The organism is Bacillus sp. SG20033, from assembly GCF_044570195.1.
GTDB classification, from domain to species: domain Bacteria; phylum Bacillota; class Bacilli; order Bacillales; family Bacillaceae; genus Bacillus; species Bacillus subtilis.
The window spans coordinates 1,224,619-1,446,464 of record NZ_CP172606.1 but is presented as its reverse complement, the minus strand read 5'-3'; the positions used below and the strand labels follow the sequence as shown (position 1 = coordinate 1,446,464).

General features: G+C 44.2%; 265 protein-coding genes, 1 tRNA gene, 13 pseudogenes and 2 riboswitches (2 of these 281 only partly in view). Of the genes and pseudogenes, 72 read left to right on the top strand and 207 right to left on the bottom strand.

What is annotated here, in order from left to right:
- The 3 genes and pseudogenes from ACFVP7_RS07730 to ACFVP7_RS07720 form a co-directional block, all read right to left on the bottom strand.
- Window positions 1-245, bottom strand: a pseudogene (locus ACFVP7_RS07730) (GNAT family N-acetyltransferase); it reaches 272 nt to the left of the window's first position.
- The gene (locus ACFVP7_RS07725; protein WP_396583138.1) at window positions 235-762 is read right to left on the bottom strand and encodes a DinB family protein; all 528 of its coding nucleotides are present in this window, start codon (window positions 760-762) and stop codon (window positions 235-237) included. The pseudogene ACFVP7_RS07730 and the gene ACFVP7_RS07725 overlap by 11 nt, the downstream one beginning before the upstream one ends.
- A 91-nt stretch (window positions 763-853) precedes the next feature.
- Complete coding sequence (locus ACFVP7_RS07720) at window positions 854-1,585, bottom strand: DUF421 domain-containing protein (protein ID WP_015715759.1); 732 nt, start codon at window positions 1,583-1,585, stop codon at window positions 854-856.
- 148 nt (window positions 1,586-1,733) lie between these two features.
- Here ACFVP7_RS07720 and ACFVP7_RS07715 point away from each other — a divergent pair, with 148 nt between their 5' ends.
- Window positions 1,734-1,958 carry a hypothetical protein gene (locus tag ACFVP7_RS07715; RefSeq protein ID WP_032725555.1) on the top strand — a complete coding sequence of 75 codons (225 nt, stop codon included), beginning with the start codon at window positions 1,734-1,736 and terminating at the stop codon, window positions 1,956-1,958.
- Window positions 1,959-2,034: 76 nt separating this feature from the next.
- Here ACFVP7_RS07715 and hmpA read toward each other — a convergent pair whose 3' ends face one another.
- Window positions 2,035-3,246: an NO-inducible flavohemoprotein gene (hmpA, locus tag ACFVP7_RS07710; protein WP_396583258.1), complete on the bottom strand. Its 1,212-nt coding sequence runs from the start codon at window positions 3,244-3,246 to the stop codon at window positions 2,035-2,037.
- A gap of 227 nt (window positions 3,247-3,473) precedes the next feature.
- Complete coding sequence (locus ACFVP7_RS07705) at window positions 3,474-3,992, bottom strand: acyl-CoA thioesterase (RefSeq protein ID WP_003232595.1); 519 nt, start codon at window positions 3,990-3,992, stop codon at window positions 3,474-3,476.
- Window positions 3,993-4,151: 159 nt separating this feature from the next.
- On the opposite strand from ACFVP7_RS07705, the gene ACFVP7_RS07700 reads away from it, so the two are divergent.
- Together ACFVP7_RS07700 and pgl are read left to right on the top strand one after the other, a co-directional pair.
- Window positions 4,152-5,012, top strand: a complete 861-nt coding sequence (locus ACFVP7_RS07700; protein ID WP_003232597.1) for a dimethylarginine dimethylaminohydrolase family protein — start codon at window positions 4,152-4,154, stop codon at window positions 5,010-5,012.
- Between the two features lie 89 nt (window positions 5,013-5,101).
- Window positions 5,102-6,151, top strand: coding sequence for a 6-phosphogluconolactonase (gene pgl / locus ACFVP7_RS07695; RefSeq protein WP_396583137.1), 1,050 nt, complete (start codon window positions 5,102-5,104; stop codon window positions 6,149-6,151).
- A gap of 36 nt (window positions 6,152-6,187) precedes the next feature.
- On the opposite strand, the gene ACFVP7_RS07690 is transcribed toward pgl, so the two are convergent.
- The 10 genes from ACFVP7_RS07690 to proG all read right to left on the bottom strand — a co-directional run bounded on the left by ACFVP7_RS07690 (window position 6,188) and on the right by proG (window position 16,567).
- A complete protein-coding gene (locus tag ACFVP7_RS07690; RefSeq protein ID WP_396583136.1) occupies window positions 6,188-7,177 on the bottom strand; it encodes an ABC transporter ATP-binding protein in 990 nt (329 codons plus the stop codon).
- Window positions 7,178-7,189: 12 nt separating this feature from the next.
- On the bottom strand, window positions 7,190-8,080 hold the full coding sequence (eepC, locus tag ACFVP7_RS07685) for a gamma-D-glutamyl-L-lysine dipeptidyl-peptidase (RefSeq protein ID WP_396583135.1): 891 nt from the start codon (window positions 8,078-8,080) through the stop codon (window positions 7,190-7,192).
- Window positions 8,077-9,177: an L-Ala-D/L-Glu epimerase gene (gene ykfB, locus ACFVP7_RS07680; RefSeq protein ID WP_338733423.1), complete on the bottom strand. Its 1,101-nt coding sequence runs from the start codon at window positions 9,175-9,177 to the stop codon at window positions 8,077-8,079. Before ykfB ends, eepC begins: the two co-directional genes overlap by 4 nt.
- Window positions 9,174-10,133 (bottom strand): LD-carboxypeptidase, encoded by a 960-nt coding sequence (locus ACFVP7_RS07675; RefSeq protein WP_338733421.1) that lies wholly within the window; start codon window positions 10,131-10,133, stop codon window positions 9,174-9,176. The genes ykfB and ACFVP7_RS07675 overlap by 4 nt, the downstream gene beginning before the upstream one ends.
- A gap of 87 nt (window positions 10,134-10,220) precedes the next feature.
- Complete coding sequence (gene dppE, locus ACFVP7_RS07670) at window positions 10,221-11,870, bottom strand: dipeptide ABC transporter substrate-binding protein DppE (RefSeq protein ID WP_080031043.1); 1,650 nt, start codon at window positions 11,868-11,870, stop codon at window positions 10,221-10,223.
- A gap of 2 nt (window positions 11,871-11,872) precedes the next feature.
- Window positions 11,873-12,880 (bottom strand): dipeptide ABC transporter ATP-binding subunit DppD, encoded by a 1,008-nt coding sequence (gene dppD / locus ACFVP7_RS07665; RefSeq protein WP_338733419.1) that lies wholly within the window; start codon window positions 12,878-12,880, stop codon window positions 11,873-11,875.
- Between the two features lie 4 nt (window positions 12,881-12,884).
- Window positions 12,885-13,847 carry a dipeptide ABC transporter permease DppC gene (gene dppC / locus ACFVP7_RS07660; RefSeq protein ID WP_014476568.1) on the bottom strand — a complete coding sequence of 321 codons (963 nt, stop codon included), beginning with the start codon at window positions 13,845-13,847 and terminating at the stop codon, window positions 12,885-12,887.
- Window positions 13,848-13,852: 5 nt separating this feature from the next.
- Window positions 13,853-14,779 (bottom strand): dipeptide ABC transporter permease DppB, encoded by a 927-nt coding sequence (gene dppB / locus ACFVP7_RS07655; RefSeq protein WP_003245446.1) that lies wholly within the window; start codon window positions 14,777-14,779, stop codon window positions 13,853-13,855.
- 16 nt (window positions 14,780-14,795) lie between these two features.
- A complete protein-coding gene (dppA, locus tag ACFVP7_RS07650) occupies window positions 14,796-15,620 on the bottom strand; it encodes a D-aminopeptidase DppA (RefSeq protein ID WP_014479576.1) in 825 nt (274 codons plus the stop codon).
- 128 nt (window positions 15,621-15,748) lie between these two features.
- Window positions 15,749-16,567 carry a pyrroline-5-carboxylate reductase ProG gene (gene proG, locus ACFVP7_RS07645; protein WP_124073163.1) on the bottom strand — a complete coding sequence of 273 codons (819 nt, stop codon included), beginning with the start codon at window positions 16,565-16,567 and terminating at the stop codon, window positions 15,749-15,751.
- 168 nt (window positions 16,568-16,735) lie between these two features.
- Here proG and htrA point away from each other — a divergent pair, with 168 nt between their 5' ends.
- Both htrA and ACFVP7_RS07635 read left to right on the top strand, forming a co-directional pair.
- Window positions 16,736-18,094 (top strand): serine protease HtrA, encoded by a 1,359-nt coding sequence (gene htrA, locus ACFVP7_RS07640; RefSeq protein WP_041344803.1) that lies wholly within the window; start codon window positions 16,736-16,738, stop codon window positions 18,092-18,094.
- Window positions 18,095-18,251: 157 nt separating this feature from the next.
- Entirely contained in the window at window positions 18,252-18,428 is a 177-nt protein-coding gene (locus ACFVP7_RS07635) for a hypothetical protein (RefSeq protein ID WP_032680700.1), read from the top strand.
- A gap of 183 nt (window positions 18,429-18,611) precedes the next feature.
- Here the strand turns inward: ACFVP7_RS07635 and ACFVP7_RS07630 are convergent, their stop codons facing one another.
- The 4 genes from ACFVP7_RS07630 to ACFVP7_RS07615 form a co-directional block, all read right to left on the bottom strand.
- Complete coding sequence (locus ACFVP7_RS07630; protein ID WP_338733409.1) at window positions 18,612-19,583, bottom strand: glycosyltransferase family 2 protein; 972 nt, start codon at window positions 19,581-19,583, stop codon at window positions 18,612-18,614.
- Window positions 19,584-19,594: 11 nt separating this feature from the next.
- A complete protein-coding gene (locus ACFVP7_RS07625; protein WP_338733408.1) occupies window positions 19,595-21,742 on the bottom strand; it encodes a glycosyltransferase family 39 protein in 2,148 nt (715 codons plus the stop codon).
- Window positions 21,743-21,749: 7 nt separating this feature from the next.
- Window positions 21,750-21,896 carry a hypothetical protein gene (locus ACFVP7_RS07620; protein WP_003244977.1) on the bottom strand — a complete coding sequence of 49 codons (147 nt, stop codon included), beginning with the start codon at window positions 21,894-21,896 and terminating at the stop codon, window positions 21,750-21,752.
- Window positions 21,897-21,996: 100 nt separating this feature from the next.
- Window positions 21,997-22,947 carry a ring-cleaving dioxygenase gene (locus tag ACFVP7_RS07615; RefSeq protein WP_124059769.1) on the bottom strand — a complete coding sequence of 317 codons (951 nt, stop codon included), beginning with the start codon at window positions 22,945-22,947 and terminating at the stop codon, window positions 21,997-21,999.
- 387 nt (window positions 22,948-23,334) lie between these two features.
- Between ACFVP7_RS07615 and steT the strand changes: the two genes are divergently transcribed.
- The 6 genes from steT (at window position 23,335) to spoIISC (ending at window position 27,807) form a co-directional block, all read left to right on the top strand.
- Entirely contained in the window at window positions 23,335-24,651 is a 1,317-nt protein-coding gene (gene steT / locus ACFVP7_RS07610; RefSeq protein ID WP_085186195.1) for a serine/threonine exchanger, read from the top strand.
- 275 nt (window positions 24,652-24,926) lie between these two features.
- On the top strand, window positions 24,927-25,544 hold the full coding sequence (locus tag ACFVP7_RS07605) for a DUF47 domain-containing protein (protein WP_003218470.1): 618 nt from the start codon (window positions 24,927-24,929) through the stop codon (window positions 25,542-25,544).
- 12 nt (window positions 25,545-25,556) lie between these two features.
- The gene (locus tag ACFVP7_RS07600; protein ID WP_003232642.1) at window positions 25,557-26,558 is read left to right on the top strand and encodes an inorganic phosphate transporter; all 1,002 of its coding nucleotides are present in this window, start codon (window positions 25,557-25,559) and stop codon (window positions 26,556-26,558) included.
- 109 nt (window positions 26,559-26,667) lie between these two features.
- Window positions 26,668-27,414 carry a toxin-antitoxin-antitoxin system toxin SpoIISA gene (gene spoIISA, locus ACFVP7_RS07595; protein ID WP_003244695.1) on the top strand — a complete coding sequence of 249 codons (747 nt, stop codon included), beginning with the start codon at window positions 26,668-26,670 and terminating at the stop codon, window positions 27,412-27,414.
- The gene (spoIISB, locus tag ACFVP7_RS07590) at window positions 27,414-27,584 is read left to right on the top strand and encodes a three component toxin-antitoxin-antitoxin system antitoxin SpoIISB (protein WP_003232646.1); all 171 of its coding nucleotides are present in this window, start codon (window positions 27,414-27,416) and stop codon (window positions 27,582-27,584) included. Before spoIISA ends, spoIISB begins: the two co-directional genes overlap by 1 nt.
- Window positions 27,585-27,669: 85 nt before the next feature.
- Window positions 27,670-27,807 (top strand): three component toxin-antitoxin-antitoxin system antitoxin SpoIISC, encoded by a 138-nt coding sequence (spoIISC, locus tag ACFVP7_RS07585; protein WP_003232648.1) that lies wholly within the window; start codon window positions 27,670-27,672, stop codon window positions 27,805-27,807.
- 36 nt (window positions 27,808-27,843) lie between these two features.
- On the opposite strand, the gene ACFVP7_RS07580 is transcribed toward spoIISC, so the two are convergent.
- The 35 genes from ACFVP7_RS07580 to ACFVP7_RS07410 all read right to left on the bottom strand — a co-directional run bounded on the left by ACFVP7_RS07580 (window position 27,844) and on the right by ACFVP7_RS07410 (window position 53,973).
- The gene (locus ACFVP7_RS07580) at window positions 27,844-28,737 is read right to left on the bottom strand and encodes an N-acetylmuramoyl-L-alanine amidase (protein WP_375060113.1); all 894 of its coding nucleotides are present in this window, start codon (window positions 28,735-28,737) and stop codon (window positions 27,844-27,846) included.
- A gap of 12 nt (window positions 28,738-28,749) precedes the next feature.
- Window positions 28,750-29,013 carry a phage holin gene (locus ACFVP7_RS07575; protein ID WP_003232653.1) on the bottom strand — a complete coding sequence of 88 codons (264 nt, stop codon included), beginning with the start codon at window positions 29,011-29,013 and terminating at the stop codon, window positions 28,750-28,752.
- A gap of 12 nt (window positions 29,014-29,025) precedes the next feature.
- Window positions 29,026-29,277, bottom strand: a complete 252-nt coding sequence (locus ACFVP7_RS07570; RefSeq protein ID WP_373922687.1) for a hemolysin XhlA family protein — start codon at window positions 29,275-29,277, stop codon at window positions 29,026-29,028.
- An 89-nt stretch (window positions 29,278-29,366) separates the two neighbouring features.
- Window positions 29,367-29,558, bottom strand: coding sequence for an XkdX family protein (locus ACFVP7_RS07565; protein WP_043857346.1), 192 nt, complete (start codon window positions 29,556-29,558; stop codon window positions 29,367-29,369).
- Window positions 29,548-30,009 carry an XkdW family protein gene (locus tag ACFVP7_RS07560; protein ID WP_043857345.1) on the bottom strand — a complete coding sequence of 154 codons (462 nt, stop codon included), beginning with the start codon at window positions 30,007-30,009 and terminating at the stop codon, window positions 29,548-29,550. Before ACFVP7_RS07560 ends, ACFVP7_RS07565 begins: the two co-directional genes overlap by 11 nt.
- A 17-nt stretch (window positions 30,010-30,026) precedes the next feature.
- Complete coding sequence (locus ACFVP7_RS07555) at window positions 30,027-31,502, bottom strand: hypothetical protein (RefSeq protein ID WP_396583134.1); 1,476 nt, start codon at window positions 31,500-31,502, stop codon at window positions 30,027-30,029.
- Window positions 31,503-31,504: 2 nt separating this feature from the next.
- The gene (locus ACFVP7_RS07550) at window positions 31,505-31,777 is read right to left on the bottom strand and encodes a hypothetical protein (protein ID WP_396583133.1); all 273 of its coding nucleotides are present in this window, start codon (window positions 31,775-31,777) and stop codon (window positions 31,505-31,507) included.
- Entirely contained in the window at window positions 31,774-32,352 is a 579-nt protein-coding gene (locus ACFVP7_RS07545; RefSeq protein ID WP_015483131.1) for a YmfQ family protein, read from the bottom strand. The genes ACFVP7_RS07550 and ACFVP7_RS07545 overlap by 4 nt, the downstream gene beginning before the upstream one ends.
- Window positions 32,336-33,382 carry a baseplate J/gp47 family protein gene (locus ACFVP7_RS07540; RefSeq protein ID WP_128747075.1) on the bottom strand — a complete coding sequence of 349 codons (1,047 nt, stop codon included), beginning with the start codon at window positions 33,380-33,382 and terminating at the stop codon, window positions 32,336-32,338. The genes ACFVP7_RS07545 and ACFVP7_RS07540 overlap by 17 nt, the downstream gene beginning before the upstream one ends.
- On the bottom strand, window positions 33,375-33,800 hold the full coding sequence (locus ACFVP7_RS07535; protein ID WP_021479466.1) for a DUF2634 domain-containing protein: 426 nt from the start codon (window positions 33,798-33,800) through the stop codon (window positions 33,375-33,377). The genes ACFVP7_RS07540 and ACFVP7_RS07535 overlap by 8 nt, the downstream gene beginning before the upstream one ends.
- A 55-nt stretch (window positions 33,801-33,855) precedes the next feature.
- A complete protein-coding gene (locus ACFVP7_RS07530) occupies window positions 33,856-34,122 on the bottom strand; it encodes a DUF2577 family protein (protein WP_396583132.1) in 267 nt (88 codons plus the stop codon).
- The gene (locus tag ACFVP7_RS07525; RefSeq protein WP_396583257.1) at window positions 34,122-35,099 is read right to left on the bottom strand and encodes a phage portal protein; all 978 of its coding nucleotides are present in this window, start codon (window positions 35,097-35,099) and stop codon (window positions 34,122-34,124) included. The genes ACFVP7_RS07530 and ACFVP7_RS07525 overlap by 1 nt, the downstream gene beginning before the upstream one ends.
- A gap of 15 nt (window positions 35,100-35,114) precedes the next feature.
- Entirely contained in the window at window positions 35,115-35,774 is a 660-nt protein-coding gene (locus ACFVP7_RS07520) for a LysM peptidoglycan-binding domain-containing protein (RefSeq protein ID WP_049139754.1), read from the bottom strand.
- Window positions 35,767-40,851 (bottom strand): transglycosylase SLT domain-containing protein, encoded by a 5,085-nt coding sequence (locus ACFVP7_RS07515; protein ID WP_396583131.1) that lies wholly within the window; start codon window positions 40,849-40,851, stop codon window positions 35,767-35,769. The genes ACFVP7_RS07520 and ACFVP7_RS07515 overlap by 8 nt, the downstream gene beginning before the upstream one ends.
- Entirely contained in the window at window positions 40,852-40,992 is a 141-nt protein-coding gene (locus ACFVP7_RS07510; protein WP_014479557.1) for a hypothetical protein, read from the bottom strand. It lies immediately after the preceding gene.
- A gap of 41 nt (window positions 40,993-41,033) precedes the next feature.
- Window positions 41,034-41,480 (bottom strand): hypothetical protein, encoded by a 447-nt coding sequence (locus tag ACFVP7_RS07505; RefSeq protein ID WP_014479556.1) that lies wholly within the window; start codon window positions 41,478-41,480, stop codon window positions 41,034-41,036.
- 91 nt (window positions 41,481-41,571) lie between these two features.
- Window positions 41,572-42,015, bottom strand: a complete 444-nt coding sequence (locus ACFVP7_RS07500) for a phage tail tube protein (protein WP_003232677.1) — start codon at window positions 42,013-42,015, stop codon at window positions 41,572-41,574.
- Window position 42,016: 1 nt separating this feature from the next.
- A complete protein-coding gene (locus ACFVP7_RS07495; protein ID WP_396583130.1) occupies window positions 42,017-43,417 on the bottom strand; it encodes a phage tail sheath family protein in 1,401 nt (466 codons plus the stop codon).
- Entirely contained in the window at window positions 43,414-43,632 is a 219-nt protein-coding gene (locus ACFVP7_RS07490) for a hypothetical protein (protein ID WP_014113480.1), read from the bottom strand. Before ACFVP7_RS07490 ends, ACFVP7_RS07495 begins: the two co-directional genes overlap by 4 nt.
- A gap of 3 nt (window positions 43,633-43,635) precedes the next feature.
- The gene (locus ACFVP7_RS07485) at window positions 43,636-44,076 is read right to left on the bottom strand and encodes a phage portal protein (protein ID WP_072174230.1); all 441 of its coding nucleotides are present in this window, start codon (window positions 44,074-44,076) and stop codon (window positions 43,636-43,638) included.
- 12 nt (window positions 44,077-44,088) lie between these two features.
- Window positions 44,089-44,574 carry an HK97 gp10 family phage protein gene (locus tag ACFVP7_RS07480; protein WP_003245226.1) on the bottom strand — a complete coding sequence of 162 codons (486 nt, stop codon included), beginning with the start codon at window positions 44,572-44,574 and terminating at the stop codon, window positions 44,089-44,091.
- Window positions 44,571-44,927: a YqbH/XkdH family protein gene (locus ACFVP7_RS07475; protein WP_128747072.1), complete on the bottom strand. Its 357-nt coding sequence runs from the start codon at window positions 44,925-44,927 to the stop codon at window positions 44,571-44,573. The genes ACFVP7_RS07480 and ACFVP7_RS07475 overlap by 4 nt, the downstream gene beginning before the upstream one ends.
- The gene (locus tag ACFVP7_RS07470) at window positions 44,924-45,307 is read right to left on the bottom strand and encodes a DUF3199 family protein (protein ID WP_029946530.1); all 384 of its coding nucleotides are present in this window, start codon (window positions 45,305-45,307) and stop codon (window positions 44,924-44,926) included. The genes ACFVP7_RS07475 and ACFVP7_RS07470 overlap by 4 nt, the downstream gene beginning before the upstream one ends.
- 21 nt (window positions 45,308-45,328) lie before the next feature.
- Window positions 45,329-46,264 (bottom strand): phage major capsid protein, encoded by a 936-nt coding sequence (locus ACFVP7_RS07465; RefSeq protein ID WP_003232690.1) that lies wholly within the window; start codon window positions 46,262-46,264, stop codon window positions 45,329-45,331.
- A 25-nt stretch (window positions 46,265-46,289) separates the two neighbouring features.
- On the bottom strand, window positions 46,290-47,117 hold the full coding sequence (locus ACFVP7_RS07460) for an XkdF-like putative serine protease domain-containing protein (RefSeq protein WP_003245836.1): 828 nt from the start codon (window positions 47,115-47,117) through the stop codon (window positions 46,290-46,292).
- Between the two features lie 19 nt (window positions 47,118-47,136).
- Window positions 47,137-48,624 carry a phage portal protein gene (locus ACFVP7_RS07455; RefSeq protein ID WP_032725514.1) on the bottom strand — a complete coding sequence of 496 codons (1,488 nt, stop codon included), beginning with the start codon at window positions 48,622-48,624 and terminating at the stop codon, window positions 47,137-47,139.
- 3 nt (window positions 48,625-48,627) lie between these two features.
- Window positions 48,628-49,929 (bottom strand): PBSX family phage terminase large subunit, encoded by a 1,302-nt coding sequence (locus ACFVP7_RS07450; protein ID WP_128737777.1) that lies wholly within the window; start codon window positions 49,927-49,929, stop codon window positions 48,628-48,630.
- Complete coding sequence (gene xtmA, locus ACFVP7_RS07445; RefSeq protein ID WP_128737776.1) at window positions 49,926-50,723, bottom strand: phage terminase small subunit; 798 nt, start codon at window positions 50,721-50,723, stop codon at window positions 49,926-49,928. The genes ACFVP7_RS07450 and xtmA overlap by 4 nt, the downstream gene beginning before the upstream one ends.
- 117 nt (window positions 50,724-50,840) lie before the next feature.
- A complete protein-coding gene (locus ACFVP7_RS07440; protein ID WP_014479550.1) occupies window positions 50,841-51,350 on the bottom strand; it encodes a sigma-70 family RNA polymerase sigma factor in 510 nt (169 codons plus the stop codon).
- Between the two features lie 115 nt (window positions 51,351-51,465).
- Entirely contained in the window at window positions 51,466-51,672 is a 207-nt protein-coding gene (gene xtrA / locus ACFVP7_RS07435; protein WP_014476537.1) for a phage-like element PBSX protein XtrA, read from the bottom strand.
- The gene (gene xkdD, locus ACFVP7_RS07430; protein WP_396583129.1) at window positions 51,669-52,019 is read right to left on the bottom strand and encodes a phage-like element PBSX protein XkdD; all 351 of its coding nucleotides are present in this window, start codon (window positions 52,017-52,019) and stop codon (window positions 51,669-51,671) included. Before xkdD ends, xtrA begins: the two co-directional genes overlap by 4 nt.
- Before the next feature lie 84 nt (window positions 52,020-52,103).
- A complete protein-coding gene (locus ACFVP7_RS07425; protein ID WP_032677395.1) occupies window positions 52,104-52,271 on the bottom strand; it encodes a hypothetical protein in 168 nt (55 codons plus the stop codon).
- Window positions 52,271-53,071: an ATP-binding protein gene (locus ACFVP7_RS07420; RefSeq protein WP_010886492.1), complete on the bottom strand. Its 801-nt coding sequence runs from the start codon at window positions 53,069-53,071 to the stop codon at window positions 52,271-52,273. The genes ACFVP7_RS07425 and ACFVP7_RS07420 overlap by 1 nt, the downstream gene beginning before the upstream one ends.
- Complete coding sequence (locus tag ACFVP7_RS07415; RefSeq protein ID WP_396583128.1) at window positions 52,971-53,807, bottom strand: phage portal protein; 837 nt, start codon at window positions 53,805-53,807, stop codon at window positions 52,971-52,973. The genes ACFVP7_RS07420 and ACFVP7_RS07415 overlap by 101 nt, the downstream gene beginning before the upstream one ends.
- Complete coding sequence (locus ACFVP7_RS07410) at window positions 53,794-53,973, bottom strand: hypothetical protein (RefSeq protein ID WP_003232712.1); 180 nt, start codon at window positions 53,971-53,973, stop codon at window positions 53,794-53,796. The genes ACFVP7_RS07415 and ACFVP7_RS07410 overlap by 14 nt, the downstream gene beginning before the upstream one ends.
- A gap of 178 nt (window positions 53,974-54,151) precedes the next feature.
- On the opposite strand from ACFVP7_RS07410, the gene xre reads away from it, so the two are divergent.
- Both xre and ACFVP7_RS07400 read left to right on the top strand, forming a co-directional pair.
- Window positions 54,152-54,493, top strand: coding sequence for an HTH-type transcriptional regulator Xre (xre, locus tag ACFVP7_RS07405; protein ID WP_396583127.1), 342 nt, complete (start codon window positions 54,152-54,154; stop codon window positions 54,491-54,493).
- A 162-nt stretch (window positions 54,494-54,655) separates the two neighbouring features.
- Complete coding sequence (locus tag ACFVP7_RS07400; RefSeq protein WP_015715727.1) at window positions 54,656-55,252, top strand: ImmA/IrrE family metallo-endopeptidase; 597 nt, start codon at window positions 54,656-54,658, stop codon at window positions 55,250-55,252.
- A gap of 43 nt (window positions 55,253-55,295) precedes the next feature.
- On the opposite strand, the gene ACFVP7_RS07395 is transcribed toward ACFVP7_RS07400, so the two are convergent.
- Both ACFVP7_RS07395 and ACFVP7_RS07390 read right to left on the bottom strand, forming a co-directional pair.
- Window positions 55,296-56,132, bottom strand: a complete 837-nt coding sequence (locus ACFVP7_RS07395) for a manganese catalase family protein (RefSeq protein WP_396583126.1) — start codon at window positions 56,130-56,132, stop codon at window positions 55,296-55,298.
- A 76-nt stretch (window positions 56,133-56,208) separates the two neighbouring features.
- The gene (locus tag ACFVP7_RS07390; protein WP_003244789.1) at window positions 56,209-56,811 is read right to left on the bottom strand and encodes a poly-gamma-glutamate hydrolase family protein; all 603 of its coding nucleotides are present in this window, start codon (window positions 56,809-56,811) and stop codon (window positions 56,209-56,211) included.
- A gap of 104 nt (window positions 56,812-56,915) precedes the next feature.
- Here ACFVP7_RS07390 and ACFVP7_RS07385 point away from each other — a divergent pair, with 104 nt between their 5' ends.
- Window positions 56,916-57,293, top strand: a complete 378-nt coding sequence (locus tag ACFVP7_RS07385) for a PH domain-containing protein (RefSeq protein WP_047182479.1) — start codon at window positions 56,916-56,918, stop codon at window positions 57,291-57,293.
- Window positions 57,294-57,332: 39 nt separating this feature from the next.
- On the opposite strand, the gene ACFVP7_RS07380 is transcribed toward ACFVP7_RS07385, so the two are convergent.
- Entirely contained in the window at window positions 57,333-58,286 is a 954-nt protein-coding gene (locus tag ACFVP7_RS07380; RefSeq protein WP_396583125.1) for an N-acetylmuramoyl-L-alanine amidase, read from the bottom strand.
- A 115-nt stretch (window positions 58,287-58,401) separates the two neighbouring features.
- On the opposite strand from ACFVP7_RS07380, the gene ACFVP7_RS07375 reads away from it, so the two are divergent.
- Window positions 58,402-58,659: a YciI family protein gene (locus ACFVP7_RS07375; RefSeq protein ID WP_101502026.1), complete on the top strand. Its 258-nt coding sequence runs from the start codon at window positions 58,402-58,404 to the stop codon at window positions 58,657-58,659.
- Between the two features lie 29 nt (window positions 58,660-58,688).
- On the opposite strand, the gene phrA is transcribed toward ACFVP7_RS07375, so the two are convergent.
- From phrA to yjoB, 3 genes are all read right to left on the bottom strand, one after another.
- Window positions 58,689-58,823 carry a phosphatase RapA inhibitor PhrA gene (phrA, locus tag ACFVP7_RS07370; RefSeq protein ID WP_003245487.1) on the bottom strand — a complete coding sequence of 45 codons (135 nt, stop codon included), beginning with the start codon at window positions 58,821-58,823 and terminating at the stop codon, window positions 58,689-58,691.
- Window positions 58,813-59,949 (bottom strand): response regulator aspartate phosphatase RapA, encoded by a 1,137-nt coding sequence (gene rapA / locus ACFVP7_RS07365; protein ID WP_015252291.1) that lies wholly within the window; start codon window positions 59,947-59,949, stop codon window positions 58,813-58,815. The genes phrA and rapA overlap by 11 nt, the downstream gene beginning before the upstream one ends.
- A gap of 144 nt (window positions 59,950-60,093) precedes the next feature.
- Window positions 60,094-61,365, bottom strand: coding sequence for an ATPase YjoB (gene yjoB / locus ACFVP7_RS07360; RefSeq protein ID WP_396583124.1), 1,272 nt, complete (start codon window positions 61,363-61,365; stop codon window positions 60,094-60,096).
- Between the two features lie 148 nt (window positions 61,366-61,513).
- On the opposite strand from yjoB, the gene ACFVP7_RS07355 reads away from it, so the two are divergent.
- Both ACFVP7_RS07355 and ACFVP7_RS07350 read left to right on the top strand, forming a co-directional pair.
- A complete protein-coding gene (locus ACFVP7_RS07355; RefSeq protein WP_014479541.1) occupies window positions 61,514-61,978 on the top strand; it encodes a DinB family protein in 465 nt (154 codons plus the stop codon).
- Window positions 61,979-62,202: 224 nt separating this feature from the next.
- Window positions 62,203-62,967 carry a sulfite exporter TauE/SafE family protein gene (locus ACFVP7_RS07350; protein ID WP_014476525.1) on the top strand — a complete coding sequence of 255 codons (765 nt, stop codon included), beginning with the start codon at window positions 62,203-62,205 and terminating at the stop codon, window positions 62,965-62,967.
- A gap of 40 nt (window positions 62,968-63,007) precedes the next feature.
- On the opposite strand, the gene ACFVP7_RS07345 is transcribed toward ACFVP7_RS07350, so the two are convergent.
- The 13 genes from ACFVP7_RS07345 to ACFVP7_RS07285 form a co-directional block, all read right to left on the bottom strand.
- Window positions 63,008-64,501, bottom strand: coding sequence for a UxaA family hydrolase (locus ACFVP7_RS07345; RefSeq protein WP_198878891.1), 1,494 nt, complete (start codon window positions 64,499-64,501; stop codon window positions 63,008-63,010).
- Window positions 64,498-65,940 carry a tagaturonate reductase gene (locus ACFVP7_RS07340; protein WP_338733356.1) on the bottom strand — a complete coding sequence of 481 codons (1,443 nt, stop codon included), beginning with the start codon at window positions 65,938-65,940 and terminating at the stop codon, window positions 64,498-64,500. Before ACFVP7_RS07340 ends, ACFVP7_RS07345 begins: the two co-directional genes overlap by 4 nt.
- A gap of 76 nt (window positions 65,941-66,016) precedes the next feature.
- Window positions 66,017-67,018 carry a LacI family DNA-binding transcriptional regulator gene (locus ACFVP7_RS07335; RefSeq protein ID WP_021479486.1) on the bottom strand — a complete coding sequence of 334 codons (1,002 nt, stop codon included), beginning with the start codon at window positions 67,016-67,018 and terminating at the stop codon, window positions 66,017-66,019.
- 87 nt (window positions 67,019-67,105) lie between these two features.
- Window positions 67,106-68,374, bottom strand: a complete 1,269-nt coding sequence (locus ACFVP7_RS07330; RefSeq protein ID WP_021479487.1) for an MFS transporter — start codon at window positions 68,372-68,374, stop codon at window positions 67,106-67,108.
- A gap of 47 nt (window positions 68,375-68,421) precedes the next feature.
- Window positions 68,422-69,258: an SDR family oxidoreductase gene (locus tag ACFVP7_RS07325; RefSeq protein WP_283857283.1), complete on the bottom strand. Its 837-nt coding sequence runs from the start codon at window positions 69,256-69,258 to the stop codon at window positions 68,422-68,424.
- On the bottom strand, window positions 69,255-70,334 hold the full coding sequence (gene uxuA, locus ACFVP7_RS07320; RefSeq protein ID WP_038828737.1) for a mannonate dehydratase: 1,080 nt from the start codon (window positions 70,332-70,334) through the stop codon (window positions 69,255-69,257). Before uxuA ends, ACFVP7_RS07325 begins: the two co-directional genes overlap by 4 nt.
- 24 nt (window positions 70,335-70,358) lie before the next feature.
- Window positions 70,359-71,378 (bottom strand): zinc-binding alcohol dehydrogenase family protein, encoded by a 1,020-nt coding sequence (locus ACFVP7_RS07315; RefSeq protein WP_338733343.1) that lies wholly within the window; start codon window positions 71,376-71,378, stop codon window positions 70,359-70,361.
- 5 nt (window positions 71,379-71,383) lie between these two features.
- Window positions 71,384-72,397 carry an ureidoglycolate dehydrogenase gene (gene allD / locus ACFVP7_RS07310; RefSeq protein ID WP_338733341.1) on the bottom strand — a complete coding sequence of 338 codons (1,014 nt, stop codon included), beginning with the start codon at window positions 72,395-72,397 and terminating at the stop codon, window positions 71,384-71,386.
- A gap of 104 nt (window positions 72,398-72,501) precedes the next feature.
- Window positions 72,502-73,881, bottom strand: a complete 1,380-nt coding sequence (locus ACFVP7_RS07305; protein ID WP_042974227.1) for an MFS transporter — start codon at window positions 73,879-73,881, stop codon at window positions 72,502-72,504.
- A 67-nt stretch (window positions 73,882-73,948) separates the two neighbouring features.
- Window positions 73,949-75,370: a glucuronate isomerase gene (gene uxaC, locus ACFVP7_RS07300; RefSeq protein ID WP_338733340.1), complete on the bottom strand. Its 1,422-nt coding sequence runs from the start codon at window positions 75,368-75,370 to the stop codon at window positions 73,949-73,951.
- A gap of 197 nt (window positions 75,371-75,567) precedes the next feature.
- The gene (locus ACFVP7_RS07295; RefSeq protein WP_003232765.1) at window positions 75,568-76,746 is read right to left on the bottom strand and encodes an NAD(P)/FAD-dependent oxidoreductase; all 1,179 of its coding nucleotides are present in this window, start codon (window positions 76,744-76,746) and stop codon (window positions 75,568-75,570) included.
- A gap of 39 nt (window positions 76,747-76,785) precedes the next feature.
- Complete coding sequence (locus ACFVP7_RS07290; protein WP_003220510.1) at window positions 76,786-77,208, bottom strand: DUF1641 domain-containing protein; 423 nt, start codon at window positions 77,206-77,208, stop codon at window positions 76,786-76,788.
- Between the two features lie 388 nt (window positions 77,209-77,596).
- Window positions 77,597-78,094, bottom strand: coding sequence for a cupin domain-containing protein (locus ACFVP7_RS07285; protein ID WP_327826628.1), 498 nt, complete (start codon window positions 78,092-78,094; stop codon window positions 77,597-77,599).
- Window positions 78,095-78,225: 131 nt separating this feature from the next.
- Here ACFVP7_RS07285 and ACFVP7_RS07280 point away from each other — a divergent pair, with 131 nt between their 5' ends.
- From ACFVP7_RS07280 to ACFVP7_RS07270, 3 genes are all read left to right on the top strand, one after another.
- The gene (locus tag ACFVP7_RS07280; RefSeq protein ID WP_020425117.1) at window positions 78,226-79,200 is read left to right on the top strand and encodes a multidrug resistance efflux transporter family protein; all 975 of its coding nucleotides are present in this window, start codon (window positions 78,226-78,228) and stop codon (window positions 79,198-79,200) included.
- 119 nt (window positions 79,201-79,319) lie between these two features.
- Window positions 79,320-80,072, top strand: a complete 753-nt coding sequence (locus ACFVP7_RS07275; protein WP_338733335.1) for an ATP-binding cassette domain-containing protein — start codon at window positions 79,320-79,322, stop codon at window positions 80,070-80,072.
- The gene (locus ACFVP7_RS07270; RefSeq protein ID WP_003232776.1) at window positions 80,072-80,824 is read left to right on the top strand and encodes an ABC transporter permease; all 753 of its coding nucleotides are present in this window, start codon (window positions 80,072-80,074) and stop codon (window positions 80,822-80,824) included. Before ACFVP7_RS07275 ends, ACFVP7_RS07270 begins: the two co-directional genes overlap by 1 nt.
- Window positions 80,825-80,869: 45 nt before the next feature.
- Here ACFVP7_RS07270 and ACFVP7_RS07265 read toward each other — a convergent pair whose 3' ends face one another.
- Complete coding sequence (locus ACFVP7_RS07265) at window positions 80,870-81,682, bottom strand: uroporphyrinogen-III synthase (RefSeq protein ID WP_338733332.1); 813 nt, start codon at window positions 81,680-81,682, stop codon at window positions 80,870-80,872.
- Window positions 81,683-81,855: 173 nt separating this feature from the next.
- Between ACFVP7_RS07265 and ACFVP7_RS07260 the strand changes: the two genes are divergently transcribed.
- Window positions 81,856-82,044, top strand: a complete 189-nt coding sequence (locus ACFVP7_RS07260) for a hypothetical protein (RefSeq protein WP_003232781.1) — start codon at window positions 81,856-81,858, stop codon at window positions 82,042-82,044.
- 40 nt (window positions 82,045-82,084) lie between these two features.
- On the opposite strand, the gene ACFVP7_RS07255 is transcribed toward ACFVP7_RS07260, so the two are convergent.
- Window positions 82,085-83,263: a glycosyltransferase gene (locus tag ACFVP7_RS07255; RefSeq protein ID WP_038828749.1), complete on the bottom strand. Its 1,179-nt coding sequence runs from the start codon at window positions 83,261-83,263 to the stop codon at window positions 82,085-82,087.
- Window positions 83,264-83,285: 22 nt separating this feature from the next.
- Window positions 83,286-84,476 carry a monooxygenase YjiB gene (gene yjiB / locus ACFVP7_RS07250; protein WP_338733328.1) on the bottom strand — a complete coding sequence of 397 codons (1,191 nt, stop codon included), beginning with the start codon at window positions 84,474-84,476 and terminating at the stop codon, window positions 83,286-83,288.
- A 387-nt stretch (window positions 84,477-84,863) separates the two neighbouring features.
- Here yjiB and ACFVP7_RS07245 point away from each other — a divergent pair, with 387 nt between their 5' ends.
- Entirely contained in the window at window positions 84,864-85,142 is a 279-nt protein-coding gene (locus tag ACFVP7_RS07245) for a hypothetical protein (protein WP_003232791.1), read from the top strand.
- Window positions 85,143-85,172: 30 nt separating this feature from the next.
- Here ACFVP7_RS07245 and ACFVP7_RS07240 read toward each other — a convergent pair whose 3' ends face one another.
- The 4 genes from ACFVP7_RS07240 to fdhF all read right to left on the bottom strand — a co-directional run bounded on the left by ACFVP7_RS07240 (window position 85,173) and on the right by fdhF (window position 90,226).
- The gene (locus ACFVP7_RS07240) at window positions 85,173-85,799 is read right to left on the bottom strand and encodes an NUDIX hydrolase (protein ID WP_163131044.1); all 627 of its coding nucleotides are present in this window, start codon (window positions 85,797-85,799) and stop codon (window positions 85,173-85,175) included.
- 78 nt (window positions 85,800-85,877) lie between these two features.
- Complete coding sequence (locus ACFVP7_RS07235; protein WP_003244850.1) at window positions 85,878-86,519, bottom strand: DUF4352 domain-containing protein; 642 nt, start codon at window positions 86,517-86,519, stop codon at window positions 85,878-85,880.
- A gap of 196 nt (window positions 86,520-86,715) precedes the next feature.
- Window positions 86,716-87,276, bottom strand: a complete 561-nt coding sequence (locus ACFVP7_RS07230) for a DUF1641 domain-containing protein (protein ID WP_015715709.1) — start codon at window positions 87,274-87,276, stop codon at window positions 86,716-86,718.
- Complete coding sequence (gene fdhF / locus ACFVP7_RS07225) at window positions 87,269-90,226, bottom strand: formate dehydrogenase subunit alpha (RefSeq protein ID WP_336805032.1); 2,958 nt, start codon at window positions 90,224-90,226, stop codon at window positions 87,269-87,271. The genes ACFVP7_RS07230 and fdhF overlap by 8 nt, the downstream gene beginning before the upstream one ends.
- Before the next feature lie 145 nt (window positions 90,227-90,371).
- Here fdhF and ACFVP7_RS07220 point away from each other — a divergent pair, with 145 nt between their 5' ends.
- Both ACFVP7_RS07220 and ACFVP7_RS07215 read left to right on the top strand, forming a co-directional pair.
- A complete protein-coding gene (locus ACFVP7_RS07220) occupies window positions 90,372-90,947 on the top strand; it encodes a YjgB family protein (protein WP_086343720.1) in 576 nt (191 codons plus the stop codon).
- A gap of 100 nt (window positions 90,948-91,047) precedes the next feature.
- The gene (locus ACFVP7_RS07215; protein ID WP_086344587.1) at window positions 91,048-91,446 is read left to right on the top strand and encodes a DUF2809 domain-containing protein; all 399 of its coding nucleotides are present in this window, start codon (window positions 91,048-91,050) and stop codon (window positions 91,444-91,446) included.
- Window positions 91,447-91,455: 9 nt separating this feature from the next.
- Here ACFVP7_RS07215 and ACFVP7_RS07210 read toward each other — a convergent pair whose 3' ends face one another.
- Window positions 91,456-92,355 carry a DUF2268 domain-containing protein gene (locus tag ACFVP7_RS07210; protein ID WP_338733312.1) on the bottom strand — a complete coding sequence of 300 codons (900 nt, stop codon included), beginning with the start codon at window positions 92,353-92,355 and terminating at the stop codon, window positions 91,456-91,458.
- A gap of 126 nt (window positions 92,356-92,481) precedes the next feature.
- On the opposite strand from ACFVP7_RS07210, the gene ACFVP7_RS07205 reads away from it, so the two are divergent.
- Both ACFVP7_RS07205 and ACFVP7_RS07200 read left to right on the top strand, forming a co-directional pair.
- Window positions 92,482-92,649, top strand: coding sequence for a YjfB family protein (locus tag ACFVP7_RS07205; RefSeq protein ID WP_015252312.1), 168 nt, complete (start codon window positions 92,482-92,484; stop codon window positions 92,647-92,649).
- Window positions 92,650-92,777: 128 nt separating this feature from the next.
- On the top strand, window positions 92,778-93,251 hold the full coding sequence (locus ACFVP7_RS07200) for a YjfA family protein (RefSeq protein WP_014663593.1): 474 nt from the start codon (window positions 92,778-92,780) through the stop codon (window positions 93,249-93,251).
- A gap of 39 nt (window positions 93,252-93,290) precedes the next feature.
- Here the strand turns inward: ACFVP7_RS07200 and pdaC are convergent, their stop codons facing one another.
- On the bottom strand, window positions 93,291-94,694 hold the full coding sequence (gene pdaC / locus ACFVP7_RS07195; protein ID WP_026113742.1) for a peptidoglycan-N-acetylmuramic acid deacetylase PdaC: 1,404 nt from the start codon (window positions 94,692-94,694) through the stop codon (window positions 93,291-93,293).
- Between the two features lie 253 nt (window positions 94,695-94,947).
- On the opposite strand from pdaC, the gene cotT reads away from it, so the two are divergent.
- The 4 genes from cotT to ACFVP7_RS07175 all read left to right on the top strand — a co-directional run bounded on the left by cotT (window position 94,948) and on the right by ACFVP7_RS07175 (window position 97,569).
- Window positions 94,948-95,184 carry a spore coat protein CotT gene (cotT, locus tag ACFVP7_RS07190; RefSeq protein ID WP_021479507.1) on the top strand — a complete coding sequence of 79 codons (237 nt, stop codon included), beginning with the start codon at window positions 94,948-94,950 and terminating at the stop codon, window positions 95,182-95,184.
- A gap of 122 nt (window positions 95,185-95,306) precedes the next feature.
- The gene (cyoE, locus tag ACFVP7_RS07185; protein ID WP_338733306.1) at window positions 95,307-96,296 is read left to right on the top strand and encodes a heme o synthase; all 990 of its coding nucleotides are present in this window, start codon (window positions 95,307-95,309) and stop codon (window positions 96,294-96,296) included.
- Window positions 96,297-96,913: 617 nt separating this feature from the next.
- Complete coding sequence (locus ACFVP7_RS07180; protein ID WP_338733304.1) at window positions 96,914-97,243, top strand: YjdJ family protein; 330 nt, start codon at window positions 96,914-96,916, stop codon at window positions 97,241-97,243.
- A gap of 131 nt (window positions 97,244-97,374) precedes the next feature.
- Complete coding sequence (locus tag ACFVP7_RS07175; RefSeq protein ID WP_003232825.1) at window positions 97,375-97,569, top strand: DUF4177 domain-containing protein; 195 nt, start codon at window positions 97,375-97,377, stop codon at window positions 97,567-97,569.
- 40 nt (window positions 97,570-97,609) lie between these two features.
- On the opposite strand, the gene ybaK is transcribed toward ACFVP7_RS07175, so the two are convergent.
- Window positions 97,610-98,089, bottom strand: coding sequence for a Cys-tRNA(Pro) deacylase (ybaK, locus tag ACFVP7_RS07170; RefSeq protein ID WP_338733302.1), 480 nt, complete (start codon window positions 98,087-98,089; stop codon window positions 97,610-97,612).
- A gap of 228 nt (window positions 98,090-98,317) precedes the next feature.
- Here ybaK and ACFVP7_RS07165 point away from each other — a divergent pair, with 228 nt between their 5' ends.
- A complete protein-coding gene (locus tag ACFVP7_RS07165) occupies window positions 98,318-98,713 on the top strand; it encodes a hypothetical protein (protein ID WP_009967031.1) in 396 nt (131 codons plus the stop codon).
- 218 nt (window positions 98,714-98,931) lie between these two features.
- On the top strand, window positions 98,932-99,438 hold the full coding sequence (locus ACFVP7_RS07160; protein WP_338733300.1) for a GNAT family N-acetyltransferase: 507 nt from the start codon (window positions 98,932-98,934) through the stop codon (window positions 99,436-99,438).
- 45 nt (window positions 99,439-99,483) lie between these two features.
- Here the strand turns inward: ACFVP7_RS07160 and ACFVP7_RS07155 are convergent, their stop codons facing one another.
- The 4 genes from ACFVP7_RS07155 to manR form a co-directional block, all read right to left on the bottom strand.
- On the bottom strand, window positions 99,484-99,966 hold the full coding sequence (locus tag ACFVP7_RS07155) for a YjdF family protein (RefSeq protein WP_130572237.1): 483 nt from the start codon (window positions 99,964-99,966) through the stop codon (window positions 99,484-99,486).
- 169 nt (window positions 99,967-100,135) lie between these two features.
- Window positions 100,136-101,083 (bottom strand): mannose-6-phosphate isomerase, class I, encoded by a 948-nt coding sequence (gene manA / locus ACFVP7_RS07150; RefSeq protein WP_125121310.1) that lies wholly within the window; start codon window positions 101,081-101,083, stop codon window positions 100,136-100,138.
- Between the two features lie 14 nt (window positions 101,084-101,097).
- Entirely contained in the window at window positions 101,098-103,038 is a 1,941-nt protein-coding gene (gene manP / locus ACFVP7_RS07145) for a PTS mannose transporter subunit IIABC (RefSeq protein WP_338733299.1), read from the bottom strand.
- A 147-nt stretch (window positions 103,039-103,185) separates the two neighbouring features.
- Window positions 103,186-105,132 (bottom strand): mannose transport/utilization transcriptional regulator ManR, encoded by a 1,947-nt coding sequence (gene manR / locus ACFVP7_RS07140; RefSeq protein ID WP_338733298.1) that lies wholly within the window; start codon window positions 105,130-105,132, stop codon window positions 103,186-103,188.
- A gap of 561 nt (window positions 105,133-105,693) precedes the next feature.
- Between manR and ACFVP7_RS07135 the strand changes: the two genes are divergently transcribed.
- Window positions 105,694-106,041 (top strand): Ig-like domain-containing protein, encoded by a 348-nt coding sequence (locus tag ACFVP7_RS07135; RefSeq protein WP_003232839.1) that lies wholly within the window; start codon window positions 105,694-105,696, stop codon window positions 106,039-106,041.
- Window positions 106,042-106,200: 159 nt separating this feature from the next.
- Here ACFVP7_RS07135 and ACFVP7_RS07130 read toward each other — a convergent pair whose 3' ends face one another.
- Together ACFVP7_RS07130 and ACFVP7_RS07125 are read right to left on the bottom strand one after the other, a co-directional pair.
- Window positions 106,201-106,956 (bottom strand): SDR family oxidoreductase, encoded by a 756-nt coding sequence (locus ACFVP7_RS07130; RefSeq protein WP_015715693.1) that lies wholly within the window; start codon window positions 106,954-106,956, stop codon window positions 106,201-106,203.
- A 236-nt stretch (window positions 106,957-107,192) separates the two neighbouring features.
- A complete protein-coding gene (locus tag ACFVP7_RS07125) occupies window positions 107,193-107,510 on the bottom strand; it encodes a putative quinol monooxygenase (protein ID WP_080010590.1) in 318 nt (105 codons plus the stop codon).
- Window positions 107,511-107,757: 247 nt separating this feature from the next.
- On the opposite strand from ACFVP7_RS07125, the gene ACFVP7_RS07120 reads away from it, so the two are divergent.
- The gene (locus ACFVP7_RS07120) at window positions 107,758-108,921 is read left to right on the top strand and encodes a tetratricopeptide repeat protein (RefSeq protein ID WP_116315596.1); all 1,164 of its coding nucleotides are present in this window, start codon (window positions 107,758-107,760) and stop codon (window positions 108,919-108,921) included.
- Window positions 108,922-109,077: 156 nt separating this feature from the next.
- On the opposite strand, the gene ACFVP7_RS07115 is transcribed toward ACFVP7_RS07120, so the two are convergent.
- Together ACFVP7_RS07115 and ACFVP7_RS07110 are read right to left on the bottom strand one after the other, a co-directional pair.
- Window positions 109,078-109,929, bottom strand: a complete 852-nt coding sequence (locus ACFVP7_RS07115; RefSeq protein WP_338733291.1) for a hypothetical protein — start codon at window positions 109,927-109,929, stop codon at window positions 109,078-109,080.
- Between the two features lie 507 nt (window positions 109,930-110,436).
- Entirely contained in the window at window positions 110,437-110,721 is a 285-nt protein-coding gene (locus ACFVP7_RS07110) for a DUF1433 domain-containing protein (protein ID WP_396583123.1), read from the bottom strand.
- Between the two features lie 107 nt (window positions 110,722-110,828).
- On the opposite strand from ACFVP7_RS07110, the gene ACFVP7_RS07105 reads away from it, so the two are divergent.
- The 4 genes from ACFVP7_RS07105 (at window position 110,829) to ACFVP7_RS07090 (ending at window position 113,731) form a co-directional block, all read left to right on the top strand.
- Window positions 110,829-112,253, top strand: a complete 1,425-nt coding sequence (locus ACFVP7_RS07105) for a lipase (protein WP_116315598.1) — start codon at window positions 110,829-110,831, stop codon at window positions 112,251-112,253.
- 13 nt (window positions 112,254-112,266) lie between these two features.
- On the top strand, window positions 112,267-112,578 hold the full coding sequence (locus ACFVP7_RS07100) for a hypothetical protein (protein WP_116315599.1): 312 nt from the start codon (window positions 112,267-112,269) through the stop codon (window positions 112,576-112,578).
- A 77-nt stretch (window positions 112,579-112,655) separates the two neighbouring features.
- A complete protein-coding gene (locus ACFVP7_RS07095) occupies window positions 112,656-113,477 on the top strand; it encodes a hypothetical protein (protein ID WP_116315600.1) in 822 nt (273 codons plus the stop codon).
- Between the two features lie 35 nt (window positions 113,478-113,512).
- The gene (locus ACFVP7_RS07090) at window positions 113,513-113,731 is read left to right on the top strand and encodes a helix-turn-helix transcriptional regulator (protein WP_338733285.1); all 219 of its coding nucleotides are present in this window, start codon (window positions 113,513-113,515) and stop codon (window positions 113,729-113,731) included.
- Window positions 113,732-114,057: 326 nt separating this feature from the next.
- Here the strand turns inward: ACFVP7_RS07090 and ACFVP7_RS07085 are convergent, their stop codons facing one another.
- A complete protein-coding gene (locus ACFVP7_RS07085; protein ID WP_116315601.1) occupies window positions 114,058-114,438 on the bottom strand; it encodes a hypothetical protein in 381 nt (126 codons plus the stop codon).
- Window positions 114,439-114,635: 197 nt separating this feature from the next.
- Here ACFVP7_RS07085 and ACFVP7_RS07080 point away from each other — a divergent pair, with 197 nt between their 5' ends.
- A complete protein-coding gene (locus tag ACFVP7_RS07080) occupies window positions 114,636-115,295 on the top strand; it encodes a hypothetical protein (protein ID WP_041850963.1) in 660 nt (219 codons plus the stop codon).
- A 33-nt stretch (window positions 115,296-115,328) separates the two neighbouring features.
- Here ACFVP7_RS07080 and ACFVP7_RS07075 read toward each other — a convergent pair.
- Window positions 115,329-115,433 (bottom strand): annotated as a pseudogene (locus ACFVP7_RS07075) (peptidoglycan-binding protein); the annotation flags it as partial.
- 136 nt (window positions 115,434-115,569) lie between these two features.
- Between ACFVP7_RS07075 and ACFVP7_RS07070 the strand changes: the two are divergent.
- From ACFVP7_RS07070 to ACFVP7_RS07060, 3 genes and pseudogenes are all read left to right on the top strand, one after another.
- Window positions 115,570-117,405: pseudogene (locus tag ACFVP7_RS07070) on the top strand (T7SS effector LXG polymorphic toxin).
- Between the two features lie 20 nt (window positions 117,406-117,425).
- Window positions 117,426-117,746: a tRNA-Val4 gene (locus tag ACFVP7_RS07065; protein ID WP_251232866.1), complete on the top strand. Its 321-nt coding sequence runs from the start codon at window positions 117,426-117,428 to the stop codon at window positions 117,744-117,746.
- Between the two features lie 61 nt (window positions 117,747-117,807).
- Window positions 117,808-118,154: pseudogene (locus tag ACFVP7_RS07060) on the top strand (tyrosine-type recombinase/integrase); the annotation flags it as partial.
- Window positions 118,155-119,075: 921 nt separating this feature from the next.
- Here ACFVP7_RS07060 and ACFVP7_RS07055 read toward each other — a convergent pair.
- Together ACFVP7_RS07055 and ACFVP7_RS07050 are read right to left on the bottom strand one after the other, a co-directional pair.
- Entirely contained in the window at window positions 119,076-119,495 is a 420-nt protein-coding gene (locus tag ACFVP7_RS07055; protein WP_251232865.1) for a hypothetical protein, read from the bottom strand.
- An 18-nt stretch (window positions 119,496-119,513) separates the two neighbouring features.
- On the bottom strand, window positions 119,514-120,017 hold the full coding sequence (locus ACFVP7_RS07050; RefSeq protein ID WP_251232864.1) for a hypothetical protein: 504 nt from the start codon (window positions 120,015-120,017) through the stop codon (window positions 119,514-119,516).
- Window positions 120,018-120,329: 312 nt separating this feature from the next.
- On the opposite strand from ACFVP7_RS07050, the gene ACFVP7_RS07045 reads away from it, so the two are divergent.
- Together ACFVP7_RS07045 and ACFVP7_RS07040 are read left to right on the top strand one after the other, a co-directional pair.
- On the top strand, window positions 120,330-120,638 hold the full coding sequence (locus tag ACFVP7_RS07045; protein ID WP_251232863.1) for a hypothetical protein: 309 nt from the start codon (window positions 120,330-120,332) through the stop codon (window positions 120,636-120,638).
- Between the two features lie 53 nt (window positions 120,639-120,691).
- Complete coding sequence (locus tag ACFVP7_RS07040) at window positions 120,692-120,991, top strand: contact-dependent growth inhibition system immunity protein (protein WP_338733275.1); 300 nt, start codon at window positions 120,692-120,694, stop codon at window positions 120,989-120,991.
- On the opposite strand, the gene ACFVP7_RS07035 is transcribed toward ACFVP7_RS07040, so the two are convergent.
- The 11 genes and pseudogenes from ACFVP7_RS07035 to ACFVP7_RS06985 all read right to left on the bottom strand — a co-directional run bounded on the left by ACFVP7_RS07035 (window position 120,954) and on the right by ACFVP7_RS06985 (window position 126,412).
- Entirely contained in the window at window positions 120,954-121,811 is an 858-nt protein-coding gene (locus ACFVP7_RS07035; RefSeq protein ID WP_251232861.1) for an N-acetylmuramoyl-L-alanine amidase, read from the bottom strand. The two genes, ACFVP7_RS07040 and ACFVP7_RS07035, sit on opposite strands and share 38 nt — an antisense overlap.
- 56 nt (window positions 121,812-121,867) lie before the next feature.
- Window positions 121,868-122,932 carry an acyltransferase family protein gene (locus tag ACFVP7_RS07030; protein WP_338733270.1) on the bottom strand — a complete coding sequence of 355 codons (1,065 nt, stop codon included), beginning with the start codon at window positions 122,930-122,932 and terminating at the stop codon, window positions 121,868-121,870.
- 51 nt (window positions 122,933-122,983) lie between these two features.
- Window positions 122,984-123,209 (bottom strand): annotated as a pseudogene (locus ACFVP7_RS07025) (phage holin).
- Between the two features lie 475 nt (window positions 123,210-123,684).
- A pseudogene (locus ACFVP7_RS07020) lies at window positions 123,685-124,007 on the bottom strand (hypothetical protein); the annotation flags it as partial.
- A 75-nt stretch (window positions 124,008-124,082) separates the two neighbouring features.
- Window positions 124,083-125,252, bottom strand: coding sequence for a hypothetical protein (locus tag ACFVP7_RS07015; RefSeq protein WP_338733267.1), 1,170 nt, complete (start codon window positions 125,250-125,252; stop codon window positions 124,083-124,085).
- Window positions 125,253-125,286: 34 nt separating this feature from the next.
- Window positions 125,287-125,373: pseudogene (locus tag ACFVP7_RS07010) on the bottom strand (hypothetical protein); the annotation flags it as partial.
- A gap of 3 nt (window positions 125,374-125,376) precedes the next feature.
- Window positions 125,377-125,563 (bottom strand): annotated as a pseudogene (locus tag ACFVP7_RS07005) (hypothetical protein).
- The gene (locus tag ACFVP7_RS07000) at window positions 125,560-125,763 is read right to left on the bottom strand and encodes a BRO family protein (protein ID WP_396583122.1); all 204 of its coding nucleotides are present in this window, start codon (window positions 125,761-125,763) and stop codon (window positions 125,560-125,562) included. Before ACFVP7_RS07000 ends, ACFVP7_RS07005 begins: the two are co-directional and overlap by 4 nt.
- Window positions 125,729-125,872, bottom strand: a pseudogene (locus ACFVP7_RS06995) (hypothetical protein); the annotation flags it as partial. The gene ACFVP7_RS07000 and the pseudogene ACFVP7_RS06995, both read right to left, overlap by 35 nt.
- 167 nt (window positions 125,873-126,039) lie before the next feature.
- Window positions 126,040-126,231: pseudogene (locus ACFVP7_RS06990) on the bottom strand (helix-turn-helix domain-containing protein).
- Complete coding sequence (locus ACFVP7_RS06985; protein WP_235091747.1) at window positions 126,194-126,412, bottom strand: helix-turn-helix transcriptional regulator; 219 nt, start codon at window positions 126,410-126,412, stop codon at window positions 126,194-126,196. Before ACFVP7_RS06985 ends, ACFVP7_RS06990 begins: the two are co-directional and overlap by 38 nt.
- 221 nt (window positions 126,413-126,633) lie before the next feature.
- Here ACFVP7_RS06985 and ACFVP7_RS06980 point away from each other — a divergent pair, with 221 nt between their 5' ends.
- The 5 genes and pseudogenes from ACFVP7_RS06980 (at window position 126,634) to ACFVP7_RS06960 (ending at window position 130,066) form a co-directional block, all read left to right on the top strand.
- A complete protein-coding gene (locus tag ACFVP7_RS06980; protein WP_076457849.1) occupies window positions 126,634-127,005 on the top strand; it encodes a helix-turn-helix domain-containing protein in 372 nt (123 codons plus the stop codon).
- Window positions 127,006-127,367: 362 nt separating this feature from the next.
- Window positions 127,368-127,889, top strand: a complete 522-nt coding sequence (locus ACFVP7_RS06975) for a hypothetical protein (RefSeq protein WP_338733264.1) — start codon at window positions 127,368-127,370, stop codon at window positions 127,887-127,889.
- Between the two features lie 12 nt (window positions 127,890-127,901).
- Complete coding sequence (locus tag ACFVP7_RS06970; RefSeq protein WP_010329852.1) at window positions 127,902-128,249, top strand: DUF4064 domain-containing protein; 348 nt, start codon at window positions 127,902-127,904, stop codon at window positions 128,247-128,249.
- 70 nt (window positions 128,250-128,319) lie between these two features.
- Window positions 128,320-128,820 (top strand): annotated as a pseudogene (locus tag ACFVP7_RS06965) (ImmA/IrrE family metallo-endopeptidase).
- A gap of 21 nt (window positions 128,821-128,841) precedes the next feature.
- Window positions 128,842-130,066: pseudogene (locus ACFVP7_RS06960) on the top strand (tyrosine-type recombinase/integrase).
- 328 nt (window positions 130,067-130,394) lie between these two features.
- Here the strand turns inward: ACFVP7_RS06960 and ACFVP7_RS06955 are convergent.
- On the bottom strand, window positions 130,395-131,222 hold the full coding sequence (locus ACFVP7_RS06955) for a helix-turn-helix domain-containing protein (protein ID WP_396583121.1): 828 nt from the start codon (window positions 131,220-131,222) through the stop codon (window positions 130,395-130,397).
- 130 nt (window positions 131,223-131,352) lie between these two features.
- Between ACFVP7_RS06955 and ACFVP7_RS06950 the strand changes: the two genes are divergently transcribed.
- Window positions 131,353-131,559, top strand: coding sequence for a helix-turn-helix transcriptional regulator (locus tag ACFVP7_RS06950; RefSeq protein WP_129092573.1), 207 nt, complete (start codon window positions 131,353-131,355; stop codon window positions 131,557-131,559).
- Between the two features lie 8 nt (window positions 131,560-131,567).
- Here ACFVP7_RS06950 and ACFVP7_RS06945 read toward each other — a convergent pair whose 3' ends face one another.
- Genes ACFVP7_RS06945 through ACFVP7_RS06935 form a run of 3 tightly spaced genes read right to left on the bottom strand, consistent with a single transcriptional unit; the run spans window position 131,568 to window position 133,625 of the window.
- Complete coding sequence (locus tag ACFVP7_RS06945; RefSeq protein WP_396583120.1) at window positions 131,568-132,200, bottom strand: hypothetical protein; 633 nt, start codon at window positions 132,198-132,200, stop codon at window positions 131,568-131,570.
- Window positions 132,187-133,341 carry an FtsK/SpoIIIE domain-containing protein gene (locus ACFVP7_RS06940; RefSeq protein ID WP_396583119.1) on the bottom strand — a complete coding sequence of 385 codons (1,155 nt, stop codon included), beginning with the start codon at window positions 133,339-133,341 and terminating at the stop codon, window positions 132,187-132,189. Before ACFVP7_RS06940 ends, ACFVP7_RS06945 begins: the two co-directional genes overlap by 14 nt.
- A complete protein-coding gene (locus ACFVP7_RS06935; RefSeq protein ID WP_041056750.1) occupies window positions 133,338-133,625 on the bottom strand; it encodes a hypothetical protein in 288 nt (95 codons plus the stop codon). Before ACFVP7_RS06935 ends, ACFVP7_RS06940 begins: the two co-directional genes overlap by 4 nt.
- Before the next feature lie 282 nt (window positions 133,626-133,907).
- Between ACFVP7_RS06935 and ACFVP7_RS06930 the strand changes: the two genes are divergently transcribed.
- The gene (locus ACFVP7_RS06930) at window positions 133,908-134,132 is read left to right on the top strand and encodes a transcriptional regulator (RefSeq protein WP_396583118.1); all 225 of its coding nucleotides are present in this window, start codon (window positions 133,908-133,910) and stop codon (window positions 134,130-134,132) included.
- Window positions 134,133-134,177: 45 nt separating this feature from the next.
- The gene (locus tag ACFVP7_RS06925; RefSeq protein WP_396583117.1) at window positions 134,178-134,513 is read left to right on the top strand and encodes a YolD-like family protein; all 336 of its coding nucleotides are present in this window, start codon (window positions 134,178-134,180) and stop codon (window positions 134,511-134,513) included.
- Between the two features lie 451 nt (window positions 134,514-134,964).
- Here ACFVP7_RS06925 and ACFVP7_RS06920 read toward each other — a convergent pair whose 3' ends face one another.
- The 27 genes and pseudogenes from ACFVP7_RS06920 to terL all read right to left on the bottom strand — a co-directional run bounded on the left by ACFVP7_RS06920 (window position 134,965) and on the right by terL (window position 155,557).
- Window positions 134,965-135,186 (bottom strand): phage holin, encoded by a 222-nt coding sequence (locus ACFVP7_RS06920; protein ID WP_396583116.1) that lies wholly within the window; start codon window positions 135,184-135,186, stop codon window positions 134,965-134,967.
- Window positions 135,187-135,205: 19 nt separating this feature from the next.
- Window positions 135,206-136,147, bottom strand: a complete 942-nt coding sequence (locus ACFVP7_RS06915; RefSeq protein WP_396583115.1) for an N-acetylmuramoyl-L-alanine amidase — start codon at window positions 136,145-136,147, stop codon at window positions 135,206-135,208.
- A gap of 72 nt (window positions 136,148-136,219) precedes the next feature.
- A complete protein-coding gene (locus tag ACFVP7_RS06910) occupies window positions 136,220-136,423 on the bottom strand; it encodes a BhlA/UviB family holin-like peptide (protein WP_033881227.1) in 204 nt (67 codons plus the stop codon).
- Between the two features lie 24 nt (window positions 136,424-136,447).
- Window positions 136,448-136,660 (bottom strand): XkdX family protein, encoded by a 213-nt coding sequence (locus ACFVP7_RS06905; RefSeq protein ID WP_396583114.1) that lies wholly within the window; start codon window positions 136,658-136,660, stop codon window positions 136,448-136,450.
- Window positions 136,650-136,946, bottom strand: a complete 297-nt coding sequence (locus tag ACFVP7_RS06900) for an XkdW family protein (protein ID WP_396583113.1) — start codon at window positions 136,944-136,946, stop codon at window positions 136,650-136,652. The genes ACFVP7_RS06905 and ACFVP7_RS06900 overlap by 11 nt, the downstream gene beginning before the upstream one ends.
- Before the next feature lie 19 nt (window positions 136,947-136,965).
- Window positions 136,966-138,414 (bottom strand): phage baseplate upper protein, encoded by a 1,449-nt coding sequence (locus ACFVP7_RS06895; RefSeq protein ID WP_396583112.1) that lies wholly within the window; start codon window positions 138,412-138,414, stop codon window positions 136,966-136,968.
- A 23-nt stretch (window positions 138,415-138,437) separates the two neighbouring features.
- Entirely contained in the window at window positions 138,438-139,748 is a 1,311-nt protein-coding gene (locus ACFVP7_RS06890; protein ID WP_396583111.1) for a right-handed parallel beta-helix repeat-containing protein, read from the bottom strand.
- Window positions 139,742-140,416 carry a glycosyl hydrolase family 28-related protein gene (locus tag ACFVP7_RS06885; protein ID WP_396583110.1) on the bottom strand — a complete coding sequence of 225 codons (675 nt, stop codon included), beginning with the start codon at window positions 140,414-140,416 and terminating at the stop codon, window positions 139,742-139,744. The genes ACFVP7_RS06890 and ACFVP7_RS06885 overlap by 7 nt, the downstream gene beginning before the upstream one ends.
- 14 nt (window positions 140,417-140,430) lie before the next feature.
- Entirely contained in the window at window positions 140,431-142,308 is a 1,878-nt protein-coding gene (locus ACFVP7_RS06880) for a phage tail protein (protein WP_396583109.1), read from the bottom strand.
- 12 nt (window positions 142,309-142,320) lie between these two features.
- Window positions 142,321-143,145 carry a phage tail family protein gene (locus tag ACFVP7_RS06875; protein WP_168781822.1) on the bottom strand — a complete coding sequence of 275 codons (825 nt, stop codon included), beginning with the start codon at window positions 143,143-143,145 and terminating at the stop codon, window positions 142,321-142,323.
- Window positions 143,145-143,612 carry a hypothetical protein gene (locus tag ACFVP7_RS06870; RefSeq protein WP_396583108.1) on the bottom strand — a complete coding sequence of 156 codons (468 nt, stop codon included), beginning with the start codon at window positions 143,610-143,612 and terminating at the stop codon, window positions 143,145-143,147. The genes ACFVP7_RS06875 and ACFVP7_RS06870 overlap by 1 nt, the downstream gene beginning before the upstream one ends.
- Window positions 143,609-144,655, bottom strand: coding sequence for a hypothetical protein (locus ACFVP7_RS06865; RefSeq protein ID WP_396583107.1), 1,047 nt, complete (start codon window positions 144,653-144,655; stop codon window positions 143,609-143,611). The genes ACFVP7_RS06870 and ACFVP7_RS06865 overlap by 4 nt, the downstream gene beginning before the upstream one ends.
- Before the next feature lie 320 nt (window positions 144,656-144,975).
- Window positions 144,976-146,063: pseudogene (locus tag ACFVP7_RS06860) on the bottom strand (phage tail tape measure protein).
- A gap of 224 nt (window positions 146,064-146,287) precedes the next feature.
- Window positions 146,288-146,446: a hypothetical protein gene (locus ACFVP7_RS06855; RefSeq protein ID WP_232460792.1), complete on the bottom strand. Its 159-nt coding sequence runs from the start codon at window positions 146,444-146,446 to the stop codon at window positions 146,288-146,290.
- 143 nt (window positions 146,447-146,589) lie between these two features.
- Entirely contained in the window at window positions 146,590-146,955 is a 366-nt protein-coding gene (locus ACFVP7_RS06850; RefSeq protein ID WP_168781820.1) for a tail assembly chaperone, read from the bottom strand.
- A 62-nt stretch (window positions 146,956-147,017) separates the two neighbouring features.
- Entirely contained in the window at window positions 147,018-147,503 is a 486-nt protein-coding gene (locus ACFVP7_RS06845; protein WP_396583106.1) for a phage major tail protein, TP901-1 family, read from the bottom strand.
- Between the two features lie 17 nt (window positions 147,504-147,520).
- Window positions 147,521-147,949, bottom strand: coding sequence for a hypothetical protein (locus tag ACFVP7_RS06840; protein WP_396583105.1), 429 nt, complete (start codon window positions 147,947-147,949; stop codon window positions 147,521-147,523).
- Window positions 147,946-148,302 carry a hypothetical protein gene (locus ACFVP7_RS06835; RefSeq protein WP_396583104.1) on the bottom strand — a complete coding sequence of 119 codons (357 nt, stop codon included), beginning with the start codon at window positions 148,300-148,302 and terminating at the stop codon, window positions 147,946-147,948. The genes ACFVP7_RS06840 and ACFVP7_RS06835 overlap by 4 nt, the downstream gene beginning before the upstream one ends.
- Window positions 148,299-148,694 carry a hypothetical protein gene (locus ACFVP7_RS06830; protein WP_396583103.1) on the bottom strand — a complete coding sequence of 132 codons (396 nt, stop codon included), beginning with the start codon at window positions 148,692-148,694 and terminating at the stop codon, window positions 148,299-148,301. Before ACFVP7_RS06830 ends, ACFVP7_RS06835 begins: the two co-directional genes overlap by 4 nt.
- Window positions 148,695-148,705: 11 nt before the next feature.
- Window positions 148,706-149,515: a hypothetical protein gene (locus ACFVP7_RS06825; RefSeq protein ID WP_396583102.1), complete on the bottom strand. Its 810-nt coding sequence runs from the start codon at window positions 149,513-149,515 to the stop codon at window positions 148,706-148,708.
- Window positions 149,512-149,850, bottom strand: a complete 339-nt coding sequence (locus ACFVP7_RS06820) for a hypothetical protein (RefSeq protein ID WP_041056717.1) — start codon at window positions 149,848-149,850, stop codon at window positions 149,512-149,514. Before ACFVP7_RS06820 ends, ACFVP7_RS06825 begins: the two co-directional genes overlap by 4 nt.
- Before the next feature lie 14 nt (window positions 149,851-149,864).
- Window positions 149,865-150,137: a hypothetical protein gene (locus tag ACFVP7_RS06815; protein WP_396583101.1), complete on the bottom strand. Its 273-nt coding sequence runs from the start codon at window positions 150,135-150,137 to the stop codon at window positions 149,865-149,867.
- Complete coding sequence (locus ACFVP7_RS06810) at window positions 150,137-150,475, bottom strand: head fiber protein (protein WP_396583100.1); 339 nt, start codon at window positions 150,473-150,475, stop codon at window positions 150,137-150,139. The genes ACFVP7_RS06815 and ACFVP7_RS06810 overlap by 1 nt, the downstream gene beginning before the upstream one ends.
- Window positions 150,476-150,526: 51 nt before the next feature.
- Entirely contained in the window at window positions 150,527-151,648 is a 1,122-nt protein-coding gene (locus ACFVP7_RS06805; protein ID WP_259607566.1) for a DUF5309 domain-containing protein, read from the bottom strand.
- Between the two features lie 56 nt (window positions 151,649-151,704).
- Window positions 151,705-152,436, bottom strand: coding sequence for a scaffolding protein (locus ACFVP7_RS06800; protein WP_396583099.1), 732 nt, complete (start codon window positions 152,434-152,436; stop codon window positions 151,705-151,707).
- A gap of 87 nt (window positions 152,437-152,523) precedes the next feature.
- On the bottom strand, window positions 152,524-154,050 hold the full coding sequence (locus ACFVP7_RS06795; protein WP_396583256.1) for a phage portal protein: 1,527 nt from the start codon (window positions 154,048-154,050) through the stop codon (window positions 152,524-152,526).
- Window positions 154,051-154,120: 70 nt separating this feature from the next.
- Window positions 154,121-155,557, bottom strand: coding sequence for a phage terminase large subunit (gene terL / locus ACFVP7_RS06790; RefSeq protein WP_257438041.1), 1,437 nt, complete (start codon window positions 155,555-155,557; stop codon window positions 154,121-154,123).
- A 416-nt stretch (window positions 155,558-155,973) separates the two neighbouring features.
- Here terL and ACFVP7_RS06785 point away from each other — a divergent pair, with 416 nt between their 5' ends.
- Window positions 155,974-156,525 carry a tyrosine-type recombinase/integrase gene (locus ACFVP7_RS06785; protein WP_396583098.1) on the top strand — a complete coding sequence of 184 codons (552 nt, stop codon included), beginning with the start codon at window positions 155,974-155,976 and terminating at the stop codon, window positions 156,523-156,525.
- 374 nt (window positions 156,526-156,899) lie between these two features.
- On the opposite strand, the gene ACFVP7_RS06780 is transcribed toward ACFVP7_RS06785, so the two are convergent.
- The 5 genes from ACFVP7_RS06780 to ACFVP7_RS06760 all read right to left on the bottom strand — a co-directional run bounded on the left by ACFVP7_RS06780 (window position 156,900) and on the right by ACFVP7_RS06760 (window position 159,949).
- Window positions 156,900-157,178 (bottom strand): hypothetical protein, encoded by a 279-nt coding sequence (locus ACFVP7_RS06780; RefSeq protein ID WP_396583097.1) that lies wholly within the window; start codon window positions 157,176-157,178, stop codon window positions 156,900-156,902.
- A 5-nt stretch (window positions 157,179-157,183) separates the two neighbouring features.
- A complete protein-coding gene (locus tag ACFVP7_RS06775) occupies window positions 157,184-157,342 on the bottom strand; it encodes a hypothetical protein (protein ID WP_278071997.1) in 159 nt (52 codons plus the stop codon).
- Between the two features lie 440 nt (window positions 157,343-157,782).
- Window positions 157,783-158,169: a phBC6A51 family helix-turn-helix protein gene (locus ACFVP7_RS06770; RefSeq protein ID WP_396583096.1), complete on the bottom strand. Its 387-nt coding sequence runs from the start codon at window positions 158,167-158,169 to the stop codon at window positions 157,783-157,785.
- 436 nt (window positions 158,170-158,605) lie between these two features.
- A complete protein-coding gene (locus ACFVP7_RS06765; RefSeq protein ID WP_396583095.1) occupies window positions 158,606-159,631 on the bottom strand; it encodes a glycosyltransferase family 2 protein in 1,026 nt (341 codons plus the stop codon).
- 96 nt (window positions 159,632-159,727) lie between these two features.
- Window positions 159,728-159,949, bottom strand: coding sequence for an XRE family transcriptional regulator (locus tag ACFVP7_RS06760; protein WP_272515994.1), 222 nt, complete (start codon window positions 159,947-159,949; stop codon window positions 159,728-159,730).
- Window positions 159,950-160,080: 131 nt separating this feature from the next.
- Between ACFVP7_RS06760 and ACFVP7_RS06755 the strand changes: the two genes are divergently transcribed.
- From ACFVP7_RS06755 to ACFVP7_RS06740, 4 genes are all read left to right on the top strand, one after another.
- Complete coding sequence (locus ACFVP7_RS06755; RefSeq protein WP_396583094.1) at window positions 160,081-160,878, top strand: poly-gamma-glutamate hydrolase family protein; 798 nt, start codon at window positions 160,081-160,083, stop codon at window positions 160,876-160,878.
- On the top strand, window positions 160,878-162,638 hold the full coding sequence (locus ACFVP7_RS06750; protein WP_396583093.1) for a right-handed parallel beta-helix repeat-containing protein: 1,761 nt from the start codon (window positions 160,878-160,880) through the stop codon (window positions 162,636-162,638). The genes ACFVP7_RS06755 and ACFVP7_RS06750 overlap by 1 nt, the downstream gene beginning before the upstream one ends.
- A gap of 346 nt (window positions 162,639-162,984) precedes the next feature.
- Window positions 162,985-163,188: a hypothetical protein gene (locus ACFVP7_RS06745; protein ID WP_129092604.1), complete on the top strand. Its 204-nt coding sequence runs from the start codon at window positions 162,985-162,987 to the stop codon at window positions 163,186-163,188.
- 105 nt (window positions 163,189-163,293) lie between these two features.
- Window positions 163,294-163,731, top strand: a complete 438-nt coding sequence (locus ACFVP7_RS06740; protein WP_276353169.1) for a hypothetical protein — start codon at window positions 163,294-163,296, stop codon at window positions 163,729-163,731.
- A 41-nt stretch (window positions 163,732-163,772) separates the two neighbouring features.
- On the opposite strand, the gene ACFVP7_RS06735 is transcribed toward ACFVP7_RS06740, so the two are convergent.
- The 3 genes from ACFVP7_RS06735 to ACFVP7_RS06725 form a co-directional block, all read right to left on the bottom strand.
- Window positions 163,773-164,576, bottom strand: a complete 804-nt coding sequence (locus ACFVP7_RS06735) for a hypothetical protein (protein WP_396583092.1) — start codon at window positions 164,574-164,576, stop codon at window positions 163,773-163,775.
- A gap of 64 nt (window positions 164,577-164,640) precedes the next feature.
- Complete coding sequence (locus tag ACFVP7_RS06730) at window positions 164,641-165,129, bottom strand: hypothetical protein (protein WP_396583091.1); 489 nt, start codon at window positions 165,127-165,129, stop codon at window positions 164,641-164,643.
- Window positions 165,122-165,427 (bottom strand): sigma factor-like helix-turn-helix DNA-binding protein, encoded by a 306-nt coding sequence (locus ACFVP7_RS06725; RefSeq protein ID WP_396583090.1) that lies wholly within the window; start codon window positions 165,425-165,427, stop codon window positions 165,122-165,124. Before ACFVP7_RS06725 ends, ACFVP7_RS06730 begins: the two co-directional genes overlap by 8 nt.
- A 164-nt stretch (window positions 165,428-165,591) precedes the next feature.
- Here ACFVP7_RS06725 and ACFVP7_RS06720 point away from each other — a divergent pair, with 164 nt between their 5' ends.
- On the top strand, window positions 165,592-165,972 hold the full coding sequence (locus tag ACFVP7_RS06720; RefSeq protein WP_396583089.1) for a hypothetical protein: 381 nt from the start codon (window positions 165,592-165,594) through the stop codon (window positions 165,970-165,972).
- Here ACFVP7_RS06720 and ACFVP7_RS06715 read toward each other — a convergent pair.
- The 27 genes from ACFVP7_RS06715 to ACFVP7_RS06585 all read right to left on the bottom strand — a co-directional run bounded on the left by ACFVP7_RS06715 (window position 165,945) and on the right by ACFVP7_RS06585 (window position 185,096).
- Window positions 165,945-166,526, bottom strand: a complete 582-nt coding sequence (locus ACFVP7_RS06715; RefSeq protein ID WP_396583088.1) for a dephospho-CoA kinase — start codon at window positions 166,524-166,526, stop codon at window positions 165,945-165,947. The two genes, ACFVP7_RS06720 and ACFVP7_RS06715, sit on opposite strands and share 28 nt — an antisense overlap.
- A complete protein-coding gene (locus ACFVP7_RS06710) occupies window positions 166,523-167,452 on the bottom strand; it encodes a hypothetical protein (protein WP_396583087.1) in 930 nt (309 codons plus the stop codon). Before ACFVP7_RS06710 ends, ACFVP7_RS06715 begins: the two co-directional genes overlap by 4 nt.
- A complete protein-coding gene (locus ACFVP7_RS06705) occupies window positions 167,453-167,890 on the bottom strand; it encodes an NADAR family protein (protein ID WP_396583086.1) in 438 nt (145 codons plus the stop codon).
- Between the two features lie 17 nt (window positions 167,891-167,907).
- Window positions 167,908-168,429 (bottom strand): 3D domain-containing protein, encoded by a 522-nt coding sequence (locus ACFVP7_RS06700; RefSeq protein ID WP_396583085.1) that lies wholly within the window; start codon window positions 168,427-168,429, stop codon window positions 167,908-167,910.
- Window positions 168,430-168,634: 205 nt separating this feature from the next.
- On the bottom strand, window positions 168,635-169,447 hold the full coding sequence (gene thyX / locus ACFVP7_RS06695) for an FAD-dependent thymidylate synthase (RefSeq protein WP_396583084.1): 813 nt from the start codon (window positions 169,445-169,447) through the stop codon (window positions 168,635-168,637).
- Window positions 169,448-169,651, bottom strand: a complete 204-nt coding sequence (locus tag ACFVP7_RS06690) for a hypothetical protein (RefSeq protein WP_396583083.1) — start codon at window positions 169,649-169,651, stop codon at window positions 169,448-169,450.
- On the bottom strand, window positions 169,652-170,278 hold the full coding sequence (locus ACFVP7_RS06685; protein ID WP_396583082.1) for a dUTP diphosphatase: 627 nt from the start codon (window positions 170,276-170,278) through the stop codon (window positions 169,652-169,654). It abuts the gene before it with no gap.
- Window positions 170,275-170,427 carry a hypothetical protein gene (locus ACFVP7_RS06680; RefSeq protein WP_396583081.1) on the bottom strand — a complete coding sequence of 51 codons (153 nt, stop codon included), beginning with the start codon at window positions 170,425-170,427 and terminating at the stop codon, window positions 170,275-170,277. Before ACFVP7_RS06680 ends, ACFVP7_RS06685 begins: the two co-directional genes overlap by 4 nt.
- Window positions 170,428-170,532: 105 nt before the next feature.
- A complete protein-coding gene (gene nrdF, locus ACFVP7_RS06675; protein ID WP_396583255.1) occupies window positions 170,533-171,498 on the bottom strand; it encodes a class 1b ribonucleoside-diphosphate reductase subunit beta in 966 nt (321 codons plus the stop codon).
- A 181-nt stretch (window positions 171,499-171,679) separates the two neighbouring features.
- On the bottom strand, window positions 171,680-173,791 hold the full coding sequence (gene nrdE / locus ACFVP7_RS06670) for a class 1b ribonucleoside-diphosphate reductase subunit alpha (protein WP_396583080.1): 2,112 nt from the start codon (window positions 173,789-173,791) through the stop codon (window positions 171,680-171,682).
- Window positions 173,769-174,131, bottom strand: a complete 363-nt coding sequence (nrdI, locus tag ACFVP7_RS06665; RefSeq protein ID WP_396583079.1) for a class Ib ribonucleoside-diphosphate reductase assembly flavoprotein NrdI — start codon at window positions 174,129-174,131, stop codon at window positions 173,769-173,771. The genes nrdE and nrdI overlap by 23 nt, the downstream gene beginning before the upstream one ends.
- The gene (locus ACFVP7_RS06660) at window positions 174,131-174,472 is read right to left on the bottom strand and encodes a DUF3307 domain-containing protein (RefSeq protein ID WP_396583078.1); all 342 of its coding nucleotides are present in this window, start codon (window positions 174,470-174,472) and stop codon (window positions 174,131-174,133) included. Before ACFVP7_RS06660 ends, nrdI begins: the two co-directional genes overlap by 1 nt.
- Entirely contained in the window at window positions 174,469-174,663 is a 195-nt protein-coding gene (locus tag ACFVP7_RS06655; protein ID WP_396583077.1) for a hypothetical protein, read from the bottom strand. Before ACFVP7_RS06655 ends, ACFVP7_RS06660 begins: the two co-directional genes overlap by 4 nt.
- Window positions 174,660-174,932, bottom strand: coding sequence for a hypothetical protein (locus tag ACFVP7_RS06650; protein WP_396583076.1), 273 nt, complete (start codon window positions 174,930-174,932; stop codon window positions 174,660-174,662). Before ACFVP7_RS06650 ends, ACFVP7_RS06655 begins: the two co-directional genes overlap by 4 nt.
- Before the next feature lie 5 nt (window positions 174,933-174,937).
- Entirely contained in the window at window positions 174,938-175,123 is a 186-nt protein-coding gene (locus tag ACFVP7_RS06645) for a hypothetical protein (protein WP_396583075.1), read from the bottom strand.
- Complete coding sequence (locus tag ACFVP7_RS06640; protein ID WP_396583074.1) at window positions 175,124-175,684, bottom strand: hypothetical protein; 561 nt, start codon at window positions 175,682-175,684, stop codon at window positions 175,124-175,126. It lies immediately after the preceding gene.
- Window positions 175,677-176,798, bottom strand: coding sequence for a hypothetical protein (locus ACFVP7_RS06635; RefSeq protein ID WP_396583073.1), 1,122 nt, complete (start codon window positions 176,796-176,798; stop codon window positions 175,677-175,679). Before ACFVP7_RS06635 ends, ACFVP7_RS06640 begins: the two co-directional genes overlap by 8 nt.
- The gene (locus ACFVP7_RS06630) at window positions 176,799-177,926 is read right to left on the bottom strand and encodes a DNA polymerase (RefSeq protein ID WP_396583072.1); all 1,128 of its coding nucleotides are present in this window, start codon (window positions 177,924-177,926) and stop codon (window positions 176,799-176,801) included.
- Window positions 177,917-179,692: a DNA polymerase gene (locus ACFVP7_RS06625; RefSeq protein ID WP_396583071.1), complete on the bottom strand. Its 1,776-nt coding sequence runs from the start codon at window positions 179,690-179,692 to the stop codon at window positions 177,917-177,919. Before ACFVP7_RS06625 ends, ACFVP7_RS06630 begins: the two co-directional genes overlap by 10 nt.
- Before the next feature lie 34 nt (window positions 179,693-179,726).
- Complete coding sequence (locus ACFVP7_RS06620; RefSeq protein ID WP_396583070.1) at window positions 179,727-179,879, bottom strand: hypothetical protein; 153 nt, start codon at window positions 179,877-179,879, stop codon at window positions 179,727-179,729.
- Window positions 179,880-180,068: 189 nt separating this feature from the next.
- Window positions 180,069-180,611: an HNH endonuclease gene (locus ACFVP7_RS06615; RefSeq protein WP_396583069.1), complete on the bottom strand. Its 543-nt coding sequence runs from the start codon at window positions 180,609-180,611 to the stop codon at window positions 180,069-180,071.
- Window positions 180,612-180,627: 16 nt separating this feature from the next.
- A complete protein-coding gene (locus ACFVP7_RS06610; protein WP_396583068.1) occupies window positions 180,628-181,065 on the bottom strand; it encodes a hypothetical protein in 438 nt (145 codons plus the stop codon).
- A gap of 34 nt (window positions 181,066-181,099) precedes the next feature.
- Entirely contained in the window at window positions 181,100-181,759 is a 660-nt protein-coding gene (locus ACFVP7_RS06605; RefSeq protein WP_396583067.1) for a single-stranded DNA-binding protein, read from the bottom strand.
- 339 nt (window positions 181,760-182,098) lie between these two features.
- On the bottom strand, window positions 182,099-182,665 hold the full coding sequence (locus ACFVP7_RS06600; protein ID WP_396583066.1) for a hypothetical protein: 567 nt from the start codon (window positions 182,663-182,665) through the stop codon (window positions 182,099-182,101).
- Complete coding sequence (locus ACFVP7_RS06595; RefSeq protein ID WP_164972507.1) at window positions 182,662-182,817, bottom strand: hypothetical protein; 156 nt, start codon at window positions 182,815-182,817, stop codon at window positions 182,662-182,664. Before ACFVP7_RS06595 ends, ACFVP7_RS06600 begins: the two co-directional genes overlap by 4 nt.
- Window positions 182,818-182,959: 142 nt before the next feature.
- On the bottom strand, window positions 182,960-183,595 hold the full coding sequence (locus ACFVP7_RS06590) for a hypothetical protein (protein WP_278072031.1): 636 nt from the start codon (window positions 183,593-183,595) through the stop codon (window positions 182,960-182,962).
- 262 nt (window positions 183,596-183,857) lie between these two features.
- Entirely contained in the window at window positions 183,858-185,096 is a 1,239-nt protein-coding gene (locus tag ACFVP7_RS06585; RefSeq protein ID WP_396583065.1) for an AimR family lysis-lysogeny pheromone receptor, read from the bottom strand.
- Between the two features lie 116 nt (window positions 185,097-185,212).
- Here ACFVP7_RS06585 and ACFVP7_RS06580 point away from each other — a divergent pair, with 116 nt between their 5' ends.
- Together ACFVP7_RS06580 and ACFVP7_RS06575 are read left to right on the top strand one after the other, a co-directional pair.
- The gene (locus ACFVP7_RS06580; protein WP_059336215.1) at window positions 185,213-185,422 is read left to right on the top strand and encodes a helix-turn-helix transcriptional regulator; all 210 of its coding nucleotides are present in this window, start codon (window positions 185,213-185,215) and stop codon (window positions 185,420-185,422) included.
- A gap of 52 nt (window positions 185,423-185,474) precedes the next feature.
- Window positions 185,475-185,720, top strand: a complete 246-nt coding sequence (locus ACFVP7_RS06575; protein WP_396583064.1) for a helix-turn-helix transcriptional regulator — start codon at window positions 185,475-185,477, stop codon at window positions 185,718-185,720.
- On the opposite strand, the gene ACFVP7_RS06570 is transcribed toward ACFVP7_RS06575, so the two are convergent.
- From ACFVP7_RS06570 to ACFVP7_RS06505, 14 genes are all read right to left on the bottom strand, one after another.
- Window positions 185,717-186,730: a toprim domain-containing protein gene (locus ACFVP7_RS06570; RefSeq protein WP_396583063.1), complete on the bottom strand. Its 1,014-nt coding sequence runs from the start codon at window positions 186,728-186,730 to the stop codon at window positions 185,717-185,719. The two genes, ACFVP7_RS06575 and ACFVP7_RS06570, sit on opposite strands and share 4 nt — an antisense overlap.
- A 110-nt stretch (window positions 186,731-186,840) precedes the next feature.
- The gene (locus tag ACFVP7_RS06565; RefSeq protein WP_396583062.1) at window positions 186,841-188,235 is read right to left on the bottom strand and encodes a DnaB-like helicase C-terminal domain-containing protein; all 1,395 of its coding nucleotides are present in this window, start codon (window positions 188,233-188,235) and stop codon (window positions 186,841-186,843) included.
- Between the two features lie 163 nt (window positions 188,236-188,398).
- Entirely contained in the window at window positions 188,399-188,755 is a 357-nt protein-coding gene (locus ACFVP7_RS06560) for a hypothetical protein (protein WP_396583061.1), read from the bottom strand.
- Window positions 188,755-189,267: a hypothetical protein gene (locus ACFVP7_RS06555; RefSeq protein WP_396583060.1), complete on the bottom strand. Its 513-nt coding sequence runs from the start codon at window positions 189,265-189,267 to the stop codon at window positions 188,755-188,757. Before ACFVP7_RS06555 ends, ACFVP7_RS06560 begins: the two co-directional genes overlap by 1 nt.
- The gene (locus tag ACFVP7_RS06550; protein WP_396583059.1) at window positions 189,264-189,572 is read right to left on the bottom strand and encodes a hypothetical protein; all 309 of its coding nucleotides are present in this window, start codon (window positions 189,570-189,572) and stop codon (window positions 189,264-189,266) included. The genes ACFVP7_RS06555 and ACFVP7_RS06550 overlap by 4 nt, the downstream gene beginning before the upstream one ends.
- Window positions 189,569-190,369, bottom strand: a complete 801-nt coding sequence (locus tag ACFVP7_RS06545; protein WP_396583058.1) for an ATP-binding protein — start codon at window positions 190,367-190,369, stop codon at window positions 189,569-189,571. Before ACFVP7_RS06545 ends, ACFVP7_RS06550 begins: the two co-directional genes overlap by 4 nt.
- A gap of 24 nt (window positions 190,370-190,393) precedes the next feature.
- Window positions 190,394-190,744, bottom strand: a complete 351-nt coding sequence (locus tag ACFVP7_RS06540) for a hypothetical protein (RefSeq protein WP_172861209.1) — start codon at window positions 190,742-190,744, stop codon at window positions 190,394-190,396.
- A complete protein-coding gene (locus ACFVP7_RS06535; RefSeq protein ID WP_396583057.1) occupies window positions 190,731-191,042 on the bottom strand; it encodes a hypothetical protein in 312 nt (103 codons plus the stop codon). Before ACFVP7_RS06535 ends, ACFVP7_RS06540 begins: the two co-directional genes overlap by 14 nt.
- Window positions 191,008-191,640, bottom strand: a complete 633-nt coding sequence (locus ACFVP7_RS06530; protein ID WP_396583056.1) for a hypothetical protein — start codon at window positions 191,638-191,640, stop codon at window positions 191,008-191,010. Before ACFVP7_RS06530 ends, ACFVP7_RS06535 begins: the two co-directional genes overlap by 35 nt.
- 44 nt (window positions 191,641-191,684) lie before the next feature.
- Window positions 191,685-192,008 (bottom strand): hypothetical protein, encoded by a 324-nt coding sequence (locus ACFVP7_RS06525; RefSeq protein ID WP_396583055.1) that lies wholly within the window; start codon window positions 192,006-192,008, stop codon window positions 191,685-191,687.
- A 387-nt stretch (window positions 192,009-192,395) separates the two neighbouring features.
- Window positions 192,396-192,815 carry a helix-turn-helix domain-containing protein gene (locus ACFVP7_RS06520; protein ID WP_100274970.1) on the bottom strand — a complete coding sequence of 140 codons (420 nt, stop codon included), beginning with the start codon at window positions 192,813-192,815 and terminating at the stop codon, window positions 192,396-192,398.
- Window positions 192,812-193,252 carry a group I intron-associated PD-(D/E)XK endonuclease gene (locus ACFVP7_RS06515; protein ID WP_396583054.1) on the bottom strand — a complete coding sequence of 147 codons (441 nt, stop codon included), beginning with the start codon at window positions 193,250-193,252 and terminating at the stop codon, window positions 192,812-192,814. The genes ACFVP7_RS06520 and ACFVP7_RS06515 overlap by 4 nt, the downstream gene beginning before the upstream one ends.
- A gap of 242 nt (window positions 193,253-193,494) precedes the next feature.
- On the bottom strand, window positions 193,495-194,541 hold the full coding sequence (locus tag ACFVP7_RS06510; protein WP_396583053.1) for a tyrosine-type recombinase/integrase: 1,047 nt from the start codon (window positions 194,539-194,541) through the stop codon (window positions 193,495-193,497).
- A gap of 158 nt (window positions 194,542-194,699) precedes the next feature.
- Window positions 194,700-194,772, bottom strand: a tRNA-Val gene (locus ACFVP7_RS06505).
- 172 nt (window positions 194,773-194,944) lie between these two features.
- Between ACFVP7_RS06505 and ACFVP7_RS06500 the strand changes: the two genes are divergently transcribed.
- On the top strand, window positions 194,945-196,135 hold the full coding sequence (locus ACFVP7_RS06500; protein ID WP_338733262.1) for a DUF819 domain-containing protein: 1,191 nt from the start codon (window positions 194,945-194,947) through the stop codon (window positions 196,133-196,135).
- Between the two features lie 69 nt (window positions 196,136-196,204).
- Window positions 196,205-196,750, top strand: a complete 546-nt coding sequence (locus ACFVP7_RS06495) for a GNAT family protein (protein WP_338733259.1) — start codon at window positions 196,205-196,207, stop codon at window positions 196,748-196,750.
- A 32-nt stretch (window positions 196,751-196,782) separates the two neighbouring features.
- Here ACFVP7_RS06495 and metC read toward each other — a convergent pair whose 3' ends face one another.
- Both metC and metI read right to left on the bottom strand, forming a co-directional pair.
- The gene (gene metC, locus ACFVP7_RS06490; protein ID WP_338733257.1) at window positions 196,783-197,955 is read right to left on the bottom strand and encodes a cystathionine beta-lyase; all 1,173 of its coding nucleotides are present in this window, start codon (window positions 197,953-197,955) and stop codon (window positions 196,783-196,785) included.
- Entirely contained in the window at window positions 197,948-199,069 is a 1,122-nt protein-coding gene (gene metI, locus ACFVP7_RS06485) for a cystathionine gamma-synthase/O-acetylhomoserine thiolyase (RefSeq protein ID WP_129134460.1), read from the bottom strand. Before metI ends, metC begins: the two co-directional genes overlap by 8 nt.
- A 67-nt stretch (window positions 199,070-199,136) precedes the next feature.
- A riboswitch (SAM riboswitch) is annotated at window positions 199,137-199,257 on the bottom strand.
- Between the two features lie 166 nt (window positions 199,258-199,423).
- Here metI and ACFVP7_RS06480 point away from each other — a divergent pair.
- From ACFVP7_RS06480 to ACFVP7_RS06470, 3 genes are read left to right on the top strand one after another with little or no spacing between them, the layout of a single operon-like run.
- Window positions 199,424-200,146, top strand: coding sequence for an esterase family protein (locus ACFVP7_RS06480; RefSeq protein ID WP_106073823.1), 723 nt, complete (start codon window positions 199,424-199,426; stop codon window positions 200,144-200,146).
- A gap of 36 nt (window positions 200,147-200,182) precedes the next feature.
- Complete coding sequence (locus ACFVP7_RS06475; protein WP_003232861.1) at window positions 200,183-200,698, top strand: YjcG family protein; 516 nt, start codon at window positions 200,183-200,185, stop codon at window positions 200,696-200,698.
- A gap of 3 nt (window positions 200,699-200,701) precedes the next feature.
- Window positions 200,702-201,133, top strand: coding sequence for a GNAT family N-acetyltransferase (locus tag ACFVP7_RS06470; RefSeq protein ID WP_124059731.1), 432 nt, complete (start codon window positions 200,702-200,704; stop codon window positions 201,131-201,133).
- 93 nt (window positions 201,134-201,226) lie between these two features.
- On the opposite strand, the gene ACFVP7_RS06465 is transcribed toward ACFVP7_RS06470, so the two are convergent.
- From ACFVP7_RS06465 to ACFVP7_RS06455, 3 genes are all read right to left on the bottom strand, one after another.
- On the bottom strand, window positions 201,227-201,580 hold the full coding sequence (locus ACFVP7_RS06465; RefSeq protein WP_124059730.1) for a hypothetical protein: 354 nt from the start codon (window positions 201,578-201,580) through the stop codon (window positions 201,227-201,229).
- Window positions 201,581-201,591: 11 nt separating this feature from the next.
- Entirely contained in the window at window positions 201,592-203,079 is a 1,488-nt protein-coding gene (locus ACFVP7_RS06460) for a pre-toxin TG domain-containing protein (protein WP_396583052.1), read from the bottom strand.
- Between the two features lie 245 nt (window positions 203,080-203,324).
- The gene (locus tag ACFVP7_RS06455) at window positions 203,325-203,579 is read right to left on the bottom strand and encodes a hypothetical protein (RefSeq protein ID WP_124059729.1); all 255 of its coding nucleotides are present in this window, start codon (window positions 203,577-203,579) and stop codon (window positions 203,325-203,327) included.
- Between the two features lie 116 nt (window positions 203,580-203,695).
- On the opposite strand from ACFVP7_RS06455, the gene ACFVP7_RS06450 reads away from it, so the two are divergent.
- Window positions 203,696-205,975 (top strand): ATP-dependent helicase, encoded by a 2,280-nt coding sequence (locus ACFVP7_RS06450; protein WP_338733251.1) that lies wholly within the window; start codon window positions 203,696-203,698, stop codon window positions 205,973-205,975.
- A 73-nt stretch (window positions 205,976-206,048) separates the two neighbouring features.
- On the opposite strand, the gene spoVIF is transcribed toward ACFVP7_RS06450, so the two are convergent.
- From spoVIF to yjcA, 4 genes are all read right to left on the bottom strand, one after another.
- A complete protein-coding gene (gene spoVIF, locus ACFVP7_RS06445) occupies window positions 206,049-206,303 on the bottom strand; it encodes a sporulation-specific transcription regulator SopVIF (RefSeq protein WP_003232870.1) in 255 nt (84 codons plus the stop codon).
- A 132-nt stretch (window positions 206,304-206,435) separates the two neighbouring features.
- Complete coding sequence (yjcZ, locus tag ACFVP7_RS06440) at window positions 206,436-206,585, bottom strand: sporulation protein YjcZ (protein ID WP_003232872.1); 150 nt, start codon at window positions 206,583-206,585, stop codon at window positions 206,436-206,438.
- An 81-nt stretch (window positions 206,586-206,666) separates the two neighbouring features.
- The gene (locus ACFVP7_RS06435) at window positions 206,667-206,873 is read right to left on the bottom strand and encodes a hypothetical protein (RefSeq protein ID WP_017695696.1); all 207 of its coding nucleotides are present in this window, start codon (window positions 206,871-206,873) and stop codon (window positions 206,667-206,669) included.
- A 281-nt stretch (window positions 206,874-207,154) separates the two neighbouring features.
- Complete coding sequence (gene yjcA, locus ACFVP7_RS06430; protein WP_338733247.1) at window positions 207,155-207,511, bottom strand: sporulation protein YjcA; 357 nt, start codon at window positions 207,509-207,511, stop codon at window positions 207,155-207,157.
- Window positions 207,512-207,663: 152 nt separating this feature from the next.
- On the opposite strand from yjcA, the gene ACFVP7_RS06425 reads away from it, so the two are divergent.
- The 5 genes from ACFVP7_RS06425 to cotZ all read left to right on the top strand — a co-directional run bounded on the left by ACFVP7_RS06425 (window position 207,664) and on the right by cotZ (window position 210,209).
- Window positions 207,664-208,050: a spore coat protein gene (locus tag ACFVP7_RS06425; protein ID WP_069838992.1), complete on the top strand. Its 387-nt coding sequence runs from the start codon at window positions 207,664-207,666 to the stop codon at window positions 208,048-208,050.
- A gap of 42 nt (window positions 208,051-208,092) precedes the next feature.
- On the top strand, window positions 208,093-208,413 hold the full coding sequence (locus ACFVP7_RS06420; RefSeq protein ID WP_069838993.1) for a spore coat protein: 321 nt from the start codon (window positions 208,093-208,095) through the stop codon (window positions 208,411-208,413).
- Window positions 208,414-208,500: 87 nt separating this feature from the next.
- Entirely contained in the window at window positions 208,501-208,992 is a 492-nt protein-coding gene (locus tag ACFVP7_RS06415) for a spore coat protein (protein WP_069838994.1), read from the top strand.
- 151 nt (window positions 208,993-209,143) lie between these two features.
- The gene (gene cotY, locus ACFVP7_RS06410; protein WP_014479465.1) at window positions 209,144-209,632 is read left to right on the top strand and encodes a spore coat protein CotY; all 489 of its coding nucleotides are present in this window, start codon (window positions 209,144-209,146) and stop codon (window positions 209,630-209,632) included.
- 127 nt (window positions 209,633-209,759) lie between these two features.
- The gene (gene cotZ, locus ACFVP7_RS06405) at window positions 209,760-210,209 is read left to right on the top strand and encodes a spore coat protein CotZ (RefSeq protein ID WP_014479464.1); all 450 of its coding nucleotides are present in this window, start codon (window positions 209,760-209,762) and stop codon (window positions 210,207-210,209) included.
- A gap of 91 nt (window positions 210,210-210,300) precedes the next feature.
- Here cotZ and cotO read toward each other — a convergent pair whose 3' ends face one another.
- The 10 genes from cotO to ACFVP7_RS06355 form a co-directional block, all read right to left on the bottom strand.
- Window positions 210,301-210,984: a spore coat protein CotO gene (gene cotO, locus ACFVP7_RS06400; RefSeq protein ID WP_080265338.1), complete on the bottom strand. Its 684-nt coding sequence runs from the start codon at window positions 210,982-210,984 to the stop codon at window positions 210,301-210,303.
- 100 nt (window positions 210,985-211,084) lie between these two features.
- Window positions 211,085-211,861, bottom strand: coding sequence for an enoyl-ACP reductase FabI (fabI, locus tag ACFVP7_RS06395; protein WP_003232896.1), 777 nt, complete (start codon window positions 211,859-211,861; stop codon window positions 211,085-211,087).
- Window positions 211,862-211,996: 135 nt separating this feature from the next.
- Window positions 211,997-212,812, bottom strand: a complete 816-nt coding sequence (thiD, locus tag ACFVP7_RS06390) for a bifunctional hydroxymethylpyrimidine kinase/phosphomethylpyrimidine kinase (protein WP_014479462.1) — start codon at window positions 212,810-212,812, stop codon at window positions 211,997-211,999.
- An 18-nt stretch (window positions 212,813-212,830) separates the two neighbouring features.
- Window positions 212,831-213,841, bottom strand: coding sequence for a thiazole biosynthesis adenylyltransferase ThiF (gene thiF, locus ACFVP7_RS06385; RefSeq protein WP_033883575.1), 1,011 nt, complete (start codon window positions 213,839-213,841; stop codon window positions 212,831-212,833).
- Window positions 213,838-214,608 carry a thiazole synthase gene (thiG, locus tag ACFVP7_RS06380; protein ID WP_010886483.1) on the bottom strand — a complete coding sequence of 257 codons (771 nt, stop codon included), beginning with the start codon at window positions 214,606-214,608 and terminating at the stop codon, window positions 213,838-213,840. Before thiG ends, thiF begins: the two co-directional genes overlap by 4 nt.
- Complete coding sequence (thiS, locus tag ACFVP7_RS06375; RefSeq protein WP_072173897.1) at window positions 214,605-214,805, bottom strand: sulfur carrier protein ThiS; 201 nt, start codon at window positions 214,803-214,805, stop codon at window positions 214,605-214,607. Before thiS ends, thiG begins: the two co-directional genes overlap by 4 nt.
- Window positions 214,805-215,914: a glycine oxidase ThiO gene (gene thiO, locus ACFVP7_RS06370; protein ID WP_338733237.1), complete on the bottom strand. Its 1,110-nt coding sequence runs from the start codon at window positions 215,912-215,914 to the stop codon at window positions 214,805-214,807. The genes thiS and thiO overlap by 1 nt, the downstream gene beginning before the upstream one ends.
- On the bottom strand, window positions 215,898-216,515 hold the full coding sequence (tenI, locus tag ACFVP7_RS06365) for a thiazole tautomerase TenI (protein WP_338733235.1): 618 nt from the start codon (window positions 216,513-216,515) through the stop codon (window positions 215,898-215,900). Before tenI ends, thiO begins: the two co-directional genes overlap by 17 nt.
- Window positions 216,490-217,200, bottom strand: a complete 711-nt coding sequence (tenA, locus tag ACFVP7_RS06360; protein ID WP_003232909.1) for a thiaminase II — start codon at window positions 217,198-217,200, stop codon at window positions 216,490-216,492. Before tenA ends, tenI begins: the two co-directional genes overlap by 26 nt.
- Window positions 217,201-217,278: 78 nt before the next feature.
- Window positions 217,279-217,387: riboswitch (TPP riboswitch) on the bottom strand.
- A gap of 61 nt (window positions 217,388-217,448) precedes the next feature.
- Window positions 217,449-219,293: a monovalent cation:proton antiporter family protein gene (locus tag ACFVP7_RS06355; RefSeq protein ID WP_015715673.1), complete on the bottom strand. Its 1,845-nt coding sequence runs from the start codon at window positions 219,291-219,293 to the stop codon at window positions 217,449-217,451.
- A gap of 234 nt (window positions 219,294-219,527) precedes the next feature.
- On the opposite strand from ACFVP7_RS06355, the gene prpE reads away from it, so the two are divergent.
- Window positions 219,528-220,262 (top strand): bis(5'-nucleosyl)-tetraphosphatase PrpE, encoded by a 735-nt coding sequence (gene prpE, locus ACFVP7_RS06350; protein WP_338733231.1) that lies wholly within the window; start codon window positions 219,528-219,530, stop codon window positions 220,260-220,262.
- A gap of 12 nt (window positions 220,263-220,274) precedes the next feature.
- Here the strand turns inward: prpE and ACFVP7_RS06345 are convergent, their stop codons facing one another.
- The gene (locus tag ACFVP7_RS06345) at window positions 220,275-221,174 is read right to left on the bottom strand and encodes an RluA family pseudouridine synthase (protein WP_166668892.1); all 900 of its coding nucleotides are present in this window, start codon (window positions 221,172-221,174) and stop codon (window positions 220,275-220,277) included.
- A 14-nt stretch (window positions 221,175-221,188) separates the two neighbouring features.
- Window positions 221,189-221,846, bottom strand: the 3' portion of a protein-coding gene (locus tag ACFVP7_RS06340) for an NAD kinase (RefSeq protein ID WP_003232918.1). It continues 143 nt past the right edge of the window; the window shows 658 of its 801 coding nt (coding positions 144-801); its start codon lies beyond the right edge, outside the window — the gene reads right to left on this strand; its stop codon occupies window positions 221,189-221,191.

Here is a 221,846-nt window from a genome sequence, read left to right as displayed (position 1 = left end):
CCGCATTGCCCCAAAAACTCCCCTGTCCGCTTATCTTCGGCGATCCACAGACTAACGCCGTACCCTTTTTCATTTCGTTGGTTCCAATTGACCCACTCGCGGGTTTGCCTCTTATCTTTTAAACCGGAATAATATTTCATGACGTCAGGATCATTAAAAAGCAGCCCAAACAAAGTGGCTTGATCCCGCTTTTCCATACAGCGCAAACGAATTCGATCAGTCACAAGCTTCGTTTTAGCGTTCATACTTCGCCACATCCTGCTTCCATTCTTTTTTGAGAGCTTCAATATGTGCCTGATGATAGCGGTTATGATCTGCCATATGCCAAATTCCCCATCGTATCGTCGCGGTGTCACCTTCGAAGGAAAGCGGCTGGTTCAAAGCATTTTCAGTTAAAGTGAAGCATACCGATTTCAACTCCTCTACTACATGCTGATGTCTTTTCAGGAGTTCATCTAAGTCTGGCTGATTCACCGGTTCAGGCAGCCGTCCGCTTTCATCTGTCATCGGGCCGTATGCCTGTTCAATATGGTCCGGTATCCGATTTTCCTTGATACGCCAGACCCATCTGATATCAACATTTGTGATATGGTGCAAAAGCTGAGCCGTGCTGTTTTTTGTTTGGCTGCGCCCCTTATAGTAAAGTTCACTGTGTGTCATATGGCTTACGATGGAAGCCAGACGGAGACTGTTTTCTTCCACTGCGGAATACAGCAAACTGACCGTTGGCGCCATGTCGTTTCTTATGGATAAGTCCTTCATGTTCAGTTCCCCTCCTAACTAGGTACATTTGACACCAAACAAAAATTCCCTTTAAAAAAGAAAAAAGCTCTCATTACAAGAGAGAGCCATCTTAATTGTTATTTCCCGGTTTATATAAGTAAGGATCATGCTGCGGTTCATTAGCGGTATTTAAATCAAGGGATATATCACCGCGTGCATTCATCGTGCCAAGGGTAATCGAAGACAGCAGTTTGGGGCTGTACCCTTTTTCCTCAAGCTTCTCAAACAGCCAGGATCGGTTTTTTTGGAGATATTTCAAATTATGATCAAGGATTTCGCCATCCAGTATGAGCGGAATCGGGATAAAATTCCGTTCAGCTTCCATATTCAAATCCCGCACCTGCACCGCTCTCGCTTCCTCTTTCGGGATGACGCTTACTTCTCCCGTTTCTTCAATGATAGCAAGATCAATGTCAGCCGGGTCGGCATAGCCCTTTTCCCTCAGCTTTCCAAGCAGCTCATTAACAGTCAGCCTTTCTTTACGAAGGCCGCGTTCATCAATATCCCCGTTTCGGATTAGGACAGTCGGGCTCACGACTAGGAGCCATCGCCATTTATTAGATAAAGAGAGCTTGCTCATGATAAGATAAAGCACCAAAAAAGCACCCGCATAATAAATTGACATCGGCAGCTTGGATGTAAGGATCGGCTCACTGATAATGGTTCCGATTGCGAAGGTCAAAAGCAGATCAAAATTGTTCATTTGTGACACAGCTTTTTTACCGGCAAGCCGAAACAAAATATATGCAATCGAAAATACGATAACTGGCTTCAGTAAAAATACCCATACCATCCATAACACCGATCTTTACCTCCATCCGCTGGTCATATTGAGCCTATTGTGCCCCGTGGCAGGCCCGCTATGCATCAGTGTCTAAATAGGCGAACGTGCACATCGCCTGAACATAACATAATAGAAAGTGACACCGATTGGAGGTGCAATACGCAATATGAAAAATCAGAAGTCGAATACCCATTGGCCCTTTGATCTGCCATTGGCTCCCCAACCCGCGGGCTACCAGCAGCAAACAATCGACAGGCTGGCCGGTTTGGAGCTAAGGATGGAGCAACTAATTAGAGCGATTGAGGTAAACAATGAATTGCTGAGAACAATGCAAGAACAGCAAAACCGTGTATGCACAAATGGCGGCGGGTCTGTGATTGTCCGAATGTAGAAACCGGCGCTTGTCTACCTTCTTATATCTCAATAAAAAACTCTTCTCTGAAAGGAGAAGAGTTTCATGTATGTGTTCAAACGGACTGCGCCAAACTTAATTGCGGACCGAATAGCTCGTAATGGATAGACTCCGGCGCTGATCCGAGCGCTGATACAAGCTTATGCATTGCCGTAATAAACGACGGTGAACCGCAAATATAGTAATCCGCATCTGTGTTGGCAATCAGTTCTTTGAGGAATTGCTGATCAATCTGTCCTTCATGAAAATGCAGATCACCTGCACGGTCTTCCTCTGTCGGCTCGCGATACACAAATGCTGTTTTAACAGCAGAATGTTTTGCTGCTTCTTCTACTTCATGGCGCAATGCATGATATTCACTGTTTTTCGCCGCATGAATGAACAGAATTTGCCGTTCAGGCTGTTTGGAAACAGATGTTTTCAACATGCTGATCATTGGTGTAATGCCAACTCCGGCACTGATCAAAACAAGATCTTTTTGTGATGCAGGATCTAAAACAAAGTCCCCTGCCGGCGCGCTGATCTCTATTGAATTTCCCTCCTGCAGCCCATCGTGTAAGTAGGAAGACACGACACCATCTTTCTTCACTGAAATTCGATAATAGTCTTTTCCCGGCATATCAGACAGGCTGTACTGGCGGATATGCGTATATTCAGAATCAGGAATCCGCACTTTGATGCTGATATATTGACCTGCTTGGAATTCAGGTAACGGCTTGCCGTCTTCCGGTTTCAAATAGAAGGATGTAATTTCTTTGCTTTCCCGCTCTTTTTTTGCGATAGCGAATGGCTTATACTCCTTCCACCCGCCAGCTTGCTCTTCCGCCTGTTCATACATGTCTTTTTCAATTCCGATGAACGCGTCAGCAATGACTCCGTACGCTTTTTCCCATGCCTGCATAATGTCAGGAGTTGCAGCGTCTCCCAATACATCTTTAATCGCAATCAGCAAATATTTACCGACGATTGGGTAGTGCTCAGGCTTAATTCCGATACTGCGGTGCTTGTGGCCGATTTGTTTGACAACCGGAATAATATTTCCTAACTGATCAATATTCGCCGCAGCTGCAATAACGGCATTTGCCAATGCAGTTCGCTGTGTTTTTTTCTTTTGGTTTGTTTGGTTAAAAATGTTCAAAAGCTCTGTATGGTCTTGAAACATTCGATCGTAAAAACGGCCAGTGATTGTTTCACCATGCTGTTGCAATACGGGTACAGTGCTTTTAATAATTTCGATTGTTTTGTTATCTAACATTGTATAAACAATCCTTTCGAAAAGATGTATTTAGAATATATCTTTAAAATACATGATCTCACGATTAAAAGATATATCTAAAATGAATCTTTTATAAAGTTGTCACAAAATTATCAATTTAACATGACATTTGTTGCTTTTTTATAGAATCCCCTAGCAAAAACGGACTAACCATTGTAATAATCACCATTGAAATTACAAAAAAAAACCCAAAACAACTTATGTTTTGGGTTTAACGTTCACCAAGGCTTATCAGTTCCGAGCGCATTTGCAAGCGCCTGGCTGTGCTTCTTGCGGTTCTTTCGTTCATTAGCGCGCTGTACTGCTGTATTATGAAGCATGATTTCTTCTTCTGTTTCCGGTACAACTCTCGGTACAGGCACCGGCTTGCCATTTGAATCTAATGCGACAAATGTCAAAAAGGATGTGGCAGCGAGTTCCCGTTCGCCAGTCATCAAATGTTCCTTAATAACTTTCACAAATACTTCCATAGAAGATGTGCCGACCCATGTCACATATGACTCTAGGCAGACAGAATCCTTTTGCCCGATCGGCTTTAAAAAATCTACAGAATCCATTGAAGCTGTTACCGTTTCACGTCTGCAATGGCGCGCCGCTGAAATAGAGGCAATGTCGTCTATGTAGCTCATTAATTTTCCGCCAAACAGCGTATTATGGTTGTTCGTGTCAAGCGGGAACACCCTGCTGGTTTTCACAACCTTTGACTCTTTACAAAATCTTGTTTCCGGTGTTTCCATACCTTTCTCCCCTTTGATGTCTGATCTTTTAGCTAAATGCACTTATATTCTCCTATTAAACAATATTCTCTTCCATTTGTCTAAAATTTAAAATGGTTTAATGATTTTCATGATGAGGGAATAATAAATGTATTCTTCACACTTTAGGAGGAAAAACAAATGGACGTATCCATCCCGAAATCTCAGCACAAAACGGTATGCCGAACGGAATACGGCACACTTCAGAAAGTGATCTTATGCAAACCTGAGCACATGACCATAAAAGATGTTATAAACGAAACACAAAAACATTTTGAAGATGACAATATTCATGTAAAAACCGCAAACGACCAGCACAGCCGCTTAGTGGAGGCACTTAGGTCACACAACGTTGAGGTCGTCCTTTTGCCCGTTCGCGACGGACTACCAGAGCAGGTTTTTACTAGGGATATAGGATTTGTCATCGGAGAAAAAGCCTTTCTGTCGAGCATGACTGAACCGATTCGCCAAGGAGAAGAAGCCGTTATAAAAGATTTTTTTCACAGCCAAGGTATCTCTTACACCCGCATGCTTGATACGAGTATTGAAGGCGGAGACGTCATTATCGATGATGACATTGTCTATGTCGGAATCAGCCAGCGCACCGACATTTCAGCTATCGGCCAGCTGGAAGAGGCACTTCCTGAGTATACGATCGTTCCAGTGAAGCTGCATGAAAAATTTTTGCATTTGGACTGCGTATTTAACATTGTATCTGAAAGCGAAGCGTTAATTTATCCACAGGCCATTGAGCCAGATGCAGCCGATATGCTGGCAAAACGTTATGATCTTATTGAGGTGCCCGAGGACGAACAATTTACGCTTGGCACCAACGTCCTTTCAATCGGGAAAAAAACGATCATCAGTCTCCCTGGCAACCGCCATGTCAATCAACAGCTATCGAAAAGAGGCTATCACATTATCGAAATTGACCTGTCAGAAATTATTAAATCAGGCGGCTCCTTCAGGTGCTGTACAATGCCGCTGATTCGAGGCGAATGAAGAATCTTCCCCTTTTTCATGTTTTGAACAGCTTATTTTATCAAGATACGTTAATATAGAGGTGACATCATTTTTAAGGGGGAAATCGCATGACAAAATACATAGGATATGTGGGAACATATACAAAAGGCGGAAGCGAAGGAATTTATTCATTTGAGCTTGATACTGAGAAAAAAGCACTCAGCGAGCCAAAGCTGGCCGCTAAGCTGGGAAACCCGACATATGTGGCGCCGAATAAAAACAACACCATCCTTTATTCCATCGAAAAAGCAGACGGCCAAGGCGGAGTTGCTGCCTATCAAATCGATAAAAACAGCGGCGAATTGACATTTCTGAATCATCAGTTAATTGATGGCCCTTCGCCATGCCACGTAAGCGTTGATGATCAAAATCAATTCGTACTGACTGCCAATTATCACAGCGGGAAGGTACACGTTTTTCCGGTTCAGGAAGACGGCAGCTTGCAATCACCTGTTTCAGAGGCCGCTCACACAGGAAAAGGGCCGCACGAAAGACAAGAAAAACCGCATACACACTACGCGGGGTTCACACCTGAACACAATTATGTGGTAGCGGTTGATTTAGGTATAGATAAGCTGTACACCTATAAGCTGAAAGACGGCGTATTGACTGAATCCGGAAGCCATTCCTTCGCTCCCGGTGCAGGACCTCGCCATATCGCTTTTCATCCGAAAGAAAAATACGCTTATGTCATGACAGAATTAAGCAATGAAGTGATTGCGCTTGAATACAACCCGACAGCCGGCGAATTTAGAGAAATCCAAGTCGTTTCTGCCATCCCTGATGATTTTACAGATAACAGCCAGGGAAGCGCAATTCATGTCACGCAGGACGGACGTTTTGTTTATGTCGCAAACCGCGGCCATGACAGTATCGCCGTATTTGAAGTGAATCAATATTCAGGAGAGCTGGCTTTCGTAGAAAGAGTGTCGACAGAAGGAAACTGGCCTCGTGACTTTGTATTTGACCCAACGGAAGGCTTCCTCGTTGCTACAAATGAAGAAACAGGCAACCTTGTCTTGTTTGAAAGAGACAAAGAAACCGGCCGATTGACACTCCTCCCATCAACGGTTTCTGTCCCTTACCCGGTTTGTGTAAAGTTTTTACATCAAGTATAAACAAATGGAGTGGCTCTAAGGAGCCACTCTTTTTGTTTATCTCACTTTTTCTTTCATTTCAGCATTTCGATATAAGTGGCAAGCGACAAAACGGCCGGGTTCGATTTCTTGAAGCTGGGGACGAGATTCTCCACATTCAGCCATCGCCTCCGGACAACGGGTCCGAAACACGCAGCCGCTCGGCGGATTGACCGGGCTCGGCAGCTCCCCTTTCAAGAGAATACGCTCACGCTTGTCCTCCAATTCGGGATCCGGAATCGGAATCGAGGACAAAAGCGCCTTTGTATAGGGATGAAGCGGTTCACGATACAAGGTGCCGCTCTCTGTAATTTCCATCATGTGTCCTAAGTACATCACACCGATCCTGTCACTGATATGCTTCACCATCGAAAGATCATGGGCAATGAATAAAAACGTTAGCCCTTTCTCTTTTTGAAGCCGCTTCAGCAGGTTGACCACCTGTGCTTGAACAGAGACATCAAGTGCAGAAATCGGTTCGTCTGCAACGATAAATTCAGGATTCAGTGACAGTGCTCTGGCAATCCCAATCCTCTGTCTTTGTCCACCGCTGAATTCATGGGGATAACGGCTGCTAAAATCAGGATGAAGCCCTACTGCCTCAAGCAGCTCGTCCACGACGAGAAGCCGTGCTTTATGGGTATTGTAGAGATTGTGAATCTCCATCGGCTCCAAAATAATTTCTCGAACGGTCATGCGCGGGTTAAGTGAAGCATAGGGGTCCTGAAAAATCATTTGCAGTTTGCGGTTGAAGGCAAACTGCTCTTTTTCACTCAGCGCATGAAGATTTGTGCCGCAGTATGTCACGCTTCCTTCTGTCGGCTGATAAAGGCGCATCAGCACTCTCCCCAAGGTTGATTTCCCGCACCCTGATTCCCCGACTAGCCCGAACGTTTCTCCTTCACGAATCTGAAAGGTGACCCCATCGACGGCTTTGACTGTCCGCTTTTTCCCTGCGTCAAAATGCATTTTTAGCTGGCTGACCTCTAACAAAGGCAGTGGCGTCATTTGTCTCCCTCCTTATTCTGAAAAACAGCGGCGCACCGCACAAAGTTCTTTTTCATAGATTGTCTCTGTTAATGTAAGGATTTCGATTGATTTCCCTGTCTTTGGAGAATGCAGCATTTTCCCGCCGCCTACATACAGACCGACGTGATGAATCGCTCCTTTTCCTTCCTCATAAGCAAAAAACAGCAGATCACCGGCTTTCATATCATCAAGCGGGACACCCTTCCCCGCCTTAGCCTGATCTCCCGCATCACGGGGGATGCTGTATCCATTCGCCTTAAATATACTGTACATAAAACCGGAGCAATCAAATCCAAACCCGCTGATCCCTCCCCATAGGTAGGGAAGGCCGAGAAAAAAAGCTCCCGTTTGAATGATGTCTTCAGCAGTCCCTTTCTGTTTGCTGACAGGCACTGCATCACTTTGCTTCACAAACCTATCTCCCAAAACAGTCGAAACCTTAAAATATCCGTTTTCTTCTGCAATGAGGGGGAGAACTGTCAAAAAGCTCAATTCGATCTCCTTTTCTCCATTGCTTTTGTATAAAAAGGCAGCAGGTTTGCTGATCATCACATCGTGTTGTGAATGGATGGGCATAGATTTTTCCAGCTGGTTCTTTTTCATCCAGCCTGGGTATCCGCGCGGATCCTTTCGGGATGGCTGGCTAGGCACGATCACAGAAACCCATTTCCCCTGTTCCGCTGTCACAAGTACTTTTTCGCCAAAGAGAACCTGAGTTTGGATTACATTGTCTGTACATAATCCAAGCCGTTCATCATACGTCATGCGCTCCAGCCAGTCTCTGATCATTACAGTCGGTTGAAGCATGAATTGATCAGACGGGCGCGGTGAATCAGGCGCTGTCCAGATGTTGGCCACTGCTGATATGACAGTGTGCATCATTGCTCTTTTTCCCCTTTCAAAAGCGCAGCCCCGGTGATTCCGAGGCCCGGTTTGCCAGGCATCGAAATCGTGCTGCCGCTATATGTTATGCCGCCATTGAATACATCTGTTTTCAGCATCAGCGGCGCGTCAAAATCAAAGCGTGTGATGTTTCTCTTGCTTGCCGCAAAATGCGCCGCGGCCGTAATGCCCAGCTTCGTTTCGATCATGCTGCCGACCATACACTCCACCCCGCAGGCCTCCGCCATGGCATTAATTTTCTCTGCTCCGCTGATGCCGCCCGCTTTCATCAATTTAATATTGATCAAGTCTGCGCTCCGGGTTTGCAGAACTTCGAACGCCTGGCGCGGTGTAAAAACACTTTCATCAGCCATAATCGGCGTATCTGTTGCATCTGTCACCTTTTTAAGCCCAGCGAGATCATCTTTATGGACCGGCTGCTCGACAAGCTCAATGCCTAGACCCGCATCCTCCATTTTCCGAATGGCAGTTACCGCTTCCTTCGGCCTCCACCCCTGATTAGCGTCTAAACGCAGTTTCACAGCTGATCCGACACGTTTTCTGATTTCCTGGATACGGGCGATATCTGTTGCAATATCATCTTTTCCGACCTTTATTTTCAGCGTTTGAAAGCCTTGTTTGAGATAATTCTCGGCATCAGCTGCCATCTCTTCAGGTGAGTTGACACTGACGGTATAATCTGTTTCCAGCGTATCTCGATATCCGCCAAGCATTTGATAAAGCGGCAGCCCGCACATCTGCGCCCAGCCATCGTATAGCGCCATTTCTACAGCAGCCTTCGCGCTCATATTTCCTGTAAGAAGATGCTGGATGTCGTGTAGAATGGCCTCATAGCCCGCCAGGCTTTTTCCAAGCAATGCCGGTTTCAACACATGGTGAATGGTACTTTCAATGCTATCCATGCTGTCTCCTGTAATCACTAACGTCGGGGGTGCTTCTCCCCATCCGACTGCACCGCTCTCATAAGTAATCCTTACTATGACTGATTCAGCCGTATACACAGTGCGAAGCGCAGTTTTAAACGGCTTTGTCAGCGGAACGGCGATTCGGCTTGTTTCGATTCGAATGATTTTCATGTCTTCAGCGCCCCTTCTGAAACGCCTGCCTCTATTACGACTGTTTTTTCTGCTGTATTCATAACAGCTTTCGCACCGATCGGAACGGCAATACTTGGCGAGCAGTGGCCGATTTTAAATCCTCTCAGAGCAGGCCTGCCCGCAGAAATAATATAGTCTTCCAGCACCTGCTCAAGCGAGAGAGACTTCTCTCGCTTCACCGGGACACAATTGTGAAAATCACAAACTAGAATTCCCGCCGCCTCCGTCAGCTTCCCCGCCATTTTCAACTGATTCAGCATTCGGTCGATTTGATAAGGCTCCTCGTCAATATCTTCAATAAACAGAAGCTTTCCTCTCGTATCAATTTCAAATGGCGTGCCCAGTGTAGACGTCAGCAAAGACAGATTTCCCCCGACAAGCTCGCCTTCCGCTTTTCCAGGAACAAGCTCGGTCAGCGGAGAAAGCTCTTCTGTATAGGTGAATTCCGTCTCCTGGAAGAGCTGCTTATATGACGCTTTTGTCAGCGGGTGAACGTCGTCAAGGCCAATATCCGTGCTGAGCATCGGGCCATGGAAGGTGACAAGACCTGTGTTTTGATGAATGGCAGTATGTAAAAACGTAATATCGCTGTATCCCCAAAAGATTTTAGGGTGTTTGCGGATCAAGCTGAAATCAATGCCCGCGGCGATACGTCCTGTCCCAAAACCCCCGCATGCGCACAACACTGCTTTTACCTCCTCGTCTCTGAACATCTCATGGAGATCCGCCAGCCGCTCATCATCCTGTCCCGCTAAATAGCCGTGCTGGTTTTTCAGTGCCTTGCCCAACTTAACCTGAAGACCGAGCTCTTCTAAAAATAAAAGCGCGGTGTCAAGCTTTTTTGGATCCGGCGGACTTGCAGGCGCGATCACTCCGACTGTATCACCCTTTTTCAGCGCTTTCGGCTTGTAATTCAACGAAAACACTCCTTTCATTTGCTCTGCACCCTACGTATACGTGCAAGAAAGAGAAAAAATACCGCTCCTTCGCATAAAGAAGCAGTATTTCCTCAATCGCCGCCATCAGTTTTTATCTGCCCATTTTAAATCGATATAGCCGACAGGGTGACGGACAATTCCTTTTACTTGTTCATTTTGCAGGTGAACCTGATTATAAAAATAAACCGGAATGACCGGCGCTTCATTGATGAGCAGCTCTTCAGCTTGATGCATAAGAGAGAACCGTGTTTTTTCATCGGCTTCATTTTTCGCCTGTTTGATCAGCTGATCGTATTCTTTATTGGCCCAGCCTGTGCGGTTCATCGAATTTCCCGTTTGAAAGGCTTCCAGAAAACTGATAGGGTCTGCATAATCAGGCAAAAATGAGCTTTGAGAGAATTGGAATTTCAGCGCTTTTTGATCCTCTAAAAATACGTTCCATTCCATATTGGCCAGCTTCACATCGACTCCAAGGCTATTTTTCAATTTTTGCTGAATAGCTTCGGCAATCTTTTTATGCTCCGGCTTTGTGCTGTAAGTAAGCGTGATCGCAGGAAGCTTATTATAGTTTTCTTCCTTCATGCCCTTTTCGAGCAGCTGCTTCGCTTTGCTTTCGTTAGGCTTGATCAGGTCTCCGCCTGCTTCACGGAAATCTTTGCCGTCAGGCTGCGTAAACCCAGGCGATACAAAGGCGTGCGCCGGTTTTTCATTATTTTTCGTGACGTACTTTACAATTTCCTCTTGATCCACAGCCATCGCAAAGGCTTTTCTGATGTTTTCATTTTGAAACGGCTCCATGTTGACATTAAATCGATAGAAATAGAGACCCGCCTGGTCAACAATATTGACGTTATCCTGATCAAGCAGCTGATCACTCAGCTCAGCAGGGACATAAGCGGTATCAAGTTCCCCTGATTGAAACATCTGGTAATCTGTATTTCTGTCACTGACCATCGCCCATTTCACCTTATCAAGCTTCACTGTATCTTTATCCCAATACGTGTCGCTTTTCTCCATTGTGATGCTGTCATCATGCTTCCATTCCGTCAGCTTAAACGGGCCGTTTCCGACAAATGTATCCGCCTCAGCAAACCACTTTGGATTGTCTTTATCGACCTTTTCATTTACCGGAAAATACGCAGGATTGGACACAACGCTCAGAAAATATTTTTGCGGTGCTTCCAATGTAACTTCAAGGGTTCGATCATCCTTTGCCGTCACCTTCACATCGTCTTTTTTCCCTTTCCCGCTGTTATATGCTTCGCCGCCTTCAATAAAATAACCTAGGAATGCTGATGAAGCGCCTTTTTTCGGATCAAGCATTCGCTTCCACGCGTATTCGAAGTCTCCGGCTGTTACAGGATCTCCGTTTGTCCATTTCGCATTTTCCCGAATCGTAAATGTGTAAGTTTTTTTATCTTTCGAAACAGACCATTTCTCCGCCATTGCCGGCTCGGGCTCATGATCTTTGCCAAGACGCGTCAGCCCCTCCATGATGTTATTTAACGGCTGCCATGACACATTATTAAAGCCGATCGGCGGATCGAATGAAGTCGGTTCATTTTCATTATTTACATACAGCACCTTTTCTCCGCTGGTTTTTGCCTTATCATGACTGCCTTCTTTTCCGGCCTGTTCATTTGCTGTGCACCCCATCAGCGCAAACGAAAGTCCTAATGCAAGACCCATGCCCCATAGCTTTTTCACTCGTTTCATCCTCTTCCCCCTTTTCATGTTCAATCCTTCGCATCTCCTGACAGCACCGCATGCTCTGCTCGTTGATCCTGCAGCCAGCAGTTGACGGTGTGCGAGTCAGATCTGATCGTCTGGCCCGGGTACACCCTGTCACACACAACCATCCTGTTCGGACAGCGGGCGGCAAACGGGCAGCCCGGCGGAGGCGAAAATAAATCCGGCGGCGTTCCGTCGATTGGGATCAGCTCAGCGCCATCTAAATCCAGCCGCGGGACAGAACCCAGCAGTCCTTTTGTATAAGGGTGCTGCGGCTGATAAAAAATATCTTTTCTCGTGCCGATTTCCGCCATTTTCCCGGCATACATGACTGCGACTCTGTCAGCTACCTGGGCAACGACCCCTAAATCATGTGTAATCAGAATGACAGACACATTTGTTTTTCTCTGAATCTCTTTAAACAGCTCTAAAATCTGTGCCTGAATGGTTACATCCAGGGCGGTGGTCGGTTCATCCGCAATTAAGATGTCAGGCTCGCAAATCAGCGCCATCGCAATGACAATCCGCTGTCTCATGCCGCCGCTGAATTGGTGGGGATATTGCTTTAGGCGCTCTTCGGGATCTGGAATACCAACCAATGACAGCATGGAAAGCACCTCTTTCCGCGCCGCTTTTTTGCTCGTTTTTTTGTGGCGCAATAGCGCTTCCCCCAGCTGGTCGCCGACAGTCAGCGTAGGGTTTAACGCCGTCATCGGGTCTTGAAAAATCATAGAAATGTCGGCTCCCCTTATACCTCTCATTTCTTTGTCAGAGAGACGGCAAAGGTCTTTGTTTTTAAATAGAATGCTGCCGTCTGTCACCTTCGCCGAATAAGGCGGAAGCAGGCCCATGATGCTTTGGGAGGTCACGCTTTTGCCGCAGCCGGATTCGCCGACGATCGCAAAGGTTTCTCCTTTATACAAATCAAAGCTCACCCCTCTGACCGCCTGAACCGTCCCGCCGTAAGTCGTAAAAGACACGTGCAGATTTTGGACTGACAGAACTTTTTTCATACAGCTACCTCCTCAGCTTAGGGTCAAGCGCATCCTGCAATCCGTCCCCCAGCACATTAAACGCGTACATCGTCAGAGATATGAAAAAGGCCGGAAAAAACAGGCGCCACCAATGCCCAGATAAAATCGTAGGCAGGCCGTCATTCGCCATCACGCCCCAACTTGCAAACGGAGCCTGTATGCCGAGGCCGAGAAAGCTTAAAAATGATTCTGCGAATATGGCGGCAGGTACGGTTAATGTCATTTGTACGATGATCGCTCCCATAGTATTCGGCAGCAAATTCTTCCGGATGATGCGAAAGGTTTTCGCGCCAAAGGTTTTCGAGGCGAGTACATATTCATAATTTTTAATCTGAAGCACCTGGCCTCTTACAATTCTCGCCATGCCGACCCACCCGGTCACAGTAAGCGCCACAATAATAGTGCCCAGTCCCGGCCCCATGAGCACCATCAGCAAAATGACAACAAGCAGGTACGGCAGCCCGTACAGCACTTCGATAATCCGCATCATAATGCTGTCAATCCTGCCGCCTTTATAGCCGGCAACGCCTCCGTAAATGACACCGATCAAAAAATCAATCAGTGCTGCCATCACGCCGACAAACAACGAGATTCTCGCGCCATACCATGTTCGGGTAAACACATCCCGGCCGAGTTCATCGGTGCCGAACCAATGATCGGCTGAGGGCGGAAGATTTTGTTCTGTCAGCGATTGGCGTACGACACTATGGGGCGATAAAAAGGGCCCGATAACTGCCATGACAAAAAGAAATAAAAGAATAAAGAGTCCGGCCATCGCTAATTTATTTTTTTTCAGCCTCCTCCAGGCATCCTGCGTGTATGACAAACTCGGCCGCTTGACCGAATCGGCTTCCCGATTTTTTTCCTGATTCGAGACAAACCACTCATCAGGCACCTGATTGTGCTGTTCTGGCTGGCGTTCATCCGTTTGTACAGGGAGATTCACACGCTTCACCCTTTCTTATGCAGTTTAATGCGCGGGTCTAAGAGACCGTAGGCCAAATCGACCAAAAACAGCATGATAATCAGAATGACGCTGTAAAAAACGGTCGTTCCCATAATCACGGGGTAGTCCCGCTGATTAATGCTTTCAACAAAATATTTTCCCATTCCCGGAATGGCAAAGATTTTTTCAATGACAAAGCTTCCTGTTAAGATGCTGGCGACGAGTGTGCCCAGGACGGTAATGACGGGCATGAGTGCATTTCTGAGTGCGTGTTTTACGATAATTTTGAACGGAGAAAGCCCTTTTGCTTTTGCTGTGCGGATATAGTCCTGTGTCAGAACTTCGACCATGCTCGAGCGTGTCAGCCTGGCAATGATCGCCATTGGCCCTACAGCAAGCGCTGCGGTCGGAAGCACCATATGAATCGGGCTCGTCCATGTCGCAGCGGGAAATAGTTTGAGATTGACAGCAAATTGCTGAATGAGCAATGTTGCCAGAATAAAATTCGGGATGGAGATGCCGAGTACTGCAAGACTCATCGCGGCGTAGTCCAAAAAGCCATTGCGGCGGAGTGCAGCGATTACGCCCAGCACCAGCCCAGAAATCACAGCAATGACAATCGCTGTCATCCCAAGCTCAAAGGAAACGGGAAATCCGCGTTCCAGCATATCATTTACACTGTCCGACGGTTTTTTAATTGAAGGTCCGAAATCGAATGTAATGATGGATTTTAAGTAGAAAATGTATTGGAAAATGAGAGGATCGTCTAAGTGATAGTAGGCTTCGAGATTTTTTTGAACGGCTTCATTTGTGCCTCTCTCCTCGTTAAAAGGAGATCCGGGAATGACCTTCATGAGAACAAAAGTCAGGGTGGTAATCACCAAAATCGTAGCTGCCATTGCCCAAAAACGCTTTATCATGTATCGCGCCAAAGCCTAAAACACCCCTTTAGCAGAATGATGTCCGCATCGCAAGCTCAGTCATGACAAGCATCGCCTGATAGGCTTCAAGCATGTCCTTCGCCTGAAATTGAACGGTTGTAGTTCCCGTCTTGATTTCCGTTCCCGGCATCAGATTCGCCCATTCTGCTTGGCCATAATTGGCGAATTCAATGCTCAGAACCGGCCTGTCAGGCGGTGTGAGCGGCTTGACTTTGTCCTTGTTTTGCAGGGCAAACGCAGTTTTTTCTGTCAACAGCCGTCCGGCTTTCGCAGGCGACAAGCACTTCACTGCGGATCTTGAAATGGTTTGTTTGACTGCGGCTGTCGTCACGTTCGGGATAAGCTCTTCTGCTTCCTTCGCCGCCCGGTCATCCCCGGCTACCATTAATACCGGGACATCATAATAACCGGCAACGTATGCATTTAATCCAAGCTCACCGACAGGCCGATCGTTTATGTAAAAATGACGGACACCGAAAATCATGCTGTGTGACATGACACCGGGAGTCGAGGCTCTCGCATGATAACCGAGAAACAAAGCGCCTGTAAACGTATCATCCAGTCCCTCCACCATTGAAAATGGTTTGACGTCACCAGAAATCAAGTCTGCTTCAGGGTGAAGCTTTTCAACCATCAGATTATTCATCTTCGAATGACTGTCATTGACCAGCACCTCGGTACACCCGCTGTTAAACGCTTCAGCAATACAGTAGTTTGCTTCTTCAGTCATGATAAGCCGTCCGCGTTCATAATTCCGCTTGCCGGAATCCACAAAGGTATCGTCCGGAAGACCCGAAATACCTTCCATATCTACTGACATGTACAATTTCATAACGCTCCTCCTTTTTTACTAAATTATGAATATTCTAACAAATTATATTAAAAAAAGAGGAAAAATGCAATATAACTGGGAAAAATCTCAATCATTCAGTGATAAAAAAAGAATCCTCTTTCAAGGATTCATGTTTGTTTACCAACCTGTTCTGTAAGCAGTTCATATTTTTTCAGGGTTCTTTCAAACACCTCATCAAAAACGTCCGGCACAGAGGCGTGTATCACCTCAGCTCCCTCTCCCGTTATTCCGCCTTTGGTTGCAACACGTTCCAGCGTCTCCTCGAAAGACATATTTTTTTCGATCAGCATCTTGCCAGTTCCGTATAGCGAATGAATCAGAAAATCAAAGGCTTCTTCTTTGGACAGGCTGCTGTTTCTGACGGCAGACAGTGCCAGTTCTTCAAAGATTGCAGCTATGAATCCCGGTGCCGAGCTCGTTAAATTGCTGGCTACATCTAAATTCGATTCTTTGATTTCCCGTACACGGCTGAAAACCGATAACAATTCATTCAGACGTTCTTTTTTCTCTGCAGCCAGTGCTTCACTGTGAACGACAAGTGAGATGCCGGCTTCTGCTTCGGACGTAATGGCAGGAATAACACGTGAGATACCCGCTTCTGTTTCTGCCTCCAAAAGACGCAGCGGCACACCGGCAGCTATGGATACGATGTGAGTATATTTGTTCACATACGGGTGCAGACGGCGCATTGTTTCGATGACATGGAGCGGCGGGACGCATATCAAAATCAATTGGCACGTATTTGCCCAATTCTCCAACGGATCAGCCGATACGTTTGGATAATCTGACATGAGTGCCCGCAGCCGCTCCCCCTTCGTTCTCGTCTCAATAAATAGCTCATTCTCTTTTATTTGTTCATGTTTCAACAGCTGTCTGGCGATCATATCCGCCATGCTGCCATATCCAATCAATCCAATCTGTTCCATCGACTCAGTCCTTTCATATACAATATGAAGTGTACCGTTTTCCGCACTTTTTCACAATTTCCCATAATCTTTTCATTTTTATCCCACAGTTTTTGTTTATGATAAACTCAAGTCATAAACCTATCAATATAAATAGACATGTGAAAATAGAGAAACGGAGTGAACATGATGGATAACTATCGTGATGAAAACAGAACGAAAGGTAATGAGAATGAGGTCTTTTTAACGAAAGAGAACGATCAGAGCGCCTCCTACTCGGCCCGCAATGTCATTCATGATCAGGAGAAGAAAAAACGAGGATTCGGATGGTTCAGACCGTTGCTTGGCGGAGTGATCGGCGGCAGTCTCGCCCTTGGCATTTACACGTTTACACCGCTTGGCGACCATGATTCTCAGGACACTGCAAAACAATCATCCAGCCAGCAGCAAACGCAATCTGTTACAGCAACAAGCACCTCCTCTGAATCTAAAAAAAGCTCATCAAGCTCAAGCAGCTCATCTGCATTCAAGAGCGAGGACTCTTCTAAAATCTCAGATATGGTAGAAGACCTTTCACCAGCGATTGTCGGTATTACAAATCTTCAGGCACAATCAAACAGCTCTTTGTTCGGCTCTAGTTCTTCTGATTCCAGCGAAGATACAGAAAGCGGTTCAGGGTCAGGTGTCATTTTCAAAAAAGAGAATGGCAAGGCTTATATCATTACAAATAACCACGTCGTAGAAGGGGCATCATCACTGAAGGTATCTTTATATGACGGCACTGAGGTTACTGCAAAGCTGGTAGGCAGTGACTCGTTAACTGATTTAGCCGTCCTCCAAATCAGTGATGACCACGTCACAAAAGTGGCAAACTTCGGTGATTCATCTGATCTCAGAACAGGCGAGACCGTTATTGCGATTGGGGATCCGCTTGGAAAAGATCTGTCCCGCACAGTAACACAAGGAATTGTAAGCGGCGTGGACAGAACGGTTTCAATGTCTACATCAGCCGGCGAAACGAGCATTAACGTCATTCAGACAGACGCAGCAATTAATCCAGGTAACAGCGGCGGTCCTTTGTTAAATACAGACGGCAAAATTGTCGGCATTAACAGTATGAAAATCAGTGAGGATGATGTTGAGGGTATCGGATTCGCCATTCCAAGCAATGACGTAAAACCGATTGCTGAAGAATTGCTGTCTAAAGGACAAATTGAACGTCCATATATCGGTGTCAGCATGCTTGATCTAGAGCAAGTGCCGCAAAATTACCAAGAAGGCACACTCGGCCTGTTCGGCAGCCAGCTGAATAAAGGCGTTTACATCCGTGAGGTCGCTTCAGGCTCTCCTGCTGAAAAGGCCGGATTAAAAGCGGAGGATATTATCATCGGCCTAAAAGGTAAAGAAATTGATACAGGCAGTGAATTGCGCAATATCTTATATAAAGACGCAAAGATCGGTGATACCGTTGAAGTGAAAATTCTCCGAAACGGCAAAGAAATGACGAAAAAAATTAAACTGGATCAAAAAGAAGAGAAAACTTCGTAAGACATAATGCCTCAGGCCGCAAAAGCGGTCTGAGGCTTTTTATTAGATAAAAGACCTAATTGTTCTATGAAACTTTCTGACGAGATATCCGTATATCATACAGATTGACATCATTCTCATCAGATGCTAGAAACATCGTTTGCTAGGAGGCATGAACATGAAAACCGTGGGACTGAGTATGATCTGCGCAGGATTGGCTTTTCTTTTGCTGAGCTTTCTTCTCTCTGAATCGACGTTGACGTGGGGAATTGTATTGGGTACCAGTATTCTATTAAACATAACTGGTACGGCTCTAATCATGCGTTTCTTAAAAGCCCCCCAATATAACAGCTGACATGCAGCAAAGCCGAGGACGAAATCTTTAAGTTTTGCTGTTTTTATTTCAGCATGACTGAACCGCAGTACAAGCTCACAATCTCTTCTTTACCCAATCTCCATATATCTATCAGCATCTTTTGCTTTAGATCGTGCTCAGAGCATAAAAACCCCCTGTCCGTAACGGACAGGGGGTTTGAGGTTATGACATATGCTGGTCTCTATAGAGTCTTTTATTTTCAATTCCATACGATTTTTGGACGATGTAAAGCGGCCTGTCTTTGGCTTCATCGTAGATTCTGCCGATATATTCGCCGATCACGCCCAAAATCAGAAGGACAATGCCGCTGAACAGGAGCTGGATCACAATAAGTGATGACCAGCCGGTAATCGTGCTGTCTGTGAATAGCTTCAGATACAGCACGATAAACATATACAGAAATCCAGCACCTGACATTAAAGTCCCCGCATAGCTTGCCAGCTTCAGCGGTTTATGTGAAAATGTCGTGATGCCGTCCATTGACAGCTTCAGCATTTTCTTGAGCGGGTACTTTGTTTCTCCGGCAAGCCTTTCATCACGTACATACTCGACCGCTGTCTGTTTAAAGCCCACCCAGCTGACTAGCCCTCTGACAAATGGATTTTTTTCTTTTAATCTCTTCATTTCATCACAGACTTTTCTGTCCATGAGGCGAAAATCCCCCGTATCAATCGGGATATCAATATCTGTCATACCGCTGAGAAGCCGGTAAAACATAGCCGCGGTTTGTTTTTTGAAAAAGGTTTCCCCTTTTCGTTTAGTCCGTACGGCGTACACGACCTCATAGCCTTCCTTCCACTTTTCAATCATTTCTAAAATCAGTTCAGGAGGGTCCTGCAAATCGGCGTCAATGACGACGATTGCATTCCCCTGTGCATAATCCATACCCGCCGTAATGGCGATCTGATGTCCAAAATTCCTTGAAAAATCAATAATTTTCACTCTCGGATCGATCAGGCTGTGCTCTCTTAAAATCTCAATACTGCGGTCTTTGCTGCCATCATTGACAAAAAGCAGCTCGTAGTTTTCCTTCGTTTGATCCATGACCTCTTTTAAGCGCTGATAGGTTTCATGAATGACAAGCTCTTCATTATACACAGGTACAACAATTGAATATTGAATATGTCTGCTCATGTTTTTGCCTCCTATTCATCAGCATGTAGTTCGTATAATGTTGCTGACTGATTCATTCCGCCAGGTCCGCCCATTTTGCCGTTTTCACCTGAAGCCTTGCTGCTTGATGTATCAGCTGAATCAGTATTTTCTGTTTTTTGATCAGAACTTGATTGCCATTTTTCTGATGCTACTTCTTTTCCATTTTTCTCAACCCATTCAACAATGTCATTGTTTCCGCCTCTTCCCATTCCAGAAGCCAAGAAGTATTTCACTTTTCCTTCTTTTACAAGTTTTTTGAATTGAGTCAGTGTGATCGCCGGGTCAGAACCGCTGTATCCGCCAATAGCCATGACAGCTTTTTTCGTTTTAATGATATATGGTGCCGCTGTGTTCGAATCGGTTGTGGCGAATAGGTATTCAGCTCCGGAGTTATTCTCCTCTAGATATTTGATCAGTTTTTCATTTACAGTCGCATCAGACATTCCCATGCCTTTTCCGCTCATTGATGCGAGCTGAGGGCCTGTTTCAGGCAGTGAGCTGTTGCCTCCGTACAGAAGTGGCGTACTTGCCCAATAAATCGGCATCACCAGCAATGCGAGGAGAGCTGCAAGTGAAACATAATAACTGAACGGTTTTTGGCGCTGTTTAAACAGCAGCAAAGCAATCGCTGACAACACGCCGATAACACCTACCCCGATACTCCATCCAACACCGATTTGATCGTTGTAGTTTCTGAGAATAAACAATTCAAATCCAGTTGTCGCAATAATTGCTCCTGGCAAAAGCCATGCTTTCCAGCCTGTCTGATTGCGATACAGATGAACAAGGGCAACCCATCCCGCACCAACAAGAGCCGCAATCGGCGGTGCCAGCATGATGAGATAATAATGATGGAAAAATTCTGCGACACTGAAGAATCCGGCAATCGGTACAAACCACGCAACCCAGAACACCGTTTCCTTCTGCTCTATAGATAATCTTCTTCTTTCTCTCGCGCCTGCGATCAGTAAGCCTGCGATTCCAAATATCGCAAATGGCAGAAGCCAGCTGATTTGATCAGATAACTCTGTTTGGAAAAGCCGCAGTGGACCAGGTGTTCCCGTTCCAAACATCCCTGAACCTGATTGCATTTTCGAACCGGTTCCTGTACCGCCTTTCCCTCCGTCTCCGCCAGGTCCGCCTTGGCCGCCATCTCCGCCGCTTGGAGGGCTTCCTTGACCGCCGCTTGGCATTTGGCCATTGGATGGAGGTGCCGTCATATTGCCATTTGAGGATTTACCATCGCTTGATGAGCTGCTGCCTGATGACTGATTAGGCGGTGCTTGAGTGTTATCAGAAGAAGACATTTCTTTTGAAGCGTCTTTGTTTGGCGCACCCTGGCCGCCGGAATTTTGGCCTGTCAGCCGCTGAATCCCGTTATATCCGAAAGCCAATTCCAAAACAGAGTTGGTCTGACTGCTTCCGATATAAGGCCGCTTGCTTGCAGGGATATTGTCAACAATGAGCGGCCACGATAACGAAACGGCTGCTAATACGGCTAACGCACTTACCAATGAAACGATTTTTTTCTTGATTGTGGCGTTTGCCGCAATCAGATAGAACAATAAGAAAGCCGGTAAAATCATGTAAGCCTGCAGCATTTTTGTATTGAAACCTACTCCAACAACGAAAAATGCTGCTAACAGCCAGATCAGCTTTCCTTTTCTGATCGCTTTAAAGAGAAGCCATGTAGCAAGCAATAAGAAAAATACCAGTAATGCATCAACATTGTTTGTACGTGCTACAGCTACAGCAATCGGTGTACATGCCATGATGAAAGAGGCAATTCTTGCTGCTGTCTTACCGAATGTCGGTTTTATTAACAGATACATTAAAAGGACAGAACCTACACCAGCAAGTGCCTGAGGCAGGATGACGCTCCAGCCGTGCATACCGAATATAAGTGCGCTGATGGTTTGTATCTGGAACGTAATAGGCGGTTTATCAACCGTTATAAACCCCGCCGCGTCGAATGAGGCATAGAAAAAATTATGAAAGCTTTGCATCATACTTGTGACTGCAGCGGTGTAATAAGGATTCACCGTATCATCATTCCAGATGTTATAGATATTTAAGAATGCAGATGCGAGCAAAATGAGGATGAGGAAAATATCCAGCTCGCGTTTTTTCTTTTCCACTTATTTTTCACTCCTTTTTGTCTAACTTGGAAATAGTGTAACAAGCAAATATGAATAAACTATTAATAAACAAAGACAATATTTTTGCCGAGGCCATTCCATACCAATCACCCATATTTGCAAAGGGTTTTAAGCCATTTCTCCCAATCAGCATCTGATATTTCCTCCCTAATAAGGCATGCTGTTTAGGTCAAAATTAATTATGGTAATAAAAAAAGCCCTCCGGCGGCGCCGGAAGGCAAATGAATCACAATTTATTGGATCGGTTTCAATTTCGCTTCAATTTCAGCTCTTCGATGCTCAAGATACGGCGGAAGAGCGATCGTTTGGCCAAGCTCATCAAGATTCTCATCTACCATAAAGCCCGGTCCGTCTGTTGATAACTCGAACAAAATGCCGTTCGGTTCTCTGAAATACAGCGCCTTGAAATAGTAGCGCTCCACAATGCCGGAATTGCTAAAGCCTTCCCGGCTGATGATCCGGTGCCACCCGGCAAGTTCTTCTTCATCTCTTACCCGAAATGCGACGTGGTGAACACTTCCTTTGCCTTGACGCTCGCGCGGAAGATCGTTTCTTTCTATTAAATGGATTTCCGTTGCAGCACCGCCTTCTCCTGATTCCAGAATAACGGCGGTTCCTTGCCCTTCGACTGGTTCACGGCTGATTTCTGTAAATCCAAGAATATTCGTCAATACGTGTAAGGTTGGTTCAGCATATGGCACAGTCAGTTCAATCGGCCCTAACCCGCGAAACGAAAATTCTTCCGGAATGCCGCTCTGTTTAACAGGCAGGCCATATCCTTTTCCTTCCTCATCAGCAGTCAGCACAAGTCGCTGCCCTTCATGATCTTGAAATGCCAATATGTCACGTCCAGCTCTTTTGGATATACCGCTGTGCGTTACTTGCTGCGCTTCAAAACGTTCTTTCCAGTAATGCAGGGCTTCTGTGCTTGGAACGCGCAATCCAATAGAAGAAATACTGTTTGTTCCCGCATGAAACGGTGCAATGCGGGGAATCTCGAAAAACGTCAGCTCAGTTCCCGGGTTTGCCACTTCATCTCCGTAGAACAGATGGTACATTGTCGGTTCATCCTGATTGACGGATTTTTTCACGAGCTTTAATCCTAATACTTTCTTATAGAAATCCAAGTTTTTTTGTGCGTCGGCCGTTAATGCCGATACGTGGTGAATGCCGTTAACTTTCATATGTGTCCCTCCAGGTTATTTTATCTCGATTTCGAGATATCATATCATAATTGTATATTTATTGTTCTAATAACAAAGTATTTTATTCGCATGAGAAAGTCAACATATCAGCTTCACCGAAGGTTCGTTCATTTTCTGAATTCTCACCTCCCCTCCGTACCGGCTAAAATCCTAATACAGAAAACACGAACTTTGCAAATAAAAATTATGAAGTTTATTCGTTTATAGATTGTTAAAACAGGCGTTTTTACAGTTTTATTTGCTGTACACAAAGCAAATTTCGAAAATCAGAAAATTTATTTTATTTCACTTTTCTAAAATAGGGTTTACAATATGAAAAAATAGATTCTTCAACATGAAGCTTCAACATCATAGGAGGTTAAGGACATGCATACTGAAGACAACGGTTTGAAAAAAGAGATAGGCCTCTTGTTTGCCCTTACTCTTGTCATCGGAACCATTATCGGTTCTGGTGTTTTTATGAAGCCCGGCGCTGTGCTTGCTTATTCAGGTGATTCAAAAATGGCGCTTTTCGCCTGGCTGTTAGGCGGTATTTTAACACTGGCGGGCGGTTTGACAATCGCGGAAATCGGAACGCAGATTCCAAAAACCGGCGGGCTTTATACGTACCTTGAAGAAGTGTACGGCGAGTTTTGGGGATTTTTGTGCGGCTGGGTGCAGATTATCATTTACGGCCCGGCGATTATTGGCGCGCTGGGTTTATATTTTGGATCTTTAATGGCGAATCTTTTCGGCTGGGGATCTGGACTATCAAAAGTCATTGGAATTATAGCAGTTCTCTTTTTATGCGTCATTAATATTATCGGTACAAAATACGGCGGTTTTGTCCAAACGCTGACAACGATCGGAAAACTGATTCCGATTGCCTGCATCATCATCTTTGGCCTTTGGAAAGGCGATCAGCACATCTTCACAGCAGTAAACGAAAGCATTTCTGATATGAACTTCGGGGCGGCTATTTTAGCTACGTTGTTTGCTTATGACGGATGGATTCTCCTTGCCGCTCTCGGCGGAGAAATGAAAAATCCCGAAAAGCTGCTGCCACGCGCTATGACGGGCGGATTATTAATTGTAACGGCGATCTATATTTTCATTAATTTTGCATTGCTTCACATCCTGTCAGCGAACGAAATTGTCACGCTTGGTGAAAATGCGACAAGCACCGCTGCAACCATGCTGTTCGGTTCAATTGGCGGAAAGCTGATCAGTGTAGGGATTATCGTCAGCATCTTTGGGTGCTTAAATGGAAAGGTGCTTTCTTTCCCGCGTGTTTCATTTGCAATGGCGGAACGCAAACAGCTTCCATTTGCTGAAAAACTGTCACATGTACACCCGTCGTTCCGCACACCATGGATTGCGATTTCTTTTCAAATTGCTTTGGCTTTGATTATGATGCTGATCAGCAACCCTGATAAGCTCTCAGAAATCTCCATTTTCATGATCTACATTTTTTATGTGATGGCCTTTTTTGCAGTGTTTATTCTCCGCAAGCGAGCAAAGGGAGAAAAGCGCGCCTACAGTGTTCCGCTTTATCCTTTTATGCCAATTCTGGCAATCGCGGGCTCCTTCTTTGTGTTAGGCAGCACACTCATTACAGATACAATGAGCTGCGGATTATCCATCCTCATCGGCCTTGCCGGACTGCCTGTTTATTACGGGATGAAAAAACGAAAAGCAAGCTGATAAAACGGTTCCCTTGTTTAGGGAACCGTTTTTTGGTGAAACAGAAGATAAAAGTTGACAGGAAAAACACAACTTTTGATATACTTTTTACGTTAAGCAGAAAGTTTTTGCAAACTTGGGTCGTTTTTTTAAAGCGAAGTAGGTCAAAATAAGGAGACACGATTTATCAAAAAAGTCAAGATACGTTTTTTTCGACTTTACCTGTTTTTTTTCGACAAAAGGCTATATAATAATTTGATGTGTGCATTGTTCATTCAAACTATGGAGGGTTTTTAATGATAAGAAGAAAAAAAGATAAGTTCTCACTCCTTTTAACAGAAATTGCAAAGAACATAGACGAAACTGCAGAATATTTTGTGAATTTTAAGGTCACTAACCAAACGACTCTTAAAGAATTTGCAGATACGTTAAAGGAATATGAAACAAAAGGTGACAATCATGTTCATGTCATGATTAAAGAGCTTAACAAAGCGTTCATCACTCCTATTGAGCGCGAAGATATCCTTCAGCTGACAAACAGCTTGGATGATGTGCTTGACGGAATCGAACATTTCTCTGCCATGATGGAGATTTTCTCAATAACTTCATCAGACGAGCATATCGATAAATTCAGCGGATATATCAGAGAATGTGCGAAAGAGATTTTGATTACGATCGAGCTGCTGGCAGAAAATCGCTTAAAGGATATTCAGCCTCACGCAATCAAAATTAAAGAGTATGAGCACAGTTGTGACAACTTGCACAGAAAATCATTAAAGAATCTTTTCGGAAATGAAACAGATCCAATCAAAGTCATTCAATATCGTGAAATATACGAAACGCTTGAAGAAATCGCCGACTCTTGTCAAAGTGTTGCCAATAATCTTGAAACCATCATTATGAAAAACGCGTAACGAGGGGTAAAAATGGATATTCTATTAATATTAACGATACTAATAGTCATTTGTGCTCTGGCGTTTGATTTCATCAACGGGTTTCATGATACGGCAAACGCAATTGCGACTTCGGTATCAACAAAAGCGTTAAAACCACGCCATGCCATTATATTGGCTGCTGTGATGAACTTTGTCGGAGCAATGACGTTTACAGGTGTTGCCAAAACCATTACGAAAGACATCGTAGATCCTTATACGCTGGAAAATGGCTCTGTTGTCATTTTGGCTGCGCTACTCGCTGCAATTGCCTGGAACCTTATCACATGGTACTACGGCATCCCAAGCAGCTCATCCCATGCCATCATCGGCGCTATTGCCGGTGCAGCCATTGCGGCAGCCGGATTTGCAGCGTTAAACTATAAGGGCTTCATTAAAATCATTGAAGCACTGATTCTATCACCAATTATTGCCTTTGTCCTTGGTTTTATTCTTTATAGCATCGTTAAGCTGATTTTCAAAGACAGCAACTTGGCGAAAACGAATAAGCAATTCCGCAGAGTGCAGATTGTAACAGCTGCCCTGCAATCGTATACACACGGAACAAACGATGCGCAAAAAGCAATGGGAATTATCACAATGGCTCTCATCACAGCGAATTTACATACTTCTGCTAATGATATTCCTACCTGGGTGCAATTCGCCTGCGCGACAGCCATGGGTCTCGGAACATCAATCGGCGGCTGGAAAATCATCAAAACCGTTGGCGGAAAGATCATGAAAATCCGTCCGGTAAACGGTGTTTCCGCTGACTTAACCGGAGCAGCCATTATTTTCGGCGCCACGTTTATTCATTTGCCGGTTAGTACAACCCACGTCATTTCTTCATCAATTCTTGGCGTCGGTGCGTCCCACCGCGTAAAAGGCGTAAACTGGGGTACGGCCAAGCGAATGCTCATTACATGGGTCATCACGCTTCCGATTTCAGCGACACTAGGTGCCATCGCCTACTTTATTTTAAATATGATATTTTAATGTCACACCGCTTCTGTCAAAGGAGCGGTTTTTTTGATGGAACAGGAAAACCATCCGGATCTCTCGAATACAATAAGCAGAACCTATTTCAGATGTGAGGGATTCGAATATGGTTTTATTCTTTCAGATCATGGTCTGGTGCATCGTGGCCGGACTGGGGTTATACGTATATGCCACGTGGCGTTTCGAAGCGAAGGTCAAAGAAAAAATGTCCGCCATCCGGAAAACTTGGTATTTGCTGTTTGTTCTGGGCGCTATGGTATACTGGACATATGAGCCCACTTCCCTATTTACCCACTGGGAACGGTATCTCATTGTCGCAGTCAGTTTTGCTTTGATTGATGCTTTTATCTTCTTAAGTGCATACGTCAAAAAACTGGCCGGCAGCGAGCTTGAAACAGACACAAGAGAAATTCTTGAAGAAAACAACGAAATGCTCCACATGTATCTCAATCGGCTGAAAACATACCAATACCTATTGAAAAACGAACCGATCCATGTTTATTATGGAAGTATAGATGCTTATGCTGAAGGTATTGATAAGCTGCTGAAAACCTATGCTGATAAAATGAACTTAACGGCTTCTCTTTGCCACTATTCGACACAGGCTGATAAAGACCGGTTAACCGAGCATATGGATGATCCGGCAGATGTACAAACACGGCTCGATCGAAAGGATGTTTATTACGACCAATACGGAAAAGTGGTTCTCATCCCTTTTACCATCGAGACACAGAACTATGTCATCAAGCTGACGTCTGACAGCATTGTCACGGAATTTGATTATTTGCTATTTACGTCATTAACGAGCATATATGATTTGGTGCTGCCAATTGAGGAGGAAGGTGAAGGATAATGGAACGTGCGTTTCAAAACAGATGCGAGCCCAGAGCGGCGAAGCCGTTTAAAATCCTGAAAAAACGTTCAACCACCAGTGTCGCAAGCTATCAAGTCAGTCCGCATACAGCAAGAATCTTCAAAGAAAACGAACGGCTGATTGACGAGTATAAACGAAAAAAAGCATGATCACACTAAAAGGACAAGGGAAAACAGCTCTTGTCCTTATTCCTTTTCTTAAAGGGTGACATATAATAAATACAAACAGAGGATAATGTCAGGTGATACAGTGAAAAAATTGGTGAGGCGTGTGAAGTTTGTTGATTACGGAAGGTTTGGGCTTTCCGGGTACTCGCTTCGGGTGAGGGAGCGCAGTGCTGGAATTATTAAAAAGTTGAAGAAGAAAAAATAAATCCCGGAGCAGCTCCGGGATTTTTGTGGTCTGTGATCAGCTTAATTGCGCTGCGATCTTCGCTTTCGTCGGAGGCCCGTAGATACCGTCAGCAGTTAAACCGTTAACAGACTGAAAACGGGCAACTGCGTCAGCTGTTTTCGGTCCGTAAACGCCGTCAATTCCGTTGTTAACAGCGCCTTTATCAGGGTAAAAATACAGAGCCGCAAGTGCTCGTTGCACCTGAAAGACGTGTTCTCCTGAGGTATAAGGTGTTGTCAATTGAATGATACCATCAGGGAGCGGATAGAGCTCGGGTTCTTCAGCGGACGATGGAGCACTTACAATTAATACTTGACCAACGCGAATAAGATTCGGGTCTTCGATATTGTTCCACTCTTGCAGCTGAGCAACCGTAACACCAAATGCTCTCGCTATGGATGTAAGTGTGTCGCCCTGTTTCACGACGTAAGTTTGGCTGCCGCCTCCCCCAATTCCTGCTTTGAACGAATCCCACGTATCTAACAATTTTCGCGGACATTCCTTCCCTGACCAATACTTATGAGGGACGACATTGGCGAGACTGATATTATGTTCAGCCATTAATGTTTTGATGAGCCACTGGGCATTTGCTGTTGCTTTTGCAAAATCGCCATCGGCATTTTCGCAAATTTCAATTCCAATAGAAGCCCGGTTGCCGCTGCCATTTCCGTCTCCCGCATGCCAGCCGTTTTCATTTAAAGGTAGATGCTGATAAATTTCTGTATCATCAACTGTAAAATGCCAGCTTGTCGTCGTATCAGGATTTTTCAAATAGCGGGCATGCGCTGCAGCATCTGCTCCTACTGTGGTATTCGCTGTGTTGTGCACCGTAATGTAAAGCGCCGTCATTGCGTAGCCTGGACGGTTATTTGCGCCAACCGGAATAAAGTCTTGAATAATGTTAACCATTTTCATCTCTCCTTATTTCGTCAGATTATTGTCCCTTAACAAGTCGCGCTGTTTTTTCCCTTTTTCTGTTACATAGTTGTTTTTAAACCAAGCGGCAAGTGTCGTTCCAATTGTAAATGCGATGGAACCGGCTGAATAAAGAGCGTCAGCGAGCTGATTGACCTGCTCCTCCTGAATGTCCAATGGTGATTTGCCGAGCATCAGCATGGTCTGGTTGATTAAAGCAATTAAAAGAAGCACCGTCCTGATGACCGTGCCCTTGTCAAACGTGTTCATAAAAATCCCCCTTTAATGCTGCAGCAGGCTGTACATAATGGCGATGGCTCCGCCAATGATCCCTGTAGACACTGCTGTAATGATGGCACCTGTGATGGTGCGTTTAATCCACGTGGTGTTTTCTTCAATTTTGTTTAATTTTTCGTTCAGCGTCATGATTTGCTGGTCTTGCCTATCCGATGATCTCTCTAGAACACTAACTCGCTGTTCAAGCGTTTTTTGTTCTGTTTTTATTTCTGTTATCTCTTTTTCAAGCGAATTCATGTCAGGTACCTCAGACAATTCTGACATATAAACTTCCTCCCTACTTCTTTCATACATTCACCTCCTTTGAGGCAAAATAAAAAAGCCTTTTAATTGGCTTTCATCGTTTCCTCGTATGTTTGGCCCGTTATTTCTTTAAATTGGTCAAGTGTAACATATTTTGCACTAACACCATCCTTTAAGTCATCAACTGAACAATCGTGAAACTTCATAGCTTCCTTTATCATTGATGTTGTAGCCCATTTATAAAACAGGGCATATATCCAGAAATTAAGACTCACTTGTCATTCCTCCCTTTAAATTCAGTAGATCTAATTTTAAGGCTGCTATTTGTTTACCTAAAGATTGGCTTAATGCTTCTGCTTCCTTTCTAGCTATTACTTCTTCAGTCAACTGCATACCTAAAGCCTTCTGCGCTTGGTCTGCTTGTATTCTTGCTAGTTTTTCCTCTGTTAACTGTTTGCCAAGTGCAGAAAGCTGGTCATTTGTTGGATTGGATTCAGATGGAACATCTTTCAGTAAGCTTTTTTTATAAGCTTGATCTGCTGTTTCTATCCATGTTTGTTTTTCTTCATTAAACATTGGTCGCCACATACCCTCTCCATTCAATTCTGGAGGTATGTCAGTTGCATTTTTAGGAATAATATAATCCCCTGTATCTTGATCTCTAAATAACTCAACAGGATTACCAAGATAGATTTTATCTGCTCCGTAAGGATATATTAATTTCATATTTTTCTCCTTTGTACCTATGTTAAAGGTATTACTAAATCGATATAATAGCCATTTACATTATTTTCAACATTAGCCATAATACCTGTTAATTTCATGTCACCTGATGCGTAAATAATTATTTTGCTGTAACCTGTTGTTCCACTTGCAGATACTAACTTTACAACTCCTTTTGAAGGAGCACACGAAGAAGGAATGCTTGCAAAAACAATCTCTCTGTCAGTCAGAACGTGACCATTCAGATGAAGAGTATTTCCTACTTTACGATACTGAAGGGGTCTATCACCTGATTTAGCGCCGTTTTTATATGGTACATCATTCCAAGATATATCTTCAAAATCTAAGTTAGTAATGACTTCACGCCAACCCGTGAATTCACCTTCTTTATGAATTGTTCCAATCCATGTACGATTATCAAAAGATCTTGTAGCGACAATTTTTTTTAATCCTTGCGGCGGAGCCAGATCTGCCGGTACTTCTGTAATATCATAGTAATACCAAGCTGACGTATCACCGCCTGGATGATTTTGTACAGCAGCACCGAAATAAAAACCTGTCGGTAAATCAAATAGGCTTCCCTCATTTTCAATCTGAATCCTCTGACCGTTTGTGGTTGTTAACGGATATAGCTGTCCACTATTCCACTTCTTTCTTTCTAATGAAGATATATGGAGCGTTTGATCCTTAGCATGATCATTTACTTTTGACTGTGCCCCTGTTGTAGACTCAATCGGATACCAATTTATCGCAGTTTGATTCGCATTATAGTAGAACCACCAAGCATTTCCCTTTACATCTACTGCATAACCTACGCCAATTCCAGGCTGACCAACCAATTGCATACCGCGCAAGCTTGTGTCAGATGGGTTATCCGTTACAGCATTTGTTCCATAAAAAGACGTAGATCCTGAATCTTTTAGAGCTTCATAAAAAGACCCAGAAGTTAGGTTGATTTTTTGTGTTCCATTGTCGGCTGTTATTTTGAATAGTTGTGAATTATCCCACTTAGTACGCTCATCTGATTTGATGTGACGGATTGAATCATTCGTATGTGAATTAAATTCAGCTTTAGAAGCTTGCTGTACATTATCAACATTCCCCAGCCCAACTTGTGCCTTTGTGACTTGGTTTGGATTATCTCTTCTTGCAGCCAGATCATCAGTGTATGCTTTTGCATTCCTCTCAGCTGTATCAGCCTTACTTTGAGAACCACCTGGAGTTTCTTTTGCGTTCCAGTTTTCACGCTCTGTCGATGTAACATGCCGCACCTGATCTTGCTCATGCTTGTCAAAATCCTTCTTCGACGCCTGCTGCACATTATCCACATTCCCCAGCCCGATTTGCGCCTTTGTTGTGTTGTGGGGGTTGTTCATGTCGTTTTTGTGGGCGGCCAGGTCGGTGTGGGCGTCTTTTATGCCTTTTTCCCAGCGGTTGACGTCATCTTCGTTGATTCGGTCGTCCGGAAGCCAGTCTGTTTTTTCTTCGTATGCCATGTTTACACCACCTCAAAAGTAAATCTGAAATCGAGTGTTCTGTTTTCGCTGACGTCCAGGTCAGTCTTTCTCTCTGTAATGACGTTGCCCAGATCGTCAAAAATTTGTACCGTTTCGATATGCTTGATGTCTTCCTCACGTTTTGTCAGAACGGTGACGGTCGCACCGTCAATGGCAAGCTCTACTATTTCTGTTTTTTGGCCGTTGAGCAGAACGTGATCGATTCTGCTTTTTAGATCAGCCGCTGTGCGTTCTCTGTATATGGTTGAAATCAAGTTAAAACCACCTCATTGTTGTTAAGAGTGACAGAATAACCGACCTTGAGCTCACTGGCTGTTCGGTATCTGCGGTGATTCAGGATGACTGTATCTTTGATTTGTAGCGTCTCATTCAATCCGCCTCTGAGCGTATACGCCAAATGAGCGGGTTTCATGTTTTCTATCGCTTCGATCAGCTCATTCATGTGCTGGAGGTCATCAACATTGATATCGACGTTAAATCGGTATTCGCCGGGAAGCAGGCGGACCTGTGCAGACGGGTTTTTCAAGAAACGGTTTACCGCCTGCTCAATGGCCCTGTATGTGATTGGCGGGATGTTCGACATTTTGGAAATGAGCCTCAATCGTCTGATCTCATCAGTGTCACCTGATTCCCGCGGTACGTTTAAAATCTTTTCCCAGCGGCTGAGCCCCCATGTCGCCGTCGGTACGAATAACTGATCCGTCAGATCAAATATGCTGTCATTTTGTTTATCAAACTCAGGCGCTTCCGCTTTCAGCAGCTCAGCCATTTCTTTAAGGCTGGTAAGAAACGGCGGCAGATACGCTGTCATGTCATCTTGTTTGCTCAATGATCTTCACCTGCCCAAGCTTAGGAATTTCCACGTCGCTCAGCACCAGATTTTCAGACGTGCCGTTGATTTGAATATTGGAGTAGTCACTGACTGATGGTGAATTATAGACGATATTGTTAATTTGAGAAAGGCGGATGACGTTATCTTCAAAAGCCATTTTCTTAAAGAGATTTAAAACGCCTTCCTCAATTTCTGACTTCACTTCATCAATTGAGTGATTGATCTCAGGCAGCACTTCGGCAGAAATCTCAACTTCTTTCCAGACCGCGCTCTCCACTGTGACAACGGCTCCGATTGGCGCCTGTCCCTCTCCCTGTCCTGGTTCAGGGTCGATATAATCTTTCACTTTTTGAATTAAAATATGAGAAGCGGGCTCAAGATTCGCATTGGTGACGACAATTTTGACAGTGCCTTCACCGTTCCAAAGCGGGAAGATCTTTGCCTTTCCCACACCGTCCACTTCCTCAGCCCACTCTTTATAATGCATTTTATTGGCACTGACGGCCTCACGCCGAACCCTTGTAAAATACCGTTCTCGCAAGCTGTCATCTCCCTCTTCCTCGCGCCCCGGAATCAGGATTTCTTTGACAATGGCCGTTTCTAAACCGGGAATGGTATCCAATGACAGTAAATTGCGTCCGGTCAGATTGGCGTTTCCCGCTTCACCAGGTGTTTCACAGATGAGCGTCCCGTCTGCCGTATATTGAAAATAAAGATTATCCACGTAAAAGCGGGAGCCGACAGGAATAGTAACTCCAGATGTAAACTCTCCCGCTCTGACCGCCTTTGTCGCGGCTGTCCGTTCAATTCCCGCTTCCGCTGCACGCCTGTCTAAAAATTCGCCTTGTGCGGTATCAGAAAAAACTAGCTCAAGCACAGTATCCAGCCATATATAAGACTTCGCAAGCTCGGCCGCCGCTGGGGCTAACGCATTATAAATGACGCTGCCTTCTCTTGTGTCAATATATGCGGAAATGCTGTTCAGCATTCGCTCCATAATATTTTCAAAGGTCTGATCTTCAAACATGTTCGCCAATCACCTCCTCAATCTCAAGCGTCCCTTCATCCGTCTCCACCACAAAGGACACATGAAACGCATCGCCTTGTTTTTCTATCTCAAAGTCTGTTACAGCCGATATCCGGTCATCATAAACCAGCGCCTCTTCTATCAGCCTCGGAATCTCCATCTTTTTATAGGCATCAGTCGTCTCATGATCTGTCAGCACGTCCTGAAGCTCATTTCCGACATTATGGCTGTATATGGAATACGCATAGCGTTCTGTCTGTAAGGCGATATACACGAACTGCCTGATCGCTTCAAGCCCGGTAATCAGCTCATTCGTAATTCTTCCGTTTTCAAAATCTATTTTGTACGTTTGCGAGGTTTCAATGATTTCGCTCTCATCTTCAATATCTTCAAACTCCACTTCTGGTGTCAGGGCCATGATGCCCACTCCTTTTACATGCTAAATAAAAACCGCTTCGATCGAAGCGATTTGTCTATAGTTTGTCTAAAATAAAAAACGATTGACCGCCAGTCAGAGCCGCGGTCATGACGCGATTCCCTGGCTCGAGTGCATCGTCTCCTCCGGACTGCATCCGTTTTGGGATAATGATGGCGTCTTCCGGTATGATCAGTTTGCTGTTTTCTTTTAATTTGATTTCCACAGGAGAAACCGAAACGACCTCAGCCGGGAGCAGTTCCACCGGAGACTCAGCGTCAACTGCGCCAACAGCCAACTGTTTTATAGCCTCACTTAATCTCATCAGGATACTCCTTCCGGCATCGTATTCTTTTCGACAACATCGATCGTCATCGTATGTTTCGTTCCTTTAAATTCATGCCGGTCCGTATCTACCCAATAGGTTTTCTTGATGCCGGCCTCCGGAATCGAAATATAGACGGGCAAGCCGCTCTGCACTTCCGGGATGCCCACTGCCTGAATATTTTTCAGTTCTTTTTTTACGCCCTTTTTTTCAGCAAGGCGTACATCTGCCCGCTGCTGAAGCTGTGCCTGGTTGATGTCATCTGTGACCGTTTCCGTATATTGAAGCACACCGTATTTATTTAAGCCTGAACTGTCCTTAGCAGAGGCTTTATATGTCTTATTGTCCTTTTGCCGGCGAAGCACCACCCGAGTAACAGTGTCGTTTATAGAAGTGCTGTATTGGTAGCCTGTGATATTGACGCCCGTTTCAAGCACCCATACCTCTGACGGATCTGGCCAAGCGCGCAGACCGAGCTTTCCTTTTTCCGAATACAGCTGGTAATGTCGTCCTGTCTGGCTTTTCGTCTGTTTCAGCGCTTTTAATATGATGTCATACAATGTCGTATCATTTTTAATGACAAGACTTTTGATCGTATGGCCTGTGTTTGCGATCGAGGTTGTCGGTATCTGGAAGTCACTCGCAATCCTTCTGATGATCTGGTCGGCCCGCTGATTGGAAAACACGTACATATCCTGGTTTTTGACCAGGTACTGCAGCATGTCATAAGCGCTGAAGGCAAGCGTATGCTCGTCCGGGGTTCTTGCAAAAACAATGCCCCGAAACAGCTCTTTTCCCTTCCATTTAAACAAGACCGTATCTCCTTCTGAGACACTGTAATACGTCTGGTCGCCCTGTTTGGTGACGATGGTCGCTTCAATGGAGCGCGGCGCCTGATAACGATGGCCTTCAAGCGATACGCTTTCTGCAACCAGCTCAAGCCACTCTGTGTCTTTAATGACGAACAGTTCTATCATCATACATCACCTGTTTCATTGCGGTATCTTTAATTTTTGGCCGGGAAAAATCCAGTGGCCCGGCTGCCTGATGTTCCGTTTGCTTCGTTTGATCATTGCTGTTTTATTGGTGTTCCAAATTTTGCGCCATTGAGTGCTGTTCCCGTAAAATCTGCCTGCAATGTCCCATAGCGTGTCTCCCTTTTTCACTGTGTACGTCTTCGGCGCAGCCTTCGACGGACGTTTTGCCTTTGTTTTTTTCTTCTGCTTGATTTTCCGCGGGGAAGCGGTTTTGTATTCTTTTAATACAATATCAAAATCCCGATCTCCTATTTCATTATCTCCCTCACTATATTTAAGGCTTTCAATACTGCATGTCATATTGATTTTTGTTCCCGTAATTAAAAATTGAACAGGCTTTTTTGCCTTCATCCATTTTTCAATTTTCGCAATGGCATTTTCCGGAGACGGGAGATTTTGATATTCAGCTATCGGCGTATACTTTTTTGGAAAAAAAGAAGAAAATGAAATTTCTTTTGCTCCGGGTTCTTCAATAAACGTTAGTTCACCCAATCCCGTTATCTTTACTGAGTCATTTTGTACACTATTCGCTATATCAATCGCTTCAGGAAGAACAGGGAATCGCAGCTTTTCTTTCCCCTGTGATATCCAAAATTCATAGATAGACTTAGTCAAAAGCCACGACCCCCTTTGTACTGGTGTTAATGTCTTTTTGTAATTCATCAAGTAATGCCTGCTTGATTTTCGCAACCAGGCCATCAGCATCCTGTCCATTATGGAAATGCTGATCGCCGTTAAACTCAATCTTTATTTCTTTCGTTCCGGCTGTTTGTATCGTTTGCCGTGTACCGGATGTAACTGCTGAAACTTGTCCTGAAGAAAGCTCAGACTGCTGGGATTGAGACGGATCTGTCACTTCCATACCAAGAGCTTGCGCAGCTCTCTGAAGGAGGTAGCGGCCTCGGATGCCCCGTTCCTCTGGGATGATCCATTCCCGCTTGTTTCCTTCACCGACACGGGCGATTTGTTCTTTTGTAATCAGCCCGCCGTTTGCGTAACCGACATACGGTCCGCCATGATTCAGGCTTTTAATACCCGGCACATTGTTGATTGATCCATATCTGCTTTTAATGTAGCCGATCGCAGCAGCTGCGTTGTGAATCGGGTTTTTAATGTTACCCATACCCGGTGCTTTATGGTCATTAAAGGTGCTTGGGATCGTCTGCATCAGCCCTTGTGACGGATGCCCCGCTTTTGCGTTGCTGTCCCACAAGTTAATTGCATTCGGATTGCCTCCGGATTCATGCTGCGCAATCGTCATGAGTCCCGGTAGCCAGCTCATCGGTGTCTTGGTGGCCATGAGAGCAGCCATAATCCATTGTTTTACGTTCCCGCCCATGGCTCCCATTCCGGAATAGGCAGCCGCCAGTGATCCGGCTTGTTTTTCAGCAAATTTCTTTACATCTACTGAGCCAAGGCCTTTGACAACACCAATTGAAGCAAAACGCCCCAAGCTCATCATGACACGGGAAGGTGAATGAATATCTAGCTCCTCACGGAAAGCCTGCTCCACTCTCTTGGCCATATCCTTTGCTGCTTGTTTTACTTCACTGGATTTAGAATTCATGCCTGTCACAAAGTTTCCGATCAAACCGGAGCCCCAGCTGTTCGATGTGTCTTTTGAACGCAGGAACGGTTTGTCAACATGTGTACTCACATACTGTGCAGTCCCTGTTTGGGTTGAGTTTTGTCCTTGCGCAAAGCCTTTGACCGTTCCTGTGCCCCATGAAGACGATTTGTTCACAGTGGCTTGATACGGCGTTTTAACTTTTGATTGCAAAAAGCCGTCCGTTCCGGTTGCTGTACCGTTTTGGCCCTTGGCATACCCGCTTACCATTTGTTTACCGTAATTTGGTGAAGCAGAAATCATTTGTGTAAATGGCGTATTGATGTTTTTCTTTTTCCAGTCTTCCATTTTGACCGGCTGATCGCTGATGCCTTTACCAAAGCCTTCTGAAAATTGCTGTCCGAGTGTGGACGCTTGGCCTGTAAGATTTGCAGTGTTCATTGCTGGGGAGGCTGAGCCTGATAGAGGACTGACAGCTGCTCCTCCTGAAACAGATGCTGGACTTCCGCCAGAAGACGAAGCTGCTCCCATGTCGTCTACAACTTGCATACCCAGCTTAGACGCCGCTTGTGAAAGAAGCATCTTCCCCCGGCCTCGGTTGTTATCAACCGGGATAACGAATTCCTTGCCGGCTTCACCGATCCACGAGATGGTTGGTTTGGTGATGTAGCCGCCTGTGGCATTTTTATCCGGATCCTTACCTTTATTCGGATCACCGCCGCCGGTTACAAAATTAATTACTTTACTAGCTACGCCGCCAGCTTTATCCCAGATTTGCTTCACCCAGCCGAACGCTTTAGAAAAAGCATCTGAAATCGCTTCTCCCACCTTTGTAAGAGGTTCTTGAATATTCTTTTTAAACCAGCCGCTCAGGCCTTTCCAAATGTTCTTAACGGTGTCTATCGCTTTTTTGAAAGCATCTGAGATTCCCTTGCCTACATCTGAGACTGTATTTTTGACCGGGTTCCAAACTGTATCCATGAACCATCCCGATACCGTACTGAAAACACTCTTAATCTTATTCCAAGCACCGGTCATTTTATCCCAGATTGTAGTTGCCGCTCCTATTACAGCAAATTTGACTGGCCCCCACACATTACTCATAAACCATGAAGCAACTGTACTGAACACATTTTTAATCGTCGTCCATGCATTTACGATTTTAGACCATATTGCTGTTGCTACACCCACAACTGCTGATGAAACCGGCGTCCAGACATTGTCCATAAACCATGTTGCCACCGTGCTGAATATCGTTTGAATCGTTGTCCATGCATTTACGATGTTGGACCATATGCTTGTTGCTACACCCACAACTGCAGTTGATACTGGCGTCCAGACATTGTCCATAAACCATGTTGATACAGTTCCCCAAGTATCCTGAATGGCTGACCAGGCATTTTGCGCACCCTCTGTAATGCTGTTCCATGTATCTTCTAGATCGCCAGCATCAATTGCCTTGCCTAAACTTTCACCGCCGAAAGTACCGGCAATTCCTCCTACAACACCGCCAATAGCGGTCCCGACTCCCGGCACAACGCTTCCAATAGCCGCTCCTGCAGCGGCTCCTGCTAAACCTCCGCCGGCTGAACCTACTTTTTCACCAGCATTATCCTTATTGATACCGGCTAAGTCAGTAAGGGACAGTATTTCGCCTAATCCCGGTATTCCTTTTGCCGCTCCTTTTAAGCCCTTCAGTCCGCCTTTTAAGCCTTTTGATTCACCCAATGTTTTCAGAAGGCCTGAAAAACCTTTGCCTGATGCTCCTTTAGCAGATTTAGGTGTATTCACAGGATTTGTTTTATTCCCTTTTGTTGATGAACCGTTTCTATTTTTGACTTTTTTGCTTTTGCCTGTACTGATTCCGGCACAGCAGCAACCACAAGCCCCGCCCCATTTGCCGCCTGACTTTTTCGATTTTGAACCTGAAGATTTTTGGTTCATAGAAGGTTTTTTAGTGCGGTTTGAATTGTTAGAAGTTGAGTTCTTTGTATTGGCTTTTGAAGCTTTTTGTTTGCCTTTGCTTCCGCTGGATTTGCCGCCAAGCAACCCGCCAATATCCAGATTCCCCAGCTTCTCAGCAATGCCTTTTATAATTTTTTCAAAAAACTCTCCCACTTTTTCAATAATTTTATCTGGGCTGAATTTCTCGAATTTCCTGGCGATTTTTGAAACAATGTTATCAACAAACTTTTCTGCTTTATTAGCGATTTTATCCGGATTCAGGAAATTAAATTTCTCTGAAATTTTGTCAACAATATTTGTTACAAAGTCTTCCGCTTTAGTAATAATGGCGTCTGGACTGAATTTGCTGGCGACATCATCTACTTTTTTCATAAAGGAATCTGTAAACTTGTCAAGCTCGTTAAAAATGGTTTCCGGGCTGAATTTACTTACGACATCGTCCACTTTTTTCATGAAGGAATCTGTAAACTTGTCAAGCTCGTTAAAGATTGTTTCCGGGCTGAATTTACTTACGATATCATCCACTTTTTTCATGAAGGAATCTGTAAACTTATCAAGCTGCTTAAAAATCGCTTCTGGACTGAATTTGCTTGCGATATCATCCACTTTTTTCATAAAGGAATCTGTAAACTTGTCAAGCTGCTTAAAAATCGCTTCTGGACTGAATTTGCTTGCGATATCATCCACTTTTTTCATAAAGGAATCTGTAAACTTGTCAAGCTGCTTAAAAATCGCTTCTGGACTGAATTTACTTGCAATTGCATCCACTTTACTCATAAACGATGTTGTGAATTTATCCAGCTGCGACAAAATTGTCTCTGGACTGAACTTTGTCGCAATTGCATCCACTTTACTCATGAACGATGTTGTAAATTTATCCAGCTGTGCCAGAATCGTTTCTGGACTGAACTTCGTTGCAATTGCGTCCACTTTATTCATGAACGATGTTGTAAACTTATCCAACTGTGCCAAAATCGTCTCTGGACTGAACTTTGTTGCGATTGCGTCCACTTTACTCATGAACGATGTTGTGAATTTATCCAGCTGGGACAAAATTGTCTCTGGACTGAACTTTGTCGCGATTGCGTCCACCTTGCTCATGAACGATGTTGTGAACTTATCCAGCTGCGACAAAATTGTCTCTGGACTGAACTTTGTCGCAATCGCATCAACTTTGCTCATGAACGATGCTGTGAACTTATCCAGCTGTGCCAGAATCGTTTCTGGACTGAACTTCGTTGCAATTGCGTCCACTTTACTCATGAACGATGTTGTAAATTTATCCAGCTCTGTTAAGATTGTTTCCGGGCTGAATTTTGTGGCGATCTCATCCACCTTATTCATGAACGATGTTGTAAATTTATCCAGCTCTGTTAAGATTGTTTCCGGGCTGAACTTTGTAGCGATTTCATCCACCTTTTCCATGAATGAAGCAGCAAATTTGTCCAGTGCTGTCAAAATCGTTTCTGGATCAAACATGCTCGCAATATCTCCTGTATTTCCTCCTGCTGAAGGCGCTCCTTTTTCGGAGGGACCTGAGCTTCCCATGCTGTCAATTCTTTTCTGCAATGAATCCAGCTTATTTGACACCTTGTCATTAATAGCGAGCTCAAGTTTGTTGTCTTTTCCTGTTAAGGCATCAATACCAGCAGAAATACGACCGACTGTTTTCATGACGTGATCAATCACGCGTATCGTAACAGAGTAACCATTTTTAAGTGCAGTTTCCATATAGCGCTGTATTTTTTGCACAGCCGGCAACACTTGATCTTCTGCACTCAGCATAATCGTAAAGCCTTTAAAACCTGCCACGAGCTCTCTTAATCGTTCAAACTTTTCGGTTGCTTGGTCACTAGCATCTATTTTAATAGATACAGATGACGGCAATCCCTGCAATTGAACATTAACCTGCTGAATGATACTGCTGGCTTTATCCTCAGTTGAAATGGAGATCATTTGGGCGCCAAGCTTTTTCTTTAATGATTTTTGTATGCGATCAATTGTCCTTAATACAGTTTTGCTTTCTTTTCGTACATCAATAGCGCTTTTTCGCTGCACCATTTTTCTATATTTTTCAAGTGCTCTAAACCCATTCTGGATCTTTCTTAACTTTTTACTTACACGGTCTTCCATTTCAAACCTTGCTGTCAGCTTTGCCAATTACGATGCCCCTCCTTTCTTTGCTTGTTTTTCAAGGAGATCGAGCTTATATCCGATCAGTCCATACAACAGCGCTTTATAGTTTCTGGGCGCTTCGTAGAGCGCCAATAAATCTGATGGGGAATAGTGAAGCTCGTGCATCGCATAGTAGAGATACACGGCTTCTTTATGCCCATCCTTGATTAGTTTTTTGCTTCGTCTTCCAGATCCTCTAATTCATCTTCAAATCCATTAATCTCAATCGCTTTGTTTAACCAGTTCGCATACTCGCCTCCAACTGAGAGCACGCGTTTCGCAACTTCTACCGGGTCAGCCGTTTTGTAAGCTTCTCGAAGCTCTTTTGAACGGAAGTCCGGATAAACGGTTGATTCAACTGCGATTCGGGCATAAAAGCGTTGGCTGTCTAAATCTTTTACACGGCCTCTGCCTTTGACATTTTTATACGTTGTTGTTTCTTTCTCCAATTCATCAATGCGCTCCGTCGTGATCGCTTTAAAAATAAATGGCACGATGTTCCCTTTTTTATCAACAAAACGCTTTGAGATCGGCACTTTGATTTCCTCAGCTTCAATTGTTTTTCCCGGCATAAAAAAGGAAAGATCATATACGTTTTCGTTCTTCTCGCTCATGTAAAAAACTCCCTTGTCTATTGTTTGGTTTCATCTTTAAAAAACAGACCTTTCTGAGAAAGGTCTGCGTATGGGCTTGATTCAGCTTTGATTAAAACGTGTCAGATAGCTTTTCAGGGACGTCGAAGTCTTCGAATGTAAATGGAACTTCTTCCTCTAACGCTTCTGAATCGACATCAAGGCTTGCGATTTTCGCAGAGTCAAAGTTGACGTCGTACAGTGTGACTCGCTCTGTGCCCCGGCCGGAGGATTGATCATCCAGCACAGCTTGGAGCGTGAAGTAAGGGTCGCTGCCTTTTTTGACATAGTCCATCATCAATAGCACGAATTTTGATGTAACTTTATAGAACGTTGCGGTCCCTGTTCCATTTGCCCCTGTTGTCTTATGGCCTGTCATGCGGCGGCCCATAATGTTGACTTCAGATTTGTTTTTCTCAACGTTTGCTTCGAATGTTTTGATGTGCGCCATTTCCTCACCATCGAGAAATAAGCGGCCTTCTTTTCCTGAGATTGTGTTTTGTGCTTTTAATGCCATATTAGTTTACCTCCACATTAAAGTAGAATTTTTCTGCTGCGTCGACAGGCTGAACAGCCAGGTCAATCAAGAAGCCGTCACGATCTTCATTCATTGAAATTGTGATATCTTCCTCGGAATCAAAGCCAGTGATGCCGCCTGCATCCTGAAGCGTTGTCATGTATTGCGTGATCATCGTTTTTACATACTGCAGTCCGTCTTCAGATGCCGGGATATCGCTTCCGCTGCCTTTTCTTGATTTAATTAAGGCTTTCAGCTCGCGTGTTAAATCATTATTCACAGCATCCAGGACACGAACGATTTTGTTCTTTGCAAATTTCTTGTTTTTCTCAGCTGTGAACGTCACGAGTGAGTTAATGTCCTTTTCTACGCTGACGGATTTGTCACGGGCGTCGAATGTGAATAAAAATTCACCTTTGCCTAGACGTTCAACAATCGTATCGTGGTCAAGGCGGTGTAACACATCAACGGCGCCTTCGTACTCTACAAATGTGAGTGATTGGTTAAAGGTTGCTCCTGCACTCGCTCCAGCTACCCAAGCTGTTGCTTTGTCCGGAGTAACTTCCGTGCCATCTTCAAGCAGCACACCCTCTGTTACGTTGATGATGCCTTCATAATCACCGGCATAATTGGCTGTGACGCCTTGCACTTTTTGTCCTTGGCCGTCGCGCAGGCGTTTAATGAAAGCAGCAAACGTCGCCTTCAACTGGTCACCTTCTGCAACAGGCAGCGCAATCACATCAAAGCTCTCCGTTTCAGCCGCGGCTAAGAAATCTGTATAGTCGGAGTTGACAGGGGCTTTATCCGTACCGCCGGATAAACGGATGCCCGCGGATGCATTCAGCGTCTTAGCTGCAGTGTCTCCTTCTGATCCAGTGAGAGGAATCGTTGAAGAAAGATCGCCTGTTCCGGTAAAAGTGACATAGCCGTTAGCTGTTAATTCTTCAGCCTTTTTGACAGTCTGTTTATCAACCTCTGATTCGTCCATATATGTTGTCACATCGAAAGAATCAGCATCCAGCACATTTTGATTGATGCGGATGATAATGTCATTTCCTTTTGTTCCGCCATATACTGCAGTTGCTTTGACGCCTTCAGCAATATCAGCAGACGCTCGGACGCCTTCGGTTAGTCGGTACATCAATACCGTTTTCGCATTTTTCTTCGCTTCACGCAGCAGCAATAAAGACGGGTCATCAATGCTGAGGCCCACTTTTTTGTTTAGGTCTTCAACACTGGAAATGGAGACGAACGTTTTCGCTTCGCCCCAGCTTGATGCGACCGGAAGTGCGACTGTTCCCCGTTCACTGAGTGATACCCGCTCCTGCGCCGTCGTTTTAAAGTTAAAATAAATGCCTGCACGTTCTTTTTCTTTGCCTGTTGTAAATGTTCCGCCATTCATGATGACATGACCTCCTTGGTTAGAAATGTTTGAATCAATTGACTGGCTTCTGATTTCGTCATACGTGTTTGATCCACGCCAAATAAAGCCCCCTGAAGAATATCCGGCTTAACGCCGAACAGCTCCTTCGCGTGCTTAATCAAATCCGCTGTATCAAAAAGAGCTTCCCGGCTCTCCGTATGTACAGCCTTCTTCTGTTGTTTGTTCTTTGCCACCGCTTATTTCACCCCGCTGTTCATGTCGATATCCTGTAAGACAGGCTGTTCTATTTTGTGATAATAATATCGGCTGCTCCACCTGATCACCATGACCGCCTCGCCCCTGTCTCCTACCCTTGTCTCAATTCGGGTAACGCGAACCATGTCCCCCGTTTTCTCACCGGATTCACTGAGCAGCGGAACCATATTTCTCGCTTCTCTGATGGCATCCGCGAGCCTGTCCGCTTCATCCAGCGCCTGAACGGAGTCCAGATGAAACAGTTTTACATTGAGACTGTAGGTTTTTTTAAATGTGGAGACCGTATCTGTTTCCTCGAAAACAGATGGTGGCGGGACGTATAACGACGGCACCTGAAAGTGATCAGGAAGCTCGCGTTCATAAATGGGAACAGACCACCGGCTGTACAAAAACGCCATGATCGATCCTGTTTCACTGTTCATCCTGCTCCTCCTTTACAGCTTCTTCAGCCACTGGCGCAGTTTGCTTTCCAGCGATTTTTCAAACAGCTGTTCATATAAAAGCAGTGCATGATCCCAGTAGCCCGTGCCCGGTATCCATTTTCTCTTGAGCGCCATTCCCGTTGAAGCCGCTGGATCATAAATAAACCGTGAGCCTTGAAAACGCCCCGGCACCCATCTCACATCTTGTTTTGACGTCCAATGGCCGTCATTAAGAAATGAGGCGTAATCAAGCTGTGTTCCCACCTCAAGCGAAAGCCCGCCGCTTTGCACAATCCAGAGATTGTCCTCTGCGCCTTTCTCAAAGGAACTGAGCAGTTTTTCTGTATCAATCGTTTGTGTGCTGATGAGTTCAGATTGGACGATCTCCAGAAAATCTTGCCCGCACTCCTCAAGCCACCGGGACGCCTGTCTGGAAAAACCGCCTGAAGCCGCTTCTTTTAATGCCGTGTTCAGCTGTTTCAATCCCGCTATTTTCATAGGCTTTCATCCCTGACTGCGACGACCTCCCAATGATGATGTCTGATCCTTTTCGGCAGCTTTAGTATATATTTATGATTCTCCCAAATGATTTTATCGTTCACGCGGATGTCCGCTGACAACGGAAAATGGACGAGAAAGCTATGATATACAGTTTGATCCGGCTCCTCCTGAATCAGCTGCTGCGTTTTTTCGGTAAAATAACAAGGGACATCTTGATCATCGGGTGTCTCCGGATATGAAATCACCGGCTGCAGCCTGTCTGCCGGAATCCCAAATCGGCCTGCAGACGGCGCTTGCGCTGCTTCATGATAAATGTCGCAACGGTGAATGAGCATCTGCTTGTAGCTCATAAAGATCTCACCTTCAGTCTGGAGGATTCAGGGACGTAGCCCGGCTTGATAAACTCTTCGAGCAAATGATACACCTCAGGCCGCTGAATCCCGCCTTCTCCGGAAACCGTGTAGGAATAATCCCCCATTTTCTCAGACTGATAGCTTGATGAGGCAGATTCATCGCTGTTGACAAGCGCAAAATACTGGGCAAGCTTCAGTAAAGCCAGCTTCACCTTGCCGGGCAGCGGATCATACAAGCTGTCTTCAAAGCGGTGGCCCGTGATGAGAGCCGCTTCTGCTTCCGCCTCGATGATATCCTGCGCCAGCAGCTCTTCCGGCCTGTTTTTCACCCGATCATAGACCGAATAGGAGGCTACGTCAGTCGGTTCAATGAGCATGAGCTGACCACCTCGTTTCTATTATTCTTTTACGTTAATTAATTTCGCGCAGGCATCCTCTTCCTCGAACTTGCTGTCCAGCTTGGCCGTTAAGACAATAATGAATTTACGGGAGCGGATGTCTTTGTCGACTTCAATTCGGATATTGCGGGAGAAGCCGAGAATGATATTTTTCGGATGTGTGAGAATGATATCAGAAGCGTCATATTGCGCGTCTCCCTCACCGACTGTGTACGGCTGAATATTGGATACCCCTTTGACCGGTACGCCGAATGCTGTTGACAAGCCGCCCTGAACAGCCTGGTCCCCGAGGTTTGTCTGGCGGTCTGCCACGCGGTCCTTCCATTCAACTTCTAAGCCATGAGACGTATAGAATCTGAATTCCTGAGGGATGCGCAAATATTTTGGTGGAACAGCCTTTAAGCCTTTCTTGAATGTCGCTCTGGACAGTTCTTCACCGTTCATGTCAACGATATGGGAAACTGCCTGTTTGCGGATGCCGTCCAGCTGTGCCAGATACGGATCAGCTGATGCTGTATCACCGTTAACGATCAGCTCTTCAATATCAACTGCTGCGCGCTCTGCTAAAATTTGCATGATCGTCTGCTGCAGGCCGTCTTTTTCAATATTGTTTTCAAGTGTGTCATACGTAATGTTAATTTCCGCAATGACTTCCTTCGTGTTCAGCTGGACCGTGCTTGTCGTTGGAACTGTCAGCTCGTCGTTTGACAGTGCTTTTCCTTCTTGCGCAGCCCGCAGAATACGCTGGCCGAAGCCGATTTTTTCAAATTTTTGCGAATCGTTTTCCATTTGAATTACGCGGGATTCACTGAAAATGGTCGGCGTGTTTTGCACCATGCGGATAAAAGCCGATGCTTGCGCAGGGTTCATAAGCCCGCCGCTTTTTAAAGCAGAAAGCGACATTTCCGCTTTCCGAATGATCTCTTGATTTCTCAATTGATTTCCTCCTCCTTGACTGGTTTTACAGCAGTCCGCTCCAGATTGATTTTTTGACTTGCTCTGTATTGCCGCCCGTATCGTCCGCTGTCTGCTTAGACGCGCCTCGCGCTTTTTCCAAAGCCTCGATGCGTTCGATCAGCGGGGCAAGCATGTCTTCAACGAGCTTTTTCAGACGCTCGTCATCACCCGTCTGCTCCGGCTTTTCCTCCGTATCTGTGTTTTTTTCAATCCGCTCAAGCCGTTTGAGCAGAGGGTAAAGCGCATGCTCGAATGATTCTTTCATGTCTTCTTTTCTCATTTCTTCAGTCTCCTTCCCTGTTTTGTCAGCAAGCATTTGCTTGAATACACTAAAGAACCCTGCTTTTTCGACCGGTTCTTCTTCATACACATCTGCAGTGCCAGCCATGCTGTAGCCGGTGATAATTCCAGCCTTAATCTGTTCCCACACCTCGTCAGACGCTCTTGTCACGAGTACCCATGAGCCCTTTGTAATCCGCTTTGACCCGATCATAAAATCATCGGGCGCCACATAGGACTCGACCACGACGCCGGTTCCGCCCTCAAAGCTGTGATTGATATCAATCTCCCGTGCCTCCGCGAGAAAACCGTGCGCCGCTTTTTCAATTTCCTCGGCGGTCATAAAATCGCCGTGGGCATCAGGAACATCAGGCTCATACACGATTCCGTACACGAGCTTTTGTTCATCCTGCTCACTTTTTGTAAACAGCCGAACCTTTTTTTCAAATGACGGAGGTTCGGCTGACTTCGTAAAGAAAAATTCTGTCTGGTTAGCCGCCTTGTCCACATAACTGACAAAGCTGATTTTGGCATTTCTTAATTCTCGCGCCACCTGCTTGATTCACCTCCCTTCAGGACGTTTTGATATCTTCGATGCTTTCTTTCAACTCCTGCATGAGCGCAGTCAGGTTTGTCTTTTCCGCATCCTGTCCTGCAGGCCGTTTATAAATGTCCTCCGGCCACTCCTCCAGTGTTTTGCCAAGCACCCGTCCGGCAAGGTCGCGTAAATCATTCGGCGAGACTGCTCCTGCTGTAATAAAAGGACCGAGCACCTTTGCAATCTCAAGCGGATCACGAAAGTCTGGTCCTTTTAATGTCAGCCTGACGTCATGGATATTCAGCTCCGGCAAAAGCAGCGTATTCAGTTTATTCACGAGCGTTTTTCGCTCCGGCTGAAAAACCTGCTCCTCCGTAATTTTTCTAGCAGTATCAGCTGTCGCCCGGTTGTATTCCTGGGCCTCGCCTGTATACAGCGGCGGGAGACGGAACGCGGAACGCAGCTTATTTCTGCTTTTTTCATCGTATTCAAGAAACAGGGCGTCGTTTTGGAGAATTTCAGCCAAGGATTTGATTTCCACGGAAACCGGCGTAATATCCTCGCCTCCGTGGAGATCCTTTTCTTTTGCGATTCCTTCCGCTTCGATCAGGAGAAATTTATGGGCGTTTTCCACGCCTTCAAGATCATTCATGTATTCCTGCAGCTCCCGGTAAGAAGCTTCAGACAGCATCCCGTTTTCCACTGTAATCGCAGCGGGGACGTGACGTCCCTGCTTAAAATACATAAAATTGAGCTCTTCTGCTTTTCGGGCCCCGTATAAATTGACAATATTGCCGATCCAGCGGGGTACACCGTATACGCCGCTTCCGATTTTGAGGTGAATGGCTTCATTTGCTTGATACTTCTCTGCCAATGTGTTTACATATTCACCTGTGCGAATATCCATTTTTCGCGGATCGCCGTATTCTTTAAAAAATACTTTCTTTCCATTGATCATCTGCACATATTTTCGGAAGCGTTTTTGCCTTTTGATCCTTTTCATTTTCCCGTTTTCTTCATATACGAATGAAACCTCTACAGGCTCGCCTGCTCCGCATACACGCATATATTTCACATCTAAATATTCGATGCCGGCAGGTTTTCCCGCCCCGTCGCGAAGCACTTCCATAAATCCGTTGCCTGTTTTTTCTCTGTCTTCGATGGCATAGCCTAAAATCATTTCAGCTGATTCATCAAAGTGAAGACATTTATAAAAGGCTTCGAGTCTGGCCCAGTCTTTTTCCGCTCTTTTCTTTTTTGCCTGATCGACATCACTTGCGTTGACATCAAATGTGTACTCAACATCGAATCCAAAGCCTGTAATATTCACTCTGTACGCATCAATGCATTGCTGAAGAATAGTCGAGTATTCGGCAATGGTTTTGAGCTCGATGATATTGTAGGGCGGAGCGATAATGTCCTCTCCGTACAGCTCAGAAAAGTCATCTTCATAGATTTGCTTTGTTTGTGGAGCCGCGGCATTGGCTTTAAATACAGTTGCTCTGACTGTTTGATTGTGCATGATTTATGACCTCCTCCTTTCTCTGTTCGGCCGGATTCGTTTGTGTGCTGTCTCTTTCATATCAGCAACCTCATAATCATCAAGCGCATACCAAATGGCAGAAAGCGTATGCGGGTCAATCGTGAATTCATCCTCAATCAGAGCTCCGTTTTTATCTTTGGCATACGTAAGTGTCTTGAGCTCATAGATGACATTTTCACAGCGGTCCGAACAGAAGATTTTTTTGAACCGTTTTACCTTTTTGGTATATTGAAGCCTGGAGCCGGGAAACTTTCTGGCTCCAACCATCCGAAAGCCCTGCTGGCGGAAATATTGAATGCTTTTCGGCTCAGCCGAGTCGGCTTTGATCAATTCCTGTGTCTCAATAAACTCACGCAGCTCATCAGCCGTCCTGTCATCTGTCATTTTGTTTTGATAATACTCCCAATAAATGTAGAGGTATTTTTTCTCAGGATCTACAGCAAGCCGGACGACGGCATTATAGGATTCCTCGAATCCAAAATCCATGCCTGTACGAAAGATTGGCTTGCTGATGGCTGCGATACATTTTTTTACTTGATCATGCGGGAGTACCTCAAACTGCGGCAGCACCCTGATCCCGTTGACGCCGAATCGTCCTTTGCGGGCAATCCGGTACAGGTCGGGATCATACTCTTTGAGTCCGTCAAGCTGTTTCAGATAGCTTTCCGGGAGAAAAAGATTGTCGTTAGCGGTGGAATGATGGTAATACGTATCTCCCTTCACAATCGTCCGCTTTTCGTAAAGTTCGCTGTCATCCAGCACAAACCGTTTCTTGCGTTCATCCCGAAAAAAGTGCCTATACGTCCAATTGGAGGTGCCGACGGGATTGGTGGTACAGATCATATGAAGCTTCAGCTCAGGATGGCGAAGACGTCCGATTAATTCCTTGAACCCCTCATACTTCACCTCTGAGCACTCTTCAATCCATATTAATGAAATGTTATGAACCGATTTTAATTTTGCCGGATTGTCCATTCCTTTGAACATGATCCGGCTGCCATTGTGAAATCGCAGCTGCAGCGGGGAAGAAAGAGATGCCACAGCCTTTGTGAGACCGAGCTCTTCGATCACCTCTTGAAACAAGGCGAAGGTCGAATCCCGATGGGTATCGAACACCTCCCGGATCACAAGGGCCGTCCGTTTTTCCTTCAGCAGCTTTAGCACGATTTTCAATGCGGTATGATAGCTTTTGGATGAGCCGTAACCGCCGACGAGAAATTGGTACGTCTGCTCCCAATTGAACACGTAATCTTCGAAATGAGGATTGATTTCTTTTACAATCATGACTTGCGCTCTTTTCGTTTGATCATAATTTCAATCGGCTCCTGGCTGTCATCTGTTTTCTCCGCTTTTTGTTTGGCAAGCTTCAATTTCTCATTTTCAATTTTTTGTTTAAATTGATCTGGAAACAAATCAAAATATAAGGACAGCTTCTCAAGCGCCTTCATTTTATCTGCAAGCTTGATGGCAATGCCTTCTTTGCCAAGCTTTGCTTCCGTCACAATGGTGCCGTCCACGAGCCCGGAGTCTTTGACATCGACAAAGCTGATTTCCTTCATAATCGGGTTATCATCTTCATCAAACAGCGGACCCGATTTCCCGACAGCCTGAACCTCTTTTTTTCCGAAGGTCACATAGTCCGTAATATCCGCAAACGCGATCTTGATATAAACCTGCAGCACGTCCATCGCTTCAATAAACATTTCATTGACCATTTCTTTTTTAATGCGTTTGATTTCAGCAGCAACCTTTTCGTTTTTTAAGAGCCGGCTGCCCGTCACATGAGCGCTGTCCGGAGAATAGCCCGCTTTGATTGCTGACTGTGTGGCATTGAAGCTTTTGACGTAATACAGGCAAAACAGCCGCTGGCGTTCATTTAATTCATCGTTGTCTATAGGGCGCTGTTTTTGTTCGTTTTTGGACGCAGAAAACAGGGCCTCTTTCCATTTGTCTTGTTTTTTCCAGATGCCGATTGTTTTCGCGGAAACACCGATTGTGTCCGCAATCGCCCGATTTGTGATCTTTCCTTGATGTTGTTGATAGATTGCTAATGCTTGTTCGCGCTGTTGTGTTTTCATGCTACGGCATCACCGCCACCTCCAGCATGGTTGTTTATTCATAAAAGCGGCTGATCATGCCAGCCGCTTATGTGTCATGCTCTATTCACTTATAGGTGGCAAACGTATGACAAGCTTTCAGGCAAGTGATCGATTCATTTCTTCCTGCTGTCTTTGCATCTTTAAACTCGCCCGTTTAATCGTCGTTTGCACTGTCGATTTTTTTACGCCGAGAAGATCGGCGATCCGTTCATAAGAAAAACATTCTACCTTATGCAGCAAAAACATTTCCTTTTCTCTGTCCGTTAACAGGGCTAATGCTTCTCGAATTCTCTCTCTGTCTTCTTCTGATACCTGTCCGTCCGGCTCAAACATCATAGCGCTGGAAAATGATTCGATGATTCTCGGGTCTTTGATCATCAGCCGCTGGTAGGCATCACGCCGGTCAATCGCCCGTCTGATGCCGGGCTGCCTTCCTTTTTCAAGCCATTCTGTTACATATTCAAGATCAGTAATCATATTTCTGATGATTTTTTTATCCTTCAGCTCTTCAGCTGAGAGCACGGATTCATCTGCCTCAGCGAGCGGTTTATATTGTATTCTTGTTTGTTTGAGCGTGCGTTTATATTCAAATAGTAAGTCTTGCATTCTATGATCCTCCTTATTTTTGGCAAATAAAAAACGGACACCAATCAACGCACAAATGCTGTGCAGTTGATCAGTGTCCGCAGGCTTTCCGTCTTGGACGTATTCTGTTTTCGCTTTAATTTAATTTGTAGCCGATTTCAAATTCCACTCGGGCAAGGTCGCCCTTTCTTGTTTCGACGAGCGTTTTTCCATGCTCGGGCGCTTCTGTGATCCATGCTTCTTGCTTGATGCCATCCACAATAATGACACGGATTTTCCCTTCCTCCAGCTGGCTCTTAAGCGTGATGGAATCGATATGCAGCAGTTTTTTAGGATGAATCATGTTTCTTTTCCTCCCCTTTTCGGTGCAGCGCTTGCTTCAGCTTTTTCTAATAGCTGAATGATGCGCTCCTTTGAATGAACAGAATTCCCTTTCAGAAAATCAAGTGCTGCTTTAGACGCTTCCAGCAATTCAGGCGCAGCGGCCATCAAAGCGGCATTGCTTTTTTGCGAATAAGAGCTGAGGTCAAATACAGCTGCAATCAGCCGCCCGTTTGAGAACGGAAATCTTTCTTTTTCTTCTTCACTGTAAGCTGAATAAATATAGATCGGTTTCGTATCCCCGCACGGGACAGCACGCCACGGCGCAGGGCTTTTCTCTGCCTGTTTTGTCTTTGCCAACACTTTCACTTCCCGTCGTCCTTATACCATTGTTCAATGTTTTTTTCTGTTCGCTTTGCCCGAAACAGCAAAGCGATTAGTGCAGTCAGCTGTTTAATCATAGATATTCAGCCTCGTTTTTCCCGCTGTCAGCATTTGCTCCAGCTTTTGAATGACAGGCGTTAAGTCAGTGCCGGACCGGCAGTTCGGACATGGATGAAAAACGACTCCAATACCGGTATGTTCCACAATGACTTTCTTTGTTTGACAAAGCTTACACATTATCTGACGCCCTCCAATCTATGGTTAAGCTCGTAGGCTGCTCCTTTGATAATCACTAAATAGTCACTGCACATCTCATAGATTCTCGTGCCGAGCGCTTCATCGACCCGTACAAGTCCTTCAATTGTCAGCTCGCTCGAAAGCAAAATCGGTTTATGATTTAAGTAGCGATAATTGAGTACCGAATACATTTGCTCTAATTGCCAATCTGTAGCGCGGGGTTTGCCGTTAACCGGTTTAAACAGGTCATCTATGAACAGCACATCCGCCTGCTTCATCCGGTTCAGCTTCGCTTCTAATAGGGCAAAATCATTTTTCAGATCAGTAAAGCCTTCCACGAACGGAAAATAAATGACAGGCACATAGCATGTTCTCATTAATTCGTTGGCAGCGGCAGTCAAAAGGTGTGTTTTCCCTGATCCGGGCTGTCCTAAAAGGGCAATGCTGTTTTTTCGGCAATCCTTGATTTGTTCATAATCGGCAACATACTCTTTTGTACACTCAAATGCGTCTTTTATGGCCTGCGGCTTTCCCTCCGTGCGGAATTCCTTGAAGCCGAGCTGTCTGAAAGCGTGGGTAATCTCACTTGCACCCAGCAGCCGCTTCACTTTCCGTTCTGCCATGCAGCTGCACATCGTCCAGACTTCCAGGCCATTCTGCCTGACGAGATAACCTCCCTGATCCTTGCAGCGCAGGCAATCATACCTGCTTGCGTCTGATTCGGCCGGTTTGTCCGCCAGTAATGGACGTCTCCCTCTTCTCAGCTCGTCCAAAATCTGTTCGATTGTTCGTTTTGTCATGTTTTTTCATCCTCTCATGCTGAATTGCGGCATTCTTTTTGGCTTGCTGCGCGAAAAATCTGTCTTCAATGAATTTCGAGCAGTAGCGAAAAGCCTTAATTGTTTCAGAAGCGGCGGTCCGCCGGTTTTCAAAAGCCTGAAAGCATTCTTCAAGCCATTTGATTGTTTGCATGACAGGAACGCCGATGGCAACAATGCGGGCGATGGCTTGATAATCTCTTGAGGAAGGATACACGGTGCGGCCTTCTTGAGCCGACCGTAATTGTGTAAACCGCTTCGCAATGTGATCCACTGCATCATTAGCAGCAGTATATTTGTTTGTTTTATCTATATCTGTACGGTCGTTTGTGTCCGGTGTCTGCGGCGAAAATGGCCGTTCTTTTAGACTCCCGTGTACAGTATTGTCCGATCTGAAGCTGAATTTTTTGGAATGCTTGACCGAAATCATCAGTCCGTATGGCGCACGGACGGCCTTTATGTAATCATGGTTTTCGAGAAGCTCCAGCCATCTTCTGACGGTTTTTTCACTTACGCCGAAGACTGCCGCCATTTCTCTCGCTTTTAACGGCTTATGGCCGAGTACGATGCCCCAGCTTACCCCGTCTTTTTCGATTTCTTTTGTTGTTGAGCTGATAAACCAGAGAAACAGCCATAGCGCCGGGCCTATTTTGTCATAATGTTCTGAATTCAATAACCCTGAATACGTCGGAAAAGGATAGCTTTTATCGTTTTTCATTGTACGCCGCTTCTCCCTTTAACATCATGTATGCTTGAAACTGCTCTTGCGTTTCAAAGTGGAACACCGGAAGGCCGCATGCCGTAAACGAAATGGTGCCGCCGGATTGTCCGAGATGGCGCTGATCTATGGGATTTTCACTAAAAACGATTTGGATCGGATACATGTGATCACTCTCCTGATCTTTTTTTGATACATTTTGTATCGGATGTTACCAAGTATAAACGATACAAACTGTATCATCAAGTTATTTTTGATACTTTTTTTATCATAACTTTATTTTGATACATATTGTATCTATAATCATAAGTAACGTAGGGAGTTTAAAAAAGAGAGGTCATAGTATGATAGGCGGCAGATTGAAGAGTCTCAGAGGGAAAAGGACACAGGAAGAAATCGCATCACACATCGGTGTGTCACGGGCACGATATTCCCACTATGAAAATGGGCGAAGCGAACCTGATTACGACACACTCCAAAAGCTGGCTGATTACTTTCAAGTAACGACTGATTACTTATTAACGGGAAAAGACAAAAAATCCGATGACGATATGTTCTCAGATCCGGCCCTGCAGCTTGCATACCGCGATATGCAGGATTTTTCCCCAGAAAGCAAACAGCAGGCCATCGAATTTATCAACTATCTAAAAGAAAAAGAGAAAAACCGCAAACCGAAAAATAAATAAATCGTTCTCTGTTCTCTAAAACATATAAAAAGTAGACCGATATAAAGAAAAAAGTGTTTATTTTTTAAAGAAAAGGGAAAGATTTCTACACTACTTTCCAGTCCTATACGGGCTTTTCTTTCTCGCTAAAAACAGAACAAATGTTCGAAAGGGAGTATTCAATTGGGCGATTACTTATCACATCTGGAGGAATACGTTAAAAATTTATACGGCCGGCTGGGCATCACATCCCCTCATCACATTGACATGCTGAAAATCGCAAAGGATCTGGATATTTGGGTGCATTTTGAGGATATGGGGAGCATGATGGTGAAATACGACGGCATGTACAGTATCGTATTAAACCAAAAAAAGTCACGGGAAGAGCAATGGGAGGATTTTGGCCATGAGCTGTGCCACGTGTTAAAGCATGCAGGCAATCATTTTCAGATGAACAAGCTTTTCAGAGAGCTTCAGGAATTCCAGGCAAATCAATTTATGTACCACTTCTGTGTGCCAACCTTTATGCTGTTGCAGATGGAACTGCCGCAATGGAGAAGCCAGGCACTCGCCACAATTGCGGCGGTATTCCGGGTAACAAAGGAATTTGCTGATAAAAGGCTTGACATGTTTGAACGGCGTAAAGCAGGTATTCAATTTCAGAAGCGGCTCGCTTATTTACTATCCCACAAGCGGCCACATGCGTACGAGGAAGGCGATCAGCAGCACTTGCAGGTCGCTGAGGAAAAAGCGTTATATCATATTGGCAAAAACATCTGATCAAATACGGGCTAAGGATATATTCCTCAGCCCAGAAGAGAACCTAACATTTCGACATTGGGGGAACTGTATTATGCAGCCACATGGGCGCCGGTTTAAGATGAGGCGCAGATGCGAACGCAATCGGAGCCGGGATATACCTGAATTCACCCCGGCCGTCAAAGGCTTCCCCATGTGCCCATCTTCCTTGTGAGCTTTCATTCCCCCTGGAAAAGTTAAACAGGTCATAAGAGACTTCCTGCTTTTCGAGCTCACGCGGAAACGTCGTCGGGACGACAATATCCCGTTCTCTTTCCTCCAGCTCTTTAATGGCCGCGTACCACATATTTTGATGATAGGTATCCCTTGCAATCAAAAATGACAGCATATCTCTTACCCCTGGATCATCGGTCATGGCATAAAGCCGTGTCACCTGAAGGCGTCCTTGGGCCTCCGCATTTAAGTTAGCGCGAAAATCGGCCAGCAGGTTTCCGCTTGAGATAATGTATTTTGCATTCCACGGATAGCCCTCACTATCTGATGCCATCGCCCCCAATCCGGACACAATCGCGTGCTGAGGATTCATCCCTGACATGACTGCCGCAATAGCGGGATTGCTTTTATAAGCATCCTCCTGTACATCCGCGGGTGCATTGTCCAGAAGTCTGGAAATCATCGTTGCCAGCATTTCTACGTGCCCGATCTCTTCGGTCCCCACATCATATAACAAATCTTTATACTTAGCATCCGCCCTGCAGTTAAACCCTTGAAACAAATATTGCATCATGACGCTAATTTCACCGAATTGGCCGCCGAGCACCTCTTGAAGTTTTTTCGCATAAACCGGATCGGGATGAGCTGGCTTTGCTTGATATTGAAGCTCTTTTATATGATAAAACATGAATCATTCCTCCCCACACTTTCGCACAACCCCAGCATATGAAGGAATAGGCCGACCGTGCAGGTCCCGTCTAGTTTTATGTATAAAAGCCAAGCTTGACGGCTTCCACATATCGATCAAACAAATCGTTTTGTATGTAGCTTTTATCACGGCACCCAAAATTGCGGAATAGCGCGTTTCGCTGCGCCGTGCTTACCTCCAATTGCAGTCCCATTTCTCTTTTCGTCCGATTGACAATATTGTTTGGGTGTACACCTGCCAGGCGGTCTTTCTCATTAGTGAGCTCGGCGCTGAAACCCGCTTCATTCAGACGCTCACAAATGAGCTTGGCTTTTTTACGATCCGCCCCGCCGACCAATGTATGCGGGATTTTCGGATCATAATACCCGTGAAACGCTAATGCGTAATGGTGGTCATTCACTTTTTCTAAAGCCAGCGGCTCATCAAAACGAATGCTGGTGAGATGCAAGGAACGGTTGTTTCGCTGCTTTAGACCCTCAAACAAATAGATGGAACATCGATCCGAAAATGCCCGCACCAGTTCACTGACGCCAGGCTCAATTCTGCCGCCGTGAGGACCGAGGACGATAAGCTCACTTCCGTTTTTCTCCTCATAAATAATCCGGTACTCCGACTCAGAAGCAGAAAGGGCCGCAAAGCTGTCATACATATCTTCCATTTTGAACGCCCCCTTTACCAGTCAGCACAAGTTTACTCTACTCATCTATGAATGAAAACCTTTTTTATAGTATGATTTGATAGAATACGCAGAGGAGGTATATGATGGGGTTTATTGATGGATTACTCGGCAATGCGTCAACACTGTCAACGGCAGCTGTGAAAGAAGAGCTTGCCCACATTTTGCTGGAGAGTGAGAATGTTGAAGCCGCGTTTAAGCTGGTTCGCGATTTGATTGTCTTTACTGACAAGCGGCTTATCCTTGTAGATAAGCAGGGAATCACAGGCAAGAAAACGGAATTTCAATCGATTCCGTACAAAAGCATTTCCAGATTCAGCGTGGAAACGGCCGGCCGCTTTGATCTTGATTCAGAGCTGAAAATTTGGATCTCCGGCGCGGAACTTCCCGCCGTCTCAAAGCAGTTTAAAAAAGATGAAAGCATTTATGATATTCAAAAGGTGCTTGCCGCAGTTTGTATGTAAGGTGAAAAGACGGAAGCTTCACAGCTTCCGTCTTTTCATTTACAGCTTTTCCTCCATCTTCGCTTTCGTTTTCGGACCGTAAATCCCATCAGCCGTTAAACCGCTGACAGACTGAAAACGTTTCACTGCATTAGCTGTTTTCGGTCCATAAACGCCGTCAACGCCGTGATTTTTCGCTCCTTTATCAGGATAAAAATAAAGAGCGGCTAAAGCGGTCTGCACCTGCTTTACTTTTGTCCCTTTCGTCAGCGGACTTGTCACTTTGATCACGCCGGATGGGAGCGGATATGAGGATGCGGCATGGCTTTTAGAAGCAGATGCCGTCTGAGGCAGTTTGATCACTTGTCCGACTTTAATGTAATTCGGGTCAGTAATATGATTGATGCTTTGCAGCGTTTTCACACTGACTCCGTGTGATGCGGCAATCCCTGACAATGTGTCGCCTTTTTTCACATGATATTCAGACGCTGAAGAAGAGACTGCAGCTTTTTTAGCTGATACACCCCCGTTTAATTCCTTTTCAATTGCCGCCTTCACTTGATCCCAGCGCCCCTCTGATAAAATGCGGTGCGGGCAATACTTTCCGTTCCAGTCCTGGTGCTTTCTCACCCGATCGATGCCCCAGCCGCGCTCCTTCAAAAGCTGTGCTACAAATGAAATCGCCAAGGCTTCAGCTGCCTCATACTTCGGGCCTCCCGATTTGCTGTAGCAAATCTCAACGCCAATTGATTTTCGGTTTCCCGGACCGTTTGTGCCGTCACCTGTGTGCCAGGCGTTTCGGTTAAGCGGCAGACCTTGAATCACCTCTTGATCATCGACCGCAAAATGAAAGCTTGTCGAGCTTGTGTTCCCGATCATATAGCTGATTTCATTGGCCGCTGACGCATCGTTTGCCGTGTTGTGAATGGTAATGTATTCAGCGGACATTTCATTAGGACACTTCAACGCGTATTTCGCCTCAGAAACCAAATTTTTCTTTACTGGAATGCTCACCTATCATCTCTCCTTTTCTTTTTTCATAAATAGGTGGCATTCGTAGGACGAAAAGCTCATATCATCTATCACCGCAATATGGATAAATGTGTTGAAGTTCACGGAGGGTCTGAATATGTATACATATTTAATGCTGACAATGAGAACGGAGAAATTTAATCAGGAGCATGTGGCTGGGCACTATGAATTTCTGAATCGTTTACAAGCAGAAAAACGTTTAAAAATGTTTGGTCCATTCAGCGACGCCACAGGCGGAGCGTATGTCATCGAAGCAGATTCACTGGAAGAGGCAGCGGAAATCGGGCATGCGGATCCGCTGGTGGCAAGTGGATCTTCTGAGCTGACGATAAAAGAATGGAAGCTGAAGAAATAAAAAAGACCCCTAAGGGTCTTTTTTATGCATCATGTTTGATTGCGTGCCGCAATATGAAATGTTTTCCCTTCTGTGTTTGCTGTTTCACCTGCATGAACCATCACCTGAGTAAAGCTGAACCCGACCGCAACGAGCAACAAACCTGACATCCATTTAGATTTCATATAAACAATCTCCTCTCTGGATTTGTTTTTGTGCGTGCACCATTTTCTCATAAAATGAAAGTGCTTTTTCGGGCTGTCCGTTTTCTATATAGAATTGGGCAGCATCATGCGCCAGCTCTTCAATATAAGGATACAGCATATGTTCTTCAAGAAATTGAAAGGTGTGTGAGACCGATTCTGTGTCAATGTTTTTTCCGTATAACGCATGTAAAAATTGAAAAAGCTCCACAAATAATTCATCACTGTATTGACGGGCGATTTCCAATCCTTCACGATACTTTTTTTGCGCTTCGGCGTCATTTTTTTGTTTATACAGAACTTGTGTTAAAGAGTAGATAGAATGCGGAAGATTATCGAACTTTTCCGACTTGCAAATAGAAACAGATTTCTCAAAGTATTCGGCTGCCTTTTGCAGTTCACCCATTTTCTCATAGCAGTTTCCGAGATTATACAGGGCGGAACTGATCAGGCGGGGATTGCCTTCTTTCTTTGCAAGATCTAAAGCCAGTTCTAAGTGGGGCAATGCTCTTTCTGGATACTGCATATCATCATAATTACCTGCAATAACGAATTCACATTGGATTCTGCGGACGGTGTACGTTTCATACATTTGGTATGTTTCTAATGCCTGAACGGCGTAGCTCATCGAAACATAGGTTTGTTTTAAATTATAAAAAATCTCAGCCATTTTAAAAGCAAACTCGGCTTTCTCAATATCATCCGAGACGAGGGCAAGATTCTTTTCTGCCCGTTTATAGTACATCATGGCACTGACAAACATCTTCTGCTTAAATTCATACATTCCTCGAAAAAAATTAAAGTAATATTCGAGAAGCCCTGTCAGCTTGTACTGATTCCCTTCGATGTCTTCTAATAATTCTGAAAACTCTAGCTGCGACGTGTCCTCTCCAAAAGGCTTAATGTAATCCAGCATGACACGATGCCTGAACTCCATTAAAGAATAATACAGCAGCAAATCTTGGTCTTCTTCCATATCCTCAATTTCTCTTTCTACTTCGAGCTTGACCCGTTCGGCTTCAGCGACGTGGAACTGCCGGATATGAGTATACCATTCATTAATTTTAAGCCCGACATAAGAGGACGGAATCGTCTGCTTCATCCTCAATTAATCCCCCCTTTTGAATTACCCGAGATATGTCATATTTTATCATATTTACAAGAAAAAGAAGAACGCAAAATAACCGCAATTGTCGAATTTCGGCTAACCGCAACAAAAAAGCACGGGTTTTTCAAACACCCGTGCTTTCTTTTAGTGAAAACCGACTTTGTTTCTTTCCATCCAGCTTCCCCGCTGGCTTTTTCTTTGCTCTCCTGTCATGTCTTTCACCATGGTTTCAATATGGTGATTCCCTTCTTGGTGCCATTGAAGGGCTGAAGATACATATAATTCTCCCAGCTGTGCAAAGGAAAAGCCTTCTGTAAGTTTTGCGGCGTTTTTTATTTCTCCTTCACTCAAAAAGATGCCAAAGCCTCTCATTTTCATATATTCCAGCCGCAGCTCTTCATCCGGAAGCCCGATTTCATAGGCACGGTCAAATCGCCCTGCACGATTCATCAAACCTGGATCGATCTCTTCGGGATAGTTTGTCGTACCGATGAGAAATAGCCCCTCTTTTGATGTCGCGCCGTCCAGCGTATTGAGAAAAAAGGACCGCACATCTTCCGGCATCGAATCTATATCCTCGATAACCAGTACTGCAGGAGCGAGGCGTCTCGCTGCCTGAAAGACTTCTTCTATTGTCTCGCTCGACGTAAATTCAGTAATTTGCCAATAAGCAACAGGTGCATCGATACTGCCTGCGATCGACTTCACTAACGTCGTCTTTCCGTTTCCAGGAGGTCCATATAACAGAATGCCGCGCTTGTAAGGGATGTCATATGTTTGATAAAACGATTTATCACTATGAAAAAACTGATCAATTGATCTGTATATCTCCTTTTTCAATAGCGGATTCATGATGACTTGACTCCGCTGAACCTCTCTGACAATGGCTTCCTGCTCTCTTGAAGTCCCTCCATCTCCATCCGTAAACACGGTCACTTTCCGCTTGCTTTTTTCCCAAAGACGCGGTCTGACTCCCTCCAGAAATGCACGCATCTTTTCATCGTTAACCGCAAACAGACAATCAAAACTCATAATGCTCCCATCTTGAAAATATGGAATTCTGGCAAAAGCAACTCCCTTTTCGGGATACGCGTATACACTGTTTCTTATAGACTTATGGACGGTATAATCCGGTTCTTTCTCATCTTCATCGTAAGCAAAGGTTTTCTTTTCAAGCTTTTCAAATATATATGCCACATGCTCAGGCTCCAATGAACCGTTGCGGACATCTTCTACAAGAAGCTCCCAGTATTCCGTATTTGGATCATCACTGGCATAGAGCTCATAGAATACACCGTATTGATCATAAAGCGTTTCTTCAATCCGTGTGATAAGGTAACCGAAAGTGCCGTAGCCCGCCGCAGCTCTTTCATTCTCTTTTTCTTCGTACTGATAAATGAAAGGTATGTTAGTCATGTTTATACTCCATTTCATGTTTTGTGAACGTTATATATACGATTGACATAGCATTTTGTTTCATCACACAGCATATTACTTGTGAATTCGTAACCGTTGATATAGGATTTCATTGCACCATTTATTTTTACATATGGAGGAGATCATAATGAGCCAATCCAATCAAATTGTCAGCCATTTTTTATCCCATCGAAACGTGACCAATGAGCTTGCCGAAAAAATCAGCAAAGACCATTACAGCTACAAACCGGCAGAAACATCAATGTCAGCAGAAGAGCTGGTCAAACACATTCTTACGTCTTTCCACTTGTTCGCAAATGTCATTAAGGAAGGCAATGCCTCACCATTTCAAAACAAGCAGGAAGAAACAGAAACAGATCTCAATGTTCTGGCAAAAACATATACAGAAAAAACGGCCGCTATCCTTGAACAGCTGACTGAAGAGCAGCTGGACAGAGAAATTGATCTGACATCCGCTTTCGGCAGAAAAGTCACAGGCCGCGCGCTGCTTCAGCTTGCAATGGAGCATGAAATTCACCATAAAGGCAACCTGTTCGTGTATGTGCGGGAAATGGGTCACACTGAGCTTCCTTTCTATCAGCAGCGCATGTAGCGTAAACAAGAAAAAAGATACCTGTTAAGAGGTATCTTTTTTTTGCGCCTTTAGTACTTCTCGATTTCGTCCAGACACTCATTATAGGGCAAATGAATAGAGATATTGAGCATACCAAAATTTCAAGCAGCTAACGTACAAAAATTCAAAAAATTTAATTGATTAACGCGTCCTAATCATATATAATCTGATAAAAATAGTCGGGTTTTCAGGAGGCCTTTATCATGAGTGTAAGCATCATATTGATGGGTTTGTTTGTCGGAGCCTTAGTCGGATTGACGGGAGTGGGTGGAGCGGCCTTATTAACTCCCCTTTTAATTGTGCTTGGAATTAATCCTTCCATCGCGGTCGGTACAGATCTTGTATATAACTCGATCACAAAGCTCTTTGGCGTTGCCTCCCATTGGCGGCAGAAAACGATTAACTTTAAATTGGTAAAATACTTAGCCATCGGCAGTATTCCGAGTGCTTCGCTAGCCATTGGCATCTTGCATTTGTTCCCCGCCTTTCACCAGCATCAGGAAGAAATTATTAAGCACGCTCTAGGATATGTGTTAACGCTGGTTGCCATTTCAATCATCGTTCGTTTGTTTTTGGATAGAAAACTTCGTCCCAACCGCTGGCAGCTGATGCCGCTTGAAAATAAGCGGGCGCTGACGATTCTTATTGGTGTTGTGTTTGGGTTTATCGTCGGCTTAACATCAATCGGTTCCGGCTCATTATTTGCAATCGCCATGATTTACTTATTTAACATGAAAGCGTCACAGATTGTCGGAACAGATATCGCGCATGCATTTCTTCTTGTTACGGCAGCAGGCATTTTGAACGCTAGCTTCGGAAGCGTGGATTACATGCTGGCAGCTAATCTGCTCATTGGTTCAATTCCCGGCGTGCTGATCGGAAGCCATCTTTCGCCTCGATTCTCCCCGCGTCCACTGCAATTTATTATGGCGTCCATTATTTTAGTCAGCGGTTTAAAATTGATTTAATGAAGAAGGCTATCCGCGCTTGAAGGATAGCCTTTTCTTATTATAGCGTCACACCCGATTTAAAAATGGCGAGTTCTCTGAAATCATTTTTTTCATGGTTCACAAGCTGGCCGCTTGCCACCTCTATCATATAGTGGATAAACTCACGCAGCACATATTCCTCATGAACATCATCCTCTGCTAAAAGGCCTGCGTTAAAATCAATCCAATGCGGCTTCGCCTCATACAGCTCGGTGTTTGTCGCTACTTTCACCGTCGGGACAAAGGTGCCAAACGGCGTGCCTCTTCCCGTTGTAAAGAGGACAATTTGGCAGCCGGCAGCCGCCAATGCGGAGGAGGCAATCAAATCATTGCCCGGTGCGCTCAAAAGCGTCAGTCCTTTTGTCTTGAGCACTTCCCCGTATTTCAAGACATCCGTGACAGGAGAAATCCCCGCTTTTTGCGTACAGCCCAGCGATTTATCCTCAAGTGTAGAAATGCCGCCCGCTTTGTTGCCCGGTGAAGGATTTTCGTACACCGGCTGATCATGTTTAATAAAGTATTGTTTGAAATCATTGATTAAATCGACTATCTTATGAAACACTTCTTCATTGGCAGCCCGCTGCATCAGGATGGTTTCTGCGCCGAACATTTCCGGTACTTCCGTCAGCACCGTGCTCCCTCCCTGTGCAATGAGATAATCTGAAAAACGTCCAAGCAGCGGGTTTGCGGTTATGCCGGAAAAACCGTCCGAACCTCCGCATTTCAGCCCGATCTTCAGTTCAGACAGCGGGATGTCTTCTCTCTTATCTCCTTTGGCCGCTTCATGAATTTCCTTCAGCAAAGCAACACCTGCCTCCATTTCGTCGGTCACCGACTGGGATTCCAGAAACTTCACCCGCTCCAGGTTCACATCTTGCAGTGCTTCCTTCATTCTTGCCAGCTCATTGTTTTCACAGCCAAGCCCTAACACCAAGACGCCGCCGGCATTTGGATGGCGAATGGCATTCAGCAGGATCTGCTTCGTATTTTCATGATCGTCGCCAAGCTGCGAGCATCCGTATTGATGCTTTAACACCAGTACGTTATCAAATGGAGCGATATCCCCTGTTTCTCTGACAAAACGCTGCAGCATTTTTTCTGCTATTCCATTGACACAGCCGACAGTTGGGACAATCCACAATTCATTCCGTACACCCGCATCTCCGTTTTCTCTTCTAAAACCTTTAAACATCCGGTTCTCATTAGAATACGGATTTTCATCAAATCTCGGTGTATAGCTGTATAATTGGATATCAGACAGGTTTGTTTTCGTATTATGGACATGAATATGCTCTCCGATCGAGATATCTTGTGATGCATGACCGATTGGAGACCCGTACTTGATGATGCTGTCGTTTTCTTTGATAGACTGCAATGCAATCTTATGGCCTCTTTTTATATCATCCTTTACTTCAATCGACACGCCGTCCGCATGCAGCCTCTCTCCCTTTTGGATATCCCGCAGAGCAAGAAGGACATTATCTTGCTTATGAATCTTTATAAACGACTTCAACGTACCTCTCCCCCTTGTATGCAGTATTGTTCAAGAGCCCGCTGCATGCCCAGCTCATGAATAAGATTCAAGTAAACAGCGACTCTATCAGTCAGCTTCGGTATCTCATTGAGATCTGCCCCCCACAGCCGCTGTTCGCCTAACACTCTTGATGCAATCCGAAGCATGTCGCCATCCTCCTGACACCAAACCTCTTTGAAAAATTGAAAAACTGCCGGATCATCCTGCAATGTCTCGTTATCATGATAAAAATACAGAAGAGCGCTGAAAGAAAACACCAAGCGTTCAGGAAGCTGTCCCTTTTGTTCAGCATATTCCTTAAGAGTCGGCAGGTTTCTCGTTTTGAATTTGGAAACGGAATTCAATGCAATGCTTTCCAGGTAATGCTTAATATACGGGTTTTTAAAACGGTTCAGCACATCGTCAGCATACTGAGAAAGACCTTCCATTTTTAAAACAGGAAGAATTTCGTCGTCAATCAGCTCTCTTATAAATCGCCCAACTTCCGGATGCTCGACAGCATCTTTAACAGTTTTTAAGCCGTATAATAAAGCCACTGGCGTCATTGCTGTATGAGCGCCATTTAAAATTCTTACTTTTTTAGTCCGGTATGGGGTGAGGTCGCTGACGATCTTTGTATGGAGCCCTGCAGCCGCAAAGGGAAGTTCTTTTCCAATCCAATCAGGCCCCTCGATAACCCATAAATAATATTGCTCTCCCACAACTATCAAATCATCCTGATAGCCAAGATCTGCCGTGATCTCCTCGATGCTGTCGACGGGAAAACCCGGAACAATCCGGTCTACTAAACTATTACAAAACGTATTGGCCTCATGAATCCACTGTGTAAATCCTTCCTCAAGCTTCCACAGACCTGCATAATGAAGAACCGTTTCCTTCAGCTTTTCACCGTTCTTCTCGATCAGTTCACATGGGAGTAGGACACACCCTTTTGTCTGATCTCCTTTAAAAGCCTGATAGCGGAAGTAGAGAAATGCAGTTAATTTCCCAGGGAATGTTCTTTGCGGCCTATCCTCTAAACGATCTTTTTCATCACATACAATCCCGGCCTCAGTGGTGTTGGAGATGATAAACCGAAGCCTTTCGCTTGATGCCAATTCTTTGTATGCTTCATAATCAGAAAACAGGTCAATTCCCCGGCTGATTGAGTTGATAATCATATGCTCGTTTACCGCTTCTCCATCTTTCATTCCTTGTAAAAAAAGCGTATATAATCCATCTTGCTGATTTAATCGTTTGATTTTTTCTGAGCCTCTTGGCTGGACAACTGCCACGCTCCCATTAAAATCAGTGTGTTGATTCAATTGATCAATCTGCCAATCGACAAATCCCCGAAGAAAGTTTCCTTCTCCGAACTGGAGAATTTTTTCTGGATACTGAGTATAGTGATCGTACACATTTTTATTCAGCTTCTGCACCCGTATTGCCTCCCTCTCCTTTTATGCACACGTTAACATTTTTCTTTATAAAGAATGCCCGCTGAAAAACGGGACATCACGTCGTCAATCGTCTGACTGAATCACGCACCATGAATTCTGTGTTTTCCAAGATTTTTTCTGCTTTTGTTTCGGGCTCGCTGATCAGAGACAAGAGTTTTTGCGCACCGAGCACGCTGATTTTCTCCACTGGGCGCTTTACTGTTGTAAGTCTTGGCGTGATGTACTGTGAAAACCCAATATCATCAAACCCGATCACCGAAATATCATCAGGAACGCGCAGGCCCTTTGCGAATATCGCATTCATCGCTCCGATTGCCATGTCATCATTCGAACAAAAAACAGCGGTTGGAGGATTCGGCAGTGCCAGCAGCCTCTCCATCGCTTGAAAGCCGCTTTCCATATCGTACTGTCCTTTGACACTGTATTCATGCTTGATCGGAATATGATGTTGAATCAGTGCAGATAAGTAGCCTTCCTTTCGCTGCTGGGAGGATTTAAAGCCTTCGATCCCCTCGATGATGGCGATGTCTTGATGGCCGGACTGAATGAAGTATTCTACAGCTTCTTGAGAGCCTTCCTTGTCATTGGACAAAATATTCGTGATGGTGCGATCATCAATATCACGATTCAGCACGACAAGCGGAATGTTTTTTTCGCGAATATGGTAAATGAAAGAATTATCAATGTCACTTTGGCTCATTAAAATGATGCCGTCATACCTCATCGGTGTAACGGAGTCATAGTTTTTCAGATCATCAATGCCGCGCACATACAGATTGTAATCCTCACTTATGGCTTGATTGACGCCTTTGATTGTGTCTGCAAAGAAGCTGTGTGAGGTTCCGTTTGTAATGCTTGTAAAGAACAGCCCGATCGTATGCGACTTTTGCATCGCCAGACTTTTCGCATTTACATTTGGTGTATAGTTGAGCTGCTCTGCTAGCTCTAATATCTTTTTCTTCGTATGTTCTTTGATGTAAGGACTGTTGTTGAGTGCTCTGGAAACGGTTGTGTGGGATACGTTTGCGAGTTTTGCGATATCTTTTATGGTTACCATCTAATTCCCTTCCTTATCATACCGGCTGCGATTATTTACTGTATATTGTATCATCAAACATACCGCCTCTCCCACTATATTTCCAGATTAATAAGACACAGGATTCTCAGCTTCTGTTCCCGCTGGCTTGCCAATGATTGGACGGACAAAACGAATCACAGCAAGTGAAGCGAAGACAGCCAGCCCTCCGGCAAGCAAAAATGCTCCAGAAAACGTGCCTGTTTGGTCAACAATAAATCCGGTTAAAGCCGGGCCGATAATTCCTGCCGTGTTGGCGAGGAAATGCATGAAGCCGCCAACAGAACCGACATTGTTTTGATCAACCACATCTTGAATGACAGCCCAATAGATAGCACCGGTCAAATAAAGAAAGAAGACTGACAGAGCGACAAGAGTGACAGCCCCTGCAGTCGTTGCCACAAGCCCGGCAAAACCAATCAGGACAGCTGATGAAAACAAACACGTGACAAGCACAACCTTGCGCGAGAACAGCACACCTTTTCGGGCCGTTTTTTTGTACACATAGTCAGAAACAAATCCCCCCGCAGCCAGCCCGATAAAGCCTAAAATCCACGGGATGACCGTAATGACACTCATCGATTCAACACTTAATCCCCGTTCGTCGACAAGATAGCTCGGAAACCACGTCAAAAAGAAGAAGAGGATGTAGTTGTAAGCGAAAAAAGCGAACGCCGTGAACAGGACCGTTTTTTGCTTCAGGTAAAAGGTGAGCGGAATTTTTTCTCCGGGAGACGTTTCTGCTTTTATTGCCGGTGCTTCCTTCATCGTCTCTTGCGGCTTTTCTTTGACAAACTTGAACCAGAGCACTGCCCATATCAATCCAATAATCATAATGAGAACGAAGGATACCTTCCAGCTGAACGCCACTGCGATCATGCCGACTATCGGGCCGGAAATGGCTCCCCCGAGCGGCGTACCGCTGTTGGTTACACCGATAACAGACGCCCGCTGGGTCGGCGGGAACCAGTTGTTCACCATTTTGTTGATGGTCGCCGAAAGCGGGCCTTCTCCCATTCCGAAGAGAATGCGTATAATCAGCAGGCTGACAAAGCCAAAAGCGAGGGCGACTGCTCCGCTAAACAGCGACCAAACAACCATCGCGACAAACAAGGTCAGCTTTGCCCCATAGCGGTCGGATGCCACGCCCCCAAGAAAGTTAAAAATCGCATAACCAATCGAAAAACTGCTGAAAATCAAGCCCATTTGCGTTGCAGACAATGTGAGATCATCCTGAATAAAAGGAGCTGCAATGGAAAGCGCCGAGCGATCCAGGTAATTAATCACCCCTGCCAGGAACAAAAAAAGGATAACGGGAAGCTTATCTTTTGAAAACATCTCAACCTCACCCCTATGTTGGTTCAGTTTCTGTTGCATCGCTTTCGTTACACACCTGAATAAGCCATAAATCCTCCATCGACAGGAACGGTGATCCCAGTGACAAAACCGGAATAGGATTCATCCGCCAGCCAAAGAAGCGTACCGAGCAAATCCTCGGGTTTTCCGAAGCGCTTCATCGGTGTTCCCGCAATAATTTTGTGAGATCGGCTGGTGAACGTTCCGTCTTGGTTGATCAGCAGATCATGATTTTGTTTTGTCAGAAAGAAGCCTGGGGCAATCGCATTGACCCGCAGCCCGGTTTCGGCAAAATGAACAGCCATCCACATCGTAAAATTATTGATGGATGCTTTCGCGGCACTGTATGCCGGAACCTTCGTCATAGGTGAATAAGCACTCATCGAAGAAAGATTGATAATCGCGGGTGAATGTGCCTTCAGCAGTTCTTTACCAAACACTTGCGAGGCCAGAAAGGCACCGGTGAAGTTGGTGGAGAATACAGTTAGAAAGCCCCTCTCATCCATATCAAAAAAGGATTGGCCTTCTCCCGCTTCTTCATATGTCTCCACATCGGTTATCGCGGCAGGATGATTGCCGCCAGCCCCGTTAATTAACAGATCAACAGCGCCAAATTGGCCAAGGATGTCTTCCTTTGCCCGCTCCAGTGACATCCTGTCCAGCACATCCGCAGCAACAGCGCACGCTGTGCCGCCAGCCGCCGTTATCTCCTTCACGACCGCTTGGCCTTTTTCAGCCGTCCGATTCAATATCGCCACCTTCATGCCATGACGGGCTAGCTCCCGTGCCATCGCAGAGCAAAGCACGCCGCTGCCGCCAGTGATGACAGCCGTTTTACCAGCCAGGTTCTCATGCAGCGGGATCATACGTCCACCTCTTTTTTTGCCATTGCTTCATAGGCGTCCCACAGCCCGTTCAAATACATGATGCCAAGTGCCCGATCGTATAAGCCATATCCCGGGCGGCATTGCTCGCCCCAAAGATGGCGCCCATGATCCGGTCTGACATATCCTTCGTAATCCTGCTTATGCAGTTCTTCCATCACGCCTTGAATGTTGATTGAACCATCCTTTGTTAAATGAGATGTTTCAATAAAATCACCATTCTCATAAATTTTCACATTGCGAATATGTGAAAATGGAGCGATGCCGGCATACGTTTTAGCGATCTCCACCATGTCGTTAGCGGGATTGGCTCCCATTGAACCTGTACAAAGGGTGATACAATTAGACGGTGAATCTGATATCGCCCGCAGTTTCTTATAACTTGCCTCTCCTGTGATAATGCGCGGCAGTCCGAAAATCGGCCACGGCGGGTCATCCGGATGAATGGCCATTTGAACACCATAGGCCTCAGCAACAGGAAGAATTTCCTGCAAAAAGAATGATAAATTGTCCCATAGCTTTTCTTCATCGACCGTTCTGTAGGCAGCAAAAAGCTCTTTGATCCGAGCCAATTTTTCGGGCTCCCACCCCGGCAGTGTCATGTCAGATGCATCCTCCACCGTCCGAATCAGCTCTTGAGGATCAAGGCTTTCCACCTTGGCCTTTTCAAAAAACAGAGCGGTCGATCCATCTTCTAGCGGCCGGAACATGTCCGTGCGTGTCCAGTCAAAAACCGGCATAAAATTATAGCAGATCACTTTCACGCCAAATCCGGCAAGGTTGCGGATCGTTTGCTTGTAGTTTTCAATATACCGGCTGCGTTCTTCGTTCCCAAGTTTAATTGCTTCGTGAACATTCACGCTTTCTACAACTTCAGCATGAAAACCATAGGATTGAATATATTCGGTCTCGGCTCTGATTTCTTCTTTTTCCCACACGTCGCCGACAGGCTTTTGATGGAGAGCCCAAACGATGCCTTTGACTCCGGGAATTTGCTTCACGTGTTCAAGTGTGACTGTATCGTTGCCTCGTCCATACCATCGGAATGTCATATTCATGCTCGCACCTCCGGATTCAGTCATTTAATCAAACGTGATGACGGCTTTCCGCACCTGATCTGGATGCTCCTTAATAAACTGAAATGCATGATGAACGTCATCAACTGAAAATGTATGGGTCACCAGTCCGTTATGCACTAACCGGCCTCTATTCAAAAGCTCTACCACTTTTGGAAACTGATTGGTCTGCAATCGCGATCCGGTTATCGTGACTTCTTTTTTTGTAATCGGCAGCTGAGAAACCTGAGCCGCTCTTTCATCGAATCCAAGCACAACCACATGTCCCGCCGGTGACACGGCCTCAATTGAAAGTGCAAATGTCTCCGGCAGGCAAACAGCATCAATGACCACGTTTGCTCCTTCATTCCTAGTCCATTCAAGGACCCGCTCGGCAACATGTTCTGCTTGGACATTTACAACAGCATCGGCGCCGTTTTCTTTCGCAAATAACAGCCGCTCGTTGTTCAAGTCAGTCATCATGACAGCAGCGCCCGCCAGCTTTGCCATTTTTAACACACAGATCCCAATGGGCCCCGCTCCCTGGATCAGGACGGTATCACCTTTTTCCACCTGGCCTCTCCACACTGCCTGGGCGCCTATCGTATAAGGCTCGGCCATGACTGCTTCCTCCCAAGGCAAGTCCTTTGAGACCGCGTGAAGCTGCCTTTCCGGAAGCACAATATATTCCCGCATGCCTCCGTCCTCATGTACGCCAAATACAGAAAGCTTGGCGCAAACATTTGGCCGCCCTTTGCGGCAGGCATAGCACGATCCGCAATAAGAAATCGGCTCAATTACCACATGATCACCGGGTTTTAGGCTCTGTACTTTCGCACCAACTGCCTCCACTTGTCCCGTTACCTCGTGTCCGATGACTCTCGGGAGGGTAGCAAGCGGATTCGTTCCATGATAAATGTGCATGTCTGAACCGCAAATACCGACTCGCTTGACTTTCACGAGCACTTCATCATCCTTTGAAAGAACTGGCTTCTTCACCACCGCTGTCACCAGATCATACGCTTTTCGCACTTGAACCGCTTTCATTTTTCTCACCTGCTTTTTAAGAATTCATACACGCTCCGGACGATAGAAATTCCTTTTTCCTTATTTCTTTCTTCATGCAGCTGCTCGATCTCGCCGGGCACATACACTCTTTCGAATCCAACAGCCGGCGGTGATTGCTGCAGTTCATCGATCATGGCATCCATCTGCTCTAAAAACGTATCCCAGTCAGTAAAAAAGGCTGGATTAATCGCACAAACGTAATGCCCCAGCTTTCTTTTTCGATCAAGGCCGCTGTACATTTTGGCAATATGAGGGCCAAAAGCCGCGCCCGCGAGCAATCCGGAAAACACATCCACTACAATCGATAGTCCATAGCCTTTCGGGCCGCCGAATGTTGAAAGTGAGACGACCTTGTCAGGATCAGTTACTGCTTCTCCGTTTTCATCGACTCCCCATCCTTCAGGAATTTCTTTGCCCTCTTCACGGGCCTGCAGAATCTTCCCAAAAGCCACTTTGGATGTCGCCATATCTAAGATAAACGGTTTTTTATGCTTAGCCGGAACACCGTAAGCAATCGGATTTGTCCCTAAAAAAGGAGTCCTCCCCCCAAACGGGACAACGATACTGTCTGTATGCGTCATTGCCATTCCGAGCAGCTTTTCGTCAGCCGCTTTTTGCACAAAATAGCTTAGCGCTCCGCAATGGCTGCTATTTACGGCCGTGACCATGCCGACTCCTTTTTTCTTCGCCATGTCAATTGCATGGTCCATCGCCATGTCGCAATTCACATGACCGAAACCATCGTCTCCGTCAAGCACCCCGGTCACAGGCCCCGTTTCTTTAAAAACAGGCTGTGCCCCAGGATTGATCCCTCCCGCTAAAAGCCTGTTCACATAGTGTTCTGTGCGCAGCACGCCATGCGAATGTACATTGCGCAAATCAGCGTGCACGAGAACATCTGCTACTTTTTCAGCATCTTGTTCATTCAAACCGGCACCGGCCAGCTTTTGCCGAACGAGTCCCTTTGCTTCTTCAGCTGCAATTGTTATCGTTTTCAAACAAGTGCCTCCTTCCTTTTCAGTTTTTTGGGCACTCCCCTAGCGAAACCCCTACAAACACATTTTATTTACAAATTATTTTAAATATTCTTTATATTATATTGTCAGTACTTTTGATGAAGATCCTGAACGATCTGAGCATGCTGCTGGTCTGTGAGTTTATAAAGAAAGCCGATAATGATCATCGCTAATGCCAAAGCAATGGCCGGATACAGAAGAAGCAGCGCTTTGATGCCAATCAGCGCCTGTGCTGTCTGGACTGCATTCGGAACATAGCCGATAATCCCCAAACCGATCCCCGAGAGAAAGCCAGACAAAGATTGAGCAAGCTTTCTGGAGAAATTGAAAAGTGAATATGTCGTTGCTTCCTTCCGTTCACCGGATTTCCATTCGCCATAGTCGATAATATCGGAGACAAGAGCCCACGTGATGCCATTTGGGATACTGATTCCAATAAAGGCGATACTGGCGAGAATTGTAAACACATAAACGTTAGATGGAAGCATAAAGTTGATCAGATCCGCGGCCACACTGATGCCGAAGCCGATCATTGCCGTTCGTTTCTTTCCAAACATCTTGACGAGCTTTGGAAGGAATACGACGCCCAAAAAGGAAGAACCGATAATTATAAAGTTCATATAAGCCATTAATTCAACATTGCCCAGGTTATATTGTGCGAAATAGACGAGCATGGCGGATTTAATGTTGTATGCGGAAATTGAAAAAATCGTCATCAGGACAAGGGTTAACAGCGGTTTATTTGTAATAAATGTTTTGACGACAGATGAGAGTGTTAATTTTTCTTTGGGTGCTTCCGATATGACAATGCGCTCTTTGCAGTTGCGGTAGCAAATATAAAACCAAAGCACACCGAGTGCGGCGAACAAGCCCATGACCACCGGGTAGCCGACCTTCGGATTATCAAACTTGATGAGCAGCGGCATCACGGCAACACTTGTGATAAACAAGGCGCCAAGTGATCCGATTTGGCGGAACGTCGAAATGGAGGTCCGGTCCTCAGAATTTTGAGTCATCGCTGCCCCTAATGAGCCGTACGGAATATTCACAAACGAATAGCCGATGCCCCAAATCATATAGGATGCATATGCATAAATCAGTTTTCCGGTCGTTGATACATTGGGAGACAGAAAAATAAGAACAGTAAGCACCGCAAGCACGATGCTGCCGATTAATAGATAAGGCCTGAATTTCCCCCGTTTGCCGATATTTTTGCGATAATCGATTGATGAGCCGACAATTGGATCTGTTATCGCCGCAAACAGCTTACTGACTAAAAAAATGCCGCCGGCCATCGCAGCGGGGATTCCCGCTACATCAGTGAAATACTTCAATAAATAAATCTGGCCGAGATCAAACATAAAACCATTGCCAAAATCACCAAAACCATAGGACATTTTCTCTTTCAATGAAAGCCTTTTTTCCGTTTCGACCGACACAACCTTATTTGCCAGTTCAGTTCGCATGTTCCACCTCTGTGCCTTAAGAATTTTCGGATAGTGGTCCGCTCAGCGATACTGAGCGGATACTTTGTTACACGTTTGCTTTCTCTTCTTGAAATTGAAAGTAGTGTTTCGCATTGTCATAGCAAATCCCCTGAACGATGCTTCCCAGAAGTTCCATATCGCGCGGCACTTCGCCGTTTTCCACCCATTCTCCAATCAAATTGCAGACGATCCGCCTGAAATATTCGTGGCGCGTATACGAAAGAAAGCTTCTGGAATCGGTGAGCATGCCGATAAAACGGCTGAAAAGGCCAACATTTGATAACGCTTTCATTTGGTCGAGCATCCCGTCTTTAGTATCGTTAAACCACCAGGCTGTGCCGAATTGTATTTTTCCCGGGGTAATACCGTCCTGAAAACTGTTGATCATGCTGGCGATGACATAGTTATCATTTGGATTCAGTGAATATAAAATCGTTTTCGGCAGCTGGTTCTTCATCTCAACTGAGTTCAGCAGCTTGTATAAAGGCTTGGCAACTTCTTCATCGTTCATTGAATCATAGCCTGTATCAGGTCCGAGCCTTTTCATCATTTTTGTATTTGTGTTTCTTAAAGCGTTGATATGAAACTGCATCGCCCAATCGAGCTCCGCATACAAACCGCAAAGAAACTGAAGCGTATATGTCTTAAATTTCTTCTCATCTTCATAAGAAACCTCTGTTCCTTGTAATCTGTCAGAAAAAATCCGTCCAGCTTCTTCTTTTGTTGTTTCGGCAAATACCATTGAATCTATCGCGTGATCAGAAACTCTGCCGCCGGCTGAGTGGAAGAATCGCACTCGTTTTTCCAAAGCCTTTAAAAACTCATCATAGGTTGCAATGGATATGGCGGCGGCATCTTCAAGCGCCTGCACCCACTCAGGAAAGCCTTCACGATTGATCTCAAGTCCTTTATCCGGCCGAAATCCAGGCAGCACGCTGACAGGAAAGTCTTTGTCTTCTTTTAATAATAGGTGGTATTCAAGAGAGTCGACAGGGTCATCCGTGGTGCACACAACCTTTACATTTGATTTCACGATTAAATCCCTTGCCCCGAAGCCTTCCCCTTTGAGCAGTTCATTTGTCCGTTTCCATATAGCCGGTCCGGACTTCTCGTTTAAAATCTCGTAAATGCCAAAAAAACGCTGCAATTCTAAGTGAGTCCAGTTGTAGAGCGGGTTGCCGATCGCCATCGGCACGGTTTTCGCCCAAGCGATAAATTTCTCCTCATCAGGCGCATCTCCGGTAATGTATGTCTCCTCAATTCCATTGGCTCTCATAATGCGCCATTTATAATGGTCACCATACAGCCAGGCTTCCGTGATGTTTTGAAATGTCTTATTTTCATAGATTTCTTTCGGACTTAAGTGGCAGTGGTAATCAATAATTGGCATGTCTTTCGCATAATTGTGATAGAGTCTGACAGCGGTTTCATTTTTCAATAAAAAGTTTTCGCCCATGAAGGGTTCCATGTCCTCACCGTCTTTCATTCTATTTCAAAATGTTAACGTTAACATTTTGATTTGTATCTATTTTACCTTTATATTCCTCTGGGATCAATCTCTTTTTTGAAAATGAAATGTTAACGTTAGCATATAAACAAAAAAAGACATTGCCAGAAAGCACCCGGAAAGGAACGCTTTTGGCAATGTCAAATTCATAAAAAGGATTAGTAAGCCAGGCTGAAAAGTCCTTTAATGTGTGTTAAGTAGCGTACGTTACTTGCTTCTTTCATCAAGGAAGCAGGAAGACCTTTAAGCGGTGTAGAATTTGCACCAATGATGGCAACCGCGTCTTTGCGTCCAAGGCTTGCAAGTGTACCAGAGTTTACTGGCTTGAATGTTTCAAGCGTTTTGCCTTCCAGGTAAGCGAATAGGTTGTAACCGATCAGCTCACCCATTTGCCATGCGATTTGTGCAGTTGGCGGGTATGGACGGCCGTCTGGTCCGAAGTAAACGGCGCTGTCTCCAGCAACGAATACATCTTCATGAGATGTAGATTGCAGGAAGTCGTTTACAGTCGCGCGTCCGCGGTTCACTTCTAGACCTGATTCACCGACTAATGGGTTACCTTGTACGCCGCCAGTCCAAACAAATGTGTTGGCAACAACTTTAGATCCGTCTTTCAGATCAATTACGTTTCCTTCTACATTTGTAACAGGAAGACCTGTTAAGAACTCAACGCCGCGTTTTTCAAGGCTTGCAGTCGCACGCTCGATAAGATCATCCGGAAGAACAGGAAGGATTTTCGGACCTGCTTCAACAAGTTTCAATTTGATTTCTTTATGGTCTACGCCGTATTTTTTCGCAAGGTTCGGCATGATGTCAGCAAGCTCACCAACAAGCTCAACACCTGTTAAGCCGCCGCCGCCGATAAGGATTGTTGCATCTGCTTCGTTTTTCGTTTTAGAGTACTCGCGCACACGATCTTCAACATGTTGGAAGACTTTGTTCGCATCAGCAGCAGATTTCAATACCATGCTGTTTTCTTCAAGACCTGGGATGCCGAAGTAAGCCGTTACAGAACCAAGACCTACAACAAGCGCATCGTAAGTTAATGTAGAACCGTCAGCAAGCGCAACTTCTTTTTTATCAACAGAGAAAGAGCTTACTTCCGCAATTTTAAGATCAATGTCTTTGCCTTTGAAAAGTTTTTCTAATGGCATTGCAACCGCTTTTTCAGAAACGTTGCCTGCAGCAAGGCGGTGTAATTCCGTAATGATTTGGTGAGTAGGGTATTTGTTTACCACTGTCACGCGTGCTTGTTCTTTTGTGTAATGTTTGCGAACTGTTAGAGCAGAAAGAACTCCGCCATAACCAGCGCCTAGAATGACAATATGTTTTGACATCGTATATCCTCCGTCCTTTATATCAATTTGAATCTGAGATTATTTTTGGTTTTCGCGTTCGTTCATGACTTCAAGGTAGCTGTTAGCAAAACGGAACAGCTTTTGAGCTTGAGGATCTTTCAGCATGCGAAGAAGGCCGAAGAGTCCAATTGTTTCGTTGCTTGCTTCCGCGCGGTCTTTTGCTTCAATCGCAGTCGCAGCTACTTCTTTCGCTGTTTCTTTTACAGGCTCGAGAATTTCAGTGATCGCACCGACTGTGTCGCTCTTTAACACTTCGTCAGTCGCTACAGACTGAGCGAAATCATAAGACTTCGTTAAAATATTCACTAACTCAGTCAGCTTCGGAAGCTGGTCAACTAAAACAGTCAATGATTCTTGAACTTCTGGCTTTAATAGCTGATCAATAAGATCTTGCTGGCTTTGGCTGACAGACGCATTTGTTTGATCGATTGTTTCTGGCATATCCAATTCTCCTTTACTATAAGCAGTTTGCTGATTTTTTTGGAAAGGGTAGTGCCTCTCCCTGTCTCACGCTTTTAAGGCATAAGAATAAGGATTGTGAATTCGTGCACAATCATTTACAAAAATAAATGTTTACTACCCAGTTTTTCATCTTGCCATATTCAGTATTATTTTTATCTAAAAATAAACAATTGAATAAGTCAAAATCCTTTACTCTCTCTGAAAATAGCAAACACAAAAAACTCCAATTCGATTACCTTCTATATGATAACACTTTTTGAACAAAATTTGAACGTGAATTGCTTCGATTATGAAATTAATTTATATGGAGCTCATGTCATAACGTTTCTGCGGCACTAGTTATTGACAATCCAGCAATTTCTCCCCTTCACTTTACCCATATTTCCAATAGAGGCTCTCTTTTTCCTGTGATCGGATCATTCGCCGGCAACGCCGCCTGCTTAATCTGTTTGACCGCTTCCTCCCGCTCATTCGGCTTCCCCGTCTTCATATCATACTGAACGCCTCCGGGATAGGCGCCAAGGACAGTAAAATCGGGGCTTGAGCTGAGCTTTTTATGTCCGACTCCGGCTGGAATCACGACTGCGTCGCCTGATTTGAAAGGGATGGCAGCCCCTTTTTCTCCCCCAAACTGAATCACAGCTTCTCCCCTAAGGGCAATCAGGACTTCATGCGTATTGCTGTGATAATGATGGTATGGAAAAACACTCCCTGACCAGCTGTTTGACCAGCCATGCCGGGTGACGATCCGCTCTGCCAGTCCGGTGTCCTTAAGCGCGTTTTGATACACCACGAGCGGAAAATCAGGGTGATTCGGAATCCTGCCGTCATCCGAAAATAAGTATGTCTGTGTCTCTCTTTCCATCAATTTCACCTCCCTTTTTTGTCTTCCACACATTGCGGTTCGCAAAACATGATGTTTTTCTCATGATTCCATTGATCTGCATGATACCGAATAGTATAGTATAAAAAAATAATGCCAGAATGAGGGATATCATGAAAGCTATCGTTATCGGAATATTGGCTTCACTCTTTTTCGCCGTTACCTTTATATTAAACAGAGCGATGGAGTTATCAGGAGGCAGCTGGCTTTGGAGCTCTTCGCTGCGCTTTATTTTTATGGTGCCGTTTTTATGTTTGATTGTCATCATGAGAGGGACATTCACGCCTCTCTTACTAGAGATGAGGAAAAAGCCGTTTTATTGGATCAAATGGAGCTTCGTCGGCTTCGTGCTTTTTTACGCGCCGATTACATTTGCGGCTGCATACGGTCCGGGGTGGCTCATAGCCGGAACCTGGCAAATTACAATAGTAGCCGGGGTGCTCTTATCTCCTTTGTTTTATGTCAAACAAGATATGCCGGGCGGTCCGCAGCTCGTTCGCCAAAAGATTCCCCTGGTTTCACTTGGCACTTCCATGATCATCCTGATTGGAGCGGCTCTGATTCAGCTTCAGCATGCAGAATCGCTTTCTGGGAGGATGCTGCTTTTCAGTGTGCTGCCGGTTGTCATTGCGGCTTTTGCCTATCCGTTAGGAAACAGGAGAATGCTCGAAGAATACGGAGGCCGGCTTGATACATTTCAGCGCGTGCTTGGAATGACATTGGCAAGCCTTCCATTCTGGCTTATATTAGCAGCTTACGGCTGGTGGTCAGATGGCCTTCCAACAGCAAGTCAAACCGTTCAATCCTTTATCGTTGCCGTCAGCTCAGGCATCATTGCGACGGTTTTATTTTTCTGGGCCACTGATATGGTAAGAGACAATCCGCAAAAACTCGCAGCTGTTGAAGCCACTCAATCCGGTGAAGTGATTTTCGCGCTGCTTGGTGAAATTGTTCTGCTGTCAGGCGTTTTCCCATCTCTTTTATCATTTGCCGGTTTGTTCATTATAATAGCGGGGATGATGTTACATACCTTCGCTTCACAGCCGAGAAAACCGAAAAAGAAAGCACAGTCAAATCTGACTGCGTAGCATCTGCAGGAGAATGGGTGAAAGCCTGTTCTCCTTTATTTGTGCTACCAAAAGGAATCTGTTTCACGTTATAGTTAAATATAATGTCAGCCTACTTATATTGAAAGGTGATTATTGTAATGGAAGCAAACGATCAAACACAAAACATACCAGCCATCTCCTTCAGATCAGTCAGAAAAAGCTATAAACAAGATGGACAAACCTATGATGTGCTGCAGGATGTCACCGGAGACATTCAACAGGGCGCAATCGTAGCCGTTTTAGGTCCTTCCGGCTCAGGCAAAAGCACCCTCCTTTCTATGTGTAATTTAATGAGAACGCCTGACAGCGGCGAAGTCAACATATACGGAAAGGAAGTCAGAGAATGGAATGTCAATGAGCTGAGGCGAACGGCAGCCCTCGCGTTTCAATCGGCTCCCGTGCTCGACGGGACAGTGCGTGACAATTTAAGTCTTGTACAAAGGCTGCATCAATCCCAGCTGTACTCTCCTGAAAAGCTGGCTTCTCTTGCAGGGCTGCCGCCAGAGTTGTTAGACAGAAGCGCCAGAGACTTATCGGGCGGGCAGCGGCAAAGACTGTCACTGGCCAGAACGCTCTCAAATCCTTTCTCCATTCTATTGTTGGACGAAATCACATCGGCCTTGGACCCGGTTTCTGCTCTTGAGATTGAAGAACTGATCAAACGTCAGCATCAAGAGAAAAAATGGACAGTCATGTGGGTCACTCATAATATGGAGCAGGCAAAACGAGTAGCCGATACCATTTGGTTTATGGCAGATGGCCGGCTGCTTGAAATCGCTGAAACCGAAACATTTTTCTCCGCTCCGCAGCATGAAGCAGCGAAAGAATTTTTGAAGGGAGGCACTCGGTAATGGATTACCTTTCTCTCTCTTTAACGATGATCTTTGTTTTGATCGCCTTGTTTTTATCAAAATCCTTTAAAGCCGGTGTAGAAAAAGACATGATCATCGCCACCATCCGGGCCGCGGTGCAGCTGCTTATCATCGGTTATGTTTTGTCGCTGATTTTTCGCGGAGACCACCCTGTTTTTATCCTGCTGATGGTGCTGTTAATGCTCGCGGTGGCGGCGCAAAACGTCATCAAGCGAAAGAAAAATACTATCGGTTCGTTTTGGAGGGTGTTTGCCGCGTTAGCAATCGTAGAAATTGTGACGCAGGGAATTCTGCTGTCTCTTCATATCATTCCGCTTACGGCACGATATGTCATTCCGATCAGCGGGATGGTCATTGGAAATTCGATGGTGCTCTCAAGTTTGTTTCTAAACCGGCTCAACTCAGAAGTCGGCGTTCGCAAAGAAGAAATTCAATTAATATTGTCACTTGGCGGCACACCGAAGCAATCCATACAGCGCATTCTTACTTCAGCGATGAAAATGAGTATGATCCCGACGCTCGAAAGCCAGAAAACACTGGGTCTTGTCCAGCTTCCCGGCATGATGACTGGCCAGATTCTAGCCGGCGCGGACCCGATTCAGGCAGTACGCTTTCAACTCTTAATCGTGTTTACAACGATGGCCTCAGCCGCGCTGACTTGTGTAATCTTAAGCGTGCTGACATACCCATCATTATTCACCGTTCATCAGCAGCTGAAGCAGAATGAATGACAGACAAAAGCCGCTTTCCGAGGGAAAAGCGGCTTTTTGTACTTGTTATTCCTTTTCTTCATAATACTTGGCCAGCTCAACAATCATTGCACCCATCCGCTCAATCTCTGGCGTAAGCAGTCTCGTAATGCCCTCTTCCCGCAGTGCTTCAGCAGTCACTTTTCCGACAGCAGCTGCGATGGCGCGTTCTTCGAATACCTTCTTCACTTCATTGATATAACCTCGCCCCTTAGCAAAATCAAACAGGGAACGAACCTGAATGGCCGTTGTAAAACAAACGGCATCGACCTCACCGTTCATCAGCTCTCGGCATAACCGCTCCACCGTTTCCTCCTCCGGCGGGATGTGCTGATAAGGCAGAATCGGCAGGACAGACGCGCCTTTTTCTTCAAGAAATGCCATGAGAGCCGGCGCTTTTTCGCCATGAAGCTGTACCATGACTGTTTTTCCTGAAAAGTCGTGAGGCTCCAAGGAACGAATTAAGCCTCTTGTTGTCCCGTCTTCATCCGAAGCTTCCGGTGTGACCCCAAGCTTTTTCAACGCAGACAGCGTTTTGTATCCCCGGCATGCCGCTTTCGCTTGGCGAATGGCCTGCAGAAACTCATCTTTCAGTCCAATTTTCTCTGCCATATCGACAAGAGTCTCCAACCCGATGCCTGTCGTGAAAATGACCCAGTCAGCTTTTTCTTCCGCAAACGTCCGCAAATCCGGCTCCACCTGCTTCTCTGCTAAGTAAACTGTACCTTGGAGAGGCCGGATGACAGGTATTCCGCCCTGTTTTTCAATGATTGTACTAATTTCTTCCGTTTTTCGTGAGCCACCGATTGCCACGCGTTTTCCAAGTAACCCTTTTCCCATACCCGTTTCCTCTCCTCTTTGCATAGGCTTTTTATGTATATAAGCTTAATAAAGCTATTTTGGCGCAAACCAAGGGAGAAATCAAGATAAACCCAACCTCCTAAAATCCATTGAATACGCCGGAAGCTTGCTGTAAGATAAACAGCAGACACGTCTTGTAACGGAGGATCGACATGGAAACAAAAAAAGAAGAATATGAAACAAAAGGCTACGATACATCGATTGTTTACGAATTCAATGAATATCCGGACGCCCGCAGCGGGCGCTGCGACAACTGTGATTACACACTGTTCAAAAGCTCTGTAAAAGGCGGAAAATTTCTTAGAGAATGCCGGAGATGCGGGATGAAAAAAAATATTTAAACAGAAAACCGAAATCAAATTGATTTCGGTTTTTATGTTTTTACTGCGGGACAGCGGATTTTTTCATAAACGCTTCAATCTCAGCTGCCGCACGCTCCGCTCCGCCAGCTTCTTTTACATCCTTTTGCATATTCTTGACGCGGCTGAGCAGCTCTTGATCACTGGATACAGCCTGAACCGCTTCCTGCAGGCTGGAAACAGTCACTTCCTCTTTCGGCAAATAAACGCCAAGGCCTAATTCATCAACCCGATTTGCAGTGAGCTCTTGCTCATACATTTGCGGAATGACGACAAGCGGCACACCTGCGTTCATCGCTTCCATCGTACTGTTCATCCCGCCATGAGAGATGAACAAATCAGCTTTCTCTAACACCTCAAGCTGCGGCACACTTTGGCGAATGGTAAAGTTAGCAGGAATATCCTCCAAGCTTTCTGGATCAATCGTTTTCCCAACCGACATGATCACTTGCCATGAAGAATCCCGAAATGCCTTGATGCACATCTTGTAAAATTCCGGCCATGCGTTAAACGCCGTACCCAAAGAAATCAGCATAAGCGGGCGATCATCCTTGTCAATCAACAGGCTTTCTTTCTCCTTCCGTTCTCCGAGAGAGGGGCCGACAAAACAGAAACGGTCATCGAACGTCTCATGCTGAATCTGAAAAGACTTCGGCATAAAGACAATATTTAATGCTTCCGGCACAGCTAATTGTTCAAATGAAACAGCCGGCAACTTCTCTTGCTCCAAGTAGGCTTTAAATTCAGCCTCTGCTTCTCTTATTTTTTTCAGCATGTCTTCATTTCCTAACTGAAAGGATTCATTTTGGGCATATGACGAACAGAGCTTAATGACCGGAACATTAAGCTTTTCAGCAAACAATTTACCAGCCAGCGCAACAAAGTCATAGATGATCAGATCAGGCTGATCATCCTTATATAACTCCTCAAGCTGCGGCAGAATGCTGAGTGATTCTTTCAAAAGGCTGAGGGGCGCGTCATTCTTTTCCATCATCTCCCTGATTTGCTTAGGATCAATATTCAAGGATGTATGATAGAGCAATGCTTCTCCACCGGCTTGCTGAACAGCGGGCGCAAACTCCTCAGTCGTCGCGTACGTGACACGGTGCCCTTTCTCACAAAGCTTCTCTACTAAAGCAAGCGTAGGATTGACATGTCCGTACGCCGGGATATTGATCATCGAAATATGGTACTTTTTCATGAATCTCCAGTCTCCTTATCTATTACATTTTCACACGGAAGCTCTTTAATCCGTATATCACACTGTTTTCAATCGGAGTGATACTGACGCACTCCATATGAGGAAAAGCAGAAATCAAAGACGTTAACGCGATATTTGCTTCAAGACGGGCAAGCGGAGCCCCAAGGCAAAAATGGATGCCATGGCCAAACGCAATATGCGGATTGGGATGGCGGTGGATATCAAACATGTGCGGCCTGTCAAACTTCGCTTCATCACGATTTGCCGATGCCACAAACGCCAAAATCATATCACCTTCTTTAATCAGGTGCCCCCCGATCTCCGTATCCCGCTTGGCAATGCGCCTCAAAACCGGGGCGGGCGCTCTGAAACGCAGGGCTTCCTCCACTGCCTGAGGCATCAGTTCAGGATGGCTGCGCAGTTCCTCGTAAACGCCTGGCGTTTCTAATATGCTGTACATCGCATTTGAAATCAGGTTTGTAGTGGTTTCATTTCCGGCCACCAGCAGCAGCGTGCAAAACGGAATCAGCTCTTCACCGGACAGCTTCTCGCCTGTTTCTTCCGCTTCCACTAAAATAGAAATAATATCCTGTGCCGGTTTGTTTCGCTTTTCTTCTATGATGCCGGCAAAAAACGCAGCCAGTTCTTCCTCACACTTATCTCGTTCTTCCAAAAAGGCTTTTTCAGCTTCTTCACTTTTATCCTTCGGTGTGCTGACCAGAAGATCAGACCATGCTTTAAACTGATCCATATGCGCTGAAGGCACTCCCAGTAGCTCAGATATCACAATAACCGGAAGCGGGTATGAAAAATCGTGAACAAGGTCAAACTCACTGCGCCCCTGAAATTTTTGAATCAGTTCATCTGTGATTTCTTGAATTCTCGGTCCCCATTGCTTCATCACGCGCGGAGTGAAGGCTTTATTCACGACTGAACGGATTTTTGTATGCTTCGGCGGGTCCATGTTAATAATGGAATTTCCAATAGAGCTTGTCTGCTGCGGCATGTAACTGGAAAACAGCTCTTTATCCCCAACAACTTTTTTGACATCATCATAAAGAAAAACGCTCCACACTTGGTTTTCTTCATCAAAGGAAACAGGCGCATCCTTTCTCATCGATTCGTACCATGGAAACGGATGATACGCATCCTGTTTGTTTTTCCCATTGAGCAGCGCTCGCTGCAAAGCTTGCCGGCGGTTTAACACACTCATTATGGTCACTCCCTTAAAAAATTCAGCAATGAATGTTCCACTTCACCTCCCGCTTTCGAAAAAGAGAGGGACTACCACAAATAATTAAATTGATAACAGCAGGCAGGCGATCACGATGTTCGATGCAGGCATCATATATTCCCCCTCGAATTTCGTTCATCTTACCATAATCTTTCAATTTTTTTCTATTCTGCACTGCTGTTTTGGCTCACAACGTGACCTTAGGCATAAGCACGCAAATCCAATATGGATTCAATTGCACCGCTCCGCTCAAAAAACGTCTCTGTTTTCAACCAAATGCACTAACTCCAAAAATGACTTTCCCATTATGTAAAATAAGCTGATTCTATGATTAAATAGAAGGTAAAAGGTGAAGGAGAGAACAACGTGGCAGCACAGACTGATTACAAAAAACAAGTTGTCGGCATCCTACTTTCACTTGCATTCGTACTGTTTGTGTTCTCTTTTTCTGAGAGACATGAAAAACCGCTTGTTGAGGGAAAAAAACAGGAAAACTGGCATACTGTCGTCGACAAAGCCTCTGTCAAAATTTATGGGAGCCGATTAGTTGAAGAAAACAAATTAAAGCAAAAACTCGGCCATAAACAAGCCGATTCTATTTTGACCCTTCTGAAACTCGCCAACGAAAAACACATTACATTATAAAAAAGAAAGAGCCCATTGGCTCTTTCTTTTTTAGTCAAATATCGTTTTCTTGTCCGGATGGCGCAAAAAGTCAAACAGCATGCTAAGCTGTGAGGGTGTGTTTCGTTTTGGAGAGAGCGGCGGGAGTCTGTCTTCCGGAAAAAAAGCGGCATGATTCGTCTCGATCCCTGTTTCCCCCTGCCCGCCCGTCATGCTGCATGCGATGAAGATTTTATAATAGTGATAAGGCTGAGGGGGATGAGAGTGTTTATGGCTGTCTAGCACGGCCAGCAATCGAGACGGCTCTGTATCGTACCCCGACTCTTCTTTGATTTCCTTGACAACGTTTTCAGCCGGCGATAAACCAATCTCGCAAAATCCGCCCGGCAGCGACCACAGCTCATCATGCTTCTCCCGGACAAGCAAAATCTGATTCTCTCTGAATACAGCGCCGCGAACATCCGCTTTCGGTGTCGGATAGCCGCTCTCCCTTTTCCATAAATCAGTGATAACTTCAATGTCCGTCTGTGAGTAATCCGCCATCATTTCCGCGCTAAGCTTCATTAGCTCTTCGTACCTCTCCCTGTCGTACACATCCTTGGAAAAAGCAAGCCCCGCCTGGGCGATCGCCCGAATCCGCTGTGCCCGTTCCAGCCATTTGGTTTGCACTTTTATCACTCATCCTTTCAAGTCAAGTTTCGCTATAAAAAATGCACGTTTTCCACAGATGAAAAACGTGCAACTGTAAATTAGCTTCTAATCTAACTTCACCAAGTAATCAATATCGTCCTTTACTCTCTCTTCTGTATTACTGCTATTTGTATCAGCTAAAAACGGATTATATACCAGTGTGTAATGTTTCTGTTCTCCTTTAGGGATGACATAACTGAGTACACCTGTAACCTTTTTCCCCGATACTAGTGTTCCTCCCATAAGGATTCTGCCCTTCTCTTCTATAGAAAAAACAGGCCGCACTGATTGATCATTCTTATCTCTTAAATCAAACCCGATAAAATTGTAGCTTATTGAATCTTCCCCTATATTTTCCATCGTAACTTCTATAATAAGCCGTTCCTCATCATCTTTTATTGTTTTTGTCTCCTCATTTACAGCTCCGCCAACATTCATATATTCACCTTTTTGCACTCTATCAACTTTATTCACTGTAAAATTCGTATGTCCTGCTTTAAATGTTTCTCCTATTTTATGTATTTGATCATCTTTTTTGGTCTTCGGCTCACCGCCTTTTTTCAATTCCTTATCAAGTTCCTTTTCAAGCTCTTCTTGCGATTTTTTCTCTTTCGGTTTTTCCTTCTCTGACGCATCGCTCGATTGGCTGCACGCAGAAAGCGCTAACCCGATCGTCAAGACAAATAATAGTAATAAGACTTTTTTCATGATTGTTCCCCCATCTAAAGTAATCGATTTCTATTATAATCAGATTTTTCCTTTTCTTAACAGGTAAGAAAGTAACGATTATTTCTATCTCATTCATCACAATCTTACTTCTTCCTAGTATTTGAATATTTTTTACTAGTCCATTAGACCTTTTCATCAAAAAACCCGAGCTGGCTGAAGCCGCTCGGGTGGGAGGTCAATCTCGCTTATTCATTCCCCTTTTCTCTCGAGGTTCCTGATGATGTTTTTGGTGTTCCGGAGGCTGCGTCGTGCGTTCCAGCTCCTTTGTATCTTGTCCCATTCCTTTTAAAAAGGAAAAGAGCAGTGTAATTGATTTGTTGATTTCCGGGTCTTTTAGCGAGCGGATAATATCAAAATAACCTGTCTTTTCTTCGCTGTTTTTCTGCTCTACAGCGCTTGCCACACCCGCATTCACTTTCAAAATGAGAGGCTCCAGCTGCTTCACGTCCAGCATGCCGAGTGTCCCAAACAGAAGAAGCAGATTTTTCAGCGTATTGGCTGTTTCCTCTGTATCTGCCTTTTTCACCAGGATATCAAGAACTTTATCCCCTTGGCCAAAAAGGCCGCGGAGCAACGGCAGGACCCCGCGCTCGTTCATATGGCCCAGCATATGCAATGTTTCGAGAATCGCTTCTTTGTGATCAACTAGAGCATCTTCAATTTCCCGCAAATCACGCTTTCGCTGATCCTCCTCGGTTACCTCGATTTTCTGAATTTGTTTAATCGCTTTAGCCATTATGTCCCATCCCCCTTTTCACGGCGTCACCAGGGAAAATATAATCCTTCCGCGCCCATTTCTTTTGAACCTGCACACCGATTTGCGGCTGCGGATTGCCGTTGCGGTGGTTGATCTTAGGCAGCGGGCTGATTCCGTCGTGCTTCAAAATTTCCATCTTGGCCGATGTTTCTTTGTAAGCAGGCGTATCGGTATCCTTATCGGCATGGCTGCCTGTTAACAGGTTGATCGCCGCTTCCCCTGAATCGTTCATTGGCAGATATACTTCCTTCCCTTTGACTCGATCAGTAATCAGGCACTTCACTTTGACATTTCCGAAAGGCGATGTGAGTCTGACGAGGGTTCCGTCCTGAATCCCTCGTTCTGCCGCAAGCTCAGGAGAAATTTCTAAGAACACTTCCGGTGTTTTCTCCGAAATCCCTTTTGATTTGTAAGTCAGATTCCCTTCGTGGAAATGCTCCAAGAGCCGCCCATTGTTGACATGGATATCATATTCCTCACCGAATTCCTCAGGCTCTGTCCACTGGACAGGGTAGAGAATGGCCTTGCCGTCCGGGAAAGGGAAGCGCTCTGTAAAGAGTAAAGGCGAATCCTTTCCATCAGCGTTTACAGGCCATTGCAGGGAATTATAGCCCTCAAGACGTTCATAGGTGACACCGGCATAAATCGGCGACAGCTTGGCTGCTTCTTCCATAATGTCTGCAGGATGCTTATAGTGCCAGTCGGCGCCAAGCTTATTGGCAACCTCCATAATAATCTGCCAATCCGGCTTTGATTCGCCCAGTGGTTCAAACACTTGATACAAACGCTGAATCCGGCGTTCTGTGTTTGTAAAGGTTCCTTCTTTTTCAAGGCTTGGGCTCGCAGGAAGAACCACATCAGCAAACTCCGCTGTACGTGAAAGGAAAATGTCCTGCACCACAAAGAAATCAAGCTTTTCATATGCGGCGTGTACATGATTGATATTGGAATCCACCAGGCCCATTTCTTCACCTTTTACATACATGGCTTTCAGCTGTCCGGAATGGATTTTTTCAATCATTTCGTGGTTGGTCATACCCGGCTCCTTCGGCAGCGGCACGCCCCACGCCCGCTCGTATTTTTGGCGGACTTGTTCGTCCGTCACTTTTTCATAGCCCGGCATTCTGTCAGGCATGCTTCCGAAGTCACTTGCTCCCTGCACGTTATTATGGCCGCGCAATGGGTAAGAACCTGCTCCCGGTTTTCCGTAGTTTCCTGTCACAAGCAGCAGGTTAGAGATCGCCGTGCTCGTGTCGCTTCCTCCAATGTGCTGTGTCACGCCCATCGCCCACAAGGCGCACACACTGTCAGCTTGCCCGATCATCTCTGCCATTTGGATAAGGGTTTCTCGATCAATCCCGGTTTTCTCCTCAGCATATTCAAGTGTGTACGGCGCGAGGCTTTTTACATATTCATTTCGTCCGTTCACTCTTTCTCTCAAAAATCGTTCATCGGCCTTGCCGTTTTCTATTAAATATTTGGCGATCGCATTCAGCCATACGATATCCGATCCGGCACGCGGCTGGACAAATAAATCGGAGCGTTCTGCCATTTCGTGTTTTCTGATATCCGCGACGATCACTTTCTGCCCTCTTAGCTTATGAGCCCGTTTAATGCGAGTGGATAAGACTGGATGCGACTCAGACGTGTTCGAACCGATAATCAAAACAAGGTCCGCTTGCGCGATATCTGTAATTGATCCTGAATCACCGCCATAGCCGACTGTCCGGAACAGGCCGGCAGTCGCAGGAGATTGGCAATAGCGAGAGCAGTTGTCCACATTATTTGTGCCAATGACCCCTCTGGCCAGCTTTTGCATAAGATAGGATTCTTCATTTGTACATTTAGAAGATGTAATAAAAGCGAGAGAATCCGGGCCAAACGCCTCTTTTAATTCCGTGAACTTGCTGGCGATCAGCGATAACGCCTCCTCCCACTCTGCTTCACGAAAATGGTCACCTTCACGGATCAGCGGCTTTGTCAGGCGTTCTTCGCTGTTAACGAAATCCCAGCCGAACTTGCCTTTCACACAAGTAGAAATGCCGTTGGCTGGCGCTTCCTCCTGCGGCTCTACTTTCAGAATGTCTCTGCCCTTTGTCCAGACATCAAAGCTGCAGCCGACGCCGCAATACGTGCAGACGGTTTTCGTTTTTTTGATTCGTTCATCGCGCATAGCAGATTCCATATCAGAAATCGCGAGAATCGATCCGTAGCCTGTCTCTACGCCTTTCGTGATCTCGATCATCGGTCGCAGCGTTTCGTTATTGATGCCTGTTAAATATCCGGCTTCCCCTTCCATTCCTTTTTCCATCATCGCGTTGCACGGACAGACCGTTGAACAATGGCCGCATGACACACATGACGACTCATTGATCGGCACGTCGTTATCCCAAATGACGCGCGGGCGTTTCCGCTCCCAGTCAATGGTCAGCGTTTCAGTTACCTGAACGTCCTGGCATGCCTCAACACAGCGTCCGCACAAAATACATTGATCTGGATCATACCGATAAAACGGATGGGATTCATCCTTATGGTATGGCTTGTGATCAAACGGAATGCTTTGGTGATTGATTTTCATTTCCTTCACCGTATTATGTATTTCGCATCCCCCATTGTTGTAATCGCAAACTGTACAATAAAGCTCATGATTATATAAAATCTTGTCCATCCCGATGACCTGCGCTTTTTTCACGTCAGGTGAGAGCGTATCAATGATATCCCCATCCTTTAATTCAGCGGAGCACGACCTCTTCAGCTCACCATTGATGCTGACGATGCACGTATCACATGTCTCAATCGGTCCTAAGCTTGGATGATAGCAAACTTGCGGCACTTCAATCGAGCTGTTATTCAAAAGCTGCAGCACCGTCTGTTCCTCGGACGCTTCCATTTCAACGCCGTTTATTGTGATTTTTTTCTTGCCAGGCATCTCCATTCCCCTTTCTTGCTTTATATACCGAATTACCTATTTCAGTTCCCTTACAACAACTCAATAAAACATACAAAGCGCACTCACATGTTTTATTGCACTAACACCGGGAAACGGGATGGTAGATAAAAAAGGAGGGATTAACATGAAAAAGACAATGTCTGCTATTACCGCTGCGGCAGCAGTAACAAGCTGTTTTACCGGCTTTGGGGCTGCGTCCTTTTCAGCACCGGCAAAGGCCGCAGCTCAAACAAATACACTCTATGAAAATACAAACCAATCAGCCACTGAGCTCGTCAAAAACCTTTACAACACCGCCTACAAAGGGGAAATGCCTCAGCAGGCGCAAGGCCTTACCATTAACAAAAGCACAAAAGGGGATGTCCACGCTGCGTTTGGGGAACCGGAAAGACCAGTCGGGGGAGACAATCGATTTGATTTATATCACTGGAATATGGGACAGCCGGGCTACGGATTTTCCTATCATAAAGACATGACAATTTCAGAAATCCGCTACTTTGGAACCGGTGTGGAACGGCAGCTGAATTTAGGCGGAGTTACGCCGGAAGTGCTGCAGAAGCAATTAGGGCCAGCAAATCGGGTGTTAACCGTCCCGTTTACCGATGAAATCGATTATGTATATGATACAGGTCGCTATGAACTCCATTTTGTAATAGGCACGGATCAGACAGCCGACCATGTAAACCTAAAAGCAAAATAAACACCCTACGCGGCTATTCAGCCGCTTTTTTAGTGGACAAATAAAAGCTATATTCCTTACAATACAGGGAGATGAAGCAGAGACGGGGTATCAATTCGCAATGAAGCGAAATCGTTGGATATATGCAGTTTTCACCTTACTGATCATTGGGCTGGGGCTTGGATCCAGAGCATACTCCAGGGTTCTTCCTGATACCCTCAATACTTATCTTGGGGACTCGTTGTGGGCCGCCATGATCTTTACGGGATGCGGATTTCTATTTCGGAAGCTGAAGACAATGATAACGGGCATTATCAGTCTTTCTTTCTGTTTTGTCATTGAATTCAGCCAGCTCTATCATGCCGAATGGATCGATCAGATTAGGGATACTTCTCTTGGCGGACTTGTACTGGGGTACGGTTTTTTATGGAGCGATATCGAAGCATATACAATCGGAATTGCCGCCTGTGCCGCCATAGAACTGCTGGTTTTGGGAATCAAAAAGCGCCGCTGTATGTGACGCTTTTTTTCATTTGGAAAACAATCCGCACTGAGAAAGAATGGTCTTCGCATCCAAACGCGTGGCCTCGCTTATCGTGATATGATGTTGATTCATAAATGACTGAACGGCATGATAGCCAACTGCATAACCCGCAAAAGCCGATAAACCTGCAGGCTTAAAGCCTTGGTCGTTAGCAACTGGATCACCAAACATATAACGGCTGACTTCCGAAAATCCTTTCACATCCAGCACCTCATTAATCACATCAATGGAATATTGCAAATCCTCATGATCAAAACGAGTTACCCAAGGGCCCAATCGTTCCGTACCAAACAGCTCTCTGGCGAATGATTCCGCCAATCCTTCAATCACAAGATAATCCCCGACACTTACAGAGCCATGATGAAAATCTATATACGAAAACCGCACATTATGATGAAACTCATGAGCAATAATGGAAGGAATCCTTGGCAGGTTATAACGGTTCGGATCAAGCCATACATGAATAAAGCCCGGTATCCCGCCAAACCCGCAGTAGCCTTTTTGCAGCTGAAGCTTATTTGGATCAGCGATATAAAGGCCGAATTTGATCTCCTTTGCATTCACCCGCAGCTGTTCGCGCTCATCAAAAAATATGCATTGCCGAAGTGCAGATTCCGCAGTCTCTGAAACATGTGATTCTTTCAGTATTCGCAGTGCTTTCTGTCCGATTTCAACATCACGGACATCCAAATAGCCCAGCATTTTCGCAGCCATGATCACATCATAGCCGTTTGGCTCCTTCGTTTTCAGCGGAACATGGATGGCGGTCCACATCTTTTCAAACGGCCTCATCATCGTATACCGAAATTCATCTTCTCTTTTCTGTTCTTCCATTGAAAACAGCTTTTCGTATTGCTCAAAGGTCTTTTCCATGACAAGATTCATCCTGATTCCCTCCTTGTCAAAAACATACGATATGCCGCAGCGTAGGGGTCAACAGCGAAAATTAAGCCATTTTTCACTGTAAAATGATACAAAGCCGCCGATAGGTAAGGCATAGGAGGTGGAACGATGGATATTCCTGCTTTATCGGTTGCAATGCATCAAGCATCCCTTGCCCAGAATGTTAATATCGCTTTAACGAAAAAAATGCTGGATACCGCCCAGCAAAATGCCGATCAAACCTTAAAGATGATTCAGCATCCGACTCTCGGACAAACCATTGATGTAAAAGTTTAATCTCACATCAAAGGCGGCCAAGAACTCCATCCTCCCGGCCGCCTTTATTGTTCACAAAAAAGCATGCATGTTTTGATTGTTCCTCCGTATGATTTATTGTTTGCCATATTAAGGAGGTCATAAAGGATATGAAAAGACTGTTTACGAAGGCTTCATTGGTGTTATTTGCAGTAGTATTTGTTTTTGCCGTCAAAGGTGTACCCGCCAATGCGGAAACCCATGCCTACGATGGAAAAAGCCCTTATTACAATGATTGTGCGTCCAGCGGCTCTACAAAAAAATCCTCAAACTTAGTGAATGCCAGCAATCAAGTCATCGGAGTAGTCGAGCTTAAATTCAGCAGTACATGTAAAACGGCTTGGGCAAAAATCACGATGAATAATACATTGACGTCTGGCTTTGAAGCAAATGCGGAGATTACCCGAAACACGGACGGAAAGAGATATAATTGTGATTCTGCAGGCGGCAATGGAAAAGCGGTGGCCGGCCAAAAGTCTTGCTATACACCGATGGTATATGATTTAGATCCAAGGACTTCTTACGCTTTTGGCAAGTATTCAGGACCAAACTTAAATGTTTGGGCCACCACAGGCTCTTATTAAATAGAAAAAAGGCTGTCCGTACGGACAGCCTTTTTTAATTTATTTCGCTTCTCTTTGTTTTTTAACCTCTTCAAGCTGAGAAACTGTCACCAATTGATAGCCTTGATCGGTGAGCTTTTTTATAATTTCATCGGCCGCATCAGCAGAGGTGCGGTAAATATCGTGAATTAAAATGGTTCTTCCATCTCCCGCCTGATTCATGACACGGTCAACAATTGTTTTTTTGTTACGGTCTTTCCAATCTTCCGGGTCAACATCCCATAACGCAACATCCATTTTCATTTGACTCCGCAGTTCATCATTAATGCCGCCGTATGGGGGTCTTACAAGCGTCGGACGATATCCGCTTATTTTTTCAATGATGTCTTGCGTATCATTGATCTGCTTTAACGCTTCTTTCACTGAAAGCCTTGTGAGAAGCGGATGGCTCCATGAATGGTTCCCCACCTCATTTCCTTCTTTCAGCATTCTTATTAGCGTTTCCGGATAATATTGAACCCTGCTCCCCAAAACAAAAAACGTGGCATGACCCTTATATTTCTTCAAGGAGTCTAGAATCTGATTTGTTGTCGCAGGATTCGGGCCGTCGTCGAAAGTAAGCGCAATGACTTTTTGATTTGGATCAACCGTTTCCTCTTTGGGTAAAGAAATCACTTCATGCTTCGGCTTTTGTTCTTTGATTTTATTTTTATTTTTTGCTTTATCAATATATTGTTCTTTCAGAATGTCTTTCAAAAGACTTTTCTTAATGGCAATCGATTGCTCTCCAAGATAGCCTGCTGCAACCTGATATGTGTCAAAGTAAAGTTCGATATAATCCTCCTTGATGGCAAAGCGGCTGAAATTTTCTTTTTTCGGAGCCGTCCCTTCCTTTAACAGTGCATCGTCCGCGGCAATGTCCTTATTCTTTTTCAGCTCGTGATAAGCGATTAACGAAAGCTTATGTAAGTAGTCAGCGTCCTCTTTGAAAATATCATCAATGGAAAGAAACGCTTGTTTACTAAAATCATAGTTAAACGTTTTTTTCACGGTTTGCCCGTGTGCCCCGCCGATGTATTTATATTCATTAAATATAATCGCCACTGTCTGTTTGGCATAATGGACAATTTTATAATCAACATTTAATTCGTTGCGTTTTGTCGTATGCTCTTGGTCAACGTCTTTTGTTTCCTTTTGAAATTGACGAACCTCTTTTTCTGCGAATCTTTTTAATGCCGAATCCATTTTTTCATTTTTGAAAACGGGATAGTTAACCGCGTAATTAAAAGTTTTCCCGTCATTCACAAGCGTTGCGATCTCAACATTCCCATATTGAGAATCAGTTCTTACTTTATTCATGACCGTTTCTTTTTTCAATGAATGATTATGGAAAAAGCCGATAAGGCCCACCACACATACAACTGCTATTAATACATGAAACCATTTGATTCTTTTTGCCAACAACAAAAACTCCTTCTTTCGTAGCCATTTCGATTTACTCTTCATCAGTTGGAACTGTATCTATTTAGAAATGTTTTTGTAACATTGTAGTAACATTTATTTCACATTTGTAATACTATGAGATTTAGAAGTTCATGTCAATCCTTTTTAAGGAATTTCATCATAAAAAAAACCGAATTTCATGAATGTACATACACCCAACTTAAGCATCAGGAATATGGTAAAAGGAATAAAAAAAGCTAGGGAGGTTTTCCTCTTGGATTACCCTTTGAATGAACAGTCATTTGAACAAATTACCCCTTATGATGAAAGACAGCCTTATTATTATCCGCGTCCGAGACCGCCATTTTATCCGCCTTATTATTATCCAAGACCGTATTATCCGTTCTACCCGTTTTATCCGCGCCCGCCTTATTACTACCCGCGCCCGCGACCGCCTTACTACCCTTGGCACGGTTACGGCGGCGGTTATGGCGGAGGTTACGGTTACTAGTCGCCGCATATCAAAATGGGGGCAGTCCAGCTCCCCATTTTTTTGTTTTAAAAATGACAATATCATGACAAATATAGGAAATAATTGTGATTCCGTCCCCCTCTTGTTACGATAACAAAAGCATGCAGTTTTGGGGGAGGCGTCTATTTTTGGAGAATACAAGAGATTCTGCAGCCATATCTGAAACAAAATACATAAAAGCTTCGAACCGGGTAACCATTTACGATTTTATCAAACTTGCAAAACCCGGCATTATCATATCAAACTCGATAGCAGCCTTCGGCGGATTTTGGATCGCGTTTGCAAGCGCAGAAAACACGTTAACCGGCTTGGCTTTTTTGATGACAATGGTAACAGCAATGTTGGGAACCGCGTTTGTGATGGCTTCCGGCACTGTCTATAACAACTATTTTGATCGGCATATGGACGCAAAAATGGCACGCACTCGCAGCAGGGCCTCGGTCACAGGGAAAATGCCGCCAGCCATGATCTTAACATATGGCTCTGTTTTAGGAATCGCAGGTCTTGCCATGCTTTATTCCCTCAATCCATTAACGGCCTTTCTCGGACTGGCCGCCTTTATTTTTTATGCGATTATCTATACGGTATGGGTGAAACGAACGTCTGTGTGGAGCACATTTGTCGGGAGCTTCCCAGGAGCTGCGCCGCCATTGATGGGGTATTGTGCCGTAACCGGTGACTTCAGTATGACAGCAGTGCTGTTGTACACGATTATGTTTCTGTGGCAGCCGCCGCATTTTTGGGCGATTGGGATAAGACGCAAAGAGGAATATCGCGCTGCTGGCGTTCCGCTCTTGCCAGTAGTCAAAGGCAATTATGTAACAAAAATAAAAATGATGCAATATATTGCCGTCCTGGTGGCGGTCACGCTATTATTTCCTTTCTCTCTCGGCACCGGCCATATAAGCCCATTTTATTTCTTAGCCGCCTTGGTTCTCGGAGGCATATGGATCAAAAAAAGCATCAAAGGATTCAAAACAGACGATGACGTGAAGTGGGCAAAGGATATGTTTGTCTACTCGCTTATTTATTTTTGCTTGCTGTTCTTCATCATGATGATCGATTCATTTATGATGTTTCTAATCAGATGATGCAAAAAGAGCCACACATTAATGTGACTCTTTTTTGTTTGGAAAAACAGCATCTAATAGAAATGTCACGGCAAAAAACACAGCCATGCAAATCAAAAATCGTATAATCTCACTCAAAATCCAGCTATCAGCTATGCGCATACCATCGGTTTCTCGGAGGGTTGCGCATATTGAAAAAATCATGAGTATGTTTTTTAGGGTTTCTTTGTTCATAAAATACCATCGCTTTCTCGATAGAATGACTTAAAGGCAATGAGATAAGTCATCAAGATATAAAATATGTCGCATCGTTGCATGTTTTGATTGAAAGAAATCATTGTTTTTTGCCAGCCAATTGTAAAGCTCAGGCAAACAGATGAAAAGCGTTTCTGTGAAAAAGCAGATCTAATCGAATGCTTCTATACTCTCTCCACAAATAAAAAATGCTAAGAAATACATTTGTTCTCTAATCTATAAACCCGCACTCTTTTTCCATCATCAGGTATTATAAGCCAAAAACAAACAAAAAAATAGACTTGCGTTTGAGTTGTATGAAAGTGAAATTGCAAGAATAACCCATACGGTGGTAATATATTGTTTGATTTTCCCATATTCATAGATTTGGAGGTCATACAAAAGTGAAGGGAATGTTTTTAGTTGTTCAGCTTGGATTTTCTATTATGATATTTCTGTTTTTAGCTGCTGTTAATTGGTATCAAGGAAGCGAGCTTGTTTCAGATCGATTTGATTGGAACTATACTGCTAAACTCTCAAAACTGCTAAATGGAATTGATGCCGTCAGCAGCCCCAAACAAATTTCACAGCTTGATTTTTTCATCTATTCCGCTAAACACTACCCTGTTATGAGTGCGTTAATGATCATCTCCTTCTTATATGTTCTGGCCGCTCTTTTTTTACTTATATACTCAGTCAAATGCAATAAGCAAGAGATTCATTTGGACTGCTGACCCGGTGAAATTCGTTTTTATAGCCTCTTAACTCTTCAAGATGTTCCTGTGTTTAGTGAGGCAGACCTTAACCTAGGTTTTCGGAACTTCTTGCTCAATTATGCGTATACCTTAATAGGAGGGATCAAACGATGAAAGAATATGAATTCGTAAGAGTTGAGCTGAGCACGATGAGAAGAAGGCCTAAAGAAGATTACCAGCAAATCATCCATGATTATGCGAAAAGAGGCTGGAGATTCGTTCAGATTTTCGCTCCCAGTATAGATGGGTATGGGGCAGCTGCTTATTTTGAAATCATATTTGAAAGGGATGCGGAAAAAGCTTAATCGACATGACTAAGCTTTTTCGTTTCCCCTATATCTGCATCTATACAATTTTTGCAAATGCGGCATCACATGATTTGGCTAAATCTTGTGGCGCCAACTTTAGCTGCATACCGATTTTCCCTGCACTGACAATGATAAAATCAAGCGTTTCTGCAGATGCATCAATATAGGTCGGGAACAATTTTTTCATGCCAATTGGCGAGCAGCCGCCGCGAAGATAGCCAGTTACCGCTAATAGCTCCTTCATTGCAATCATTTCTATTTTCTTTTCCCCTGTCACCTTTGCTGCCTTTTTTACATCTAACTCTTCTGCAACGGGTACAACAAAGACATAATAATGATTTGTTCCTGCTGCTGCAACCAACGTTTTATATACATATTTCACAGGATAACCGACTTTTTCCGAAACAGAGATGCCATCTACAGGCTGGCCGTCTGTTTTATACCCTAATAACTCATAAGAGATGTTCTGCTGTTCTATCAGACGAACCGCATTTGTTTTTGCCATTTTTTTCGCCATCGTTTTCACCCACTATCAAAATGATGTATGTCTAACTTCTTGCAGTAATATGTAAATTCTATCATCCTAACCTGCATTTTCAAGGTTACTAGCATTGAATCAACGAAAGGACAAATTGATTTCCTTGGACGCCTATAGCCCATTATTAGTCTACATGGAACAAAACAGGAATGAACAAATAACTCCCACATACAATTTGTATGAATGGAAAATAAAGGAGTGGTTGCTTTGTATCATTACTTTTATGGCCCTGCGTTAATTCCTTACTTTTCACATACTCATAACCCTCAAAGAAGTCCAGACTTTTCAGAAAGACAGCGAAGAAGAGAAATCACATTGACTGTAGATGGCTTTGTCCCCCCATCTTCCACCGAAGATCTTGGAGACGGCTTTTATTCTTACGCATGGACGAACCAACAGGTCATCAATCCAGGTGAATACTTAGTTTGTCATCTAGAAGGAAGAGATATCAACGTGATAAATGGTGGGTTCACTCCGCGCGATACTGCTCCATTGTATGCGGTAGCAAGCTTTCCAAGACGAAGAAACCAATGGGTCATTATCATTCATAATCCTGTGCAAACCCAAAGAGCCATATCGCTTTATTTGATTGCGAAAAGGTAGCACAACATGTTATCAGAAACCCTGCATTCAGGAACAGAAAAACGGGTAGGGACACATTAACATCAGCATTTTCCTACCCGTTTTTGGGCTGGGCAAACTCTCACCTGTCACTCTTTCAATCCCCCTCAATTTTTTCATCTTTCTCTACTGCCAAGGTATCAGAGAAAATTGTTATATGTTATCATTATTCCCAGTAAAAAGAAAAGAGGATTAGATATATGGTTCTCCTTGAAACGAATCGATTACGTTTAAAAACGATTGATATTCCCCTTCTTGACGCCGCGTCTAAACAAGATCATCAGGCTATCAAAGACTTAGGTTATGAAACAAATGGTGAATGGCCAAATTCTGATTTTTTTGAAGCGATACCTTATTTCCGCGAGATTTTAGTCAAAAACAATGGAACAAAAGGATTTGATTCATGGATTATTGTAAAGAAGGACAGTCATGAAATTGTTGGGGGAACTGGATTTTTAGGTGACCCAGACGAAAATGGCATGATTGAAATCGGTTTTGCAACAAATAAAAGTCATCGCCGCAAAGGTTATTGTGTGGAAGCCGCCCAAAAACTAATAAACTGGGCATTAAGCCAAGAAACAGTAAACCGGATCACCGCAAGATGCGAACATGATAATCTAGGCTCACAAAAAACCTTGGAGAAGTTAGGGTTTATATTGGATCATAAATCAGCGGATTATATGCATTGGATATACGTTACAGAGTAGAGTCCTTGATTACAAACGCAGGCACTGCGCCTGCGTTTGTTTGGATTATTTACCTCTGTGCTTCTTTTTCGCTTTTTGCTTTTTGAGCATATACCTTTGCTCTTTTACATATTCTTGTTGTTCTTTCGTTATTTGTTTTTTCTTTTGCTTTCTTGCTTCAAGCTCTAGCTTTATCGCCTCTTGAGCTTTAGAAGTTACTCCGGCGTTTTTCAACTCTTTTGAAACCTGGCGCTGCAATCTTTTTGGATTGATCTTTTTTTGACGTCTGCCTTGTAAACGAACTCCTTCCTGCTCAGCTTGGACCATCATATTCAAAAGTTGGTTATGAACAAACTCTAATACTTCAGAATCCCTCGGCTCTGTGCCAAAAAGATGACGAAAGGCTCTTAGCTTTCCATTGTTGACAACTTCAACAACGCCTACCCAAAACTGACCATCATAGTAAACCGTTAATTTCATAACGATTCCCTCCTCATAAAAGATATTAAAGAATGATGGACATCCCGAGGAGGGGAAGGTTACTGACATGATCAATCATGCATCCGGACTACCAACCGAATCGTGTTTTTTCATTCTTTACCATATACAGAAAAGAGTGTAGCATTTCTTCTCCGACTATTAAACTCATATTTGATTTAGATCATCGCTGGAGAATAGGCGTCTTCACTCGCAAATTTATTTCTCAAGCCCTGCCATGTTACAGATGGGAGACGATACATTCTGCATATCCTTCGAGTTTAAATTCTCCAAGACCGTGAGGCAGCAACATATGATCTCCTTTTTTGAAGGGATAGACATACTCACCAGAGATCATACGGCCCTCCCCTTCAATCACACTGATAAGAAGGAATGGTTTTTGCTGCTTTAAGCTTGCTGATCCTGATAAGTTCCATTTCCCCACCGAAAAGTAAGCGCATTCAACTAATGTCGTTGTAAGCAAATCCTCGATTTGTTCATGGTGAACTGTATGCCGCTCTGGAATAGACGGGACTTCTATCACTTCGATGCTCTTTTTCAGATGAAGCTCGCGCAGCTTGCCTTCTGCATCTTTTCGATCATAATCATATAATCTGTAGGTTGTGTCTGAGTTCTGCTGCGTCTCTAAAGCAAGAATTCCTTTTCCAATCGCATGAACAGTACCGCTTGGCACATAGAAAAAATCCCCCGGCTTTACCTTTACACGGCGCAAGAGCTCATCCCATTCTCCACGCTCTATCATGGTAGTTAGTTCTTCCTTTGTTGTTGCATTGTGGCCATAAATAATCTCGGCATCTTTTTGGCAATCAATAATGTACCAGCATTCTGTTTTTCCAAGCTCACCGTTTTCATGTATGTTGGCATATTCATCATTCGGATGCACCTGAACAGATAAGTCCTGGTCAGCATCTAATATTTTTGTAAGCAGAGGGAAACGATCCCCTTCAAGCTGTCCGAATAAATGTCTGTGATGTTCCCATAATTCGCTGAGCGTGAACCCCTTATACATTCCGTTTTGAACAACGCTTTGACCATTTTGATGCGCGGCAAAAGCCCAGCACTCCCCTGTTCGTTGTGACGGAATGGTATAGCCAAAATCAGCTAAAGCGGTCCCGCCCCAAATTCTTTCTTTGAAAACAGGCTTGAAAAATAACGGTTCAGTCGTCATGAAAATCCCCCGCTTTATTCGATTTCTTCTAGCAGCTTGTAGGCTTCTTCTGTTGTTTGCACGGAGAGCAGCCGCTCCCTATAATTGTCATCCATTAGCTTTCGAGATAGCATCTGCAGTATTTTGAGATGCTGGTTTCCCCTGCTCTCTTTCGGTACAGCAATCATAAAGATTAATTTAGCTTCTGATCCATCCAGGCTATTCCAATTAACACCTGATCGTTTGATCCCAAAGGCAACACTCGGCTCCCTGACCGCCTCAGACTTTCCGTGCGGAATCGCGATATTCATGCCAATCGCCGTTGTTCCCTGTTGTTCACGATTCAAAATGGCTTGTTTAAACCCGCTCTCTGAAAGCAGCGCACCTCTTCGGGACAATTTCTGAATCAATTCATCTATGATGTCATCCCTCGTTTCCCCCGATAAATTTGGTTCAATTAATTCCGGGCTGATAATGTCTGTCAGTTTTTTAAATTCCGACATCTCAGCTTTTTGGCTTTGAATTGGCTGCTTTATTTCATTTGCTGCCGCAGCTTCACTTGGTGCAGTTTCACTGAGCACAGGAGGCGCCGTAATATCCTTTTTTAGTACATTGACGAACAGAGCAGTGACAAGAGATCCTGCAATCACAGCAATAAAAAACATCAAGACATGATCAACTGCGCCAAGCACTGCAACGATAGGTCCGCCGTGCGCCACTCTGTCTCCCACATTGCCAATCATCGCTATCACAGAACCTGTCATTGAGCCTGCCATAATACTTGGAATGACGCGCAGAGGGTCCTGCGCCGCAAATGGAATCGCTCCTTCAGTAATGCCGAAGAGTCCCATCGTAAATGCCGCTTTCCCCATTTCTCTTTGAGATGCCTCGAATTTTCTTTTTCCTAAAAACGTCGCAATGCCAAGGCCAATCGGGGGGATACAAATGGCGACAGCAATTGGTCCCATAATTTCATAATTTCCTTCTCCAATCATTGCCGATCCAAACAGAAACGCCACCTTATTTACGGGACCGCCCATATCAAATGAGATCATCGCCCCTAAAATCAATGCCAGAAGGATCGAGCTCGACCCTTTCATCCCCGCCAGCCAAACTGTTAAAGAGGCGAAAATTTGAGCTACAGGCGCGCCGATCAAAAACACAAACGCTAAACCTACAATCAGTGATGCAAACACCGGAATAATAATAATCGGCATAATCGGTTGGATTGCTTTTGGAACTTTTAATTTTTTGATCCAAAGTGCCGCGTATCCGGCCAAAAACCCGGCAATAATCCCCCCGAGGAATCCGGCGCCGCTTGCGCTGTCATAAAAACTTCCAGTCGCCGCAATATAACCGCCGATCATCCCTGGCACAAGTCCCGGTTTATCAGCGATGCTATAGGCGATATAGCCGGCTAAAATCGGAATCATAAATGAAAATGAAGCACTGCCGATCTGTTCAATCGTTTTCCAGAAGGAATCATCCGGGATAACTAAGCCTTTAGGTGTTTTCTCCCCTCCAAGCGTTAATGCAACCGCTATCAATAATCCGCCGACGACAATGAAAGGAACCATAAATGAAACGCCGTTCATTAAATGACGGTAAATTGGATTTTGTTTCTTCTCCTGATGATTGCCGGATTCCGATTTTGTAGCGGAACGATAGACCGGCATATCCCCGTTAAGAGCTTTTTGAATCAATTCTTCCGGTTTGCGGATGCCGTCCTGTACCCCTACAGACAGCAGTTTTTTGCCTATAAACCGGTCTTTGTTTACCGAGCGGTCTGCAGCAATAATGATTGCGTCCGCTTCGCGAATTTCCTCTTCGGTTAGCTTATTTTCGACACCAATTCCCCCCTGGGTCTCAACTTTGATGCTAACGCCCAGTCTATCAGCAGCTTTTTGCAGATTTTCCGCTGCCATATAAGTATGGGCGATTCCGTTCGGACAAGATGTAATCGCTAACAGTTTCATAGGAAACCTCCTTAAAGTGTGAATAATAAGATCTTGTCTCAACTGTATACCGAAATCAGCTCAATAAAATCGCTTTTTTTACCATAGGTTCCGGTAATAAAGGCATTTTTCCCTATAACAAAAAAAAGCAAGGAATAATCCCTGCTTTTAATAATCCAAATGAGATAAAAATGTCATGACATTGGCTTCTTTCGTCAGCTTCTGGACGAAGGCCGGCTGCTCGCTAAGATATGAAAGCTCGCTAAACAGCTGCTTTGTCATGGTTTTATCCTCGTGTTTGACAGCCAGCATAAAAACGAGCGAAACTTTTTCATTTCCCCATTCAAGCGGCTCCTTTAATGTGGCAATCGCGATTGCTGATTGTTTAATAAATTTAGCGTTTGCATGAGGAATGGCAATGCCTGATCCAATATTTGTCGCCGACATTTTTTCCCTCATCACCGCATGAACCGCATAGTCCTTATCAACATAGCCTTTCTCAAACAAAGCTGTCGCCAGCTGTTCGATTAACTTGTAGCGATGCTCCGCCTCCTGCTGCAAAAAAACCAAAAAAGGAGTCGTATTGTTCAGCATTTGAAACGTTTTTTGTTTTTGGCGGTGTGATTCGCCCAGCTGACGTATAAACGCACTTAATTTCTTCTCCTCGCCAGGCTCTAAAAGCGGAGACACAACAATATGGGGAACCGTTATATTCTCCAGCGCAATGGTGGATATGACAAGATCAATATCCTCATGCTTTTTGATATAATCCTTTAAATCGGCCTTTGCAATACAGGCCATTACAGCGATTTGATGACATTTCCGTTCAATTTTTGTCCGCAGCAATTGTGACATCCCAATCCCCATGTGGCAGACGATAATCGCCTTTTTATGTGTCTCGCTGCTGCACTGCATCCGTTCGATCGCTGCCTGAAAATGCAATGTCAAATATGCTGCCTCTTCCTCAGGAATATGAAGATCAAAAGTTTGATTGATATCTTCCAAAACATCAATGATGAGGTGGAACAAATAAGGGTACATCTTTTTGATGTCATTGAGCATAGGATTTGCTACAGAAAGATCGTAGCTCAGCCGTTGTAGCACAGTATTGAGATGAATGTTCAAACCATTGATCAAATCCTGATCCTTATGAAAATCCATCATTTTCAGCTCTGAAACACGATTGATTAAATGCCCTACAACCTTAGGAAGCACAGCATTTTCAAAGTTCTCTTCTGTTTGCAATGGATAACGAACTTTACCGCCCAATATATGTAATGTTAAGTACACGGCTTCTTCTTCAGGAAAGCGGATTGCAAAAACCGGTTCGAGCCGTTGTAAACAAGCAAATGTCCATTGATATTCTTTCTTCTTTTTTACTGCCGCCATTTCTTTTGGGGACAATGAAATCGGCTGCTTCATTTTGATGCGGCGGACCATTAACAATGTATGCAGCAGCAAACTTTCAAACGTTTCGTCTGTGAAATAGAGGGAATGCTTTTTTTGCAATGATTTGATTTCTTTCGTCACAAAGTCTACTTCATAATGTAAAAACTTACTTTTAATAAATTGGCTGGTAAACGCTGTATTGTGGATCAAATCAGATATTCTTGCCAATGCCTTTCTTTTATTTCTTTCGTTCCCTTCAACCTTTAATCCAAGCCGCTGCCTAGAAACCAGTGTGAGATCAAAACGCTTCAGCCACTCTTCTACTGCGTATAAATCCTTTTTAATGGAAGATCGATTGACAAAATGCCGAGCGGCAATGTCTTTTGCGGAAACAGGCTTCGGATTCATTAATAAGTCATAAGCAATGTGCAGCATTCTTTCTTCATCGCTCCGCTGCCTAGAAGAAAAATGTTCAGTATGTAATTGTTGGCTTAGCCAGGTCCTTTCCTGTTCTTCTATATGTAAATAAACGCCCAACCCTGGTTTTCGAATAAGCTGTGCATGAGAATGCTCATTGAGATAATCCTCGATCACTTTCAAATCATTCCGGATTGTTTTTTCAGAACACTGTACCCTATCTGCGAAATCTTGCACAACTAAATAGTCATCAGGTTCAGATAACAACAGATACAAAATCTCTTTTTGTCTTGAATTTATGTATTCCATCTGTTTTTCTATCCTTCCTGTCAGTATCTACTTGAGCAAATTGATAGTATAAGTATACTATATAAGAAACCGTTTACATTATAAAATAAAATCATAGAGACAAAAGTTTCGTTTTTTACCGAAGCTTCCGGAAAAATGCGATTTTTATATTCTTTGAGTTTGCTATGTAATGTATTTTTTATCGTTATTCAGCAGAAATTCATAAAAATACTCCAATTCTTCACTTATTTAGAACGAAGATTTTCTAATGTATGAGTACGAAAGTAAGAACATGATGAAGAAAAGTGATTTGGTATCTTCGGGGATAAAGTGCAGGTAACAAAATTCCCACACGCTCAACAAACTAATAACCATCAAATGTGTGCTATTAACATTTTAAGGATGGCCATTCTCTCTCAGCAATTTTCCATCATAAATACAAACTCTGTGCAGAGCACACAATAGTCTTAGCTCAAATCAATTGATCGTTCACATATTATTAACATTTATTTACAAGGAAAATAATTACTTTTATTGAATTGTTATAGTGCAAGACAAAAAACTTTAAAGGAGTGTTTCAAAATGAATTTCAAAAAAACTGTTGTTTCTGCTTTATCGATTTCTGCGTTAGCTCTGTCGGTCAGCGGGGTAGCTTCAGCTCATGAAATAAACTCCACACCTACTGAAGTAAAGAACATTTCTATTTCACCTACACATGTTATCAAGATTCAAGACTATAATTTACCTCTAAAAGTTGGAGAAACCTATTCTGTTAAAAATAATTCAGCTACTCGTTATTGGACTGATAACCAAAAAGTTGCTGAAGTCGATCAAAATGGTTTAGTGACGGCTAAATCAAAAGGGAAAGCCACGATTACTTTGTTTAAAGGTACTGCAGTATTCGGAAAAGTATATGTAACGGTTTATTAATCTCTTATCCGCCAGATTTTCTGGATGCAAAACATGCATGAATAAAATAAGGTCCCCCTCTAAAAAGAGAAGGGACCTTATTTTATTTCAATTGCGCTTCAAGTTTAGATTTAGTTTTGGGAATACCTCATACATTGGTGTATATTGTGTTTCAGTAGCTTAGCCCCGAATAAATCCACCTTCTGAATGAATAATTTGTCCCGTTATCCATTCAGCCTCATCACTTGCAAGAAAAGCAATCATTCGTGCTGCATCATCTGGTGTGCCAATACGCCCCATTGGAAATTTAGGTGAAAGAAAATTTCTTATTTCATCTGTCATCCATGTAGAATCTGTTGGACCCGGGTTTACAGCGTTAACAGTGATGCCCAATGGTGCAAGTTCTTGTGATAACGACCTAGTAAAGGCAGAAATAGCTCCTTTAGTAGCTGCATACGCTAACTCCCCAGGCAAAGGACCTAAATCCTGCCCTGATGTCATATTGATGATTCTTCCTGATATTAAATTAGACTTTTTAAACCGACGGGCGAATTCAACACAAAGAAGAAAATTTGATCTCATATTAACCGCATAATGATCATCAAGTGATTTAGCATCTAACGATACATAATTATCACTTGCGGAATGAGCTGCATTATTAATAAGGATGGAAGGATATCCTAATTTATCTGAAATTTTTTCATGTATTGTGAATGCAGCATGTGCATCTGATAAATCAATTTTCATTGCCTCACAGCGCACACCCATACGTAAAATTTCTTGTTGAAATTCTTCTATCCAGGCCGCATCAGAGTTCCAGTGAGTAAAGAAGATATGTATACCCTGTGAGGCTAACTTACGACAAATAGCCGTACCAATATCCCCTTGACTGCTTGCTCCTGTAATTAGTGCGATTTTTTCTTGAGAATGACTCATTATTTTAACCTCCAATTTATACGGAGTATCTCCATTATGATGGTAACAAGCTATCCAAAGAATATAATCCATTAAATCAAACAGAGCTGACTTTGAATACATTTTAAAATCAACTTAAAAAAACATTTTCGTCTCAAAAAATATTAAATAGAAAAAATAAGAGTTGGACAACAATTTACTACTTAGTCACAAGTGGCTGATACTAAGTCATTGAATGTCTCTTTTTAAAGAGCCTTTCAATCATTCACATTGCTTTTCATTAACCATTCTACTTCCGTTAATTCTTGTTTTTGAACGTCTATTGTGTGTTTTTTCGTGAAATGGATTTTCACAGCTTCTTCGTTTTCCCAAATCTCCCAAAGCATTATTTTACGTTCTGATGGCTCAAGCGGATAAGCATGGAATGTAATACAACCCTCTTCTTTGTTTGTTTCTTCCTCAAGTTTTTTGAATTCCTTCATTATCTCATTAAGGTCTTTATCACTGATGATTTTTAAACATGCCGTTATGTAATGCATCGAAATTCCTCCTCCTATCATTTTATGGCTTTTCATTATAACATTTTCTTGAAAAAGATAGATGCCATTTATAAATCATTAGACGACTTCGAGTGCCTTTTAGATCAGCTTTCTTAAATTCTAAAGCAAGCTAAAGAGTTCATATCAGACGATACAGTCCTTATTTATGTTTATTCTGACCTTTTTTCAGTCTAAATAGATGGACTTTTCAAAAAATAATTCTTTTAGAGGGTGTCCTTAGTGGTATAATATTAAATATATGTAAATAAAAGGAGGTATTTGATTGTCTGTTTCGGATTTAATCCCATATCATTACGTAACTACAGACATTAATCATTGGTATGTTGTCATAAAACAGGGTCGAGTTGAGAAAGCAAAAGAAATGAAACAAAAAGTTGAAAAAGAATTCGATATGATGGAGAAAAATGAAAAAGTAGCAGTCTATCTCCAGCTATTAAAGCTACGGCACGAAATAATGCTTTCGTATCTCGAACCTGACTCTGTTAAAAATATAGATGGTGTTTATGCTGATCTCAAAAAGACAAGGGAAAATATGGCCCCTGAATCCCTCACCAATACAATAGAGTTCTATTATCATTTTTTTACCGGCATGTATCATTTTAGAACGAGAGATTTAGTTATTGCTTTAACATATTATCGCGAAGCCGAAAAATATCTTGATTTATTAGATAAGAACGCAAATACAGATAAGGCAGAGTTCTATTTCAAAATGTCAGAAGTCTATTACTATATGAAAGAGACTCATTTTTCAATGAATTATGCCCAGCGAGCATACTCTATATTTAAAGAACAAAAAGATGCTCAGGGGAACCTTACATATGGCAAGGAAATGGTCCAATGTCAGTTTGTTATCTTTGGGAACTGGCTAGATAAAATGTGTTATGAGGACGCTTTAGAAACAGCTGAAAAAGCCTTATATGATGCTATAAAAATAGGGGAACAACATTTAATTGGTTCAGCTCATTTTAATGTTGGATTATGTTATAATAATCTTGAAGAACTTGACAATGCTGAGAAACATTTTCAAATCGCCTATGAAATTCATAAGAATCGAAAGCACATTTATGAGTCCAAAGCGATTTTTAATCTGGCGTATGTCAAAGCAAAGAAGAATGATTTAAAGGCTGCGTTAGAATTATACCAGGAAGGTCAGAAGGTTGCTGCCCGACACAACAACCAGGAAGTAACCGAGAAATTAAAACTGGTTAAAGGTCTTTATTTATCATTTGACTTACAAACACTTAGAGAAGTGTTCAAGTTCTTCAAAGAGAAAAACCTTTATGGTGATATGGAAGAATACGCTGTTGCTGTTGCTGATTTTTTGACCAACAAAGAAGACAGACATGATGCGGTCGATTTTTATCAAATGGCAATTGAAGCACGTAAACAAATTCAAAGGGGGAAACATTTAAATGAAAAAATGTAAAATTGCAATTTGTTTAGCGCTCTTGCTTGGCATTGTTGGAGTATCCAGCGCTTCATACGCTCTTTCTGAGCAGTCCACTTATAAGGTCGCAGATAGAGCAGCAACTTAATATGATAACGAATAACCCCATTTAGACTCTCCAAATGGGGTTTGTTTTTATTTTATTTTAATATTTATCCGTGGGTGTTCATTCATGTCAGATATTGTACTAATAAAATTTTGTACTCTCATTTGATGTATCTTAAATTTTTTTGATTTAAAATCTTCAATTGTATTTGAAACTGCTAAAACACATTCTGGAGAGTTAAACTCCTTTTGTAATCGTTCAACCCATTTATGAGCTTTTTCTATACCTTTAGCATACAAATCCATTGCACAAAAGTATACAAGCTTCATAATAAGATTCATTGTAGTCGCTAACCCTAGAACAGGTATCTCTTCATCCATATTTTCAATTTCTTTTTTTACAGTACTCCATTTTTCATATCTTAATATATGATCTCTGCCAATCTTTACGTAACTGCAATCTTGAAAAGTTCTTAAAAGATTAATAGGAAGGTCAAAATGTTGAGCTAAATTTCTTAGCCTGTAAATAAACCGATATTCAAAGTAATTATCATATACTTTACTCAAAAATTCATTAAATTCATTTTTGGCTTGAGGACCAATTACTTTAGATAATGTAGAAGGAATATGATCAAGATAGGATCGAATCATCGATAAGTAATTCATAAACAGCCGATTGGATTCAAAGATAACATTATCTGGTTCTTTTTGTATTTCTGACATTGTTTTTTCTTCAAGTGTTTCTAAGTAACATTCTAGTTCTTCCCCATTCCTTACAATGATCTGGTATAAATGTTTATTTTTTTGGTGTAATAAAAGATATGTAGAATGCTCAACATATTCATCATGTTCTTCTCGAGTAAACTCTCTTATAAACTCTATGTTACTTTGAATTTTATCTTTCACTCTTATATTCTCAAGGGTACCAATTTCATAATACAAACTTTTCCCTCCTAAGAAACAGGTTATTTATAACCTATTATATCCTTCCAGTTCTTATTTAAGAACATAAAACGACAAAATTCTTCTAGTTCTTTTTTAATTTCAACACAATTTGGGCGTTTTGGGCTGGTTGGTGTGAACGGGCCCCCTTCAGTTATTCCTCCGGAGACCGATTTTTTCCCGAAAGGGTAAGCAGTTACTTTTTAAAGCCTCAATCCAACTCTCCTAGTAGGCGTCAATTATCTTCAACTCTACTCCAATTTTTCTCGTGTGAATTTCCCTCAGCTGTGTTTGATTTCTCTCTACCAATTTACGTTTTAAGAATGGGTGCTTTTTAGAGAGAGGGAGCTATCGGTGAAAGTGTTCGAAGCCAATAATACATACGAAGCATACGCAACAAAAACAGGTAAAGGTACACATGTAGCTCGCGGACTTGAAAAATGGTCCACGATATCCGAGGCAATTGAAGGTATAATACAAAAATAAAGACGCCACTATGGCGTCTTATTAATAATCGCAGTCTTTATCTCTGCATTCTTTCTTTCTCACAGCATCTATAGTGTGCCCCATAATCTTGTCATTTGCCTTATCATAAATACCGTCAAATTTATTGGATGTATCATCGTTGTAATAACCAAATACCTCTATTCCACCCATTGGATCTATTTCGTATTTATCTTTAAATGTAACGTTATGTATTCCTTCATAATTCGCTTTGATAAATTTCTCCATTCGTTCTTGAGCAATCTTTACCTCTTCTGCCTGTTCATTTTTATCATTAATATTCTTCATTATAAAACCCCCAACTGCTATAATAATAATTATAAGGATAAAAATGTATTTTTTCATAGAATCACCCTTTCAATAATTCATTTTACATTATATGTGAGGAGTTTTGTATGACCAAGAACATAAAAGTACCTGAAGTATCTGATGAAACTTATTACATACTTAGTCGGTACGCATACAATTATAATAAACTTAAAGAAAGCCTAAAAAACAATCAACCTATTATAGCTGATAGAAACATCCCTTGGTATGTTGAGAAAATAAAAACTGACGAAGATACCGGATTGGACGCGGTTGTACTATCACAAGGAGAAAAAACAAAAAACGGCAAATGGGTTAAATCAAAAAATCCAGAAAATGTTGTTGTATCATTTGCAGGAACGGATCTCGGAAAAGACCCGATCAATGATGGCGCAAAAGCTGACGGCGGCAACATTGTTTTTGGAAGCGACCCCAAAAAAGAAGCTCATTATATCGTTGAAAAGGATGCGAAGGATACGTCTAAAACACTCGGAAAATATAACGGCACACCTTCTCAAGACGCGATGCTTACAACCGGAAACTATAAACTCATTACGAAAACATCGCAAATCGACCAAGCAGACCAGCTCGTTAAAGAAGTTAAAAGAAAGTATAACGGAACATCGACGATTGTTTCAACAACAGGTCATTCACTCGGAGGCGCAGAGGCTGAATACAGTGCGGTAAACAATGATATTTATGGGGTCGCGTTTAACAGCCCTTCTGTCGTCAAACTACATACTGATAATAAGCAAGAAGAAATAAACGATGGCTTGTACGACCCTTACGTGAGGTCTATTATCAATCCGGATGATATGGTCGGAGCTGGTTATTGGAACGAGTATGACCGCCACAACGGGACCACAATTTACACAAAAAACCCTGCACTTTCGCAGATCAATCGCAAACAAAGACTGAGTGGAAGATGGGGGGACCAAATCGAAAAAAACCTCGCCTACTTTATAGATACTGTTATTCTTCGAAATCCTGATACGCACGGTCTAAATGAAGCCAACTTTACGTTTGATGAAAACGGAAATATCACAAACGTAAACGGCGATGAGCTTGTGTACGATAAAAACCTAAACGCAATGCTTCCGGCTGGCGCAATCGGTGGCGGCGATGCCATTAAAGTAACTCCCAAAAGCGCCAAAAAACTTGCCGAAAAAGTTGACGCGATGGTCGAAGATTTAAGAACGATGAAAAAAGAAGCACAAAATGCCTATCAAGAGCACGACGAAAAAATCGCTGAATTGAAAACGGAATTTTATGGTCAAGTTGGGCATGGCTTTTATGATCAGCTTAATTCGCAGGATGTAACAAATACGTTAGAGGATATAGCTCAATCTTACGATAAAGGTCCGATATTTTACGACACACAAGCTGAACAATCATTCATAGATTCATTACAGGCAGCGATTACAGACCTTGAGGAAATAGGCGGCTTCTTGAATAAAATCGCCGACGATTTTGAGGAAAAAGATCAGATGCTCGCCAATTGGCTAAGATTATAGGAGTGACAAAGTAATGCCTACATTAGATAACCTTTTAGAACATAAAGATGATCCAATGCGAAAACAGCTGCAGCGTCAAATGTTAAAAGCAGGTATGACGCAAGTAGCAAATACTAAGCTAGAAACGGTTCGAAAAAATCTTAAACCAAAGTTCGAAATGAATTCGCTGCAGGAAGAATTAAACGACGTTTATTCAGCCCTTTTATACAGCTTCGATGGAAAAGCGCAAAAAGCACTTGCTCAACGTATCAGTGAAAGTGCCCAGCTAATCGTTAATGCGGAGAACGACGGAGAAATCTTCGTTAATAGTTTTATAACGAGATAGAAAACCATTAATTATCACTAATTCTATAAAAATAATAATCTCTATAAGTTGAACCGATTTTAGTAAGGAGTGGTTATTTGGATAAAGTAGTTGACCATATAATTGAAATAACGGATAAATATTTTGAAAAGCAACCTTTATTATTTGTATGCTTGTTGATATCTTTATTTGTTTTTATATGGTTTAACAGACAATTTAAATCAACATTAGATAATGAACAAGCACATAAAAAGGAAGAAATGAAAACATTTCTTCAAATTTATTCTGATATATTAGAGAATTATTATAGTAACACAGATAAACAAGATTTTATTAATTTTATTTATACTAAATTACCTTTATTAGATTCAAAAACTTATATAGAAGTTAATAAATATTTGAACAGAGAGAACATAGGAATTAATGTGATGGCTGAAAAGATTAAAGAAGAGATTTTAAAATCGATCAATCTTATTAAATTATCAGAGCGACCTTTAAATAACGTAACTTTATCAGGAACTATGGAGTACTATGGTGGTAAATTTTTAGCTATTGTAAAACCTCCTTTTTTATCCTTTATGAGTGTATTAGGTTTATGGATTTTCTTTATAGTTACAAATTCAGCACATAACTTCTGGGAAATAACTAAACCCATTTCATTTGTATTATGGTCCTTCTTATTCATAGCGAGCATGGACGATTTGATTGAAAAGAAACACTTCCTTGTTAATAAAAGAACTGCTACACCCTTATTTTTTATGTTGATATCTCTTACCGTTTTAGTTTTTTCCTACAAGATACGATTTTTGATAGTAGCTCTATTTGTATTACTTTCAAGTTCAATCATTTTAGTTATAATTTCAAGAAAATCTCTCCCTAGGATTAACACACAAAGCAGTTCTAGTGAAGAGATAAATTGATTAACTTAAAATTTAACATCGCAGAGGTGATCGAAATGAAGTTAAACGCTACACCACGCCTACACGCCGTTATGAAGAACAAAGGGTGGACGCAAGTGAGGCTCGCTGAAGCATCGGGCGTTCCGCAAGGTTCGATTTCGCGATTCGATAAAAACAGCCGCCACGAAGATTGGCATGTTTTCTCTATTGCGAAGGCGCTCGAAGTAGAAGTAGAAGAGTTATTCGAAATAACTACGGAAGAGGACGCTGAATAATCGGCGTCTTTTTTTTCACAGAGTCAAAGTGATTTTTTGATATGCGCAATTAAATACTGTCTGGAATGCCGGTTCTGGCTCCAACCTCCCCCACCTCCTTCTCTATTTTATAGGCTATCTTTATTCGGTATTCCCCAACATAATGACTTTATTTAGTTTTGTATATCGATGTATAGCTCATTCAAAATCAGTTTACATAATCACCACTCGAGCGCTTGATGGCGTTTCATATACGCTTTATCGTGCTAAAATATTGCATGAAATCCGACTTCTTTTTGTATAAAGCCCGCCTAAAAAACGATGGGCTTTTAATTAATTCTTGTTGGTTATACTGTTTTACAGTTGTTGGTTTTGGGCTGTAATAAGATGGTCAGGGCTATACCTGATGCCAGAGTTAAAAAATAGCCACATAGCATCAAATAGGGGGCGATTTCGTTTTTGAGAAAATAAAGCCCAAAGAGAATAACGGCTGTACCGATAGTGAAATAAATCGGCTTTTTACTTTTCAAAGTCAAACGGTTTGATTGAGTAAACTTTTTGTAGATCAAAGGCAAGCCGGTATAAACCCCTGTGAAAAATGTAAATAAAATAGACCAAAGGAAACCGATTGGCGAGAAATAGCTCTCTGAAAATATTCCGTCGAAAGCCCAATTGCTCAAAACAACGAAGCCAAATAGATAAACAAATGCCAATATAATCTTGACCATGATATCCCTCCCCTACAATCCAATATACACCTGATATATGGTTGTTTAAATGGGTAAAACCATTCATTTACTTTTCAATCTTCCCGTTCTTTCAAAGCCTAATACTTTAATCAATAGCACTATTTGTTACTTTCGTCTAATTTACCAATATTATACATTAAGATAAGATGGGGACGAAAACATTAAGGAGGGATAAAATGAAAAAGTTACTTGTGGGTGTGGTTTTTGCCCTAGCTTTGAGTTTTTCATCTCTGTTTAGTCTTCAAAGTGCAAATGCTGCCGAAAAAGTGGACAAGAATTCTGATCTGATTATTGATAAGGCGACCTTTCACGAGGTAACAAAACAAAAAAACTTAAGAACCCTTTCATCTGAGAAAATCCCAACTGTTAAAGAAGTGAATAAGGCTTTAAACAGTATGCATGTCAGCAAAGATCATCCATATCAAGAAATTGATCTCGGTAATGGTTTCACTGTGGAAATGGGCGTAAGTACAGATATGGGAATGGAAAAGATAAAAACACAGGCCGCCCAAAATAAAACTGCAAGTGGCTATTACGCTGTAAAGTTTACAGGGATAAAATTATATGATATTCGAGTAAGTGACAACTATTCATACGAGTATGGAAAGAAAATAACAAAGTGGGAAAGCCCGCCAAGTGCATCCGCTTCAGGTTTTGCTGGCTGGAATGGTAAAATCACTTCCAAGAAAATTGCAAACATTGATAAAACGGCTAAGGATGCAATCGCCAATTCTGATTACACGTTTGTAAAGTATGGAGGTAACCGCCACGGCCATATGGAATTACGATTCACTGCAACCGGAAACTGGTACACACATCACGTTTCTATTAAATAAGAGAAAAAGCCCTCCCAATCGGGAAGGGCTTTTTTATTTAAGAAGGGATTCGAGCTTCGCTTTAGTTTTCGGGCCATAAATGCCATTAGGATTTAAACCATTCATCAGCTGGAATCGTCTTACTGCGTCATTAGTTTCCAAACAAATAATCCGAATAGGTAAATTGACACAGATCAAATTATTCATTTCACACTTTTGAATTACATCGCTGTCTATTCCCTTATTTTCCCATGGTAAAATCTTGTTGGAGCTATTCAAACGAAAGGATATGATCATGAAAGTATTTGAAGCCAAATCACTGCTTTCAGAAGCAGATAGACGTGCAAAGGAATACAAAGAATTAAGAAGTCAGATGGTCAATCTAAAAAAGGCTTTTAAAGCTGTAGCTGATTTAGATGACAGTGAGTTTTCTGGAAAAGGTGCCGACAACATCAAAGTATTTTACTAAGATCATGCCGGTGTGGCTGACAATTGGATTGATCTAATTGATATGAAAATTGCGTTTTTAACAAACATTTCAGGCACTTTAGAGGACGCCAGCTTATCTGATGCTTATATAGAAGAATCCTTCTTAGAACACGAGCTGGCTAACGCCTACACAAAATCAAAATCTATTATGTCTGAACAAAAGAAAGCCATGAAAGATATCTTACATGATATCGACGATATCCTTCCGCTTGATCTGTTTTCAACTGAGGACTTTAAAGACAAACTCGCCGATGCGGAGGAGAAACGCAAAAAAACAGTCGATAAACTAGGCAGCGTTGACGAAGCACTTGTTTCTGAATATGCTCAGTCAGAGCCAAACGAGCAATTCATCAAGAAGGACTTTCAAAAGCTTGAGGAATCCACTGGCAAGGGTAAGAATGCTACACCCATCCATTACAATGCCAAGGCGTATCGTGACAGTGACATACATAAGAAAAAAGGCGATATCGAGAAACAGACTGAAGCTTATTTGAAGATCAAGAAAGATGAAGCGAAAGAACGAGAAATCAAAGAGCTGAAAAAGAAGCTAGCTGACGGAGTGACGGATCCAGATGAATACTTAGACATTGCCAAGAAGGTCGGCTATGAGAATCTTACCCCTGAACAGCTCCAATACGCAGTGCAGCTTGAACAAGCAAAACAGCTGAAGGCCGTCGGTAAAAGTATAATCAATGCCAGCAAGACAGTAATTGATTTCGTTGAGGGAGTTGATGATGGTATTGACGATGTGATTGACGATACCATATATGGCATCAAAGACTTAGCTGTGGGCGCATGGGAATATTCACAGCTCCCTATCGAACTGAAACTGACAAAAACAATTACAACCATTTTGAGCGTACCTTCTTATTCAAAAATCATCTGGACAAACCTCGCCGATTCATGGAATGATAAAATGGTAAATGGTGATGCATATGAAAAAGGTCATTATATCAGTTATGTGATCGGAAATATCGTTGGTCCAAAAGGTGCGGGTGCCGCGGTGCAAACCACTACCAAGCTTTCTAAAGTAGGTAAAGTGGTTGAAGGTGGAACAGCCGCTGCTCATGTCAATAAAGGAATAAACAAAGGCAAATCTTACATCAATTCTATTATTAGAAATAAGAATGATCTTGCACTGGTTGGGATTGCACAAGACATCGAGAATACGTATAACGCAAAAAATACTCCTCTCCTAAAAAGTATGATTGAAAATAAAAAAGAGAGTGTTCTCAGAAGATCTGAACGTTCTAACAATAAGGATACGGGTAAATATAATACGGGAACGATGAAACACATTTACCATGGTGAAATTAATAGACGCGGTAAAGCGGTTGGATATCATCATGAAAGTATGATGGGTGGAAAAATTATACCTGGTTCCGAGAAAACACCTGATAAAAATGGTGTTTATGAAGCCAATGTTGAAATAAGTGGGAAGAGAAAAATAGCCAAATCTAGTTTTTTTCCAAAGGAATGGAATCGTGTAGATGTGTTAAAGGCTATTGATGAAGCGTATCAAAATAAAAAAAAGATAGGTGCTAATAAGTTTATAGGTGAAAATTCAACAGGAATTAAAATAGAAATGTTCTTAAACAAGGATGGTACAATAGCCACTGCTTATCCTTTGTATAATAAATAACATAGAAGGTGATAAACAAGATGAGATATACATATCAATTAAAAAAAGATCCATTTGGTATCACAAGAATAATACTACCAGAAAAATTAACTATTTTCTCGGACGTTTTTGAGGATATTTCAACAAAAGAGGAAGCAGACGAGTATATTGGATACGTTAAGAAGGTTTTAACAGGAGATTATGAAGATTTTGAAATTACGTTGAATGCTACAAGTATAATAATTAAGAAAAACATGACAATAGCTGAACATCATTACCGGGTTGATGAGCCTTTTGAAAGTATTATAGAAACTGATGAGTTTTTAGAGTTGATTTTAATATGGAAAGAGGCGATAGAATAGATAATTGGATATTGAAGATATAATTACTTAAGCGTTTGATTGTCTTTTTAGGAAACAAGTGGAAAAATTGTTGCTTGGCGATGCCTGGGAAGGCGGAGAACATCAATTTGTATTTCACAGTGGTAAAGGAAAACCTTACTACTATACAACCCCTACCGCAAAATGGATTAAAATTAAAAAAGAAGTACGGCCTAAAAGATGTTCGTCTTCATGACTTGCGGCATACTATGGTGGCTCTCCTTATGGAAGCTGGCGAAAGTCTCAGTTGCTATCCAAAGAAGAGCTGGACATGCCAGTGCTCGAACAACTAGTGATATTTATGGCCACGTTACCGAGAAACTCGAAAATAGCACAGTAAAACACTTTAAGCAGTTCGATCCTAGAAACCTAGCACAAAAACAGAGTTGATTTTGAGATTCTTCTTCAAAATCAGCTCAAAAAAATAATTTCGCCCCCAATTCGCCCCCAATTCGTCCCCAACTCGATGAATGATGACAAAATCAATAAATAAGTAAAGTAAAAAACCCTTGCTACGCAAGGGTTTAAGCTATGATTCCGACTGGGCTCGAACCAGCGACCTCTACCCTGTCAAGGACGAGACACGTATTCTGACTAATCTTTAACAATCCTAAAAAATCGCCTAAACCCCTGTCACATAAGGGTTCATAGTATTTAGTTTCCTGATTAATATTTGTTGTTTCTAAGTAGTTTAAAATGTTCGTGTGACTCCATGGTGACACAAAAACACTTGCTGCACAATTCGGCAATTTGACGATTCGATATCTGCTGTTCACCGAAATTATCGGCAATCAATTCTTATCTACTCATCTTTCCGAATTTCCGAATTCTTTTTAAAGTTAATCGTCGCATTTTGCGACAATCAAATTATGCATTTGAATTAGTTCGTGCCAAATTGGCTCAATTAAACGATACCGTTTGCTCCTCGGAAATTCGGAAGAGCTCAATAATTGATAGTAACAATTTGTTACCAATGAATAAGATTTCTATTGTCGGAATTTCCGACAATTAATTCATACCGTTGAATTAGTCGAAGTATTTCTCCCAAAATGGGAGGATCAATTATGGTCGTGCAAAATTTACACGAGCTCAACATAGATTCAAATTCCGATACGTATCGGAAATCCTGAGAACGGACTTTTCCGTTTTCTAAAATATGTAAGAACGAATTTTTCCTTTTTGACCTAAAGTAAAGATTGTTTACCTCAGCTTTAACCTGCATTAACTAGTTAGTTATCGGAACATTATTCCTGTCAGGCCTGGTAAACAGTTAACATACATAAAAAAGACCCCCAAAAGGGAGTCTAGTTCTTAGTAAATCTCATCTAAAAGTTTCTCACTTAAATCCTTAAATTTCCCTTCATCTTTCAGAGCATTAAGAAGCGCTATCACTTTCTTTTCTTTAATTCCAAGAACTTTAGATAAGATATCACGCACTTCTGCAAAGTCAGGTACTTTCTCATTATGCAACTCCTGACTTGAAATGCCTTCAACCTCTTTTCGGTACGATTCTGGTGGCTGAGGACTATTTAAAACACGATCATTTAAGACTGATAAGACATATTCCAATTCTCTTCTTTTCTCACTATAAATATTATGTTGAATTAACCAATTGGAATAAGGGTATCTTGGATCATCCAGTTTTGCATGACTGAGTTTTAAGATTTGCCATTTAAGCTCTTCAATTTCTTGTTCAAGAAGTTCAACTTTTTCTTCTAATGGATTAGTCATTTATAGCCCTCCTGTGAATTATAGAAGTATCCAAAGTACCCCTTCAACAGCTTCAGCTATACTCAACGCATCACCAGGATCCATTTCAAGATCATTCACGAGATAATTATAGAGTTTTTCTCTTACTGTTTGAACAGCTAAATCAGGTATTTTCGCAATGTTATCAAGCTCGTCCGCAATATCATCGGCATGCTTTCTAAATGCTTTTGCTGCACCTTCATCTAACCAACCAATAATCTTTGAAACTACCCATGAACCACCACGAATTCCTTTAGCTAAGGCTCTTACTGCAGCAGAAACAATTTTACCTTTAATACCTTGAGTAGTGAATTCTCCACTAACTTCTTGATTTTTCAGCTTAACACTTTCTTGTAGTGGAGTTGTATAAGCGTATGCATTAGCAATAGTTACATTTTGCTTCACTGACTCTTCTTTTTTAATTTCTTTTGCGCTCGCAAATGGTGCAAAAAGTGAAACTGAAAGGGCTACTGAGGATAAAGCCAATATACTTTTTTTGAACATACTTCACAATCCTTCTTTCTCTTTATTTTTCTGAAACTATTATCAATATTATCAAAAATTTGTAAAATTAAGGATGGTGTTTTTCTCACCTTTTTGTTCCCCTCATTTATGCCCATGTTCTTTGTCAGGTCGCTGTTATTTCACCAACGAGCATACAAGGTCGTATATGTTTTGGGTACGACTTCATGGTGGTCGTCTATTTTGGTGACGACCTCTCCACTATTACAATTGGTAATAGTCTCACTCTGCATTTTTGAAGACTGAACGATTCGTGCACCCAGACTTCTGACGTCGTGAAATACGACTGCAGCTATGAACTTAGAGAAAAAAATGGAAGCTATATTAATTAAAAGAAAAAAACTTAATCTTAATGATGACTATAGAATTCAAAAAAGTTGGGATGAAATAATTGAAGTGCTCTCAGAAAATGAAGAAAATACAATTAACTATCTAGAAAATTGTAATAAAGAAGATTTATATTGGATCAGTGAGGTATTTGAAGATTTAGCTGAAAGTTTGCAAAGTAAAGAACTTATTAATTGCTTAAGAAAATTAGATGAAAAGTACCCTGACTTAGAAATGACAAACGATATTGATATAGCAGAGAGTTATATAGAATAAGATACGCACCATTTCTCAGATTTGAAGTTAACATTTCTTGGTGGTGATAAGTAATGATCGAAATCAAAGTTTCTGATTCTGTATTTGGATTCCTTGGCGGTTATTTTCATCAGGATATTGATTCTCCAGAATCAGCACTGGACGAATACTTAGAAGAGATTCCAAGAGAAGAGCAAGAAACTGATATAGCAGCATTAAAAGATTTTATTAACAGTGATTATTCGGATGAAGAAAAGAATGATTTTATCGATGAAGCTGCTGACGGAGTGGACATTCGTAGTTACGGAGTATCTCCATTAGTATGGCTCGAACAAGTTATTCGAAAAATAGAAAAGAATATTGAAACTTTATAATCCATAAAAGCCCTTTAATTTTTGCTTTCGTTTTCGGTCCATAAATGCCATCAGGATTTAGTCCATTCATCAGCTGGAACCGTCTGACGGCATCGGCTGTTTTCGGTCCATAATAGCTATCGATACCGAAGTTTTTGGCTTTCTTATCCGGATAGAAATGCAACGCCGCAAGCGCTGTTTGGATCTGCTTAACAGCATCGCTGTGCATCAATGGACTTTTCACTTTGAAAATGCCAGAAGGCAGATTAAAGGATGATTTCTTTTTGCCTGAGCTTGGTTTTTTCACCGTCTTGGACGAAGTTGTTTTCTTGCTGGATGATTTGCCGCCAAGCGCTTTTAATTCAGCATCAATAGCCGCTTTAACCTCATTCCAGCGCCCTTCCGATAAGATGCGATGTGGGCAATACTTTCCGCTCCAATCTTGATGCTTCCGCACTCGATCAATACCCCATCCGCGTTCTTTAAGCAGCTGAGCAACAAACTTGATTGCCAACTTTTCAGCAGCGTAGTATTTAGCGCCTCCCGACTTGCTGTAGCAGATTTCAACGCCGATAGACTTACGGTTCCCGGTGCCATTTTTGCCGTCTCCTGTGTGCCATGCATTGCGATCTGTTGGGATGCCCTGCCTTACCTCTTTGTCATCAACAGCAAAGTGGAAACTCGTTGAACTTGTGTTTCCGATCATATAGCTGACCTCATTAGCAGCAGATGCATCATTGTAAGTGTTATGAATGGTGATGTATTCCGCGGCCATCGGATTAGGGCATTTTAAAGCGTATTTTGCTTCTGATACAAGATTCTTTTTCACTGCAATTGTCATGAAAATCTCTCCTTATATTTTTTCATTTAACAAAAAAAGCCCCGCATAAGGGACTTTTATTTAACAGGTGTGTTATTCAATTTTGCAGGAATACTGATAATTTTCTTCAACGTATTTAATGGTGAAGTAAATGGCTTCATTAATATAGTGAAAATGTTAGATGACAACACCATAGCAATAGCAACTGTTATTGCAAAACAAACTACAAATTGAGTATCTGGCGACCATCTATCCATCAATTCAGATCTTCTGATAATAAAAACGAACAAAGGGTGAAAAAGAAATATAAGAAGAGAACGATCTCCCCACTTCGTTAAAAAGCTTTTTTTATTACTCATATTTATCAATACAAGCAAGCATACCCATGCAGATAATGCGTAGTGTAAAAACATCTTCATAAAGTAGCTTTCATCCTTTGTCAAAAAGCGATTTGTGCCAAAACTCCCCCTAAAAAGCGATTCAAGATTAGGTGTAAACTGAATAATAAAAAAGGAAGCTACAATAGTTATTATTAACAATACTCTAGCCTTGTCGTTAGAGATACTTTTATATATACGCTGCAAATATTCCTTAGACATAAAGAAACCCGCGAAAAAGAAAGGCGCAAAAGATATTGTTCTTTGATAACTCAGGGTATATGAAGTAAAGCCTGAATAAAACCCCTTTGCCATTTCAGATACGGAAACAGTATACCAACGAGAAAGAAAGCATAGAATAAAGAGTAAAATGAAGAACAACGTCTTATTAAAAAAGTTCAATTTACACCTATTTATGATTAAAGCTATAACATACCAAAAGATCATGCTAACGATATACCATAGGTGAAATTGTGGTTTACCAAAGTGAAACTCCAGATTTTTGTAATCACCGATAAAATATAAGTACCAATCGAAAAATGATTGAAAGATTATATATAAAATAAATAAATTTATAATCTTACTCAACTTTATTCTCTTTGCTAAATATCCACTTATAAAAATAAACAAAGGCATATGAAAGCAATAAATGAAAACAAAAATCTCATAGTAGTTTTGTTTGTGCAATTCAATTAAATGGCCAAATACGACTAAAAAAATAAGCAGCCCTTTGGCATTACTAAGCTTTAAATCTTTTTCGAGCAAAAGAATTCCCTCCCAGTCTAAGGATATAGGAGGGGAATCTCTATAGCAATATTATTTTATTATTCCATGTTTCTTTAAAATGGATTTTTGTTTATGACCTTTGACTGTCACATAGTTATTTTTGTACCAAGCTGCAAAAATGTCGTACTGATAGTAAAGACTATAGAGTCGGCAGTGTACAGCGCATCCGCAAGCTGATTCACCTAATCCTCCGTAATATCCAAAGGTATTTGCCAAGCATCAGCATTGTTTGGTTGATAAGTGCAAATGAAAACATTATTATTAATGCTATAAATACAAGAGAAACATCATTTCTTACTTCATTATAAATCCAACCAAAACTGTCATTAAAAGATATAGATAAACAAAAGAATAAAATTCCAAAATATAATTCGTAAGTAAAGTATTTACAAACAACTACGAAAAACAACCGTTCTTTTGAAAATAATTTCTGCTCAACAACATTCGAAGAAAAAAGAGTAATGGGGTGTAAAATCCTAATCAGATAAAAAACGAGACCTACTAGCGAAATAACGTAGCTAGGCGCTTCAAAATAACTTAATAATTCACTTAATTTTTTTCCATTTCAATCTTCCCACTTCCATACTTCAATATTTTCCTATTCATCCTATTTTATCAACTTATAATCTCCTCCTCAACGCCCATGCTGAAGCCGCATTTGGGGCAGCGTGCACCTGTGCGGATTTTTATATCTAATTCGTTGTGACCACATTCAGGGCAGCTGTATTCGATCATTTAGTATCAGCCCATTCATCAAAACTGTAGGCGTAATCAACACTTTCAATGAAACCGATCTCTTTGCCTTCTAACGAATCTTCATACATCCTTCATAGCTGTATGCCCATATTTCTTTATAATCCCTCAGCTCGCCATATTTCTCTGTCATGATGAACTTTCGAAAGCTGTTGACCAGTTTCCATATATTTCCTCCATGCGAAAAGCGTTTTGAACTGCCGTATCCCAATTCATACGGGTAAACATCATCTCCCGTGTAATCATCAACAAAGAACAATTTTTTCTTAAATCTGAAATACGCTATCCGGTTCTTTGACTTGGAGGATATCATATTTCTTCACCATTATCTGGAGGTTGTAGTCAAGTCCCGAACCACTTAATAAAATGCTATATTTTATATGGACCAATGGAACATGAATGGGTACCATGTACCTGACCCTGTATTAGGATTCCTGGTATTAATAATTTTGACTCTGCCATTTGGCTGAACTTGCCAGTTACACTGGTATCCTGAACTGGTAACCTGCACCATCTGTATGTTACGATCAGGAGCTAATTCCTTAGGAAATTCAAGGTATTCTGTATTAAGGTTAGATACATTTTTTAGTGCTCCATTTAGCTCTACCAGATTGCCGATTCTTCTTATTCTTGGCACAGTGTCAGCGCCATATGTCTTACACCCGTTTAACAGAGTTACGTTTAAGTAGCCAGTATCTACTTTATAGATTGGGATTTCTGTTTCTAACGCAACGCCTCTAGGGGAATTATGAACAAAAATAAAGCATTCTCCGTCAATGATCTGAGCTAAGGATAGTCTCCCTTTGTACTTGCATCCGCCCTCGTTTTCGTAGTCATAGTTAACTGCATCTGGTAGCCGTCCGGGGAATTTACTATTGACAGCTTTTGCAAGACTACTTTTAGTATAGATGAAGGAATTTACTAATTGTCCTGCTGTGTTGTATACAGTGATGGCAGGTTTTCCTTTTTGAGCACCTTGCGTTATGAAGATATAACCATTGTTCACAACAATACCCTGAGATTTTTCAGTTAATCTGCCATAGTTATCTGTCCTAATACTATTAACCAGTACAGGGTTTCCTGCTTTTACACTCTCCCAAGTGTAAATGTATATATTTTTAATAGTGTCAGTCCATACATCAGATGTGACAAAGTAATCCCCATCAACGTCAGATTTTGCTTTTCCTTTAATAGGAAAGGTGCTCCCTAAGACACCAGTTTCATAGTTGAATATAGCCGCAGATTCTTCATTTTTGGGTCGTACGATAAAACTTAGTTGATCGTTCTTATTATAGAAGTAAGGTAGAGATTCTGTAAAAGACCCACTACCAATTGGGATATTTTTACTACTCTTAAGTTTACCATTAAGGTCCCGTACATCAATACGAAGTACTGTTCCTGTGTTTTCTTGATTGGCTACATAAATCTCTTGTCTTTCTTCATTAATTGAAACACCTTGAATCCACGTCTTCATGTCTTTCTTATATCTGACTGGGAAAGAGCAAAGGATTTCTGCACTGTTTATATAAGCTAAGGGGTCCCTCATTATTTCCCTCCTTTTGTTTGTGTCTAGTATTTCAGTAGAAAGTGCGTCTGTTTGTGCTTGCGATTAGCTTTATCAGACCATTAATATCGTTCATGCGTTTTATTTGCTCAGTTGTCGCCATACCTTAACCCCCTATCCCCGGAAAAACTGCGATTACAAAGAATAAAACCATCGCCCCATTGAGCCAACCGTTTGTCTTGTCTCTTTTTGCAATAATTGCGTCATTGCCTATCATTTTTCAGATCATCAGCCTGAGCAACAATCATAGGCACTTGCTCGACATTAACCTTTTGTTTGCTTTGCTCTTTCATAGTGTGAAGAGTTGTTTTGAAAAGCAGCTTTGTATTTTCATCAGCTTGCGGCAAGTATGTTTGGATGAATAACTCGTCATTTGCAACGTAGCCGCCCGTTTTTCTGATTGCGGGATGACTTCACGAGTGATCCACCTTTTGAATTGTTTAGTCTCTGGTTTGTTACTAGTTAAAATAAGTGAATACAAAACCAGCTTCATTGACAACTGTTGTTTTTTGATTACGGCCTAATGAATCGGTGAGGTAAACTTTACTTACCTCGTCTTCGTCGAGCCGGGACACTGCTACTTTGTGATTTGAATGACTTAGTACATTGCAGACATCCTTTGCGACAAACCAAGGTTGTCCATCCTTTCCAACTGTCCGAACCTACTGATCTTGATAATTGAATACTTTTTGTAATTCGTTCATTCATGAACCTCCTTAGAAAAAGTTGTCATTCACTAAACGAAAATTTTCGTTCAGTAGGTTCCTTGCTATTGCGCTTGTTTCATATTTGCTTGTTCCTGCGCTTCAATCCACGCATCTATGTTGTGCTTAGTGGGGAAAATACGTGTGCGCACTCAGAAGTGAGGAATTTCTTTTTCACGAACCATTGTGTAAATCGTGTCATGATGAACACCGAGGTATTCAGCAGCTTCCTGCACGGTCATTGTGTTGCGAGACATTTCTACACCTCCTACGCTGCGGTTTTACTCTTTTCGTGTAACTTTTCATCAAAAAAAGTTCATTTACATCACCATCTAGGAGTTCAGAAATTTGTTGGGCTTTCTCAAGGCTGGGTTTTGTGCGACCCATTTCTATGTTGGCATAGCCGCTAGCATATCTATAACCAGGTTGTTTCGCCATGTAAGACTGACTTTTTCCTTGAGCGAGTCTTGTATCTCGAAGTTTTCTAAGCATAATATCTTTCCACCACCTTACTCTATATGTGTAACATTTGTTGATCTCATCATAATATACACAAGGTGGGTAAGTCAACATATTTTTATTCTTTTTGTGTAACTATTTATTTATCTTGTGTAAAACGTGTTAAAATTTACACACCAAATGAAAAAAGGTGTATAAATATGGATAATATAACAGGGAAAGTCTTAACCGAATTACGAGAAAAAAAGGGTTGGAGCAAATCTCTAGTTGCAAAGAAATTAGGTCTTAAAACCATGTCAACTTATGCAAACTGGGAATATGGTTTGCGAAAGCCTGATGGTGAAATGCTTGTGAAAATTGCCAATTTATATGGCGTAACTACTGATTATATTCTTACAGGCAAAAGACCTAACAGCTTTAATAGTGACTTATTCGAAGATCCTGATTTACAAATCGCCTTTAAAGATGCATCTGATTTTTCAGAAGAAGCACGAAGACAAGCTATCGATTTTATTAAGTATTTGAAAGAAAAAGAAAAAAGTCGCAAATCTCCGAATGGGGAGAATGATTGACATTCCTTTAAGCAAAAGTATTGCTATTTTTTATTATCAACTGAAGCAAAAAATAATTACATAACAAACACATTATTCTTTATTTATTATTATTGTTTTATTTTGTTTAGTTTAATTAGTTCTGAACACTTCGCCTCAAAATTTGAGGTAAACTATTCAGTTGAAATCATTTCAACCTCAAATCTTTGAGGTTATATTCTCTTTCAACCGCAAATTTTGAGGTAATCCATTAAGTAAATTCACCATCTTATCCCCGTTGATTTTAAGAATCTATTAACATTTTTGGCGAAATCCTCTTGAATTTTTGGCAGTTTTAGCCGATTATTAATAGGTATTCTAATTTATGAACTGGGGGAATTAGGTTGAAGAAGTGGTTCGTTTTATTCATGTCTTTAGGACTAGCTCTTGTGTTAGCAGCATGTAGCTCTACAGATGATGTCTCTACAGGGAGTAGTGATTCAAAAGACAAAAAAACTGAAGAGACTAAAGATGACGGCTCTAAAAAAGTCGATGCAAGCAAACAATCTGCTGAAGCTCTGGGAATGAAAGTTAACCTGGGCGATGTAAAGATCATGAAAGACAAGATAAACGTTGGTATAAACATTGAAAATACTACTGACAAGGTCCTGACTTTCTATCCAGATCAAGGAAATGCAGTAATTGGCAGCATGCAATTATCAGCAAACATGTTCTTGACTGATGGAGAAGTTGGCGGTGAAGTTCAAGGCGGCGTTAAACAAGAAGGAGTTCTTGAGTTTTCAGCTCCTGATGGAAAAGAAATTGATGTTAATAGCGTTAAAGAAATCAAATTGAACTTCGGTGATGTTACAACTGATGACTTCATGAATACTAAAGCAGTAACAATCAAAGTACCAGTTAAGTAAGGGGATTTTGAAATGAAAAGAACAACTGAATTTGTTTTAGGTCTAATTGGTGGAATTTTTGGATTTATAGGAGCCTTTTTGGCATTAATTGTTGGTGGTCTTGATGCCTCTTTTAACTCATCTGGCACAAGCGATATTATCGGTTTAGGTTGGGGCGCTATCTTCCTCTCCATTCTTGGTATTGTTGCTTCTGTAATTATTAGAAAGAAAGCAAAATTGGGTGGAATTTTACTTCTTATATCTGGTATCGGTGGCCTGATTTGTATTTCTTTATTCTACTTACTGCCTGCTGTTCTTCTCATTATCTCAGGCATAATGGGACTCGCAAGAAGAGACAAAACAACGACGACAGCAGCGTAACGAAGAGCCCTTCAAGGGCTTTTCTTTCACACTAAAAACAGAACATACATTCCCACCAGGTGGTGCTATTATGACAATTCAGTTATCTCATCTAGAAGAAGTAAAGAAGATTTATACAAAATTGAATATGTTTACTCCTGAAGAAGTTGACATGGAACGGATTGCGACTGCTTTTCAGATTTGGATACACTACGAAAAAAAGGCAGCAGCATGTTTTGTATAAATGGTCTTTATAGCATGGTTTTGGATTCAAGGACTTCTCATCAACAACAATGGGAGGACTTTGTCCGTGACCTCGGGCATGTGATTAAACACTGCGGGAACCAATTCAATATGAATCGTATGTTCCGCCAGCTTCAAGAGTATCAAGCCAATAGTTTCATGTATCACTTTTGTGTACCGACATTCATGCTCGAAAAGATTTCGTTGCCGCGCATGCAATTGAAGGCTATAAAGTTAATTGGAGATACCTTTAACGTCACATACCCTTTTTACAGCTAAACGGCTTGAAATGTACAAAAGAAAACTGTTTTCTATTCTCTGGCATCAAAAGCTTTATCAAGCAAATTAATTTGAACAAGGAGGTAGCCACATGGTTAGTATTGAAAGGCGCAGTGAAAAATCTTTTAGATTAATAGTCTAAAATGGATATGATGAAAACGGTAAAAGAGATAGAAAAAAGAAATCGACTCGTATCGAAGATCCAAAAATATTAAAGTCTAAACGGAAATTACAGGAGTATCTCGAAGATCAACTGGACCGTTTCAGAATTGAAGTAGAGGCCGGCGAGTATATTGCTCCTGAAAAATCTACTGTCGAATCATTTGCAGTGCAGAGAAATGGGTCGAAAAGAAACTCTTTAATAAAAATGGAAAGCCTTACTCTTTTACAATATCTGTTAAGTGTTCAAATCACTTAAACAACCACATTCTCCCTGCATTATGTCATAAAAAAATAGACAAAATAAAAAGTCTTCATATTGTTGATTTTATTGATATTTATCTAAAGATGGAGCTAGAAAAGATGGAAAGCCTGGCGGATTAGGAGATCAAAGATATATTTAAAATTCTGCAAGCATTGTTTAAATCCGCAACAAAGGAATGGAAATTGATAAAAGATGATCCTATGGAGGGATTGAGTTCACCTGAAGCTGAGAATAAGGAAATGAACTTTCTTGAATCAGAAAAAGCAGCTGAATGTATTAAAGTGTTGTATGAAATAGATATTAAATGTCGTTTATATTATCTTGCAGCTCTGATCGGCGGGCTTCGTAGAAGAGAAGCTCTTGCTTGCGAATGGCATTTGGATATAGATTGGGAAAAAGGTAGAATATGCGTAAATAGATCAATTTCTAAAACAATTAATGGAGAACCCCATGTCAAAAGTCCAAAGTCAAAAAGTTCTCAACGATTCGTTAAAATGCCTAATTTTTATATGGATGAGTTGGCTAAATATTATCGCATATGAAAAAGAAAAATTGTTGCTCAGCGATGCCTGGGAAGGCGGAGAACATCAATATGTATTTCACAGTGGTAAAGGAAAACCTTACTATTATACAACCCCTACCGCAAAATGGACTAAAATAAAAAAGAAGTACGGCCTAAAAGATGTTCGTCTTCATGACTTGCGGCATACTATGGTGGCTCTCCTCATGGAAGCTGGCGAAAGTCTCAGTTGCTATCCAAAGAAGAGCTGGACATGCCAGTGCTCGAACAACTAGTGATATTTATGGCCACGTTACCGAGAAACTCGAAAATAGCACAGTAAAACAATTTAACCAGTTCGATCCTAGAAACCTAGCACAAAAACAGAGTTGATTTTGAAATTCTTCTTCAAAATCAGCTCAAAAAAATAATTTAGCCCCCAATTCGTCCCCAACCCTATGAATGACGACAAAATCAATAAATAAGCAAAGTAAAAAACCCTTGCGTAGCAAGGGTTTAAGCTATGATTCCGACTGGGCTCGAACCAGCGACCTCTACCCTGTCAAGGTAGCCGCAAGTGATCCGATAAGTCAATCGGTAAGTCAAACGTTGGTATATCAGCGTTAAGTCATCGTTAAGTCAAACGGTTTTTATTTCGATATTACGAATTATAGCGTATAGCACCGCCACCGCGCAAGTATCCGCACCGTAACCCGCAAAATTATTCAAACGCCTTCCTAAAACGTTCCATAAGCGATCCGCCACGATTTAAGCGCGCCTTAACCGTCCAAGCCGCCTTCCTAAACCCAGCGTATAGGTAATCGTCGAAACGCTTAATTTCGTGCGATTTCGCTTTCATAATCGTTGCGTGCCACGCTTCTACGAAAGGCGCCGCATGATCTTCGAGTCTGATCGTTCTGTCTACGCTTGCCTTAGCGCGCAAAAGAATTCCGTAATATTTATAAATTTTATCTGCGTCAAAGTAGCGAGCCATTGCGTTATAGATTTCGTTAGGCAGCGAGCCCTTTAACGCTTCAGCCGGTATTACCGCCGTATCTAATACGTTATTTTGGTTTTTAGAACGCTTAATTAAATCCGATGGTTCGTTTTTTGTTTTCGGCGCCTCAACCGTTGATTCCGTAGGCTTCTCGGCTTGTCCGCGATTGGACATTGTCGACTGGTCATCCTCGGACAAAAGCGTGTCCTTCGGATTAAGATCGGCGCCCCCAACCGGCAGGATCACGATAATATTCGCGCCTTTTCCTCCGTTTATCTTACGCGTCGTAGCGACCTTCTTTACGATACCTAGCCCCGCTAATTTATTCAGCGCCCGTCGCGCCGTCTTAACCGATTTCTCGATCAGGCCCGCCAACGTTTCCGCTTTGAGGTGCGCCGCCCCGCTAAACTTAACTGCGTAACGTGCGATCATCTTGAGCGCTTGGCGATCCGTATCGTTAAGCTCGTATGTATTGCGCTTGATATGTTCGTAAACAGCTTCGTTAAGTTGAGCCGTCGAGTCGAACGTTTGATGTTCCGCTAAGTAATGCATATCGCTACCCCCATATCGTTATGTCGTTATTTTGATTATAGATATTGTTATAACGGTATGTCAATATTTTTATTTACACGATAGCGATATTTCGTTATAATTAACGTATCAGAAAACGGAGGCGATTCGATTGGAACTCTACGTTAAATTGGACGAGATATTAGAAGCCCGCGGATGGACCCGCAAGAAGCTCGCAGAAGAAACGCAGCTTAGACCGAACGTAATCAGTGAGATATGCAACCACCAGCGCACAACTTATAATCGTGAACATATCGGACGTATTGCGAAAGTTCTTGGCATTACGGATATGAACGAGTTGTTTGAGTTACGCGATTAAGCCCACGATTAATTCGCGGGCGTTTTCTCTTTCGGTTTTGTTATCGACTGAATGAACGCGGTAAAGGTGGGCGCCTGAAATACCTTAAACGGAAACGAAGGCAATCCGTATCGCGTGTCCGATAGAATCAATACGTGCGGAAACATAATCCGCTCGGGATTCTGCCACGGTTCCAGCGCAATAATGCCCGACTGGAAAAACGCTTCGTACCGGTCTAACTTTTCGCGCATCTGTTTTTCCGAATAGACCGACCGCTGCACCTCGATAAAGAAAGGCGTCCGCCGGTATAGCGCAAATATATCCGGCTCGACCGTTCCCTTTTCGCCGTATTTCGGCTCCACCAAGAACGACTCCAACGACTGACCCCGCATCTCTTTATAAACGTTACCTATCGCAAGAAAATGATCGATCTTGGCGCTGTTCTTTTTCATCGTTGTTTCGCCGCCAAAGTAAACGTAAGGCTGGCGCGCCGTAGACCGCTGAATATGTCCGTCTCTAAGTAAACGCAGCAGAACGTTATTGGCTGCGTATTTTGGTCTGCGCAAATTTCCGAAATGTAGCTCGGCAATCGTATCGCGATCCATTACGCGAAATTTATTAAGATCTGCAATGATCGCTTTATCTCGGTTAGTGAGGGCCATCGATAAACACGTCCTTTTCCGTTAAGATTTCCGGCTCGGCTGCCGGTGGCGTTACGTCTTTGGTCGGTGATTTCATTACGCAATACGGATTCAGTAGCGCCTTCGCCTCGCTCATTTCGAGATACGGCGCCTGTAGTTCGTAGGTTTTGTCGGCCGCCATTATAAAGCGCCCACTTACGTCCAGCTTCTCGGCGCCTGGCGTATTGACGATTCGGGCCTCCGTTATATCGCGCAGCTTAAAGCCCATGCTTACGGTTAGATTGGCGCGGATAGTCGTATCAAGCGTTTTGGCGTTCGGCCGCTGCATTGAAAGAATCGCGAATACTCCAAGCGTACGGCCTATCGCTACGAGCTCCGCTAATACGTCCATGATCTCGGCGTCTTTTCTTAATAGAAGAAACTCGTCGATACAGACGACTATATACGGACGGCGCTGATCATCCGGGAGCTCATCGATATGGCTTATTTCGAACTGCTCCGTAAGGTTGCTGCGCTCATCTAATTCGCGTTTTATGCTTCGTAACATTCTCCGTATATCTTCCGCGCTCGTTAAAACGCACTGTACGTGTTCGACTTTCCGGAATACGTGGAACTCCGATTTCTTACAGTCCGCCAGGTATAACTGCAGCCGGTCGGGTCGGTTCTGTTTTATCAGCGTCGTCAGGATCGACCGTAGCTGCGTTGACTTTCCGCTGCCCGTTTCGCCCGCAATAAGAATATGTGGCTGCGTTAATAAATCGAAGCTGACGTAACGGCTGTGGCGATCTTTGCCCGCAATAATGCCGAGCTTGTGGCGTTCAATGACCGGCTGGATCTCCGCAAAGTCATAACGCAATACGGCCGGCATCTCTGTGCTGTAAACCGTTAGCACGTACCGCTTTAGATCGCCGCTTAGTTCAACGTTGCGTCCGAATACTTGCCGGAATACAAATTCCTTTTTCGCGATTTCTTTCGGGTCCATTCCGTTTAGTAACGTAAATACATACCGCGTTCTTTCTTCGTTAATATCAACGTCATGGATTTTCGGATATCGGCGCGCTTCTTTTCCGTTAGACAAGCGTTTGGCTACGTACAGGCCGGCGGCATCAAAGGCGTACTTCAGCGTCTGTTTGGCATGTAGGTTGCGTAAAAACCGTTTCATATCGCGTTCAAAAAACGCAGTAGCAACACGGCATACCCCGCAGGTAGAACGAACCGTAAGAGCCCGTTTACTGCGTCTCCAATATACGCAAATTTACCGCCAAACAAGCGCCCTTCTAGCCAAGCCGCTCCGATGCAGACCAAGCCCGCACCACCCACTAACGCGTACAAGCCGACTACCTCCGGAGACATATCGAAAAATCCTGCCGCTGTGAATCCGCCGGGCACGAACGAAAACGCTCGTGTGAGCCCCGCCCTGTCGTTCCTTCGTCTCGCTTCGCTCATCTCTCTCTCACTCCTTAACAAATTTCGTAAACGGCTTCGTTACGGGCGTTAAACGCGATAAAGTGCGGTAGGTTAACACTGTAATAACCGTTACGGAAGTCGCCAGCAAGTGCGGTAACCTTTTCGTGACTCTAACGAACCTACCCGCTCCCTACCGTTTAGCCGCCGTGTAGTAGCCGTTTAATAAACGTTACGCGCTACGGATCGTCCAATATCACAGTTTTTTGCCCACGTTTAACTTTCCGATTTTTTGGACACGCTGATTTTAGGAGGTGTTGTCCGATGTTTGGACTAGGTAAACGACGTAGCCGATTCGGCCGCTTTTTAGATCGAGAAGGAATCGCGCAGGAAGAAGTTCGCCAAAAGGCCGGCATAGGTCACGGCACAATGACGAGCATGTGTAATGATCGCGATTATGCGCCGCGTATTTCAACGTGGGTAAAAGTACAGCGCGCTTTAAGGTCGCTGGGATACGAGGTCGATCGAAAGGATTATTTTGACTGTTGATAACCGAACACATATTCGCATATAATAAATGCGGAGGTGTTCGCCATGGAGATCGAGGATAAACGGTGGGCTATGCGCATTATATTGCCGGAGCACAGAGCCGGCCTAGCACGCCAAGCCGAAGAGAAACGGAAAGTTGAAAAGCCGCAGCTGGATGCGCAGCAGATCGAGGACATGGAAATAACTGTCGCTGAGTCGATGGAGTTCGGTGCGCCGCTTGCATTCGAGCTTTACGACGCTGGATACATACGCGAGGTAATTGGCGCTGTACATTACGTGGATCACATACAGAAGGAGTTTCGCGTGAAGGACGCCAAAGGCGATACAAATTTCGTGAGGTTTGCGGATATCATAAACGTAAAAAACGCCCCATCCAGTTAAGGACGGGGCTATTTTCGTTAGCCGACGTTTTTTACCCAGTCGACCGCTATATTCTGTTTACATCGGCGGCAGCTATCGTTAACCTTACCGCTCGTTACGAAGTTTTTATCGTGACCGCAATTCGGACAAGAGTACCGTGCGCCTCCTAACGCGATTGCGAAAAACGGAAGACTGAAGAAGGCGAGACCCAAACCCGGGAGAATACCGATAATTGTGAGACATAAGAGTACCGAAATCAACATAATAAATGAGCCAACGCACAAACTAATTATCCTACCGAAGCCGAACTTTTTCTTCGCCACAGTCACCGTTTTATATTCCACGTTAATTCACCCGTCCTTTATATGAGTTAGTAAAATTATACTACGGCGCCAAACTTATCCGCAATGAGTTTTTATGTACGCGAGCACCTACGTTATCATACGTAAGCACTCGCTAAAAGTTTCGTTATTTACTCGCCTTTTGTACGTGCGGTCTTCGTTACTTTATTATCTTTCCAATATGCCCAGAGCGAGGTAGCTCCGAGGAATACTAACGAAATGAAGTCCTGCACGCCGGCTTCATCGACCGGAATCGGACTGTGTCCAGTCATTGTTAATCCGCTATTTACGAGCGCAACCAAAAGAAGCACGAATCGAGCGACCGTTCCTGCGCTAATTTTCTCCGTATTCATATTATCGTCTCCCTTTTCGTTATTTTACTGTTGCGCCGGTTGATTTCGCAGCATAGATATTTACTTTTCCGAACTGATCCGTTTTGATTGTATAGACGTCCGTTTGAGGGTTCGCAAGGACTTCGTACTTAAGACCGCCGAATTTCTTAGGACGCAAGTAGCCGCATTCATTTCCTTTAACCGATGCTTTGTTAGTCGGATAGATGCGCCAAGAATCAGCTGATGCCGGAAGGTAGACGTATTTCTTACCGCTGGATGCCGGCTTAGACGATCCGCCTTTAAGTTTAAGCACCTGGCCGGCCTTAATTTTATTCGCGTTCTTGATGCCGTTGTACGATTGAAGCTTCGCTACACTTACGCCTGTTTTCTCCGCGATTTCGGAAAGTGTGTCGCCTTTCTTGACGGTATAAGTGGAGCCGGAAGTCTTAGGAGCTGAAGCAGCCGGTTTAGACGCCGACTTTCCGCCAAGCGCTTTAAGTTCCGCTGCGATTGCCGCCTTTACAGATTCCCAACGTCCTTCAGCGAGAACACGATGCGGACAATATTTGCCGGACCAATCCTGGTGCTTACGGACACGATCAACGCCCCAACCGCGCTCTTTTAACAGTTGCGCAATAAACTTAATCGCCAGTTTTTCGGCCGCTTTGTACTTAGCGCCGCCTGACTTCGAATAACAAACCTCTACGCCGATAGACGTACGGTTTCCGGAATTTGCTCCGTTACCATCTCCGGTATGCCATGCGTTACGATCTGTCGGAATGCCTTGTACGACTTCCTTATCGTCTACCGCGAAATGGTAAGACACTTCGTTGTTGTTTCCGATCATATACCGGATTTCGGCGTCTGCTGAAGCGTCGTTCGCCGTATTATGGAACGTAATGTACTTAGCGTCCATTGAATACGGACACTTAACGGAATACTTACTTGTTGCGACGAGATTCTTACGTACTGAAATAGCCATTTTATCGTCTCCTTTCGAAATTAAAAAAGCCCGCCGGGACTCTCACCTGACGGGCGTAATGCGTTTATTCGGTTATTCTCTTCCGCGAAATTTTTCTTCGAGTCTATCGATCTTATCGATGATGACATCGTACTTATCGCTAAACTTATCGAGTAGATCCTGCAGCCTTGATTCGCGTTCCCGGTTCGACTTCATGACGTAAATAAGAAGCCACGTAAAAAGGACCGCGAAGGGCCCTTGCGTTAAAAAATATTTAATTACGTCTAGTTCGCCCAATTATGGCGCCCTCCTTTCCGTTATTTACTCAGTCCCAGTAACGCCTTCGATGGGAGGCGCATCAGCTACGTAAGGATTTCCGGTGATTTCTTCGTATTGTTCTGGCGTGATGAACTTACGGTCTACACCTTCTCTTAATTCTTCGATGGTTACATCGTTATATTGAAGGGCTTGCTTAACCATAGCGACATCAGCCCAATTATAAAAAAGCGCATACACCCAAAAATTAAGATCCATTAGACGCACCTCCTTTAAGAGACAAAATTTCAAGCTTTAAAGAGGATATTTCCTGGCCTAACTTTAACAGTTGCTGAGAAGTGTCTGGAGTTTGCGGAGCGTCTATGATAGGGTTCGCCAAATATTTCTCCCAAGCTTCTTGTAATTCTTGATCACTCGGCTGTGGGTCGCTTATATTCCAAATTTCGATATATTGACCACGCCCATCCCCGTCATCTCGAATAACGAAATCCTCCCCGATTACCGCGTTAGGGAAAAGATATTTAATGGCCAGTGCTAAATTCATCTAAACTCACTCCCTCTTGTTATCTAATTTGCGACATTGTCAGGAACGCAGATTTCACATTAACCGCTGAAGGGGTGCTTCCGGTCACTTTCGGAAATATGTGAAATGTCACCTTATCCCCGCTGTTGAATTTTTGCTGCAAAATCGCTACCTCTGTTTGTGTAGTTCTTGAAGGATACCAATACGATATCGTTTGATAATGATTATCGTTAATATAACAGTTAAAAGATATGTCTGAGTTTGATGGGATAGATGTAGCTGAAATATATAGCCTTATCAAATACAGACCACTGTTTTTCAAAGTAACTTCTGATTTCGTTTGATCATACTCGGATTGATCATCTGCCCGTGCTGCCCCGAATTTTATTTTTGTTACAACACCTTCAGTAGCAGTAAACGACGAATTATTGAAGTCATACGTTTCTACAAAAGTTTTATTTAAGAAGTCTACATCAGTGATAACTCGTTTCCACCCTTTAAACGCGCTATCCGGAATAACTGTCGCGTGCCATAATGTATTATCCGAGATTCTCCACGCATAGATCGTTTTCCGCCCTTGATCCGACTCGATAACGTCGTAAGTAAACTGTGCGCTATCATTTGTCGTCGGGTTATTCAGAACAGTATTTCCGACCGCGAAATAAAATCCGGTAGGCAGCGTCAACAAATCCGTACCGTTGGCAACTTGTGTCCGTTTTCCGCTATCGTCTGTAAGTTTGCGCAATTGGCCGCCATTCCATTTCGTGCGTTCGGCTGCAGTAATATGACGAGTATTGTCGCTGTTATGCGTATCAAATTCTGACTTACTCGCCTGCTTCACGTTATCAACATTCGATAGTCCCACCTGATCTTTTGTTACCTTGTGAGGATTATCGGTTTTAATCGCATGTTCATCAGTATAAGCTTTCGCCCCAGCTTCCGCAGCGTCCGCTTTTTCCTGCGCTCCTTCTTTCGTTTCAATGTTATCGAGATTTTCGAATTTCTTCTGTAGTTCAGCGAGGACCCGTTCGGCATCGTCCGCCATTTCTTGAATGACGGCTTTTAGCGATTCGAAATCGTCGATATAATATTCGGCCGCTGGGACGATGTCCTGGTCGACGAGCGCCCGATCGATCTCAAACGAAAACTTATGAACGCTCAGTTTTTGGCCGTTGTCGTAATTAACGTAAAGTTCAGCCTGCACCGTTCCGTAATGCGTGATTTGTTCCGGCGTCAAGACATAAAAAATAACGCCCCCTAGCGCGTCATGAACTTCCGTATTAACGTAGAACTTACTTCCGTCCGCAAACCGCATGAACAGCTTTCCGTGAGTCGCTTGACTAATCGGCAGTGGTACGCCGTCCTTTGTCAGGTTAAACGACAATTTTGCGGTCCCGATATCTTGCGTACTAAATTGAATATTTGCTGAAATACTTCGCTTCATTTGGGCATTTATATTGAAACGGACTTCGGGATCTTTATATATCATATGGAGACATCCCTCCCTTTTATTTAGCTACTACTCTTCGTACTGATTTTTCGTATATAATCGTTTTGTGTTATACCGAAATAGCCATTGAAATTCGAATCTCCTTGAACGATAACTCGGCCGGTCCCTTTCGTATTAAATACGTTCACTTCGGTTGCGGTGGACTGGACTAAGATGGCGAATATTTTCTCTACGCCTCGAATTCGGTTGCCTTCGATACGCCCATCGTATGATGATTCTACGAAAACACCTCCGCGATCTTTTGAACTGTCCTGTTCGATATTAGTATTGAATATGTTGTTGTTCCGGACGTCAAAATTATCGCAATTCTGGACGTAGATTCCGTTTCGTCCTATAGTGTTTATTTCGTTACCGTCTATTGATAAATGCGTAGATTTTGCGATAGTTGCTGATTTGTCTCGACTTTTCGCAACATAAACCGCTTCAGTATCTACACACGATATATAATTTTTGGAGATGAACGTATTGAAACAGCCTTCGACCCAAATACCTCTACGCCCTCCGAAAATCCTATTATCTGAGATAAAGACGTTCCTTCCGTAGACGATCTGAATCGCCTGTTCATTGCCGTAGCTGCCGATGTCTTTTTCCCGAAGTTTAAAGTAGTTTCCGAAGATCCGGATACCATCACTCCAAGCAACTTCTTTGTTATAAATTTGCCCGTAAGTTACAACTCCGCAGACCGTGTATTCATAGAAATCGTTTCCTTGGATTAAAATATTCTGAGCGTTTTGCGGACGGTTCATTTGCACACCGGAGGCGGTTTTAGAGCTTTCAATTCCGCCGGATACTTGAGAGATCCTTATACATTCCCGATTCCGTCTGAAAACGTTGTTAATGATTTTAACTTCGCCCCACTTAAAAGTTCGAACGCCAGCAAACCCGCAATCCTCGATCGTATTGTCAAAGATCGTAATGTTCGTCTGAAACACGTCGTATACAGCATAATGGTTCCCAATCGCGCATCCCCAACCGCCTAAAAGATCAGACTGTCCGAAGTAGTTATGCGCAATGTAAACGTTAGTGTTTGGTGTGCCGTCATACTCTCCGAAGATATTAACACCGCTTTGGGTAAATTCACCGAGCTGAATCGCTTCTGAAAAGCTGCGCTGTCCACTTTTGTCGATGAATCCGATAAACCGGCAGTTTGTTATTCTGAGGCCGTTACATCCGTTTGCGTCGATTGCATGATCAGTGATCACGTCTTTAAACGTTACATTATCGATCGTAATATTTCTCGCATGCCCGAGAATAATTCCGTCCATTGAGTTCGTTTTGTACGTCTCAATATTCTCGTAATTTCCATCTAACACGCCGCCCTCAATGACGATATTCCCTCTTCCAGAATACCCGGAGAAATTATCGGTAGGCGTTCCATTTGCGAAGAACCCCCAGACCATCCTCGAAGCAAAACGCAATTATCCGCCATTGTAACGCGGGTATTTTCGTATATGGTCATACGTTTTTCGATCAGATAAGTGCCGCCAGGGATGACGAGCCAGCCACCGCCTTCGCTGTGGATTTCGTCCAGTGCACTTTGAATCGCAGCCGCGGACGGCATTTCGCCCGTAGGGTCTGCGCCATAGGTAAGCGCATTTTTAAAGCTTATTCTCGCGATGAGATCGTCCTTCACATTGTCAACCGTCTGGCCATCGGCATCTAAACGATCTCTGAGGGTTGGATATATCGTACCGTCCCGACTAACGCGAGCATCAACGACTTCTTTCACGTTAGTCCCGTCCGCGTTTAATACTAGATTCCTGATTCGTGCCTTCTCTACTTCGATTTCTTGTGCGACAGTTAATCCGCTGCTGTGTGCAATTTGATCCGAGGTATGGGCGACTTTTGCGTTCTTATGCGAGGCAATCTCGCCGTATGATCCTTTAATGTCATCCGCAATATCATCGAGGTTTTGGTTGTGATTATTACGAAATACACGATCCCACGCCGAGCCTGCTTTTCTGTACGGATATTTCGGCATTCTACTCCTCCTTGTTATTTATTTTCTAGCGCTGTTAGGCGTTGGTTTATGGTTTCTAGTTGCTGCGGTAAGGTAGATATATCAACGGTTTCGGTACCGACCTTTATATGCTTTAATTTCGTAAAGTCCGCCGCGCTCATGAGGCCGTTATTTGTCTCAGTCGCTAATGCGACATATACCTGTCCATCTGGACCTAGAACGATGCTGGCTAATTTCGTAAAGTCTGCCGAACTCATTAATCCGTCAGTCGTTGTGCTCGCGAGTGAATATCGCGGTATCTGAGACGGGTCATACCCAGTCTCGAATTGCGTATATTGACCGATCGTAACTGCGCTGCTTTTTATCTTTCCTGTGGTACCATCGATAACCTTTCCGATTACCTTTTTGGTTCGGTTAAATTCGGAAACGATATCGGTTGAGCTTTTCGTGAGCGTTCCGAGTGTATATTTCGGAGACTTACTCGGGTCCGAATAATCCTCTTTTTCGGTCACGCGAAGCTGAACGTCTATACCGAAAGGATCGAGAATGCACCAAACGTAGTCACCTTTGCGGATATCCTGAATGCCCATTTCGAGGAGCTCGACGTAAGTTAACGTAATAGAGATATCGATGCGATCGTATAATTCGCTTTTTATCCGCTCAAGTAGATCCGCTTTAATAGTGTAACGATCATCGCGCACTGGGTCAGCGTGTCTTATACCGAGAACCGACGCTAGTGGGCTCGTATACTCCGCTTCTATCCCTTTACCGAACCCCCGGATATAGGTTTTTATGTCGCTCGTATCGATTTCCTGTTGCGGATCTTGAACGTTAAATTTATACCGGATTTGATTATCGGTAACGCGTGCGATTTCTTTGGCGACAAATATCACGTTTTGCACACATTCGAATTCAGCTCCGAATTTCTCGACGATATCTTCCAGTAGCGAGAGCGAATTAGCATCGCCGAAATTCTCGATAGTTACCGACGTTGGAAGCCCGGTCGTGTCAACACTATAGGCGTAAGGTGTACCGGCTAATGCGATCTCTAGCGCAGCCTCCGGACGGTATGCCTTTTCACCTTTTTGTGTATCGTAAATATAGTTATCTCGTAAATCTATAAACATTTTGTGAACCGCAGTAGCTTCGATTTTAATAGAGTCACCAATAGGCTTAGTATTAAGCTTCTTTATAACGTAAAGCTCCGACTTGTATTCGAATATATTATCGTTCTTAATTAAATCAACCGCATGTTCGTTTACGTCAGTCCTTACGCCCGAAACGCTTATCGTTTTTTCATTGTTTATACCGCTGTTTCGAGTTACGCTAAATCCCGCGAGTAATTCAACCGCGCCCGTAAGAGAATGCACAAATAAGTCCGTGCTTACTTCGTCCTCATACGGTATTGCTGTTGGTGATTCCGGAATTACAGGATTAGCGCCGCTAGATGACGTATCATACTGCGTTAGTTTATACGTTGATATAAGGCTGTTTAGCTTGGTCGAGTATGATGGATCGGTCGCGTATCCAGCTTTTACTAATGCGGCTGTGGCCTTTTTATAGTCGGTTTCGCCAACGACAGCTTTGTAATGATTTGGGTCCCAGCTCGTTCCATTAATGTAGAGATTGGCGAGGTCCTGCATCGACTCATACCACGAGGGATACTTCCGAAACTTTGCGTCCACTTGCACGCTTCTACCGTCGATAACTTCCCACGTTTTCATAATTACGTATTGACCGTTATATTCTCCTTTTACGCCGAAAAGGTTTTTCCCATTAACTGCGAGGCCGCTAGTTCCGTAGGCACTTTCAAGGCACCCCTGCGCAATAATGAGGCTCGCAAGTATTTTGTAGTTAACGAATATCTTTTGCGCGTCCGGGGCTATTTCCTTAATAAAGCTGGCGCTACTCATATCGGACCTCCCTTATAAATAATAAAAACGGAAGTCGAATTTTATTTCGAAGCTTCCGCTTGTTCCTGTCATCTTAAATTCGTTCCATCCAGGCGCTAGTCGGATTACTTTCCGATTTGTTTGTCCGAAAACACTTACGTTGTTCTTTTTTACTTGAACTCTATTTAAAGAAAGAACGTCCGTGGCGCTAGTCGTTCCGCTGTACGTAAATACGTCTCCCATCGTTTTATTTGTGATCGTAAGTTTATTTGAAGCCCCTTTATACGTAATAATCAACGGCAGTTCCCTCGGATCTATTTCTTCGGTGCCTGCATTAAAGATTCGGAAAGTATTAGTTTTGAACGAATACTTGTAATCTTCATCGGTTAATCCCTCGCCTATTTGCCATAGATCGGAATCGAACGTAAACGGACTTAACGTAGTTCCGATAGATTCAGAAAACGGCTTAAATGATACGAATGAGATATCGAAAAATCCGTATATCCGGTTCTGATCGATAGAATATTCTTGATTCGTTTTCACAAACCAACGCTTGCCTGGATTGTAACCGTCAGTAATATAAAACGCTTGCCTCGAATCGAATAAAGCGAAAACCTCATCGCGCATAAGATGAAAATCGGTAATATCTGCTGCTTTCATATAAAAGGAACAGTCGATGATACGCGGACCATAAACTGTTCCTAGATCGACTTCACCTTGTGCCCCCTCTATGCTTTCCGATGTGTGAATAGGCGATGGGGACCGCGGTTTAAATTCTTTTAGTGTTATCCCTAACGATTCCAGATCGTAAGTTGTGCCGTTTAATTTCGTTATTGTCAGATTTAACAACCGCTCCATCACCCCTGCATCAGATTTTTAATCGAAATTTTCCGTCCTTGTTCCGCACTTACCACACGCTCGGTTCTACGCCCGATCTCTTCGCTATCCATCACGGTTACAAGCTCGATGTGCATCGGCTGTCCAACGTTCGGCTCCGCAACTGAAGCTTCGAAGGCGTGTTTAACCTTCGCCATCTTGCCGCCTGTTAGCGCCATTGACGGATTGTATGCATAATCCTGTGCGTCTATCATGGCCGCGCTTGCCATTGCGTCTGCCGCCGATTGAACAGCTCCGATATTACGTTCGATACCGACCGCTAAACCTAGCGGTAAGAACTTACCGACTTCGTCACGGAATACACGAGAAGGCGAGTGAATACCGAAGAAGCTTTTGATACCCTCCGTAATGCTGTCGGCAAAGTCGCCGATTTTCCCGAGAATCCAGTCCTTCACGGAGTTAATACCGTCCCATAAGCCTTTAATCAAATCGGCCCTGCGTCGAACACTTTGCTTACGTTATCACCGATTGCGCCCGCTAGGTCCATAACTATTTCGAGACCCATCTCTAAGAGATCCGGAATTGCCTTCGCTAAACCATCGATTAGCGCAAACAACAACTGCAGACCTAAATCGATTAGATCGGGTATGAACTTTATGATAGTAGCGATAAGCTCGCCTAAAAGCGTAATCGCGGCCGAAACCAATTGCGGTAGTGCCTTAATCAATCCGTCGACTAGCGCAATAATCAAATTAACGCCTGCTTCGATGATTTTCGGTAAATTATCGATCAGCGCCTGGACCAAGCTGACGATTAAGAACAGCGCCATTTCGATTAGCTGCGGAAGCATCGTAATAATGCCGTCGACCAAAGCCGTCAGTATCTGAATGCCGGCTTCGAGTATTAACGGTAGATTCGTCACAATTGCGTTAATGAGCGCCATAATAAGCTGGATCGCCGCCTCGATTAATTGCGGAAGAACCTGGATGATTCCGTTAATCAGCGCGTTCAAAATTTGGATGCCGGCCTCAATGATCATCGGTAGCAACGTAACAATCGTATTAATCAACATCGTCAGTAATTGCGTTGCTGCCGTAATAATTGCCGGAAGCGCCGAAACAATTCCCTGGATCAGTGACGTAATGATTAGGATGCCCGCACCTAGAAGCATCGGCAAAAGCGTTGTGATTGATTGGACCAACGTCGTTATGACCTGCGTAATGGCCGTTAGAATATTCGGAAGCGCCTGCGTAAGTCCGGATAGAAGTCCTGTTATAATCTGAACGCCTGCCTGCGCAAGTTTCGGTAGATTCGTAGTGATCGCGTTTACGACAGAAGTTACGAGATTAACGAAGCCGTTTAGGAACGTCGGCAGGTACGTCTGCAGCCCTTGCTCGATTGCCGGCAAGAATCGCATTCCTGCAATAATTAGGCCGGGAAGTCCTCCAACCAGCATACCTACGATTGTCGGAATGTACTGCGCGATAGAACTGAAGTCGCCCTGAAACGCTTTGTTGACGGCGCTTATCAAATTCGTAATCGCGTTCTGTACGGCCGTGGCGCCTGCGATGATTAGCTTGACGACTGGTTCCGGAAGAATTTGACGCAACTTATCGGCTCCGCTTACGAAGTCGCCCGTTAAAACCGTTGCTAGTCCGCTAAATAGTGTCTTCAGTGTCGCAATGGCCGGTGCTAGCTTTGCGCCGATCGTGTTCGCCAAGGCTTCTAGCTTAGTGCGGATGGCTTCGTTGTTTTTGATTAACAACGCGATTGCTGCGACTGCCGCTACGATTGCTCCTACTACCATTCCGATGTGCGCGATGATAAGAAGAAGCGTCGAACTTGTAACGCCTATTGCCGCCGCAACCCGCTGAAAGCAGCTACGAGAGTCCCTACTGCAGAAACTACCGAGCCTATGAAGATTAAAATCACGCCAAAAACAGCGACTAAGCCGGTAATGACTGTGACGGCCGCGCCAGCGTACGCTATAAACTTTTGCATACCAGGCGAGAGCTTGTTAAACCCATCGACTAGAAACTGCGCAATACTAACGAGTTTAGAGAGTGCAGGCAGTAACGCATTACCAACGGAGATTTGTGCCGTTTCAAACGCACCGCTGAGCTCCTCGATCTGGCCTCTAAGGTTGTTCATCTTCTCCGCCGCAACTTCTGCCGCAGTGACCTTAGACATTTCCTTCCACATTTCCTCGGCGCCTTTTGCGCCTTCTTTCATCATGATGTTAGCAGCCCGGATAGCATCCGTACCAAACATCGTTTTTAGCGCAGCCTGTTGTTGTTGCGACGTAAGCCCTTTAAGTTTATCCTGAAGAACTTGCGATATTTCTGCGAACGACTTAACGTTACCTTCAGCGTCATAGAACGCATTGGCGCCGTCGTCCGTAGCTAATCCGAGCTCTTTCATTGTTTCGAAAGCTTCGTTTGAGCTCGGCGTTAGATTCAACAACATCGTCTTAAGTGACGTACCGGCATCCGAACCTTTGAGTCCGTTTTGCGCGAATATAGCAAGCGCTGTAGACGTATCTTTGAACGACAATCCGACGCCTGAAGCAACCGCCGATACCATAGATAGGCCGTACTTTAATTCGTGAACGTCCGTTGCTGATGCGTTAGCCGCGCCCGCCAACATATTCGCCGCCTGTGTAACTGAAAGTCCGTCTTTCTTAAAGGCGTTTAGTGCAGTCGAGGCGATTTCGGCGCCTCTCCGAGATCTAACTCGCCGGCAACCGCCAAATCGAGCGCACCCGCTAGACCGCCGCCCATGATGTCCTCTAACGAAACGCCGGCTTTAATAAGTTCCTCGATTCCCTGACCGGCTTCTAACGAACTGAATTTCGTCTTCGCGCCCATATCGATTGCTAAATCCGTAAGTTTTTCCATCGTATCGCCGGTTGCGCCAGATACCGCCTTAACGTTAGACATCTGCGCCTCAAAGTCCATCGCTTTATTAACCGCAGATCCTAACCCAGCGCCTACACCTGCCGCGACTGCTCCGAATCCTAACGCAATAGATTGGCCCATACTCTGAAGCTGCGAACCGAAGTCTCTAAGCGAGCTCTGCGATCGTTGCAATTCCGTAGTTAGGTTGGAAATATCGGCGCCAATCCGGACGATAATCGATTGATCCGCCATATAGCCCTCCTTCCTTATTTGATGTCAAATTGCGATAGCCATTCGGAGGCCTGTTGCTGTTTTGCAATAACTTCTTGCGGGATATCGACCTCATCATCCGCTGTTTTAGGACGCTTGAATAAATCGGATTGCTTAATGCTTTTCTTGGCTGAACGAACTTTTCCGATCATCATCGCGAGTGAAGCCAAGTCGTCGTATTGATCGAACTTTTTGTCTTGCTGCGCCTGGATTAAGATGTAATACTCCCGCGGTGTCAGTTCGTAAACTTCGTCAGGCTTTAACGATAAGTACCGCCAGGCCTCGCGCAGTACTTGATCTATTCCAAAATCCCCGCCAGCATTTCCGCCGCTTTCGGATCTTTCTTCAGAAGCTTTTCCGCTGTTTTCTTGTAGAAAAAACTGTTCGATACAACCTCGTTCGTGATCTTAAGAATCGTATCCATATCGAGATCTTCTTTCTCGACTCCTTCTTCGATAGCTGCCCTAACCTTAGAAATCGAAATATTCTTACCGGTATGAAAAAGTCCCGCATGTACAACGTTTACAAACGTCTCCAAATCCCCGACAAGCGCTTTACCGATTAATTCGAACGAGCCGCCTTTGTATAAACCATCAAGGTGTTTAACGCTCTTGAACGTTAGCTTTAATTCGTACTCTTCTCCTTCGATTTCAAAACGTGCCATATAATCGTCTCCTTCTCGTTTTTATTCGTTAAGTAAAAAAGACACCGCGATTAAGCGATGCCTTAAGGTGTAGTCGTTCCTGTGTCTATATCTCCGCTAGCTGGCGCAGATGACGACGGAGCCCCTGCCGGAATTTCCGTTAGAGTTTCCTCCGTGACGTCTCCGTTCAATGAGCCTTCAAGTGAATACGTTGCGAAATCTCCGTTGCCAAATTCGCGCTCGAACGAAGAAATCATATACATACCGCTTTCCGCCTCTTTAGTCCGAGTATCGATTTCGTAAATTTTGACGAACTCTTTATTTCGGATTTTCTTTTTCATCGCCTTAATAAACGGATCGCCTTCTGTAATAACGCCCTCAAGCGAGACTGATTGCGTTACCTTTCCGTAGTCACTTCCGGTTTTATCTTTCGTATCCAAGTCTATCGAATCAGCTTCGATGCTAGTTGTTCCGCTCGTTTGGTTAAATGGACGGATCATCTTTTCGCCCGCATCCGTTTCAATTACCGCTGCGTATAAAATCTCTTCTCCGCGATATTCTACCGCCAAATTAAGTCCCCCTTTTGTTATGCGTGCAATGTCGTATCTATCTCGATGTCAAAATAAACGCGATGATACTGCGTCTTATCCGCTACTTCCTCCGCAGGCAATGGAACCTCCGCCGTTAAATTGACATAAAAAAGACCGAGCGTTTGGCTCGGTTCATTTGCGTTAATAAGCGCTATTTTATCGAATAAGAATATCCGATTAAGCTGCTCCTGTACGGTTGCTCGTTCTATTGCGGTGTTTGTGTGAAGTCCGATTTGAAATCGGTAAACCATTCGCACAGATTCCCGTTGTTTCGAAACAACTGTCGGAGTATTCTGCCTCTGCTGAACCGTAATAAACGGCTTGGTCTCCGGTAATACAACGCCATCATAGACCCACACGACCTCAAATCCGGTTTTCTCAGCGAGATGTTGGATGATCGAATATTGAACATCGATTTGTCTCATCGACCTAACTCCCGTACTAAGCGAAGTATTTTCCCTCTAAAGACACGTTCGTTTCTCCATACAACATTCCGAATAAATCCGCTTTGAGTTTTGTGCGTATATTCTTGGATCTTCGCATAATCTACGTCCGATCCATACTTCCACAGTGCAGTCGCAACCTTTTCCGGACTGGCTATAATACTGTTTCGGAGTTTCCCTGTTTTCACAGGAGCCTCCTCAGCTGATTCGTTTGCCATCAAAAGTGTTTGTGATTCAGTTTCTTCGTCAACTTCTTGTACGAATTGCGTTGCGTCAAGACCACGCACAACTCGATTAAGGCCTTCGACTGAAATACGTACCTGGGATCGACTCATCTTCTCAGCCTCCCAACGATCTCGGCGCGGTTTCTTGCTCCGATTCCTTTTTTATCTACGGATAATATCTCGTAGGTCTTTCCGTCATAGATTACGCTTTTAAGAGACTCGTAAATATCTTCGATCAGTTCGATAGCAATCGAGAACCAAATATCGCCGGATTGAACTTCGATTCCATCCGCTAGATACTTATCGATCTTAACCTGCGAACTTATTTCGGTGACTACGGAGGGAACAATCCGTTTTGGCGGTTCTTTTTGTGGTAAGGGCTCGTTTGTTATCGGATCTCTTACGACTTCTCCTTCGTAAAATAAAACAACATCATGAGTTCGTCCTTGAACGACTTCTTTTCGCGCATGCTTCATAAACGCGATATCTTCCGGTGTTATCACGCAGTCACCTCCTATTTGTATTTGTCGTATAGTTCATACGTTAAATAGCCGGTACAATTTATGTGCATCATATAAATTTCCGGATCATCCGGTTTGTACAGTCCGGCGCCCATTCCGTAACGGTCTTCGAGTTCAAGCTGTGTACATCGGTGATCTGGGCGGTTAGCCTTACCGCGATGAACACGCATTGCTTTAACGACTCGGCTTTGTTGCCCGGTGTAAGACGCCGCTACCCTATGCGCCGTATTTCCTTCCGTCACAACCAACCGCCTGATCTTCCATGCGTCGTTTTCGTATACTTTACGTACATTAGCGCTGATTTCACTAACGGACTGACCCGTTATAATTCCCGTCCGAATAGCTTTCGAAAGCTCATCGCGCTGATCTCCAGCAAATCGCCATACTCGGTCGGACAATACTAAACCATCTTCGCCTACTCGATTTACAATGTAACGAACAACGTTTTTATTGATCTTATCGAAAGCAATTCCGGATATAGCTGCGGTTCCTACCGAATCTACAAACGCCGTTTTTATTGCGCTTGAAGTCGTCGAGGCTGTATCGTCAAATATTTTCTCGAAGGCGCTCATACCGGTAGTTCGCACGAGCTTTTCTATCGTATCTAACTCGCGAAGTAGTTTGTTCAAGCGCTGCCTTTTAATTTTTCCGTCGCTGCCGCTGTACTCCGTAAGTAAGTCAACGATCTCAAGTCGGATTCGTCCGATCTCCTTTATCGCGTACTCTTGTTGGCTCGCGTTCAACTTGCGATATTGCATCGAAACCTTTTTAAGCTGGCGATCTAGCTCCGCTTGGTTGCTCATCGATCATCAGCTCGTTTCGGATGCATCTGTCCGCCGCTTCTCCGATAAGCTTTGCGATAATCTTTTCGGGCGTCTTTTCCGAGTTGCATATAATTAGCGAAAATGTTCGTTTTGTCTACCGATTCTTCTCCGTCTTGGAAACTAAAAAACCTTGCCGCATCACTCGCGATAGTTTCATATGCGATTGCCAGCGCCAAAAATAGGACTGCATTTTCGTTTTCTTCCGCAGTTAGACCGGACTCAGCTTCGGCTTCGGCGATCCATGCGGCAATATCGTCCGCTGTGACGCCTTCCACTCTACTTAATCGCGTTGCTAGTCGACTTGATACCGCCACATGACTCACCTCCGTTATTTTTTCTTCTTAGAAGGACCTTTTGGCTTTTGCTTTCCTTCTTTAGGAGTCGGAGAATCTTCCGCAACTTCTTCAGTCACGACTTCCTCCTCTTTATCTTCCTTGATCGGTAAAGGTTCAACATCTACACGCTGAATAAACGGTGAAGCCGCATCAAGCGCTTTGATTTCCTTTTCGACATTCGTTTTATATACGCCGTATCCGTTAAAAACGAGATACAAACCGTCTCTCATAAATTCGTAGTTTGGTAACGTCTTATACTCCGCCATTACGCCATCAATCCAGCCGCTTTTAGTTTCGCAAGTAATGCGTTAAAATCCGTTACTAGACCGGCAACGTCTGTCGCTGTGCTGTTCGCTTGAGCTGCCGCCTTTGACGCAGTCAATTTACCGTCCAGTGTAGTCTGTAAATTCGTTACATTCGCGATTGTATGCGTATGTGATGATGGAGGGAAAGTCGACGGTTTTCCTGTGACATCCGCCCATTTTATTTCTACTGTTGCGCCTGAGCTCGTTTCTAGTTTCGCTAATAGATCGCCTAACTTAAGATCGTTCGCAACAGGCATCGACTCATTTAATCGTTTAATATCGTTTACGCTTAGCGCCAAGTATATCGCGCTCCTTTCGAAAATTAATAGGAGGCCGAAGCCTCCTTTATGTTAGGAAATAGTTTTAGAGATTCCAGAAAGAACCGCAACTGATTCCTTAGCGTTTTTGATTTCAAAACCAAGCTCACCGCGGATAACACGAGAGAAATAATCTGCTCCGTTAGGCGTAGCGTCTTGATCATATACCGGAGTAAGGTAGCGAGCTTTGATGTTGTTAAGATCCAGTAGGAGTGCGCGATCTTTAGGCATATTCTGATCGACAACAACTTTAGACACAGCACCGCCAGGTAAGTCGCTCATGAATGAAACGATTTGATGACCTACTTGACCCTCTCCACGAGTCGTACGGATTGTGTCACCGGCAAGCTTCGTGATCTGACGAGCAACGTTCGGAGCGCAAAGGATTGTATCTACTCGACCGCCTCGTTTAAACGTTTCTTCTACGGCATCATTCAGTTTCTTAGCACTGATCTCTGAACCGCCAAAATCTTGAGTATTGGAGCCTTGCTCTTGTGCGAAAGCGAATAATCCTCCGGTAGAACGAGGCTGAGCCGCTGACCCTTGGTATTTACGGCCAAAAATTAACGAGTTATTCATCTCGCGGACCATCTCTTGCAAGCGCAAATTAACCTGATAGTCGAGCTCATCAGAAACCCCGTAAGTATTAACTTGCTGTTGTGTCCGTGATACGGAAGCGTAGCGAGAGAAAATTTGCGAGTAGTTGAACGACACAATACGGTCGTTAATCTCATTCTTTCTAAAAACGTCTTCACCTTCAGGACGTGGACGCGAAATCACCTTTAGCTCTCCTTCGGCTTCAATCGCTTCTGGTGTTGTAGCGTCGTATCCCCGTTGAACAGTGATTTTATCAGCCGCTTCATCAACCGCAGTTACACGGAATACTTCTAAACCGTTTTGAACCAATGCATTAACTGTAAACTTTTGTGCTTCTCCGGCTTCCAAAACGATCTCAGTCGCATCAGCCGCAGCCGCTGTTTTAACAACACCAGTATCACTGTTTAAATAATCGTTCTGCCATTCGAATTTAGTTTGCGTGAGACCTTCCCCTGTGCCGATAAGCCCGAATAGAACCGGAGCCTTCGTTAGAATTAAATCTACGTTCGCTTGCATTTGGCGAACCTGTTGCTGGAAATCATAGCTAGTTGCTACCATGTGTTAATCCCCCTAATAGTTTTTGTAATTAAAAAAGCCGCCAGAAGGCGACTGAATTACCGTTTGTTTTTCAAACCGAGTATTTCGTTGTAGACCTTCGTGACTTTTCCCATAAATCGCGAATCCTTAAGCGCCTTTTCCTGTAGTTCTGCGAGCTCTTTCTCTTTCGCAGCTAATTCGGTCTGGGTGTTGTTAGTCGAAGGATTGCTTCCGCCCATTGCGTCTGCTCCGATCGGTTGCTTAAACATCCACGGGCTTGACGCTTTAAATGCCGCGACTACTTCTTCGGCTCCAACTACGTTTCCTTCTTCGTCAATCTGTACCGCTGACTTATCGAGTAGCGCCAGAACTTGATTCGGATCGTTTGCGTTAAGTGACCGAGCGATAGCGCGAAGCTCCGTGTTAATAATGCGTTGATTAGCCGATTCTTGCGCTTTTTTAGCTGCTTCCGTAGCTTCTTCCGCTTTCTTGGCCGCTTCTTCTTTTTCGACTCTTAAGCGTTCAGCTTCGGACATCTCCGCCTTTTTGCGTTCTTCTTCCGCTTCCTCGTACGCTTTTAACCGTTTAAGCTGCTCCTCTACTTCCGCCTGCTTCTTTTTCTCGCGTTCAAGCCGTTTATTTAAAATCTCGTCAAGTTCGGCCTGCGTGAACGTCTTTTCCGGCTGTTGTGTTTGCTCAGTCGGTGTTGGTTCCGGATCCCCAGCCGTAGTTTGAGCGTTTGTTTCTTCCGGTTCCTGTTCCGCGAAAAATTGTAGGTTTAAACGCAATAACTTTCGTTGTACATCCATTCGTATACCTCCGTTTAAAGCCCGTCGGCTATGGATTATGCAAAACAACAACCGATAGTTTAACGACATATCGTAGGTCAAGCGTTGTTATGCGTTAGGATCTTCGTCGTATCCTTCTGTTTCATCTTCCGGAGATCCACCGTTTGTAGGCTCACCGTAAGGGTCTTTCGATTGCATTTTAAGATTGCGCTCTTGCAAAATCTCCATAAACTTGGCTTCCGGATTTTCTTTTCCGCTTCGAGCGATCGCGCCCTTTACGGATTCCATTTCGTTAGAAATTTCTTCGCCTAACTGCGTAATTAACGCCGCTTGATCTTCCGGTAAAGGAAGTCCGAAGATAATTTTGTTATCGTAATACTCATCGACTTGCGATAGAAACTTACTGTCGTATTTGAATCGCGGATGCTCTTGGCGCGCTTTCATATAACGTAAGATATATTCGTTCAACGTTTGTAAACGGGACTGCCAAACGATCCAAGCCCGTTGCGTTTTCGAAATGATCGAGCCGTATAACAGCTTCAGCGCCATATCGTTAATACCACCGGTATTCATGTCGGCCGTATTGACCATCGGAACTTCGCTGATTTCGTGGAGCCGCTTCTGCATCCGGTCAAGGTACGCTTCGATCGCCTCTTTAAATTTAAAGCCACTTTCAAGCTTCTTCGCGTCCGGCGTTCCTCCGTCTTGTCCCGATTCACCTAGATCCCAAATCGCGCTAGGCGAGACTTGAAACGGCTTTTTCGGATCGTAATCTACGTCAGTTAGCAACGTAATCGCGAACATTTCAAACCGAAGCGCATCTGAGTAATCCGATATTTTGCGGTCAATTTCGTCGGCCGTATCGATCAGTTTCTCGATCTCACTGTAACCTTCGCTGTGTCCCGTAAGTTTGTCCGTCGGGATATGAACAACCGGAATAAAATCGAGTCCCATCGATTTTCTTTCGACTCGCTGATCGCGCAAAGACAATCCATCGTCATAAACGGCCTCCTCAATCTCGCAATCATATACGCCGGTTTCTTCATCGCCTTTCCATACGAGATAGTACGAAAGCTTCCAAAGGCGCGTCTGCTCTTCGTCAAGCCACGCTACAAAATGAACAGCGTCTAATTGGTCGGCGTCCCATTCGTTATGAACAGCGATAACTTCCGTAGAAGGGTGCCAAAGGATTTTAATTTCGCCGCGGCGTGTATCGTAATGGAGTCTTGCGTATACGCCCGTACGGCTAATAGCGCGATCTTTAGCCGCAGCCAATAGCTTTTCGTGCATCCGATTATCGTCCCAAACCCACTTTAGTAACCGTTCTTTCGCTTTAGCACGACTATTTTCCGCCTGCTGTTCCGCACTTGGCTCGTAACCTGGCTGCATCATTTGCGCTGGATCGTCGATTACATCAGGGGGTACTGATACTTTCGGCTCTTTCTCGAATTGCCAAGCCGCCATGGTATCGATCAACTTTCGCGGGTAGTTCATCGAAAGTGTAGTCGGTTCATATGCGATATTGTCCGGCTTAATATAGTCGGACCAAACGTTTAGGCTGCCTTCATAGCGCCGGTAAAGCTTAATTTCGTCGCAAATACGCTGGAATTCGCGCGAACCGATTGCTTCTTCTATAGGTATCACGAATTGAAACGGGTTAATAAAATTCCGATCTACAATTACGATTTAAAACGCCTCCTTTCGTTTAGTAACGGTAATTACCGACATTGCCGCCTTTGCGTCTACGCGATTTAGCCGCAGCAGAAACCGCCATTTCTAACGCATCGATAACGTCATCGTGTGCTCCGGTCCCGTACTGTTCGAATTGCTCAAGTAATAGCGCATGCCTCCGGTCAAATTGGATTGTTCCGTTCTCGATCGAAGGCAATAATGCTTCGATACGGAGCTCTTTACGGCTACGGTGTTTTATCTTCTTAACGCGAGTATCTGCCGGATAGCCCGCTTTCGTTAGCTGCTTCTTAAGCTCATCGACGAAAAACTCTTGCGCTGCCTGCGCTTCGGCCGCAATTACAGTTGGCTGATACTGAACGACCTTCTCAACGATGACTTTCATAAACTCGTCCGGCTTCAAACGCTGACCGAACGCATCAATAACGTAAATAGAGCCGCTAATCTTATCGATAGCGACCGTCGTAATTGCAGAGTAGTCTCCGCGTTCTTTCCCCATCGCGAAATCCACCGCAAGGGAAACGTCATATTTCATGTAATCGATATTGCCGTTGTGGTACGTGAACTTTTCTGGATTAAAAATCATCGATTCTTCGTCGATTGGATGGTTCATGTACTCGGTATTGAACGCTTTGGAGCCGTTATCCCACTTCCAGCGCATTAACTTAAACAACGGCTGGACTTCCGGCCATAAAACTTGGCTACCACGCAATAATTCGGCTTCATTTTCTTTATAAAACCGTTCTGCGTCGGCTAATCGGTTCGGATTTTCGCGATCAATATAAATAAGCCGGCATTTTTCCCAAAGGTCGAGACGTTCCGGCTGTTTGATAATGGCGCGATAGACTTTCGTTACGAAGTCTGACCGCTTATATAAAACGTGCATTAAAAGCGCGTCCATATGAACCGTCGTTCCCATGTAAACGAAGGCCGTCCGCTTTCCTTTCGGATCTCCTAACGGCATGACCGTCTGTGAGAACCAGTTCCGGAGACTATTTCGCTGCTCTGGCGTACTGGCGTTTCCTCCTGGGCGCGCATCCTCTAAATCGTCGCAGATAATAAGATCCGGCCGCGTACCGTTCCAGTTACGTCCACGCAACGCCTGACCTGTAGAGGCCGCTTGGACTAGCGCGAGCTGCTTTCGGCTATCTCCGTCTGGATGCCACGCGATGAACGATTCGGAGTTATCGATGATATTCGCTTGGTCTTGCGGCGACAATAATGGCCCGAAGTCGGCGCGTAATTTCTTGTTAAACTTAAGCTGATTCCGAATCCATTCCATATTCGCTTTCGATACCGAAGGCGTTTCCGAAATAATGATCGTGTATTTCCGGCGCCGATAAACGATTTCGTGAACCGGAAAGGCTTTCGATAAGTAAGTCGATTTTGCATGCGAACGTGGCGCCGCTGCCGCTATCTTTTCGTTAACCTTTTCGGAAGACACGACGTTCATAATGTCGCATATCTCTACGTGGAAATCAGGCGCTTCACTAACGTCTGTTATATCGAAGCCATCCCAGTTACCGTCATTATCCGGGTTGCGTGCGTCCGAGAAATATTCGATTGAGAACTCGAGCAGATTACCTTCGCATCGATGAATCCGTTTAAGCCGTTCAAGCTCGGTCGCTTTTTCGTAATAATCGGCGATCTCTGACGCAGGAATGTCGTCGCCGTACGTTTCATCTAACGCGTCTAAGTATTCAGTTAGAACGTTGATTAATTCAGCGCGTTCAGCCGGTTTGAGCCAGCGTCCGTCAACCCATGCGATAAAGATCGCCTCCTTTTCGTTTAATTTCGTTTGACTTTCGTCATCATTTTCGTTATTATGAGTGTAACAAAATAAAAAATAAGTTACGGAGAGTGAACATAATGGCTAACGAAGTATTCCCGATTAAGTCTAAGCGCGATTTTAATAAACTGAAGAACGCCCTAAACGGTCGCAACCGTCTGTTATTGACGCTCGGAACCGCTTTTGGGCTGCGTATCAGCGACTTATTAACGCTTAAGGTCGGGGATCTTCACGGTCAAGATTCGCTAATCATCACGGAGCAAAAACGTAAGAAAAAGCGTAAGATTACGTTTAGTTCGTCCGTGTTGCGCGAAATCAAGACGTATTTAAGTGACGCTGACGATAAAGACTACGTATTTGCTAGCCGACAAGGTGGCGGCAAACCGATTAGTCGCGTTCAAGCGTACCGGATACTCAACGACGCTGCCGAGCGGGCCGGCATTGCGGATAAAATCGGCGCGATAGGAACGCATTCGCTCCGTAAGACGTTCGGCTATCGGCTACACGAAAACGGCGTTGATATTACGCGCATTATGTCTATACTCGGACACTCAAGCGAGCGTGAAACGTTGAGATACATCGGAATAACGGCCGACGAAATATCGGAAGCTTACGAAAGCATCGAGGTTTAAGCCTGCGGTGCTTTTTTTTATTTACGCAAGCACAAAAAGACCGCCGCCGTAGGGTGCGGAAGCCTCGTTCTGATTGCGTTTATACACCGAGTTCAGGACGCATCCCTTGCTCGCTCGTTTTCTGCCGGTCGATGCCGGATGTATAGTTGGCGCAAATATACGCATGCCGTCCGTCTAATGACGAATCTTCGCGCTTATCCTAACCGCCTGTTTTTGCGGACCGGAGCATATTCCCGTTTTATTTAACGTGTTCGGGATTCGCACGGATTGAATCGCATTATATATGCGTGATTTGCCCGTATATTAACGAGCGAAGTAAATACCCTCCGGCTGGATTAAAACGGCTGTGACGCTTTAATTTCGTGGTAGAATCGTTATCTATTACGTAATTGTTCGACAGCCCACTCCGCTCCCCTTAAGAAATCGCTCGTCACTCCGAAATAAGGTGCGTCTGTTAGCGAAATCCCTAGCGCATCTAGCGCTTCCTTTGGCGGATTGGCGCCGCCGACTACTGCGATTTCAGACTCCGGAAGCTTTTCGGAAAACTTAACCGCGATAAAATAGCCGTCTGTTGTCAGGCGATCGCTTACCGTTACGTCTTCGCCTTTGAATTCCGATAAATCAGCGATAATGCTTTCGATTCCTCGTTGCATGACGATCACCTCCGTTTTGAATCGCCGATGACTACGCAAAGGTATGACGCTATTCTGGACTCTGTTTTAACGCGATGGTTATAGTCCTCGTAAGCATCTTCGTACGATTCGAATAACATCGGGTCAGCATCGGGACCGTAATCGGTAAATACTGCGTACTTCATTTTGCGAACACCTCCGTTTAGTCAAAGTGATTTTTTGAAATGCGCGTTTAAAATGTGCCTGGCGCCCGGGCTTTTCGTTTTTCCTCCCCCGCCCCCTTTTCGTTTTTCATACGGTATGCACCGTTTTGTATATCGAGTGTAACATTATCGGATTAAGTTACAGTGGGTGGGTGGCGTGGTCGTTGATATGACGGCATTCATTCGTGTTTGTATTGCGTTATGTATTACGTTTTATTTATGCATCGTATGAACCGCGATATATCAACGTTTATATATACGGTAGGGATAGCGCGATATGTATAAGATACTGTATAATTGCGGGGCCTATTCCGAAAGTGATCGAGGGGTCGCGCGCCAATGAGCCTCGGCTGATAAAATAAAAGCGCCCGTCAAACGGCGTAACCTACCGCTATCAGAACGCTTCATATATTACTGTCCGCCTATTCTTCCGTTTTACGCTGCGCCCTCAGACGCTCTATTTCCGCCTTGATATCCGCTATATTATTTCCGTCATTCTTAACGTCTACTTCCGTTCTCTCCGTCAGCATATCGTGCCACTGCATATACGTCCGTAGCATTGCGGCATTCCCATCGTTAATAATATGATCGGGAATCGACGCTATGATATCCGGCATTCTCTCGGCCGATTGCTTCTTAATTCTGCGTTTTAATTCTTCGTAAAAGTCATCGTCGTTTCGCCAGTTATGCAACGTCTGTCTTGTAACGCCTACTTCATCGGCAATCTGATCGTAAGTCATTCCGCCTCTGTTCGGCTGCGATAAAAATTCGATAGCAGCGATTTGTTTTTCGCTAAGTTTCCGAGCCATTTCCGCCCTCCTTTCCGTTAAGTTTTACGTAGCTTTACGTCCTTCTATTACGTATAGACAGCTAACGGAGATTAATGTAGGTAACAACGTGTGTATTCCGGTAAGTTAACGTAGTCTTTTCCGTATGTATTTAAACATAGCGCTAATTCCGGTCACTTCGTTCCCTACATACGCGCAGATATTAATTAATAAGTACTTGATCGCGATAATACTGGACGTAGTGAAACGGAGTTCCAGAGGCTTGTGATTCACAAGACTAAGAAGTGATTGGCGGCCTAAAATCGCTGTATCCCTTGCGGCTCTAAGCGCGAACCCACTTTTCGGTTGTGCGAATAAAGTCGTGTTTTTCGCCGATTTGTGCGAATAAAGTCGTGTTCATTATCAATTAGTTTTCCGTAATTGAGAATCGGACCATACGAAAAAAGATGACGCCAACTCAACGCCATCTCATCGATAGTATTTTCCCCGCCAAGAACAACCCGAATACCGCCTTCCGCTTTAGCATCGCCAGGTAAATCCGTCGCGCCCAGCTTTCCTCGTGCTGCAACGCTAACTCCACCGCCTTACCTACGTTCGGATGCTCGACTATTCGCTCAATCAACGCTAACTTTTCGCGCATCCCTTTATCGCAGCCCGGCTTGAATTCGTTCTGTATACATCCGTTCACCGCGATATAACACTTCCGCCGCGCTAGATCAACCGCAACCTTTTCGTCGTACAAACCCCACCTTTTCGCGTACGTCTCCAGCGTATTGCCGTTTATGTACGAATCGAATAGCTCCGGGTTATATTTGCGCATCAAGCTAACGTCGTTAGCCTGCCGGTAATGATACAACGGTTTATCGATATAATAAACCGTCTGACAATACGTAAACGCGTCCATATTAAACAGCCAATCTTCGCCGAGAAACTTGCCGTCAGGGAACGCTAGGCCATACGTCTCTATTAAACTCTTGCGAAATAGCTTGCATACGCTGCCGTACGAACCGTTATACAAAAAGTCCGTCAGTATCTCTGCCTTTATCGCGTCACGGTCCAGCGGCCTATTCGCTTTTGCGCTATAACTTTTCGTATAGCTTTTCGATGCGTCTTCGTATTCCCATCGCATGTCTGTAAATACAATATCGGCTTTATTTTCGCGCGCAGCTTCGTACATAGTCGCGTAAGTTTCCCGATCGACCCAATCGTCGGCGTCGATAAATGCTACGAATTCTCCACGCGCTTGTTTAAGCGCATTATTGCGTGCCGTGGCCGGGCCCTGATTCGCTTGATAGATCGGCTTAACGCGTTCGTCGATGGCTTCGTAATAACGTAATATAGTCCGCGTTGAATCGGATGAACCGTCGTCTACGATCAAAACTTCGATATTCTTAAGCGTCTGGCCGAGCACGCTGTCTAAGCATTCGCGCAGGTATCTTTCGCCATTATATACCGGTATAATAACGCTAACTTTCGGATTCATTTCGTCCACCCCTTCGGTTCGGGAATTCCCGAACTGGTATCGATAGGATAATTATACCAACTCGCACCCGAATTTCAAGACGAAAAAAGACGCCGATCACTCGACGCCCTCTTCCGTTTCTTTTACTTCGAATAATTCTTCGTATTTGGCTCCGGTTGCTTTCATTATCGATGCGACATGCCAGTCGTAGTGTCTTTCGGAATTATCAAACCGAGATATCGACGCCTGCGGAACGCCGGATCTGCGCGATAATTCGGATTGTGACCAATCTAGCTGCGAAAGAACCGCACCAAGACGAGGTTTTACCGTAAGTTTCATTTCGATCACCTCGCGTTAATTATACGCCAGAGAATATTTTTTCGCAATTATCCTTGACTCGTTCTATACGCTGGCGTATAGTTTATTGTAACGAAGGGCCCTCGTTAATAAAATCCGAGAGGGGTAACGAAATGATTAACGATCCACGAAAACTGAATAAGGCGATTTTAGAACGAAACGGAGGCGCATCCCCACCGACCAAAGCAAAGCTGCACCGTCCGAATCGAGCGAAGCACTTCCAGTATATCACAGCGTTTATTCTATGCGCAATGTTATCCGCATTCACCGCAGTCACCGCGCAAGCCACCGATGTTTACCGCAACTTTGCCGAACTCCAAGCCAACGAACCCGAGACGAACTACAACATTTTCGCGACCGACCGCGCTACGCCCGTTTTGATACTTGCGCCACATGGCGGCAGTATTGAAGGTGGCACCAGCGAACTTGCTCGCGAACTTAGTAACGATTATTCAACGTATCTTTTCGAATCGCTTAAGACGCCAGGCGGCTCCGACCTCCACATCACGAGCACTCACTTCGACGAACTAACCGCGCTTGCTTTAATTACGCACCACCAACGCGTTATATCGCTCCACGGTTATAGCGACAGCGCCGAGCACATAATCGTAGGTGGCACCGATCCTATACGCGGCCAGGCGTTAGTAGATCGCTTGAATACCGCCGGCTTTAGTGCCGAACTCGTAGGCGAAGGACATCGCTTTGCAGGCGCCAGTGCCGCGAACATAGCGAATAAGTGCGTAACCGGCGAAAGTCTACAGCTGGAACTCAGCACCGGATTGCGTAAGAGCATGTTCGGAACGTTCTCGCTTACTGGACGCGCTGGAACCGAAACCGTGACGTTCTATAAATTTACCGGATTGCTGTCGGCCTTTATTAACGAAAATTATAACGTTGGAGGTAACGAATAATGCGATATACGTTGGAAGCTGAAAAATACGGGATACGTTGGGATGGAACAGAGGCAACCGCAACTACGCAAGGAATCAATCGCGCAATTTTCGAAGCCGCTGAGGCCGGTTACTCTGAGGTTTATATACCGAAAGGTAAATATCTTATAGACGCAGTAAATCGTCTTGCTGTTAATCCAGAAGAAGGTGCAGGGATACGTGTTCCTTCCGATATGACCATAATCAGACATCCAAAAGCCGAATTTATCGTAGATCCTAATAACTCTTACGGATATTCTTGTTTCTATCTCGGTGAAGTGGAAAATGTAACTCTAAAAGGCGGAAGAATTAGAGGCGATCGATTCAAACATGACTTTACAGGTCACGGTGATCTCGAGAAAAAGAAAACCCATGAATGGGGATACGGGATTAACATACACGGAGCCAAAAATATTGTTATCGAGGATGTTAATATATCGGAATGTACCGGAGATTGCGTAATGGTGTGCGCCAAAGGAATGTTAAATGTCACATGGACTGATTATAGACCAGCAAGAAATGTAACTATTAGAAATTGTATTCTTGATGGTGCTAGGCGTAATAACATCTCAGTCACAGGTGGAGAAGATGTGTTGATAGATGATAACGTGATCACAAACGCTGGAATAGCTGATGGTTGCGGTCCATCTTTCGGAATTGATATTGAAGGTTATGGAGAAGGCGACATTGATTACGAAGAACCGCGTAATGTAAAAGTCACTAATAATACTTTCTCAGGGAACGTTAAACAATCTGTATGCAACTTCAGTGGTTATGAGGTTGTCATTGAGAATAATCACTCCGACAACACTATCTCTTACGGTTATGGAACTGACACCATAATATCTAATAATGTCCTTATTCGCCGCGATAATAAAGAAACAGCGATTTCATCTTTAGGAGTATCCTCAGGCTTTACAGGAAACAACGCAGCCATAATCGGGAACTCAATAAAAGGATTTAGTAGTGGCATTGATATTCGAGGTGCTGATGTCGTTGTTATGAGTAATGTAATATCGGATCTTTCAGTCGATGGGGTTGCGTTAGGGACCTTTGAAGCTAGAAACGTATTATTCGCAGGAAATGTCGTTAGTAATTGCCCAGGCAAACACTGTATGGCTAACAAGTCTCTCGATATCACTTTTGAAAACAATAAACTCAACAGCTCCGATATACATTCGATTGAAGCAATTGATTCTCACAACATTATCTCAAGGTCTAATAAAGTGAAAAACAGTAAAAAAGGTATAGTAGTGACTCGATCTTCTGCAGTAATATCAGACAACGATATTGATCTAACGGAGTATTCCGGAGATGTATCGTACGCCATTGCCTTTGATAAAGGAAGTGACGTGATTATTCTTAATAATCACATACCAGCTCCGACCAATATGGCTATATACGGAGAAAGCGCTGATGGGCGCGAGGTATGTATTAAAGACAATAATATTTCTAACGCCAAGTGCTTAACGGCTGTTTATTTAGTCGGCGGTAAAAAACCAAAGATATCTAACAATGATATAACATTTAGCCGTACAGCTTCCGGCGGGTACGGCATACTAACGAAAGGAACATCCGACGCATTACTCGATGGAAATACCGTGTACTCAGTCAGTGAGTTTAAGCTCTACAGTCCGATAAAGACTGAGGAATCTATTAATTCGCGAGTTATTGGAAATAAAATATCCGGCAACCTTGCGCTGAACAAAACCGATATCGAAACGAATAATATTCCAATTTAGGTTGACTTTAACTATACGCTAGCGTATAATAGAATTATAGAAAGGAGGGAAAAACGAATTGAACGCGGACACGGTACTAATAACTTCGTCATTTCGCTAACGAACTTGGCAACCGCCTGCGTTAACGCAAAAAACGCTAATCGCAAAAACGACTAGCGCCAGAAACGTTGATACGGGGATAGATGTGAGAGTCCTCCCCGTGTCTCCTATAGTACCGTATCAAAAACGAAAACACAAGGAGGCGAGCGCGCCATGATAACGGTAGTAGCAATCGTAATTACGGCGGCGGCCATGATCGTTGCAATCGCGGGCCTGGTCGTTGCACTCAAACGGAGGCGATAACGGTATGCAGCAGCTTATGATTCGCAAAATATGGTCGGATACACCGGCACTTACACCGCAGCAGGAAGCGCAGATCCTCGATCTATACGAGCGCCCCGCCGCCAATTTCGGTCGATGTGGGCGCGCTTACCAAATTGGGATCAATTCGATGTTACAATATTTCGGCTATCGGATCGAAGTCGAAACGGAGGCTATGAACGATGATTGAATACGCTTGTAACGAATGTAATTACGCAAGACTTGACGTAGATATTAAACCTGACGCGTGCTGCCCTACGTGTGGATCGCGCCTACAGGTCGAGGAGGAAATCGTATGAAACGTTTATTTAAATCAATCGTAATCACCGCGGCTCTTTTAACGAGTACAATCGCCTTAGCACCGCAAGCAGACGCAGCATGGTCGGGATGGCAGACGGAAAAGTTCGGACATAAAGCGCGCGTTTATACGGATGCGACTACGTATACAAGCAGCGCAAAGACGGTCGATTGGAAGGCCGAAAAGAAAGGCGCGGCCACGCTTTATTATACGGCCGGCGTTTATAAAAAGCGCTCAGGTGGCGGGCTGACCGATACGGGTTTAGTGCAGCGCGGAAGCTTTAAGACCGCAACGCCGCTGAAGTCGTTTAGCGTAAAGTCGATTCGCGGTAAGACTGGCGCCGGTAGCTACGTGATTCAGATCGATTGTTATACGGATTCAGGCAAACGCCATTATATCGGGACGTTTGAGTCGGCGCGTTTTAACGTGAAATAAGCGCAAAAATAAAGACGCCTTAACGGGCGTCCTTTTTCGTTTTATACCTTCTTAACGTTAAACAGCGCAATCAACGTTTTGTCCGGCGTCTTTGATTGACGATAGAAAACGTTGGGATTAAACGTAAAACGCTCCGGCTCTGTGCCGACTTTAATACGCGCAACAACGTATTCACCGTCGAATTTCATCTGCTTAAGTCGCCGACCTAGCGTATCAGGCGTTACTCCGATAGCCTCCGCAAGCTCTTTCTTATTAAACCACCGGATACGTTTCGGGTTCTTTTCAAAAGGATTTTCACAAAGAGCATTCGTCTCGAAATGTATGAACGGGAGCATACGATAAATAAGCCCAATATCCGTTGCTTTCACTTCGCTGTACACGCGTTTAATTTTCGCAGTATATAGCTTTACAACGTACTGGCTACCGAAGTTGCCTTTAAAGTGATAGCGTTCATTTACGCTATAACCGTCGTCGGCTTCTCGGATAATGTCGCGTTCAATGCATGCCGATAAGAAATCGTAAAATGTCCGTGGCTTCTTGCTGAGCTGCAATACGCCCATCATGTCGGATGTTGACATCGGTGTTTTGTTGCGGCTAGATTTAACGAGAACACCGTTATAGTCGACGTAGCACTGAAGCAACATTAAATATCCGCACTGCGCCGTTGTAAGAGCCTTATAGACTTCGTGAATATTAGACATATTCGCGTTAGAGAAGTCGCGACGATCGGCCGTCTTTTCCTGCTGCTGGCGGAAGGCTTCGTCTTGGTTTCGGTGACGTAGCGTATAGCTTTCTGATAGATCCTCGCCGGTTTCTGTGTTCACAACTCGTAATTTTCTACTCATATAAACGTCCCCTTTTCGATAAAATAAAAAGCGCTGTATAAGCGCTCTCATAACGTATAGACAACTAGTGGTAGGTTTTTTCGCCGGTTGCGATATTTACGGTGAATTGCCCTGGCGACTTTCCGTTAACAAACGCGGAGTAACGTTTCCTGCGCTCTAAATTACGAGCCTTGGCGCGCTTATCGAGCAGTTTATTTTCGTAATTGGATCGTGTTCTGCGGATTGGTCGTCCTTTGTACGCACCGTTTTGATCGTACTCTTCCGCCAACTTATCGGAGGCTTCCCGTTTATAGCGTTCTTCCAACTGTGTCTCGCTCATAATCGGGTATTCATTTCGCGTAACTTTATCCGGGTGTGAATCGGAAAGCTCCTCGTAAATTATGAGATTAGCCATTCGGTCAAGCGCGGTAGCGTCCGGCTGTTCTCCGGTAGAGTCATAGTAAGCGTTTACTAACGCCATAGTTTCTTCGATACGTTCCTGGCGCGACATATTTCCGGCCTTAGTTCGTTTGTACATTTCCGTAATTGTTTCGTGCAATAAAGCGTTATCCATTAATTAGCCCTCCTGTCGTATATCCTTCGTTATGACTCGCCCAGTAGTAGTAAATCTCCGCAATCTTTTCGGCAGATGTTTCGACATGCTCCCGTACCGAGATACGACCAATACCCATCCGTTCGCCCGCCTCGGCTTGCGTTAGTTCGCCGAAGTAAACGAGCTCGATCGCCTGGCGCTGGCGGTCCGTTAAATTCGCTAATTCGATCGCCTTGTGAATATCGATAAGAATCGTAGCCGCGTCGTAATCTCCGCAACGCTTGCGGCTGACGAACTTCTGATAATCGGCGAGCAACAACTTCACGCCTTCTGCGTTATTGAGCGCATAGGCTGCGTCGAATTCGCGTTCCTTTCGGTGTAGATCGACTTTGACCGTTCCTATAACAATCGCCCCCTTATCGTTTGACTTTCGCCCTGAAAGCGAATATAATTTCCGTATAATGTATAATCGAGGTGGTTTCCGTGGTAATTAATTGGATATCAGCGCAGAATAACGACGCATATATAACGCTTGATTCGCAAAGAAGAATTTACATATCGTCTGGCGCTCGTAATATTATCGGACTTCCTAACAAAGCGCCGTTTTATCTAACTCTTGGATACGACGAGGAAGCACGACGGCTTGTTTGCGCAAAGCCTGAGAACGTAAAAGCTGACGTCGAACCGTTCAAGTTCGATAAGCGTTCGTATAATAAGTCCGCCAGTAAAGTGCTACAAACCGCAGGATTCCGCGAAGAAGATTTACCGTTGCGCTTCTACATGGTCGGCGAAGATGAAGCCGCTAAGCAGGCGTACATGGCGTATCCTGAAGGCGTTTATGCTTTCGAGTTAAGCCGCAGCTGATCCATCAACGCGTCCAGTTTCGCGTATAATTCATCGATCGTTCCGTCGTTTATAATTTCGTAATCAACTTCGAAATCCAACAACGCAAGCTCGGTCGGATGCTTCAGCGCCACCAAGTCGAAGTCATCGCCGGCTTTTCTTGCGCGTTCGATCCGCAGTTCCTCCGGCGCTGTGATGCGAATGATTTTAAATCCTTCGGCTCGTAGTCGGGCGTATTCGTTTGGCTGCCGGCAGTCCTCGACCAGCACGCGGTTCTTTAGCATCGGCGCTAGGCCGCCACCACAGTCGCAACTATACCGCGCCAAGTAAGCGTCCACCTTCGTCATGGTAGCGTTAACCCAGACGTCCTCACCGAAAGCTTCTCGCGCCCACTGGCCGAACTTTTGGTAATACGCGCGTGGCTTCGGCTTCTCAGGTACGGACGGGAAAGCGCGGTGGAAGGCGGCTTTGAGTTCGTCGCCGAATGCGAACGGGTGGAAATCGTAATGTAGCGCCAAGTACCCGGCGGCTTCCGACTTGCCAGCGCGTAACGGTGCGGTTAGGGCGAGCTTCATGGGCGTTCCTCCTCCGACTCTGCTCCGGTGAAACATTCGATATCGTGCGTAGTGAATTCACCCACCGCGGCGTCAATGCGGATACGCCTTACACCGCGCAATTTCTTGCCGTCTTGGTATACGTCAAACGCATCGCCTATCTTCCGTTGAACAAAAACTAACGGAGCATCAATCGGAGCGAGTTCTTCGGTTTCTTTCGGCTCTTGTAGCCGCGCCAATTCTTCGCCGAGCGTTCGGTTGTCTTTGTGCAGCGTGTCGATTTCGTCCTTTTGCCGCTTGATCGTACGCTCTAAGTCCGCTACTCGCGTCGCTAAGTTGACGATAGCATCGATCGTGTCGACCGGCTGCGGTTCGTCGGCTTCAGCGGTTTCTACCGGGACGAGTAAGCGATATTCATGTAAATATAACGGAATATCTCTTCCGTCTGACAATCGCACATTAGCATATAAACCGTAGCACATGTCATCCGACGAATAACTTTCAACCGTACCTACCTCGCCTATTCGGAAGCTTCCGAACTCCTCCGAAGACTCATCGTCATCTACAACGATAACCTTCTCGCCCACTTCCGCCGTGCGATCGGTTAATTCGTAGCGCTCCGTACCGTCAGGGCCGTCAATGTGAACGATGTCGGTCGGTTCGAGAAGTACGAATTCATCTTCCGAGTTATATAGCATATTAACCAAATCTTCTCTGTTTATATTGCGATCAAGTCGTAAAGTTTCGTAAGATGAGTCACCATCGAAATCAATATCGATAACTTTAGCGATTTGGTGAACGTCTTTGCCCTCCATTTTCGTTACAAGAACGGTATCGCCATTTTCTACCTCTCGATCGACCTCTACGTATTCGCGCTTGATGCCGCCAAGCGTTTCGTCAGCCAGTACGTGAATATTTGCATTTGCGTTAGCGTTAGTTTCCGTCATTTATTCCGCCTCCCTTTCGTCTTTTAATTCACTTCTCACACGCATTAGAATCTTGCCGAGTTTATTCTGCCCTCGTCCTCTACATACGCCCCATATAACGTCACCCCACGTGTTCCCCTCGATCAGTTCACACGATCCAGTATCGAGAAGACGCTTTCGAAGAACCTCGTTTTGTCTGAATTTCGCTGACACTATTTCGTACATGTATTGCTCTTTGACGGACTCCCAATCGTCGCGCAGCTTTACGTTACGCCCCTTTCTCTTCGCGTGATTCGGAGGAAGTTCCGCGAATTGTTTCCGTATATCATTAGACAGTACTTTCATCGCTTGAAAGGCTGCTTCATTATTTTGATACGTGATGCCTTCGTATGTCACCGGTGCTGAATAGAAGTTACTAAGAAAATAAAACTTTCCGCGAAACTCATCTATTTTGTTCATATCCGATCGCCCTCCCGTTAATTTATTACGCGAACCTGCACCGCCTGACGCCCGAACTGTACCGCGTCGGCTTCTCGCGCAACTAATACGTCAATCTTGGCGCCTTTAATATAGCCGCCTGTGTCCTGCGCCACGGCTTCAAACGTCGTACCGTCCGCCTGCTTTATTTCAACCGTCGAGCCCAACGCAATCACTGACGGATCGACCGCTATGATACGTTTGCCGGCGTGGTAGGTTGTTCCGGTTACGTCTATGCCGGTCGCTGTTACGCCGCTGCAACCTTCGGGGCAATCCGCCGTATAAGCCGAAGCCTCGAACGTTTGCCATGTGGGTTCCTTCGCATTTGAATTTTCGTTAATACTTTCGTTATTAATCTTCGGCTTTGATCGCGCCTTTAACGCTACCACTTCGCTCTCAAGCGCCTTGATGCGTGCGTCCGCCTTTTGCAGCGCCGCCTCTTCTTCGGTGATGCGCGGTGGGTCTGGCGGTGGTGGCTCCGGCGGCTTGGCGGTCGGGTTCGTAAGTAATTGCGTTGACATCGCTAGATTCGTTAGTATGCCGATAAAATCAGTCCTTTCGTAGGCGCTCTTTTCGAATATAAAAGAACTCACCTTCGCGATATTGTTTTCGTTTCTCTTTTAGCGCCGAGGCTTCCGTAACATGAACGGAATGTAGCGTTATCTTTCCGTTACTTCCGAAATCGTCGGTACAGTCCCACAGAAGATAAACGTATTCGCTCACGACTCATACCTCCTCGAAAAACTGGGCCGTCCAAGGTTCTACGTCGACCACTTCGCGTCTTAGCGCTTCGGCTAATTCGGTGATTTCCGCCTGTGCGCCTCGTCCCTTTTTGCGCTTAGAATAGAACGAAAGCAAGGCGGTCAAATTCGCAGTCATTACGAGATTAGTTGCGGCTGCGTTCGGTAGGACGGCGCGAGCATCTTCTGCGGGCACTCCTAAAGCTCTTAGTCTGTCGTATGTTTCTTGAGCGTGCATCATGAAATCGTATATAACGCTCTGCCTTACGTAATCATCATCGTTTCCTTCTCCGGAACTCTTCGAAACAGTATTAGGGACGACGTAATCGAACCCGCCGGACTTATCATCGCTCCCCATCCGTACGTAACGCTGTGACTGGACGCTGAAGCTAAAACCGACGCGATGCCGTGTAAGTTGCGCCAATAACGACCGGCTGACGCCCTCAATCGCAAAGGTGAACGTTAGGTGTTCGAGGGTCGACGTGTGTTTGGACGCGAAGATATGTCGGAATAACCGATCGGCGTCCGTGCCTGCGCCGCCATCTGACGCTTTGGAGCCGAAATACTTGGCGCCTTCCTTTGCAACGATTTCGGTCGGTTTGTTGGCGCTGTAGCACGTTCTGATTGCGGTTAGGGCGACCGCTTGGCCATCGGTTGCTTCAAGTTCCTCTAACGAATTTAAATAATATGGCTGGTCTCCGTCATATCCGCCACGTAGTTCATAGTCGAATTGGCTTCGAAATTTTTCGCTCAATTGCGTATGTGCGATTAGCTGTACGTTCATTTTGGTTTCCGCCATTTATTCTCCTCCTCCGTATCCACTATGAGAACTACTTCCGAATAATCCGATTGAAACAACTAGCGCTGTTATAGCCGATGACAATACGAAAGGTACGATCACTTCCACCAATCCGATCTCCCTGCCGTTCACGAGCATCGCTAATTGCACGAATAAAAATACGAAGAAGAAAACGATAGTTCCGTAAGTAACCCAGAACTTCATCTAATCATCCTCCTTCGCCAATCTCTCAAGCACGCCGCCGTTTCTTTCGTTAGCTTTTTCGTAAGACTCCGCAATAAACCCGCTACTTCCGAAGCCGCCCGCACCTCGATCGCTATCGCCGAGCGCATCAACCTCCGTAAACACCGCCTGCTCGACCGGCTTGATCACGGCTTGCGCCAGGCGATCGCCTTTGCGGATGATGTAAGTGTGTCGAAGATACGCCTTGTCTGCATGTATTTCTTCCTTTCCGCTAACTGCGTGAAGTATACGGTCATAGGCGTCTCTTTTAATAACATGAAATTCTCCGTAATTATTTACGCCATCCTCGATGAAATACTCTTTATGCGCAATATTATCGACAATCACGCCAACCTCGCCCGTATATCCGCAATCTACAGTACCGAGCTGCACTCGCAATTTAGTTTTCAACGTAATACCGGATCGCGGACGGATCTGCATTTCGTACCCTTCCGGAATCTCGAACGCCAATCCCGTCGGCACACACGCGGTTTCGCCCGGTTCGATAATTACGTCGGCCGCCGCGACTAGATCGAAGCCAGCGTCTGTTGCGTGTGCATAGGTCGGTGTTTGAGCGTCCGGCGATAAGCGTTTTATATTTACGTTCATTTCGTTTCCTCCCCTCCGGTTATAACTCCGTCAATAAGTGCCGCAACTGCAATGATAGCTACGTTGATGACTTCTGGTAATGTCGGATTAAAGTGAAGAATCCAAAACGGGAATCCAACCGGAATGATTAAACCTATAATTCGTTTCATTTCGTTTCCTCCTTCGTAACGTCCTCATATATAACTGCGTATCAACTTTCCGTATGGCACAACGCCTTCATAAATAGATGCGTATAAAGTTCGGAGTCCGGACGCTTATTCCCCGAAATAAAAGTCCGAATCTTTAAGCGCCTCGACCGTCGCCTTCTTATAGCCGTTACCCTTCTGCGAAAAGAAGTCGTGCGATTTGGTTTTCGTACTAAGTCCGTTCATCACGATCGGATTCGGCGTTTCGTCTTCATAGTACGGATCGAACGCGAGGTTTTGCAACGCTTTATTCGCGTTATAGCGCATGAATCGTTTAACGTCGTGTGTCAGACCGACCGCATCGTAAAGATCCTCGGCATATGCGACCTCGTTATCGTATAGCTCCGTTAGTAAATCAACCGCAAAATCACGCAATTCTAACTGAACGCTATGAGCTTGGCGATTGTAAATTTCCTGCGCGAGCAGGCCGGTATAAACGCCGTGGATCGATTCATCGCGAATAATAAGCGATATGATCTCGCCTGAGTTCGTTAGCTTACCTTGCCCCGCGAAATATAACGGATAATAAAAGCCGCTGTAGAACAAAAAGCTTTCGAGGTACACCGATGCGACCAACGCCTTATACAGCGAAATATCATCGCCTGGCTCAATCGCGTTATATAGACCGACGATCCGTGTCACCTTCCGCTGCAAGTACGGATTAGTCTTAACCCATTCGAAAACTTCGTTAATTGTTTCGGTAGGCGCGAGCGTAATGAAAATGTTCGAATAGGATTTCGCATGGACAGCGTTTTCCATCATCGCCATGAAATTAAGGACGGCTTTGCGTTGGTGCCCGTCGATGTGTTGCGCAATGATAGGCATGCCGGTGTTTCCCTGCTCCGTATCCAGAAGCGTTAGCCCGGCCAGAACGCGCATATACGTATCTTGTTCGGTCGGGCTTAGTGCCTTCCACGTTAGGAGATCGCCATTTAGCGAAATCTCTTCCGGAAGCCAGAATTGCTTAACGTTCTGCGCGTAGAACATTTGCGTAAAGTCGTCCTCGTGGCGCGACCAATCGGCCGCCGTGTGGATTGCGTTTGCGTTCGTCAATTATTCGTCCTCCTTCTTCTTGTAACCGTCTAGCAATGCAGTTAGTATTCTAGGCGTGATTGTAGCGTGATTCATAGTATCATAGCACCATCGCTCATATCGCCGTAGTTCCGCGATTTCTTCGTCCGATAGCCGTTGATTCATAAGCATACCTCCTCTTCGTTTAAACTACGCAACTCAAACACGAATCCTGGCCCGTATCCTTCGTCCGCGCATAATACAACGTTTTGATACCGCGATGATGCGCGTATAAGTCAATCCGGTTTAAATCGCGCGTCGTCATCGTATCTTTCAAGAACAGCGTAAACGAAATACCTTGGTCGACGTGCTGCTGAATCGTTGCGATCATATCGACGACTTTAAACATATCCATGTCGTACGCTTCCTTATAGAAGAACCAATTCTGCGGCGATAGTCCCGGCATCGGATAATACGTTTTTGAATTACCGTACGTACGTTCCTCGATGCGCTCCATAATCGGCATGACCGACGCTGTAGCCGACTGCACATACGAAATAGATCCCGTTGGCGCAATCGCAAGTCTGTACGAATGGTAAAGGCCGTATTTTAGAACGTTATCGCGAAGGTTAGCCCAGTCTACAAACGAGGGAATCCGTACTCCTTCGAATAGGTTTTTAACCTTCTCCGTTTTTGGATCGGAATCTATGAACGAATCCTCTAAAACTTCGATATACTTGTCGAAGTAACTACCGTCTGCATACACTGATCCCTCGAATCCTTCGTACGTGCTGCCGGTTTCTTTCGCTAGTTCCATCGAACGCACAAGCGACCAATAATTCATGAGCGCGAAGAATACGTTAGCGAAATCGCGAGCTTCCTCCGATTCATAAGCGATTCCGTTCTGCGCTAAATACCCGTGTAAATTCATCGCGCCCAACCCAATCGAACGCATCTCCCGGTTAGCTCGCGCAACAGCCGGCGCGTTCTTGATATTCGAAGTTTCCGAGACTCGCGTTAGAGCATCGACGGACAGCTTAACGATCGTTTCGAAGTCGCCGTTTTTCATAACGTTTGCAACGTTGAGCGAGCCGAGGTTGCACGAAATATCGAGGCCGATTTCGTCCGGTTCGCCATAGTCGGTGTATTCCGATACCTGCGACGCCTGAAGCACTTCGCTACAGAGGTTCGAAAATTTAACCTTCGAAATGTGATTGTTCGCGTGCTGGGCGTTAACGTTACCTTCGAACATGATGTACGGATAGCCCGATTCGGACCGCAGTACGGCAAGCTTTTCGAGTAGCTTCCGCGGATTGATCTTTTCCTTACGAACGGCCGGATTATCGACGAGCTTATCGTACATCTCCCCGATATCCATTTCGTCTAAGTGTTGGCCATACGCTTTGTAAACGGTGTGCGGATAGAATACGTAAGCCGGCCGATCTTCTCGCGCCAGTTCGATGAATTTATCCGGAATGACAACGCCGATCGATAACGTTTTAACGCGTACGTCTTCATCGGCCGAGATTTTCTTCGTATCAAGGAAATCGTTAATATCCGCATGAAATACGTTGAGATACGCTGCGCCGGAGCCCTGCCGCTGCCCCATCTGATCCGCATAACGAAACGCATTATCGAGCAGCTTCATAACGCCAACTACGCCCTTCGTCGCGTTCTCTACGTCTTTAATCGCTTCCCCTTTCGCTCTGAGCTTCGATAGATTAAGTGACACGCCGCCGCCAAGCTTCGAAAGCTGCATCGAAATGTCAATCGCGCGACTAATATCGTTAAGGGAATCGTTAACTTCGAGCAGGAAACACGAAACCAATTCGCCGCGACGCTTCCGGCCCGCATTCAAGAACGTCGGCGTTGACGGCTGGTATTCCTGACGCATCATTAAGTCGACGTACTCAAGCGCTTTGTCTGCGGCACCTTCCGCGAAAAACAACGCACAGCAAGCGACCCGATCTTCGTAGCGTTCGAGGATCTTTTTGCCGTCATTCGTCTTCAACGCATAGTCGTTGTAGAATTTGAACGCGCTCATGAACGAAGGGAATCGGAACTTGTGCGCATAGGCCGCTTTATAGACCGCCTTTATTTCCTCGAAGGTATAGGCGTCCAGGAATTCGGTTTCGTAATAATCATTATCGCGTAGGTAATCGAGTTTTTCGCGAAGGTCGTGGAAAAATACGGTGTTTTGATTAACGTAGTCAATAAAATAAGCGCGGACGGCTTCGAGATCCTTCTCGAATTGGAACCGACCGTCCTTCTGTAGCATAATTTCGTTATTAAGTTCAATGTAATTCGTCAAGCGCATTCACCCTTTCGATAAATTGTCGTACATCTTCGTCCGTGCCCGCCAATTCAAAGCGCCCGATCACCGGCACGCCGTATTGCGCCGCTATTATATCCGCAGCCTTTGCGTAATTACCGCCCCAATTGCGATTCCCTGACGCAGTCACGCCCGCCAGGTACGCGCTATTAACCGCAAGGAAATCCGCAACCGGCCGCGCCACCTGACCGAAGCCATACGTTCCAGTCACGCAAACGAACGGTTCGGCTAGCGTTAGGTCTGGCGTTATTTCGACGGCGGGCAAACCGGTCTTTGCGACGAATCGGCGTACGTTGCCCGTCCTCGAATAGTAAGCGATTAGCATTACAATAATACTCCTTTATACGCAAGGAGAACGATGATCTGCGTGAGGTGAATCGATTGATCCAGCAACAGTCCGCCTTTTAGTTCGTCTAGCTTCTTATAGAAACCGACAGGTTTAGCTTTTAGATGATCCGCAATCGCATGCACAATGAAAAGTGCCGCAACGTCAACAGAGGTTATGTGAATCCCCGCTAAAAAGGCGGCAATCGATATTGTTCCGGCCCAAATTCCGGCATGTGACACAAGGACAATAACGTTTTTACCTTTCATTGTCGCTAAGAAACTCCCCTGTAACGGATAGTCTGCGAGTAGGTGCGCAAAAATTAATAAAAGCAATGTCATTTAATCGACCCCTTCCGCCTCTCGATTTCCGCCTCTAATTCGTCCAGTTGCGCCTGCGTCCGATCACGTTCGATTCTCGCTTCGATAATCTTCCGGTCGTGAAACCTAATTGCGGAATCACTATCGGTAAGTTTTTCGTTAAGCCAGCGCCGCATGTCCTGCAGTTCTCCGTTCGTTGCCGTATAGATCATTCGACCGGTCCCTCCGTTTCGCGCTTGGCGTCCGCCTCTAGGCGTTTATGATTGCGATAAGGTTCGACGATCAGCCAATTAATGAATTCGATGACTAACGATACTGCGAGAAGAAGTACGCCCAGTACGAAGATCACCCCAAACGTCGCGTTAGCAATCGGAAATTTCGATAGCCAGTTGACGAACGAGAAAAACCCTACGAAAATACCGATCAATATTGATAACGCAATTAATCCGGATATAGCCGCAATTAATCTTTCTTTAAACACCCGCATCACTCCCCTATAACGTTATCGTCAATCCGCTCAACAATTCGCGACACGTAGAAAACCTTATATCCTTCCCCGCGTAACTGATTGATCGCAATTTCCACGTTAACTTCCGAACCTGCCCGGTGAATTGCCGCATCACTATACGAAAAACCTTCCGCCTTTCCTGCGATAACGAAAAATTCATGCATCTACTCGTCCTCCTTCGGTTTATCTATTACGCCTTCATGAATCAGCCACGCAAGCCCAATCGCAGCCGCATCGCTCTCATCGAAATTAGCGAACTCACCGGTATATCCGGTCATGCGACGAACCGCCGCTTGCACTTCGTCTTTCTCCGCATTACCCGCCCCCGCTACCTTCAGTTTGACCGTCGTTGCGGATATTCCGAGATCCGCCGTACGTTTGCCGGGCTTCCGGAACTTATCGAATGTCAGCCCGAATCGCGATGTTGCTCGTTCACACGCGTTCCATGCCGCCAGCACCGGATAGTTTGAGGTCGACGTTTTGCCTGCGAAGTCCTCTCGCACCACATAGTCGAAGCCATCCCGCGGACAGTTTTTATCGAGAAACATCATCGCCCATCCCTCGATAACTTCCGCCCTGTGCGCATGTGATCGGCTGGAATTCGGCTTAACGTGCGACAGCGCTTTGATCGTTGGCTTTCGGTTGCGCACCTCGATTATCGAGACGCCTGGGCAGGTCATCGACGTATCGAACGCGAGGCACCGGATGGGCTTGGCGCTACTCATCCTCAGTTGCCTCCTCGAGGTCCATGCCCGATAAATACTCCCGTAAGTTTTTATGATCGTATTTACCCGCTAGGTTTGACGTTGCATATCGACGTTCAGCTTCAATTAACATCGTCTTTTCTTCGGTAGTTAACTGCGACTTACAATGTCCTTTAAACGCGCAGAACGCACACTTTCCGGTCATTTCGATTGTCATTTTTGGAAGAGTCTCCTCATACACTAAACGCGCCTGCTCCGCTAGATCGTTAAGTAAATCCTCCTGCATTTTTTCGGTTATTTTAAAATGGAACGCGCGTAGGTCTGGTTTAGGGATTCCGTCCGCCCAAGTCTTTCTCGTCTTCGGTACGCTCTTATTCTCCTCGTCTGAAAACCACGAAGGTTTTTCGGTAGACTCGTAGAGTATAATCCCTTCGTTGATCCCGAATATAAGAGATTCAGCCGTCACCTGACGTAAGTGACTACTATCAGCACCCTTAAAGTCGAGCTTACCGTTCATAGCGACTAAGCCAGTAGCTTTCGTTTTATATTCGAATATTAGCTTTTGTCCTTTATAATCGAGAATTCCGTCGGGCTTTGCGGTGATTGCAAATTGTACTCCGTTCCGTTCAAAAACTTTCCGCTGTTGGGCTGCGTCTTCAAAAACCCATTCCTTTACGCGATACTCCTCTCCGTCATCATCTTCGTATGTCGACCAATCTTCTGCGATTGTAAATTCTGCGCTTTCTCCTAAACGAGCAGGCATATGAATTAAATCAAGTTGTACGAAGTCTATTATCGCAGTCCCTTGCCTTCTCTGCCTTCCGCGAAACGGTTCATCTGCCGATTTTTCCGGCTTAGCCTCGCTGTTTTTGAAGAAAATTTGCCTATCGCACATATCGGTGCCTGATGCCCCGAACGTAACCAATCCGTCTTCCGGATACGGTTTCCAAGCGAGATGACGTACCTTTTGTTTATAGAATCTGCGTTCTAATTTTCCGATGTAGAACGACGAGCTAGGATGCGCGTAATATGCGTCTAGTTGCGCTATAAACTCCTGCGCTAAATCTGTCGGGTTTGATTCCACTAATTGGACGCGCAGTGAATTTGCGGCTGATCGTGCGTTTGCGTTCGTCAATTAATCACGTCCCTTCCAATATTTGTGTACAAGTACTACTTGATTTTCGTAAACCTCTTCTTTCGAATAATCTTCGCGATTCACAACGCCTGTGAAATATTCTTCCGGCTTCATTTCGAGCATCCAGGCGGGCTCTATAACGGTGTCAGTTACGAGAGGTACCGACAAGCTTACCGTATTAGCCATAACGTCCTTAACAAGCGCAACTGTTTCCGGCGTTAATTCGTCTTCTGGTACGCTGATTTTAATTTCATCGTGAATACTTGCGTTAAATTCCCAACCACGCTCCATACAAATTCGCGCCATTCGATTTCCGTTCATCTTCAGAATATCGGCGCCTGTTCCCTGGATAACTGCGTTAAAAGCTGCGCGTTCCCAATATCCGACTAAGCCGCGCTTATCAGCGAGAGTATCAATCTCCGACTGAATCTTAACCATACGTTCCTGATCCCGTTGAGTTAACGATTTCTTATTACGTAACTGCTTGCGCTCAGTGTATAATCGAATCAATCTCTGTTCATTCTTTTCCGCCGCAGCCGCGACTTCTTTATAGTCCGGAAATCTACGCTTTCGTCCGTAGAGCGTCTCCACGTACCCATTGCGCTTCATGCCTTCGCGAATATCCGTAACCATCTGCGTAAACGACGGAAACTGTTCGTCGAAGTTAGTGAAGAACATCTCGGCCACTTCGGTACTGACGTTCATTTTTCTCGCAAAAGCCTGCGGTGTCTGTCCGTAAGATTTCGCTAACACTCCGGTCTTCATCATTCCACGCGGCTGGAACGTTCCGGTCGGATCGTAAGCCTTATCCGTGCAGTATTCTTCCGCAAGTCCGAATACCTTCTGCGCCATCGTCGTGTATAGATCAACGCCGTCTATAAAGATCTGACGCATAGAACCATCGCCGTATTTTACGTACATGATGTGCGCCTGAATCCGAGGCTCAATTTGCCCTAAGTCGGACCCGATAAACACCCAACCCTCACGCGGAACAAACGCATTCCTTACGCGCTTACCTGACTTCGATCTCGCCGGTATATTCTGAAGGTTAACACCGCGTTTCGTATATTCATCGCTCGCAACAAGCGCCCTCACTACGTCTAAGTAATTTTCGTCAGTTATAGCCACGTTGCCACCTCCGGTTTTCTTGCGCGATATGAACTCGATGAATAGCGTCCCGTTGCGGTTCCGCCCGCTTTAAAGTTCGTATGCAGGCGTCCGTCAACCTCCATAACGGATTCCACGCCGTGCGAGCCGAGTATCGGACGAATATATGTCGTTAATAACTTCGTATATTCCGCAACTGTAGCTAACGGTTCAAGCGATGGTTCTTCTGAGAAATAGATATCGAGTACATCCGACTTGGTTGACCGCTTCTTACCGCGTTCGATTTTAGACGTCTGATCTTTAATGCCGAGGTGATCGTAAATTAAATACGCGATATGATTTCCGTTAGTAATTACGAACTCTTTAATATCCTGCGGCGCGTTGTCTACGGTAGCGTCAGCAAGCTCGGCGCGTTGCTTTCGGTATTTTGCGAGCATTTCAAGTTCGTTCTGATACGATTTCGTGTGCGTCTTTCCTGCCGCTTTCATCTCGTTTACTTTCGTTAACTTCTTCGTAATTCGATCGTCTGCTGTTCGTATTCGCTTTTGCTGCGCCGCGATCCATTTCTGAATCTTAGCTGCATTAATGGTACGGTCCATCTTGCGTACAAACTCATCGTCAATGCCGTAAGTCTCGAACACTCGGCGCGTTGCTTCTTCAACCTTCGGCTCATATTCGGCCTCTAGCGCTCTGAGTTGATCGAGGTCAATGCAGAATCCGCATCGTTCCATGAAAACGTCAGTCTCCGGTAACTTAGAGTCAATTAGCGCATAGCAATCAAATAGCCGTCCGTACTTCTGCATCATTTCGAACTGAAACTCGCATAGTCCCCAGCCGTACTTAACGTCGTTTATCGCGTATATACCGACTAGCTCTGTATTAAACGGAGCCGGTGATCTATTTCCGAATAAGTCCTCGAAAGTAAACACCGTTCCTGTTACGCCGAAATACTTACCGTACTTTTGCGTCAGTGGTTTCAGACCGTACGAAGGCTCGTGTTCGTTCATTAAGTGCATCGCATCTAACGTATCCCAAACGCAACCGCGAATTGTATAACCGTCAGTTTGAGCGACATGTAAATCGTACCGAGCCGCGCCCATATGAAACGTCTTGCCGTGCTGAGGAGTCGAAAGATACGGCGAAATTGCAGCGATTACTTTTGAACGCGTAAGCTGTGGATCGGTGTCTTTGTGCGCAGCAGGAACGTCGAAGCCGCCGACATGACCGTAAGGCAAGTAGTAGCCTTCTTCCAGCAACGGAAGCCATATCGAAAAGCCGATCGATAAGTCGATGTACGAATCTAAGCCAGTTCCCTCGAAGTCACACGCAACTAGCGAATCTACTCCGATTTTTTCAAACCGCCCAGGCCATTCCGTACGCTGTCTACGCACTTCCTCGCGTATGCGTTCAACGAATCCGGGGAGCTCCGAGTCATCCGTTAAGATATAGTAGTTATCCGGCTTATTCGCGAGCGTTTCCTCGATGCGCTGGCGTCTAATTGCGGCTCCCGTTTCGGCTAGATGCGTTCTGCCTATCTCGCAAACTTCCTTTTTCGTTAACTTGCCGGTTCCTGTTCGTACAAAGTTCCCGTCCCTAAACGCCTGGTAAGCTGCGTCAAACTGGCGTCTCTCCTTATCGGTAAACTTCGATTCAGACAATCTCACGAATGCCTCATCGAGTGTTTCCGTTTTCTTCGCTTCTACCTTCCGCTTGGCCGTCGCCCGGACTGCGTCCGTTTTCGGTGCCGCCGGCTTTAACGCGTTCAAGTTTAACCGTAAGCCTTCCATCCGTCGTCCTCCTTCCTCGCGAAGTAATTGCGGGTTACTTTTCGTTATTGCCTTCGTAAATTAAGTAAAAACCGTTCAATAGAAGAAGCATCACGTTCGCCGCAACTAACGGCCAATTTCCGTCGATTACCCAAAAGACGAGACACATCGCGAATATCACATTCGTCGCGTAGCACAGCGTCCTCATAAATCGACCACCTCCGTCCATCTCCGTTTATATTCCGCTTCATTGTCCGCATACCACTCCGACCAACACGCCGCGTCGCACGCATATACCTCGAAGAGCGAATCGTAAATGGCGGATCGCCCTTCGTAGAGGTTAGCGTTACATGCGGCGCAGACGGCGGAAGATTCGTTAACGAGGTAAGATTGATTATTATCCATCAGCCGCCTCCTCTAATGACAATTCTCGATAGTCCTTAGTCAAAGGTATGCCTGTGTTACTAATCCCTAGGGATGTCCGTAAATCTAAAACCGCATCTAAAGCTTTCTCAGGAGTTTCATGAAAGCCAGCACAATATTTCTTATCATTGTACGTGAATCTCCCTCTATACTTTCCCCTATCAAAACATACCCAACGGTATCCAGTAGAGTTGGTGGCGTGAATCTTTGAATTTCTATTGTTTGTCTTCCTGTCCACTATCCGCAGATTGCTTCTACGGTTATCCAAAGGGTCTCTATTGATGTGATCAACAATCTGCCCCTCCTGAGCGTCAAGAATAAATCTGTGCAACCATTGGCTCTTATCTTTATTCCAACACTTAGCTCGATATCTACCTCCGGAAACCCCTACATTTACAGAATTAAGGGATTTCACCTTCTCTAAGTCTGCGGTATCGATCAAAACAGTATAAGAAGTTCCTTTGTGAATAACATTAATTTTGACTATGTCACCTTTTACCGAATAACTATTTTTCAATCTTCGTCACTCACCATCATACCGCCTCCGCTTCGTTAACTTTCGCAAATTCTATATCTTCGCGACTAAACGCCAAGTCCATCCGTACCCACCGCTTGCCTTCCTTCGACTGCGGCCCCCAATATTCGGTTAGCTCGCGATTCTCGAACATCCAAACGGCGGGCGCCGGACCCGTGCCGACCTCGACGCCGATAAAATAATCGACTTCATCAAGCGTATATGGCGTGCCGTCATTCTTACGTGCCTGGACGATCCGCTTGCCGCCGCGCTTTTCACGTACGATAATCGTCTTCACCTGGAACGTTTTCCACTCGCCACTCAACGGATCTTTCGCGCTAATATCGAACGCTTCTTCCGTTTCGGACGTACTGACCGCCTGCCAGCCGCTAGCCAGCAGCGCAGCACGTGCGATCAGTTCCGAATACTTGCCGGTATCTTCTGTTCTATGCGCCATATGAGCGCCTCCTTTTCGTTTGGTTGATACGTGATTAGAACGGTAATTCTTCGGAAGTAGTTTCGTTAGAGTCTGACGCTTCTTTAGTAGCCGGAACTGGCGGTAATTTGGCGCGATCGATCTTCGCATCCTCATCAGCCTCGTGTAATAGACCGATAATATCCGCTTCTTCACGGAAGTTGGCGAGTTCTTCGTACCCGTAATCAATTCCGATAAACTTCTTCGCTTCAGCCAACTGTTCCTCCGTCGCGTCTCCCGATTCGATAGAGAACGTTTTGTCTACTTGCTTGATATGGATCGCCTCTCCTACGAGTGAATAATCCGGATTAAACTTGCGGCCCATCTTTTCGGCTTTGTCATAGTCGGCTACAAGGTTGTTGATGTGGAAATCCTTCGTATCAATTACGCGATATGTTTTATATTCGAGATCATAAACCGGAATCATTGCGTAAAGCTTACGTGGTGCTCCGACCAAGCAAGACGGGCAAACTTCCGGATTTGGTTTTTTAAATGCGCCGTGATCTGGACGGATTGCTTTCGGCGAGTGCAGACAAGTATGCTTACGGAAGTGATAAATATTTCTCTGACCGTTGTAAGTGCTGTGTTCGTGAACGTAATACGCGAACCAATCGTCTGGATCTGCGAGAATAACGAATGTACGACCTTCCGCGTTCACTTCTCCGTGTTTACCCATACGAACATATCGAGTTACACCTTCCGGAAATTCACCACCTGATTGCGCCGCTTCACGTTGTGCCTCACGTTGTTTCAAAGTATTTCTTAAGCTCATTCGTTTTCCCCCTACGATTTAATATTGAGCGTTAAGCCCTCGCAAAATGCCGGTATCTGCGCCCGAAACGCCGCCAGCGCTTGGCAGTAGCGACGCGACCCGAATTACTTAACGGCCACCCCGACATTCTCCGAGGGCCTGGCGCCCACTTACTGCGTTTTCTTCGCTTCGTCTATCTGCGTCCACATACCGCCGATAATGACCGCGCTGATAATCGCGACAATAGGAACGATCCATACTGCGTCAGACATAAGCCGCCACTCCTTTTTCGATCGACTCGATTTCGGATTTAATCGCGTTAACTTTTTCGTTAATAGTTGCGAATTCTTTCTTCGCAACGTCTATTTTCGCATCGATAACAGCGATAATCTTATGCGCTCTTGCCCTAGCGCGATTCAATTCGAGTTGGGCGATTTCGAGATTCTTTTCCGCAAGCTGAATCGTAAGAGTTCGTAATTCGCGATTACGACGGACGATCAACGCGTCAGACTTGCGTTTAAGTACCGTCTTGAGTTCGTCAGGAAGATCGGTAATTGGCGGTGTGTTTGCGGTCGGTTTATCTTCAACCGGCGCCAAAGGATCGGCCATTTTATAAACGGTCACTACGCGAATACCATCAACGATCAATCGTGTTCTTGATTTAATATGATCGAAAGCTTTTACTCGCTTTCCATATTCGTTGGTAAGATCGCCTACATAGAAAGCCGTTTGCATTAGTTGCCGAAGATGTCCGGCGGCTTGCGGGCGACTTATTCCTAATCGTTCTACAGCGCGGTCAACAGCGTGCTTTGTGACCTCGTAGTGTTTCATCCGACGCGCACCGCCTTAATGGCCGGATAGTAATCGGCCGGATCTTCGTCGTGCGGCCATGCACCTTGATAAATAACTTCGGTAAGTTTGCGCTCATCTAGCGCGATTAACGTTTGGATTTCGTTAAGATTGGGTAAATTTGAAGTAGTCATAGTACGTTAGCCTCCGTTTAATTAAGGATAATCGCACTAGGTCGCGGGGATGCGTTCGTAAAGTGTTCGCTTGAATCTGTTGCCAACAGATTGTATTATAGAGGAGTAACGAACGTCCTCGGACCTAGTTACGTATAGCGTGTTATACAGCTAGAAAAGCGTTAAGTTCGCCGTGTTGAGAAGCGTCGTAATTTTTCGCTAAACCTTTGATCACACGTTCTACTTTTTTGTAGTGAACGCCTACCTTACTGCCGATCGAAGCGTATGTAGGTCGCTCACTCGAAAGATGCTCATTAACGATTGCAGTCGTTATGGCATCGGAATTTACTGTTAGGGCCTTGATAAGTTGCAGCTTATCTTGGTCCGTTTTTATTTCTCCGTCTAATTGAGAAATCACCTTATCTTCTATATGGATAACAGCGCCAGATTCGAATGTTGCAGCATTCTCTTCTGCGGTTGAATCCATTAATTTATGTCGTTTAACATATGTTCCATTCTTCCCGCGAATAATATCTATAGATGATTTCTTTAGTTCGTAGATTATCGCGTTTTCCGCGTTTTTTATTTTTTTTGTATCGACTGATGAAGACCACTTCCAAAGTTTTTCGTGTAAGGCACTAAGTATGTCTTCGCGAATAACTTGTCTAGTTTTAGAAAAATCAGATAAAACCTTAGAAATTAAGTCTCTTGATTCTTCAAATAGTAGGTTGAAGTCCTCATCCTGCCTAGTTATTTGATAGGCGTTGATTAGCTGTATTAACTTTTCGTGTTTCTTCAACTAAAATCCCTCCTCATTTATTGATGCGTATAAACTTTCCTTTTTGGACACCATTTCATAAAAGAAATAATATTTTCTTTCATGTCCATATATTAGCATGTCTAACATTATAATTATCTAAATAGGAACAATATTTTGATTTAGCAAACTTGTTCAGGTATGTAAACAAAATAAAAAGCCCACCTACTGTGAGATGGGCTTTAAAACTTATCCTCCGATCGCGTTGATTGCTACTTCTTTACCTGGATCTGATACCTGGTTACTATACAGCAACCCTAGAGCTAACACACTCACCAATGTTAAAACAACTAATAAAGTCTTCTTCAAAAACAACATCTCCTTTTTTCGATGAGGTTCCCCTCAAGTTTATTGTCAGGTTTTTGATGAAATCAGTACATTCGCCTGCCTCCATCAAATCCCTTACAATTATAGATGCGTAATACAAATTAGAATCGGACACGAAATCGCAAAACTTTTTATAAAGGATTTTCCGATCTCCTGAAATCGCCTCAAAATATCCGGTAAGGTCAGGGTCGCCCATTTTCCCAACGCAATCTAGTGCATCTTCATAGGAGACTTTTCCTTTTCTAAACCCCTCAACCTTTTTCAAAACATCGGGTGCACTTTCTTCAACTTTCTTTGATAAGAGGATTCTAGCAAAGTTATAATTATAAACCGCATACCCTTCTAATCGCTCGTTTTTTAATTCTTTAGCTACTTCGACACTGTCTTTTAAGTATCTCAAACAAATTGATTCATCTGTTTGCAGGTAAGTCATGCCAATGATGTACAAAGCGTCTGAATTCACTCTCTTGTTAATATTAGCATTGAGGAGAATATTTGAGTAGCGTCTAGCTTCTTCTAAGTTGTTTGAAAAAAGGTGTGCATATGCTAAAATCTCAGATAGCCTATACAAATAACACTCTTTTAAAAACAGATGAGATTTATCATTCAATCCATTTATTTGAACTTCGAGTTCTGAAGCTTTGTTTATTACATATGAGAACTGTCTTTTATGAAGTAAAGTGATGCAACCGTAGATGTCTACAAGAATTTTAAGGATTGGGTCGTTGAGGTTTGATAGTTTGTCTAGTTCTTCGTTCATTGAATCGAACTTAACTTTTCCGTGCATGTACTTACTGATAAAAGAATACACCTTGACGTACTTCTCGATAATATTCCGCTTTTCGCATTTATAAGTCTCGATATGGTTATCCAGAAGCTCGATATCTCTAGTTATAGCAGCATACTCAAAAGTCTTTCTTATACAATCGGAGCTCTCGGTTAATTGAGGGCATACGTCTCTCATAAAGGATCTATAATTTTCAGGATCTGCTAATTGCGAAAGGACAAGAAGGCTTCTTAATGTCAGTTTCCGCTTTCCAGCTCTAAGGTTTCCTACCTGTTTTGTAGACAGTTTTAAATATGACGCGATTAATGAGTCATTTAAATCATCTCTGTCCGAAATACGATCAAATAGAAAGTTTCTAACTTTGTCCATGTTGTTCACCCCAGTTTTAAGTAAATGAATGACATTTCCACCACGTTTAAGTATAATTGAATTATATCTCATATGTTTATATACGTAAACATATTATTAGGAGGATTTTTAAAAAAATGATCGATTTTTCCCCTTTGATGGAGACTTTAAAAGAAAAAGAAATGAATCTGAGTGATTTACGTCAGGTTATGAGTTCAGCTACTCAAGCTAAAATAAAGAAAAATCATAAAGTGTCTGACTCTAAAATGCGTTTAGGAACTATTGAAAAAATATGTTTATTATTAGACGTTCCCGTGGAAAGAGTCATTAGGATTGTCAAGGAATAAATATTGGTAAATGTTCTTTATATAAGTTAAAATGTTACGGACACCTTTACGAATGGAGGTGTTTATTACGTTTAAGGTCGGCAGATGCCGGATACCCGAATTATGCAAAGATATCGGAATTGAACACGCACAACTCGCAGCCAAGGTCGGACTAGATAAATCGCGTATTTCCGATTACGCCAGTCTTCGCAATATACCGAATATCGAGCTCGCCTATAATATCGCTCGTGCACTCGGCTGTAGACTCGAAGACTTATACGAATGGGTAGAAGTATCCGGCGACGAAACGGAGGGCTAGAACCTCCGGCCGACCTGAAGTTCGGAAATTCCCGAACCGACACGTAATGTAGGACGTACGCCCTCCGCACGATCATAAACGTTTCTCAACGCCTCTGCACCGCGCTTTACCAATAGTTCATTAGCGTCCTTCACCTCCGTTATATAACCGTGCGCAAGCCGCACCTTTCCGTTTAAATAACGCTCAATCGCCTCACGTAATTTATCGCCAGCTTTGTCGTTATCTGTAACCACCGTTAAATATTCGATAGGTGACTGCGTAATTATGTCCGCCTTTTTCAAATTAAATGCGCTGCCGCCGGTCCCAATCGCCGGAACCCCTACCGAACGCCACGCCATAGCATCGATTTCCGCCTCGCAGATCACCACGTGCCTTAGCCGCTGCGCATAAACGAGGTCCATTCCGTAAACTAGCTCGCGAATAGGCCAGCCGCCCGACGCGTACCAGAACGCTTTGCCCCACACCGACCGATATTTCACGTTGGCTAAACGGCCATTCGGCAGACGCCACGGAATCGCCACCGCATTGCCTACGAGCCCTACGCCGGCCTCACGTTGCGCCCAAGCCGCTATAGCCCGCCCGTTTAGGTAAGCGTTTGTTCCGAGGCGTGCGTTCGCTAAAATAGATTCCGGCAAAGGCTCCGGTTTGGCTACGGCTTTAAGTTTCGGTAGGCGAAGCGTTAGGCGCCCGTCCTTAGCCGCAGGCGCATACGCGTCCAATAAATAATCGACAGTTTCGTATTCGGTTTCAGCGCGGAGGAAAGCCAGTAATTTAACGAACCCACCGCGCGCAAAATCTTCTTCGATGGCGCCTGAGTCTCCCCAATATCCGGCCTTTGCTGACGCTGTGTCCTCGAGATATACGTAGAAGCTCGGCTTGTGCTCGTCACGGAACGGACTGGCGGCTAGTAATCGGTCAGCCGTCCATGTAGGCTGCGTCCATTCGAATTGTTCGAGTTCATACCGTATATCTACGTCGACGTGGCGTCCATTTAGTATTAAAGTCGGCATGCGAACACCTCCTAAAGATGTATTTGTAAAACATATTACACGAATGTTACATTTTATACAGTCGGTTTTTGTCGAAACTATTCAGAATTTTATATGAAATTCTTTCCAGTCTAGAAATCGAACTGTGCTGCCGCTGCTTCTCCGGCTTCTGGCTGTTTCACAACGCCTATTTGCGGTAGATAGATAATCTCCGCGGACTCTCCTTCGCCGCCGTCGCGCCCTTTATTTAGACCGATCATGCCGCGCCCTTCCTTTGCGTTCGTATCAACTGCGATCAATAGCGCAGCATCTTCGAGCAACGCTTTCGTTTTCTTAACGTCTTTACGTTGCGGCAATTTAAGCTCTCGCTCTCCATCTTCGCCCGCCTTCTCGTCTTCCTCGTCCGCCTGGGTAAGCGCAAATATAGTCGCCTTAGTATGACCCGCTAAACGGCGTAGCTTTTGCGAAGTATTGGCCGCATCTCCGCCCGCCGTCTTAGACGTATTGGCTTCGTAATCCAGGTAATAAAATGGATCTACGAGCACCACGTCGGCTTTCGTTTCGATAATGTCCGATTTCAGATCGCGCAATGTACGAGAACCAAAGTCTTCGTCATCCACGCCGCGTACCGTAATGTTGCCCGGCAGTATATCGTTAAGCCGTCCTAGGAATTCCATAAAGCCCGCTTCGAATTCTTCGTTTAGGTTACCTTGGCGGACGTCTCGCGAATTAAATCCGGCTTCCATATTGACGCCGTTAAGAGTCGCAGTGGTAACGCCCAGGCTTCCGGATATCGAAACGTATAGGCGCACTAGGACCTCGTACCACCCCATCTCCATCGACCAAATAAGAACGTTCGCGCCCTGCATCGCACAGTTAACGACTTCCTCTAACGCAATGGCCGACTTACCGCGCCCCGACTTTCCGTAAATAACGTAGACGTTAGACGAAACATATCCGCCCATAGCCCGATTAATAAAGTCGAACTTGCTGCGCCAGATCCGGAAAGACTCGCCAGCCTTGCGGTTTTCGTATTCGTCTTTGAATTTATCGATGTCGCGCTTGATGTCCGTCCCTACCGAATTTCGAACGTTTGTTCTCATTTTAAGACTTTCGGCCTGCTCCGTCAACCACTCGAAGAAACTTCCCATATCGCCGCTTTTTTGCGCTTCAATAAATCGTTTTTCTAGTTGCGGTTCCTGCACTTGGCGGCCAGTTTCCGGATCGATCCGCCCGCTAACAAGCTCGATAAATTGGCGCTCAGCCGCCCGGTCTTTAAGATTCTTCGCGAGGTACTCCCAACTGGCTTCGATATTAAAGTCCGGCTGGAAGTCCGGCACTTCATTCGTAACCATTTCGGCAGTTGGCGCTTGGCCTCGGTGTTGCTCCGCGTATTGCATGACATACCGGAAGGCTTTGCGTTCGCCTTGCGTTGGTAAGTCGTTTTCAGCGATGTTGAAGCGTAATAGAGCGTTCGGATCGTTCGCTTCGATGGCTTTCGATATTAGTAAAGTCCCGTAGTTCATAAGAGATCACCCTCGCTTGCGTATTTTCGATAGCATCCTTCGCAGTAAACGTATTTTGGAACTTCGCTTCTCGGAAACCTCTCTTTACATCCGCAGTAAGGGCATTCGACGACCTCAGTTTCGCGCAAATATAACCCGAGGTTTTTCCACTTATTCACGTCAATCATTCACCTACCTCCTCATACAACCGTTTGTATTCAAAAACAACACTGTGTTCGAATAAATTATCGCTGGTCACTTTTGGTTCGTACACTACAAAGACCGGTATGTCATCGATGTGTAATTCTTCACTACGATCTACTACATTGTGGACTATTTTCGCTCGGCTTGGTGCTTCGTTAATAGGCACGTTAAAATGCTCGAATGCCTTTTTATATTCGCTTTCCAGAAATTCTACGTGATAAGTTACCGCGTTTTCTATTTTGTCGGGCAAATAATTTTCAGGCTCAATTATTCGTTGATTTACCGGATTAGTTAAGTTCCAACGTTTATACTCTGACGTTACATACCGGTCAGCCATTATTCGCCCGCCTCCCGTCTCAATTTCGCCATCACACCGTCAGCCTTCGTTTTATATTCCGCATCCTCAAACGTTGAGTAAAGACGCATGTAATCGTTATATTCGTCTAGTAACCCGTCAGTCTCTCGTTTACGTTTCGCTACCTCTTGCGCACTTGCCGCCCGCGCCGTCTTCGGCGTTTCCTTCGGTTCTTTCGCCATCCCAACCGCCTCCTCTTTCGCGAAATTGATTTCCGTAAAATGAAACGCCGTACTCGTCGGCTCCGGATAGTTCGTCATGTCATACGTCATTAAGAAATCTTCCGACGCTGCCTTCCGACAGATCAAACGCAGATCGTCGATATCAGCTTCCAGCCATTCTCCGTTAATAGCGTCGGTCAAGTCGTACTCAACGTAATCAAAAGCGCCGTATTCTTCGTGCTGTGTGACTTCGCGCCAGCAATCAACGTAGAAAATCCGATCTTTGTATCCGTCTACTGCGACAATATCTCCGATTGCGAATTTCGGTTTCATTCGCACATCTCCCAACGTAATCTATCTAAAACAATGTCATCAACCTCTTCTCCTAATTCTGTCTCTCCCGTAGGAGTATATCTTGATTTGTATACCTCGCCATTCTCGATCGCTTCACCGAAGTCATGAAGTGTTTTGATTGGGCGCGAATAAACAATCAATCTGTCAGGAGGAGCCGGATATGTGTGGGTCGGATAAACAAATACCTGCCGCGAATTCTTATACGAAATGTACTCACACCCATTAGCCCCAAACCAAAATATATTAAACTCAACATTGTATTCTCCAATTATCCCTTTACTCATCTACGCATCCCCCTTTTCGATTCACCTACGAATTCAATCTCGCGGCACAGGTCGCCAATGCGATCGGCCAGGCGCTTCTCCTTGAAAACGTCCGCCAACGAATCAAGCGCAATGTTACTCGTATAGATGGTCGGTAGCTGATTCGTTACTCTCGCATTAATTACGGCGTGTAGATATCCGCGAAATGCAGGCGTGCAGTCTCGTACTCCTATATCGTCTAGGACCGCAAATGGGGTCGTCATCGCTAGCTTCATCTTCCGTTGAAATTCCGCCATGCCTTCGTCGTCATTCGCCATAGTCGCCAAGTTAAACTCTGTCTGCCATTCGTTGACATCGAGGAAATATGCCGGACGCTGTAACGGCGTTAAGCCCCGTCGCAATGATCCGCTGTAGTGAACGCGCAGCCATTCGTTAAGGAGTGCCGCTGCTGTCGTTGTTTTGCCAGTTCCGGTCTTTTCACTTACTAGGTACAACGACTTAATGCGCTCGGCTGGTGATATTATTCCGGTCTCTTGATCGAATTGCCGATCGAAAGATTTAACGTAAGCTTCCGCCATAGTTGTTACGCTTTCTTTTATAACGGACGGCTTTCGTTCCTTTATATAAATAGCCCCGCGCGCCGGCGAATTCTGAAGCGTCACGAGCCGGTACTCACGCGGAAGTCCTGCCGCTGCCGACCGACCACCGTTGCCGCTTACGCCATGCATTGCGATGAAATACGGACAGTGTTTCGTACAGGCGCCGTCGCCCGCCGCTTTACATCCGTTAGCAAGTACGCAATTATTTTCGTTAGTCATATTCGCGGACCTCCTTTCGTTCTATTAAAACCACGTATTATCTACGCCTTCATTGCGCTCGGCTCTTTGCTGTTCGGCCTGGACTTCCGTAAGCACACGCGACAAGACACTTTCGCGCATATACGAGAACATGAACGCAAAGTTACAGCCCGGATATTTCAGCGTCGGCTTTTTCTCCGCGAAACACTTATCTATAAATCTCCGCGTAACCTCGGCGCCTTGCTCGTCGATCATCAGCTTCAGATTCTTCGCCTCCATGCCGCGATTGTTCGTTACGTATGGAATTCCGTAAGTTTCTTTGTGCTTTGCGTGAAGGTATCCGATAAAATCGCGTGTGTTCCACTTGGCGACCGGCTTTGATTCATACGTTGTCATCTTCGTCACCCATTTCGTTAAGGATCGCATAATAATCGTATTCTTGTGCGTAAGATTCATAGAGATCGATTTTCCCTTGTAACTTCGCAATGTGATCGAGTAGCGCCGGAATGTCTTGGCGTGCGTTTGCGATGAATTCCATGTCGGACAGACGCTTTCCTTCAGTCTGCACTCTTGCGACTGATTCACCGGAAAAAGCGCCGACTGTATCGCAATAATCATCGTACACTTTCCAAGGACCTTTCGTCGCAGCCTCCGCACGCTTACGGATTACTTCGATCTGGTTTTTCGTCAACATACTCACCCTCCTCTAAACTTTCGTTATAGTCACGGATAGCCGCCTCACAAAACGCCTCTGCCGTATTTTTCAACGCCATAAGTTCTTCCGCAGTCAAATACTTAATAACGATTGCTTCTCCGAAATCTTCTCTAAATACGCCGTCATCGTCTCGCCCAAGTAGCGCTCTTCCGATCGTCAACGTATACTCCGACCACTTTTTCGGAGATTCTTCGTCTTCTTGCTTTACCGAGTAGTCGTATCGTTCAATTTTGTAATAGTATTCGTTATCCATTCCGAAGGCATCTTCGAGAACAATTTGTGCATAATTTACGTTCCTAATAAATCCGCCATCTACGGTTCGTTCAAGCGCGTACGCTTTTTCCATATCAAACGTAAGAATATGATCGATGATAGCCGGCAGATTTTGAACCTTCGGGAAATCGTGTGTACACGCTGAGAATATCGTTTTCTTACCGTGTAAAATCGTAATGTCGTAGTAGAAATAAATTACATCACGCATACTTTGGATTTTCTCATCGTCATCACCAAACGTAGTTATCACTGGACTTCCGTACGAAATCAACAGGTCACCTTTTCGCCAAGTTCTACGTGTCAATTTAACGCCTCCACTCCGTGTATTTTCGCGTTTTATCGTCTACCCTACCGAATACCCTCGACCGTCAGTAACGCCGCTAATTCGTCGCGAAATTCCCGTATTAATCGTGCTAATTCCGCCAGCGATTGCGCATCCGAAGACCTCAGCCGCCGATTCATTACGTCCATTAGCGCGCGCTCGACCGTCGAGTGAAACGCTACCTCTCGCCACTTTTCCTGCGGTGTTGGGTCGGCGTCCGGATTTTCGGCAAGGCGCTTCGACCAGTTCGGCGCTTTCGTCGGATCGCTGAAGTAGCGCTCCTTTACGATGATATTGCGTTCGTCTGACGTGAGTTGGTAATCGGGTGATACCGGAATGTTAATCGTCATGGTTATCGTTACTCCTTTCGTTAATTAGTCGCAATACCTTGGCGCGCAAATCGGATGGAGTGCCGGTATATTCCTCGTCGTGATAGTATTGCGTTTCCGGATCTAGCTTTTTTAATCCGTCAAGAATAACGAAGAGTTCATTTTCGCTAAACATATCGCACATCCTTTCGTTTATTATTAAGACCTAGCAATCGTTCGCTCTCGCTTACTCTTGCAGATATTCTTTATCGCGATAGAAGTTATTTAATTAATGAGTATCTGCGCGAAAGGTTTTAATTGAGCGCTATTATTTATCTAGTTATTAATGGCTCTAGTTAAAAGATGGTTCTAGTTAGTGTGACGTCGAGCCATATGTGGATCAGCCGTATGTGGTTAGGCGTCACATGGCTACGTAAGCTCCTCCGTATCTCCATCGAATATCGCGAGCTGGCTAATCGGCATGATCGTATATCGCGCGTTATCCCATCGCTGTGTCTTTTCGTCGCGTGCCCGCTGCTTAACGACTAACGGACGCCCTTGCCAACGATAGTCACACAGCGCCTTGATGCGTCTGTTTGCGGATTCTCGGCTGAGGTTCAGCGCGCCTGCGATTTGATCCTGCGTCGGATAACATTCGCCGTTAGCGTTCATGAATGAAGACAGTACGCAAAGTGTCTGCCAGCGCTCCGCTCCGATGTCCGCGATAAGCCCTTTCTTAACGGCATCGACGTACATCTTAACGAAGATACGCGTTTCGGACTTGCCTGACGTTATGTTATATTCCGATTGAGATTCGACGGATACGAGCCGTTGATGTTCGTTTGTCATGCGGCACCATCTCGACTTAATACCGGAAATTCTCGATAATCATCGAAGAATAAACGTCCGTTCTCTCCAACGAATCCATTCTTGCAGTGAGTGTCCGTATACCTCAACGTAATACTTCGTTTGTGCGTTATGCTTCGCCAATCGATATACGCGATCTTATTGGTTGCGAAATCGTATAACGCTAATACATCGAAATCGTCTTTCGTATAGAAGCGACTGGACGCGCTTGAACGTGTTAGATCGAATTTAACTTTTTCGAGATCCTCCGAACGAGCACTCTTTACTTGAATGCGTACAAGTTTTCCGTTTTGAATAACCGCGATATCACATTCTGTATTATCTATCTCCGGCTCGAAAGGTACGTAATTCTTCAGCAACAGGTCGCCTTTTACGAAAAGTTCGGCTGCTGCTCCGTTAATTCTCATTTGCGGCAACATACGTTTTCCTCCTTTTGTGTGTCGGTATCTCCCCGACTAGTTCTCCGTTTGTCTTACACTTATATAATGGGTAGGCTATCTTCAATTTTGCGACATCCGGTTTAAACTTTTTCTTCCGTCATTTATAACTGCGTACTGACTTTCGGATTGGCACATCTTTTCACCGAAATTTATTCTGTCACTAATAGATGCGTAGGCACTTCGAAAAATGGACAAAAAAATAACCCGGCCGTTAAGCCGAGTCATCTTCGTTTTATTTTACGCTGCTTATTTAGTTTTCCACGCACCTTATTTATTGCGGAATATTTTTCGTGTTGGGCCGTAAGTGAACTTCCGGATAGGTGCGTATACCTTTGCACCATCCGTAAATCACTATGCCCCAATAACATTTGTAAATGGCGCATATCTCCGCCGCTTTCCAAATACATAGTGGCCGCCGTATGTCGGAATAAATGCGGATGCACCCGCTTCTTTATACCGACCTCTTTCGCATATTCAACGAGCCGTTTACGGAAATGATCGCGCGTTAAACGTTCGCCATAGTTTGCAAGAAAAATATAATCACTCTCGAAATCTGCGCGGTTTTCTACTATTAATTCGTTTAGCATTTTCGCCGTGCCAAATTCGATAGGAACCGTACGAGCTCGTCTGTTTTTCGCAATAGTAGCCGGAATATAGAGAGTGCGCGCTGCAAAGTCGAAGTTTTCTTGCTTAAGTCCGAGCGCTTCCGAAATACGCATCATACCGTCTAATAAAACGTTCATTAACACGTAGTCCCTAAAATCGGCATACTCGCGTTGATTCGGCGCAGCAAATAACATACGAAGCTCGTCCTCGTCTAAAATAACGATTTCCTCTTCGGGCTCCCTGACGTTTTTAATACCCAGCATCGGATTATGCTCGATAAGGCCTTCGTCATATAGCGTCTTAAAGAAAACGCGCAATGTTTTCAGTCGCGTATTGATCGTACCAGGCGCAAGTCCTTTCGTCATATGCTCGTCCTTCTTAAAGTAATGATCCTCGAATTTAACCCATTCGTCTTGCATATAGACGATATACTTCCGAATCACATCCCGGTTCATTTCGTGAATAGATCGCGCGATTCCTTTGCGGTCTAGAAACTCGAGAAAGAAGCCGTAGTTGTCTTCGTATTGGCCGATGGTAGACTCCGCCCGTCCCTCCGATTTCTTGATTGCGCGAAACTGGACGAAAAGCACATCGAGATTACTCGTTGTCTTTCGTAACGTACGTTCCTTTTTAACGCGTTTTCCTGTTCTATTTGCGGACATAGTACCGCCTCCATTCGGTTAAGTCACCGAAATAAAAACCGCTACCTTGTCGCTGGTAGGACCGCTACCCTGCGCCTTAATACGCCTAAGTCATCGACTAAGTCAACGCAATAAAAAACGGCTAGAAACGTTGATATAACGCCTCTAACCGCCGTGTATGATTCCGACTGGGCTCGAACCAGCGACCTCTACCCTGTCAAGGTAGCGCTCTCCCAGCTGAGCTACGGAATCATGATATGTATGTGTTGCTGGGTATGTTGTTGTCTTTCTGACAAGTTCTATTATATAACCTTCCCTTATATTCGTCAACTGCTTTTTTAGAAAAACTTTTTTTGGACTTGCTGTTCCGTTCCCCGGCTATTATAATATGTCTTAATTTTCTAACAATAGAGGTGATGGGGTTTTGCATTCTTTGATTTCTTCTGATGATGTATGGGTATTATGGGGGTTTATTGCGGTGTGGGCGGCAGTGAGCATCGGGCTGGAGCAGCGCTTTAAGTGGGCGTCTGCTGTGTCGGGTGCTATTATCGCGCTGGCAGGTGCTATGGTGTTTACAAATGTAGGAGTGCTTCCTGTTGAGTCGCCTGTGTATGATACTGTGTGGTCTTATGTGGTGCCGCTGGCGATACCACTTTTATTGTTTCAGATCAATGTTCGGCAAATTTTTAAGGAAAGCAGGCGTTTGCTGTTTATTTTTCTGATTAGCTCCCCTGGCACTGTGCTTGGGAGCATTCTTGCTTTTTTTCTACTTAAACAGCATATTCCCTATCTCGATAAAATCGGCGGGATGATCAGCGCCTCTTATATCGGCGGCGGGGTCAACTTTGCGGCGATGGCGGCAAAATTTGAGACGCCTGGTGAATATGTGTCGGCTACCGTTGTGGCTGATAATTTTATGATGGCGCTTTTGTTTTTTATTTTAATCAGCATTCCTGCACTCAAATGGTTTCAGCGGCATTATGCCATGCCGTTTGAAGAGAAGGTAAAAGCCGATGAAAACAGCGGAAACAGTGCTGAAAGCTATTGGAAACGGAAGGATATTTCCTTAAAGGATATCGCTTTTAATGCCGGTGCCGCTTTCGCACTTGTTGCGGTTAGTATGAAGGTTTCCGGTTATTTTAAAAGCATTTTTTCTCATCCCCTGCTGACCGGTACGCTTGGCGATCAGTACCTGGTGCTTACGTCTTTAACTGTTCTTATCATTTTTCTTTTCCCGCGTTTTTTTGAAAGGCTCAATGGATCTCAGGAACTTGGAACCTTTTTGATTTATTTGTTTTTTGTGGTGATCGGCATTCCTGCAGATCTCCGCTTAATCGTCACGAATGCGCCTCTTATTCTATTATTCGTGTTTATCATTGCGATCAGCAATTTAGCAGTTTCCTTAGCTGCCGGAAAATTGTTCCGCGTGCGGCTTGAAGAAATTCTGCTCGCCGTCAACGCTACTGTCGGGGGACCGACGACTGCGGCTGCGATGGCAATTGCCAAGGGATGGCGGGAGCTTGTCGCCCCGATCATGCTTGTCGGTACGCTCGGCTACTTAATCGGCAACTATGTTGGCACTTTTATGGGAAATTGGTTTTCTTCCTTCTTATAAAAAGGATATTCGCATTTCCCTGAGAATAATGTAAGAGGAATGCTGACATGAGAACGGAGAGATCACTGTATGTTAAAAGGAAAAACCATTTATGTTAGACCTTTAGAAGTAACGGATGCCGAAGAAAATTTGCGGCTGCAAAGCGAAAATCGGGATTTTTTCGAACAATTTTCTATGATACGCGCAGACGATTACTATACGGTTGAGGGGCAAAGAAAACGGATAACCGAGTATCAGGAAAGACTTGAGAAAGATGAAGAATATCATTTTGGCGTCTTTACAGCGTCAGACGATAGATTAATCGGGACGGTTTCGCTCTTTCAAATCATCCGTGGAGCGCTGCAAACTGCGTTCATTGGGTATTTTTTAGACAAAGCCCATAATGGAAAGGGCATTATGACAGAGGCAGTCAGATTGGTTGTTGATTATGCGTTCCACGAATTGAAACTGCATCGGATTGAAGCCGGTGTGATGCCCCGTAATCTCGGGTCCATGCGTGTTTTAGAAAAAGCGGGATTTCATAAAGAAGGCATCGCCCGAAAAAATGTAAAAATTAACGGTGTTTGGGAGGATCATCAAGTCCTCGCGATTCTGAATCCTGATGACGAACAATAATAAAAGAAGCCGGGCCATCCCCGGCTTCTTTGTTAACGAACCGCAACTGGAGCAATTTCTTTCAGCGCTTGTTCGAAATCGTGTTCTAAATCGTCTGCATGTTCGACGCCCACACTCAGACGGAGCAGGCCATCAGTGATACCGCGTTTTTCACGCTCTTCCTTAGACATTGCCGCGTGAGACATCGTTGCCGGATAGGACAAAATCGATTCCACGGCGCCAAGGCTGACAGCGAAGACCGGCAGTGACACATTCTCGACTAACTTCTTAACGGCCTCTTTGCTTTCAAGCTCAAAAGATAGTACGGCGCCCGCTCCCGTTGACTGGCTTTTATGGGTTTCAGCGCCGGGATGATCAGCCAGTCCCGGATAATACACGCGCTTGACCGCCGGGTGCTTCTGGAAAAATTCCGCAAGCCGCTGCGCTGTTTGGCTCGCTTTTTCTAAACGGACCTGCAACGTTTTTAAGCCGCGCAGCACGAGCCAGCAATCTTGCACGCCAAGGACGGCGCCGAACGCGTTTTGCAGCTTATACAGCTGCTTCCCAAGCTCTTCATCTTTGACAGCAGCTAAACCTGAAAGCACATCGCTGTGTCCGCTTAAGAATTTTGTCGCGCTGTGAAGTACAATATCCACGCCGAGATCAAGCGGACGCTGCAGTGCCGGTGTCATGAATGTATTGTCCAGAAAGGTCAGGCAGCCGTTTTCTTTTGCAAGCTGAACAACTGCTTTAATATCCGTAATCCCAAGTGTCGGATTTGATGGCGTCTCCATATAAATGACCTTTGTGTTCGTCTTGATGCTCCGCGCCACTTCATTACGATCCGTCATGTCGACAAACGTATGCTCAATGCCAAACCGGGTCAGCACCTCTGTCACCATACGGAAGGTTCCGCCGTATACATCTTCTGTCACAAGAACGTGATCACCCTGTGACAGCAGTAAAAATGCTGTTGAGATGGCAGCCATGCCTGAACTGAAAGCAAATCCTCTTGTTCCGCCTTCCAGTGCGGCAATTGTTTCTTCAAGAGCTGTTCTTGTCGGCGTGCCAGAGCGGCTGTAATCATATGCCCCGAACTCTTCAAATGAAGATTGGTGAAAAGTCGAGGCGTGCTGAATCGGTACACTGACCGCCCCGGTTCCGCCGTCTGTTTTAAATGGATTGTGCACGAGCTGGGTTTCCAGCGTCCAATTATGTTTACTCAAATGAAACAGCTCCCTCTTTGACCTGACATAATGCCTGTTTTAGATCCTCTTTTAAATCTTCCGCATGTTCAATTCCGACAGAAAAGCGCAGCAACCGATTGCACACCCCGTTTGCGATGCGGATCTCTTCAGGAATATCCATGTGCGTCTGGGTCGCAGGGTATGTAATAAAGCTTTCCACCCCGCCGAGGCTTTCTGCAAAACAAATGGTCTTCAGTGCTTTTAAAAACGGATTGACCCATTCTTCTTTTTGCAGACGGAAGGACAGCATGCCGCCTTTTCCGGGATACAGCACATCCGAAATTTCTACCTGCTCTTCTAAAAACGCCGCAAGCTCCTGCGCGTTTGCCTGATGCTGGCGCATTCTGAGGCTCAGCGTCTTCATTCCTCTCATCAGAAGCCACGAATCAAATGGCGGCAGGACGGCGCCGATCGCATTTTGATGCTGAAACATTTCCTCTCCAAGCTGCTCATCCTTCACCACGACAAGTCCAGCAAGCAGATCGTTATGCCCGCCTAAATACTTGGTTGCGCTGTGAATGACAATGTCAGCTCCCAGCTCAAGCGGCCGCTGCAAGACCGGTGTATAAAATGTATTATCTACGATCAGCAGAAGACCGTGCTCCTTTGTAATCCGGGCAATATGTTCAATGTCCGCCTCCTGCATGAGGGGGTTTGTCGGCGTTTCCACAAACACCGCTTTTGTATTCGGCGTAATCTTAGAGCGTAAACAGTCCTCATCGCTGAAATCATCATAATGAAAAGTCAATCCGTATTTTTTCCATTCATTTTCAAATAAACGGTACGTGCCGCCATATAGGTCCGATGAAACGATCAGTTCATCTCCGCTTTTAAACAGCGCCATAATCGTTTGGATAGCAGCCATTCCTGAACTAAAGGCAAGCCCTCTTGCGCCGTTTTCTAAGTTAGCGATGGCGTCCTCAACAAGCTGGCGTGTCGGATTTTTTGTGCGGACATAATCAAATCCAGTTGATTCTCCGATCCCTCTGTGGCGGTATGCTGTTGATAAATAAATAGGAGCACTCACTGTTCCCGTGACTTCATCGCTTCGGTTCCCAATTTGGGCTAATTTCGTTTCAACGTGCTGTGACATATAGCTGACACCTTCCCTTTTCAAAATAAAAACCCCTTCTTCATAAGAAGAAGGGGTTTAACGCTTCTTCTTATCTTCCAAGCATAAAAAACGCTTGCTGGATTTAGCACCTTGGCGCTTTGCACATGCAAAACAAGCCGGTTGCTGAGGTTTCTAAGGGCCAGTCCCTCCACCTCTCACGATAAGAAATATCGATTTCAATTTTCTGATTGTTTTATATTAGCGCAATTCACAGTTTATTTCAACACTTTTTTCTTCGTGTTCCGAACCGTTAAAGAGAGAAATTTCTAATAATTCATGGTACAATAATTGAAAATGCAAGAAAGTATAGTGATGTCCTGGAGGAATGTTTTTATGGCACCGAAAAACGGCACAGTGCAAGAAAAGAAATTCTTTTCAAAAGAGCTTAACGAGGAAATGACCTTGCTTGTTTATCTGCCGTCCAACTACTCCCCGCTTTATAAATACCATGTCATTATCGCGCAGGACGGCCACGATTATTTCAGGCTGGGGAGAATCGGCAGACAGGTTGAGGAATTGCTGTCGAAACGCGAAATAGACCGGAGCATTATTATCGGTGTTCCTTATAAGGATGTAAAAGAGCGCAGAAACACCTATCATCCGGAGGGTTCAAAATTTTCGGCTTATAAACGGTTCATCGCCCATGAGCTCGTTCCTTTTGCAGATGATGAGTATCCAACCTATCAGATCGGTTACGGCCGAACGCTGATCGGTGATTCGCTCGGAGCAACCGTGTCACTTATGACAGCGCTTGATTATCCGAATATGTTTGGCAACATCATCATGCAGTCTCCCTATGTTGACAAACACGTACTAGAAGCCGTAAAACAGTCAGACGATATCAAACACCTCTCTATTTATCACCAAATCGGAACAAAAGAAACTGACGTCCACACGACAGACGGGAACATTCTGGACTTTACAGAACCGAACCAGGAGCTGAAACAGCTGCTGGAGAAAAAGCTTTCCGATTATGATTTCGAGCCATTTGACGGAGACCACAAATGGACATACTGGCAGCCGCTCATCACCCCGGCGCTGAAAAAAATGCTTTAACACTCTATCATACTTTATTTCCAGGAGGGACATAATATGAAATACGGAATCGTTTTATTTCCATCAAAAAAGCTCCAAGACCTTGCAAACTCTTACAGAAAGCGCTATGACCCAAGCTACTCTCTAATCCCGCCTCATTTGACGCTGAGAGCATCCTTTGAATGCGCGGAGGAGAAAGCGGATCAGCTCGTATCACATTTAAGAAACATCGCAAAAGAGTCCCACCCACTCGTTCTCAAAATGACAAAATACAGCTCATTTGCGCCTGTCAATAATGTCATTTACATCAAAGCAGAACCGACGGAAGAGTTAAAAACACTCAATGAAAAGCTATACACCGGTGTGTTGGCAGGAGAACAGGAATATAATTTCGTTCCGCATGTGACGGTCGGCCAAAATCTTTCCGACGATGAGCATTCAGATGTGCTGGGACAATTAAAAATGCAGGAAGTGTCGCATGAAGAAATCGTTGACCGTTTCCACTTGCTCTACCAGTTGGAAAACGGATCGTGGACAGTATATGAAACCTTCTTGCTAGGCAGAGGAGAATAATGTTTGAAAGCAGTTATCGCAAAAAATGAAGAACAACTGAAAGATGCATTCTATGTAAGAGAAGAAGTCTTTGTCAAAGAACAAAACGTGCCTGCTGAAGAAGAAATTGACGAACTTGAAAATGAGTCAGAGCATATCGTCGTGTATGACGGTGAAAAGCCTGTCGGTGCCGGAAGATGGCGCATGAAGGACGGCTACGGCAAGTTAGAGCGGATTTGCGTACTGAAAAGCCACCGCTCAGCCGGTGTCGGCGGCATCATTATGAAAGCGCTCGAAAAAGCCGCGGCAGACGGAGGCGCTTCCGGTTTCATTTTAAACGCGCAAACACAGGCTGTGCCGTTTTACAAGAAACACGGGTATCGCGTGCTTTCTGAAAAAGAATTCCTCGATGCCGGCATTCCGCACAAAAAAATGATTAAATATAATTCTTATTAATCTTCTACATGGCTTATATACGTATAGTTACAAATCAAAAATTGATTAAAAACCTAAGGCCCTCTTACTTGAGATCCTTAGGTTTTCAAAAACTTATACCTTGTTAATAGAAATAGAATTACATACAATTTCAACATTTAAAGGAGGCATTAAAATTTCACATTTTAATAATTCCTGCCCTTCGCTTTGAAATGGTGAAATTTCAATATCCTGAAGAAAATAAGGGATTTGAGACTTTGCCAAATCTTTTAGAGGTTTTATTCTATCATCAGGAGCCGTAATAAATGAAAATTTTGAACAACCGGTAAAAGATAACTTTACATTACTGTCTGTATCTTCAAATATCATTGTTATTTCATCACCGAAAAAATAAGACTCTAATTGTAGGACCCTTGCATCCCAATAGTGTAAACTTTCAAGATCTCTTTGGATTTGCTCAGCTTTCACAATAAATCACCTCACTTCTTATATGGTATATGAGCATCTGGACTTTTTCTATCGACTATTTTCAAATTTTTATCAAGAGGATTTCCAGTTTTATCGAATAAATGAACATGGTCATACTTTGTCATTTTATCAGGAGGATCAATTCTCATTCGGATATTTCCACTTGTATCTCTAACATGAGTAAAACCATTATGTTCAGTATATTTCCAATCCGAAGGTATAGAATTTAAAATTTCCTTTTTAGACATATTAGGAATGTTTTTAGCATTAAGCTTCCCTCCAAAATTTCCAACTTCCCCAGCCTTTTTCGCACCTTCATGATGACTCAATTCTTTTTCTACTTTTTCTGCTTTTTCCATATTTTTAACTGCTTTACCTGCAACCTTTACATATCCAGATCCGGCTATACTAACTCCTGCAAGAAGCCTATCAACGGAAGATAATTTTTTATCGGATACTAAATCTTTCCCTCTAATAACATCCCCCGCCGCTTTAAAGTTAGATACTACAGGCAAAACATCGAAAAATAACGATAGGGCAGTTGTATTTACATTTGATTTCTTTTTATAAGATATCACATCAACGTTTAGTTGATTCAGCTCTTTTTCCTTGTGTTTTAATTCATTCGATTTTTTATTAAGATCTTTAAAAGTATCGGTTTTCGTACTTTCAACAGTATAATAATTAGTATTAATGGAGATTTTCCCTAAATTATTTAAAGCATTTGAGGTTTTGTCCATGGCTTTTGAAGTCTTATTAAGAGCACTATTTACTTCATTAACACCATCTACCGCCTGGTTTATCCCTTTATTCATTTGATTCATAGCTTTAACAGCACCATTAAGACTTTTGTTTATGTCTTTATTAGCCTTATCTAATTCTTTGTTTGTTTCATTAAGATAGTCAAAATTTAATTTATTTAATCGATCCAACTCTTTTCCTGTTTTCTTCAACTCCTTGTTTGATTCATCAATACTTTTACTAACCTCTTTACAGTTTTTTTCTATCTCATCCGTATCTTTTGTAATATCTTTATATATTTTGGATACATCTTTATCCATCTTATCAAGTTCTTTATTCATTTTTGTTAATTGCGCATTAAATTCTTTCATCTCTCTTACAGTTTCGTCAAGGAAGCGATCAAGCTCTATAATAAAATTACAAAACTTAATATAGATATTAACTGCTTTATTTATTGTAGAAATAGCTTTGGGTACAACAACATTATTTATTTCATTATTAATTTTACTTATCTTACTATTTATTGTTTTTTGTAAACTTTCTTTTCTGAGTTTTGCTAAATAACTGTTAGAATCACTAATTTTGTTATAATCACTCAAAAGCGTTAAAACTACTTTAAGTTCTTTCTGTATCCTTAGAATTTTTTCTTCATCAGTTTCTTTCGATGCAGCATAAACTTTTTCTGGTTTTATGTAATTGGGTAAATTAATCATGGATACAACAAAAATAATTAAAATTGCACTAATAAATCTTTTCAAGTGTACTCCCCCATTTTTAGATATTACTCGAAATATTGAACTTTATCTACAATTACGTAAAATCATCAAATCGCACCACCTTTTTAATATTTTACCAATAAAATTCAACAATGTCCTTTATATCATATTTTTATCTACTTTCACAATAATTATATTTCTAAAGACTTATATTTTAAATTTTAAAAACTATGAGTTATTTACAAAAATCTGAAATAAAAAATCTCCGAATTATTATCGGAGATTTTTTATCTATATTCATTAATGAAGTATCCTTTGTGAAATTTTATATCATCCTTATAAAGAGAGCGCTTACGTTTCATCTCGTTTACTTTTCTTTCAGCTGCCGTTTGATTCTCCTGCTGCTTTTCCAGTTCTTTGTATACCCGCTGAAACGGGACATAGCTGATTTTTTCGGTTCCGGCATAATCCTGCTTATGTCCAATCGTTCTATTAGCATATTGAGCGTATTGCTGGTTCTGAATTTGACCTGCATATATCATACAATACCCACCCCTCTGCTGTCTCTTTTCCCTTAAACTTACTTTTTGAAACACATTTCTTTTGATATGATAGTCATTGTCTGTAATGAACACCTTTTGATTGGGAGGACCCCTTTTTGAAATGCGCCCGACTGAATGATAGAATCATACATTTACATACATATTCGAGAGAACATTATCAATTCCTCTTTGAAGAGGGAATAAAAGGACATTTATTTTGTTCTCATTGCGAAAAGCCCGTTTTGTTACGGCTTAACATCGCCGATCCGCCAGAGTTTATCCATCGCCAGCCAGGCGATTTTCCGGCATGTGAGGAGGCGTGCGAACCGAAGCCCTCTAAAGAGGGGAAAAAAGAAGATGATCAGGAATCTGGTGTGATTCGTTTACCCAAGGGAAAAGCGATCGCCGCTGACCCGTCCCCAGCTGTTACAGAATGGCACCGTCCTAGAAGCATTAAACCAGGAACACCATTTGTGCCAAAAACAATAGAACCCGATACGAGCCTTTTTCCGTCTGTCGGTTTAAACACGGATCAGCTGAAAGCTGTCACGGAAACAGAGGGCCCGCTCCTCGTGCTTGCAGGTGCGGGGAGCGGAAAAACACGGGTGCTGACAGCCCGTGCCGCCCACATGATCGAACACTTAGGCATACCGCCTGAAAATATGCTGCTTGTCACCTTTACAACAAAAGCTGTCGCTGAAATGAAAGAGCGTATGGCGAACCAGTACGGATTACAGCCGGCAAAAGTCAGAAGACTTGTGACAGGAACATTCCACAGTCTGTTTTATAAGATCTTGTATCACTCTAATTCTGCTAAATGGAACGGTGAGCATCTGCTGAAAATGGAGTGGCAGCGGGAACAATATATCAAAAAAGCACTCTATGAAGAGGGCATCGATGAGAAAGAATTCCCAGTTGACCAAGCTCTGCAGCAGATCGGTTTTTGGAAAAACACTTATGTCCCAAATGAACGCATCCCTCTAAAAGATGAGTGGGAAAAACAAGTTTATCGTTTATATGAACATTATGAACGCCAGAAAAAAGAACACAGCCAATTTGACTTTGATGACATGGCTTCAGCCTGCTATGAATTGTTTATCGAGCGGCCTGACCTTCTGGAACAATATCAATCTCGGTTTACGTATATCTTAATTGATGAGTTTCAGGACATTAATCCGGTTCAATACAAAATCATGCAAATGCTCGCCAGCCCGGAGCAAAACCTGTGCTGTGTCGGAGACGATGACCAGTCCATCTACGCGTTTCGCGGAAGCAATCCGTCTTTCATTCTTGATTTTCAAAAGGATTATCCGGGAGCGAAGACGATCTATTTAACTGCGAACTACAGGTCTACGCACCCGATCGTCTCTAGTGCTGATATCGTTGTGAAAAAGAACAAAAACAGATATGCCAAAACGCTTGAAGCGGCCCGCGATGACATTCAGGTCCCTGTGCTGTTTTATCCTTATGATGAAGAGGAAGAAGCCACAATGGTCGTTTCCGATATCAAAGAAAAAATTCAAAATGGAGCCATTCCAGAAGACTTTGCGGTTCTTTACCGCACAAACAGCGGAGGCCGTGCTATTTATGAAAGGCTTCATCAATCGTCAATTCCGTATACAGCTGACCGCGGCGTCCAATCGTTTTACAGCAGACGGATCGTCCGCCAGATTCTCGCCTACTTGTATGCCAGCCAAAATGAGGATGACACCGAGGCGATTAAACACTTGCTTCCCGCCTTGTTTTTAAAACAGTCCGCTTTGAATACGCTGAAGGCCCTCTCGATTACAGAGGACTGTACCATGATCAAAGCGCTGGCCAAATTGCCTGATCTGAAGCCATTCCAGCTGGACAAAATAAAGAAAATCGTACCGTTTTTCGCAAGCCTCCGCACAATGAAACCCGTAGAAGCCATCACCTTTGCAGAAGGAAAAATGGGCTTCTCCGAGTATTTAAAAAAGCGGGGCAATGAGGGCAACAAGCTGGAAAAAGGTTCCGATGACCTGCGCGACATCAAGGTTGTCGCCAAGAAGTTCAAAACGATTCCTGACTTTCTTGCCCACGTAGACCATATGAGGGCCGCTGAGAAAAACAGAACGGATGAACATGGCGTTCAGCTGATGACCATTCACCGGTCAAAAGGCCTTGAATTCAAAACAGTCTACGTGTTAGGCACTGTGGACGGCTCGATTCCGCACGATTTCTCATTAGAAACGGCAAGAAAAGGAGACGAGGCCGCTCTTGAGGAGGAAAGACGCCTTTTATATGTAGCCATGACCCGGGCGAAACAGCATTTATATTTGTCTTGCCCCGCTAACAGGCGCGGCAAAACAGCCAACCGCTCAAGATTTTTGTATCCCCTGCTACAGAAAGCAAGACAGCCCTTGCATCATTAACAGCCCGGCAGATTACTGCCGGGTTTTTACGGTAAAAAAAGGCCCGCTGCAGTGAGTCAGCCAGGCCATCCACTTATTTATTATCCATCATTTTAGAAATCGTGCCAAAATCAAGCTTTTCTTTTCCGCTTGTAATAGATTCCACAATTTTATCTTCTAATTCTTTTGGCACGCGTCTGTTTGCCATCTGCGCTACGCGGTTAATCACACTGCGGACTGTATTTTCATCTTTAAAATTAGCGTTTTGGAGTGATCCGGCAAGATTCATTACATCCTGCATCTTCACACCTGTTTTCTTTTCGATGTTCTTAAAAAATTGATTATCCATAATGCGCCTCCTTTTGGCGGAGTAATACGGTATTGTATGAATGCACATAATACAATGTGCTTTTCCAACATTTTTAAAAATAAACACAAGGCAAGGAAGCACGGGTTATAACCCGTACTTCCTCAATACATCTTAAAAGAAAGATGCACCTACGATGATGAGGAGAATGAATAATACGACCAACAAAACAAATGTTGAACCATAGCCGCCGCCGTAACCGCCAGCATAACCGCCATAACAGCCGCCGCCGTAGCCGCCGCCGAATCCGTATCCAAAGCCCATAGATAAGCACCTCCTTTACTCTCTATACACTATGTGAGCTGCTTGGATCGGCTTGGATATTCGCATAGGGCGTTTGCGGATTTACGATTGATCATATTGAGCTTGATGTTTTTTAAGTAAGGCCTCCGTTTTTTCAGCCAGCTCTTCAATCTCATCTTCAAATTCCAGACCGGCTTTATCAAATGCATCCAAGTCTTTTCTGATACGGCCCATCGTGTCTTCATACTCTTTTTGCTTTTGTTCGTGTGGTTCATATCTTCCTTCTATCCATTTTTCAAACTCATTCACTTTTATCCCCCCGCTTATGATATATGCTGAGCGAGGCCGCCCCGTTAAAAAAACAAAAAACCGGAGTTCTCCGGTTTCTTTGCCAGGCTATTGAGGCTTTTTCTTTTTATTTCCGCACCCGCAGCCTTTCTTTTTTATCTTTTTTGATTGATACGATGAATCTGTATATGGAGATTTTTGGGAAGGTTTATTATGTTGATTCATTTTTGTCCCCTTCCTTTCCTTATGTCATATATGCTACTTTATGCGTATTCTGACAGAAAGTTGCTGGTGGTAACGCCTTATTCTTGCAGCCATTTTGATACGAGCGTTTCTATGATGCCGGCAAGGCCGGCGATCGCCAAAAGTAAAATCAGCCACTGCGCCGCTTGCGGGATCAACGCCTGGCATAAAATCAAAAAGCCGGCGCACCACACGCCTGTGCACCAATAGCAGCTCAGCAATTCACCAATAAACGCCCTGACACCGGTTCCTTTAATCACGATATAGGTTTGAATATTCCCGTCCGCATCCTTTTCTTCCTTCTCTTCATGAAACAGACTGCGAAGCGGCGCCATAATCGTGTCAAACACCAGCAGGCGGGCGAGCCGAAAGACCGCAAGCGAAAGAAGAAAAAGGGAAAGCCAATTAATAACCACTTGGTCACTCCTTTCATCACCTTTCACTTATATGCCGAGTCCCTGTAATTTATGAATTGCATCTTGTCCCCATAAAATTTGGTTATTTTTCTTATTACACTTTTCACCTGAATTGCATTATATACAGTATGGATAAGAAAGGAGTGAAGGTTATGTCGATTGAAGAAAAAGTTGAATCCTTGCATCCTGCAATATTAGAGCAATTGACAAATGAATTTATTCAGCAGATTGAAATCATTGATTGCGAAAATATAATTATTGACACGACGCATATCACATCCTCACTTTCTATACAAGCAACACTCTCAGCCATGCTCTTTTTAGCCGTACAACTTGTTATAACAGATGAAGATTTGGCTGATACCATCGCAAGTGAACTCCTCTTTCTTGACAAAAGTCAAACCAAAAAAAGAACAACCATAAAAATCATAAACAGCCGAAATATCAGAGTCACTCTTCATTCAGACCAAACAATAACCTTTATTCAAATGTTAACTCAGGTAATTGATACTTTTATTATTGCATCAGGCATCCTTTAGCTCTTTCTTTTTCCTAAAAACTACAAATTGAGGTGAAAACAAATGTCAGATAATGAAAAACTGAAAGAAGAACTTTCAAAACTTCCAGCAATGGATCCAATGACTAAATTGCTTGTAGACAACGTTCTAAAAAAGCATGGTGTTACAAAAGATAAAATGAAGAAATTATCAGATGAAGAAAAAGAAATGTTCTTAAAAATGCTCAACGATGTTAAAGAAAAAGCACAGGCTCTAGCAGATAATCAAAATAAAAATAGAACTATTACAGAAAAAACGAACCTAAGAACCGAAAAACAAAACACCCGCAGAGAACAATTAATTCAGCAATTAAAGCAGAAACGCCAAAATAAAAAAGATCAATAAAAATAGTGATATGAACCAAGATGAATGCCTCAATCAAAATGAAACTATCTTTCATTTAATAAAAGTAAAAGAAAAGGAGGAATAAAAATGGAAAGCAGACCTTATTCATGGGTAGCTTTAGATCCAGACTGTGATCACCCTAGAGAAATAAAAGAAGAAAAAAAATGCGATGGTTGCTGTAACTTAAAAGGCTTCGGATTTAATGAGGCCTTTGTAGATCAAGATGTTATTCAAGCTCACCTCAACAGACAAATCTCTGAAGAAATGATTGTAATTAGGGACTCTTGTGATGTTAATGTTCAATCCGTAGATCAACAGGCATTAACTTCAGTATTTGTTTCTATTAATGCTTTAGTTGTAATCGTTACATTAGCAGTTATCACAGATGAAACGCTTGCTGAACTAGTTGCTCAAGATTTATTACAGCTTACAGAAAGTAAGCAATTGAACCGTCAAAAAATTCTTATCGATAACTCGCGTTGCGTAAACGTCACTACACTCGATCAAGATGCTGCGACCCTCGTTACAGTCTTAATCAATGCCCTTGTAGCAATTTTCGGTGTTCTGATTATCATCTAATCTCTAAAAGCAGAGCCAAAAACGCTCTGCTTTTTCTTATTTTCCAAGCATATGATGAATATATAGACGTTCACCCACACCAAGTGGGGCACGGGTACATATGTTGTTAAGGACTAAAGTCAAATACCCTATAAAGAAGGAGCTGAAATCAATGAGCTGCGGAAAAACCCATGGCCGGCATGAGAACTGTGTATGCGATGCAGTGGAAAAGATTTTAGCAGAGCAGGAGGCAGTTGAGGAACAGTGTCCGACTGGCTGCTATACAAACCTTTTGAATCCGACAATTGCAGGTAAAGACACAATTCCGTTTCTCTTGTTTGATAAAAAAGGCGGATTGTTCTCCACATTCGGAAACGTGGGGGGATTTGTGGATGATATGCAATGCTTTGAGTCCATTTTCTTCCGCGTTGAAAAATTATGTGATTGCTGTGCAACCCTGTCGATTCTACGCCCGGTCGATGTTAAAGGCGATACCTTAAGTGTTTGCCACCCTTGCGACCCGGATTTCTTCGGGCTAGAAAAAACAGATTTCTGCATTGAAGTGGATCTCGGATGCTTCTGCGCGATTCAGTGCCTGTCACCAGAGCTAGTTGACAGAACATCGCCTCATAAAGATAAAAAGCATCATCACAATGGATAATCACTTGTAAAGAGGAATCCCCTTCCAAACTCTATTACAGGTGCAAATCATTCAGCTGCTTCCAGCGTGAGGCAGCTGACTCTCCATCATTTCGCCAGTCTCAAATTTATAAGGCAGGAGGGATAATATGAGCCAGAAAACATCAAGCTGCGTGCGTGAAGCTGTAGAAAATATTGAAGATCTGCAAAACGCTGTTGAAGAAGACTGCCCGACCGGCTGCCACTCTAAGCTTTTATCTGTAAGCCATTCGTTAGGCGACACAGTGCCTTTTGCAATATTTACATCAAAATCAACGCCATTAGTCGCCTTCGGAAATGTCGGCGAACTCGATAACGGCCCTTGCTTTAATACAGTATTTTTCAGGGTCGAAAGAGTGCATGGAAGCTGCGCAACACTGTCATTATTAATCGCATTTGACGAACACAAACACATTTTGGACTTCACCGATAAAGATACGGTGTGTGAAGTGTTCCGACTCGAAAAAACGAACTACTGTATTGAAGTTGACTTAGACTGCTTCTGCGCAATCAACTGCTTAAATCCTCGATTAATCAATCGTACACATCATCAGCATTAATCATAAGCTGGAAAAGCTTGCAGGCCTGCAGGCTTTTCTCTATGAAAAAAGCTGTCCGGCAACATCAGCCGGGCAGCTTTTTTCTTTTTCGTTAAAAACCGAGCGGGTGCAAAGAGGTAATATCATCAATTGCCAGTTCGGTTGGGGCTCCGTTTCCGGTTGTTCGAAGCAGGACGGAATCATTTCTTCTTCCGACAATCACGCCCCTGTACGTTCTTCCATTGGCTTCAATCAAACAAAGCGCTCTCGGCATGTTATGAGGCAGCTTTGTTAAAAAATCAATTTTTTCGTGGATCGTCATCTTGCTCATCGGTTTTTTCACTTTTCGTGCCGGCGGTGCTTTTTCCTCCGCTTTATCAGCACTATGGACAGCTTCCGGTTCTTTCTCAGGCTTCCGGGCCTCAAGTGCAGGCTCTTCCTTTTTTTCTGCTTTCGGGGGCTCGTGTTCGACGGTTTCTTCTACGGCCTGCGGCTCTGCTTTCTGTTCCTCTTGGCTTTTTATGTTCTCTGGCTCTCTCACCTCTTGTATTTGCTGACTCACTGGTTCGGCTGCAGGCTTTTGGTCTTCTTGCAGGACATCCTGTGCCACAGCTTCCTCCTGCTGCTTCTCATGGTAAGCCGGCTTTTCCTCAGCTTTTGGCGGAGCGGGTTTGTCGGCCTTTCTTTTGATGACAATCTCCTGCATGGATGACCTTGTAGTTTCTGCATAATCCGGCTGAACAATATACATGAGCGGTTTTTTATCCGCGTTTCTTTTCTTATTAGACATCTTCATCCCTCCGATTGTGTCATATTCTATCTATATGACAGAAAGCTGAAAATCAGAAGAAATAAAAAAGCAATCCCTATTCGGGATTGCTTGATATAGATCCTGCTTAGCGGGCAGTGATATGGAAACCTGAATCAACGTGAAGATTTTCACCTGTAATCCCGCGGGACATATCGCTGAACAAGAATGCAGCTGTATCGCCCACTTCTTCAGGTGTTGTCGTGCGGCGAAGCGGTGCACGCTCTTCGATGTCTTTTAAGATAGAGTTGAAATCGCTGATGCCTTTAGCAGATAATGTTCTGATCGGGCCGGCAGAAATGCTGTTGACGCGGATATTTTCTTTTCCTAAGTCAGCAGCTAAATATTTCACACTTGCATCAAGAGAAGCTTTTGCTACACCCATAACGTTGTAGTTTGGCATCACAAGCTCTCCGCCAAGGTACGTCAAAGTGACAATGCTTCCGCCTTCAGTCATCATCGGACGTGCCGCTTTGACAACAGCAGTCAGAGAATATGAGCTGATGTTATGAGCCAAAAGGAAGCCGTCACGATTTGTGTTTAAGTATTCGCCCACAAGCTCTTCCTTGTTGGCAAACGCGATACAATGCGCGATACCGTGGATTACACCGACCTGCTCCTTAATGCTTGCGAAGCAAGTTTCGATTTCTGCGTCGTTTGTAACATCGCAAGGGAGGATGATGGAATCGTTGCGGTCTAATGTTCCGGCAAGCTCGTGAACGGATTTCTCCAGGCGTTCACCAGCGTATGTGAAAATCAAACGTGCACCCGCTTCATGTAAAGAACGCGCAATGCCCCAGGCGATGCTGCGTTTGTTGGCTACCCCCATCACAACAATGTTGCGGCCTTCAAGTGAAAAATTCATATGTATAAAGCCTCCTATATTTAATAAAGACATAGTATTAGTACCTGATCTTAATTTCTATCATATCATAACCTTGTCCAGATGAAAAGCGCATACCGTAGCAAACGCAAAAGAGATCACCATCAGCTGGTGATCTCATCGGCTTGTATTTAAGCTGTTTCGTTTAAAAGCGAAATGGTTTGTCGGCCCGTGTCCCGATCCGATGCCGAGCGTATTTTCCACCGCTTCACGGACAAAGTTGGCCGCAACCTCAAATGCCTGATGGATGCTGTCTCCTTTAGCCGTTTGGGCCGTTAAAGCTGCAGCAAAGGTGCAGCCTGTGCCATGCGTATGCTTCGTATTGATATAAGGATGGGTGATTTGCATAAACATGCTGCCATCAAAAAGAAGGTCAGTAATGTGATTGTCCTCAGGCTGGTGCCCGCCTTTGATAATGACATGCTGCGCACCCATCTTGACGAGCTGCTCTGCTGCTTTTTTCCGGTCATCCAGCGAGCTGATTGTCATTCCTGTCAGCGTTTCTGCTTCCGGGACATTCGGCGTAATCGCGTAGCTTCTTGGAATGAGCAACTCCTTTAAGGTGGCAACTGACTCATCACGCAGCAAGGATGCCCCGCCCTTTGCGATCATAACCGGATCAACAATTACACGATTGAATCCGTACTCGTCAATTTTTCTTGCCACTTCTTCAATCATGTCGGCATTCCAGAGCATTCCCGTTTTGACTGCATCCGGTCTCAAATCCTCAGCAACAGCGTCAATTTGCTGTCTCAACGCCTCTACAGTCAGCGGATGCACCCCATGAACGCCAAGCGTATTTTGAGCGGTTACCGCTGTAATCGCAGACATTCCGAATACATCAAGCTCTTGAAAGGTTTTAATATCAGCCTGTATCCCTGCGCCGCCGCCTGAATCTGATCCGGCGATTGTCAATGCTTTATATATACTCATTACACTACACTCCTTTTATTACCCGATCCATTTATGATAAATGGATTTTGCCCGGGCAATATCATTTGTTCCATGGATCAAAGCTCTGCCGTCCCGGAACAGCACCATTTTCATATCATCCGAGCGGCAGGAAATTAAATACGGGTTCGCAGCTACTTCAAGCCCGGCCTGCCTCAGCTGACCGGCAAGCGCTTCAAGATCCGCTTCTTTCGTAATAGATGATCTGATCTGCACCGTGTTCCTGCCGCACAATACAGCCGCTTTTGTTTGATTTTCATATGACAAAAACGGAAAATCCTTTGTGCCGCAGCTTGGGCATGCGTCATGTTTGAGACTGGCCGCTCTCACTTCTGACCGCTCGTTTTTCCACAAATCAAAGGAGCGCAGCACCGGCTCGCACTCCTCTCCCGTCAGCAGCTTCAGTGCATCTGTTACCTGAAAGACTGCTACCTGCAAAACAGCCGGACTGATGATGCCAGCTGTGTCACATGTTGCTCCGCCAATCGGAAGTGTATCGAGCAAGCAATGCAGGCAAGGAGTAGAACCCGGCACCACGGTAAAGGTGAGGCCGTAGCTCCCTACACAGGCACCGTAAAGAAAAGGAATCCCTTCCTTTACCGCAGCATCATTTACGATCAGGCGGGTTTCAAAATTATCAGCCGCATCCACTATAATTGATGCATCCCTAATCAGCTCGAAGATATTTTCTGCTGTCACATCCATGACAAGGCCGGTCACATCAACATCGCTGTTAATCGAACGGAGACGGCGCTCCGCAGCGGCTGCTTTCGGCATTTCTTTTTTGACATCATCTTCTGTATAAAGCTGCTGGCGCTGGAGGTTGCTCCATTCAACATAATCTCTGTCGGCAATTTTCACAGAGCCGACTCCCGCTCTCACCAGCATTTCTGCACTGGCTGTTCCGAGCGCGCCGGCGCCGATAATCACGGCGCGCGCTTCTTTCAATTTTTTCTGGCCGGATGGGCCGATCGGAGCAAACAGCTCCTGCCTTGAATACCTGCCTGTCATACAGGAAGACCTTCTCCCGGACTGCTTGCCGTTCCGTATTGCTTAAGCGGGATTCGGCCCGCCTCATAAGAAAGGCGCCCTGCTTCCACTGCGAGCTTCATGGCACGAGCCATTTTCACAGGATCGTCAGCGCCCGATACAGCCGTATTGAGCAGTACGCCATCCGCTCCAAGCTCCATTGCGTATGCCGCATCTTTAGGCGAGCCGATTCCCGCATCCACGATGACCGGCACTTTCGCCTGTTCAATAATAAATGACAGATTCAAAGGATTTAAGATTCCTTGTCCTGATCCAATCGGAGATGCACCCGGCATGATGGCATGAACGCCGAGCTCTTCCAGCTTTCTCGCCAGCACAACGTCATCCGACGTGTACGGGAGCACAATAAAGCCTTCTTCAAGAAGCTGTTCAGACGCTTTTAATGTCTCAACAGGGTCAGGCAGCAAGGAACGGCTGCATCCGATGACTTCAACTTTAATCATGTCACAAAGGCCTGACGCTTTCGCCAGCCTTGCAATCCGAACCGCTTCTTCAGCAGTGCTGGCGCCCGCTGTATTCGGCAAAAGCGTATATTTGGATAAATCAAGCTGTTCCAAAAAATTCGGCTGAGATGCTTCAAAGATGTTCATTCTCCTTACAGCAAATGTTAAAATATCAGACTCAGAAACAGCTACTGCTTCCTTTTGAATGTCAAACGATGGGTATTTCCCCGTGCCCAGCAGCAATCTTGATTGAAATGATTTTCCGCCAATTGTTAACATGCTCATCCGCCTCCTACAAAATGGACAATTTCAATGACATCACGATCACAAAGCTCAACCTCGTGATAGCGTTCTTTCCCGATTATTTCTTTATTTCTTTCCACGATAACGATTTTATTTTCAAGCTGATACGACGCCAGCAGGTCTTGAATTGTACCTGTGTCTTTTTCCCACTTCACGTCTTTACCGTTCAGCTGTAGCATCATATCTGAACCGCCTCCTTGCGATCAATTCGGAATGCGTGCAGCCAGTCTTGGTTGACCTCTTTATTCATGATGAGATCACTGATCAAAGCGCCCGTTGCTGGAGCAAGCAGGATCCCGTTTCTGAAATGGCCAGCCGCAAATAAAATACGGCTGTCCTCAGGATGTCTGCCGATGTACGGTTTTCCATCCTTTGTTCCCGGACGGAGTCCCGCCCAAAAACGATCCACCTTCATATTCTGTATAGCCGGCAGCATCGTTTTTGCTTTTTTCATAACAGATTCCAATCCGCCAAGATCTGGTGTTTCACTCCAGTCCCCCGGCTTCATTGTCGCGCCGACAACCAGTCTTCCGCTTTTTCTCGGTACGATATAGCAGTGATCATGGTAAAGCGTTTTTGTCAGCGGGATATCATCATTCCAAACGGACAGGCACTCCCCTTTTACAGGAAGAAAAGCATTGTTAAGTCCAAGCTGTTTAAAAAACATTCCGCTCCACACCCCGCTGGCAACGACAACATGATTAGCCCATACGTCTCCGCTAGGGGTCTTGATGGACAGGGCTTCACCGTCACGTTCGACATGCAGGACGGGCGTATGCTCAAAAATCTCCGCCCCAAGCATTTTTGCTGCTTTCCCATATGCCTTGCAAACAAAATAAGGCTCCACATGCACATCATCCTGAATAACAGATGCACCAAAGATGTCACCAGACGCATACGGCTCTTTTTCTAACACCTCTTCTTTTGAATGCCAGCTGACAGAGTCCAAATCGTCCATCTGTCTCAGCTGCAGCACATCTTCTTCAGAAAATGCAAGCTTAAACATACCGCCGTTATGCTGCCTGATATCCACACCGGATAATGCATAAAGCTCTTCTCCAAGACCTTTGTACAGACGCTGACTGTGCATAGCGAAATCAAAAAACGCGTCACGTTCCTCGCATTCGGCATGGGCGCCCAGCATTCCAGCAGCGGCACTTGTCGTTCTGCCGCCCATTGTTCCGCTTTCAAACAATGCGGCGCTTTTGTTTTCCTTTGCCAAATGATAAGCAATCGCGGAACCGATAATTCCGCCTCCAATCACCACTGCTTCATAATGCCTTTTCATAGCGCATCTCCTTTAGCTTGCGGGAATATCGTCTGGCTGCTTCCAAGGGCTCAGCGGAAGAGAAAATTCCTGACATAACAGCAATGCCGTCTGCCCCTGCTTGTTTTACGTCTCTTAACCTGTCTGGCGTCATCCCCCCGATGGCTATAACCGGGATGGAAATCCGCTGTTTGATATCTGACAGCAAAGATACTCCTCTGCCTTCAAGACCCTTTTTGCAATCCGTTTCAAACACATGGCCGAACAGCACGTAGTCCGCGTCTTCCTTTTCTGCTTGAACCGCTTCCTCAAGTGAATGCACCGACCTCCCGATATGAAGGTGTGGAAATCTGGCTCTGACCTGCTTCGGTGAAAAGCTGCCGCTTGGCAGCTGCACGCGGTGAATAGTAGAGAAAAGCGCAATATCCACGCGCCCGTTCATCACCAGTTTTCGTTTATCTATACCGCCTTCAAAAATAAGCTCGAGCAGTTTCAAAATATCGGCCGCCGATTTTGAATGTTCCCGAATATGAATAAAATCAACTTCATTCTGAATCGTAATGATGATTCTCGCTAGCTCTTCTACCGGCTTGCTGTCATCCGTTATGGCGTGAAGCTCCACATTCCTCCACCTCTTTTATGGCGCTGTCAGACCAGCCTTCTTTTCGATAGGCCATTCCCCAAAATTGATATTCATAGTAGCTGGAGATGACAAAATTCTCTTTCATCTTGGCACGCACTTCCTCCGTGCTGTTTTCCGCCAGCTCATCAAAGCGGTTGATTTGCTCCTCGACCTGTTGTCTAAACCAATCACCGCCATATGTGCCAATCCACTTCTGATAAATTGGATGCCCAGGATCACAATGCAGCAATTTCTCACCAACCTCGTAATAGAGCCAATAGCATGGCAGCAAGGCCGCTAAGATTTCTGCGAAATTCCCGCTCAAAACCGAACGGTACATATGGGATGTATAAGAATACGCAGTAGGAGACGGCTTAAACGCCTTACGCTCTTCCTCGCTGATTTCCAACAGCTCGGCAAACTCCCGATGAAGCGCCATTTCCGCCTCATATGTACCTTGGGCATGGCTTGCCATCCGCCCCGTTGTATAAAGATCCTTCGCATAAGCGGCGCCAAATGACTGCACCTTTGCAAAATGCGTTAAATAATAGGAATCCTGAAGTACGTAGTATTTAAAACGGTCAATCGGAAGCGTTCCGTCACCGATTCCTTGAACGAACGGATGGACAAAGCTCCCCTCCCACCATTCTGCGGCTGCACTGCGGCATTCTTCTGAAAACTTCACAAATCATTCCCCCTCTGAAAATAAAAAAACCACTTTCCCGCAAGGAAAAGTGGTTTGGAATTGGCATAGTAAAATAACACAAATACCGCTCCACTTCCCTACGCAGGTCTGAACCTGTTCAAGTTATGAGGGTCTAAAAGTCACACTTTTATCTCAGCCCTTATGAAGGACACCCCTAGTGGTTAAACGAATACATATTGAATTGTTCTGCACCTCTATATTAACACGAATCCTTATTTGGTCAAGATTTATCCTTCCAATGTTTTCTTAAGATCCGTTACGTACCCCCGAGATCCGGTGACAATTAAACGGTCTCCAAGTTTCAGCCTTGTATCCCCATGAGGAACAATGCTGTCCACACCTCTGAAGATCCTGACAAAGATGACGTCACCTGTTAAAGGGAATTCCCGTAAAATGACACCATCATATTTACTGTTCTCCATATTAATTTGATACAGCGAAGACTCTTGGTTCGTGAGCAGCTTCATGACGCCAGGCGCTTCAATCAGTGCGCGAAGCAGCGTTTTTGTCGACAGCAGAATAGAAAAAATGCTGATTCCCTGCTCCTTCAGAGCTGCTTCATGCTCCGGTGATCCTACGCTTGCAATTACTCTTTCTGTGCCTTTTTCTTTTGCAAGTAATGCAATGTCTGCATTCATATCTTCATTTCCTGTCGCCACAACGAGGATATCCGTTTCAAAAATGCCGAGTGATTCAAGCGTCTCGTGTTCATAGTCAGAAATTGTTTCAACAGCAAACACTGATTCTGACAGCTTTTCCTCCGCATTCTCTTGGTAGACGTGTACAACACGCACGTCATACTCTTCCTCTGGCAATTCAAGTGTAACAGGCAAAGTCATTTGATTGGCGCCAATGAACGTAATCGTCTTTTTCTCCTCCGGCTGCTCTTCCCGTTTGTATAATTTTTTAAAACAGATCGGCGTAAAAATACTTGCAATGACGGCTACTAAAATTAGCGCTCCTGACATATTTGCGCTAATCACGTGAAGCTGCTGGCCGATTGTTGCAGCGGCAATCACGAGCGAAAGCGTTGATGTCAGCAAGAAACCAGACGCGAAAATGGTTCGGTTATCATACCACTTCTTTAAGTACATGACAGGAATGATTTTGCTGACTAACAGCGCCAGCAGCAGGAGCGGAATCATGATTAAAATTGTTTTATCCTGGAAAAGAGTCCAAATATCAAGTTTCACACCGACCATCACGAAGAAAATCGGTATTAAGAACCCATAACCGAATGAGTCCAGCTGCTGAACAAGTTCTTTGTTTGGCGAAAGCAGGGAAACAAGAACCCCCGCTAAGAAAGCGCCGAGAATATTTTCCGCCCCAAGTGATTCAGACAGGGCAACGAGTACAATAATTAACGTAAAAATGGCACGCGTCCCGATCTGGATCGTCCCTTTTGACATGGACTGAACAAAAGAGCGATGTTTGAAGACCCGGCCGAAAAAGTAAAGCACCACTCCGGCCGCAAACAGAATCATCAGGAGCCACATGTTTCCGCTGTCCTCTCCGTATAAAGAAGAAAAAACAGCAAGAAGAATCATCGTGGCCAAATCAGCAATAACAGCAACAAGCAAAATAATCTGCCCGATATTCGAATTCATGATCCGTTCTTCTTTTAATGTTGGAACGACAACGCCTAATGAAATCGTTGAAATAATCAGGGTCATCAAAAATGCATTTTGGATAAATCCGGCCAAGACGAACCCATAGGACAAGAGCAATGATAAAATAAAAATACCGACGAAAATAACAGATGCCGCAGCAAACGTATTCGGCGCTTCCTTGCCATTCGGCAGGAACTGCTTTTTCTTTCCTTTCTCAAACGACGAAAAATCAATTTCAAGCCCGCTTAAAAACATTAAAAAGATAAATCCGAGCATAGAGAGTGTCTGGAGCCAGGTGTCACCCTCCACAACTAAATTAAGGCCGCTTTTCCCAATTATCAGCCCCATAATGATTTCAGCAACAACAACCGGGATGCTGAGTTTAAACCGATGCAAAAGGATGGGTGTCAAAAATGCAACGATAAGTACAACAACTAAAGATGCGACAGATGTATGCGCCATAATCAGAACCTCCTTTTTAAGTCAGGGTTATGCTAGTTCTCACTCAGAGAACAAAACCTCATTTTTAAAAAACATAACGCGATTTTAACAAGGGTGATGATGAAAAATAAAGTGATAAGGTCTTAATCCTGTTTAGAAAATGATTCTTCTTCTATAATTTGCACATAAAAGCTTGTGATGACTCACAACACTTTGCTTCATAATAAATAAAACAATCGGTAAGGAGGATACCGCATGGCTTACGATATCATCAGCGATATTCATGGCTGCTATGACGAAATGACTGCATTAATCCAAAAGCTTGGCTATACAATCAAAAATGGAGTACCTGTCCATGAAGAAGGCAGGGTGCTTGTTTTTGCCGGAGATTTAACTGACAGAGGGCCCAAATCGATAGAGGTCATCCGATTTGTAGCCGGCGCTTACGAAAAAGGCGCTGTGCGTTATGTCCCGGGAAACCATTGCAATAAATTATATCGTTACTTAAAAGGAAATCCGGTAAAAGTGATGCATGGTCTCGAAACAACAGCAGCAGATCTTGAAAAACTTTCCAAAGATGAGAGAAAATCAGTCAGCGAACAGTTTATGAAGCTGTACGAAACAGCGCCGCTTTACGACATCTTACATAATGGAGAATTAGTTGTCGCCCATGCTGGCATAAGAGCTGACGATATCGGCAAATATACCCGCAGAGTGAAGGACTTTGTGCTTTACGGTGACGTGACGGGTGAAACATATCCGGACGGCAGACCCGTCAGACGTGATTGGGCGGCAGCCTATAATGGAAAGGCTTGGGTGGTATACGGTCATACACCTGTGAAAGAGCCTCGGAAGGTCAATCGCACCATCAACATTGATACAGGCTGCGTGTTCGGAAATCAACTGACTGGCTTTCGCTTTCCAGAAATAGAAACCGTCTCTGTTCCAAGCTCCCTGCCTTACGACGAATCAAGATTTCGCCCCATATAAAAAAGGAGAGAATCAATGATTCTCTCCTTTTATCAGTTTTCTCATATCCTGAGGCAGTGGAGCATGAAACGTCATGTTCTCCTGTGTCAGCGGATGGATAAATGAAAGATGCTCGCTGTGCAGAGCCTGTCGGCCAATTTCCTGTCTCGTTCCGCCGTACAGTGTATCGCCGCACAACGGGTGCCCGAGATAGCTCATATGAACACGAATTTGATGGGTTCGTCCAGTCTCAAGCTGCAATGCCACCGAGGTCATGTCTTCATTTGCACATGTGACGTAAAAATGAGTAACAGCCTTCTGGCCGTCTGGCGTTACCGTCCGTTCAATAATACTGTCAGGATGTCTGCCAATCGGAGCATCGACTGTTCCCTCCATCTGTGCCATCCGCCCGTGAACCACTGCTGCATACCGGCGTTTCACAAGGCCGTTTTTTTGCGCAGACGATAAAATGGAGTGGGCAAATCGATGCTTGGCAACAAGCATGACACCTGATGTATCCCGGTCTAGCCGGGTGACAAGATGTACTGTCGCCCTCACTCCGGTTGTTTGATAATGATCAATAATTCCATTGGCAATGCTGCCGGAGGGGTGCTCTCTCGAAGGGATTGATGACACATACGGCTGCTTGTTTATCACAAGCACATGTTCATCCTCATAAAGGATATCGAGCGGAACAGGCTCTGCCAACAGCGTCTCGCTCACCTGTTCCTCAGGAAACTTCACGATAAGAAGATCTCCCTCTTTCAACACGTATTTGACCGTCACATGCTCACCGTTAATCTGCAGGTCTCCCCCGCCAAACTTAATATCGGTCAGCAGACGTTTCGAAATTCCCAGTTCACCGGCATATTCTTTTACAGTCATCCCGTCCTCAGCGGAAGTAATGTTCTTTCTGATAAAAAAATGCTCCACGATATGTCCTCTTTCTATTCACCTTTTCCAATAAACGAATCCTGGACTCTTTTCCAAAATGGAAACGGACGGAATCTCGCAAACCGCACTTTTTCGGATGCAACCTGGCAGCGGATCGACTTTACATCCTTATGGAGAAGGGTTAAATGGTCAATCGTCACTTGAAAGTCAACTTCGTTTCTCGGCTTAATCATGCAATCATGATGGGATGGGAGAAGCAGAGGTGACCCGACCGTACGGAACACGCGGTTATTAATTGAAGCCATTTCCGCAAGCTGGATCGCCCTGATTGACGGATGGATAATCGCTCCGCCCAGCGCCTTATTGTAGGCTGTGCTGCCTGACGGAGTTGACAGGCAGAGGCCGTCGCCCCGGAAGGTTTCAAAGAGCTGCCCCTTGATTTCCACATCAGCAACAAGGCTTCCTTCGATGCTTTTAATCGTACATTCATTCAAAGCTAAGTATCTTTCTTCCCGCTCGTTTTCGTGATAGGTCACAATGACTTCGAGAAGCGGATATTCGACTGTATGATACGGCGTTTTCGCGATGGCAAGAACAAGTTTTTCAATTTCATGAGGAACCCAGTCGGCATAAAAACCCAGATGACCTGTGTGAACGCCGACAAATGCTGTTTTGTCCAAGCGGTCGCTGTATCTGTGAAAAGCATACAAA

What these genes read in the sequence shown, in the direction of transcription:
- ACFVP7_RS07725 (WP_396583138.1), bottom strand. Translation starts at nt 762, where the DNA reads ATGAAGGACTTATCCATAAGAAACGACATGGCGCCAACGGTCAGTTTG.
- ACFVP7_RS07715 (WP_032725555.1), top strand. Translation starts at nt 1,734, where the DNA reads ATGAAAAATCAGAAGTCGAATACCCATTGGCCCTTTGATCTGCCATTG.
- ACFVP7_RS07705 (WP_003232595.1), bottom strand. Translation starts at nt 3,992, where the DNA reads ATGGAAACACCGGAAACAAGATTTTGTAAAGAGTCAAAGGTTGTGAAA.
- ACFVP7_RS07700 (WP_003232597.1), top strand. Translation starts at nt 4,152, where the DNA reads ATGGACGTATCCATCCCGAAATCTCAGCACAAAACGGTATGCCGAACG.
- pgl (WP_396583137.1), top strand. Translation starts at nt 5,102, where the DNA reads ATGACAAAATACATAGGATATGTGGGAACATATACAAAAGGCGGAAGC.
- ACFVP7_RS07690 (WP_396583136.1), bottom strand. Translation starts at nt 7,177, where the DNA reads ATGACGCCACTGCCTTTGTTAGAGGTCAGCCAGCTAAAAATGCATTTT.
- eepC (WP_396583135.1), bottom strand. Translation starts at nt 8,080, where the DNA reads ATGATGCACACTGTCATATCAGCAGTGGCCAACATCTGGACAGCGCCT.
- ykfB (WP_338733423.1), bottom strand. Translation starts at nt 9,177, where the DNA reads ATGAAAATCATTCGAATCGAAACAAGCCGAATCGCCGTTCCGCTGACA.
- ACFVP7_RS07675 (WP_338733421.1), bottom strand. Translation starts at nt 10,133, where the DNA reads ATGAAAGGAGTGTTTTCGTTGAATTACAAGCCGAAAGCGCTGAAAAAG.
- dppE (WP_080031043.1), bottom strand. Translation starts at nt 11,870, where the DNA reads ATGAAAAGGGGGAAGAGGATGAAACGAGTGAAAAAGCTATGGGGCATG.
- dppD (WP_338733419.1), bottom strand. Translation starts at nt 12,880, where the DNA reads ATGAAAAAAGTTCTGTCAGTCCAAAATCTGCACGTGTCTTTTACGACT.
- dppA (WP_014479576.1), bottom strand. Translation starts at nt 15,620, where the DNA reads ATGAAATTGTACATGTCAGTAGATATGGAAGGTATTTCGGGTCTTCCG.
- proG (WP_124073163.1), bottom strand. Translation starts at nt 16,567, where the DNA reads ATGGAACAGATTGGATTGATTGGATATGGCAGCATGGCGGATATGATC.
- htrA (WP_041344803.1), top strand. Translation starts at nt 16,736, where the DNA reads ATGGATAACTATCGTGATGAAAACAGAACGAAAGGTAATGAGAATGAG.
- ACFVP7_RS07635 (WP_032680700.1), top strand. Translation starts at nt 18,252, where the DNA reads ATGAAAACCGTGGGACTGAGTATGATCTGCGCAGGATTGGCTTTTCTT.
- ACFVP7_RS07630 (WP_338733409.1), bottom strand. Translation starts at nt 19,583, where the DNA reads ATGAGCAGACATATTCAATATTCAATTGTTGTACCTGTGTATAATGAA.
- ACFVP7_RS07620 (WP_003244977.1), bottom strand. Translation starts at nt 21,896, where the DNA reads ATGCTGATTGGGAGAAATGGCTTAAAACCCTTTGCAAATATGGGTGAT.
- ACFVP7_RS07615 (WP_124059769.1), bottom strand. Translation starts at nt 22,947, where the DNA reads ATGAAAGTTAACGGCATTCACCACGTATCGGCATTAACGGCCGACGCA.
- steT (WP_085186195.1), top strand. Translation starts at nt 23,335, where the DNA reads ATGCATACTGAAGACAACGGTTTGAAAAAAGAGATAGGCCTCTTGTTT.
- ACFVP7_RS07605 (WP_003218470.1), top strand. Translation starts at nt 24,927, where the DNA reads ATGATAAGAAGAAAAAAAGATAAGTTCTCACTCCTTTTAACAGAAATT.
- ACFVP7_RS07600 (WP_003232642.1), top strand. Translation starts at nt 25,557, where the DNA reads ATGGATATTCTATTAATATTAACGATACTAATAGTCATTTGTGCTCTG.
- spoIISA (WP_003244695.1), top strand. Translation starts at nt 26,668, where the DNA reads ATGGTTTTATTCTTTCAGATCATGGTCTGGTGCATCGTGGCCGGACTG.
- spoIISB (WP_003232646.1), top strand. Translation starts at nt 27,414, where the DNA reads ATGGAACGTGCGTTTCAAAACAGATGCGAGCCCAGAGCGGCGAAGCCG.
- spoIISC (WP_003232648.1), top strand. Translation starts at nt 27,670, where the DNA reads ATGTCAGGTGATACAGTGAAAAAATTGGTGAGGCGTGTGAAGTTTGTT.
- ACFVP7_RS07580 (WP_375060113.1), bottom strand. Translation starts at nt 28,737, where the DNA reads ATGGTTAACATTATTCAAGACTTTATTCCGGTTGGCGCAAATAACCGT.
- ACFVP7_RS07575 (WP_003232653.1), bottom strand. Translation starts at nt 29,013, where the DNA reads ATGAACACGTTTGACAAGGGCACGGTCATCAGGACGGTGCTTCTTTTA.
- ACFVP7_RS07570 (WP_373922687.1), bottom strand. Translation starts at nt 29,277, where the DNA reads ATGAATTCGCTTGAAAAAGAGATAACAGAAATAAAAACAGAACAAAAA.
- ACFVP7_RS07560 (WP_043857345.1), bottom strand. Translation starts at nt 30,009, where the DNA reads ATGAAATTAATATATCCTTACGGAGCAGATAAAATCTATCTTGGTAAT.
- ACFVP7_RS07555 (WP_396583134.1), bottom strand. Translation starts at nt 31,502, where the DNA reads ATGGCATACGAAGAAAAAACAGACTGGCTTCCGGACGACCGAATCAAC.
- ACFVP7_RS07540 (WP_128747075.1), bottom strand. Translation starts at nt 33,382, where the DNA reads ATGTTTGAAGATCAGACCTTTGAAAATATTATGGAGCGAATGCTGAAC.
- ACFVP7_RS07535 (WP_021479466.1), bottom strand. Translation starts at nt 33,800, where the DNA reads ATGGCCCTGACACCAGAAGTGGAGTTTGAAGATATTGAAGATGAGAGC.
- ACFVP7_RS07530 (WP_396583132.1), bottom strand. Translation starts at nt 34,122, where the DNA reads ATGAGATTAAGTGAGGCTATAAAACAGTTGGCTGTTGGCGCAGTTGAC.
- ACFVP7_RS07525 (WP_396583257.1), bottom strand. Translation starts at nt 35,099, where the DNA reads ATGATAGAACTGTTCGTCATTAAAGACACAGAGTGGCTTGAGCTGGTT.
- ACFVP7_RS07510 (WP_014479557.1), bottom strand. Translation starts at nt 40,992, where the DNA reads ATGCACGAGCTTCACTATTCCCCATCAGATTTATTGGCGCTCTACGAA.
- ACFVP7_RS07505 (WP_014479556.1), bottom strand. Translation starts at nt 41,480, where the DNA reads ATGAGCGAGAAGAACGAAAACGTATATGATCTTTCCTTTTTTATGCCG.
- ACFVP7_RS07500 (WP_003232677.1), bottom strand. Translation starts at nt 42,015, where the DNA reads ATGGCATTAAAAGCACAAAACACAATCTCAGGAAAAGAAGGCCGCTTA.
- ACFVP7_RS07495 (WP_396583130.1), bottom strand. Translation starts at nt 43,417, where the DNA reads ATGAATGGCGGAACATTTACAACAGGCAAAGAAAAAGAACGTGCAGGC.
- ACFVP7_RS07485 (WP_072174230.1), bottom strand. Translation starts at nt 44,076, where the DNA reads ATGAACAGTGAAACAGGATCGATCATGGCGTTTTTGTACAGCCGGTGG.
- ACFVP7_RS07480 (WP_003245226.1), bottom strand. Translation starts at nt 44,574, where the DNA reads ATGAAAATAGCGGGATTGAAACAGCTGAACACGGCATTAAAAGAAGCG.
- ACFVP7_RS07475 (WP_128747072.1), bottom strand. Translation starts at nt 44,927, where the DNA reads ATGAGCTACAAGCAGATGCTCATTCACCGTTGCGACATTTATCATGAA.
- ACFVP7_RS07470 (WP_029946530.1), bottom strand. Translation starts at nt 45,307, where the DNA reads ATGCTCATTGAACCGACTGACGTAGCCTCCTATTCGGTCTATGATCGG.
- ACFVP7_RS07455 (WP_032725514.1), bottom strand. Translation starts at nt 48,624, where the DNA reads ATGCACAATCAAACAGTCAGAGCAACTGTATTTAAAGCCAATGCCGCG.
- ACFVP7_RS07450 (WP_128737777.1), bottom strand. Translation starts at nt 49,929, where the DNA reads ATGATTGTAAAAGAAATCAATCCTCATTTCGAAGATTACGTGTTCAAT.
- xtmA (WP_128737776.1), bottom strand. Translation starts at nt 50,723, where the DNA reads ATGAAAACACAACAGCGCGAACAAGCATTAGCAATCTATCAACAACAT.
- ACFVP7_RS07440 (WP_014479550.1), bottom strand. Translation starts at nt 51,350, where the DNA reads ATGCAAGACTTACTATTTGAATATAAACGCACGCTCAAACAAACAAGA.
- xtrA (WP_014476537.1), bottom strand. Translation starts at nt 51,672, where the DNA reads ATGATTCATCCTAAAAAACTGCTGCATATCGATTCCATCACGCTTAAG.
- ACFVP7_RS07425 (WP_032677395.1), bottom strand. Translation starts at nt 52,271, where the DNA reads ATGTGTAAGCTTTGTCAAACAAAGAAAGTCATTGTGGAACATACCGGT.
- ACFVP7_RS07420 (WP_010886492.1), bottom strand. Translation starts at nt 53,071, where the DNA reads ATGACAAAACGAACAATCGAACAGATTTTGGACGAGCTGAGAAGAGGG.
- ACFVP7_RS07415 (WP_396583128.1), bottom strand. Translation starts at nt 53,807, where the DNA reads ATGAAAAACGATAAAAGCTATCCTTTTCCGACGTATTCAGGGTTATTG.
- ACFVP7_RS07410 (WP_003232712.1), bottom strand. Translation starts at nt 53,973, where the DNA reads ATGTATCCGATCCAAATCGTTTTTAGTGAAAATCCCATAGATCAGCGC.
- xre (WP_396583127.1), top strand. Translation starts at nt 54,152, where the DNA reads ATGATAGGCGGCAGATTGAAGAGTCTCAGAGGGAAAAGGACACAGGAA.
- ACFVP7_RS07395 (WP_396583126.1), bottom strand. Translation starts at nt 56,132, where the DNA reads ATGTTTTATCATATAAAAGAGCTTCAATATCAAGCAAAGCCAGCTCAT.
- ACFVP7_RS07390 (WP_003244789.1), bottom strand. Translation starts at nt 56,811, where the DNA reads ATGGAAGATATGTATGACAGCTTTGCGGCCCTTTCTGCTTCTGAGTCG.
- ACFVP7_RS07385 (WP_047182479.1), top strand. Translation starts at nt 56,916, where the DNA reads ATGGGGTTTATTGATGGATTACTCGGCAATGCGTCAACACTGTCAACG.
- ACFVP7_RS07375 (WP_101502026.1), top strand. Translation starts at nt 58,402, where the DNA reads ATGTATACATATTTAATGCTGACAATGAGAACGGAGAAATTTAATCAG.
- phrA (WP_003245487.1), bottom strand. Translation starts at nt 58,823, where the DNA reads ATGAAATCTAAATGGATGTCAGGTTTGTTGCTCGTTGCGGTCGGGTTC.
- yjoB (WP_396583124.1), bottom strand. Translation starts at nt 61,365, where the DNA reads ATGACTAACATACCTTTCATTTATCAGTACGAAGAAAAAGAGAATGAA.
- ACFVP7_RS07355 (WP_014479541.1), top strand. Translation starts at nt 61,514, where the DNA reads ATGAGCCAATCCAATCAAATTGTCAGCCATTTTTTATCCCATCGAAAC.
- ACFVP7_RS07350 (WP_014476525.1), top strand. Translation starts at nt 62,203, where the DNA reads ATGAGTGTAAGCATCATATTGATGGGTTTGTTTGTCGGAGCCTTAGTC.
- ACFVP7_RS07335 (WP_021479486.1), bottom strand. Translation starts at nt 67,018, where the DNA reads ATGGTAACCATAAAAGATATCGCAAAACTCGCAAACGTATCCCACACA.
- ACFVP7_RS07330 (WP_021479487.1), bottom strand. Translation starts at nt 68,374, where the DNA reads ATGTTTTCAAAAGATAAGCTTCCCGTTATCCTTTTTTTGTTCCTGGCA.
- ACFVP7_RS07325 (WP_283857283.1), bottom strand. Translation starts at nt 69,258, where the DNA reads ATGATCCCGCTGCATGAGAACCTGGCTGGTAAAACGGCTGTCATCACT.
- uxuA (WP_038828737.1), bottom strand. Translation starts at nt 70,334, where the DNA reads ATGAATATGACATTCCGATGGTATGGACGAGGCAACGATACAGTCACA.
- ACFVP7_RS07315 (WP_338733343.1), bottom strand. Translation starts at nt 71,378, where the DNA reads ATGAAAGCGGTTCAAGTGCGAAAAGCGTATGATCTGGTGACAGCGGTG.
- ACFVP7_RS07305 (WP_042974227.1), bottom strand. Translation starts at nt 73,881, where the DNA reads ATGCGAACTGAACTGGCAAATAAGGTTGTGTCGGTCGAAACGGAAAAA.
- uxaC (WP_338733340.1), bottom strand. Translation starts at nt 75,370, where the DNA reads ATGGAACCCTTCATGGGCGAAAACTTTTTATTGAAAAATGAAACCGCT.
- ACFVP7_RS07295 (WP_003232765.1), bottom strand. Translation starts at nt 76,746, where the DNA reads ATGTCAAAACATATTGTCATTCTAGGCGCTGGTTATGGCGGAGTTCTT.
- ACFVP7_RS07290 (WP_003220510.1), bottom strand. Translation starts at nt 77,208, where the DNA reads ATGCCAGAAACAATCGATCAAACAAATGCGTCTGTCAGCCAAAGCCAG.
- ACFVP7_RS07285 (WP_327826628.1), bottom strand. Translation starts at nt 78,094, where the DNA reads ATGGAAAGAGAGACACAGACATACTTATTTTCGGATGACGGCAGGATT.
- ACFVP7_RS07280 (WP_020425117.1), top strand. Translation starts at nt 78,226, where the DNA reads ATGAAAGCTATCGTTATCGGAATATTGGCTTCACTCTTTTTCGCCGTT.
- ACFVP7_RS07275 (WP_338733335.1), top strand. Translation starts at nt 79,320, where the DNA reads ATGGAAGCAAACGATCAAACACAAAACATACCAGCCATCTCCTTCAGA.
- ACFVP7_RS07270 (WP_003232776.1), top strand. Translation starts at nt 80,072, where the DNA reads ATGGATTACCTTTCTCTCTCTTTAACGATGATCTTTGTTTTGATCGCC.
- ACFVP7_RS07265 (WP_338733332.1), bottom strand. Translation starts at nt 81,682, where the DNA reads ATGGGAAAAGGGTTACTTGGAAAACGCGTGGCAATCGGTGGCTCACGA.
- ACFVP7_RS07260 (WP_003232781.1), top strand. Translation starts at nt 81,856, where the DNA reads ATGGAAACAAAAAAAGAAGAATATGAAACAAAAGGCTACGATACATCG.
- ACFVP7_RS07255 (WP_038828749.1), bottom strand. Translation starts at nt 83,263, where the DNA reads ATGAAAAAGTACCATATTTCGATGATCAATATCCCGGCGTACGGACAT.
- yjiB (WP_338733328.1), bottom strand. Translation starts at nt 84,476, where the DNA reads ATGAGTGTGTTAAACCGCCGGCAAGCTTTGCAGCGAGCGCTGCTCAAT.
- ACFVP7_RS07235 (WP_003244850.1), bottom strand. Translation starts at nt 86,519, where the DNA reads ATGAAAAAAGTCTTATTACTATTATTTGTCTTGACGATCGGGTTAGCG.
- ACFVP7_RS07230 (WP_015715709.1), bottom strand. Translation starts at nt 87,276, where the DNA reads ATGGCTAAAGCGATTAAACAAATTCAGAAAATCGAGGTAACCGAGGAG.
- fdhF (WP_336805032.1), bottom strand. Translation starts at nt 90,226, where the DNA reads ATGCCTGGCAAGAAAAAAATCACAATAAACGGCGTTGAAATGGAAGCG.
- ACFVP7_RS07220 (WP_086343720.1), top strand. Translation starts at nt 90,372, where the DNA reads ATGAAAAAGACAATGTCTGCTATTACCGCTGCGGCAGCAGTAACAAGC.
- ACFVP7_RS07215 (WP_086344587.1), top strand. Translation starts at nt 91,048, where the DNA reads ATGAAGCGAAATCGTTGGATATATGCAGTTTTCACCTTACTGATCATT.
- ACFVP7_RS07210 (WP_338733312.1), bottom strand. Translation starts at nt 92,355, where the DNA reads ATGAATCTTGTCATGGAAAAGACCTTTGAGCAATACGAAAAGCTGTTT.
- ACFVP7_RS07205 (WP_015252312.1), top strand. Translation starts at nt 92,482, where the DNA reads ATGGATATTCCTGCTTTATCGGTTGCAATGCATCAAGCATCCCTTGCC.
- ACFVP7_RS07200 (WP_014663593.1), top strand. Translation starts at nt 92,778, where the DNA reads ATGAAAAGACTGTTTACGAAGGCTTCATTGGTGTTATTTGCAGTAGTA.
- cyoE (WP_338733306.1), top strand. Translation starts at nt 95,307, where the DNA reads ATGCAGTTTTGGGGGAGGCGTCTATTTTTGGAGAATACAAGAGATTCT.
- ACFVP7_RS07175 (WP_003232825.1), top strand. Translation starts at nt 97,375, where the DNA reads ATGAAAGAATATGAATTCGTAAGAGTTGAGCTGAGCACGATGAGAAGA.
- ybaK (WP_338733302.1), bottom strand. Translation starts at nt 98,089, where the DNA reads ATGGCGAAAAAAATGGCAAAAACAAATGCGGTTCGTCTGATAGAACAG.
- ACFVP7_RS07160 (WP_338733300.1), top strand. Translation starts at nt 98,932, where the DNA reads ATGGTTCTCCTTGAAACGAATCGATTACGTTTAAAAACGATTGATATT.
- ACFVP7_RS07155 (WP_130572237.1), bottom strand. Translation starts at nt 99,966, where the DNA reads ATGTCAGTAACCTTCCCCTCCTCGGGATGTCCATCATTCTTTAATATC.
- manA (WP_125121310.1), bottom strand. Translation starts at nt 101,083, where the DNA reads ATGACGACTGAACCGTTATTTTTCAAGCCTGTTTTCAAAGAAAGAATT.
- manP (WP_338733299.1), bottom strand. Translation starts at nt 103,038, where the DNA reads ATGAAACTGTTAGCGATTACATCTTGTCCGAACGGAATCGCCCATACT.
- manR (WP_338733298.1), bottom strand. Translation starts at nt 105,132, where the DNA reads ATGGAATACATAAATTCAAGACAAAAAGAGATTTTGTATCTGTTGTTA.
- ACFVP7_RS07135 (WP_003232839.1), top strand. Translation starts at nt 105,694, where the DNA reads ATGAATTTCAAAAAAACTGTTGTTTCTGCTTTATCGATTTCTGCGTTA.
- ACFVP7_RS07130 (WP_015715693.1), bottom strand. Translation starts at nt 106,956, where the DNA reads ATGAGTCATTCTCAAGAAAAAATCGCACTAATTACAGGAGCAAGCAGT.
- ACFVP7_RS07125 (WP_080010590.1), bottom strand. Translation starts at nt 107,510, where the DNA reads ATGAAAAGCCATAAAATGATAGGAGGAGGAATTTCGATGCATTACATA.
- ACFVP7_RS07110 (WP_396583123.1), bottom strand. Translation starts at nt 110,721, where the DNA reads ATGAAGAATATTAATGATAAAAATGAACAGGCAGAAGAGGTAAAGATT.
- ACFVP7_RS07105 (WP_116315598.1), top strand. Translation starts at nt 110,829, where the DNA reads ATGACCAAGAACATAAAAGTACCTGAAGTATCTGATGAAACTTATTAC.
- ACFVP7_RS07100 (WP_116315599.1), top strand. Translation starts at nt 112,267, where the DNA reads ATGCCTACATTAGATAACCTTTTAGAACATAAAGATGATCCAATGCGA.
- ACFVP7_RS07090 (WP_338733285.1), top strand. Translation starts at nt 113,513, where the DNA reads ATGAAGTTAAACGCTACACCACGCCTACACGCCGTTATGAAGAACAAA.
- ACFVP7_RS07085 (WP_116315601.1), bottom strand. Translation starts at nt 114,438, where the DNA reads ATGGTCAAGATTATATTGGCATTTGTTTATCTATTTGGCTTCGTTGTT.
- ACFVP7_RS07080 (WP_041850963.1), top strand. Translation starts at nt 114,636, where the DNA reads ATGAAAAAGTTACTTGTGGGTGTGGTTTTTGCCCTAGCTTTGAGTTTT.
- ACFVP7_RS07065 (WP_251232866.1), top strand. Translation starts at nt 117,426, where the DNA reads ATGAGATATACATATCAATTAAAAAAAGATCCATTTGGTATCACAAGA.
- ACFVP7_RS07055 (WP_251232865.1), bottom strand. Translation starts at nt 119,495, where the DNA reads ATGACTAATCCATTAGAAGAAAAAGTTGAACTTCTTGAACAAGAAATT.
- ACFVP7_RS07050 (WP_251232864.1), bottom strand. Translation starts at nt 120,017, where the DNA reads ATGTTCAAAAAAAGTATATTGGCTTTATCCTCAGTAGCCCTTTCAGTT.
- ACFVP7_RS07045 (WP_251232863.1), top strand. Translation starts at nt 120,330, where the DNA reads ATGAACTTAGAGAAAAAAATGGAAGCTATATTAATTAAAAGAAAAAAA.
- ACFVP7_RS07040 (WP_338733275.1), top strand. Translation starts at nt 120,692, where the DNA reads ATGATCGAAATCAAAGTTTCTGATTCTGTATTTGGATTCCTTGGCGGT.
- ACFVP7_RS07035 (WP_251232861.1), bottom strand. Translation starts at nt 121,811, where the DNA reads ATGACAATTGCAGTGAAAAAGAATCTTGTATCAGAAGCAAAATACGCT.
- ACFVP7_RS07015 (WP_338733267.1), bottom strand. Translation starts at nt 125,252, where the DNA reads ATGAGGGACCCCTTAGCTTATATAAACAGTGCAGAAATCCTTTGCTCT.
- ACFVP7_RS07000 (WP_396583122.1), bottom strand. Translation starts at nt 125,763, where the DNA reads ATGAAGCTGGTTTTGTATTCACTTATTTTAACTAGTAACAAACCAGAG.
- ACFVP7_RS06985 (WP_235091747.1), bottom strand. Translation starts at nt 126,412, where the DNA reads ATGGCGAAACAACCTGGTTATAGATATGCTAGCGGCTATGCCAACATA.
- ACFVP7_RS06980 (WP_076457849.1), top strand. Translation starts at nt 126,634, where the DNA reads ATGGATAATATAACAGGGAAAGTCTTAACCGAATTACGAGAAAAAAAG.
- ACFVP7_RS06970 (WP_010329852.1), top strand. Translation starts at nt 127,902, where the DNA reads ATGAAAAGAACAACTGAATTTGTTTTAGGTCTAATTGGTGGAATTTTT.
- ACFVP7_RS06955 (WP_396583121.1), bottom strand. Translation starts at nt 131,222, where the DNA reads ATGCATTACTTAGCGGAACATCAAACGTTCGACTCGACGGCTCAACTT.
- ACFVP7_RS06945 (WP_396583120.1), bottom strand. Translation starts at nt 132,200, where the DNA reads ATGGCCCTCACTAACCGAGATAAAGCGATCATTGCAGATCTTAATAAA.
- ACFVP7_RS06940 (WP_396583119.1), bottom strand. Translation starts at nt 133,341, where the DNA reads ATGAAACGGTTTTTACGCAACCTACATGCCAAACAGACGCTGAAGTAC.
- ACFVP7_RS06935 (WP_041056750.1), bottom strand. Translation starts at nt 133,625, where the DNA reads ATGAGCGAAGCGAGACGAAGGAACGACAGGGCGGGGCTCACACGAGCG.
- ACFVP7_RS06930 (WP_396583118.1), top strand. Translation starts at nt 133,908, where the DNA reads ATGTTTGGACTAGGTAAACGACGTAGCCGATTCGGCCGCTTTTTAGAT.
- ACFVP7_RS06925 (WP_396583117.1), top strand. Translation starts at nt 134,178, where the DNA reads ATGGAGATCGAGGATAAACGGTGGGCTATGCGCATTATATTGCCGGAG.
- ACFVP7_RS06920 (WP_396583116.1), bottom strand. Translation starts at nt 135,186, where the DNA reads ATGAATACGGAGAAAATTAGCGCAGGAACGGTCGCTCGATTCGTGCTT.
- ACFVP7_RS06915 (WP_396583115.1), bottom strand. Translation starts at nt 136,147, where the DNA reads ATGGCTATTTCAGTACGTAAGAATCTCGTCGCAACAAGTAAGTATTCC.
- ACFVP7_RS06905 (WP_396583114.1), bottom strand. Translation starts at nt 136,660, where the DNA reads ATGGATCTTAATTTTTGGGTGTATGCGCTTTTTTATAATTGGGCTGAT.
- ACFVP7_RS06900 (WP_396583113.1), bottom strand. Translation starts at nt 136,946, where the DNA reads ATGAATTTAGCACTGGCCATTAAATATCTTTTCCCTAACGCGGTAATC.
- ACFVP7_RS06895 (WP_396583112.1), bottom strand. Translation starts at nt 138,414, where the DNA reads ATGATATATAAAGATCCCGAAGTCCGTTTCAATATAAATGCCCAAATG.
- ACFVP7_RS06885 (WP_396583110.1), bottom strand. Translation starts at nt 140,416, where the DNA reads ATGCCGAAATATCCGTACAGAAAAGCAGGCTCGGCGTGGGATCGTGTA.
- ACFVP7_RS06880 (WP_396583109.1), bottom strand. Translation starts at nt 142,308, where the DNA reads ATGAGTAGCGCCAGCTTTATTAAGGAAATAGCCCCGGACGCGCAAAAG.
- ACFVP7_RS06875 (WP_168781822.1), bottom strand. Translation starts at nt 143,145, where the DNA reads ATGGAGCGGTTGTTAAATCTGACAATAACGAAATTAAACGGCACAACT.
- ACFVP7_RS06855 (WP_232460792.1), bottom strand. Translation starts at nt 146,446, where the DNA reads ATGATGATCGGAAAAGTTCGTTCAGCCAAGAAAAGCATTAAGCAATCC.
- ACFVP7_RS06850 (WP_168781820.1), bottom strand. Translation starts at nt 146,955, where the DNA reads ATGGCACGTTTTGAAATCGAAGGAGAAGAGTACGAATTAAAGCTAACG.
- ACFVP7_RS06840 (WP_396583105.1), bottom strand. Translation starts at nt 147,949, where the DNA reads ATGAGACAAATCGATGTTCAATATTCGATCATCCAACATCTCGCTGAG.
- ACFVP7_RS06835 (WP_396583104.1), bottom strand. Translation starts at nt 148,302, where the DNA reads ATGAGTCGATCCCAGGTACGTATTTCAGTCGAAGGCCTTAATCGAGTT.
- ACFVP7_RS06825 (WP_396583102.1), bottom strand. Translation starts at nt 149,515, where the DNA reads ATGAGCAACCAAGCGGAGCTAGATCGCCAGCTTAAAAAGGTTTCGATG.
- ACFVP7_RS06815 (WP_396583101.1), bottom strand. Translation starts at nt 150,137, where the DNA reads ATGGCGGAGTATAAGACGTTACCAAACTACGAATTTATGAGAGACGGT.
- ACFVP7_RS06805 (WP_259607566.1), bottom strand. Translation starts at nt 151,648, where the DNA reads ATGGTAGCAACTAGCTATGATTTCCAGCAACAGGTTCGCCAAATGCAA.
- ACFVP7_RS06800 (WP_396583099.1), bottom strand. Translation starts at nt 152,436, where the DNA reads ATGGATGTACAACGAAAGTTATTGCGTTTAAACCTACAATTTTTCGCG.
- terL (WP_257438041.1), bottom strand. Translation starts at nt 155,557, where the DNA reads ATGAACGTCGTGTCTTCCGAAAAGGTTAACGAAAAGATAGCGGCAGCG.
- ACFVP7_RS06785 (WP_396583098.1), top strand. Translation starts at nt 155,974, where the DNA reads ATGGCTAACGAAGTATTCCCGATTAAGTCTAAGCGCGATTTTAATAAA.
- ACFVP7_RS06780 (WP_396583097.1), bottom strand. Translation starts at nt 157,178, where the DNA reads ATGCAACGAGGAATCGAAAGCATTATCGCTGATTTATCGGAATTCAAA.
- ACFVP7_RS06775 (WP_278071997.1), bottom strand. Translation starts at nt 157,342, where the DNA reads ATGAAGTACGCAGTATTTACCGATTACGGTCCCGATGCTGACCCGATG.
- ACFVP7_RS06770 (WP_396583096.1), bottom strand. Translation starts at nt 158,169, where the DNA reads ATGGCTCGGAAACTTAGCGAAAAACAAATCGCTGCTATCGAATTTTTA.
- ACFVP7_RS06765 (WP_396583095.1), bottom strand. Translation starts at nt 159,631, where the DNA reads ATGAATCCGAAAGTTAGCGTTATTATACCGGTATATAATGGCGAAAGA.
- ACFVP7_RS06760 (WP_272515994.1), bottom strand. Translation starts at nt 159,949, where the DNA reads ATGAAACTTACGGTAAAACCTCGTCTTGGTGCGGTTCTTTCGCAGCTA.
- ACFVP7_RS06755 (WP_396583094.1), top strand. Translation starts at nt 160,081, where the DNA reads ATGATTAACGATCCACGAAAACTGAATAAGGCGATTTTAGAACGAAAC.
- ACFVP7_RS06750 (WP_396583093.1), top strand. Translation starts at nt 160,878, where the DNA reads ATGCGATATACGTTGGAAGCTGAAAAATACGGGATACGTTGGGATGGA.
- ACFVP7_RS06745 (WP_129092604.1), top strand. Translation starts at nt 162,985, where the DNA reads ATGCAGCAGCTTATGATTCGCAAAATATGGTCGGATACACCGGCACTT.
- ACFVP7_RS06740 (WP_276353169.1), top strand. Translation starts at nt 163,294, where the DNA reads ATGAAACGTTTATTTAAATCAATCGTAATCACCGCGGCTCTTTTAACG.
- ACFVP7_RS06735 (WP_396583092.1), bottom strand. Translation starts at nt 164,576, where the DNA reads ATGAGTAGAAAATTACGAGTTGTGAACACAGAAACCGGCGAGGATCTA.
- ACFVP7_RS06730 (WP_396583091.1), bottom strand. Translation starts at nt 165,129, where the DNA reads ATGGATAACGCTTTATTGCACGAAACAATTACGGAAATGTACAAACGA.
- ACFVP7_RS06715 (WP_396583088.1), bottom strand. Translation starts at nt 166,526, where the DNA reads ATGAAGCTCGCCCTAACCGCACCGTTACGCGCTGGCAAGTCGGAAGCC.
- ACFVP7_RS06710 (WP_396583087.1), bottom strand. Translation starts at nt 167,452, where the DNA reads ATGACGGAAACTAACGCTAACGCAAATGCAAATATTCACGTACTGGCT.
- ACFVP7_RS06705 (WP_396583086.1), bottom strand. Translation starts at nt 167,890, where the DNA reads ATGAACAAAATAGATGAGTTTCGCGGAAAGTTTTATTTTCTTAGTAAC.
- ACFVP7_RS06700 (WP_396583085.1), bottom strand. Translation starts at nt 168,429, where the DNA reads ATGTCAACGCAATTACTTACGAACCCGACCGCCAAGCCGCCGGAGCCA.
- thyX (WP_396583084.1), bottom strand. Translation starts at nt 169,447, where the DNA reads ATGGCGGAAACCAAAATGAACGTACAGCTAATCGCACATACGCAATTG.
- ACFVP7_RS06690 (WP_396583083.1), bottom strand. Translation starts at nt 169,651, where the DNA reads ATGAAGTTCTGGGTTACTTACGGAACTATCGTTTTCTTCTTCGTATTT.
- ACFVP7_RS06685 (WP_396583082.1), bottom strand. Translation starts at nt 170,278, where the DNA reads ATGAACGTAAATATAAAACGCTTATCGCCGGACGCTCAAACACCGACC.
- ACFVP7_RS06680 (WP_396583081.1), bottom strand. Translation starts at nt 170,427, where the DNA reads ATGAAACGAATTATAGGTTTAATCATTCCGGTTGGATTCCCGTTTTGG.
- nrdE (WP_396583080.1), bottom strand. Translation starts at nt 173,791, where the DNA reads ATGCGCTTGACGAATTACATTGAACTTAATAACGAAATTATGCTACAG.
- nrdI (WP_396583079.1), bottom strand. Translation starts at nt 174,131, where the DNA reads ATGCTAATCGCTTACTATTCGAGGACGGGCAACGTACGCCGATTCGTC.
- ACFVP7_RS06660 (WP_396583078.1), bottom strand. Translation starts at nt 174,472, where the DNA reads ATGACATTGCTTTTATTAATTTTTGCGCACCTACTCGCAGACTATCCG.
- ACFVP7_RS06655 (WP_396583077.1), bottom strand. Translation starts at nt 174,663, where the DNA reads ATGATCTATACGGCAACGAACGGAGAACTGCAGGACATGCGGCGCTGG.
- ACFVP7_RS06645 (WP_396583075.1), bottom strand. Translation starts at nt 175,123, where the DNA reads ATGCATGAATTTTTCGTTATCGCAGGAAAGGCGGAAGGTTTTTCGTAT.
- ACFVP7_RS06640 (WP_396583074.1), bottom strand. Translation starts at nt 175,684, where the DNA reads ATGAGTAGCGCCAAGCCCATCCGGTGCCTCGCGTTCGATACGTCGATG.
- ACFVP7_RS06625 (WP_396583071.1), bottom strand. Translation starts at nt 179,692, where the DNA reads ATGGAAGGCTTACGGTTAAACTTGAACGCGTTAAAGCCGGCGGCACCG.
- ACFVP7_RS06620 (WP_396583070.1), bottom strand. Translation starts at nt 179,879, where the DNA reads ATGAGGACGCTGTGCTACGCGACGAATGTGATATTCGCGATGTGTCTC.
- ACFVP7_RS06610 (WP_396583068.1), bottom strand. Translation starts at nt 181,065, where the DNA reads ATGGCGCATAGAACAGAAGATACCGGCAAGTATTCGGAACTGATCGCA.
- ACFVP7_RS06605 (WP_396583067.1), bottom strand. Translation starts at nt 181,759, where the DNA reads ATGGGTAAACACGGAGAAGTGAACGCGGAAGGTCGTACATTCGTTATT.
- ACFVP7_RS06600 (WP_396583066.1), bottom strand. Translation starts at nt 182,665, where the DNA reads ATGAAACACTACGAGGTCACAAAGCACGCTGTTGACCGCGCTGTAGAA.
- ACFVP7_RS06595 (WP_164972507.1), bottom strand. Translation starts at nt 182,817, where the DNA reads ATGACTACTTCAAATTTACCCAATCTTAACGAAATCCAAACGTTAATC.
- ACFVP7_RS06585 (WP_396583065.1), bottom strand. Translation starts at nt 185,096, where the DNA reads ATGGACAAAGTTAGAAACTTTCTATTTGATCGTATTTCGGACAGAGAT.
- ACFVP7_RS06580 (WP_059336215.1), top strand. Translation starts at nt 185,213, where the DNA reads ATGATCGATTTTTCCCCTTTGATGGAGACTTTAAAAGAAAAAGAAATG.
- ACFVP7_RS06575 (WP_396583064.1), top strand. Translation starts at nt 185,475, where the DNA reads ATGGAGGTGTTTATTACGTTTAAGGTCGGCAGATGCCGGATACCCGAA.
- ACFVP7_RS06570 (WP_396583063.1), bottom strand. Translation starts at nt 186,730, where the DNA reads ATGCCGACTTTAATACTAAATGGACGCCACGTCGACGTAGATATACGG.
- ACFVP7_RS06565 (WP_396583062.1), bottom strand. Translation starts at nt 188,235, where the DNA reads ATGAACTACGGGACTTTACTAATATCGAAAGCCATCGAAGCGAACGAT.
- ACFVP7_RS06560 (WP_396583061.1), bottom strand. Translation starts at nt 188,755, where the DNA reads ATGGCTGACCGGTATGTAACGTCAGAGTATAAACGTTGGAACTTAACT.
- ACFVP7_RS06555 (WP_396583060.1), bottom strand. Translation starts at nt 189,267, where the DNA reads ATGAAACCGAAATTCGCAATCGGAGATATTGTCGCAGTAGACGGATAC.
- ACFVP7_RS06550 (WP_396583059.1), bottom strand. Translation starts at nt 189,572, where the DNA reads ATGAGTAAAGGGATAATTGGAGAATACAATGTTGAGTTTAATATATTT.
- ACFVP7_RS06545 (WP_396583058.1), bottom strand. Translation starts at nt 190,369, where the DNA reads ATGACTAACGAAAATAATTGCGTACTTGCTAACGGATGTAAAGCGGCG.
- ACFVP7_RS06540 (WP_172861209.1), bottom strand. Translation starts at nt 190,744, where the DNA reads ATGACAACGTATGAATCAAAGCCGGTCGCCAAGTGGAACACACGCGAT.
- ACFVP7_RS06535 (WP_396583057.1), bottom strand. Translation starts at nt 191,042, where the DNA reads ATGTTGACGAAAAACCAGATCGAAGTAATCCGTAAGCGTGCGGAGGCT.
- ACFVP7_RS06525 (WP_396583055.1), bottom strand. Translation starts at nt 192,008, where the DNA reads ATGACGATTAACATTCCGGTATCACCCGATTACCAACTCACGTCAGAC.
- ACFVP7_RS06520 (WP_100274970.1), bottom strand. Translation starts at nt 192,815, where the DNA reads ATGACAAACGAACATCAACGGCTCGTATCCGTCGAATCTCAATCGGAA.
- ACFVP7_RS06515 (WP_396583054.1), bottom strand. Translation starts at nt 193,252, where the DNA reads ATGTTGCCGCAAATGAGAATTAACGGAGCAGCAGCCGAACTTTTCGTA.
- ACFVP7_RS06510 (WP_396583053.1), bottom strand. Translation starts at nt 194,541, where the DNA reads ATGTCCGCAAATAGAACAGGAAAACGCGTTAAAAAGGAACGTACGTTA.
- ACFVP7_RS06495 (WP_338733259.1), top strand. Translation starts at nt 196,205, where the DNA reads ATGTTAAAAGGAAAAACCATTTATGTTAGACCTTTAGAAGTAACGGAT.
- metI (WP_129134460.1), bottom strand. Translation starts at nt 199,069, where the DNA reads ATGTCACAGCACGTTGAAACGAAATTAGCCCAAATTGGGAACCGAAGC.
- ACFVP7_RS06480 (WP_106073823.1), top strand. Translation starts at nt 199,424, where the DNA reads ATGGCACCGAAAAACGGCACAGTGCAAGAAAAGAAATTCTTTTCAAAA.
- ACFVP7_RS06475 (WP_003232861.1), top strand. Translation starts at nt 200,183, where the DNA reads ATGAAATACGGAATCGTTTTATTTCCATCAAAAAAGCTCCAAGACCTT.
- ACFVP7_RS06455 (WP_124059729.1), bottom strand. Translation starts at nt 203,579, where the DNA reads ATGATATATGCAGGTCAAATTCAGAACCAGCAATACGCTCAATATGCT.
- spoVIF (WP_003232870.1), bottom strand. Translation starts at nt 206,303, where the DNA reads ATGGATAATCAATTTTTTAAGAACATCGAAAAGAAAACAGGTGTGAAG.
- yjcZ (WP_003232872.1), bottom strand. Translation starts at nt 206,585, where the DNA reads ATGGGCTTTGGATACGGATTCGGCGGCGGCTACGGCGGCGGCTGTTAT.
- ACFVP7_RS06425 (WP_069838992.1), top strand. Translation starts at nt 207,664, where the DNA reads ATGTCGATTGAAGAAAAAGTTGAATCCTTGCATCCTGCAATATTAGAG.
- ACFVP7_RS06420 (WP_069838993.1), top strand. Translation starts at nt 208,093, where the DNA reads ATGTCAGATAATGAAAAACTGAAAGAAGAACTTTCAAAACTTCCAGCA.
- ACFVP7_RS06415 (WP_069838994.1), top strand. Translation starts at nt 208,501, where the DNA reads ATGGAAAGCAGACCTTATTCATGGGTAGCTTTAGATCCAGACTGTGAT.
- cotY (WP_014479465.1), top strand. Translation starts at nt 209,144, where the DNA reads ATGAGCTGCGGAAAAACCCATGGCCGGCATGAGAACTGTGTATGCGAT.
- cotZ (WP_014479464.1), top strand. Translation starts at nt 209,760, where the DNA reads ATGAGCCAGAAAACATCAAGCTGCGTGCGTGAAGCTGTAGAAAATATT.
- cotO (WP_080265338.1), bottom strand. Translation starts at nt 210,984, where the DNA reads ATGAAGATGTCTAATAAGAAAAGAAACGCGGATAAAAAACCGCTCATG.
- fabI (WP_003232896.1), bottom strand. Translation starts at nt 211,861, where the DNA reads ATGAATTTTTCACTTGAAGGCCGCAACATTGTTGTGATGGGGGTAGCC.
- thiD (WP_014479462.1), bottom strand. Translation starts at nt 212,812, where the DNA reads ATGAGTATATATAAAGCATTGACAATCGCCGGATCAGATTCAGGCGGC.
- thiF (WP_033883575.1), bottom strand. Translation starts at nt 213,841, where the DNA reads ATGACAGGCAGGTATTCAAGGCAGGAGCTGTTTGCTCCGATCGGCCCA.
- thiG (WP_010886483.1), bottom strand. Translation starts at nt 214,608, where the DNA reads ATGAGCATGTTAACAATTGGCGGAAAATCATTTCAATCAAGATTGCTG.
- thiS (WP_072173897.1), bottom strand. Translation starts at nt 214,805, where the DNA reads ATGCTACAGCTGAACGGTAAAGACGTGAAGTGGGAAAAAGACACAGGT.
- thiO (WP_338733237.1), bottom strand. Translation starts at nt 215,914, where the DNA reads ATGAAAAGGCATTATGAAGCAGTGGTGATTGGAGGCGGAATTATCGGT.
- ACFVP7_RS06355 (WP_015715673.1), bottom strand. Translation starts at nt 219,293, where the DNA reads ATGGCGCATACATCTGTCGCATCTTTAGTTGTTGTACTTATCGTTGCA.
- prpE (WP_338733231.1), top strand. Translation starts at nt 219,528, where the DNA reads ATGGCTTACGATATCATCAGCGATATTCATGGCTGCTATGACGAAATG.